Source organism: Streptococcus koreensis, from assembly GCF_003627135.1.
Classification (GTDB): domain Bacteria; phylum Bacillota; class Bacilli; order Lactobacillales; family Streptococcaceae; genus Streptococcus; species Streptococcus ilei.
The window spans coordinates 1300071-1530756 of the sequence record NZ_CP032620.1 but is presented as its reverse complement, the minus strand read 5'-3'; the positions used below and the strand labels follow the sequence as shown (position 1 = coordinate 1530756).

The window sequence follows — 230686 nt, the reverse complement described above, 5'->3', positions numbered from 1 at the left end:
TTTGGTTTTTCGATGAGAAGTTTCAAGAGATAGAGGCGTTTTTTTTCACCACCAGAAAGTTTCTCTATCAAGGTACCGTGAGTGGAACGTGGAAAGAGAAATTGCTCCAGCAACTCAGCAATCGACGTAGAGCCTGCGCTAGTCTTGACCTCTTCCGCTACTTCTTGCAGGAAGTTGATCATCCGCTTGCTTTCATCCAAACCTTCGATCTGCTGCGAGAAGTAAGCAATTCTCACCGTTTCTCCAATAACAACCTTGCCAGCAGTCGGTTGGAGTTTCCCAGCAATGAGATTGAGCAGGGTCGATTTCCCAACACCATTATCTCCCACAATTCCAATTCGATCCTTGTTTTGAACCAAAAGGTTAAACTGCTGCAGAATAGGGCTCTGGTCATAGGCGAAATCGACATCTTGAAATTCGATGACTTTCTTACCGATCCGACTGGTTTCAAAGGACATTTCCAGATCTGTTTCTGTAGTCTGGTGAGATAGGTCCTTCTTGAGGTCGTGGAAACGATTGATCCGCGCCTGTTGTTTAGTAGCACGCGCCTGCGGTTGCCGACGCATCCAGGTCAATTCCTGCTTATACAGTTGCTGCTTCTTATGAAGAAGAGCCGCATCTCGCTCGTCCTGCTCAGCTTTCAAGCGGACATAATCTTGGTAGTTCCCTTGATATTCGACTAGACCAGCACGGTCCAGTTCAAAAATTCGAGTTGAAATATTGTCCAAGAAATAACGGTCATGGGTGATGAAAAGAACGGTTTTCTTAGAGTTCTTTAGAAAATTGGTCAACCATTCGATGGTATCAATATCCAAATGGTTGGTCGGTTCATCTAACAGGAGCAAATCATGGTCTCCTAGGAGAACCTGAGCTAGCTGGACACGGCGACGCAACCCTCCAGACAAACTACCAACCTTAGCAGATAGATCTTGAATCCCCAGTTTAGTTAAAACTGTTTTGACCTGGCTTTCGATTTCCCATGCATTGAGAGAATCCATCTCTGCCATCACTTTTTCCAGTTTAGCTTGCTGACTCTCATCGTACTGGCTCGTCAACAGTTCATACTGACGAATCAATTGGAGTTCTTTCACATCTTCTGACAGCACTGTATCGAGGACAGTTTTGTTATCATCAAACTGAGGTTCTTGAGTGAGATAGCCAATCTTATAATCATTCTTTGCAGAAAAAGGAGAACGATCTCCGTCATAGCCTGAACGACCAGATAAAACATCTAAGAGAGTTGTTTTCCCTGTCCCATTAACCCCGATTAGTCCAATCCGATCCAGCTCATGAATGATGAAAGAAATATCTTTAAAGACCGTTTTGTCCCCGACGGACTTGGTTAGTTTTTCAACGATAAAATCGCTCATGCTTCCCCCTTCTTAGCTTCAAGATAGTCGCTCAAAAAATCTCCAATCGCTTCTTTGTCATTCTCTAATTCTCCATCTACAATGGCCCATTCAATGGCAGAAATCACTTGTCCTAGAGCTGGACCTGGTTTTAAGCCGTATTCCTTGATCAACAACCCACCATTGACTACAATTTCATGCTTATCATGAATAGCTAGAGAATCATACAATTCCTCAATGACTTGGAAATCTACAGGCAATCCATGAGCCTGACGTAGTTCTTCCGCTGATAAGAGCAGAGACTTATCATAGCGGTAGACGTCCCGACGATTTAAACGAGCCTTTTCACGTAAGCGGTAGATTTCAACCAACTGCTCCACCTTCTTAGCGAAGTCACGAGACGTTTTCCATTTCTTGAAAAAAGCAGAAACCTTATTCTCATCTAAGGTCAAGAGTAAGGCAGCCCATGCTTGCTCTGAACTCGTAAAGCTATAGTCCATCTTCAGTTGGAAAAGTTTCTCTAGTGACGAACGACTATTCTGTAAGAGAGGAAGATACTGATAGCTATGACTAGCAATCAACCCTTCTAAGCCCTTTCGCCAATAAGGAGCTAAGAGGAGCTTATCTAACTCAATAAAAACTCGCTCGACAGAGATCTTTTCTAGCAAGGGGGCGCAATCTGTCATAGCTTTAAAGGTCTCTTCTTCTAGATCAAACCCAAGACTGGCCTGAAACCGAAAACCACGCATGATCCGAAGGGCATCTTCGTTAAAGCGTTCTGTCGCCACTCCAACAGCTCTTAAAATTCGATTCTCCAAATCTTCCAGCCCCTTGAAAAGATCAATGATTTCCCCTTCTTCACTCAAAGCAAAGGCGTTGACAGTAAAATCTCGGCGCTTAAGATCTTCCTCTAGCGAGCGCACAAAACTTACCGAGCTGGGTCTTCGAAAGTCGACATAGACATCCTCTGTTCGAAAGGTGGTAATTTCATATTCCTGATGGTTCTCTAAAACTAAGACTGTCCCGTGTTCAATCCCGACATCAATGGTCCGCTCGAAAATAGCCTTGGTCTCTTCTGGGTAAGAGGAGGAAGCGATGTCTACATCGTGAATGGGACGACCTAAAATAGCATCTCGCACAGAGCCTCCGACGAAATAAGCTTCATACCCAGCTTTTCGAATCTTTTCTAATATTGGCAAAGCCTCCTGAAATTCAGAAGGCAGTTTTTTTAATCTCATAATAGATGTTCTAAACCATAGACAAGCTCATGACGCTTGACTACCTCTTTTACTCCTAGATTAACCCCTGTCATGAAGGACACCCGATCATAGGAATCGTGGCGTAAGGTCAATCCTTCTCCTTTACTACCGAAAATCACTTCTTGGTGGGCTACCAGACCAGGCAAGCGAACCGAATGGATATGCATCCCTTGGTAGTTGGCACCACGAGCTCCTGGAAGACTTTCTTCCTCGTCCGGCGCACCTTGCTCTTGCGGTTGACGAACCTGACTGATAAGCTCAGCCGTCTTCATAGCAGTCCCGCTAGGAGCGTCCTTCTTTTTATCGTGGTGCAACTCAATGATTTCAACATTTGGAAAGTACTTAGCTGCCTGCGTTGCAAATTGCATGAGCAAGACCGCCCCAATGGCAAAGTTTGGCGCGATGAGCCCTCCAATATTCTTCTCACGAGATAAATCAATCAAGTCAGTGATTTCTTCTGTTGTAAATCCTGTCGTTCCGACCACAGGCGCCAGTCCATGCTCCAAAGCAAAGCGGGTATGCTCATAGGCAACTTTAGGGATGGTGAAGTCAATCCACACATCCGCTTCCAGCATCAAAACGCCTTCCTTGTCATGGAAGACTGGAACACCCGTCAACTCATTCTCAGACGCATGGGGATCAATCAAGCCAACTAGTTCAAGCTCAGGATCTTCTAACACCATGTGATAAGCCGCTCGGCCCATTCTACCTTTAAAACCTGCAATCACTACTTTAATTGGCATGTTTTCTCCTTATACTTTCGGTACAAAACTAATGGCAACGCTATGATTTCCTAAATGCGTGCCAATGACACTGCCAAAGGTCGCAAATGGAATCTCACCAGCAAAACCATCTTGATGAAGAATATCACGAAGTGTTTCCGCTTTATCCAGTGCATTCCCGTGAATGATAATGATCTGATAGTCTTTTTCCGCAGTTCCTTCTTTGACAATCTCAGCTAAGCGTTTAATGGCTTTTTTCTCTGTACGAACTTTCTCATACACTTCAATCACGCCTTCCTCATTAAAATAGAGGATGGGCTTAATGCTGAGAAGATTCCCAAGGATCGCAGCTCCATTAGAAAGACGGCCCCCTTTGACCAAATGGTTGAGATCATCTACCATGATGTAGGCAGAAGTCCCATCGATTTGTATCTGGATATTAGCTAGAATTTCATCAAATGACCGACCTTCACCTGCCCATTTGATTGCTTCTTCAGCCATCCAGCCAAGCGGAGCACTGGTGATCTTAGAATCTGGGAAAACGATGGTCATGTTCGGGAACTCATCCTTCAAATACTGGATATTCTGATAGAAACCAGAAATACCTGAAGATAGGAAAATTCCTAAAACATGGGTATAGCCTTTAGATTCTAATTGCGCCAAGAGTTCTTCTAATTCCGCGATACTAGGTTGACTAGTTTTCGGAAGTTCAGACGAAGATTCCATCTTTTGATAGAACTCTTCTGCTGTCAGGTTTTTACCTTCTACGTAAGATACTCCATCAATGACAACTGGAATATCTAGGACAAATAAATTATCGTGTCTTCTTGATTCATCTGAAAGATAGGCAGAAGAATCTGTGATGACTGCTAATTTCATGCATTAAAACTCCAAATTGATCCCTGGTAAATCAAGGGCGATTTCAGTAACTTCATAAGTCAAACGATTCAGCATATTTAAGCAAGGACGAGCTAGTTCTTCCACTTCTTCTTTGCTGAATTCGCTTGGCTCGTTGACTAAACGATTGTGAATGTGGTTGATTTGGGTAATGGTCCCGCTGATGACAAAGCCATCAAAGACAATCATATAGGTCAAAATAACGATTAAAGAGGTTGTCTTTAACTCTGTATCGCGTTGAATCAATTGAAAGTTGACGTCTACTTTTGTCTCGGGAGTACCATTTTCTTTTTCCCATTCAAAGTTACGAGCATCATAATGATACTGGCTGACAAATTCTTTTTCACGTTGAATATCCATACTTGTTCTCCTAAAAATAAGCGTTATGAAAATTATACCATAAATTAAATCAAGATTCTATTGCAGAACCATGACTTTTCACTCTGTTTTCTATCAAAAAAACAAGAAAGTAGAGCCCACTCAAGTACTGCGTCTTGCCCGACAATACAAAGACAATTGAGAGGCTAGAACTTTTGTCCCAGCCTCTTTTATGTATATTTAGTTTTTAGGTTTGCGAAGCAAGCCGAACAAGATACCACTTACAACTGCACCGATCAATACAAATAAGATGTAAAGAAGTGGATTTGAAGTAAGGGCGATGACGAAGATTCCTCCGTGAGGAGCCATCAGTTTCAAACCTGCAAGACCAACAAGGGCACCTGTCAAGGCTGAACCTGCGATGAAACTTGGGATAGCACGAGCTGGATCAGCTGCACCAAATGGAATGGCACCTTCTGTGATGAAGGAAAGACCCATAACAATGTTTGTCAAACCAGAATCGCGTTCTTCTTGTGTGAATTTATCTTTGAACAAGACGGTTGCCACAAATACTGCCAATGGAGGAACCATACCAGCTGCCATAACGGCTGCCATCACAATAGAACCACCTGAAGCAACAGTTTCAGCAAGTGTACCTGTAGCGAAGACATAAGCGGCTTTATTAACTGGTCCACCCATATCGACAGCCATCATACCGCCGACGAGAAGTCCAAGAAGGACAGCTGAGCTACCTGACAAGCTTGAAAGGAAGTTGTTAAGACCAGTATTAATAGCAGCCATTGGAATATTGATGAGGAACATCAAGAAACCTGTCAAACCAACACCAAGTAATGGCAAGAGAAGGATTGAACGGATCCCATCGAGTGAGCGTGGAAGGCCTGCAAGAGCTTTGCGAAGGAAGAGAACGACTCCACCTGCAAGGAAACCACCAACCAAAGCGCCAAGGAAGCCAGATGATACGGCTGCTGGTAATTCACCTTTAGCAGCACCGAAAGCGATGTTACCAAAGGCTGACCCTGAGCTAGCAATAGATCCTGCAATAAACCCTGCTACAAAACCAGGTTTTTCAGCGATGGAGAATCCAATGTAACCTGCAAGTACAGGAAGCATAAAGCCAAAGGCTGCACCACCGATTGTTTTAAATTGAGCTGCTAATTCATGGTATGAACCAAGTTGAGACAATTGATCTTGAGGAACTCCAAGAATTTGGTCAATCAAGAAGGCAAGGGCGATCAAGATCCCACCACCGATAACGAATGGAAGCATTTGAGAAACCCCACTCATCAAGTGTTTATAGAAGGCTCCACCCAAGCTCAATTTTTCTTGGCTAGCGCTAGCTTCTGCTGCATTTTCAGCGTGGAAGACATCTGCTTTGCCATCTAAGATGGTTTGGATCAATTCTTCTGTCTGGCGGATACCGGCTGCGACTGGTTTAGAGATCAATTTTTTGCCATTGAAACGAGCGGTTTCAACTGCCTTATCAGCAGCAATGATCACCCCTTCAGCTTTAGCGATTTCTTCTGCTGTCAAGCGGTTGCCGACGCCTGATGCACCATTTGTTTCAACGCGGACCGTAACACCCATTTCTTCACCTTTTTTGATGAGGGCGTCTTCCGCCATGTAAGTGTGGGCGATACCTGTTGTACATGCTGTAACAGCAACGATCAGTGGTTTGTCAGATGAAGCTGCTTCTTTGACAGCTTCTGCTTTTTTCGCTTCCTCAGCTGCAGCTTCTTGCTCTTCTGCGTTGAAAACTGCGATCACTTGATCAGGAGTGCTTGCTTGGCGGAGTTTGTCTGCAAATCCTGGTTTCATCAAGTACTTAGACAATTCAGCAAGAGCTGCCAAGTGAGTATCGTTTGCCCCTTCTGGAGCTGCAATCATGAAGAACAAGTCAGTTGGTTGGCCATCAAGTGATGCGTAATCTACACCCTTGTTTGATTTTGCAAACAAGACCGTTGCTTCTTTTACAGCTTCGTTTTTGCTGTGAGGCATAGCAATCCCTTCGCCCAAACCAGTGGAAGTTTGCGCTTCACGATTCATGATCCCAGTCTTGAAAGTTTCAAAATCTGTCACCACACCATTGTCGACGAGCGATTGAATCATTTCATTGATCACGCCCTCTTTGTCTGTTGCTTGAAGGTCAAACAACATCACGTTTTTATTTAAAACGTCTTGAATTTTCATAGTTTTTCTACCTCTACTTTTTCATATGTTTCTTTAATGTAGTCCGCTGTTGCCAAATCATCTGAGAAGGTGGTCGCAGTTCCACAAGCCACGCCCCATTTGAAGGCTTCGATGACATCTCCTGTCGTTGCGAGCTTTCCAGTGAAACCTGCTACCATGGAATCTCCAGCTCCGACTGAGTTCTTCACCTGTCCTTTAATAGGTTTTGCGAAATAAGTACCACTTGGACTAACCAATAGAGCTCCATCACCCGCCATGGAAATAATGACGTTCTGTGCTCCTTTCGCCAAGATTTCTTTGGCGTAGCGTTCAATTTCTGGCAATTCCGTCAAGGTTACGCCAAAAATATCTCCCAACTCATGGTTGTTTGGTTTGACCAATTGGGGATTGAACTCCAAGGAGTCAATCAAGGTTTGGCCTTCAAAGTCACAAACGACTTGCGCACCTGTCACACGGGTTGCTGCAATTAGTTCCTTGTAAATGGCATTTCCAAGTGAAGAGGGGGCAGAGCCTGCAAAGACTACCACATCATCTGCTGTCAAGTTGGATAGGATACTGAGCAGTTCTTGCAACTGACCTTCTGTCACTTCTGGACCATTGCCATTGATCTCTGTCTCCTCATCGGCTTTGATCTTGACATTGATCCGGGTGTCTTGGTCCACGGTCACAAAGTTAGTTGAAATAGCTTCGCTTGTTAGCACGTCTTCGATAAAGCGTCCTGTGAAACCACCGATAAACCCAGTTGCTGTGTTCTCGATATCGAGTCGCTTCAAGACACGACTGACATTGATTCCCTTACCACCGGCGAATTTATCTTCCGAAGCCATCCGATTGACCGCCCCTGTCTCTACATGATCGAGACGGACAATATAGTCAATGGCAGGATTCAGTGTTACTGTATAAATCAAACCTCTATAACCTCCGTTTTCTCTTTTAATTTAGAAAGGATTTCCGTATCCGAAGTATTAGTAATAATGGTTGCTCTCTTAACCGGAGCTACCTTGACAAAAGATGTCCGTCCAAGTTTCGACGAGTCTAGAAGAATATAAGTATTCTTTGCATTCTCTAGAATGGCACGTTTGACGGCCCCCTCTTCAAGATCCGGTGTGCTATACGACTCTAGGTCTACGCCATTCATTCCAATAAAAGCTCGATCAAAGCTCAACTGGCCGATTTGATTCAAAGCCATTCCTCCGATGCTAGCGTCAGTCGAAGTCTTGACCATCCCGCCGATGATGACCGTTGGAATGTCTCTCTCTACTAAACTAGCTGCATGGTGAATGGAATTGGTCACAACTGTAACGGTTGGATTGGCCAATTCATGAACCAATAATTCATTGGTGGTTCCTGCATCGATAAAGACAACTTCAAAATCTTTGATCAATTCTGCTGCTTTTTTTGCAATGGCAGATTTTTCTTGCACGTTTTTGATTGCTTTATCTTTATTGCTTTCTTCTTCCTGCAAGGAATGAAGACTTTCAGCTCCACCGTGAATTCGTCTCAGTTTATTCTCTGCTTCTAATTCATCTAAATCGCGTCGAATGGTTGATTCCGAAGAGTTTAACTCTTGAACCAAATCCTCAATAGAGACGATTCGCTCTTTGATAACCTTTTCTAAAATGATGTGTTTTCGTTCAGATTTTAACATACAAGCTCCTTTCGGAAACGATTACAAGGACTATTATACTCTATTATCTTTCAAAGTCAAGCACTAAATATCATTTTCTTTCATTTTCTATCATTTTTTCTATCAATTTCTATCACTCTCTCTTTTAAACTCAGTATTTGACCATTAATCATAGACCTGTGAATCCTTCTAAAAATCTTCAATCCCTACTTCTTATAAAAAAAAATAAGAAGGTATCACTTGGATACCTTCTCATTTTTCATTTGAATAATCTTTCTTACATTGGAAGTGATTATCTATTATGAACATTATTTATAATTGTAAGCCCAGTAATAGTAACCATCTCCGTTTACAACTGCTGCTACTGCTCCTTCAGTTGCGTTTGGATCTAGTAACAATTCACGCAAGCCACTATTGAACCATTTTGTTGCCACAGTTGCTGGGTTTTCTTCACGACGAGCTACAAATCCAGTGCTATCGTACTGTCTTGAGATTTGGTTTGCTTTTGGAAGAGCCAGATTGTTGTAGACATCATCAGACCAAGTCAATTCTTTCAAACCTTGAGCTTTTCTTAGTTCATTGATTTTGGCAAATGCTTCTTTTGCCTTATCTAAAGAGATATAATTGGTGTCGTCTGTCGCTTCCACACGGAATACGAATTTCACATAGCCGAATTCAACGTCTTTGTATTCTTTTTCATCTACACCACTCTTCAAATTGGCAATCAAGACATAGTCTTTTGCCCATGGGTTTTCTTTTGATTGTTCAAAGAGTTCAAGGTCTTCGATTTCCCATTCTACTTTTGCATCCCATCCAGCATTGTCAATGAACTTAGGATTCATTTTCTTAATGACATAGTCCTTAAACTCTTCGACGTTTTTAAACGGTAAAGGTTGGCCGGCTTTGACTGTTTCCACCACGTTGGTAGAGTATAGTTTCACGCTTGAGTCGCGATCGCTATAAGCATACTCGTCATCTTTTGCATCTTCGTGGAATTTTGGATCGATGGCAGGGTCAGTTGGATCAGTCATACCTTGAAGTTTCCATTTTCCATCAATCCACTTCCAGTACGCAGAATATCCTGTAGCTTCAGTATCAGATGGTACATAGTAGTAATGAGTTGTCCCATCAAAGTAATAGTTCTTATCACTACGCAAAGCAGCTGATCCAGGCTTACCAGGTGGGTAGACCAACTTAGGAACACGTCCGTTTGGTGCCCAAGGAAGGTGTTCTAATCCTTCTGCTGGTTTTTCAACATATGGTGGAATTTGGTTTTCACTTGGCTGGTCTGTTGTTACCAAACCATCATTACCAGGTAATTCAGGTTGAACCGGCACTTCTGGCTTCGGATCCGCTGGATTCTCTGGAGTTGGAGTGAATGGATCAAACTCACCATCTGCACCTACAAATGGAGGATTCTCAGGGAAGACCAAGTTACCAGTATCTTCTGGTGTAGCCGGTTCTGAAGGTTCCACCGGTTGGTCTGGTTTATCAGTTGGGTTTGGTTCCTCTGGTGTTGGGGTAGGATTTGGAGTAGGTGTTGGAGTATCCGGCGTTACAGGGTTTTCTGTTTCGCTAGAATTTTTTACGAATACCCATTTACCATTCTCATAGTAATAGTAATCCCCATTCTCTAATAAATAATAATGGTAACCATTCTCATAAAGGTAATGCGGGTCGTTGGCTAGATTATTTCTAGAGTTATTACGATTGGTCAACGGTTGCCACTGACCATTGCGGTAGATCCGGTAAGTACCGTCACTCATGCGATAGTAGTGATTACCATTCCAGTAGATGTAGTTTTCATCACGTGTGAGATTGTTGTAGCCATAGTAGTTATTCCAATTGTTATAACCATAGTTATAGCCGTAATTTCCATAGTTATAGCCGTAATTACCATAGTTATAGCCGTAATTACCATAGTTATAGCCGTAATTACCATAGTTATAATTGTTGTAACCATAGTAATAATCATAATTATTATACCCATAGTTATAGTTGTAATTATTATATCCATAGTTACTGTAGCTTGGGGTATAGTAGCTATAGGCATAACGACTTGTATTCCAGCTATAGCTTTCAGCTTGAACGTTTGACGCAGCAAAAACTGGAACTGCTACAGCAGAGGCCAAGATAGCCCGAGTTACATATCTATATTTTTTATACATATCAATAATCTCCATTAGGATAGTATTATAAATAAAAAGGATGAAAACACCTATGCATAAGTTTAATTTGGCTGTTTTTCCAGTTTATATAGGGTTTGAGAGCTCCTGAATGAGATATTCATTTATTTCTAAGGCCTATTTTTAAAATGAACACTTAAGTCAGATTCACACATATTTTTGTCTAAAAAACTGATAACAACAGCATATTTAGTATCGACACTTTTTCTTCCTTTGTGAGAATTATAACACAGAAAGTTTTGAATAGCAAATAATTTGAGAACCTTCTTATTTTACTCATAGAACTATACTCATTCTTTATACAGCTATTATTTACTTCATTTTTAGCCTTTCAAATGGTATGGTTATAAAGGATAAAACAATAGGATAGTATTATACTATTGTTTTAGAAGAGCAGATTAGGCTTCACGCCTATGTAATTTTTTGCTGTTTCTACAATCATCTAGAATATACAAAAAGAGAGAACGAATTCGCTCTCTCTTTTAAGAAGTTGCTAGATGACATTTTTACAGCTATTGATCTTTTTTAAACCCAAGTCCTCGGAACCATTTGGATAAGCCTTTTTTACTCTTGTGTACTTCTCTTCCTGCAACTTCTGGTAAGTCATCTTCGACTTGTAACGGATACTCTGTTTGACTAGAATCAGCTAGAGAAATTTGTGCCTGATCAATTGCTTCCTCCTCTTCTGCTACTGCAGTTTTTTCTCCGTCCTCACTTGACTGAATCTTCTCTATTCGATTTCTAAAATCACTAGCTTCTTTTTGATAAGCCATAAAGGTTTCAAACTCTGCCTCAAATTGTACTTTTTTCTCCTCGACTTCAGTTTTAGCAGAGGCTACCAAGGCTTGCGCATCTACTAGCAATTCAGATGCATCGGTGAACAACTTTAGATGCCCTTTGACTTGTGCTAATTGATTTTTTGCAAGTTGAAGTTGTGCCTGTGCTCCTTCAAGCTTAGATGCAGTCTCTCTCGCTGCATTTTGTAAAACTTCTAATTGCTTTTTATCTTCCTCTAGTGCTAAAATGGCATTTTTCAAGGCCTCTTCTTTGGGGATAATCGCTCCCTGTATACGAGCTCGTGAAACTGCCAGTGAACTTGCTGCTTCCTTGGTCTCTGTTGACGCAGCTCGCCATTTCTTCATCGCTAAAGCTAGCTTGTTTTGAGCACGCGCTAATAGTTGCTCATGACTTGCAAGAGAAGTCTTGACATCGAATAAATGACCAGAAAGGATATTGATGCGGGATTCTTGATTTGTTCTTTCAACTTTTAGACTCTCCAAAGCATTTTTGACAGTCTTTACATCTGCTTTTGTCGTCCTTGCATTGGCAACGTTTCTCACCCACTTTGTCAGTTCTCCACTGCTATAAAGGGGGGATGACTCTTCAAAGAAAGCTACTTGAGATACCTCTAAATCTGGATCATAGGCAACTGAAATGGCCTTATATTGATTCCCCATCATTTGGACATAGTGTCCAATCTTAGCAAATAACTCCTCTCCCACTTTCTTAGAGATTTGGCTAGGATCTAGTTGACTTTCATCTATTGGTAAACCGTATTGATGAGCAATTTGATGATACAGTTCCTTTTCACTATACCAGAAGGCAACAGCCTCCCTAGGCCGATAGCCCCAAGCAATCAATTCATTCTCTTGCCAGTTGGACAGGGCTTGTCCATGGTTTTGATGATAGTGCGTTTGAAGTTGACTAACCGGTAATTGATAAGGAGCGACTAAGAGCTCACCTAAACCTGCCTGGCGACGGTACTGATTAATGGTATCTACAATTTCTAACGCTTTTAGGACGTTATCTAATCTAGTGGCCTTTCCACCTGTCAGCTGGTCCTCTACACGCCCACGATGATAAAGCGACATAGCTTCAACAGCACCTTGGTCACCAGCCTTGGCCCACTCCTCTAACAAAGTCTCATAGCTTGTCTGTTGAAGATTGATTGGACTAGCCATGGCCGCTTCACGGACTTTTTCTAACTCTACTAATTTTTGGGAGATTTGATAAGTTAATTTTTCAACTTTTTTCTGTACTCCCGCAATTTCGCTGGAAACTTGCTTTAAGACATAGGGCGCTTTGGATTGAGTTTCTGTCAGATTTAGCACTAAGGTTTGAGCTATTTTTAATTCGTTTTGCGCCTGCTCCTCTTTTAGCTGTGCCTGTGCTAATACTGCCTCATCATTCTGGATGGGTTGTTTGGCTTTTCTTAATTCATTTCCTGCGATATCAACAAGTAACTGCTGGGCAGCAATTTTATTCTCTTGACTCTTTATGGCAGAACGAACTTGACTATCAGCCTCACTTGCTTGGCGTACCTTTTCTTGTTCTAGAGTAACAACTGCCTCAGCAACCGCAATTTCATTTTCAGTTTTGCCAAAGGATGTTTGATTGGATTCTTCAATCATCGTTTCAGTTGTCTCTAGGTTTGCTTCAGCAGCTTCCAGACCTGATTTGGCGACATTGTATTCAGATTGAGCCTGGTTCAGCCGTAACCGTTGGTCTTCGACTCTTTTTTCAGCTTTTTGCAATTGGTCATGTAAGATATTTTTATCCATAAAACTTGAATCCATTTCAGTCACATCCGTCGATTGCTGATCGGCAGGATCGTTCTGGACAATCTCTTCAGCCTGTGCCTTATGGCCGGACAAACCTGAAAAGAGGGTTGTCGCTGCGACACCCGTTGTAAAGACTGATTTTCCTATTTTTTTGCCCATTGCAAACACCACCAACACTTTTTCATATCTGTTATCTCTCCATAAGGATACCACATTTTGTTACCAATAACTAGTAGGATGAGGAAGATTTTTTCTATTAATTTTAGGGCAAAAGAAAAACAGCAAATGCTGTTATTCTTCTTGTTTAATTTGCTCCAACATCTTCTCTTCTTCTGGAGTCAAGTCATAGTTTTCAAGCAGGTCTGGACGACGCTCTAGTGTCTTTTTCAAACTCTGATAGAGACGCCATTGACGGATATTTTCATGATGCCCACTCATGAGGACATCTGGAACTGTCATCCCTCGATATTCATAGGGCCGTGTGTATTGAGGGTATTCTAGAAGGCCGGACGAGAAACTATCATCCTGGTGGCTGGACTCTTTTCCGATCACTTCTGGAATCAAGCGTACTGTCGCATCAATCATGGTCATAGCAGCTAGCTCACCACCGGTTAAGACATAGTCTCCAAGAGAAATCTCATCTGTCACCAGGGACTTGATCCGCTCATCGTAGCCTTCATAGTGGCCACAGATAAAGATCAATTCTTCTTCTTGAGCTAACTCTTCTGCATAACCTTGATCAAAAGTCCGCCCAGCTGGATCTAGTAAGATCACGCGCGGATTCTTTTTCTCAATGGCATCAAAGGCATCGAAGATCGGCTGCGCACGTAAGAGCATGCCTTGCCCGCCACCATAGGGTTCATCATCCACGTGTCGTGCCTTCTCTGCATTTTCGCGGAAATTATGGTAGTTAATCTCAAGGAGTCCCTTTTCACGCGCCTTTCCGACGATGGAGTGCTCCAGGGGTGAAAACATCTCTGGAAAGAGGGTTAAAATATCAATCTTCATCGTCTAACCCTTCCAAGATATCCACATCCACCCGATTTCCTGGGATATCAATATTGAGGACTACTGGTGGGATATAAGGCAAGAGAAGGTCGCGTTTTCCTTTGCGCTTCACCACCCAAACATCATTGGCACCCGGTTGAAGGATCTCCTTAATCTGACCGATGAGTTGGTCATTTTCATAAACATCAAGGCCAATGATCTCGTGGTAGTAAAACTCGCCCTCATCCAAATCAGTCAAGGCTTCTTCGGCAACCTTGAGGCTAAAACCCTTGAATTTTTCAATGGTATTGATATGGTACATATCTTTAAACTTGATGATATCGAAGTTCTTGTGCTTGCGGTGACTGGCAATAGTCACCGTTTGGACAAACTGATCCTTCTCATCAAAGAGAGCCAACTCTGCTCCTTTTTTAAAGCGCTCTTCCGCAAAGTCTGTCACAGACAAGACCCGCATCTCACCCTGCAAACCCTGCGTATTGACGATTTTCCCAACATTAAAATAATTCATTTTATTCTTTACATTCCTCTTTTGATTAATTTATCTCTAAAGTTCTCTAATAAGAGTTGCAATTTTTTCCGATTCTGACCAGTGTAGATAGTGGTGGTTTCCACCTAGAATGAGTTTTGTATTAGAATTCCAATATTCTGAATCTCTGTACTCTTTTTCTCTGTACGCCTGACAAAATACGAAAACAGGAATATTATCTGCTAAGGACAAACTATCAAAATCTTCAGCAGTAATATTTACAGATATCTGAAATCCAGGAACTTGCTTTTCCAATTCTAAGCCTTTTTCTTCCATCAATCCCCAAATCAGTCTATCGGTTTCAGGTTCAAATGTTGCTTGAGTTAGTCCCTTAAAATATTTTTCCTGACCACATTCTTCAATCATCCTGATTTGCTCTTCCATTTCTGGATAAGGATTTTTTGAAAAATCAGCAAACATTATATTTTTTGTTGTTGGTTCAATTGCTATCAATGCTTGACACTTAATTGGTTTACTCATCAACTTTAAAGCCAAAACACCACCTAAACTATGAACACATAGTATATAATCAGAAATTTCCAATCCTTTCAGAATTTCGTATACCGCTTCAACAAGATTATCCAAATTAATTCCTGTTTGACTATGAATCGGACTCCTACCTGTATTCGGAAAATCAATCGTAAGGTAACCTATTGAGGAAGGAAGTTTTTCAAGTATTGGTAGAAAATTTTCATAACTCGGTATCAAACCAGCACCATTTAAACAAACTAGAACTTTATTTCTCTTTTTATAAGTAACAGAGAAACAACCAATCTTTGTAGTTACTTCAAATCGGTTCATATCAAAACAACTCTTTCTAAACAACAATTCACTTAACAACCTTACGTTTTATTTTATCACGTTCAAAGGATTTTCTCAAATGGACTTCCCACCCAGAAACTGCTCCAAAACCTTTCCTTGCAACAAAAAAACGGGACAGAGTCCCGCCTTTTATTTTTCGTCAATAACGATTCTTACTTTTTTATCTTCAGTTGGGACAGAGTAGACAATCGTTCTTATCGCAGAAATGGTGCGACCTTTCCGACCGATCACTCGACCAACATCGCTAGGATCAAGGTCAAGGTGGTACTCCAAGAATTCAGGAGTATCTTCGATCTTGATGGTTAAGGTATCCGGTTGTGAAATCAAAGGTTTCACAATTGCAATAATAAGATTTTCAATCGTATCCATACATCAACCTACTTTATGATTATTTTGAGAATTTAGAATCGTGGAATTTCTTCAATACACCTTCTTTTGAAAGGATGTTACGAACTGTATCTGAAGGTTGAGCTCCATCAGCCAACCATGCAAGAACGCGATCTTCTTTCAAAGTTACTTGGTTTTCTTCAACAAGTGGATTGTAAGTTCCAACTGTTTCGATGAAACGACCATCACGTGGTGAACGTGAATCTGCTACGTTGATACGGTAGTAAGGTTTTTTCTTAGAACCCATACGAGTCAAACGAATTTTAACTGCCATTTTTATAATTCTCTTTTCTATATTTTAATTTTCGGTGAAATAGACAAGCTATTTAGCACATGATCTATTATAACACATTTTAAAGACCTGTCAAGAAAAAAACTTGACACTATTAAAAATTTTTTTATTCGATCTCAAAGCTATAAGATTCAGCCTTTGGGGAATTAGATTCAATCACATAGTTTCCAGAAGGAAGTCCGCTTACATCCAAGCGCTTCCCTTCAAATTCTTTAGAGAGAGATGTCACTGTGATGGTAAAGGAAAAGCCCTTAATTTGGCGGTAGTTAGCATAATCCAAGGTCAGAATCCCTCGAAGATCTGTTTCTCCAGCTTTTTCAGCAGCTAGTAAGTCTGTTGCCAATTGATTTTCGAAATCGGGATTATCGATTGGGAACTGAAGACGAACCTCGCTTACCTCTAAGCCCTGTTTACGAAACTCTTCTTTTATTTCCTGAGTCAGTTTTTGAAAACCTTGGGATTCAGCGAAGGCTCTTTCGAAAAATGGTGCAACAAGCCAGCTTTTGGAATGGTAAGCTAGCTCTTCTGCTGTGTCATAGTTTTTCCCACCTTCTTCTTTGGATAGATGAGTCGCATAGGGAAAGTCAAACTGAACCATTTTTCCCTCAACCCTTTCTTGATAGCTATAGGCATATTTAGTCGACATCCCATGGAGTTGAGCTGCTTTAAAACTTAGGTCTCCTTTAAATCCCGCTTCCTGATAAAAGCCAGAAATTTGCTCTTGGATTTCTTTTTCTTCTTGATTAGTAAAATAAAATAGAAAACAAATTAAGAGAGCGACCACTGTGGCGAATGCAAGAAGCAGATAGCGAAGCCATCTTTTGATGGTAACCCTTATTGATTTAAATTTATTCATTCCACCATGATACCAAAAAACTAGCTTAACAGCTAGTTTGAAATAAGTTTTTACTTAAGGATATCCAGTAACGCTTGATAGTCAGCAACGACATATGTCGGTACTGCTGGACTGGTATTTTCTTTGTGATCCGGATTATACCAGACGGTATCAATCCCCGCAGCATTGCCCCCAGCGATATCCGCCGTCAAAGAATCCCCTATCATAAGAGCTTGCTCCTTGGTAAAACCAGGGATCAAGTTACCGATCTTTTCGTAAAAGGCCACTTCCGGTTTTTGAGTCCCTAATTGTTCAGAGATAAAGATTTCTTTGAAATAAGGGGTAATTGCTGACTGCTTCAAGCGCCCTTGCTGAATGGCAGTAACACCATTGGTAGCCCCATAGAGTTGATAGCCCCTTTCTACCAACTCCGCCAGCAAAGCTTCCGCTCCTGGGAAGCTCAGTCCCTGTTGGCTAATATAATCCTGGTAGCGCAAAGCCATCTCTTCACCATCTACCTGTCTTCCAAAATGAGCAAAGGCAATCGCAAACCGGCTGTTAATCAAGTCTTTTTTGCTAATTTTCTTTTGTTCCAAATCTTTCCAGAGCCCTTGGTTCATAGGTTTGTAGTAATCCTTAAAGACTTGAATATCTTGAACTCCCTGGTCCTTAAGAAATTGCGTTAAAGCCACTTCCTCCGCTGTATCAAAATCCAACAAGGTGTGGTCTAGGTCAAATAGTAAAAATTTATACATGCTTACAAACGGTCCTTCAATTTTTCTACAAATAAATAGGCTGCTGGGCAAGTGAGAGTATTCTTGATGGTCAAATGATTGATCTGGTAGATCTTCTTGCGGTCTGTATGAGGAAACTCTCGACAAGCTTTAGGCCGAACATCGTAGATCGAACAGAGATTGTCGCCACCCAAGAAAGGGCAAGGCATGGATTTAAAAACCTTATCTCCATCTTCATCGACTTGAAGAAATTCAGCCTCAAAAGCAGGAAGTTTCATTTTGAAATACTTAGCGATGCGGGTGATATCCGCTTCCTTAAAATCTGGCCCTAGGGTCTTACAGCAATTGGCACAGGCGGTACAATCAATTTCTTGAAAGACTTCATCGTGAATCTCTTGCGCTATTTTATCTAGATTTTTAGGGGGCTTCTTTTTCAGATTCGCCAATACCTTGCGATGCTCCTTTTGCTTTTGGAGCGCTAACTGATGGTATTTTTCTAAGTCAATTTCTTGAGTCATAAACTACTTTCTAATTGCTAAATGGATAAGAGCATTATACCATAGAGGCCGTAAAAAAGGGAGTGGGACAGAACTCCGACAAATTTAAAGAGGTTGAAAAGGTTCCCCAAACCTTTTCAATCTTCCCACCCCCGCATAGCTCCAACAGTCTGGGAGACTGTTGGAGGTTGCAGATAAAGGAAACTTCGTTTCACTCATTAGGTTATCTTTGGAGCTAAAAAGCGAACAAAGATGCCAATCAACCACTGCGTCATGTAGTTATTTCTATTAAACATTAATGACTGAATAGTTTAAGCCAAACTCTCACTTGATTAATCCGTCACGGCACCTGTTCCATCAAGGCTCCAAGTGTCTTCTACATAGGAGGTTAATTGAGCTAATGTTTTTTCATCTCCAAGACAGGCAATGTAATACAACTTCCCATCTATTTGAAAAAACCAGCAAGTAACATATCGACCCGACTTAAGAAACATGTTTAATTGGATAGCTACATTTCCTCCAACTTTGCTAGTAGATCTCCACGATTTTACTACTTTATTTATTTCGTTCAAGTCATTCTCAAATCTTTGAGCCATCACTTCATTAAAATCTTCTTCTTCGGCGACACCCGCTCTTTCTCTAGTAGTAGCGTTCAAAATAATCGCATTATCCACGCTTTTATCTGAGTATTGGATATTATCTCCACCTTCTTCATTTGTATATTTTACCCAGTCACTTGGAATATTGACATACCCTTGATCTGCTGATCCAATTCGTTTCGTTTCTGCGAAACTCTTATCATTATCTGATATTTCTTCCTTTACCTTGCTACTTGATTTTGTTGTTTCTTTTGCCACATTCGTGGAACTAGATGGTGCTGACGATTTACTAGACTCTTTCTTTGGACTAGTACAAGCAAAGAGACTGACAACAGACAAAAACGTAACTGACGCCAGTAAGAACTTATTTTTCATCTTTCTCTCCTCTATGATAGATTATATACACTACTCTAACATCTTATACTCTATTTTAAAAGGACCAGTTTAATTTCTTACCAAAAAAAGAACTAATTCAAACTGACGAACTGTTTGAATTAGTCCCTGCTTTCTTAAGGATATACAACCTGAGAGATTCTTTGCTAACCAGGTTGTAAGAAGTTAATTGTTCCAAGAAATAGAACTTAATGACTGCGTCCAAATCTTATTCTATCATGTATTGAAAATTGGTGATAATGAAACCAACTTCCTCACGAATGCATTAGGCTTTTGGACCTTTCTCATCCAAACTCCAAGTTTCCTCAATGTATGGAATGAATTGAGCCAAGGTCTCTTTATCTCCTTCAAAAGACATCAAGTATACCTTATCATCCTTTTGGAAGACCCAAGTAATGAGGTACTGTCCAGATTTAAGGATAATATTCAGCTGCAAGGCTTCATTCCCTGAGACAGTGGTTGTAGCTCCCCACATTTTCTCTACTTCTTTATTGTCTTTCCAATAGTAAGCAATACGGTTCGCAATCAACTCTGCGTTGAAGACTTCTCCTTCACCGACATTCGCTTTCTCTTTGGTATACCCGTTCATGGTTACGATATTATAGGCACTACCATCCGTAAATTGAATGCTATCTCCACCGTCTATGTCTGTAAATTTAATCCACTTGCTTGGAATATCGATATAGCCATAATCAGCAGAACCAACCCGTTTGGTTTCGACAGTACTCTTGGTATCATTCGATGATTTTGACTCCACCTTGCTAGAGGTCTTTTTACTAGAGGATTTTTTGCTCTTTTTTACCACCTCAGTGGAACTAGATTCAGATGACAACGGTTTTCTAGACTCTTTTTTAGGAGTGCTACAAGCCACAAGAGCAAGAGCTGACAAGACCGAAACGGTCGCTAGTAGGAACTTATTTTTCATCTTTTCTCTCCTTTGTGATGGATTTTGATACCTCTAGTTTAACATGTTCTACTTAGATTTGAAAGCGCTATTTGTCTAACCCGATAGAAAAACGCCCCTATCGGGACGTTCGATTTGTTCTATAATTTCAGAGAGAAGTTTATTCCTCATCCATTGATAAGACAGACAAGAAGGCTTCCTGCGGTACTTCCACCGAACCGATAGCTTTCATCCGTTTCTTACCAGCTTTTTGTTTTTCAAGAAGCTTGCGTTTCCGTGAGACGTCCCCACCATAACACTTGGCCAAGACGTTCTTACGAAGAGCCTTGATATCTGTACGGGCTACGATCTTATGACCGATAGCTGCTTGTATGGGCACTTCAAACTGTTGACGAGGGATAATCTTCTTGAGTTTCTCAACAATCAGCTTACCACGTTCATAGGCAAAGTCCTTGTGAACGATAAAGCTGAGGGCATCGACGGTATCCCCATTGAGGAGGATATCCATCTTGACTAGTTTAGATGGACGGTATTCAGACAACTCATAGTCAAAGCTTGCATAACCACGAGTAGAGGATTTCAATTTATCAAAGAAATCAAAGACAATTTCCGCTAGTGGGATTTGATAGATGACATTGACCCGATTTTCATCGATGTAGTCCATGGTTACAAAGTCCCCACGTTTGCGTTGGGCTAATTCCATCACAGCTCCGACAAACTCTTGTGGTACCATGATTTGTGCTTTAACATATGGTTCTTCAATCGAAGCGATCTTGGTTGGATCTGGAAACTCAGATGGGTTGGACACATCCAGCACTTCTCCATCTGTCAAATTGACCTTGTAGATAACTGACGGTGCTGTCATGATCAAGTCAATGTTGAACTCGCGCTCCAAACGTTCTTGGATAACATCCATGTGAAGGAGACCCAAGAAACCACAACGGAAACCAAAACCAAGGGCTTGAGAAGTCTCAGGTTCAAATTGAAGACTGGCGTCATTGAGTTGTAACTTTTCCAGTGCTTCCCGAAGATCATTGTATTTGTTGGATTCGATCGGGTAAAGACCAGCAAAGACCATTGGGTTCATTTGCTTATATCCATGAAGAGGCTCAGCTGCTGGATTAGTAGCCAAGGTCACAGTATCCCCAACACGAGTATCCGCAACCGTCTTAATAGAGGCTGCAATATAACCAACATCACCAGTCGCAAGGAAGTCACGACCCACTGCTTTAGGAGTAAAAATCCCAACCTCAGTCACATCAAAGGTCTTACCATTACTCATCAACTGGATGGTGTCGCCTGGCTTCACTAGGCCATTGACCACACGGACTTGAAGAATGACTCCCCTGTATGGGTCGTATACCGAGTCAAAGATCAAGGCTTGCAATGGAGCGGCAACGTCCCCAGTAGGTGCTGGAACTTTCTCGACGATTTGTTCCAAAATCTCTTCAATCCCAATACCAGCCTTGGCAGAAGCTAGGACTGCCTCACTGGCATCCAAGCCGATCACATCTTCCACTTCTGTCCGCACACGTTCTGGATCTGCAGCTGGTAAGTCAATTTTGTTAATGACTGGCAGGATCTCCAAATCATTGTCCAGTGCCAGATAAACATTGGCTAGGGTCTGCGCCTCAATCCCTTGAGCAGCATCGACTACTAAAATCGCCCCTTCACAGGCTGCGAGCGAACGAGAAACCTCATAGGTAAAGTCCACGTGTCCTGGTGTGTCAATCAAGTGGAAGATATATGTCTCCCCATCTTTAGCCGTATAGTTCAACTCGATGGCATTGAGCTTGATGGTAATCCCACGTTCCCGTTCTAGATCCATGCTATCTAGGAGCTGAGCTTGCATTTCCCGACTAGAAACGGTCTCGGTTTTCTCTAAGATTCGGTCCGCCAAGGTTGACTTTCCGTGGTCAATGTGGGCGATAATCGAGAAGTTCCGAATCTTCTCTTGTCGTTTCTTTAATTCTTCTAAATTTGGCATAATCATCTTCCTAGTAAAATTAATCGTACTCTTCATTATAACAAAAAAGATAGGCCTTTGCCTATCTTAATTCATTATTTTCAAAAATCGCTTCTGCGTTCTATTTCCCTCATAGCCTATTCGTTCGTAAAAAACATGGGCTTCTTTTCGATGAGAGGTAGAACTCAAACGAATAAAGGCATAGTTATGTTTTTGAGCAAGAGCTTCAATTCGCTCCATCAACTGCCGACCGATCCCACATCCTTGGGCAGAAGGGAAAACAGCAAGTCCTAAAACATTTAAACCAGGATCGCTATATATACTCTCATAGGCTTCAGCTTCGACATAACCAAGAATATTGCCTGTTTGGTCATCTTCGTATACAAAGCAAAAGTGACCCGAGTCTGGCTCATTAAATTTATCGATCTGAGCTGCTACTTTCTCAAGGGTCGAATCATACTCCAATGCTTGGTGGCACAAATCTCGAATTTGACCTGCATCTTTAACTTGAACGGTACGAATCATACTTCACCTCCATGAAGTCTTTTTTATTTATTCTATGCCTTATCCCTAAAAAAATCAAGCATTAAAAATATGTTAACAGATTATTGAATCATACTATTTAATTCGAATTGAAATAATTAATTAACAATAAAGGATTTCTATTTACTTTTTCGATTTAATTCGCTATAATGAATTGTAATGTAAAAGGAGGTGAAGCTCTTGGCAAGAGGACGTGGAAAAGCAAGCCCACAGGATAAAGAGGCTTTGCGCATTATTTCCGAAAAAATAAGAGAACTATTAAAGGTTCAAAATAAGAAACAGGTCGATTTATCTCGTACAACTGGTATTCCAGCTAGTACCTTGACGGGCTATGTTAAAGGAACTTCTCTCCCAGTTAGTGAGAACTTAGAAAAGATTGCTAGCTTCTTTGAAATTCCTATTTCTGATCTAGACCCACGTTATGGTCAACCAGATACCTTGGAGGATTCTAAGATTGAGTTTATCTATAAGCAACTAGATGAGGATTTTCAAGACTCTCTCTTAGAGGAAGCCAATCGCTTATTGGTTTTACAAGCGGAGCGCAAGCGTATTGAGAAGAAATATACACCCTATACAGTCTTTGACAGTTATGCTGCGAGTCAAAGTGCTTCTAAGGGAGATTTAGTTTGGTTTGATCAAAAACTAGCCTATGATTTAGCACTTTGGATTCATACTGACTCGCTAGAGCCAAAATATCCAAAGGGATCTGTTGCCTTAATCAAGCAAACTTTCTATGATACTGCTGGTGCCATCTATGCTATCGAGTACGATGGGCAAACCTTGATCAAGCGTGTCTTCCGTGAAGCCCAAGGAATTCGTCTTGTTTCGCTTAATAAAAAGTATAGTGACAAGGTCATCCCGTTAGAGGAGGAACCAAGAGTGATTGGGAAAGTCATTGCTAGCTTTCTACCTGCTAAGGAGGATGAGTTATGATTCGATTGATTGCTATCGATTTAGATGGGACTCTTTTGTCACCAGATAAAACCATTAGCCCTGCTAATCGGCAGGCTCTTTTAGACGCTGAAGCCGCTGGCGTACACGTCGTCATTTGTACGGGACGTCCCCTATCTGGTGTTCGTCCAATCTTTGAAGAGATTGGCTTCAAAAGTAACCACTCCTACTCTGTGATTAATAACGGCTGTACCACTGTCAAATCTTCAGATTGGTCTGTCATTACCTATGATGCCTTATCTGAAGAAGATTTGGTTTATCTCGATCAGTTGACGCAGGAGATCCATCCTCAATTAAGTTTATTCGATTTAAATCGCTATATCATTTTGAATCAGGAACCTTCCGAAATAGCCATAATGGATGCCGGTATTGTTTCTACAGTACCCGTACCACTTGGCTTAGAAGAAGTCCTTGAGGCACAACCAATTTTCCAAGGGATGTTTATTGATCAGAAAGAACAGATTGATGCCTTTCAAGTGACCTATGAAGAAGCATTGTCCCAGCGCTTCCACACCATTCGCTCCCAACCGATCCTATTTGAGATCCTTCCTAAGGGAGTAAATAAAGCTACCGGCTTAAAGGCTTTGGCTGAACACTTAGGAATTCCAAGACAAGAGGTTATGGCTATCGGCGATGAGAACAACGATATTGAGATGATTGAGTACGCAGGTCTTGGAGTAGCTATGGGCAATGCTCCAGATGCTATCAAAGCCTTGGCTGATGTCACAACAACTTCTAACGAAGAAGACGGCGTCGCCACTGCTATCAAGCGCTATGTTTTACAAGCACAGAACTAGAAAAGGAAAAACAGATGAAATACCCAACATTACTAGAACGATTTTTAACCTATGTCAAAGTCAATACTCGATCTGATGAGACTTCAACAACAACTCCTAGCACACCATCACAAGTAGAGTTTGCAAAGAATGTGCTACTTCCTGAAATGGAAAGAGTTGGACTGCAAAATGTTTATTATCTTCCAAACGGTTTTGCTATTGGAACTCTTCCAGCAAATGATCCAAGTCTCACACGAAAGATTGGCTTTATCTCACATATGGATACAGCTGATTTCAATGCGGAAAACATCAGTCCCCAAGTTATCGAAAACTATGATGGTGGCACTATTGCTCTTGGTGATTCTGGTTATTCACTAGATCCTGCTGACTTTGCTAACCTCCACAACTACAAGGGACAGACTTTGATCACTACAGACGGTACGACCCTGCTTGGTGCTGATGACAAATCAGGGATCGCTGAAATCATGACAGCCATTGAATACTTGACTGCACATCCTGAAATCAAACATTGTGAAATTCGAGTTGGTTTTGGACCTGACGAAGAAATTGGGATTGGAGCGGACAAATTTGATGCAGAAGACTTTAATGTTGATTTCGCTTATACTGTAGACGGTGGGCCTCTTGGTGAATTGCAATACGAAACCTTCTCTGCTGCAGGCGCTGAAATCACCTTCAAAGGGCGTAATGTTCATCCAGGGACCGCTAAGAACCAAATGGTCAATGCACTTCAGTTAGCAATTGACTTCCACAATCAACTCCCTGAAGAAGACCGACCTGAAAAAACGGATGGCTACCAAGGTTTCTACCACTTGATGAATGTGGATGGAACTGTTGAGGAAGCTCATGCTAGCTACATCATTCGTGACTTCGAGACAGAGAATTTCGAAGCTCGTAAGGCAAAGATGGAAGAGATTGCAAACAAGATGAACCAAGAACTTGGTGCAGAAAGAGTCCTTTTGACTCTTAAAGACCAGTACTATAACATGAAACAGGTAATCGAGAAAGATATGACACCTGTCAACTTGGCTAAGGAAGTTATGGAAGATCTGGACATCACACCTATTATCGAACCAATCCGTGGTGGTACAGATGGGTCTAAGATTTCCTTCATGGGTATTCCGACACCAAATCTCTTCGCTGGTGGCGAAAATATGCATGGTCGCTTTGAATACGTCAGTCTTCAAACTATGGAACGTGCAGTTGATACCATTATCGGTATTGTTAGCCATTCCTAATTCACTATATTGTTCAAAAAAAAGCTTCGGTTACGGTAACCGAAGCTTTTTACATCCTTTTAATCCATGTATTCTACCCTAGCAAACTGTCCATCGATTTGACTCTGGTAACTTTCATAAACAGAAAGAGGAATTCGTAAGCAGGCATGAGCCACTTGGCCAACGAAAGGTAGATTACTAAGAAGGGCTACTTTTCTTCCAGCTTCCTTCTCTATTCTCAAACGTTCAATGATTTGTAGAATCCTTCTAGGTTCGTCTTGAGATCCTCGATCAACCAACAATGTCCAGTCACTCCAATCTGATGCCTCGTCGTCTCCAAAAATAGAACTAAAGAAGGTCACTCCTTCTCCAACTTGCCCAAATCCAGCAGTTAAATCCAAAGGGTGAAACTTTAAAGAATGATTTGTTTGGGGCTGTTCTTGTCTCTCGTACAAGTAGATATTATACAAAAACTGGAGATAGAAAGGATCCATTCGACTCAGGTCACTTACTTCTTCCATTTCGAAGCCTCTATGGAAAGCCTCTAAGATTGATGAGAAACGATAGGGCATCCGTTTGGCAATCCGTTGAATCAATTCATCGTCAGAAACATCCTTCAGAATATTCTTAGGCCACTGATCCGAACCGAAATTTTCAACAGCTTGCTGATAGGCTTCTTCTAGACTAGTTCCAAATCCATAAAGAGCACCGATTGAATGAATCTGAGTATTGAGGACTCTTGAAACTTTCTCAATTGGAAAGACAGGGAGTTTAAAGAGAATACGATCTAGAGTGGGTTCAAATAGGGCTGTCAGACCCTTCATGGTAGGGTGAGGAAGATCTAACAGATGGTCGCCTAATTTTAAGCATAGAGCCTGGTGGTAGATCGAATAACCCAAAGCCATCGACATGGTCGAGAAAGAATCTGATGCAAAAGGATTGACCTCAAGAATATAAAATTGGTAACTCTTTGGATCTAGCGCAAACTTGATAGATGTCGCTCCAACCAATCTCAAATGGCGTACAATAGACAAAGCTGCCTCTCTCAATGCCTGGTGCTCTGTATCCGTCAAGGTCAGACTAGGGATGACTTGATAGGAATCACTGGAGTGGATCCCCACCGGGTCGACACTTTCAATATTACCCGCAAGATAATAATTATCCTGGCGATCTCGGACGACGATGTATTCCAACTCCTTGAAGCCAACTGTCGAGAACTCCAACAAACACTGGCCTTGTGGCGACACTTCTAGCCCATTTTCAACAGCATCACATAGATCATCCAAGTTATTAGCGATCCGACGACCTTGCCCATGCTTGCTGGCAAGTGGCCAAACAACAATTGGAAATTGGATCTGTTCCGAAAACTCAATGGCCTCTCTGACTGTTGAAACCAAGGAAGAGGAAGGAACTTGATAACCCAGATCCTGTAAAAATGACTTTTGGTCTGCCTGATGATAAAAAGTTCGGTACTGCCTAAGCGAAGTTCCTAAAATACGAATTTTATGCTCTTTAAGAAATCCGATTTCCTCCAATCTGAATAAAAGCCCAAGAAGTTGCTTATCCGCAAAAGATAACAGTAGATTCTTTGTTTTCGACGCTAGAAGAGCACCTTTCAGACTGTCTAACTTTAAACGGATGACTCTAACAGCTTCCCCTGCTTCTTTGGTGATACCATTCTCGTCTCCACAATAGAGGATTTCAGTATGGTAGCCACGTTCTTTTAATAAGGGACAAGAAGTGAGTGCTCCGAGCAAACTGACATCGTTAAAAGATTCTGCACACAAAAGCGTTACTTGATTCATGACCATATCTCCTCCCTTCTTTCGTCCGATTTACTTTCAATCAGATCCATAAATTCATCATAGAAATAGAGACTTTCCCTTGGTCCTGGACTGGACTCAATATGGTAGAGGACACCAATTAAAGGAAGGTAGCGATGACGAAAGGCTTCAATAGAGTGATCATGAAGCTCCTCATGCGTGATCAGAAAATCACGTGGAAGAGTATCGCGTTCGATGTTGTACTGATGATTTTGGCTAGTGATTTCGACTTTCCCGGTAGCAACCTCTTTTACAGGAATGTTGAGTCCTCGATGAGGACTTTTTAGTTTGGTGAGGCTTCCTCCGTGGGCAAGGGCCAGTAATTCTGCCCCCAAGCCGATCCCCATGATCGGAATATGTGGATCGATATTAGCAATAACCTGGCAAATACTATCAATATGATGGGGATTCCCTGGACCACTGGACAGAATGATCGCATCCGGCTGGAGATCCTTCAATTCTTTCAATTTAACGGAATAGGGAACAACTGTTACATTACATCCTCTCGCGATTAATTGACGTAAAACGGAGTGGCGTAAGCCCAGGTCGATTAAGACAATACTCTTACCAAACCCTGGTGCAGCATAAGGGGTTTTAGTCGATACTTGACGGACTTGGTCAAAAGGCAAGACGGTTGCCCGAAGTTGATCTAGGATATGCTCAATCGCATCCCCTTCATTAACCACTGTAGCCTTCATGCTTCCATGTTCTGTAACAATTTTAGCCAGCTTTCGAGTATCCACTCCTTGAATCCCTGGAATGTTGTGTTTTTTCAGGTAAGCATCTAAGGACAGCTGTTTGCGCCAATTACTTGGATGGCTTGCTAATTGGTGCACTACCACTGCTAGACAACCTGGAAAAATCGATTCATAATCATCTCGGTTAATCCCTGTTGTACCGATAACTGGAAATGTAAAGGCTAAAATTTGCCCCTTATAGGACTGGTCGGTGATCAACTCCTGATAACCCGTCATGGCAGAATTCAAGACCAATTCCCCACTAACATAGGTATCCGCTCCAAAACCAGTTCCTTCAAAAACCGTCCCATCTTCTAATACTAAGAGACGTTTTACCATAAATTCTCCTTACAAACTCCAAAAAGAAAAGTGAGAAAAGACCACCAGATTGTAGACCCTCTCACTTCTCCTTTCTTTTTTTACTCTATTATTTACGTCCAGCCAATACTGCTTCGATGATAGCCATGCGGACGAAGACACCGTTGGTCATTTGCTCCACAATGCGTGATTTAGGAGCTTCTACCAAGTGGTCGGCAATCTCCACATCACGGTTTACTGGAGCTGGGTGCATCAAGATGGCTGTGTCTTTCATACGATCATAGCGTTCTTGTGTCAACCCATGCAAACGATGGTAGTTTTCTTTTGAGAAGAGAGACTCATAGTCATGACGCTCGTGTTGAACACGGAGGAACATCATCACATCAACCTCTTCAATCACTTCATCGATGGTGACAAAGGTTCCATACTCTTCAAATTCTTCACTTCTCCATTCGTCTGGACCAGCGAAGTAAAGGGTTGCCCCCAAGCGTTTTAAGATTTGCATATTGGATTTTGCAACCCGTGAGTGATCCAAGTCACCAGCGATACAAACCTTCAAACCGTCAAAGTGACCAAACTCTTGGTAGATGGTCATCAAGTCTAGTAAACTTTGGCTTGGGTGTTGACCAGATCCATCGCCCCCGTTGACAATAGAGGCTGTAATGGTTGGGCTTTCAATCAATTCCTTGTAATAGTCTACTTCTGGGTGACGGATGACGCAGATATCGACTCCTAGAGCTGACATGGTCAAAATTGTATCGTAAAGAGTTTCACCCTTGTTTACAGAGCTCGTTTTCACATCAAAGTCAAGGAGATCACAACCTAATTTCAACTCAGCCACTTCAAATGCTTTGTGCGTACGTGTTGACGACTCAAAGAAGAGGTTAGCCACGATATGTTGCTCGTCATAATGAGCTTTTGCTCCATTTTTAAACTCAATCCCACGCTTAATCAAGGCCATAACTTCTTCGTTTGATAAAGCTTCCATTGAGACAAGGTTTTTAAGTGCGATTTGATTTGTAGACATGTTGTAACTCCATTCCAAAGATATGCATATGTGAAAACGATACAGGAAGCTCCCTCAGTCGCTCCTGTATATAGCGACGATTTGAAAACTACCTTATTCACTCACCTCGATCAAGATACGATCTTGACCATCTAGCTCCGTCATTTCGACAATGATTTCCTCTGATCGACTTGTTGGAATGTTCTTCCCAACATAATCTGGTCGGATCGGCAATTCTCTATGACCACGATCCACTAGGACAGCCAGGCTGACGCGCGATGGACGTCCACGACTGACAAGATTATCGATGGCAGCTCGAATAGTCCGACCTGTATAAAGGACATCATCAATCAGGATGACATCTTTGCCAGTAATATCTACTGGTAAAACGGTTGAATCTTCTGTTACTTTGATATCATCACGGAAAGGCTTGGTATCCAATTCACAGACTGGAACTTCTATTTGTTCTAGCTGTGCTAACCGTTCTTTGATGCGATTGGCAATGAATACGCCACGAGTTTTGATCCCTACCAAAACAATTTGGCTCAGATCCTTATTCCGTTCGATGATTTCATAGGTGATGCGAGTAATCGCCCGCTTCATCGTTAAATCATCAACGACTTCTTTGATCTTCATCTTTTCCTCCTAATTGATAGAAAAAAGCCTCCCTTTGCAAGGAGGCTTCAGAAAAATGCTAAGAGATAGTATCTAGAACGCATCCAGTCTACCCCTTATTTTGATCAGACTCCTTGCCTGCCTCACGGGACAGGATTAAAGGACTATTTAATTATCCATACTATATCACAGTTTATAGAGGGATGCAAGAAAAAAATTATTTTTTTCTAGTAATGTTCGGATTTATGGTCACAATCCTTCTATTCAATGATGGTCCGTTCCTTTTTACCAATTTTCTTCAAGGCAAACAAACCACAACCAGCGACTAAATAAGCGACAAAAATGATCGTCGCCATCTTAACGACATAGAGCCAGCCAAAACGATTGACATTGATAAAGAAATAAGGGAAAGGACTGTCTTTCGCGCCAGGTACTGGCCATTTAAGGACCAAACCGTTGAGAAGAGCAAAAAGCATATAAAGAACGGGAAGCACAGTCCAAGCTAACGGATCCGACTTACGGTACTGTTTGGGTTTATCAATCACCAGAGTGTCAAAGAAGAACATCAAGGGAACAATGTAATGACAGAGAAAGTTTTCCAAGCGGTAAAACTTCTCAGGTGTCGCGATTGGTGCTAGCATAAAGTGATAGATGACACAGGTGATCATGATCGACATTGTGACCCCACCCTTCAAGCGAAGATAGCCCTGGGTTTGGGTCGAACGACCACGAAGCATGCGCCAAACCATGTCACCCATGAAGAACATGACCAACATGTTGGATAAAATAGTGTAATAGAGCATCATCCCAAAGCCACCATGCTTGGTGAGTTGCAGATAAACGCCAATGACACTCAAGATAAACAATAGAAAACGATAGCTAAACAATAGTTTGAATTTCATAGTATTCTCCTGAAAGAAAAGGGCCAGGCCCTTCTTCTTATTTTTAGATCTTCTTCACAAATTCTGATTTGAGTTTCATTGCGCCAAAGCCATCAATCTTACAATCGATGTTGTGGTCGCCTTCAACAATACGGATATTTTTCACGCGCGTTCCTTGTTTCAAATCCTTAGGTGCACCTTTGACTTTCAAGTCTTTGATCAAGGTAACAGTATCACCGTCAGCCAATTTGTTTCCGTTGGCATCAATCGCTACGACACCTTCTTCTTCTACGACTTCAGCTGGGTTCCATTCATAAGCACACTCTGGACAGACCAAGAGGGCACCATCTTCATAAACATATTCAGAATTACACTTTGGACAATTTGGTAGGTTATTCATTTCAATCTCCTTAGCAAAATTAACTCCCATAGTATACCATGAAAGGGGAATTTTGACAAATTCAGCTTAACTGCAACATTTTTTAAAAGAGGAGGCAACTTGGCCTCCTAAAATCGATGATAAACTTTAATCTTCTTGTAATTCTTGAATCTCATGAATCACGCGCACACCTGCTTGTCTCTTGTCTCGTAGTTCTTCGTCAGAGTACGGGAAGGTATTGATCAAGATACTTTGCATGCCAATACTTTTCGCTACAGCGACATCTGTACTGAAGTCATTCCCTACCATGACCGTTTTATCAGGATTCAACTGGTGTTCTTTGATCACTTTCACGAGGAATTCCTGCTGAGGTTTGCGAATCCCTGCATCTGACGACAGATAAATATCATGGAAAATTTCTCTCAAGCCAAGCAAATCAATCTCTGGATTGGTAAAATCAGCTTGTGCATTAGATAAGAGATAGATTCGACAACCTGCAGCTTTCATATCTTCTAAGACTTCTTTCGTTTGTGGGTAAAGCTCCAAGCGTTTGCGAGAGAGGACACGGAAGGTCCGTGCCATCAAGCGTCCCCACTCTTTGAGATGATGGACACTTGCTCCAGTTGGATGACTCTCTAGATAGAGTTGAACAAAGATCACTGTCAAATCAACCTCCGGATAGGTCACTTGTTTTTCTTTCGCGATACTTTCCTCAGCTTGCCGCACCAACTCCTTATAACGGACTTGCAGGCTTTCTCCTGTATAATGAGCCCCATAGGATTGGTAGATTTGGGCCATGCTATCCCATAAGACTGGACTCGACTCATCAGTTTCAATGTCGACCAAGGTTCCATAAAAATCAAAAATATAGTTTTTAAATGCGTACTTTTGCTGATTCATCTCTTTCTCCCGTTACAAACATGGTAAAGGTGGCCTTACAGACATTGGTACCTTCCTGATTGGTAATATCGACATCCACAACTCGAGTCGTCCGCCCACTGTGGACACATTCCCCGTGGATGGTCAAGACATCTCCTAGACGTCCGGCTTTCAAGTAATTGATCGACGATTGCAAAGTCACACCATCTACTCCCTGTGAAATAACGACCAAGCCACTGATCTGATCACACAGGGTAAAGAGATAGCCGCCGTGCGCATTTCCATAATAATTGAGAGACGACTCGACCACCTTAGTAGTCACAACGACATGACCATCTCTCATGGTTTCGATCTCATAATTTTCAAATGCTGCTATGGCGTCAAAGTGAAAATCCTTCATGTTAAACCCTCTTCCATCTATATAAGGTATTCCTAAACCCTTCCATCATACTACTTTTTTCCACTTCTTACAAGAATAAGAAAAGAGCTGGTGGAAGCCAACTCCTTAATAGCGAAATTTTTCCCAACCATCATCTGTCCGTTTGCGATAATAGTACTCGGATAAGTCTGGGTCTTCCATGACCTCCAGCAGAGGAAGCATGTCATAGGACAAGTCCAACTTTTCTAATTGGTCCTTAGGAACCCAAGATACTTCCCCTTCTTCAGACGATCTTAGCTGGCCTGTGAATTCTGTCGCTTTGTAGCAAAAGACGATGTAGCGAGTTCCATCCTCCAACTGCCAGTTTTTCACAGCTGCTAGTTGGGGATTGGAGATTGTTAAGCCGGTTTCTTCCTTAATCTCTCGAATGACAGACTCGACCAGACTCTCTCCTTCTTCAATGTGGCCCCCTGGAAAAGCATAGCCAGCCCAGTGAGTCTTTTCAGGTGAGCGGTATTGGAGGACTACTTTATTCGATGTACAGTCTTCGATCAGACATAGATTTGTTAGAATAGTAGATGTTGCGCGTGACATAGAAACCTTTCTTCTCGTTTAATTTTTAAAATGTGTCCATCGTTTCTTTTTACATAATAAAGGGATTGAAACTCCTTTTTACAATGCTTTGATTTTTCGGCATGCTACCGTCCTTTAAAGGAAAACAACAGCAAAAGTTTAAAAAATACTTTCTATTGGTTGCCATTAACTGTATTAACCGGAACTTGTACATGCAAATAAGATAGTTGAAAATAAGAAATGAGAATAAAATACCGTCTTCATTTCTACTTTTCCCAAATACTCTAGTACCAGATTCATAGCGAAAGGCATTACAACTCCATGATGATAGGATTAACTAGCTTATGATACATAGTTCTATAGACACTCCATGAGCCAATGCCATGTTCGTAAGAGCCGTGGTCGATAATCACGTACTTCCCTTCCATTCTTGCGTTGTGATAAATTGGTGGGATTATTGTATTAGGCGACATAGATATTGACATGTTTAACATGAAACCAAAAAACAAAAGCAAAATAAAACTAAAAATCAATGAGAAAACATGATTTGATTCAGTTTCTCTCTTTATAACGCAGGTCCAAAAATGCCAAAATAATGCTAAAACTAGAGAGTCAAACCACAAACAGCAGATAATCGGAATAAAGGATAGACCAAAAACTACTAATAGTAATTCAAGGACGAAAAAAACTAGAGAGAATAAATAAAACTTTTTAAAACCATTTAATCGTTTCAACATGAATCTTCCTCAAAAATACAATTAATTAGGTGTTTCATTATACAGCAATTCCCTGAGGGGAACGACAGAAATAGTTTAAAAAATTTTTCTACTATCCCTTAGTTTCCAACAAAAGCGCTAAAGATGAACATTTAGTTATCAATGAGATAGTAGAAATAATGAATTAGAAAAAAACAGCTTTCTGATTAGAACCCTTCATGAGTATATTTCACTTCTAGTTTCATGATGAAGGGATTGACTAGTTCATAGTAATCACGACTCCGTATAGGGATCGCTCCATGGGGAATTTCAACATAATTCCCTCGTATCTCCGCATTATGATGGATTGGAGGGATTATGGTATCAGCTGAATCTGTAAAAGACACTTGGAGAATGAGCCAAATGAAAAATGCTAGAATGACACTCAAAAATTGTAAGATTAGATGAAAAAACTTGAACTCTCTCTTTTTATAAAAGATAGACCAAAGATGGAAAAAAAGAACTAGAAATAAGAAATCAAACCAGAGACAACTAAGTAGAGGGGTAAATGATAGACCAAAGACAATTAAAATCAATTCAATCACTAAAAAGGCCAACCAACAGATATAAAAGACTTTAAAACCATTTAACTGCTTAAGCATAGAGAAGGCTCCTTATTTAGAAATGCTATAACTAACCATATTATAAAGCTAATCCATAACAACGTCAATGTACATTAAATGAATATCTTCATTTGAGATTTTTCACTTCCGTTACCGCTGGGTTTCATATCTCAAGTGACAAAAAATCCACATTCAGGCTTGAAAGTGGAGTTCTTGCCTTAAATAATGATCAATAAAATATGAACACCCAATCGCAACCAATGATCAACGAGAGGCACTTCCGGATCACTTTTTTTGCTATCTAAGAATAGGCTAAGAGATAACAAAAGCAAAGCAAGGGCAATAACTATTTTAAGAGATAGTATCATACCGCCAATAGCAAGAGCAGCTAGAAAGCCAAAAAATGGCAATGGGCTAAATAAAAATGACAACAAACTGAAATAGAGCATAAACAAAGAGAGAATCAATAGGCCGTAAACAATCACCTTAGTAAAAATAGAGACCCTTTTACCTTCATTTTTCATTTTTGATAGTGAAAGAACGACATAGATCATATAGATAAAAAGCAGCATATGGAATCATCCCTATTTTTTATAGATTATATTGATAGTTTAACTAAATCTTATTCAAAATACAACTAAAGACACGAACTTATGAGAACAAACTGACGTTTCATCAGAGTTTTTTCACTTCTGCTGCTACCTTTCGGAGATGCTGTTCCCGCATACTAGCGGTATTCACATCCCGGCCGACTTCACCTAAAATACAGACACGCTTGGTTTTAATCCCACAGTGGTTCAAAACTGCATTCTTCAAAACAGAGATGCCATAACTATCTGGAATGTTGAGAGGGCCTGAAAAAACCTTGTACCACCAAGTAGGCGCCATGGAGGTCGCATAAATACTGGCCGTTTTCCCTTTAAGCAACTTCTTAAATTGCTTGCCTCTGAGGTAATTCCAGATAAAGCTTCCCTGGTCATTGGCCGAGTAGGCAATCCCCGGTGTAAAGACCCGATCGATCCAGCCCTTCATAAGGCTAGGCATACTACTCCACCAGATGGGATAAACAAAGATCAGGTGATCCGCCCACTGGATCCATTCTTGAGAACGAAGAATAAAAGGATCTTCCTCCATTCGCTTTCGGTAGCCATAGCGAAGAACCGGATCAAAGTCCTCTTCATTGAGATTAATCACTTTAAGCTCGTGGCGATTTGAGTCAATTGTTTCGACAATGGTTTTAAAAATTGCCTGACAGTAACTTTCCTTATCCGGATGCCCATTGATGACTAGAATCTTCATTCGTCTTCTCCTTCATCTCTTTGGTTCATTCTATCTCTTTTATATTTTTACTTGATTAATTAATAATGGTTCAAAGATTGATAGATAGGTCCTTTAGGAATTTTTATTTGAAGAACATATCATCCGCAATTCCTTAACAGGTTTTCCAAGTTTAAGTATTTGTTCTTGGCCATCAAAAGTAAAACCCATTTTTTGATAGAAAGCAATGGCTCGCTTATTATCTTTCAATACCCATAAATAAATTTCAGAGAATTGATCAAGAGCAACAAATGCAGCATGCATTAACTGTTTACTCACACCTTTTCCATAGTAATCTTTTAAAACATATAACGCAATGATTTCACCAGCTTGAATGGTCTCATCACGGTAATTTCCATAGCTGATAAATCCAACAACCTTCTTTCCATCCATCGCAATCAAGGTATTTTCTGGATATTTTTGACTAAAGAATCGACATTTTTCTAATGTCATCGTCTCCTGAAAATCCGCGGGTAAAAGATCGTCATAAGCCTCTCTCCACGTTTGCCAATGAACGAGAGATTTTCCTTCTATCTCTTCAGGTGTTTCCATTGTTTTAATGATAATCTTCATTCGTTTTATCCTATCTAATCAAAAGCCTTGACTTCCAACATCATATCGCGGATCTGTGCTGCCAATTCGAAATCAAGCACTTCGACAGCTTCTTGCATTTGGCCTTGCAGTTTCTTGACCAGTTCTTTGCGCTCTTGGCGGTTGAGACTGGTGATATCCACTTCCTTGTCTTCTTCTTTGGCCACAGCCTTGGTAACAGAAATAAGATCTCGGATTTCCTTTTTGATGGTTTGTGGGACGATTCCATGCTCTTCATTATAGGCCATTTGAATCTGACGACGGCGGGCCGTTTCATCTATGGCTTTTTGCATAGACTGGGTCATGGTGTCCGCATACATGATCACGTGACCCTCACTATTACGGGCAGCACGACCAATGGTCTGGATCAGACCGCGTTCATTACGGAGGAAGCCTTCTTTATCTGCATCGAGAATGGCCACTAGACTGACTTCTGGTACGTCAATCCCTTCCCGAAGCAGGTTGATACCGACCAAGACATCAAAGACACCCAAACGCAAATCACGGATAATCTCCGTCCGCTCCAAGGTCTTAATGTCCGAGTGCATGTATTTGACCTTGACACCCATTTCCTTAAAGTAGTCCGTCAAGTCTTCAGCCATCTTCTTGGTCAAGGTGGTGACAAAGGTCCGCTCTCCACTTTCTACACGCGCATTGATCTCACCCAAGAGATCGTCCATTTGTCCCATGGTCGGACGCACTTCCACCTCGGGATCTAGAAGACCTGTCGGACGAATGATTTGCTCGATGACGGTATCCGTTTGTTCCATCTCATAGTCACCTGGTGTCGCTGACACATAGACAATCTGGTGGACATGGCTTTCAAACTCTTCACGACGCAGTGGCCGGTTGTCCAAGGCAGACGGCAAACGGAAGCCATAGTTGACCAGCATTTCCTTGCGCGAGCGGTCTCCATTGTACATGCCCTTGATTTGGCCCATGGTCATATGACTTTCATCGATCATGATGAGAAAATCTTCAGGGAAGAAGTCCAAAAGGGTGTACGGTGGCTCTCCTTCACTCCGGCCATCCATATGACGTGAGTAGTTTTCGACACCATTGGTGTAGCCCATCTCTCGCAACATTTCAATGTCATACTCAGTCCGTTGTTTCAAGCGTTGAGCTTCCAGCAGTTTTCCTTCCTTCTCAAAGATAGCTAACTGTTCTTCCAGCTCAGCTTGAATCTTGGCAATGGCTACTTCCATATGGTCATCATTGGTCACGAAGTGAGTGGCTGGGAAAATGGCTAAGTGGTCCACATCTCCTAGAACCTGGCCGGTCAAAGCTTCAATCTCTCGAATCCGCTCAATCTCATCCCCGAAAAACTCGACTCGAAAGGCATGCTCATCACGCGAAGCTGGGAAAATCTCGACCACATCTCCTCGAACACGGAACTTGCCCCGTTGAAAGTCGATGTCATTGCGCTCAAACTGGATATCCACCAGGTCATTGAGCAGTTTATCACGAGAAATCTCCAGACCTGGACGCAAACTGACCACGCTGTCGGAATATTCCTTAGGCGAACCCAACCCATAGATACATGAAACAGATGCAACTACAATGACGTCATTTCGCTCTAAAAGAGCGGAGGTTGCTGAGTGACGAAGCTTGTCAATCTCATCATTGACCGAGCTATCTTTTTCGATATAGGTATCACTCGATGGCACATAGGCTTCAGGCTGGTAGTAATCGTAGTAAGAGACGAAATACTCGACCGCATTTTCAGGGAAAAATTCCTTAAACTCCCCATAGAGCTGGCCCGCTAGGGTTTTATTGTGGGCGATGACCAAGGTCGGCTTATTGACCTGGGCAATGACCTGACTCATAGTGTAGGTCTTCCCCGTACCAGTCGCTCCCATCAGGATTTGCGCCTTCTCACCACCCTCGATGTTATCTACCAACTGCTCGATGGCCTGCGGTTGATCCCCAGACGGTTGGTATTTGGATACTAGTTTAAATTTGTTATCTGTAATTCGATTAATCATCTCTTTGTCCTCACATATATAGACCTTATTTTACCATAAATCACCAGAATTCTCTGAGATGAGGAATGAAGAGAGAAGACATCAGGTTACAGAACGATCCATTAAATTGGTACATAAGCGAATTACAATCTAATTAATTGGACACGCATTAGCATAAAAACTAAACAAGACTCTCGCAATTACTTCGAAAGTCTTATCTTTTATTCTAAAACCATGCAATACGAAACAAGAGGCTGGGACAAAAGTCCTAGCCTCTTAATTGTTTTTGGATTGTTGAGCAAGACGCAGTGGTTGAGTGGGCTCTACTACGCTGATTTCATCAGCTTTTACAGCCCTACTCAACTGTGCGGAGGTGGGACGACGAAATCGAATTCTAACGAATGACCGATTGCTGTCCCACTCTCCCAAAATTAGAAAAGTTTGCTCATCAGTATCATTTTTATTTACTACTTAACTTCTTGATTCCTAACCAAGAAGTAGAGAGTTGCTCCAAGTGAACATACCAGTCCAATAACGTAAATACAGAGTTGCAGATTGGAAGCTCTCCCTAATATTGTATCTGCAACAATATTATAAAATAGGTAACTAGTCAATGGTTCCACTACTCTTTCTATGAATGGTTGTACTAAAATAGGAAATAGCAATAAAATAGCTAAACTCCCCATTGGACTTTTGAAACAATAACTTAAAAAGTAAGAAATCAAAAAGTATTGGATGGAGCCAATCAAAAAGAAACAGAAAATTTCTAAACTGACACCATTTTCGCTCCTAAAAAAATGAAACCATATAAGCAGTACAATGTAATTTAAGGTTGATTGTAGTAATACATCAAACAACTCTATGAATAGGATCCTAATTGAACTTAAGATCCTTTTTCCACTTACCAAGTAAACTAGTTTTGTTTCGTGTGATTGTAACTCAACAAATGCATTAACACATCCAATGCCAATAGAAAACATTGATGCAAAAACAAGAGCTTGCTCTAAAGATAATTCTACAATTGTACCATTAATTGCAACTGGCAACACACCTAATAGACACACAAAAAATATCAAAAGTGACTGTATGGCTATCTGGTACTTTACAGGTTTTAAACTATATTTTTTGACAATAAGACTTCTAAATAGACTTGCCATTCTTCCTCCCCATTCGAATCTTTTCTACAACAATTATTAATACCAAGAATACGACTCCTTCCACTACTAAAAGAGTAAATCCATACAATTGACTCGTTTGAGTCCCTTCAATTCGACCAAAAGCAAAAGATTTTGCTCCTATCAAAGGCATTAGATTCTCTAATTCCGAAGAAATTCCTCTTAAAATACCTGATAAAGTGATAACTAATAATAAAACGATTGCAATTAATGAAGACATTGATTTTTTTGTTAGTCTTATTAAAAATATAGCTAATAAAGTGAGGACAATCGCAAATATCATAACTCTTATCGTGACATCTAAAAACATTGTAAATTCTAAATAGTTCTTTAAAGTTGAATCTAGAAAAATGAGTAAAAGAACAACATTTACTATAGATAAGATTAAAGTAGAAAGTAACGATAGGACAATCGAACTAGCAATAAAACCAGTAAGACGAACTTTCCAGTTTGGGATCAATAACTGAGTAAAATTATCATCACCAAATTGGTAATGGGTTGAATAAACAAGTGAAACCAAGATTGGCAAGAAAATAACACTTGCTTGGTAGGGGGAGGATAAGAGGGCATCCCTGACTGTATAGACTGGATTCGATGATAACATAGACGGATCAAGGTTAACTGCTTGGCCATTTCCTTCTACTAAGGCATTTATCACCTGAATATTTTGAATTGTAAAAAATATGCTGACTCCCAAAATAAGAAAAAAAGTGAATTTAAAAGTAGGTAAACTACAATATTTATAGAGATCACTAAAAAAGGAACGCTTCAACATATTATTCACCTTCTTTCCCTTCGAGTGCCTTAAAATATGCTTCCTCAAAAGATCCAAACTGTTTTAAAATATCTTTGGTAGGAGCATCAATAACAATTTTCCCATTAGAAATCCCAACCAAATGATCTACAGTTAATTCTAACTCACTCATATAATGACTTGTCATTAATACAGTCTTACCTTCATTGACAAAAGCCTGTAAAAAATTGCGTACCCAACGTATACCCTCTGGATCTAGTCCATTGATTGGTTCATCTAAAATTAAGATGTCAGGATTGGCTAATAAGGCTGTTGCTAAACCAAGACGTTGCTTCATTCCTAATGAATAGTCTTTTACTTTTTTATTTTTTGCTTCACTTAACCCCACCAACTCTAAACATTCCTTGCACCTATTACTGTCAACGCCACAAGCTAATCCAATCCACCGAAGATGCTGGAATCCTGTCCTTGTTGGGTAAGGTTGGCAACTGTCGAGAAATGATCCAACAATACAAAAAGGATTATCTCCCAATTGAGAGTATTTTTTGCCATCGATCAACGCCATTCCCATTTGACTATTTTCTAAACCAAGTAAAATTCTAATTAAAGTTGATTTTCCAGATCCATTTGGTCCAATCAATCCAGTAATCTCACCTTTCTTGGCTTTGAAAGACACGTTTTGAAGGACAATTTTATTATTATATTCCTTATGTAGCTTTTGAATTGTTATCATTCATTCTTTTTCCTTTCTGACTTTTAGTGAAATTCCACCTTCACTTGAAGCAAGTATAACAGCAGAAAATCAGAAAAATCTCAGAATAATAATTTTTTTCATTTCTAACAAATTGCATTCCATATTTGCTATAATATGCTCATATAATTGGAGGAACTATGAAGTATAAAATTTTAGCCATTGACGATGATGAAAAAATCTTACGATTAATAGCGAATGCATTAAGAGCGAACAACTTCCACGTTGAAACTCGTAAATATATAGAGGAAATCAATATCTGTGACTTTACTGGATTCGATCTAATTTTACTTGACGTTATGATGCCTATTTCTGGTTTAGAAATCTGTCGTTCCATTCGTTCACAAATTACTACTCCAATCCTATTTCTAACCGCTAAAGATTTTGAAGAAGATTTACTAAAAGGAATACAAGCCGGAGCCGATGATTACATCACAAAACCATTCAGCATTAAAGAATTGATTGCAAGAATTCAAATGCATCTTCGTAGAGAAGAAAGATCAAATCATGCCTCTAAAGAAGAGATAGATTCAAATATAACTTTTTATCGAGATAGTCAAGAAGTTTATTATCAGTCAAAGAGAATTTCATTAACTAAGCGAGAGTTTGATTTACTTTATCTTTTAGCAAAAAGTGAGAACCGAATATTTAGCATAGAAGAACTTTACAATTACCTCTATCCTGTAGACTCTGATGCACAACTACGATCCATTACTGAATACATCTATCAAATCAGACAAAAATTTAAGATTCATCAAATTGATCCTATAAAAACAGTATGGGGAGGAGGATACAAATGGAAAAAGAATTGACAATCAAGCAACTCATTAAGCGTACCTACCTTAAAATCATTTGGCAATTTCTTCTATGTCTGATACTTTTTTACGTAGTTCCAGCTCTTCTATCTTCTGTATCTGGAATTAATGAGAAAAATGCCAATCACTTTGCTTTATTTTTTAGCGTCAGTTCTTGGATTTATCTTTGCATCATTTTAATTTTTATCATTGTAATAAATATTAGACGGTTATTAACCAAGATTCAAAAAGAAATGAACATGGTTTATCATAGTGGTCTATATTTCACCAAAAATGAACATCACCATTTGCAGATTAAAGAATTCATTGAAACAAACGATCTGATCGAAAAAATGCAATCTGAAATAAAAAATAGAATTCAAAATGAAAAAGATCAAAAAAAAGAACTCATGTTTCAAGTATCTAGCGCTGCACATGATCTTCGAACTCCTCTAACTGTCATCAGAGGAAATGCTGAATTCTTACAATCCACCGAGCAAACACCTCAAGCAATGGAATGTCTAAAAGATCTTGAGCAAGCAAGTATTCAGTTAAACGATTATTTTAACCACTTTATCCAATACTCCAAAACTTTTTACGACCATGATATTCAACTTGAAAACATATCAATTAAACAAGTAACTCATCAATTGAAAGAACATATCACTCCTTTACTCCCTAGAAATACACAATTTGTTTTTACAAACACAGTAACTCCATCGACACAAATTGCCATTCATTCCAATCTATTTTTCCGAGCAATCACAAATATTATTACTAATGCAGTACAACATCAAAAAGAAAATGATGCTCAAATCCACCTAACAATGTCACAAGAAAATAGTCAATTAGTTCTAACTATATGGAATAACCAATCTAGTTTTTCAAAAAATATATTACAACATGCTGGAAATCTATTCTATAAAGATGACCAAGCAAGAACACCTTCTCAAGAAAGTCACTATGGACTTGGTTTATCTTTCGTGAAACGCGTCATGAAACTTCATAATGGAACAATGCATTTAGAAAATATTAATCATGGTGCACAAGTCAAGTTAATTATTCCCATTATATAGAATAAGCCGAACTCATCAATATGTGTTCGGCTTTCCTTCATTTATAATTGATAAAAAAGACAGGCACTTTTGCCTGTCTTCGTTTTCATCATCATTTCCTATCAGCCATTTCACACTTCTTCATCAACAACTCTTTCATTTCTTTCCCCTAAGCGGTAAACAATCACGACGGATAATAGAAGAACCAGAGTTGTGATGATTGACCCTTCTGCACCAAATGCTCCTCCGGTCAGCCAGTCGGGGCCTGATCCCATGGTAAAGCTAAAGATAGAAGCATCTGCTCCCGTCCCACTGACTTGAAAGCCAAGGAGATTTCCTTGTACATAGTTCCAAGTCCCGTGCTGAGCCACCACTAGCCAAATGCTATCGGTGTAGATAAGAAGCAGACCAGCTAGCACCCCATCAAGGACAATATTCAGGACGGATAAGAAAGTCACTCCTGAATTTCCCAGATGAAGAATACCAAAGAGACTACTAGAAATCGCGATGGCTAAAGGAAGATTAGCTCTTGCAGCAATCCGAGTTAGGAGCCAGCCTCGCGTCGCTACTTCTTCAGTCCCACCTTGCAGGAGCCAAAATGGGAATAACCCTAGAATAAAGAGGATGGGTTCTAAACTTAATTCATTTAGCTCAAAAGACCCGATTCCACCTACCTGGTAGACAAGAGCAATCACTCCCATTTGCAGAAGGGAAAGCAAAATCCCCCAGGCAAGATATTTAAGCCAGCTCTTTTTAACAAAACCTAAAGTCGATAAGGGATTCTTCTCAATGAACTTCACCCAAATAATAAAGAGGATGAGAATGAATACAAAACTGAAGAGCTCATAATAAAGAAAATAATGGTAGAAAAACTCTTGAACACTTGCGCCTCCATTTCCTGGTGAAAAAAGCTCTGTTAAAAACTCTATGACCAAAGAAAATGGTCCCACTAATTCACTACCGAGCCATAGTCCCCCTTCAACAAAGAGGAAGGTTAAAAAGACATAGAACAGTGTAGAAATGAGCACTGGCAACGACGTGTTAGTTTTTATATCCTGAATAATCTTTCCTTTCTTCATTAGTAACCTCCATTTATCTAATAGGTCCATTGTAACAAAGAAAACCCAAACCTGCAACATCCATTCATGTTAGGTAATCTAACATGAATTGGTGAAATTTCTTGTTTTCAAGGTTGATTTATGATATAATGGTTCTTGTAAAAAATAAATGATGAAATTCATACTCGTTTTCAGTATGAATTCTTTATTTTTTTAAACCCTCTGAGGGTATCCCTTCCATTACTCTTCATCAGACAATGGATTAGATATAAAGGAGAACGAAATGAAGAAAAAACTATTAGCCTATTTGCTTTTCTTATTTCCACTATTCGCCTTTGCGAGTCAAGCACAGGCAGAAACGGTTAAAGTCGTTTTCGATACGGCATATGCGCCCTTCGAATTCAAGGACTCAGACCAAGTTTATAAAGGAATTGACGTTGAAATCTTGGATAAGGTCGCTGAAATCAACGGTTGGACCTTAGAAAAGTCTTTCCCAGGCTTTGACGCGGCCGTCAACATGGTCCAATCCGGGCAAGCCGATGCCATTATGGCAGGGATGACCAAGACCAAAGAACGTGAACAAGTCTTTACTATGTCCGATACCTACTATGATACAAAAGTCGTGATCGCAACTAAGAAAGCTAACAAGATCACTTCCTATGACCAGCTCAAAGGAAAAACGGTTGGAGTCAAAAATGGAACTGCTGCCCAACGTTTCCTTCAAAAGAACAAGGACAAGTACGGATATACTATCAAGACCTTCGATACCAGTGATTTGATGAATAACAGTTTATCAACCGGTGCAGTGGATGCTATTATGGATGACCAACCTGTTATCGAATATGCTATTAAGCAAGGACAAGACCTTTCTATTAATATGGAAGGAGAAGCTGTCGGAAGCTTTGCCTTTGGGGTCAAAAAAGGTGGTTCTCACGAAAAACTCATCAAACAGTTCAATACTGCTCTTGCCCAAATGAAGAAAGATGGTACGCTAGATCAAATTATTGAAAAATGGACTGGTAGCAGCCAATCATCATCTACAGCAACAACTACCGCTAGCACTACTGTTGTTCCAGAAACGAGCACTGAAGCAGGACAAAAGGCGACTCCTAAGAAGAAAACGTATAAAATTTCTAGTGATTCCTCTTTTGCTCCCTTCGTCTTCCAAAATGATCAAAGTAAATACACTGGGATTGATATGGAATTGATTAAGGCCATTGCCAAAGACCAAGGATTTACACTAGAAATTAGCAATCCAGGTTTTGATGCTGCTGTCAGTGATGTCCAGAATGGTAATGCCGATGGAATGATTGCCGGGATGACTGTTACTGATGCGCGTAAGGCGACTTTTGACTTCTCAGATCCATACTACACAACGAATTCAATCCTAGCAGTTCAAGAAAGTAGTAAAATTTCTTCCTACGAAGATCTAAAAGGAAAAACAGTTGGTGTCAAAAATGGTACTGCTTCTCAAACTTTCCTCGAGGAAAACAAGAGCAAGTATGGCTACAAAATCAAAACCTTTTCAGATGGTGCTTCTATGTACGACAGCTTGAACTCAGGTTCTGTAGCTGCCATCATGGATGACGAACCTGTTATCAAATACGCCATTAAACAAGGACGTAAATTTAAAACGCCTATCGAAGGAACTCCAAGTGGGCAAATTGCCTTTGCCGTTCAAAAAGGTTCCAACCATGAATTAATTGAGATGTTTAACAACGGCTTGGCCAACTTAAAAGAAAGTGGCGAATACCAAAAGATCTTGGATAAGTACCTTTCAAGCGATAGCGAATCAACCACAGAATCTACCTCAGTAGATGAGACAACTATCTGGGGCTTGCTCCAAAACAACTACAAACAATTGTTAAGTGGATTAGGTGTCACTATTGCACTAGCCCTTCTTTCATTTGCGATTGCTATGGTGATCGGGATCATCTTCGGGATGTTCAGTGTCAGTCCTTATAAATGGCTTCGTTGGACTGCTGAGATTTTCGTCGATGTCATCCGTGGTATCCCACTGATGATTCTTGCCGCCTTCATCTTCTGGGGAATTCCTAATTTAATCGAGTCCATGACGGGCCACCAATCCCCAATCAATGACTTCCTTGCAGGTACGATTGCTCTCTCACTCAATGCTGCTGCTTATATTGCCGAGATTGTTCGTGGTGGGATTCAAGCCGTACCAGCTGGACAGATGGAAGCTAGTCGAAGCCTCGGGATTTCTTATAGCAAGACCATGCGCAAGATTATCTTGCCTCAAGCAACTAAACTGATGCTTCCAAACTTCGTCAACCAATTTGTCATTGCACTGAAAGATACGACGATCGTGTCAGCTATCGGTTTGGTCGAGCTCTTCCAGACTGGTAAGATTATCATTGCTCGAAACTATCAAAGTTTCAAGATGTACGCAATCCTTGCTGTCTTTTACCTCGTCATCATTACTTTATTGACACGCTTTGCAAAACAATTAGAAAAGAGGGCTAACTAATGGCTAAATTAAAAATTGATGTCCATGACCTCCACAAATACTACGGTGAAAATGAGGTCCTAAAAGGCATCTCAACAAAATTCTATGAGGGAGATGTGGTTTGTATTATCGGACCATCTGGTTCTGGTAAATCAACCTTCCTACGCAGTCTCAATCTTCTTGAAGAAGTAACCAAGGGACAAATTACCGTGAACGGCTATGACCTAACTGATCCTAAAACCAACATTGATATCGTTCGTGAAAATGTCGGGATGGTTTTCCAGCATTTCAACCTCTTCCCTCATATGAGTGTTATTGAAAACATCATGTTTGCTCCTTTGGAGCACAAACGCATGAGTCGGGAAGAAGCTAGAGAACTAGCAATGGAACTCTTGGAAAAGGTTGGACTGGCTGACAAAGCTGACGTCAGTCCTGATAGTCTATCAGGTGGTCAGAAACAGCGGGTGGCCATTGCGCGTGGTTTAGCAATGAAACCAGATGTCATGCTTTTTGACGAACCGACTTCTGCTCTTGACCCTGAGATGGTCGGAGATGTACTGAACGTTATGAAAGACTTGGCTAAGCAAGGGATGACCATGATTATCGTCACCCACGAAATGGGATTTGCCCGCCAAGTGGCCAATCGTGTCATCTTTACAGCTGATGGGGAATTCCTCGAAGACGGTAAACCAGACCAAATCTTTGATAACCCACAACACCCACGATTGAAAGAATTCTTGGATAAAGTGTTAAACGTTTAAAAAAATACAAAGTTCCATGTGGCTATAGTCTGAATTCATTATTGCTTCTTTCTTATTCCTGAAGAAACTAATAATGATGTCTATTTTCAAGGTTATTCGAAACTTTCCGATGTGATTAAAGTTCTTGAAATGAGATCATTTCAAGAACTCGGGAGTTTTGAGACCTTAGGCTCAAAACTAAGTCTTGGAACTTCTTTGAAGTTCGCTGACGTCCGTACTCACCTTAGGAAAGTTTCTAGGAATACATTTACTGCAATTTAAAACTGGAGTTAAAGCTCCAGTTTTTATCTTTTTTAAAATGTAAAAAATATTAAGAAATTTCATTTAAATAACTTGCTAAATGAAGCAAAAAACTATACCATAGTAGAGTGTCTTTTGACCAAATATGTGACTGAAGGATGATTATGAAAAAATTATTAGAAAAGGTTAGTATCCTTTCTTTATCTCTTGTATTAACGACGTCTTTTTCGATTTCTAGCGCTCTTCCTTATATGTTCGAATACTATAAGGATCTCCCAAAAAGTCAAATCGAACTCTTGGTATCTCTTCCATCCGCAGGGATTATGGTCACCCTCTTCCTAAACACCATAATCGAACGTTTCTTAGATGAGAGGAAGATGATTATTACAGGACTCTTGATTCTCTCACTATTTGGTATGGTCCCTTTCTTTAACCAAGCCTATCCTGTTCTTTTCATTTCTCGTTTCATTTTTGGGATGGGGGTCGGTTTGATCAACGCTAAAGCTATCTCTATTATTAGCGAACGCTACCAGGGACGAGAACGAATCCAAACTCTTGGTTTTCGTGGTTCTGCTGAAGTCGTAGGGACAGCCCTAGTCACTTTATTGGTCGGCTTCCTCCTCCAATTCAGCTGGACTTCTAGCTTTTTAGCCTACGGTGCTGGATTAATCGTTCTGTTTCTCTTCATGGCATTTGTCCCTTACCATCAGCAAGAAGAAAGCCAGCATACACAAGCCAAACATAAAGAACCACTCCAAAAAGAAGAATGGAAATTAACCATTATCTTGGCTATTGTTGCTGCTATGATTGTCCTGTGTAATGTTGGAATAACTCTTCGCATCCCAAGCATTGTTGCCTATACTTTCAAAGATCAGCACAACTCAGCCAGCTTTATTCTAAGTGCTATGCAATTGATTGGAATTCTAGCTGGTCTCACCTTCTCTGGGCTTGTTCATTTGTTCAAGAGCAAATTGATCACTTATGCTGGGATTGCTTACGGATTCTCAATGATGGCTGTAGCCCTTTCTCCAAGCATTCCTCTCCTAGCTATTTCCGCCCTCTTCTCTGGCTATACATACAGCACTGCTCTCACCATGGTTTTCCAAATCTTGTCAGCCAAGATTCCTGCCAAACGATTAAACCAGGTGACCTCTGTAGCCGTCTTGGGCTGTAGCTTTGGAGCAGCCATTACACCTTTCGCCCTCAATACCATCGGTCTCATTTCCGACAGCAACGCTTTTATCTTTACTGTATTAGGAATGGCTATGGCACTTCTCGCCTTCTCTCTTCTCTATCTTTTAAAAAATCATCATGAATAAACAAAAAGAGAGTGGGACAGAAATCGGTAATTCGTTAGAATTCGATTTCGTCGTCCCACCTCCGCACAGTTGAGTAGGGCTGTAAAAGCTGATGAAATCAGCGTAGTAGAGCCCACTCAACCACTGCGTCTTGCTCGATAATGCAAAGTCAATTGAGAGGCTAGGACTTTTGTCCTAGCCTCTTTTTTGTCTTACTGATTCGAAAGTTGAGCAGTTTGCATCTGGTAATAGACACCTTTTAGCGCCATCAACTCCCTATGATTTCCATGTTCAACAATATTTCCAGCGACCATGACTAGGATGAGATCTGCATTTTCAATCGTTGACAGGCGATGGGCGATCACAAAGCTGGTCCGCCCTACCATTAACTTATTAAAGGCATCCTGAATGAGCAACTCTGTCCGCGTATCAATGGAAGACGTTGCCTCATCTAATAACAGAATCTTAGGCACTGCAAGAAAGACCCTAGCAATGGTCAGAAGCTGTCTTTGTCCTTGAGATAAGGAATCTCCCGCATCAGCTAGATAGGTATCATAGCCATCTGGAAGCTGTTGAATAAAGAAATCAGCATTGGCAACCTTAGCTGCTTGAATCACATCTTCCCGACTAGCATCTGGTCGACCAAATGCGATATTCTCATGAACCGTTCCCACTTTGAGCCAAGTCTCTTGTAGGACCATTCCAAACTGCTTGCGGTAGCTTGCTAGGCTATAGGTATCCACGGCTTCTTGGTCTAAGAGCAAGCGACCCTGATCTACATCATAAAATCGCATGAGAAGATTAATCATGGTTGATTTCCCAGCACCTGTTGGCCCAACAATGGCTACCTTACTAGCCGGTGGGATGGAAATGGAGAGATCCTTTATGAGGGGCTGATCAGGTCGATACCCAAAGCTGACATGATCAAATTGGACAGCTCCTTGGACAGCCTCTTCTTGCAAGTCTTTCTTTCCACTTTCTTTCACTTCCTCTTGGTCCAGGACACTATAGAGACGCTCCGCACAAGCTAGGGCGCTTTGCAACTCAGCAAGGACAGAGGAGATGTCATTAAAGGGTTTGGTGTACTGATTGACATAGTTGAGGAAGGTCACCAACTGGCCAACAGTGAAGCCAGTACCCGATAGGATACGGAAGGCGCCAAATCCCGTCACAAGCGCATAAATCAGGGCGTTGACAAAGCGCGTCGCAGGATTAACGGTAGAGGAATAAAAAATCGCCTCTTGAGAATAACCAGCATAGTCGCCATTGATTTCAATAAACTTGTCTTTAAACTGGTTTTGGGCATTGAAGGCTTGAAGCAAGCTTTCTTGACTGAGAGATTCTTCAATCATCTGGGTCTGAGCACCACGCGCCTGGGTCTGCATCCGAAAGAGATGGTAGGACCGCTTGGCAATAAAACGAGCGATAAATAGAGATAAGGGGGTCAAAATCAAGACCATACCCATCATCATCCAATCCAATCGGGCCATACTAGCGATGGTCACTAGGATGGTTAAAAGACCAACAAAAAACTGATTAAAGACCATCAATAAACCATTATTCAGCTGTTCAACATCAGTGGTCAAACGACTGACCAAATCTCCAGTTCCTTGACGGTCCAGGTAAGATAGAGGAAGGACATGAACTTTCCGGATCACCTTCTCCCTCAAGGACTTACTATAGCGATAGATCAGCTGATTGTAAACCAAGGGATTCAACCATTGAATGAGACTTGCAAAGAGGATCACTAGACCCATTTGAAGGATAAGCGGCAACAAGAGATGACTAGCATCAGGAAGCACCACTATGTCCACTGCTCGACCAATCAGAATGGGGATATAGACGGTTAACAAGACTTGTAAAATGGTTCCTAGACTGGCCAAGATAAGCCAAATGGGCTGTCTGGCTATATCCGCAAGTAAGCGCCGTAAATAAGTCTTCTGTTTCATTCTGTCCCCTCCTCTCTCTTCTGTTGGGAGAAATGAATCTCTTGGTATAAAGGATTCGTTGACACCAGGTCTTCATGACTGCCTAAGCCGACCTGTTTACCTTTGTCTAAGACGAGAATTTTCTCAGCACTACGGAGACTATTGGTCCGCTGCGAGATGAGGGTGAGACTTGTCTTCGACAACTCCTCTTTTAGAGCCTGTAAAAGTCGTGCTTCTGTCAAATAATCCAAAGCTGAAGTGGAATCATCTAACACTAAAAATGGAGCTTGACGAAGGACAGCACGAGCAATGGTCAGACGTTGCCGTTGACCACCGGAAAAATTCCTTCCAAAAGCTTCTACGGGAGCCTCTAGTCCTCCTTCTTTCTCACGGACAAAATCAGCTGCTTGCGCAACTTCCAAGGCCCACCACAACTGCTCCTCACTTGGTTCTTTAGTTAATCCCAGTGTTAGGTTCGAACGAATGCTACCTTTAAAAAGCTCTGCATTTTGAGGAACCACTGCCACCCAGTCACGCCACTGACCAAGAGTCTTTGGGCTCTGTCCATCTTTAAAAATGGTTAGACTTCCTTGACTCGGGTCATAAAGATGTCCTAGCAATTGAACCAGGGTAGATTTCCCAGACCCTGTCCCCCCAATGATCCCCAAGGTTTGTCCCTTGTTTAATGATAAATGAATACCTTCTAAGGACGGTTTTGCCGCTAAAGGATAGGTAAAGATTAAATCTTGGATCTCGAGAGCCAGTTGAGGATTTGAAGCAGCTACCTCATCCAACTCTTGATCCAGATCTTCACTTTTCTCATCAAAGACTTGGACAATCCGCCCAGCAGCAATATAGCTTTGGTTGAGTGAGGTCACTAACATGGCTAACTTCAATAATTCTGTTAAGATTTGAAGCAAGTAATTGACCAAGGCGACCAACATTCCTTGGCTAAGCGTTCCCATTTGAATGGAATCTTGTCCCTGCCAAAGAATACAAATCAAGGTTCCATTGACGACTAAGAAGGTTAGAGGACTAATCAAACTAGACCATTTGGATACTACTAATTGCCATTTGGTATAGTCTTGGTTGATCTCATTAAACTCCTCTTCTTCATGAGCTGCTTGCCCAAAGGCTCGGATCACCCTCATCCCTTGTAACTGCTGACGCGTAATTGTAACCATTCGGTCCGTTATCTTCCTGATGCGTGCATAAAGAGGATTGACCAGACGAGACATAACGACAATGATTAGTGTCAAGAGAGCAACCATTCCGATAAACCACAAGGTCAGTTGCGGACTGATGGTGAAAGCCATAAAAATAGAGCCAAAAACGACAATCGGTGCTCGGAGGAATAGACGTAAAAATAGATTAATCCCCGTTTGAATTTGATAGGTATCACTGGTTAGTCGCGTCACGAGACTTGAGGTGGTTAGGCGATCCCTCTGGTCCTTAGACAAGCTAAGAATTTTCTCATACAAATCATTGGTCAATTCCTTAGTATAACCAACTGCTGCCTTTGATGAATAATATTGGGCCGTTATCGCTACAAGAACGCCAAAACCAGCAAAAACAAATAAGAGACAAACTACCCCAAGCATTCCACCTTGGTCTTGACGGGGAATCAGCTGATCGACAAGATGGGCAATTAAAAGTGGAACCAGTAATTCAAAACTTGCTTCTAACAACTTGAAAAACGGTCCCAGTATGGTTTCTTTTTTATAATTCCTGAAGTATTTCAATAAGTCTTTCATACTACTCGTTTGTCTTTCTAAAGGATGTACTTATTTTACCATAATTTTTAAAGATAAAAAAAATCTCCCTGCAAAGCAGAGAGAGTGTAAACGTAGACAAGTGCTCATTTATAAAAATCTATTAACTTCAATAAAGATAAATAACTTTATTAGTTAGGGTTATTCAGTCATCTACTGAAACTTTCCGCCGTGAGAAAAGTGCTAGAAACAATATTGTTTCTAGCACTCGGAATTATTGAGACCTCAGGCTCAATAATTAGTCATGGAACTTCATAGAAGTTCGCTGACGTCCGTTCTCGCCTAAGGAAAGGTTCTAAGATGACTTTGTCTTCAATCTTATTCTTCTAAACACATAGAAAATTCGTTTAGTTCTTGTCCCATTTAATCTTGTTTATACAAATGAAGGTCAGAAATATTAGTTCATCTTTGTCCCCTTATTTAAAATATTGCCCATTTTTCCTAGTCCCATCAGTAAGAGAGGGAAAGTGATAAGTGTTATAAGTCCTAGCCCAAGAAAAACAGCTACAAATCCACAAGTATCGATAAACCAACCAGTCAGTGGGAAGATAACGATCATGGATAGACTAAACATCATCGAATTGATACTAAGCATTGTTGCTCGAACACTAGATGGTAAATAGCCTTGTAAATCATTGTAGTAAATGGGTTGATAAACCGCGTATAGGGCATTGGTTAGAAGATAAACACTCAGATAAGCCAATGGGGTCTTCAATCCTACCAAAAACAAGGACAAACCTGTCAATGCAACCAAAATCGGAAAGACTTGATTGCTATTCCATTTTTTTCCGATTTGACTGGCCAGATAAACCGCTAGAAGATTTAAGAGACTACCAACAAGCATGATGAGCGATACTTGCCAACTGGCTAGGTCACTTATTTTCTGTTGGTAGTAAAAATAAAACATACACATGATGGTTCCTACCAGCTGAAAGGTGAACATCCAGTAAAACAAGACTGGTTTCTCCTGCCATTCTTGTTTCACTACCACCAATATCCGTTTTAAGGTTAAGTGATTTCTTTCACCACTCTTGCTCTCTGGCTCTTTCATTAGAAAAATCAAGAGAATGGATAGCGATGAAAGTCCAATAGCAATCAAGTAAGTCCAAGCCAATGCTCCGTGAATAAAGAAGCCTGCTACCACTGTCCCTAAAGTTCGGGTGACTTCAGCCACACCAGACAAAAAGCTAGAAATCTGAAGATAACGGTCCTTTTGACCCGCTTCTACAGCTGAATCATATAAGAAAGCCGTACTGGTCCCCGAATCAAAATTGTAGGACCAAGCATTGACCATCATCGCAATCGCATAGATCCAAAAACTACCCTGACCAAACAAAATCAAGATAGAAGACACAATACTGGCCAAGCGTGCCAAATAAAGATTGGTCTTGTAGCTAAATCGATCCGCCAACATACCAGATGGGATCTCACACAAGAGACTTGTCCCATGAAAAATACTTTCTAATAGACCGATTTGAAGTAAGGAAAGACCATTTTGAATAAAAAATAAAATCCAAAAACTAGTAATTCCAAAATAAGATGTGAATTCCAAACCTGCTAGGAGTGGAATATTGCCTTTGTAAGTTCTTTTAAACATTGTTTTCTCTCTTTCAATATGTAATTTGACTGTTTCTAAAAGACTTACCTAGATTTGCCTACATTTTCTCCACCTCTTTCATTTAAAGTGAGAGTGGGACAGAAATCGGTCATTCGTTAGAATTCGATTTCGTCGTCCCACCTCCGCACAGTTGAGTAGGGCTGTAAAAGCTGATGAAATCAGCGTAGTAGAGCCCACTCAACCACTGCGTCTTGCTCGATAATCCAAAGACAATTGAGAGGCTAGGACTTTTGTCCCAGCCTCATGGTTATTAAGGTTTGATACGGTGCAACATACGTGGGAATGGAATAGCTTCACGGATATGTTTTGTTCCAGCTGCGAAGGTTACCATACGCTCGATACCGATACCAAATCCACCGTGTGGTACTGTACCGTATTTACGAAGGTCAAGGTAGAATTCGTATTCTGTACGATCCATACCAAGTGATTCCATCTTAGCGACAAGGGCATCGTAGTCTTCCTCACGCATTGAACCACCGATGATTTCTCCGTAACCTTCTGGCGCGAGCAAGTCTGCACAAAGCACGCGATCTGGGTTACCAGGTACTGGTTTCATGTAGAAGGCCTTGATAGCTGCTGGGTAGTTAATCACAAAGGTTGGGACACCAAAGTGGTTTGAAATCCAAGTTTCGTGTGGTGAACCGAAGTCATCTCCATGTTCCAAGTGTTCGTAGTCAGCATCCTCGTCGTTTTCATGCTCTTGCAAAAGATCAATCGCTTCATCATAAGTGATGCGTTTGAATGGCTCTGCAATATAGCGTTTCAAGAGCTCTGTATCACGTTCCAATGTCTCCAAGGCTTGAGGAGCACGATCTAGAACGCCTTGGAGCAAAGCTTTAACGTATGCTTCTTGCAAGTCAAGTGATTCGTCGTGTGTCAAGTATGAGTACTCAGCATCCATCATCCAGAACTCTGTCAAGTGACGACGAGTCTTAGATTTTTCCGCACGGAATACAGGTCCAAAGTCAAAGACGCGACCAAGGGCCATAGCTCCAGCTTCAAGATAAAGCTGACCAGATTGGCTCAAGTAAGCTGGTGTCCCGAAGTAGTCTGTTTCAAAGAGTTCTGTAGAATCTTCCGCCGCATTTCCTGAAAGAATTGGGCTATCAAACTTCATGAAGCCATTCTTATCAAAGAACTCATAAGTTGCATAGATAATAGCGTTACGGATTTGCATCACTGCTACTTGTTTGCGAGAACGCAACCACAAGTGACGGTTGTCCATCAAGAAGTCTGTTCCATGTTCTTTTGGAGTGATTGGGTAATCTTGCGATTCACCGATCACTTCGATGTCTGTAATATCGAGCTCATAACCAAATTTTGAGCGCTCGTCTTCTTTAACAATCCCAGTTACAAAGACAGATGTTTCTTGGCTCAAGCGTTTGATGGTATCAAATTTTTCAAGCCCCACTTCTTCCCCAAATTTTTCGATAAAGTTTGGTTTGAAAGCCACACCTTGGAAAAAGGCTGTTCCATCACGCAATTGTAAGAAGGCAATTTTCCCTTTTCCTGATTTATTCGCCACCCAAGCACCGATAGTCACTTCTTGACCGACATAGTCTTTTACTTCGATGATGGTAATCCGTTTTGTCATAATACATCTTCCTTTTCTCATTGTACTTGTCCGAAGACATGGTCACCTTTCATTTTACCACAAATAAGAGCCGATAGCTATCTCTCACAATCTAAAAATCCGGCTTTTTTTACGAAAACTGACTTTTAATAAAAAAATAAATCAACTTTTTCAAATTCTTGAACCGATTTAAATATTTTATCCTATATTTTGATTTTTCAAAGGAAAATCCTGTCATTTTAAGTCTCAATAGCAGTCATTTTTGACAAGTAAAAAGCTTGCAAGTTATACTATCAGTATGTATAAGGAGGAAAATATGAAAAAGAAAATTCAACTCACCACGGGATTGTGTGCAGCTGTTTTAGCCCTCAGTCTCGCAACAACCACTTTTGCTGATGAGCAGACAGCCCCTGTCACTGCTCCTATCTCTGAACGACAAGATACGGTTGCTCCTGTTTCAGTCATTTCAGAGAGTTCAGCTACTGCAATTACCAATGAAACAATATCCCCACTTCCGAGCGAAGAAACAGCTAGCCTGACGGCTGAGGAATCAACCCCAGCTCCTGCTGAGACTCCAGTTGATCCACGAATCTCTGAAATTCGTGTCATCCATCGTCGTCGGACTCTGAAACCAGACTTTTCACCAGTTGCATCTTCAACAGATATCGTATACAAGACAGTTAATGCCCGTGCTTTTACTGAATATGACGTCTCTGGAAATGGACCAGCAACGGTTACAGACGAAAACGGAAAAACATGGTATCGAGTAAGATATTCTGATCTCGATATCAAAGATGGATTTTCATACAATAGCGCTCCTGAAAAAGGCACTGCCACCGCGCCCGTCATTGAAGTCATCCATCTCTATGATGATATCGATTTGAATCCGGAAGTTGTAAAACGTGCTCGTTTTGTAGACGAAAAGGGACAAGAAATTGCACCTTCCCAAGAAAACAGCGTCGAGCGGAGCCTCGATTTGGCTTATGAAGCTGGTCTACCAACAGCACCCGCTCAAATCCAAGCTAATGGAAAAACTTATACCTTCCAATCAGCTGACAAAGAAGAATTGACCTCCCACAAACTTCATGTTTCTAACTTGGTTACTGTGACCTATTTCTATAAAGAAGTCACCACACCAATTGTTGAGAAACCGTCAACACCTTCTGTTCCAGAAAAACCTGTTAAAAAACTGCGTCTTCCAAAAGGAAATAACGGAGTGAAAACACGTGTACCTGTTAGTAAGAAGACTCAATCAAAACCTTCAACACCAGAAGTAAAGAAATTCCGCCTTCCAAAAGGCAACAATGGGGCTAAGACCCGTGTTCCTGTAAAAAAAGGGAACACTATTCTTTCTGTCGATTTCTTATAATTCTAAAGAAAAGAGGCTGGGACAAAAGTCCTAGCCTCTCAATTGTCTTTGGATTGTCGATCAAGACGCAGTGGTTGAGTGGGCTCTACTACGCTGATTTCATCAGCTTTTACAGCCCTACTCAACTGTGCGGAGGTGGGACGACGAAATCGAATTCTAACGAATTACCGATTTCTGTCCCACTCTCTTAATTTTTAATTTTCCATAAATTGATGCAAGCGGCGAACAGCTTCCTTCAGGGTCTCCGAGTCAGTCGCATAGCTAAGACGGACATTCTCTGGAGCTCCAAATCCAGCACCTGTGATGAGGGCAACTCCCACTTCTTCCAGGATGGCAGTTGCAAACTCTGTCACATCCGTATAACCTTTCATCTCCATGGCTTTTTTGACATTTGGGAAGAGATAGAAAGCTCCCTGTGGCTTGATCACATCAAAACCTGGAACTTCGCACAAAAGAGGATAAATGGTGTTCAAGCGCTCCTCAAAGGCTTGACGCATCACCTCTACTGAGTCTTGTGGACCTGTCAAGGCTTCAATCGTAGCATACTGAGAAACAGCTGTCAGATTGGAAGTTGTCTGACCGGTTAGCTTACTCATGGCTGCAATGATTTCTGGGTCACCCACCGCATAACCAACCCGCCAACCAGTCATGGCATAGGCTTTGGAAACCCCGTTGATGACAACGGTTTGTTTGCGAATGGCTTCGGATAAGCTTGAGATTGGAACGAACTCATTCCCGTTATAGACCAGGCGACCATAGATATCATCTGCAAGGATGAGGATATCATGCTCAACAGCCCAATTTCCAATGGCTAAGAGTTCTTCCTTGCTATAAATCATACCTGTCGGGTTAGATGGAGAATTCAAGACCAAAACCTTCGTCTTTTCCGACCGAGCTTCTTCCAATTGTTCAACGGAAACTTTAAAATCATTGACTTGGTGCCCCTTGACATAGACAGGAACCCCTTCCGCCATTAGGACCTGGTCCCCATAGCTGACCCAGTACGGTGTCGGGATAATGACCTCATCACCTGGATTGAGCACAGCCATAAAGAAGGTATAGAGCGAGAACTTCGCTCCAGTCGCAAAAGTGACTTGGTTTGGTGATACTGAATATCCATAATAGCGTTCGAAATAGGTATTGACGGCAGCCTTTAATGCTGGCAGGCCGGAAGCAACCGTATAAAAGGAAGCCCGCCCATCCCGAATGGCTTCTACTGCAGCATCTTGAATATTCTCAGGAGTGTGAAAATCAGGCTGGCCCAAGGTTAGAAAGAGAATATCTTTTCCTTCTGCCTTTAATTTTTTTGCTTTGGCATCACTTGCCAGGGTGACACTTTCTTCCATCTTTAATACACGATCAGAAATTTTCATACCTTACCTACTTTCTATCTGGGACTAGTTCCAGACGAACCAATTTAGACTTAGACTCTACCAGAAACTGTCTACAATACCTATATTATACACCATAGATTAGACTTGGAGCAAGATTTTACTAAGGATTCAAAGAAACTTTACTACTCCTTACTATTCGACAAAAAAATAATTTGACACTAAAGTTAACAGTCATTTTTTCTTCTGTTGATAAATCCATTATCTTGTCACCCGCCTGTAATCTATTTGATATTAAGGCTTAATAGCGTCTAATACTATTTATTGCTAAAATGATAGTATGAAGAATTTAGAAAAACTATTTGAAGAAGCCCAAACAGAATTAAAAACCATGATTGTCTTTCACAAGGCGGAACGGACTTTTCGTGCAGCAGAGTCTCATGTCTTTAAGGATCATCAGTTGACCCCTACTCAGTTTTCCGTTTTGGAAACCTTGTACAGTAAGGGGGATCTCCGTATCCAGAACCTGATTGACAGTATTTTAGCGACCTCTGGAAATATGACCGTCGTGATTCGAAATATGGTGCGTGATGGATGGATCAAGCGCGAAATCGATCCAGATGACCGTCGTGCTTGTATCGTTTCTTTGACAGAAAAGGGCCGTAAAAAAATTATCGAAGTTCTTCCTGATCATATACGTAATGTTCAAAAAGTCATGGGTGTCTTTAGCGAAGAAGAGCAAAAACAACTTCAAACTCTTCTGAAAAAATTAAAGGGCTCCCACTAAATTCTAACCATTCAATTAGTCGTGTTCATAGCCAACTAACTACAGTTGCCAGCTATGAACACGTTTTTTGATTCTTGAAAAAAAGTACTAGTCTCTGTTGACTAGTACCTTCTATTTTACTCATATTTCACAAAGACTAATTGTTTTTCAGTTGATAAGTCAGACTGGTATGCAAAGCCACTAAAGGTTAGCTGCTTCATCTCTTCTACCTTTGTAATCTGCTTCTCTAATAAAGCTGTCACAAAAGCCCCACGCGCTTTCTTTGAAATGGTTGAGTGAACCTTCAACAGCCCATTCTTCTCTTCAAGGAATTTAAAAGTCACCATCCGATCTTGAATCTCCTTAGAAAAGACGGTTTCAAACTCACTGGAAAGCAAAGAAATAATTAGATCTTCCTCCTGAAGAGCTTGATCATAGCTAGCCTTCCAAAAAGTCTTTAAGGATTTCCCCTGGACCTTAAGCTTCATGAGAAAGTCCAAACGATGGGGAGCAATCGGAGTAAGGGCCGGAATCACCCCATAAAGAGCTGAGGTGATCAAGAGATGGTCTTGCACATAAGCCGCTTCTGCTTCCGTCCAGTCCGTACGGCGGATATTCCGGTACATGAGACCGTCGAAGAGATTCAAAGCTGGATAGGTCTTAGCTGTACCCGACTTGAGCGCTCGGATTCGTTGCTCTTCTTCACTTGCCCGCTCTTCAGTAATCTTATAAAGTGAGGCTAACTCTTCTAGAGATAATGAAGCTAAGGCATCGATGACCGCTTGTGTCTCATTTGATACAGGATAACCCGTTTTTTCTGGGGTATCCAGATTCATTTCTTTTGCAGTTGGAATTAATAGTTTCATAGATTTATTGTACCATATTTCATTTTCGCTTGACATAAAATTACCATCATGTTATCATCTAGTTATTAAAACTAGATAACAAAGAGGTAATAACTATTTTATTCAACTACAGTTATCCCAAGTGGGAAGAAATTCCTGATATTGATCTTTATTTGGACCAAGTCCTCCTCTATGTCAATAAGGTGTGTGCGCCTTTTATCTCAGAAACAGACAAGGGCTTAACGGCTTCCATGGTCAATAATTACGTTAAACACGGCTACCTGCCAAAACCAGATAAGAAGAAATACAAGCGACAGCAGGTTGCCCGTCTCATTGCTATTACAACCTTAAAGACGGTTTTTTCGATTCAAGAGATCGCGGCTACCTTGAACCTCTTGCAGAGTCAAGCCAACTCCGCAGACCTCTACAATAGTTTTGTGGACTTTCTCCATGAAGAGAAAGAACCTTTAGCACCCATTATCGGATCTGCCTGTCGTACCGTTTTGCTCTACCAAGAAACCCTATCCTATATCCATGTTCATTCTGAGGAGGAAAAATAAAAGTGAATTATGCTAGTAAATTAAGTAAACGATTATCCTTTGGAGAAGAAATCGCAAATAGTGTCACCCATGCAGTCGGGGCTGTTTTGATGCTCTTTCTCATTCCAACTTCTGCTATCTATAGTTATGAAACACATGGGACTTTAGCAGCTGTCGGGACCTCGATTTTTGTCATCAGTCTCTTTCTCATGTTTCTCTCATCGACAATTTACCATGCCATGGCCTATGACTCACCTCAAAAGTATGTCCTTCGCATTATCGATCACTCCATGATTTATATTGCCATTGCAGGTAGCTATACACCCGTCGTTCTTTCTCTCATGAACAACTGGTTCGGCTATGCCATTATCCTGATTCAATGGGGGACGACTATCTTTGGGATACTCTACAAGATTTTTGCTAAGAAGGTAAATGAAAAATTCAGCTTGGCCCTCTATTTGATTATGGGATGGTTGGTGATTTTCATTATCCCACAGATCATCAGCCAAACAAGTCCAACCTTCTGGGGTTTGATGCTGATGGGTGGCCTGTGTTATACAGTTGGAGCTGGATTTTACGCCAAAAAGAAACCTTATTTCCATATGATTTGGCACCTCTTCATCTTAGCCGCTTCTGCTCTCCAATATATCGCGATTGTGTATGTCATGTAAGACAGTGACTCTCTTATAGGGAGTCACTTTTTAGTTGCTTTTTTACACCCAATTGACTACAATAAAGAAAAATTGTACGGGGACAGTTATGACAACCAAATACCAAAAGATTTTTACTACATTGAAAAACCAGATTGACCAGGGGATCCTAAAAACTGGAGACCGCCTGCCTTCCGTTCGCCAACTAGCCAGTCAGTATGCCTGCAGTAAGGATACCGTCCAACGGGCCCTGCTCGAGCTCAGCTACAAGAACTATATCTATGCTAAGCCCCAAAGCGGCTATTATGTCCTGGAGGAAGAGACTGGAAAGCATACCGACCTGCCTCTTCGCCTCAAGGAAGATCGCTTCCAGGCCTTTGAAGACTTTCGGACTTGTATCAACGAAACCCTTGTCGGTCGTGATAATTACCTCTTCAACTACTATGAAAAACAAGAAGGTCTTGTCGATCTCCGTCAATCTATTGCTTCTCTCCTGCGAGAAGATGCGATTTATACCCAGGAGCAACAAATCGTTATCACCTCAGGAACCCAGCAAGCCCTCTACCTCCTAAGCCAGGTCGCCTTCCCAAACCAAAAAGAAGAAATCCTAGTAGAGCAACCAACCTATTACCGCATCAATAAATTAATTCAGGAGCAAGACTTACCTTATCAAAGCATCAATCGCTTGCCTCAAGGAATTGACTTTGACCAACTGGAAGCCATTTTCAAAAGTGGCAGGATCAAATTTTTCTATACCATTCCCCGCTACCATTATCCTCTGGGACATAGTTATAGCAAACAAGAGAAGGAACAGATTTTGGCCTTAGCAGAACTCTATGATGTCTATATTGTCGAGGACGATTACTTGGGAGATTATGATCCACATTTTTCTCCTAGCTTTCATTATCTGGATGCATCTGACCGGGTCATCTACATCAAGTCCTTTTCTACCAGCCTCTTTTCTGCCCTCCGCATCACTTCTATGGTCCTGCCCCAAGCTCTTCTTGCCCCTGTCTTAAAACTCAAGGGTACACTCGACTACGAAAGTAACTTGGTCATGCAGAAGGCCTTGAGCCTCTATATTGATAATGGCATGTTTGCAAAAAACAAAGAGCTTCTGCACCAACAGCAATTCATCCAAAAAGAGCAAGCTTCTTCCCTACTCCAGCAACATTCCCTATCCGTCCCTGTATGGCCGGTCATTGGAGGAGTCTTACTAGATTTAAGACAGGTCCCTTCGGTCGCTCGACTGAAACATAGCGGTCTCCCTCTCCACTTCTTCGAATCTGCCTATATTCAAAGCTGTCCCTATGCCTTTGCCCGTATCAATCAGGACAAACTGGAAGAGGTTTTACCCCAAATTATCGCTTATCTATGATTCAATCCCACCCTTCTATTTCTTGAGTAATTTTATATACAAAACTATGTTACGAAAATATTACATTTATTACAAAAATCACTTGACATCTGTAACAATAGGAGTATAATCTAAGTCAGAAAGATAAAGAGGTGATATTATGAAACGATCTTTGATTCGTTGGACTGCAGCCTCTCTTGTGGCTGCATCACTTGGACTTGCTTTGGGAGGGTGTGGCTCAAAAGATAAAACAACTTCCTCATCCGAAAAAGCTTCTAGCTCAAAAGTTGAGAAAAAACCAAAAGCTAGCTTAAATAAAAAAGCTACAGTTTCTTCTTCTCAAGCAAAAGAAAATACTACTCCTTCAAGTCAGGCAAGTAACCCGTCAGCTTCAACTGAACCGAACAAGGCAGAAGATACATCTTCAACTGATCAAGCAGTTGTTCCTGCAGCACTTGTCGGCACTTGGGTAGGATCTAGCCCTCAGGCGGATAGCATCAAAATGACTATTGAAGCTAATGGAGATATTACAACTGTCGTTAGCTTTAAAAATGATAGTGAACCAACCCGCACAGCCACCTATACTGCAAGAGCTATTCAAGCATCTGGTAATGTCTATTACTGGGAGTCAGAAGGTCTTAATGGCGCAGATGCTCTTCTTCCTGGTATTACTGGTTTAGGAGTAGCAAATTTCCGCTTCAAACCAGGATTTATCCTTGAGGAAGGTCATTATACTCCGATAGCCTTCACAACAGATATCAATACAGAATTTGACTATAGCAATTACAGAGATTTCCACTTCTCATTGACCAAAGAGCAATAAGGACAGGAAATTCTCTAATAAAAAAAAGAATGTTGACCCTCAACATTCTTTTTTTATGTTTTATTCACTTTCACAAATCAATTGGGTTAAACCCTTACTTCTTAGTCAGGGCCCAGCTCTTAGCCACAAGCTCAAAGAGAAGATCATCCTCCACTCGACCATCCAAGGGAATGCTGATCCAGTACTTCTTGTTCATATGATAAGCCGGATAGAAATGGGGTTCTTCTAAGAGTTGGCTGACATGATCCTGTTTAAGATTTAAGACCTCAATCTTCCCTTCCTGCCTCGCATCTAGCTTGGACCAGTCTATCTTCATCAAGACGCCAAACCATTTGAGATCCTTTTGATGACGGAAGACGCCCGAGTCCGGAGAACGGTCCCAGAGGTATTCGATAGGACGGTCATATTGCCGGCTGATCCAATCCACCAAGCGCTTGGTCTGAGGATACAAAAAATCTTTGACAGCAAAACAGGAGCTTCTGATATCCTCTAAGGCCTGCTGGCAAGCTTCTCTGACTTGGCCAACATATTGACCAACCATCTGGTCCATATGAAGCTGCACATAGTCGTCGCCTGTCTCCTGATCCACTAGCCAAAAATGCACTTGCTTACTTTGGACAGTCACATAAAGTTTGAAGTCTCCATCCAGGATCTGTTGATCATAGTGAAACTTCTCTCCCTGCTTTGAAAACCCATAAGCTAGAGCTTTTTCATTGTCTATACTGTATTTCTCAAAATAATCTGGTAAAAACACGTACTACTCCTTTCCTCCAGTATACCAAAAATCAAGAAAAAAGAGCTGAGATTTCTTCCTCAACTCATATATCTTTAAAAGACAACACGAGTTCCATGGACCTGATCCACCCCTGGAACATCAAGGAAAAGCTGACGATTCTCCAAAGAGACTCCTCCACCTGCCAAGATTTCTAACTGGCGATCTGCAAGCTGGGCATACTCTTCGTAGCGTTGCAACCGTTGTTCTAAGTCTGTTTCTGGACTGCCGGCTCTTGTTAATAGTCTCGTCACGCCTACTTTCTTCATCCACTCGATACTCGCAGCTTGATCTTCTAAAGGAATCTGGTCAAATGCCATATGCATGGTCAATTCAAATCCTTGACTGGCTTCGATGAAACGAAGCATGGCATCTTTATCCAGCTGATTGTCAGCAGTCAAAGCCCCAACAGCTAAACCATCAACACCCAGGTCACGGGCAATTTTCCAGTCTTCTAACATTATGTCTAGCTCTTGCTCAGAGTATACAAAATCTCCACCTCGTGGACGAATCATAACGATGACCTTTGCCTGATAATCTTTAGCAAGCTTCACAGCCTCTTTGATCACACCATAGCTTGGAGTCGTACCTCCAACCGCTAAGTTATCACATAATTCTACACGACGCGCTCCTGCTTGAAAAGCCTTCTCTAACAGTGTTATGTTCTCTGCACAAAATTCATATAACGGCATCCTAAATCTCCCTGTATTTGAAATCGTTTTCTTGTTCTACCTTACTCTTTTTTCATTTCTTTGTCAATTAGAAAAACCATCAGCCTCATCAGAAACCAATGGTTGATGCTTAATAGGAAATTGGAACAATAATCTGTAATACCATGTTCCCTTTTTCGACCTTCGCAGAATGGATTCGGTAGCCACTTGTCGGCATGGTCAATTTGATTTGATTCCCTATCATAGTAGCTCCTGTGCCCTCTTGGTTAACTTTTTCAGCAATCTTTGAAGCAACCAAGCTACGTGGAATCGGCAGATGTCCAAGACGGGCCCGTTCTAGGTTCAAGGTCAATTGTTGATCCGTCACACTCGTTGTAAAGTCCATGCTCACCATGGTTTCCACCGGTCCCAGTTCAATCGGAACCTGAACATTGATATACTCTCCATTCATAGCAACTGCTGTATTGAGGAGAGTTTCATCTGTCATTTCCCCTGCCATGGATTTAATAACTTGGCGCAATTGAGGAGAATTCAGTTGAAGCTCTGTTTGCAGGCCAGAAGCAGTCACGTCTGCTGTAGAGAAGCCTTCTTGAGCCAGATCTACCAGCGAAGTATTCACTGTTACATTTTTAAATTGCTCTTGAGTCGAAACCTTTGCTGGTATCAAGAAAACTGCTAAGACAATAACTAGGAGGAAGGTCAGTCCGATGAGTCGTTTGATCCATTTCCACATATGGTCACCTCTTTTCGTTTTGATGGATAGAAGAGAATTCACCTCTATCACTATTGATCTATTCTTTTTAAAATACGACTTCTATTCTACCCTAATTTTTCAAAAAAAGCGAACGAGAGGAATAAGGTGCACATAAGAAAAGAGGTGGAAAAAATCCCAACCCCTATTTGAATGTTAATGGAATTGCATCCCACCATCCACGATGATGGTTTGTCCTGTAATGTAGTTTGAATCAGGACCAGCAAGGAAGCTAACCGCTGCAGCGACATCTTCGGGTTCGGACAAACGTTTAAGGGTAATATCTTTAGCGAAAGTTTGCATACCCCATTCGTCATCTTTACCAGCGTTCTTACCAACTTCATGAGCGATATCATACATCATTGGAGTCTTAACGATACCAGGTGCATACGCATTGACAGTAATACCTGAATCAGCCAAGTCACGTGCCAAAGTTTGAGTGATACCACGAACTGCAAACTTAGTACCACCATAGACAGTCAAGTTAGGGTTACCTACAACACCTGCTTGTGAAGTTGCATTGATGATTTTTCCGCCATGGCCAAGCGCCTTGAATTGAGCTTGTGCAGCTTGAGCACCCCAGATGACACCACCAACGTTGATGGCAAAAGTGCGTTCAAATTGTTCTTCTGTAATCGTATCAAGTGGTGTAGTTGGAGCAACACCAGCGTTGTTAACGACAACATTTAAATCTCCGAAATGATCCACAACTTTTTGGAAAGCTGCAGCCACTTCAGCTTGTTTGGAGACATCAGCAACGACCGCAAAAGCATTCTCTGCTGATAACTCAGCTACTGCTTTTTCTGCTGTCTCAGCATTGTAGTCTAAGACTCCGACCTTGAAGCCATCTTGTACCAATCGTTTTGCAATCGCAAAACCGATCCCTTGACCTGCACCTGTGACAATAGCTACTTTAGACATATGATTCCTCCTTGGTATCCCCGATACCAGCAAACGTTCATAGAAGAACAGCAAAGGTTGACAGTCAGTTTTGGGTGAATCTATCATAAGTTCCTTCCAAAACTATGCTAACAGTATACTCCTTTGTGAAAAAAGTGTCAAACTCTAGCCTGTTATTTTCTAAAGTATTTTACAATCTATCTTATCTTTATTTAGTAATAGATTAACTGATTATAATAATTTTGAAAAGGGTTTTATATCTTGACAAAAACACTCCTATTGCCTATTGTTTTGGGCCTTATTTCATGCTACACTAATTATAAGACAATCAAATAATAAGGAGATCTAACAATGAAAGAATTCATGGATAAATTGAATAACCTACCTAAACCAGTTCAATACATTATTGCGATCATTATTTTCTTTATTGCGTTTTACATTTCTTATAGCTTGTTTTAAGTTAGAACGTACAAAGCTCTCTTTATCTGATACAGTATTTTAAAAGAGAGTGGGACAGAAATCGGTAATTCGTTAGAATTCGATTTCGTCGTCCCACCTCCTCACAGTTGAGTAGGGCTGTAAAAGCTGATGAAATCAGCGTGGTAGAGCCCACTCAACCACTGCGTCTTGCTCGATAATCCAAAGACAATTGAGAGGCTAGGACTTTTGTCCCAGCCTCTTTCATTTTTTAAAACATTTTAAAGACTGCTACTGCAAGTACTGCACCGATGATTGGACCAACTACTGGGATCCAAGCGTAACCCCAGTCACCATCTCCTTTGTTAGGAATAGGAAGGAGGCTGTGCATGATACGAGGTCCTAGGTCACGAGCTGGGTTGAGAGCGGAGCCTGTAGTTCCACCGAGAGACAAACCAATCCCTGCAATCAAGGTACCAACAGCAAAAGTACCAAGCCCTGCTTGAAGGTCATAAAGACCAAGCGCAAAGATAGTTAGTAGCAAGACAAAGGTTCCAAGGATTTCACTGATGAGGTTTGAAGTAGTGTCCTTAATTGCTGGACCAGTACTGAATGTTCCAAGGATATTTCCAGGATTTTCTTCTGCTAAGTAATGCGGTTTGAACTGCAACCAGACAAGGACTTGACCGACCATGGCTCCGGCAAATTGTGCAAGGATATAAGGAATGACAGATGCCCAAGCTAGGCCACCATTAAGAGCAATCCCAATTGTTACTGCAGGGTTCAAATGGGCCGGACTTAACTTACCAGAGATGAAGGCTGCGACAGCAACCGCAATCCCCCAACCAAGAGTAATGACGATCCAACCTGAGTTGTGGCTTTTCGTTTTTGGAAGAACCACTCCTGCTACAACCCCATTTCCCAAAAGAATCAGGATTAAGGTCCCTAAAAATTCACCAAATAATTCTTTCATATGATTTAATTCTCCATTATAAAGAGGGGAAGGTTAGACAGTCTTCTTTCCAACCCCTTTTTTGTTTTTCTTAATTTTTTAATGCTGCCAAGTCATTGTTTTCCAAAGCGACTTGCAAGTCTTTGCGGTAGCCAGCTTTTTCTTCTTCTGACCATTCATAGAAGCGGCCCATTTCATCCAAAACAGGTTCGATCATCGCATCTAAGCTATCCCGCATAAAGAGCATGTGGTTGGTACGACGAAGAAGGAAATCAACTGGGCTGAGTGCCAATTCATTGCGCATTGCATAGTGAAGTGACAAGGTATCTGCTAGGCTCAATCCAGGTGCTTGTTCCACGCTATGAGCAAGGGCGAAGACCTTAGGTGCATTGGAACCGTATAGGTTAGCTAGGTAGTGAGCTTCCTTGCTATCCAAGCCACGAGATACGCCAAGTTGAGCAAAGGCTTCGATTTCAGAATCCACGTTCGTTGGGTTAATTTCTCCACCTGATACTGGATAGGTCTTAGAGTTGATCAATTTGAACTGACGGTCAAATTCTTCCTTGAGAATGGTCAAGACACGCTCCATCGCTCCTTCAGCCATCTTGCGGTAGTCTGTAATCTTCCCACCAGCCAGGGTCAAAAGACCATTGTCATCGCGGTCTAAGCTTGATCCACGAGAAACAGCAGATGGATCCAAATGTTTTTCAGAAGTGCTGCCTTCCAAGTGGCTGATTGCTGATTCAACATCTTCACGCGATTTTTCTTTAGAAAGATAGCCTTCAACTGTTGCAATCAAAGCATTAAAGCTTTCATCACTGATAGTGCCGTTGTTTCCACCATTGTAGTCAGAAGCACTGTTTCCTGAGATCAACGGACGAAGACCAGCCCAGCTACTTTCGATATCATCGATGGTGATGTGAGCTTCTGGGAAGCGGTTATTCACGATTCCTAACAAGTAGTCGACATCTTCTTGAGTTACTGTTGGATGCTCTAAGTCGCCAGTGTAGTCCGTGTCAGTCGTTCCGAAGTAAGTTTTGTTTTCACGTGGCAAGACGAAGACCATCCGACCATCTCCAAGACCAGTATCAAAGTAGACTGGTTGAGAAACTTTGATCTTGCTTGAATCTACGACCAAGTGAACACCCTTGGTTGGACGCATTTGTGAATGCTGCTCTCCATCGTTTGAGAGGTTACGCACTTTATCGCTCCAAGGACCAGTTGTATTAATCACCAAACGAGCCTTGATTTCAAAGACTTCATCAGTCAAGAGATCACGCGCCACTACACCTGTGATCTTGCCAGATTCATCAAAGAGGAATCCTTCAGCTTTTACGTGGTTAGCAATGAGGGCCCCATCTTGGTTGGCACGTTTGATATTTTCAATCACCAAACGAGCATCGTTGTTACGGAAGTCTAGGTAGACCCCACCTCCGACTAGACCTTCTTGTTTCAACTCAGGCTCCCGAGCCAACACTTCTTCTTTGGTCAAGACCTTGTTGGCAGCTGGAGTATTGCTGACACCTGCCAAGAGGTCATAGAGGTCCATGGCTACCTTAAGACGGAAGAGGCTAAAAGTTGCCCCATCTTCATCATAGACTGGTAAGAGCATTGGGTCTGGTTTTGGAATATGAGGAGCAATTTGTTGCACTACTGCACGTTCTGATACCGTATCTGATACCACTTCTACGTCAAATTGTTTGAGGTAACGAAGTCCACCGTGGACCAATTTTGTTGAACGGCTTGATGTCCCTTCCGCAAAGTCCTGCATTTCAATCAAACCTGTTTCAAGACCACTTGCTGCTGCCTGCAAGGCTACCCCAGCACCTGTGATCCCTCCCCCGATAATCAAAAGATCCAGGGTGCGTTCTTGCATTTTCTTAATCGATAATTCACGAGTTTTCTTTGAAAATTCCATAATTCTTCACTTTCTATCCTACTGAAGTCTTGACTAGTCTTCAATTTCTGCAAAGAGTTGGGTAGCTTTAACAGCTTTCTTCCATCCCTTGTAGAGTTGTTCTTTACGAGATTCGTTCATAGAAGGCTCGAAGAGTTCACCAGTTGCATTGAGTTCTTTCAATTCATCTAGGTCTTTCCAGTAGCCGACTGACAGGCCAGCAAGGAAGGCTGCCCCCAAAGCTGTTGTTTCCAAGTTTTTAGCACGAGCGATATCAATACCAAGAATATCCGCTTGGAACTGCATCAAGAAGTTATTCATAGCTGCTCCACCGTCCACTTTAAGGACTTGAATAGCCGTCTTAGCATCAACCTGCATAGTATCGATGATATCCCGTACTTGGTAAGCAATGGATTGAAGAGTCGCCTTAATAAAGTCTTCTTTGGTTGTTCCACGAGTCAAGCCAAAGACAGAACCACGAGCATTTTGATTCCAGTATGGTGCTCCTAGACCTGTGAAGGCCGGTACCACATAAACTTCATCGTTGTTGTGAGAATCACGTGCATATTGTTCAGATTCAGGTGAGCTTTCCACCATGCGTAGACCATCACGAAGCCATTGAATGGCACTACCTGCGATAAAGATGGAACCTTCCAAAGCGTAGTAAACTTTACCATTGATTCCATATCCAATGGTAGTCAACAAGTTATTTTCAGATAACTGCATCTCTTCACCAGTATTCATGATGATGAAAGATCCAGTACCGTAAGTATTTTTAACCATACCAGGTTCAAAGGCCAACTGTCCAAAAAGAGCCGCTTGTTGGTCACCCGCCATACCAGAGATAGGCACTTCTCCACCGTAGAAATGGAAAGGAGCTGTTTTTCCATAGATTTCAGAGTTAGAACGAACTTCTGGAAGCATAGCCTTAGGAATATTGAGGATTTCCAAAATCTCATCATCCCATTTTAGGTCTTTGATATTGTAGAGCATGGTACGAGCAGCATTTGAATAGTCTGTTACGTGAGAAGCTCCGTCTGTCAACTTCCAAACCAACCAAGTATCGATGGTTCCAAAGAGCAATTCTCCTTTTTCAGCCCGTTCTTGTGCTCCTTCTACATGATCCAAGATCCAGCGAATCTTAGTTGCTGAGAAGTAGGCATCAATGACCAAACCTGTTTTTTGGTGGAATTTTTCGACATAGCCTTGGCTCTTAAGTTGTTCAGCTAAAGAAGCTGTTTGGCGAGACTGCCAAACAATGGCATTGTAGATTGGAAGGCCAGTATTCTTATCCCAAACAACAGTTGTTTCCCGTTGATTGGTAATTCCGATAGCTTCGATTTGTCCTGGTTTGATGCCACTTTCGATAAAGGCACCAGCGATAACAGACTGAACAGAGTTCCAGATTTCATTTGGATTGTGTTCAACCCAACCAGCTTGAGGGAAAATTTGAGTAAACTCTTTTTGGCTAGAGCTAACTTTTTCTCCTTTTTTATTAAAAATGATGGCTCTTGAACTTGTTGTTCCTTGGTCAATGGCCATAATGTATTTTTCTTGTGACATGAACTGTCCTCCTGGGAAAAAGAAATATTCTTTAGGAGACGTACTCCTTACATTGTCTAGTATACAAAATAAACCGCTTTCATGTCCATCAATTTTTTTAAGAATTTTAAAAAATTTGAGTAGATGGATTCAGAACCCTTGTTTCATAAGGATTTCTAAGACTTAGAAAAAATGAAATTTTTAGAAAAATCTAATAAAAAAGCTAGGCAGAACAATTCGTTTAGAATCTGTTCTTCCTAACCTCAATTTTTTAATTACTACTAATTCAGCTCAATAATATCATAAAAGTCTCATCAAGCATTGAATAGCTTTATTAACCTTCTTCTTGGTAGATCATCTGGCGAATATTGGCTAGATCGATCATATCTAAATCATATTTTAAATAATAGACAGGAATCCGCTGGGTAAGACTAATCGGATTGTTGGTCACGATCAAATCGTAATCTGAAGCTGGATCAACGGCTTCAATGGTAATAAAACGATTATACTCTAAGTAGCGCTTGAGGACTTCTGTCATCCGTGTATAACCTAAATAGCCCACTGTTAAGTCTAAGCCGATCTTAATTTGTCTCCCACTATTTTCCGCGATATAATCCATTAACTGGAGCCACTCCCACTTGATTTTTTTATCCAGAGCTGTCCCTTGGCAAAAGATCGGAAGTTTGCTAAAGATAGTGTCTGCTACTTCTCTATAATCATGACTACTAAAGACATAAGGATTGTGGCTTTCAAGTTGGTACTTATACTTGTCTTGAAGAAGGTAGCCTGTAAAAAGATATACCTGTCCACAAATTTGGCTTAATTCATAGGTCACAGGGCCTTCGATATAATCCCCTAATAACTTCTGCGTTTTCATCTCTTGAATGAGTTGCGTTGTCAAATTACCAATCTCTCCCCCAAAGCCTAAGATGTACTCCATAGTATGAAGCGGGAGGATCCGATGGGTGACAAGGAAAGCAAAGAGGACTAACATCTCTCCATCTTCATGGCTAAGAGCGATGTGTTTCCCAGAAAAGAGCTGGTTTACCCGACGAAATAAGCGTTGGTAAAAAATGTTGTCCGTATAGCCCTTCATCTTCTGTTCAATTTCTTGAAACTGACAGGCATTGATCTTAAGTCGTTGCTGGCTAATGTGGGACCAGAGAACATAATCCAAGCGTTGGCCTTGAGACAACTGGGCACCACAGAGTTCTTCTAAGGTTTCAATTTCGCTTTGTCTTTCCTTCTTGTCAAGTTCTTGTTTCCAGTCTGCACTAGCCCAGACCTTTCGTAACAAACCAAAATAAAAATAACGAATCTTATGTTCAGGGCCCTTGAGTCGCCCATTGTGGATGGAAAATTGAAACTCAGTTAATAATTTGTTTAAGCCCGAAATATGACGTCCTAATGTCGCTTCACTAATCAAGAGTTCCTGAGCTAGTTGCTGGGCTTGAAACTGGCCATGATAAAGTAAATAGATCAATAGTTGGTACTTGATCGAATTGTCCAAAAAAGCCCGTCGAATGTCACGTCCCTTTGTATCTGCCCCCACAAGAAGGCGAAGATGTTCATCTTCTAGCTCAATGGAAAGGGCCAGCTGATTCTCTTGGGCCTTGTCATGGATCAGTGCAAGATATTTGTTCAAGGTTGCTTTGGAAAATTCCGTCTCCACCATCACTTCTGACAGACTGCTTGGAGAATGTTGTAGCAGATGAGACAGGATTAAAAACTGTCCACCCTCACTTTTTTCCATTAAATCAGCTAAATGCATTTTCAGAAAACCCTTCCATTATTCTATCCTTAGAGTACCATAATTTAGCCAAAACAAAAAACAATCTGTTTCTATCCTCATCAGCATAAGCAAAAAGAGCCCTAAGGCTCTTCTTTTTATGTAAAATGCTTATAAAGATCTGCTCGAATCCAACCGATTTAAAAATTCCATTGTCGGGCTGTCTTGGTAAAGTTCTTTGAGAGGAACTTTATAATAGACAGAAATCTCTTCCGAAGTCACACCGTAACGAATCAAAAGATCATAAATACGATTTAAATCATGACGTAATTCATCCGTTATGAGAACATTATCGCTTGTTTCTTTTGTTCTCCAAGAAAAAAATGGCAGAACTTCCTTCGTTTCTATTAAAATAGTTTGTAATAAAGTTCCCCCATGACTATCCTTCTGAGAGATATCTGCTCCAAGTTCCAACATTTTTTTAAAAACCTTGAAGGATTGGTCAGCCTTTTCCTTAGACGAATACATCTCATATTGACCATTCCAACGTTTGATCATCCGCCTACAGTCAAATACAGCTCTTCCACCGGCTGTTTGGATGACCGGCTGACAAAATGGATTCAGCTCTGTCGGCTCTTCAATAAAGTTAAGATCTGCCCCTCTATCAATGAGTAAGTCCGCAATATCTAAATGTCCCGATTTAATAGCGACTTGCAGAAGGGATTGGCCTTGATCTCTCTTAGGTTTATCACCTGAAACTGCATTGACTTCTTCAGGCTTTCTATCCAATATCTGACGGACTCCTTCGATATCTCCTCTTCGCAATAACTGAAAAGTTTTTTGCATGGTCTTCCCCCTCTCATATTACGGATCAGAATGACACTGTTGTTAAATTTTGTCCCATCTATGATTTCTTCGTTACATTGATTATATCACTTTACAGACTCCTATATGATGGATTGTGTCATTAGCTAAACAGTTTTATTTTATCACCTGATAAAAAAGAAACCTCCCATCGAAATTGGATGAGAGATTGAAAGCTTTTTTATGATTTTCGTATAGCTACTAGCCAAGAGGCTAATAGAATTTCAAAAATAACCAGAAGAATAATCTGAGTAAGTGAACTCTGAACTAGCATGAGAACAGCCAGACTATCGATCAGCATATGAGCGAGGATACAGGGAACAGCTCCTTTCGAATACTCCTTGAGAGCTCCAAATAGGAAGGTATTCCCTAAAATCATCAGGTAAAAAATGAGATAGTTGGACGAACCTGCTGTAATCCAAGGAAGTTGATAGATAGGGATATGCCAGAGGAACCAAACAAGGGAAAGTGCCATCATTTTAGATACAAAGTGCTTGCTAAAGGAAAGATGCTCTTGTAAAAACCAACGCCATCCAACTTCTTCTAGACCTCCATATAAAAAAGTCCATGGGAAATACAGGAAGAAGGCCAAGAGGGAGTTCCCTGTAATGCTAACATTCATGAGCAAGAATGAGATCCCATAATAGATGACTGGAATTAGCAAAGTTAGAAACCAAGTCTTGGTGCTCTCTTTCTGTAAAAAAGTTTGTTTGAAAAATTCTCCAAGGGATCTGGTTTCACCTAAGACGATGGAAAAGCAAATAGCCGTTATCATAGGAATCGAATTCATCAGGATGAAAAGCAAAGAGCCTCCCAAACTCCTTCCATCTGAGAAAAACCATAGTTCAACTTTGCCCTACTAGAAAAGTAGCAAGGAGGGCAGTTACCGAATACCAGAAGGCAACGCCTTGTTCTAAAAATATTTTTTTCATTTTTCCTCCGTAACGGGATAATCAATTAGATAGATTGCACCCTAATCCGCATCGACCCAAAGATGGTATTGTTCACAATGGAGACATCGAAAGAGGTAGCCACACATGTCACCATCCTTGACTAAGTATTCAGCCACATCCTGAAATTCATCACGCGCCTCATATTCTTCCAAAACTTGCTCTGCAATGCCCATCTCTTCCAGTTCACGAGTGCCAACTGTCCCCATATAGGCACAGTAGTCTTGGCAACAGGAGAGCCAATATTCGCCCTGCCAGCTACTATAGCCTGGAGTTTGACAGAAGAGGAGTTGGTCTTTTTCCTTATCCATTACCCCTTGCCAATCAGCATCTTGGATAAACTCTGCTTCAAACTTTTGGGCAGCACGACCAGTAGAAATACAAGTTGGACAAAGATGTCTTATCTCTTCTACACAATAAGGTCTCAGAGCATAATAGATGGTGTGATCTTCCCCACACGAAGGGCAGGTCTTAGGCTCGCCTTCCTTAAAGGAACCCGTCGCTAGTGGATCCGGATGATAGCGGAAGGTTGGCAATTCACTGACTTTCTCCTTATGAGCCTCTTTTTCTTTTTCGGTCAAGGGACGAGAGAGAGCAAAACGATCTCCATGACTATGACTCATCTTTTCTAAGGTAAAAAGTTTCTTAACTTGCTTACGATCTGACTTGTCGACAAGCCCCAAAAAGAGCGTATAAGCACTGGCATATAAGCCCAACTCTTGGTAGACATCCACCAAGACCTGCTTAGCTTCTGGAGTTTCCAGTAAGTTCAGCCGATCCGCAAATTCATAGAGAGCTAGGACGCTGGATGAATCCTTATCTTGCGCTTGGAACTGCTTTTTCAAGTGGATATATTCTTTCATAGAGTCGTTCATAGAATTGCTCACTTTCGTTTTTACAGAGAATTAAATCTTGGTGTCATTTCTATTCTAGCGCTGAAAATGTACTTTAAAGCCATACTTACCAGCATTTAGCTTGAGTTTTTCAACCAGCACTTCATTCCGCTTGCTTCTACCAAAAAAGAAAGGTATGGTCTTTCCATTTCTGAGTTCGATATAGAAAGCGTAGCGACTTCCACCACCAGCGCGACCACGAAGCAACAAGTAGCTTAGCTGCTTAATCTCTTTCAGTGGGATCATTCGCCGACTGAAACACCAAGGCTCATGAATGTAGAAGATACCATAGCTAATATGAAAAGGGGCAAAGAAGGGACCGCCACTACGTTTCACGATTAGTCTTCTTCTCAGGAAAAGGAGAAGACTGAAAAAGAGCAAGAAAACTAGCACAAATAGAATCGGAGCACTCTCCATCATCTTTCTAATTTCTAACACGCTACCCTGCATCCTCTATTTCATTTCAACCCATTTTTCATTGTCCATGATAAAGGGCTTGGCTAGACCTTCACCTGTGTAATCCTGGTATTTGGTCTCCAAGTATTTGTAGACATCTTCCTTGGTCGCAAACTTGATGGCTTGGTAGGGTTCTTCAAAGGTCAGCTTTTCGATAAAGAGGTAGCCGTCCTTGGTAGGAACCAAGACACCGACGTGACCGACAAAAAGGGAATTGCCATCTAGGTTATCATGAACGATAACGGAAAGCATGCGGGCATTTTCATTGAATTTGAAATTGGCAAAATACTCTTCCATCTTCTTGGCGTGAACCTTGACATCCGTTGTAGCTTCTGTCGGAACCCGTGAATAGAGAATGTTAAAGGCTTCCTTGTCTGCCTCATCGAAGACTTTCCCTTTTTCAATCGCATCATTGTCCACGAACAAGAGTTCACTATCCGCCTTTTGCTTAGGAATCTCGATGCGATTCTTCAACAAGGTATAACTATTGATCCGGCAGTTGGTTCCGACGAAATCTCCTTTTTTCTTGGTCCACAAGTCACTAATCTTCTCCACATCGTATTCCGTCTTTTTGAAAGTGCTAAAGTCGCCCGTCAAGCCAACAGATCCTACGATGTTATCATAGTCCGTTACGAGACCAAGAAACTTGTCTACACTCTCCTGATCCAAATAAGCAGACAAGAGAGCCCGCACTTCTTCGACACTTTCCTTGCTATTGAGGTTGCTGTAGGTTCCCTTGTAGTGGTCCTTGTCTGAACTGGCCTTTTGGACAGTGGAGCTTTCCTGCTTTTCCTTGGATCGTTTTTGGTTGGTCCCACAAGCCGCTAAAGCAAAAATCGCCAAGGCACAGCTAGTAAGGAGCATGATTTTTTTAGATGGTTTCATAAATTTTTTCCTTTTCTATATACTAAGATGGTTTGTAATATGGAATCGCGTTTCATAACATGATTCATTTCTTTTTCCTATCGAATCTCCTTCTCCTATATTATAGTTTAAAACGGACTTAGCTCCAACTATTTTTCACGAAATGAGGAAACTTTATAGGTAGCAAAAAAAGAGCTGGCAGACTGTCCAGCTCTTTAATGAATAATGAATCCTATTTAATCTTATGTTTGTTCATCTTTTCTTCAAAGACTTCCGTCATGATGACACGCAATTCTTCCCGTTCTTTTTCAGGAAGGTCTCCTTGGCGTTTGGCCACGGCATAGAGTTCAGGATAGCGCATAGCCACACGTTCGATCGTCTTTGTTGTCGCATGCCCTCTGACAAAGAAAGGAATACGCTTGACCCATTCTTGCGGTACAAGAGCAAGCAACTTCTTCGCCGCTTCTTTATCAGAAATCTCAGCTGTACTCAAACCTTGGTTGATCTGTTCTTGTTCTTTTTCTGTAAAATCTTTTAATTCCATATAAATCACCTTACTCTACTAATTTCTTTACCCAAGGACACATTATACACCTATGTAGGGGAAAAGTACAACTAAAGGAACCGAAAAATAGAGCTAAGGCAAGTCATCCCTCACTCTATCTCTTCATCGTTAAATCTTATGAAGTATATTGATTTCCGAATTACTGTGGTGCATCTTCCTTTTACTTTAAATAATAGTTACTTGCCTCAGTTAGTTTTTTATAATAATGATCGTAACTCTTACTTAATTGTCTAATCAGGGGAATAGCTACTTCATAGTAGTGATGGTCCATTAAAAATGTTTTCAGTTGATCTTGTATAGTTTTCATTGAACTTGTTTTGAAATCATCACTGTTCAAATAGCGATCATAAATAGTAATTGTGTCCTTATGCTCATTATGCCACTTTTCATAACTTTCTACCGCAGCTATCTTAGCTTCATTAACCTCTTTTAAGGTCTTTAAATAAATACTAGAACTATTGTCTAATCCAACAAATCTATTTTGGCATGTTCTATAGCATACTCAGCTTCTTCTTGAGTGAATTTTTTATTCTCAACAAGTATTTCTAATAACTTTTCTTTCGAAATCTTGCCACTGTTTACATAAGATTCCGCTTCTTTCACAGCATTCTCCTTCCAATCGAAATTTACTTGTTCTACAGCATAGTCAGCCTCTTTTTGAGTAAATAGTGCAACATTTATCAGTTGCTCAACTAACTTTTCTTTTGAATAACGATACTTTTGAAGTGATTTTGCTGCTAAAACAGCCTGCTCTCTCCAGTCTATATTAAGCTTATATACAGCGTACTGGTTAGCGCCTTCTGAATAATTATAAATCTTTATTTTATTTTTGATAGCCTGCATCGAAATAGGAGAATCCGCTGACAGATTTTTAGCTGTTTCATATGCCCTTTTAAATTCTTTTTCTACTAAAGTTGGAGAAAAAAGTTTTTTAACAAGCAAATTAAATAATAATTCGAAATTATCATTATATTCATCAATTGGATTAGAGTATTTTTCTACAGGATAAGTTACTTTTTTCCATGAATAACTCGAATGCTTATGAGCATTCTCATAAGCTCTATCATAACTATTTAACATAAGAGCTACAACTACTACCATCAATACAAAAATCGAAACAAACATCCAAAAAATAAATTTCAAAAATTCTTTCATAATGAATACCTTTACTTGTTTGTAGTCAAATTAATTTGTTATTTTGTTCTTAATAAAGCAATATTGTAAACTCAACGATCTCATTTATACAGATACTTCCTAACTATGTGTATTTTTTCTTTTAGGACAGAATAGACAATCTGTATCCTAGTCACCTTTTAGTTGCACTTGCGTATGGGCTAGCAGGTCTCCAAGATGCCTCTTATCTTTCCTAAACAGCGTCATTGCTAGTAAGGAAACTGCTAGTAAAGTCGCCGAAATAGAGAGGATAATGGATAATCCATCAAAATTACTATAGAAGCCATGAATTGTGCCCATATGACCGAGTTGCCAAGGTAAAAATTTAATGGTGTTTCTGATCAAGCTAGCTTGTACTGTTTTTTTCTGGTAGACCAGTTCAAGTCCTGCTTTTACCTTCCCAAAACTCCCATTTTTTGCATAATCCAAGTATGTGAAAAGGAGTGTGATTGGTAAAATAGAGGTAAAAAATACGAGCCACTGCGACTGAATTTCTGTAAACTCTGGGACACCATTAAAAAAAATAATGTAAATAAGCATCGAAACTATAAACAGAAAAACTAAATAAGTTAGAATGAAAAGATAATCGAATAGAAATTCTATCATTCTTTTTTTAACCGAAATAGGATTGATTGCTAACATCTTCATCACCGTCTCCCCCTTTCTCATCTCCATTATAATATAAGGGTACGAATAAAGAAACTATTTATAAAAAAAGACTGCAATCTAGCAATTGCAGTCTTCAAACCTACTTATCTTCTCTATAAATAACAAAGCCATTTGGCTGAATGATCAATCGACCATCGGATATATTCACAAGACTGATCAGATTTGCCTGTCCTCTTTCTAAGACAACGTCTTTCTTTGAGTGGTTAAAGTAGGCTTTGAGAATATCACCTTCATATTGCCATTCCACTGCCACCACATCTGGCTCCACTTCTTCCAGACTCACTTTACCATACTGAATCATGCCCGCTACTTCTTTTCGGAGCTGGATCAAGTCCTTCATAAAGTTTAGCATGTCATTGTCAGCTGCCACGCGCTCCCATGGCATGACACGGCGGCAATCTGGGTCTGGACCACCGATGAGAGCTAGCTCTGTTCCATAGTAGATACAAGGCGTACCGCGTTGCAAATAGAGGAAAGCGAGAGCAGACTTAACAGACTGGAGATCACCTTTGGCCGTCGTCAGGATGCGCTCTGTATCATGCGAGTCCAAGAGATTAAACATAACCTCAGAGATCTGCTGCCTGTAGTACATAGACTGGCTATTGATCTCCCAAATGAAGCGCTGTGTCTCCTTATGTCCTCGCAGGAAATAATCCTTGATACTTTCAGAGAGCGGGTAATTCATAACGGCATGGAACTCATCGCCATTGAGCCAAGGTTGGGACGAATGCCAGATTTCTCCGAGGATATAGAGGTCCGGTTTCTTGGCCAAGACTGCTTTACGGAAATCGCGCCAGAATTGATGGTCGATTTCATTCGCCACATCCAAACGCCAAGCATCGATATCAAACTCTTCAATCCAGTATGTCGCCACCTTCAAGAGATAGGCCTTCACCTCTGGATTAGCCGTATTGAGCTTGGGCATATAGCCCGCAAAGGCAAACGCATGGTAAGACAAGTCGCGACTATTCCACAAATTATCAGTCTCTACCGGGAATTCCTTGATGTGGAACCAGTCCTTGTATATCGAACTCTCCCCGTGTTTGAGCACATCCTGCCATTGAGGTGAATCATAGCCAATATGGTTAAAGACGGCATCCAGCATGATCTTCATCCCACGCGCGTGGGCCTCTTTCACTAGCTGTCGGAAGGTCTCCTTATCACCAAAATGTCGATCAATTTCAAAATAATCAATGGTATCGTACTTGTGACTGCTCGGAGATTCAAAAATCGGGCAAAGGTAGAGCCCTGTAATCCCTAACTCCTGCAAGTAATCTAAGTGATCGATAATCCCTTGTAAATCTCCACCAAAGAAATCCAATATTTTAGGAGCAATTGATGCATCCCAAGGGCGAACGCCTTCCGGAGAAAGGGCTGGATTCCCATTGGCAAAGCGTTCTGGGAAGATTTGGTACCAAACCGTCTGCGCCGCCCAATCTGGAACAGCACAACCATCAATCTCATGGATAAAAGGAAGCTTAAATCCGTTCATGACGAATTCAAGGTTCTCCTTGTTATAGGAAGCCACACCTCGATCTCCGTACAAGACCTTCTGTCCTTTTGTATCTTCTAATTCAAAGAGGTACTGGATCCGAGCATGGCCAACAGATACCGACACTTGCCAGTAATCAAATAGGTCGTCTGTCGTCACTTTATCCATTTCCTTGGATGCCTCATAAAGACCCTCTATAAAAATAAAAGGATCCCCATAGTGCAAGACAATCCGTTTGATATCTTCTTTCTTGGTCCGGATGCGAATGTGGAGCTGGCCGTCCTTATAAAGATAGGCGTACTCCGATTCAGGCCGATGATAAATAGCTGTTAATTCCATCTGTCTAGTCTCCTACTTTTATTTCTTTTCTCATCATTTATCAATTTATGCAAACGATTACACAAAATCATTTATTAGTATACAACTTTATGAAAAGGTTTGCAAGATATTAGAGGAGATCATTCATAACTTCTAACTTTTTTAAGATTGTATTGCACATAAAAAGCCCAACGATTGGGCTTAAAGATTTTTGTTGAAGCAATGACTTTACCTTATAAGCATCACTTTATACTGTTTCCTACTAAAATATACTACAGTTCTATATTTCTGTTAATAGTTTATTGAACAGTTGTTCGAGCTTACTAGTATCTCCATAAACTGTTCCATCCATATATAAGTGATAGATATCATCATCTAAACCAATTGAAATTTCACATTCATAACCTTTCATCAAAGCTAAAGAACGGATAACTTCTCGTTGAGTACGACCATTTCCTTCTCGAAATGGGTGAAAATAATTTAGATTATCTAATATCTCAGCTAAACTTTTACAAATCTCAATTTTATTATTTGCGTTAAGTAAATAGTTTGAAAGCAAAGTATTTAAAAATTTTTCTGCCATATCAAAAGACTGAACTGGCATAAAAGCATTTCCACTTTTAGAGATATTTACTTGACGGTATTGACCTGCCCAAGTATACATTCCTTCAAAAAGAAACTTATGAATCTTTAAAATATCTGAAACAGTATTTACTTCAATTGGATTAATAAACAGTTTTAAACTTTGACTTGCTACTAAACGATATTCTAATTCTCGTGCTTTATTATCATTTTTCTCATTAAATTTATTTATGAGAACAGATGAATGGGGATAGGTGTACAAATTATCAGGGTCTATATAATCATACCCATCATATATTTTTCTGACCATTATCCAACTCCTAATGCAACTGCCTCTTCTCTCAGTCGCTCCACGTCTTCTACCGTGGGATGCCATCCTTCAATCATATTGGTGCTCAGAGCAAACCAGACGCTCTTAAAAACCTTTTTGTTGTCAAAAACCACACCCATAATCATCATTTTTTCTTTATCTACATCTAAGGTCATATTCTACCTCCGTCCTATTATTATAGCATATTTTCAATCATTTTAGTTCTCCTATTTAGTACTTACCCTACAACAAAAAGCCCAGCAATTGGGCTTTCTTATTATCAAAATAACTGATCCTCATTCCTTACTTGTATGCCTCTTTCCGAGACTTAGTGCTTGCTCTTCTGACATCTGAACAACCTTAGAAAAATTAGTATTGCGAGGCATGTTGTCTAAAGAATACCAATAAACATCCGCACTCCCATTTCTTGCCACATATACTACTGGAGCCAATTGACGACTTGGTTCTGTAGGCTCCACAGGTTGAACTGGCTGAGCTGGCTCTACTGATTGACTCGGTTGAGGAGCTTGACTTGGTTGGGTCTCTACAGGAGGACTGGCAGGTTGTGCTTGACTACTTGGCTCAGTCGGAACCAGTGATGGAGTTGCTGTTCCTTTTACATAATCAATCGTTGCATTCTTAGAGTAGTTGTCCAAGGTAACAGTGGTAATCCCATAAGCATCTACAGATTCTTTTGGACTTCCTAGGTTTATACGGAGTAGATTTCCTTCTTGATCAATCCCAACATACTGCAAGATGACTTGTCTCGGAATTAATTCATCACCCTCATAAACCGGGGTCACCTTGTAGTCTAACCAATAATGAGGGTGAGTCGCCAACCAACTATCCAAGCGCTTTTCATAGTAGAGCATCCCCTCATTATTACTATCAGCAGTGCCACTATAATTTCCACTATTGGTCCAGGCAGTTAAGGGAACTAAATTTTTCCCTTCATTAGACAAGCCACTAAATTGATAGCCGACCAGATGCCCTCTATGGAACAACCAGGCCTTCTTCCCTTTGTTTCCATAGGACAGCTTATAATTATGCCAGCCTACTGGATTGTAGGTAAGCCGTGGCTCTCTTTTCTGCTTTGGTTCATCCTTGTCTTGTAACTGTATATGTGCTGAAGTTGCACGACCTAAATGATCAAACTCACCTAGAACGAGCTGCTTGCTACCAGTAAAAGGTAACAGGTTAAGACTTTGGTAATCGAGTCCAGTTTGCTGAGCTTGAACCCCATGAACAAAGATTAAGGACATGAAAACCGCGACTATCCCAACGATGACATTTTTAAAAAAACCTTTTATAACCATAATAAACTCCCGCATTACTATCTAGTATTATTATAGCAGAAAAAAGCGGTTACAAACATAGAAATTCGGTTTAGATTTCAATTTTTAGTTTGATTAAATAAAACAATGGATCCTCTTTAGTAAGTTTTTACAACCAGTCCACATCAACACCAGCATCATCAAAAATTGCTTTGACTTTGTCGAAAGCACTGGAAAGGAAGGGAAATTAAAAAAATAATCAGCTTATTGGATTTAAACATGAATGTTCCTACTTGTTATTTGATTATGATTAGATCAATTGGACAGATTTTTCTATAGTATAAATTTAATGACCAATAAAAATAACATAGCAGTCAGTTTTACAACTTACTACTTTTCATATGATAATTTACAAATGTCTTTCCAGCCACTCGATCTTTTTAAAATCCTTATTGTCATTGTGATCATTTCGATAGGAGTCTTGAGAAGAAGCTTTGTAAATACTTAGATACTGCTCCATACTTGGAAGACGAAAAGTGATTCCTTCAATGTGAATAAGATCTATATCCGATTCCGAAACTCCTGCAAAATCAGGTAAGGAATCGATACTTCCAAATTCAACACTCACTCGATCCTTTTGGAATTCATGCTCATGAATATCTATTAAGACGTAGCCTAAGTCTTTCATCACTTTCATTATCTTGTCCCAGTCATAAATTCTGAGATGATCAGGTGCTTCCCAACCTCTAGGGTCACCAGGCACATGAATGTCAATGTCAGACGGCCCCCAATTTTCTTTCGTTCTAAACTCCAATCCCAAAGAACCCATCAGTGTCGGTATAATTCCGACTCGATTTAAATGGAAACAAATGGTTTTAAATTCTTCAAATAAGAGACTCATGTTTACTCTAAACCTTTCATCTAAATGTTCGTTTACACTTTAGTTACCTAAATCAAGATTTAGATAATGAAAACTAGTCAATTTTCTCAATAATATTTCCAAGTTTATCTAATACAAGACAGGAATGATCATTTAGTGGAATTATGGGAACATTAACGAGTTCTTCAGCTTTATCCCTATTAGCTTTATCATTCCATGAATCGTAATGGACACTAATTAAAAACTGATTAAAGAGTCCTAATCCATCTTTTATCTTTATCTGATGATCTGAATTATCATTTGGTGAGACATAGACTTTTTCTCCTAATAATAGGGCTCCTGCAGAAAATCCTATAATTTTCGCCTCTTTTTTAAGCATATGATCGATATATTTTTTGAACTCCTGATTGACATAAGTAGCTATATATTTTTCCGTATTTCCACCACCGATAATAATTAGATCAGCATCTAGATAGCTATCAAAATCAATCTGCTCAGTGTCCAGGAGCAGGTAATCAACGTTTAGATTAGGAAAATGACTTTGAAAAACTTCCGTGTACTTTTTCATGTACGGTTCCCAATTTTCTCGATAAACTGTAAAAATGACAATTCTTTCGATCTTCCTTGATGAAACAATTTTATTAACAATCGTATGGTTCTTTATCGGCGGATTTCCACCTATCAAAAAAATTTGTTCGTCCAATCTTTCACACTTTCTAAAGATACATAAATTTTGACCACGTTCTGAAATTATAATTTTTTCTTAAAACATAATATTCTTTTTATTGACTGACTAAAGACGAACCAGAAATGCTACACACTCAACTGAATAAAAAATTTTATGTATTAAACCAAACTGACAAATCATCATCAGAAACAAAATACTTCCAAGCAACTGTAAATCCATAGAGTTCTTTATATTCTTCAAGCCATTCTGCATAATATGGAACTCCAACGGGTGTTTCAGAGACTTCCTGTTCTAATTAAGAATATGGATGAGCCACAATACCTAGATCAATATTATCTACTTGCCAATTATAACCCTCTTTATGTTCACCACCTAAATTATCTATTAATCTAGCACTCCTTAAATCAATATCTGAGCAGATTGTCAATGATTTAAACTTTTCAAAATGAGGATTGAGAGGTTTTATGTAATAAGAAGCCTCCACATAGTATTTATCATCATTATTTGGATAATGTGAACCAATGGAAATTTTTATGGGGGATCCATTAAGTTCTAACCAAAAGTTTCCGATTGGTGTTTTTAGGATATCATAAGCTTGTTTAGAATTTATCGCGTCTTTAGCTTTTGATAAATCACAGATAATTCCTTCACGTATTAAACTGTTTTTGGTTTCTATTATTTTTTCGTTTATAGTAGATAGTTTTCGTTCTACTTTTTTTATTTTTTCAAGAGGAAATGGCGGTTTATTTGCTTGTCTTTTATAAACTTCAGTAACTTGTGCTTCTTTTAGTTGAGATCTGTTCCCAACAGGAACTTCAATCCAATCAAATTTCTCTATTGACTCATCAGGACAATAGTACACATATTCTTTATCATTTGGAAAGAATCGAACATTACAAAAATTCAATTCTTTACATGGTTTCCATAACAACTCTGGTTCTAGGGGTCTTCTTTTAAAATAATGTGTTTCGTCTCTATCCCAATAATCTTTATACATCCATATATTACAATAGGGGCAAAAATACTCATCATAATCGTCCAAATAACATTGATTAGCACCACATGTCTTACATATAGAATCTTCATCAATAAAACCCTCAAGTTCAACACCATTGACATACAGAGCATAATCATCTTCTGGTTCATAAACAGTTATCTCAACGGAATGTGGCAAACAACTCAACCAATCATCAAGTGGAAAAGAATAGATACTATAAATAGTAACTTCATCCCACCTCTCTTTTAGTGATTTACCATCATAAATCTTTGCTTCAAAAAGTTCATCAGCAGTCTAAAATCTTCTACCATCAGGTAAGTCACATAGACCCGCCCAATAGGGCAAGGGATCATTTTCTGAATAACCAATATACCGAAACTCTGTTATAGGATCACTTTCAAACGAGAAGCAAGTTTCGTCTATATTCTTTCCAGCCTTAAATTCCTGAAGTAAATAATCTATATGTAATCTTTGAATATCATTCCCAATTGAAGTTTTAGAGCTATAAGGAATACCCAATTTAAAATCAGTTACCTTAAATGAAAAATAGCCATCTAAAAGATGAAAATGAAGGTAATTGTCTTCAAGGTATAGAGCATGAAGCCACCATTTAGATAATCCACCCATATCTTTCATGAGGAAATCACTAACACCTTCACACTTTAAATCCCAAACTAGTGAGGAAGAGTTTGTAAAATCACTTGAGGTTCTATCCTCTTCAATTGTTAGATATAAAAATTGCTGGTCACTATTAAAACTGAAAGAGCTTATGATACAGTCAGTAAAATTATTTACCTTTTTTAAATAATCCGAAAGTTCATTTACTTCTGTTAAATAATGTATTCGTTTAGTCCACATTATCTTCTCCATTTTATTAAACTAGTAATAGGGGGGGACATTTATTCCCATTAACTTATTATCTTTGGTAACAAAAACATCCCCAGAGTGTTTATGGAAATAGAATTCATCTCAAATAAGTTATCAAACCTAGTAGACGATATGAGTGGTCACTTTGATACTTCCCCACTAAACAAGAAAATGCCTTACCTACAAGGCTTTTCTTAACCCCTTTCGTTACAAGGTTTCTAGGCTTTTACCAGCAAAGCTACACACTCCACGTGGTGCTGAGAGCTTTCTTCTATACTAATAGACGAAAGGGTGTGAAAATGATTTTTAAATGATACTGTGGAACGGAACAGTAGCCCTAGTATTGACTACTGTCGTTTCTATTCATATTGGCTATTCTAGGACTGAGATGAAAAAATCTATAAATGCTCAGAATAAAATTGAACCCGCAAATCTCCCCAAAACAATGGTGAGTCATGTACTTGTATTATTCCGAAAAAATACACCTCTGGTGCAGTGAGACAAATTGGTGTATCTTATAGTGGCTTCGTAGATGAAAGCTATACTCTACTATCACTCTTTGATGATGTAGAACAAATTGAAAAAGATAATAGACTTCAGACAGCTATTAATGTTGTCAGAGAACAGTTTGGTTTTTTAGCCATACAAAAAGGAACCGTCCTAACTGAAGGTTCCAGAAATATTGAACGCAGTAAACTTATCGGTGGTCATTCCGCGGGTGGATTGGAGGGATTAAAATGAAACAAGAAAAAAATACAGTACAATTTTCAGAAATCCGTAGCAAAGGATGTAATGATATTGAAATGCTTGAAAGATTTTTACATGGAATCGTTGAAACAGCAACTTCAAAACTTCGTCAGAGAAAACTCAAAACAACTGAAATATCGATACGACTAGTACATGCTAAATCTGAAAACCGATTACCATTGGAATTTACATTTAGCATTAAGCCAACAAGCTCATCTGTGATAATCTATACTGAGGTAATCAATCGCTTTAAAGAATGTTACACAGGTGGGGGAATTCAAGGTTTTACGATTCAATTTGATAAAAATACCCTTGCCTCTGCATAGAAAGGATTTGATATGATTGACCGTTCATATTTACCATTTCAATCAGCAAGAGAGTACCAGGATACAAAGATGCAAAAATGGATGGGCTTTTTCCTATCTGAACATGCATCAGCACTCTCTGATGATACAAACAAAGTAACGTACATGTCTGACTTATCACTAGAGAAGAAATTATTACTCCTCAGTCAAGTATACGCCGGGCAGCTACGCACACGCATTCAAGTGATTGAAAAAAACAAGCGTGTTTCCTACACTGGAACAATACCAAGTCTGACCAAAGATTTCATTTTGATAAAAACTACAACAGGTCACATCAATTTGAAATTAAAAGACATTATTAGTATTGAACTTGTCGAGGAGGTGCTCTATGAATCAGCTTGAGTTTCAGCGTAATCACCTACAAATGGACTATTATAGCGAGAGCTACCAAGATTTTGAACGTGACTTCTACCGCTACTCTAACATGAATATTCCATTGACCTTCCTAACTGATGATATCCTAAAAACAATGGCGACTTCACGTAAGAATTACTTTGTCCTCAATAAGGAAAAGTCCAGAGATAACCGCGATCACTTCTTCATATTTGAAGTAAGTACCGTAGATGAGAATCCGCTAATCTATCATTATACATATAAGAAAACTACAATATATTTAGCAGAAAAATAGGAGCAGTTCAATTGACTGTTCCTATTTTTAATATTCATAAAATCTAAAGTCTTTATACTCTTTAACAATGGAGTCGCCAACCAGAACAGACTATACTGACCAGCGACTACCTTAAATTTAATGTTTCAGATTTATTTTCTTATCTCTAATTTCATAAACTACATCTGCTACATTTTCGAGTAATCGTTTATCGTGGGTGATAAACACGATAGTTCCGGTGTACTCCTTCATTAGTATTTCCAAAGCCTCTAAACTTGGTATGTCAAGGAAGTTACTGGGTTCATCCATTATTAGGATGTTATATCTACCCATGAGCATTTTAGCAAGCAACAATTTTATAATTTCTCCACCGCTTAAAACAGATAAACTTTTTCCAATATCGTTCTGTTTGAACCCCATAGATGCTAGCACTGAACGAATTTCTGATATATTGTAGTCACAATCCTTCTGCATAAACTCCATAACATTCTGATTACTGTTGTACTTGTAACCATTCTGTGCAAAGTAACCTATTTTTGCCTTAGGCGAAATAGAAATTCCTTCTTCATGGTTTAAGATCATTTGGATTAAAGTTGTTTTTCCGATTCCATTACCACCAGTTAACGCCACTTTTGCTCCTAACGGAATTTGAAAAGATGCATTTTCAAACAGAGCCTTATCCCCAAATACTTTATTAATTTCTGCACCGACTATAGGGTATGGATTATGGAGCTCCAATGCTTTACTTTGCCTGAAACGAATTCTGCGAATGCCTTCCGGAGCTTCTACTTTTCCTAAGGCCGCAATCCTGTGCTCTAGGGTTTTAGCAGCATTATACATCTTTTTTTCCTTACTTCCTATTGATTTTTGATGAGCTAAACGCCCTCCGTCTTCAGTACTTTTTTTCTTTGAAGAACCTTTTGCCTTCTGTTCTATTTTACGAGCCTGTTTTCGCTTTTCCTCCGCAGCCCTTTCCAATCGGGCACGTTCCGCAATAAATTGTTCGTATTCTGCAGCTTGGCTCTTACGTTCTTCCTCTTTCTGACGAAGATAATCAGAATAGTTTCCCCAATACTCAGTGATTTTGCCATCTTTCAGTTCCCATATTTTATCTACTATTTCATCAAGAAAATAGCGGTCATGGCTAATAACTAACAGTGCACCTGTAAAATATTTTAGCTGTCCTATTAGAAAATCAATTCCTTCACGGTCTAAATGGCTCGTAGGTTCATCCGCTAAAATACCATGAACCTGTGCCGATAAGGCCTGTGCTATTTTAAGCCTTGTTTCTTCACCACCGCTCATAGTCTGTATATTTAATTGCTCAACACCTAGCTTGCCTACAAGTGCAAAATCTTTTTCCTCCTGCAGAGTTACTTCGTCCAACTGGGGAATATAGGCAAGTTCACCCAGACGATTCATTTTACATCCTGGGGGAGTTAATTCTCCTAAAAGTACCCTGAGTAAAGTGCTTTTTCCAGCACCATTTGCTCCTACTAAACCAATACGGTCATAATCATATACTTCTAATTCATTTATATCTAAAACATCGCGTCCTTTGAATTCCACACGAATGTCTTTTGCTTTTAATATTAATTCCATAACATTTCCTCCTGTCTATAATCGCATGCTTTCATTTGCTTGTATGCAGGGAAAACCCTGCGATTTTAGCAGGAAGAGTTACATGAAAATAAGATACATAAATATTCCTCCAATATTGTTTATTTTAAATCTAATTTTCTAACCTCAGTTATCATTTGGCAAACTATAGCAATGCCAATAATTAAAATACCTGATAGTAAAAACCAATGATTTACACCGATTTTATCAGCAAAGAATCCAGAAAGAATTAACCCAATTGGCATAGCAAGTGACATGATACTTCCGATCAAAGAAAATACACGTCCTAAATATTCAGGCTTAATTTTCTCCTGAAAAAGAGCTGTTTGCACACCGCTATAAAATGGCACCGAAAGCCCCATTATTGCACAGCAAACTACGAATATTACAAATCCATTTGGAGGAAGTATTCCCGAAACGGCTAAACTGGTCCCCATTATAAAAAATGAACTTGTTATTAGTAATACATGCTTTTCGAAGCCCCCTAATCTTCCTAATAATAAGCCTCCTGCTAGCATCCCAAATGCAAAGGAAATTTCCGTAATAGAAATATGCACAGGCGTTCCATTAAAGTGTTCCATGCTTATTAAAGGAAATAGTGCATTGATTGGCATATAAACAAAAGTATATAGTGTTCCTAAGAGTAATAAGGCAAACAATCCTTTGTTTTGTCTCAGAACCACAACTCCTTCTTTCATCTCCCTTATGAAATTTGGTTCTAAACTTTGCACTTGATTACCCAGCTTAGGTATACGTACAATTGCTACCGTAATAGATGCAATCACAGCACCCAATACGTCGATGGCAATAATAGCATTTAAATCCCAAACGGAGTATAAGAGTGCTGCAACTGCCGGACTAACAATATAGCTTATAGACTGCAAAGACTGACTATAGCCTGCGCATTTCGTTAGCTGTTCTTCTGGTACTAAAAGTGGTGTAACCGCATTGAGTGCTGGGGTATGAAAAGCTGTTCCAATGCTACGGATAAACAATACTATCATAATCATCCAGACAGGTAGCTCCATACAGAATGCAACAATAGCAAGCACTGCACCAGCTGCTGCGATAATTAAATCGGCACCAATCATTATCTTCTTCCTATCATGACGATCCACTAGCACACCAATGGCAGGTCCCAAAATCGCATAGGGTAAAAAACCTACTAATGAAGCCATAGACAAGACCATCGCAGATCCTGTTTTTTCTGTAAGGTAAAAAATAATCGCCATTTGCAGGATGGCACTAGTGATTAATGATACTGCTTGCCCTGCCCATATTGCATAAAATTTTCGTTTCCAATTGTTGTATTTTTCCATTTATATTATCTCCTGCATATTATTTTGCTTGAATTTCTATTTTGAATAGCATTCTAGGCAATAAAAAATGCAGGCCAAACCCCACAATGTGGCTTTTGGTCTGCATACATACAATTTGGAAACATTCATATTAAAGACATAGTTAAATAAAGGTATAGTTAAATAACCAATATCCTCACCGTAACTAATGAATGCTCAATATCGTATAAATAAGCACAACAAAAAAGCCTATCATCGGGTATAGATTCTGCTTTTTTTATTGCCAGCTTATCTTAAACGCATTGAGGCTGTCATAGTTTCGGTTCCTCCTACATCTTTGTTTATATCAGTTTATAGTATAACACAACAAGATGATATGTTCAATATAAAAGTTATGGAATGAGACTCATACTTCCAATTCGATGCCAGATTTAAAGGATATGACGAAGTTTTCTTCATAGACTGTAACGCTCTGGATTATCTTCCTTAGTAGCAAGCGATTAGCTTTCACAAAATCTTCTGTTTGTAGTTTTAAAAATTCATCAGGATTTTCTAACTCAACCTCAAAATATTTCATTTTACATTCCCTCATTTCATTTATTGATAAATTGAGTTTGCAAAAAAGAGTGGACAATTTTTGTCTACTCTTAACCTTTAAAATAGTTTTTTTTAATCGATTTGAAGTTGCCTAAATTATTACTTATTCGGTAAAATGAAGTATTGCTTTCAACAGATTTCCTTCAACTACACTTCACTTGATTCAAACAAGGTGGGTACATTTCTATTCCCACAAACTCCTTGTCAATGGAAACAAACACGTACCCACAGGGTAAATGGAAATAGAAACTGATAATTTCTAGCTATCACTTCTACTCATTCCAAAAATTTTCTCACTCTGATACTTACCCACCATAAAGCAAAAAGCCTTGCAATCAAGGCTTTCATTATCCCTTTCGTTCAAAGGTTTCTAAGCTTTTACGAGCAGAGCGACACACTCAGCGGTTCGCTATCTCCGTTCTGTCTGCGTGCTAGCACTTGTCAATCACGGACAGCTATCGCATGGGCGGAAGTAAATGCTAATCTTCGTCGTTTTACTCCTTGACTAGCAAACTTACCGCCTCAACATGATGCGTTTGCGGAAAAAGATCCACTGGCTGGACTTTCTTCAATTCATAGCCCAGTTCTTGATAGAGTTTGATATCACGCGCCATAGTTGCCACATTACAAGATATATAGGCGATACGGTCAGCTCCTGTTTGAGCACTTGCTTTGATGAAGCTTTCGGTCAAGCCCTTGCGTGGTGGATCGACCAGAATGGCGGTTGGTTGGATGCCTTCCTTGAGCCAATTCTTCATGGCATTTTCTGCTGTGTCACAGACATAGTGGGCATTGGTGATGCCATTTATACTAGCATTCTTCTGGCTATTCTCCACAGCTTCTGGGATGACCTCTACCCCATAGACTTCTTTGACGTGCTTGGCAACTGACAAGCCAATAGTCCCAATTCCTGAGTAGGCGTCAATCACCACATCATCTTCTCTTAAGTCCGCAAAGTCAATGGCTGTTTGATAAAGTTTCTCTGCCATTTCGGTATTGACCTGGTAAAAGGCTGGTCCAGAGATTTGGAAATCATTTCCCAACATTTGGTCCGTAATAAAGTCTTGACCATATAGCGTACGCCATTCTTTCCCAAAAATGGAATTTGTATTCTGATCGTTGATATTTTGCATGACAGATTTGATGGCTGGGAATTGCTTGATCAGCTGCTCGATCAATTGGTCCACACGGAAAATCTTGGGACGAGTGGTGACCAAAATGACCATGATTTCTCCAGAATGGTGGCCTCGGCGGACCACAAGGTTTCGAATCAGACCAGACTGTTCCTTCTCATCATAAGGCTTGAGATCAAAACGACGAATCAAATCCCGAAGCGCCAAGACCACTTGGTCAATGACTGGATCCTGGATATAGAAATCTTCGATCGGCATCAAATCATGAGAGTTCTTCCGAAAGAAGCCTGTCTCAACCTGACCATTGACGCGACGAACAGGGACTTGGGCCTTATTGCGGTATTGAACAGGATGGTCCATTCCCAGGGGCAGGGGTACTTCTATATCTGAGATTCCCGCCATCTTGTAAAGACTATCCTTGACCTGCTTGGCCTTAAATTTTAATTGCTCAGGATAGGCTAGGTGGCCTAAGTCAGCAATACCTGTACGCAAGTAAGCCAGGTCTAGCTCCTCATTACGATGAGGGGACTTTTCTAGGTACTCCTCTACTTTACCGTAGCCGATCTTTTTAGTGACCTTGAGCACGCGCATGCGGATGACTTCTCCTGGCAAGGCATTCTCCACAAAAAAGACCAGGCCATCGACCTTAGCCACTCCTGCTCCTTCGTGCGTCAAATCAACAATTTCTACGGTTACAATTTCATTCTTATTTAGCATGTTTTTATCTTTCTACAAATTAAAAGGGACGGAGTTTGGAACACTCCTATCCCTTAATTATATCATCTTAAGCCCATTTGGGACAATTTCTTTTTATAAGCATCGAAATCGACCAGCAATCCTTGACCACCATACATATCGTAGGCATCGACCCAATCCCCATTTTCTGGGATTGTGATGCGTTCTATCCCCTTGCTGGCACTTCCGACTAAGCCAATCCCGTTAGTTAACAAGAAGGAGAACGGTACATTGGTCGAGGTCATAGCAAAGACCTTTCCTAGTGCTTCAGAACCAGTGAAGAGTTTAGTTGGATCCTTGATTTGGTGAACAATGGCAGACATGACTTCTTGTTGGCGTCTCGTCCGTCCAAAGTCTCCCTCATCATCTTTACGGAAACGAGCATAGTTGAGGAGGGTCCGGCCATCCATCCGTTGTTTTCCGACCTTAATGGTCTGATTCGGAACAACGCCATCCTTCATATTCAAGTCATCAGGGACTTCAACTTCAGACACAGTTTCACCATCAATGGTGGAGAATTGAGCATTCATCTCCACCCCGTTAGGGAAGAGGGTATCGATGGCTGTCGCAAAGGTTTGGAAATCGACCATGGCATAGTATTGGATATCAATGTCAAAGTTATCCTTGAGCATCTGACGGACCAATTCCGCTCCTTGGTTGTTATTCTGCTCTCCAATGGTAAAGGCTGTATTCAGCTTCTGGTCATAGTAGTCTGAGTAATCTGGATCCGTCTGCTGGCTCACACCGTCAATATGGACAAGTGTGTCCCGCATAAAGCTAACCATCTTGATCTTGCCATCTTTATTATTGACATTGACCACCATGATGGAGTCCGTTCGAGTCTCAGACGAGCTTTCCCCTATTCGACCATCTGTACCCAAGATAAGAATATTGACCCCGTCACTGGTCTTCTGGCCGTTAAAATACTCTTTAACAGCTGGTTGAGCATTGGTTCCACCAGGTTTGCTATTCAAGCCCTTAAGAAACATAAAGACCATCCCACCAAGAACCAATAATAAGAAAACAGCAATCCACTTTAAAATACGTTTGAAGCGGATTTTTCTTCCCTTCTTACGTTTGGGAAGACCTGTTACTTCCTCTCGATTCTTTTTATTGGATTTGGCTTTATCCTTTCGACTACGTGATGGATAGACAGGTAATTCATCAGACTCATTTTCTCCTCTACTTGAAGAAGCCTCAGACTCTTCAGCAATTGCTGAAACGGGGTCATCTTGGAAACGTCCCTCTGATTTATTTTTTAGGTACTTGTATTCCGACTGCTCTTTCTCGTTCAGGTAATGGTAGTTGGAATAAAGGTAATCCAATCTCTTTTGTTCATGATAGGATAGGTTTTCTGATTCTCTACTCATACGTTCTCCGTTTCATTGTCTTTTAGCACATAGACCGAATAGTGGCCTAAGGTTTTGATGGAAACTCCTAGGGACTCCAGTTCTTGATAGGTAGAAGCAAACAGTAATTCGTCAGCATCCACCACATCGATGATAAAAAAATATTCCCCTAGGGCCGTCTTTAAAGGACGGCTCTCAATTTTTGTTAAATTTAATTCTCTTGAAGCAAATGTAGATAGGGCCTGGCATAAGGAACCTGCAATATTACTTGGTAAGGTAATGGCCAGACTGTCCTTGCAGGCAACACTCTTTAAGGAGCGACTGCCTTCAAAAGGCCGCTGACCAAGAATCCAAAAGCGGGTATAATTCTGATCCATCTCTTGAATATTACTGGCTACAACTTCCAGACCATATTCATCCTTGGCCTCCAAAGGCGCAATGGCTGCAATAGGTAGTTCGGGATGTTGTGAGACATAGCGAGCTGCATAGGAAGTCGAAGTTGTCATCTCCAGTCTGGCTTGAGGAAAATGCTCTTGGACATAGGCTTTTCCCTGGGCTAATGCCTGTGGATGCGAATAGATGACTTCAATGACTTGATCCTGCTTAACAGCCAAGAGTTGTTGCTTAATGGGATAAACCACTTCTGCGATAGCCTGGAAACTGGCCTGGTGAAAGAGATAGTCAATGGTCTCATGGACACTGCCTTCAATGGAGTTCTCAACAGGGATGACTGCATAGTCTACTTGATGGGATTCATAGGCTTTCAATACCTCAGTAATAGAACCATAAGGACACAATGCAGCGTCTTGAAAACTTTCTAGAGCTACATGATGGGTAAAGGATCCCTTAGGACCGAGATAAGCTACAAGCATCGAATCATCTCCACAATTTCTTCAGGTGTCTTATCAGCAACATCAAGCACATGTGTGGCTACTTCTTCATATAGGGGCAGGCGTTGTTCATACAAGGCATGAAACTCCTCTTGAGTCTTATCAAGAAAGAGAGGCCGCTTATTTACAGGATCAGTTGCCAGTCGTTGATAGATGCGATCAAAATCAATCCGCAAATAAATATTACAAGGATTCTTCTTGAGGAGCTCACGATTTTCAGACCTCAAGACAATCCCCCCACCAGTTGAAATGACGGAACTCTGTCCATTTAGCAATTCTTGCAACAAAAGCGACTCTTGCTGGCGAAAACTCTCTTCTCCAAAGCGAGCAAAATAGTCCGAAATCGGCATTTCTAAGCGTTGAACCAAGAGCGCATCCATATCTACAAAAGTTGGATCTAATAAACGACCAATGGTCGTTTTCCCTGCTCCCATAAAGCCGAGTAGTACTTTAGGCATGGGACACCTTTTCTAAATCCTCAAAGAAGGAAGGATAACTGGTATTAATAGCTTCTGCACGCTCGAGTTTCACTTCACCCTCTCTTACAAGCAGGGCTGCAATCGCCCCCATCATGCCGATCCGGTGGTCGCCAAAGGTTTGCAGACTAGCAGCATGCAAGGGCGTTTTCCCTTCAATGATCATACCATCCTCTGTTGGAGTGATGGACGCTCCCATAGCGTTTAGACTATCTGCCACAACTTGAATGCGATCCGTTTCTTTAACTTTCAATTCTTCAGCATCTTTGATAATGGTTCGTCCGGAAGCCTGAGTTGCTAAAAGAGCAATGATTGGAAGCTCGTCAATCAAGCGAGGAATCAAATCACCTGAAATTTCTGTTCCATGGAGGTCTGAAGTCTCTACGACAAGGGTCGCCGCCTTAGCAACTGGATCAAGATCCAAGATTTGAAGCTTGCCACCCATTTTTTCAATAACCTCTAGAATGCCTGTACGAGTTTCATTGATGCCGACATTCTCTAGACGAATCTGACTATTAGGGACAATCAAACCAGCTACCAACCAAAAGGCCGCACTGGAAATATCACCTGGTACCGTAACCTCACAGGCTTGGAAGCTTTGAGGCCCACGTAGGCGAATCTCTTTGCCCTTCACGCTGATCCGGCCACCGAACTGCTGGATCATATCTTCGGTATGATTCCGTGTCAGTTCCTTCTCTAGAATGACTGACTCCCCTTCTGCTTGCATAGCTGCAAAAAGAAGAGCTGACTTGACCTGCGCAGAAGCTACCGGTAATGAATAATGGATTGGTTGTAACTCTTTTGATCCATGCAGATGAAGGGGCAACATGTCTCGATCTGTTTGGCCCTGAATAGTGACTCCCATCTCTCGAAGGGGGATCGCTACTCGGTCCATTGGTCGTTTGGACAAGCTATCATCTCCAACCATGGTAACTGGGAAGGGACTTCCTGCTAAGACACCCGCTATCAATCGAGTAGAGGTGCCTGAATTTCCCATATCCAGATCATTTTTAGGTTGTTGAAAGGCTTCGAAGCCTTTCCCCTCAATGGTGATCACTTGACCATCATCTTGGATAGAGACGCCTAGGTCCCTAAATACTTGAATAGTGGATAAGACATCTTCACCACGTAAGATATCATAGACCTTAGTGGTTCCATGCGCAAGGCTACCAAAGATAATCGACCGATGACTGATTGATTTATCCCCTGGAACACGAATAATTCCATTTAAACCCTTACAATTCGTTTGTAATTTCATGGCTTACCCCTTCAAGCTTTTCTAAAAATTCTACCATAAAAAAAAGCCATTTTCAACGTTCACTTGGAAGGACCTCCAAGAGGAGGGAGAAAAAGAGAGTAGGACAGAAATCGGTCATTCGTTAGAATTCGATTTCGTCGTCCCACCTCCGCACAGTTGAGTAGGGCTGTTAAAGCTGATGAAATCAGCGTAGTAGAGTCCACTCAACAGCTGCGTCTTGCTCGACAATCCAAAGACAATTGAGAGGCTAGGACTTTTGTCCCAGCCTCTCCCTTATTTAAATAAATCTTGAACTGGATCAAAAATAATCCGTTCAATATCTCCTAGATAAACAGATAGTTGCTGTTGTTTGGTGAAAAATTCATTCACAATTGGATTTCCTTGTAATTTTTCAGCAAAATCTTGCATCTTCTTTTGTTGGTCTTCGGTTGGCATTTGTCCAGACTGGATAACCCCATGGATTTCTTGTTGGAAAGCAAGGTAGTCTCCGAATAAAGCTTTTGCATCCGCATCTGCATCAATGGCTTCCTTACTAGCAAGGACAGCTTTGTATTCTGGTAAGTCACGAATTCCACGTGACAATTCATTGGCTATATCATAAATATTTGACATGTGATTTCTCCTTAAAGGTTTGATTTCATTCTATTATACAAAGAATATTTTACATATTGCATTAGAAACTGATGTTTTTAAAAAAATCCTACTTGAGACCTATTTGATCACTACGCTATAATCCGTTTGCTCTGTAATCAGGGCTTCAGCCCTTGCTTGATCTGCAACTGTCTTAAAGGAAATTTGGAGGATTCCATAGACATCTTCCCGGTTTTCCTCATTAATATGAATATTGACCAAGGAAGTCCCACGAAGCAACTCCAAGATCCGAAGGATGACATCTTCTTCGTCTGGGACATCCACAAAAATGTCAAAGGTACTTTCCACCCCGCCTCGTTTGTGGATCTGCATGTGCTGGCGTTGCTCTCGACTCTGATCAAAGAAGGACCAAATGTCATCTTCTTGCCCTTGTCTTATCATATCGGCAACTTGGTCAAGGCGATTTTGAAAGTCCGCTATCCGATCAAGAACAGCACTTGGATTGGACAGCAAGATAGAAGTCCACATGCTGGGCTCACTCTCTGCAATCCGCGTCATATCACGGAATCCACCTGCAGCAAAGCGACCCGTAAGGCTATGCTCCTCTGTATAAGCAGCTGCTTGTCCCATCAGGGTTGCAGCTAATACATGAGGAAAGTGGCTGATTTGAGAAGTGACTCGATCGTGTTCAATTGGATCCACCTCGATGAAACGGGCTCCAAGCCCTGAGAGCAACTCCTTCATTTCCAAAATAGCACTGGGATCAGTCGCAAGAGTTGGAGTAAAAATGTAATAAGCATTTTCAAAGAGGGTAGAGTCAGCCGAGGCAGCTCCCGTCTTGTGACTCCCCGCCATGGGATGCCCACCGACAAAACGGACTGGGAGATGGTTAAAAGCTTCTTGACCCGCTTCTACAATCGCCCCCTTGGTCGACCCCACATCCGTTACAATAACCCCTTCTTTCAGTGGCATTTTTGACAATTGCTGAAAGGTTTCAATCGTTTGTTTCACAGGTAAGGAGACGATGATAACATCTACTTTAGAAGCAAACTCTTCAAGATTGGCCGTCACCTTATCAACAATCCCATTCTTCAAAGCAATATCCCGCGAGGCTTGACTGCGATTATAACCTAATAGAGTAACTTCTGGATGGCCCTTCCGAATCCCCATGGCTAACGAAGCTCCAATCAGTCCGAGACCGACGATATATACAACCTTTTCTTCCATTTATTTCTCCAGTTAGAAAGCTTTGGTATAGGCCCGATGAAGCTCGACAGCTTCCTTCAATTCCTCCAGATTATCAGAAGAGAATTTATCCAAGACTTCTGTAGCTAAGACCGTTGCCACCACAGCCTCCATGACTACTCCCGCCGCTGGAAGTGCTGTTGGATCACTCCGCTCCACCGTTGCCTTATATGGCTCATGCGTTTCAATATCGACACTCATGAGGGGCTTATAAAGGGTCGGGATTGGCTTCATAACCCCACGGACAATAATGGGCTCCCCATTGGTCATGCCTCCTTCAAATCCGCCTAAATGATTGGTTCGACGGGTATAACCATTTTGTTGGGACCAGAGGATTTCGTCCATGACCTGACTGCCTTTGCGACGACCAGCTTCAAAGCCCATTCCGAATTCTACTCCTTTAAAGGCGTTGATGGAGACAACCCCTTGAGCAATTTTGGCATCCAATTTCTTGTCCCATTGGACAAAAGATCCTAGACCAACAGGCACACCACCTACAATGGTTTCAACGATCCCTCCGATGGTCTCTCCTTCTTTCTTCACGCTATCGATATAGGCCTTGATTTCTTTCTCTCGCTCTCGATTGACAATAGAAACCTCGGATTGAGCGACCGCTTCTTTGATTTGCGAAACCGTAAGATTTTCTGGAACCTCTACTTCGATGCCACCGAAATTAACGATGTGGCTGGCTACTTGGATCCCAATCTCTTCTAATAACCGTTTGGCTACTGCACCAACTGCTACCCGCATAGTCGTTTCCCGAGCCGATGACCTCTCCAATGAATTGCGTAAGTCATCGAAACGGTACTTGATCCCACCGACCAAATCAGCGTGGCCTGGACGAGGCTTAGTAATTTTCCGAAGCCCCTTTTTCTTTTCTTCCACATCACTGACAGACATGATCTCCAGCCATTTTTGATGGTCTAGGTTGGTGACATTCAAGGTGATGGGGCCTCCCATGGTCAAGCCATGGCGAACTCCGGAGGTGATCTCGACCTGATCGCTTTCAATCTTCATCCGTGCTCCACGACCGTAGCCCCCTTGGCGACGTTTCAACTCAGCATTGATAAAATCAGCCGTCAAAGGGAGTCCTGCAGGCACTCCTTCAATAATGGCTGTTAGTCGTGGTCCGTGTGATTCTCCTGCTGTTAAATAACGCATGGTATCTCCTTTGTCGGTTTCTAGTTTAAGAAGTCTTTCATTTCTTCCAATGGGACTGGATGAATCTGACAAGTGCCAATTTCTGGGACCAAAACGAGTTTTAATTGATTGCCCCTCGCCTTCTTGTCCAAGGTCAAGGCTTGATATAGCTCTTCTTTATCCCATTTATGGAATTCTACTGGTAAGCCAAATTTTTGACACATTTGGCGAATGGCCCGTGTTAAACCGGCTTGGACTAATCCCTTGGCTTCTGCCACCTTAGTGACTTGTACCATCCCTATCGCTACGGCTTCTCCGTGCATGACCTGGCCATAACCTGCAGTTGCTTCAATGGCGTGTCCAAGGGTATGACCAAAATTCAGATAAAGACGGATGCCCTGGTCTAGCTCATCCTCAACAACCATCTTGCGCTTGACTTGACAGGAATGAGCAATCAGGGATTCTGCATGCTCATAAATAGACTCGACGGAGCCATCCATTCCTTCCAATTCTTCCCATAATTCTGGATCCTCAATGAGTCCATACTTGATGACCTCCCCCATGCCCTCGATCAACTCACGTTGGCCCAGGGTCCGCAGTACCTCAGGGTCAATCAAGACTCCAGCAGGTTGGGCAAAGGTTCCTACCAAGTTTTTAGCATAGAGCGTATTTACTCCAGTCTTGCCTCCAATAGAAGAGTCGACTTGAGCAGTCAAACTAGTTGGTACTTGGACGAAATGAATCCCACGCATATAAGTGGAAGCCACGAAACCAGCTAGATCTCCGACAACGCCACCACCCAGAGCAAGGATCCCATCCGATCGTGTCATGCCATTCTTCGCTAAAAATTCATAAACTTTCTGAACAGTCGTTAGATTTTTACTAGCTTCTCCTTCTAGAAACTCATAATGAACAACTGTAAATCCTTCACTTTCAAGGCATTTCACTACCTGACTTGCATAAAGGGATCCCACATGGTTGTCTGTTATGACTGCTACTTTTTGAGGTTCCCATAAATGACTGAGCCAAGTTCCTACCTTTTGGATTGCTCCATTCTCAATGACAATCTCATAACCATTCTTTGGTAGATCAACATTCACCTTCATAAGGATCTCCTTTCAAATCCATGTGAAAAACATTACAATTTCACCATTGTATAAAAATAGAAAACAGAGCATACTTGATTAAGTTTTTCTGTTTTCTTCCATCATTTTTCTAATACATATTCAGGGTATTCCAATTTCAAGGCTTGCCAGACTTCCTGCTCTGGGAAGGTTTTATACGTCATTAGTTCGAAGGCTAGGGCAGCTTGATGAAACAGCATTCCAAGCCCATTTACCGTTTGCAGCTCTTGTTCTTCCGCTAATTGAAGAAACGGTGTCTTGGCAGGAAAATAAGCCAAGTCGGCTACTAGACATCCTTTAGGAAAGGTAAAGTCCTTAGGAACAGGAAGGGAAACTCCGTCCATTCCAAGTCCAGTAGCATTGATCAATAAATCCGTCCCCACCATCATTGCATTGACCTGGTCCCGACGGGATAAGTCATGGAGGACAATTGAAAAAGAGAGAGCTTCAGATAGTGGAGAGAAGGTAGCCTGATACTTGGCTAAACTTTCTGGGCGAACAAATAAATGTATCTCTGCCACTCCTTGTCGAATAGCTTCTAGGATAATGGCAGTTGCTGCCCCGCCTGCTCCCAAAAGGACAAGTTTCTTATCCTTTACAGAAAAAGTCTTGGGTAGACTCTTTAAAAAACCAAGTCCATCGGTATTGTATCCTGTTAAGCAACCATCCTTCTGAACAATTGTATTGACCGAACCGATGAGTTGGGCACTTTCATCCACCTGATCTAAGTAGGGTAGGACTTTTTTCTTATAGGGCATGGAAATATTGGCGCCCAACATATCCAGTACTCGTAACTGTTGAAGACTTTGTTCAACTTGTTCTTCTGCCACTTCCCAAGCAAGGTAGACCGCATTGGTGGCGGTTAGTTGGTAAGCATGATTGTGAATAAAGGGCGAGATACTATGACGAATGGGCTTAGCAATGACGGCCGCCATTCGCGTATAGCCATCAATCCTCATCTAAGATCTCCCGAATCTTGTGCATGCTTGCCAAACTGATTTGACCTGGTGCACTTTCCTCTCCAACACTAGCATAGGACCAAACAGAACCAGTTAAATCGGCAGCAATGCGAGAAATTCGGCCAATTTTCCCCATAGAAATTGTAACGAACTCTTGTTCTGGATTTAGAGTTTTAAAGCCACGTGTATAGTTCATCAAGTCGAGAACATCCCGCTCAGTATGAGCCATCACAGAGACCTTTACCAATTTCGGTGTAAAGCTGGTTAATTCCGACATAATTTCCATCATGTTTTCAGGGGTTTCCTGGAAATTGTGGTAGCTTAAGCAAAGATTGGAATAATCCATCATCTGATTAAACTCGGCCTGGTGACCAAAGTACTCAAAATCGACATAATCCGGATGATAGATGTTATTGATATCATGGATAATGGCTACGTACTCTTCACCAGAAAGTTCAATTTCTCCTCCCTGCTCCCGTGTCCGCAGGGTAAATACAATCTCACGACCGGCAAATTTTTCAAAGATGGCAGGCGCAACTTGTAAGATATCATTTTTATCCAAATAATCCGCACGCCATTCAATGACATCTGCTTCCTGATACCGACTGGCATCAATGGCCTGTGCTTCTTCAAAATTTCTTGGCATTACAGAAACAACTAATTTCATTGATCCACCTTAATTGTAAAAACTTTCAAGTAATTACTACTTTCTTCCTTTTCATTGTATCGAAAATCAGCTGGAAGTCCTACCTCACTGATATAGCGATGTTTATGGCCTTTAAAGCCCTTTTCAATTTCTTTTTTAAATTTGTCTCGACTGACATTCGCAGCGTTGGTACTAGCAATCAAAATACCTTTTGGATTTAAAATCTCTAGGGACTGCTCAATTAGTTTGTGATAATCCTTCGCAACTGAGAAGGTACGCTTCTTATTGCGAGCAAAACTCGGCGGATCTAAAACAATCACATCATAGGTCAAACCATGACGCTTGGCATACTTATAATAATCAAAAACGTCCATGACAATAAAGCGGTGCTGGTCTAATTCTAGACCATTTGCCAAAAAATGAGCTTCAGATAGTTCCCGACTACGCTTGGCGAGATCCACAGAGGTCGTCTCCAGTGCTCCTCCCATAGCAGCTGCCACTGAAAAAGCCGCCGTATAGGAAAACATATTGAGCAAGGTTTTGCCTGTTGCTAAACCATCTACTAAACTAGCGCGCACTTCATGTTGGTCCAAGAAGATTCCTGTCATCAAGCCATCATTCAGAAAAACTTGGTAACGAACTCCATTTTCCAAAATACAGAAGGTCTCTGGAGCTTCTTGACCAAATAGATGAGCTGACTCATAACCGGGATCCTTAAAACGGATTTTTTCATATCCTCCCAAGACTTCAGGAAAAACTTCTTGAAAAGCTGCAACGATCAAGTCTCTGATTTGATAGACAAAGGCATTGTATATGGAAAAGACGGCATAATCTTCATAGAGATCAATGGTTAAGCCTCCAAATCCATCGCCTTCTTGATTAAAAATTCTAAAAGCAGTATCCAATTCCGACTGATAATAGGAGAGACGTTTAGACTTAGCTTCAGCAAATAAGTGACAAAAGTAAGCTTGATCCAAGGTGATTTTCTTCGGAGAGATGACCCAACCAAGCCCCTTGTTTTGCTCGGAAAGGTAACCTGTCCCAACAAAGTGGCCCGAAGCTGTAACCAGTTCGACAACCTCATTGTCAAAGGGGAGCTGCCCAAAGTCAACCTTCTCTAAAATCTTATAACCTTTATGGATTTTCTTCTCAATTTGTCGGTTAATTGTCAGCTTTTTCATACTCTCTATTGTATCAAAATTTTCAAAATTTCACAAAGTCTCTTCCTTAAAAATACGATTAATAACAAAGTGATCTCCATCGTTTTAAACATTCTTGCTCTTTTTGTTTAGTAATAGATTACAAATCTCAAACTTAGACTTTCTATCCCTCATTATCTGCTTGCTTTATTTTCAAAACGATCTAAATTATGGTATACTGTTGTAAGAAAATTTTTAGGAAATAAGGCAAGGAAGTATATTTTTGTGAAAAAAATTACCAAAACGATACTCGATGCTATGAGTACCAGACTAGGATTTGTCTTTACCCTACTGTTGCTTTATTGGTTTAAAACCATGTGGGCCTATACAGTAGACTTTAATCTAGATATTCAAGGCTTCTATCAGGTTTTTCTTGCAATCATTAACCCGATACCGTTAAGTCTCTTATTCATCGGTCTCGCTTTTTATATTAAGAGAACCAAACTCTTCTATTTGCTATCTTTTAGCATCTATGTCATTTTATTTATCTGGTTGATATCCAATTCGATTTATTATCGTGAGTTTACAGATTTCGTAACTGTCAATACCATGCTAGCCTCTAGTAAGGTATCCGCTGGTCTTGGGGCAGCAGCCTTAGAATTGTTCCGACCTTGGGACATCATCTATATTCTAGACTTTCCAATTCTAGCTTTCCTCTTTTTTAAAAAATTGGTCAAACTAGATCCCCGTCCATTTAATAAACGGGCAAGTTTTGCAGTTACTTCTCTCTCTGCTATGCTCTTCTCTGCCAACCTTTTCTTGGCAGAGATTGACCGTCCGGAGTTGTTAACGCGTGGATTCTCAAATTATTATGTAGTCCGTGCGCTTGGCTTACCAGCCTTCTTAGGTTACAGTGCCAACCAGACTTACATGGCAAATAAAGAACGCTCAAAAGCCTCTGAAGTAGACTTGAAGCCAGTTGAAGAGTATGTTGCTAGCCACTATGCTCAACCAAATCCTGAAACCTTTGGTCTAGCTAAGGGACGAAATGTCATCTATATCCACTTGGAAAGTTTCCAACAATTCTTGATCGATTATAAATTGAAGGTCGATGGCAAAGAATACGAAGTAACCCCTTTTATCAACTCACTTTACCATTCAAATGAAACCTTTGCATTTGCTAATGTTTTCAACCAGGTAAAAGCTGGTAAAACATCAGATGCAGAGACCATGATTGAAACAGGCTTGTTTGGTTTGAACCAAGGTTCCTTTATGGTGAACTACGGTGGCACCAATACCCAGCAAGCAGCTCCTTTTATTCTTTCTAAGAATGGCTACCAATCCAGTGCTGTTTTCCACGGAAATGCCGGAAGCTTCTGGAACCGTAATACAGCTTACAAACAATGGGGCTACCATTACTTCTTTGATGCCTCTTACTTTACCAAGCAAGATGATACCAATTCCTTCCAATATGGACTCAACGATAAGATCATGTTTAAGGATTCCATCAAGTACTTGGAACACATGCAACAACCGTTTTACACCAAATTCATTACAGTTTCCAACCACTATCCTTATACGACAAGTCTGATTGGTGACGAAGTCGGCTTCCCTCTGGCAGAAACGCAAGATGAAACAATTAATGGGTATTTTGCTACAGCCAACTACTTGGATGCTTCCGTCAAGGCCTTCTTCGATTATCTCAAAGCTTCAGGCTTATATGAGAACTCTATTATTGTTTTGTATGGTGACCACTACGGTATTTCAAACTCTCGGAATCCAGCCCTAGCTCCTCTGCTCGACAAGAACTCGGAGACATGGTCTAGCTATGACAATGCCATGTTGCAACGCGTGCCTTATATGGTGGTGATTCCAGGTATGGACAAGGGGAAAGTTATTGAAACCTACGGTGGAGAGATTGATATGCTTCCAACTTTGGAACACTTGTTAGGAATTGATTCTAAGAACTTCCTTCAAGTTGGACAAGACTTATTATCTCCAGATCATAGTCAAATTGTTGCTTTCCGTTCATCCAACTACTTTGTGACCCCTGAGTATACAAGTTACAGTGGCCGGACCTATTACACCAAGACTGGTGAAGAAATCACCAATCCAGACGAAACAACGAAAGAGCAACTCGATAAGATCCGTGAGGCAGCGAATCTTCAACTCAAGATTAGTGATAGTATTCAAACTGGTGATCTCTTACGGTTCTATACCGGTAATGATCTTGGAAAAGTCAACCCAGATGATTACTCTTACAATAACTCGATGAAAGCGTTGAAGAAAATCGAAAAAGAAAAAGGGGATGCATCAACCAGTCTCTATAGCCAAAAAGGCAATCAGTCAACGGTTGATCTCTTCAAGGCTCCTAGCTATAAGGAACTCCATCCTGAACAGTTCAGTTCTTCTTCATCATCGAGTGACGATTCTAGCTCAAGTAGTTCAAGTTCTTCTTCATCAGAGAAAAAATAAGATTAGGGTTTCCTAATCTTATTTTTAAATGTAGACAAACTATTTTTACTTAAGGTATCTGGATTGTTTTCAAAAACAACTTCTATTAATTTGGGTCATTTAAGCAAATCTAAAACTTTCCGCTGTGAGAAAAGTGCTTGAAACACGTGTTTCAAGCACTTGGGAGTTTTGAAACTTTAGGTTCAAAACTAAGTCTTGGAACTTCGGAGAAGGTCGCAGACGTCCGTACTCACCTAAGGAAAGTTTTTAAGATGGCTTTATCTTCAATTTGAAATAGAGAGTGGAACAAAAATCGGTAATTCGTTAGAATTCGATTTCGTCGTCCCACTCAACCACTGTGTCTTGCTCGACAATCCAAAGACAATTGAGAGGCTAGGACTTTTGTCCTAGCCTCATTTTAAAATGTAGACAAACTATTTTTACTTAAGGTAGCTGGATTGTTTTTCAAAAACAACTTCTATTAATTTAGATCATTAAAGCAAATCTAAAACTTTCCGCTGTGAGAAAAGTGGGTGAAACTATAGTGTTTCAAGCACTTGGGAGTTTTGAAACTTTAGGTTCAAAACTAAGTCTTGGAACTTCCTGGATTGCTGAAATCATCCACTGGATAATTTCACCTAACCTCCGTACTCACCTAAGGAAAGTTTTAAAGATAGCTTTATCTTCAATTTGAAATAAGATTGGGATTTCCCAATCTTATTTTTTTATTTCTTCCATTCAAAGACGGAGGCTGTTAGATTCTCAACATAGAATGGTCGTTTATTTCGACTATTTCCAACAAGAAGCTCAAGATGATCTGCGTTCTGGAGATAGAATGGAAGTCCACTGGTGTTAAAGATGACAGAATAGTGTTTATCCCAATTTAATTCAAAGACGATGACACCACTACCCATATCCGCTGTATGCACAAAGACATGTTGGTATATTTCCTCATAAGACTCAAGAGACAAGGCAGGTAAGGTCTTCTTCAAATGAATGATTTGACGAATATAGTCAATCGTATCCTTGTTGACAGACACCAGATTCCAATCGACTTGGTTGACGGCATCTGGCGCATTATAGGAATTCATAGCGCGTTCTCGATCTGCCTGGGTCACTTCTCCATCTTCACCCGTTGCAACCAACTTGGTTCGTAGGAACTCTTGGCCAACTTGCATAAAGGCCATCCCTTGGAAGAGGAGGTTCATGGCTGTCGCCACTTCTACCTGCTTCTTAATTTTTTCCTGAGAGTCATCTGGATGGACATAAGAAAGTAAATCATAGAGGTTGTAGTTATCATGGGCTTCTACATAGTTGAGAACCTGACTTGGAGTTAGGAAGGATCCCAACTCTGCACTACCCAGAACAGACCGCGCAATGATGTCTTCTGTAGACTTCCGACTAACATAGCCACGTTTGATAGAGCCAAAGACCTCGGCCCCCTTAATGGCATCTCGAGAGGTATCATTAAAGAATCCGACTTGTGCCATCTGATAAGCATTGTCCTTCTTGGCCTTATCTTCTGGAGCTAAGCCTGTCCCCATATCCCAACCTTCTCCATAGAGGAGAATCCGTGGATCAATCGCATCCATGGCTTCACGGATTTCATCCATCGTATCCACATCGTGAATCCCCATCAAGTCAAAGCGGAAACCGTCAATCTTATATTCCGTTACCCAATGTGTCAAGGAATCAATCATGAACTTGCGATACATCTCATGCTCACTGGCTGTCTCATTCCCAACTCCTGTACCATTTTGGAAGGATCCATCTGGATTCATCCGGTAATAATAATCAGGAACAGTTGTTTGGAAGGCGCCATCTTCTGTCGAATAGATATGGTTATAAACGACATCCATAACCACTGAGATTCCTGCTTCATGGAAGGCGTGAATCATTTCTTTTAATTCGCGCATGGTGGTTTTAGGATCGTGAGGTTTGGTTGAATACCAAGTCTCAGGTGCTGAATAATTCTGCACATCGTAGCCCCAGTTGTAGAGGACATTGCCTTCTTCATCGTAGGTCTTATAGCGGTCGGTAACCGGCTGCAATTGCACCACATTAACCCCTAATTCCTTGATGTAATCAAAAGCAGTAGCATCACCCTGGGCGTTCTTAGTCCCAGTCTGGTGAGCCCCTCGGTAGGTTCCTCGATAAGCTTCGTCCACACCGGAAGTTGGAGAAATGGTCAAATCCCGGACATGCATTTCATAAACAACCGCCTGGCAGGGATTATCCAGCCGCCAGTCAGCCTTCTCATACGCTTCTGTTTGAAAGGCAGGGAAGATGCGATCATAATGGGAAAGAATGGCTGATTTTTTCCCATTTTCACTGGTAGCAATCGTATAAGGATCACGCGCAATCTCCGTATGGTAATCAAAATAAACCTTGTACTGATAGGCTAGTCCACTGAGGTTCCCCATGACATCGGCATACCAGACACCACAATTATTTCGAACATGGTCGCTAGATTCACGCTGGCCACGAACCATTGGGACAATCTTCCAAACCTTGCTGTCATTAGCGACAGAATCATAGATGAGGAGGTCTACTTTATTGGCAGTAGGTGCCCAGAGTTTAAAGCGGTAATCATCATCCTGCTGGCGATAGCCCAACCATCCTTGATAGCCCCACTTGGCATCGAATTCCTGGTAATGAGTCGCCATATCAAAAGCATGCGGCTTCCGGCGGCTGTATTCATGACTAGTCATTGCAGCCTGTATGGAATAATAAACGGTATCATCCCCTTGAATTAACCAGACTTCTCGCACATGCCCTTCAGGCAAAAACTCAATATGGTATTCGTCTGACTGACTGATCCAGTTTCCTTCCTTGATGATGACATGGCCAAATCGTTGAGGTGTCTCACAGTTATAAACTAAGAGCCCCTCAACACCAAAATAATCGAGCTTGGAGAAGGACACTTCCTCTCCCCAAACTCCTTCATGCCACTTCCACATATCACGGGCAAAATAATCGCCTACAGGATGATGGTAGTGGATTTTAACTTGATACTGATGCATCTTATTGTATTTCCTATTTCCTAACTAAGAAGAAATGAACATTGCCCACTCTCAGCAATGATACTCCATTATTCTTCTGATTTATATTCCGAATGGACCAAAGCATCGTCATTAATTTCATCGATGTTGGCAAAAAATTCTAAGTGATTGTGGAAGACTTCCAATTCCACCGGTGTATCTCCCCCATATTCACCATCTAGATTGATCTTGAACTCTTCTTTCTTATCCAAAACTTCAATCTTCAATTTAGAGGTTTTGAGGTATTCAATATTTGAATCCTTGACATGTTTTCCACCATTGACGGCTTGCATAATCAAAGACAACATATCAAATAATTTAGCAGTTTTGACTAAGATCAAGGTAAAGTTCCCATCATCAAGTTTAGCATCTGGTGCCACACTTTCAAAGCCACCGATTGAATTGGTCAAAGCCACGAAGACAAGAGAAACTGGTCCAACATAGACCCCATTGTCGTGTTCAATCCGTACCTTGCGGGTTTTATTTTTAGGAAATTTTTTCACAGCTTCGGCCACATAAGCAAAGTAGCCATAGCGTGATTTCACTTCACTTGGAACGCTAAAGGTTAATTCGGACAAGGTTCCTGCGGCAGCAATATTGATAAAATATTTACTTCCGTAAGCCCGTCCAATGTCCATTTGGATGGTTTGGTTCTTTTCAATAATCCTTGCAGCAGCTACAGGATCTCCCATTGGAATCTTCAGAGCACGCGCGTAATCATTGGTTGTTCCCGTAGGGATAAAAGCCATTTTTGGACGGTGTTCGAGACTAGCAACCCCGTTAACTACCTCATTAATGGTTCCATCTCCCCCAGCGGCAATGATCAAATCAAATCCTGCCTTAGCAGCCCGTTCTGCTTCTAATTGGGCTGATAAGGGCTCTGGAGTGGTCTGATAGGCACTTGTTTCATAGCCGACATCCTCTAACACATCTAAGACTTCTGCGATGTTCTTTTTAATGATTTCCTGACCAGAGGTCGGATTATATATCACTCGTGCTTTTTTAATCTTATTTTCCATACATGCCTCTATAAACTCTCAAGCCAGGCTTCATCCTGTATTTCAATCGATAATTCCTGCGCTTTGCTTAATTTACTTCCCGCATCGCTACCTGCAACCAACAGGTCAGTTTTCTTGGACACGGAGCCTGTGACTTTAGCCCCTAAGGCTTCTAATTTAGCCTTAGCTTCAGAACGTGTCAGACGTTCCAGTTTACCTGTTAAGACGACTGTTTTACCGGACAATGGTGCGTCTGCTGCAACCTTTTGTCCTAGGTACTCTAAGTTTACCCCAGCATCCTTAAGCTCTTCTAAAAGAAGCCGAGAGCCTTCCTGAGCAAAATAACGCTGGAGACTTTCTGCAACGACCATTCCTAAACTGTCTATCGCTGCAATCGTTTCAACCTCTGCTTCTGCTAAAGCTGGAATGGAATGAAACTCTTGGAGCAAGAGCTGGCTGGCCTTACTTCCTACATGACGAATTCCCAGTCCAAACAATAGTTTTTCAGCAGAATTCCCCTTAGATGCTTGAATAGCATCTACTAACTTCTGGGCAGATTTTTCTTTAAAACCTTCTAATTGCAAAAGATCCTCAACTGTCAGCCGGTAGATACCTGCCACATCCTGTACCAGTTCTTTGGCAAACAGTTTTTCCACCACAGCTGGCCCCAACCCTGTTATATTCATGGCATCCCGGCTGGCAAAGTGAGCGAGCCCTTCCTTTATTTGAGCAGGACAACGGGGGTTGATACAACGCAAGGCCACTTCATCCTCAAAATGAAGGAGCTCACTCTGACAACTTGGACAGTGACTGGGAATCTCTAATTTTTCTTCTGATACGCGCTTATCCATAACAACCCGTAGAACAGCTGGAATAATATCCCCTGCTTTATAGACAATGACGGTATCGTCTTTGCGAATATCTTTCTCAGCAATGTAATCTACATTATGGAGAGTAGCCCGACTGACAGTCGTCCCTGCTAGTTGAACGGGAGTCAAATTAGCAGTTGGTGTCACCACTCCTGTCCGACCAACAGTCCAATCAACTGACAAGAGTTTTGCTTCCTTCTCCTCAGCTGGGAACTTGTAAGCCACTGCCCATTTGGGAGCTTTGACAGTAAAGCCAAGTTCTTCTTGGACAGCCAGGTCATTCACTTTTATCACGACCCCATCGATATCATAAGGAAGCTGGTCACGCATGGCTGCCACTTCTTGAATATAGTCCCAGACTTGCTCGATACTAGTCGCTGTCTTGTGATGCGGATTGACGACAAAACCGAGTCGATCTAACTTGGCTAACACCTTCTCTTGACTCGTTTGGTCAGTTGGACTAGCTTCTTGATAGAGGAAGGTCGCGAGTTTTCGCTCCGCAACAATCTTTGTATCCAACTGTCTAAGAGTACCGGCTGCCGCATTTCGAGGATTCGCAAACTCTGCTTCCCCATTTTCTTGGCGAGACAAGTTGACAGCATCAAAAGATGCACGGGGCATATAACATTCTCCGCGAACTGTTAATGTAAGAGGTTCTGGCAAGACTAGAGGAATATCACGAACTCGCTTAAGGTTTTCTGTGATATTTTCTCCAATGCTCCCATCCCCACGTGTAGCACCCGTTTCAAGAACTCCATCAACATAAGAAAGTGAAATAGACAGGCCGTCAATTTTTAATTCACATACATAGGTGACAGCAGGGAATTCCTTGCGAACCCGTTGATCAAAGGCCACTAATTCATCATAAGAAAAGGCGTCCTGTAAGCTATAAAGCGGGTAGGTATGCTGGTATTTTTCAAACCCTTTAAGAATAGTTCCTCCGACCCGATGGGTTGGGCTATTGGGCTGGACCAACTCCGGATGGGCTTCCTCTAAGGTGACTAATTCCCGATAAAGTTGATCGTACTCATAATCCGATACGGACGGAGCATCTTTTGTATAATATTCTTCTGCATAGTGATTCAGGAGTGTCACTAGCTCTTTTATTCTGGTTTCCATATCCCTATTTTACCATAAAAACGCTTTACTGGGGCCTTTCTGACTACTCCATTAGCGAAAAATATCTATTATTTGAATGAATCGGATTCGGCAATGGCAACAAAAAAAGAGCTAGGACAAAAGTCCTAGCCTCTCAATTATCTTTGGATTATCGAGCAAGACGCAGTGGTTGAGTGGGCTCTACTACGCCGATTTCATCAGCTTTAACAGCCCTACTCAACTGTGCGGAGGTGGGACGACGAAATCGAATTCTAACGAATTACCGATTTCTGTTCCACTCTCTAGTAGACTATTGAGTCAAATCAATTCGTTGGGCAATCTTTTTAATCAAAATAGCTCCGACAATCAGGGAAGCAAATTCACCCAAACCAGTTGTCAACCAATTCAAGAAGAATGGAGTTTTGTTCAAGATATGCAATTCTAAGGCAATCGTAAACATAGAGAGGGCAAAGAAAATTGAGAATAAGAAATGATCCTTGCGAATCCATCCATTAAAGAGATCTGTCTTTTCGTAACGTTTAAAGAGATATACTCCAAGTGTGACGAAGACCAAAGTAGATCCGCCACCAACGACCACGTCGACAATCCCATAACTCAAGAAGTTAGAAATCATACAGCCAATTGTCACCGACCAAATATATTTCCGATTGTAGAAAGCCATGAAATTGAGCATTTCAGAAACACGGAATTGGATCTCATTGCTTCCGATGGCATTCAATGGGGGAGTAATGGTCAAGGCCACATAGAGAGCTGCAACTAGAGCAATCTGTGCCAAGTCACGAACAGTATAGTTTTTCATCGTTTTCTCCTTTAGCGGTTTTTCCGCTCTAATATGCTTGGTGAAAGAAGCTAAGCACCAAGGGTTGATCTTTGCCAATGAACCCCTCTTGATAGAGTTGCATTTGACAAACCAACTTTATAAGTATAGCACAAATAAGGGAATTATGATAGACTAATTGTATGAAAAAACTACTCAATCGAATCTTTAATAATGAAATTTTAGCCTACCTGATCTTTGGTGTTGCTACAACGATTGTTTCTGTTGCCACCCGGCTGATTGTCTTCCAACTGACAGACCAGGAACAACTAGCTACCTTGATTGGAAATATTGCAGGGATTCTCTTTGCCTTTGCTACCAACGATACTATTGTCTTTAAACAAGAAAGAAAAGGCTGGTTTAAGCGATTAATTGTCTTCTCTTTCGCTCGGATGGGCACCCTCGTTCTGGATCTCCTGATGACCACCATCTTTGTGACCCAGTATCCGCAAATCATTGGTCAGTTTGTCAATATGAATCGCACGGCTATCAATACCATCGAAACGTTTGCTGCCCAAGTTATGATTGTCATTTTAAACTATGTCTTCAGTAAACTTTTTGTCTTCAGAAATAAGAAGTAATTTCCATAAAAAACCAAAATGAGGCTGGGACAAAAGTCCTGGCCTCTCAATTGTCTTTAGATTGTCGAGCAAGACGCAGTGGTTGAGTGGGCTCTACTACGCTAATTTCATTAGCTTTTACAGCCCTACTCAACTGTGCGGAGGTGGGACGACGAAATCGAATTCTAACGAATGACCGATTTCTGTCCCACTCTCATTTTTTTATACTTCTAAACTAGATGTTTGGGCGTTTAAATAAGAAATTTTTCCTTCTACACCAAAATAGTCCTTGACTAAGCCTTTTAATTCGTCCATCGCCTCTTTGGCACGGTTCGCTTGCTCTTCAGTCACTGCTTCCATAACAAGAATAGCCTGACGAGTTTCTTCTGTCAGCATCGTCCTTTTAGCTTCCCGCCAATTTAAACACCGGCAAACAGCTCCTTCTTGGTCATAATAGATGATCTCTTCCGGCAAAGCTGGAGCATCTTCCTCAGCTCCTAATGGGAAGAATGGCTCTCCACCCTTGGCTTTTCCTAAAGATAAGCCTCCAGCTAACTTTTCCATATCCTCACCACCACAGGGGATAGCATAGGCAAGAGAGACACTATTATACAAATCCACTAAAGGATTAATGGGATAAAACTCTCGTCCTTGCGAAACACGTTTCAATAAGGCTTCAATGGAAGAGCGGGCTCCTTTTTTGGTCTTGAATTTGGTAAAAGCCTGACGCCATTCCTGAACAACCGGGCTGGCAGTGAATTGTTCATCATCGATGAAGGCTTTTGATCGTGCGACTCCCTTGTCGAGTAAATCCTTAAAATAGGAATCCTTGCTCTCGTCGACATGATTGTCGATTCCTTCTACAGTCATTACCACTACTTGTGCTTGGGGAAACAAATCCCAAAACTCTTGATCTATTGTAACTTTCATTTCTTTTCCTCACTATAATTTCTTTTTTGGCCTTTTTTCACTAGCTCCCAATCCGCTGCGACGTTTTCACTCATTTTTGCCAGCCATTTTTCTAATTGAAGAATTTCTGTCTGTGAAAAACCTTTTAAGGCAGCCTTCTCAGAGTAAGCATGCTCAGCAAGTATGAAAGGATAAAGCGCTTGTCCCTTTTCCGTTAGGATCCATTTTTTTATCTTTTGATTTGAATGATCATTTAATTCTCGGATAAATCCTTTATCCGCTAATTTTTTGACAGAGCGGGCCACTGTTGAGCGGTCCACTTTTAATAGATCAGATAACTCCTCTTGTATAATCCCTGGGTGCTCCCCAATCCGTACCAAATACAAGTATTGGCCTCTTGCCAGCTCCAAATCTCGGAACTCAATATTAGCGATTGAATCTAAGGCTCGGGCAATGATACCAATCTCTCTTAGGACCTTCATTTGCTCCTCCTTTCCTTTAAATGGAGTTTATCACATTTTTGTTGCATTTGCAACAAACTATTCAGAAATAACAAAAAAGCCGGATGAAAACCGGCTTTTTCCTATTTTATTTCTTTAAGATTATTCTTGATTTTTTCTCAAATTTTTAAGATGAAAACGACGCTTGAGTGAAGCTTCCTTTTGGTGAAAAGCTACTTGACCTATCTTATACTTGGCTACCACATCCCCGTCTTTTGTCTCGAATCGTGCTTCAATCGCATACTGAATACTAGCATTTAAGATACAACCAATAATCAACACCTTGGCTACCAAGATAAACCAGAACATAATGACTGCTAAAAGGACAGATCCGAAGAAACGAGCATCTAAGAAACTCGTGATATAGTGATCGACATATTTCCAGAAGATATTCAAGGTCAAATAAAGGACTGCTGTCACAAAGATGGCTCCTGGAAAGACATAGCGAAACTTAGGAATTTTGATATTGGGTAGGGTGTAATAGAGCAAGAGCAAGGTCAAAAAGAGAAGGAAGTAAACCGAAGGGCCGGAAATATTTAGGAGACGAAGGTAGATACTTTCATCAAACTTGAAAATCTGGTAGACGGTACGAATAATCATACGGCCAAACATAGTCAAAACGAGAGATAGACCAAACAGACCTTGTAGAGCAAAACTAATCAAGATACTGAAAATTCTCGCCCAGATAATCCCCCTCTCCTTCTCCACTCCATAACTTTTATTGAAGGCTCTTTGCAGGTAAGCGATACACTGTGAAGAGACCCATAAAGCAGAAATGATAGAAAAACTCAGCAAACCAGTAGACGGCTTGGTAAGCACCGATGAAATAACTTGCAAAACAATGCGGTACATGGAAGCAGGTAAGACTTCACGCAAGGTCAGCAAAATCTGAGTCGGACGAATCTGAAAGTAAGGGAGGATATTGGCTGCAATCAACAATAAAGGGAGAATCGAAATCAATAAATAATAGGCTACTGCTATACTAGTGATATCCGATTCAGAGGCCATATAAAAGCGCAGAAATCCCTTAATAAACGGTCGTTGGCCTAGCCATTTTAGAAACTTTTTCATATCTTCCCCTCCCTAAAAAACTCATAAAAAGAGAAAAGAGCGAAACCGTTTTATCTATTCAGCTCCATTCTTTCCTCTCTACTTTTTTAATAGGTTCCTTCTTCACCTTGACTGGTTAAAATAACCGGACCATCTTTCGTAATCACAAACTGATGTTCGTACTGACAAGAAAGACCACCGTCAAGGGTTTTGTGGGCCCAACCTGTCTTCATATCTGTATCGATTTCCCAAGTTCCGGTATTAATCATTGGTTCAATGGTCAAGACCATACCTTCACGTAAGCGCAACCCACGTCCTGCACGTCCGTAGTGGGGAACCATAGGTTCTTCATGCATAGTTGGACCGACTCCATGACCGACCAAGTCACGGACCACTCCATATCCTTTGCTTTCAGCATATTCCTGAATAGCTGCACCAATGTCTCCTAGGCGATTTCCGACAACTGCTTGCTCAATCCCCTTGTAGAGACACTCCTTGGTGACATCCATGAGATCCTTTACTTCTTGGGATACATTCCCGACTGCATAAGCCCAACAAGAATCTGCCAAACCACCAGAGTAGTTTTCTGTATATTTTTTCACCTGAGCTACATTATCAAAGTCTAGTTTTGAAACATCAACAACAGACTTATCTAATGGCTCTGACAAGACCATATCCACCTTTAAGAGGTCACCTTCTTTTAACAGATAGTGGCGAGGAAAGGCATGAGCCACTTCATCATTGATCCCACAACAAGTTGCATAGGGATAGTCCATCAGACTTCCTTCCACACCGATCTGTAGGGGCAAGACATTGGCTTCTTTACAGCGACGTCGAACATACTCTTCTACTTCCCAAAGATCAAGACCCGGTTTGATCAAATCCCGAAGGCCAATATGGATACTGGCAAGAAAATCTCCTGCACGGTCCATGGCTTCGATCTCACGCTGTGATTTCAATGTAATCATCTATTCCTACTTCCATTCTAATTAATTTTCAAAGTAACGGTGGCTTTCGTGACCAGCTGCAGATTCAAATACAAATCAAAATCTATAATAGCCGATCGTCTTGTTTGGCGAACAATACGCGCTTCAATTCGCAAGGTATCGTCCACTTGAACAGCTTGAAGATAATAGACCAACAGCTGTTCGATAATTAAATTTTTTCCAGAATTCATCATGAGCTGGCGAGTGACCGTTGTTAAAACTTCAGTGAGAACGCCATTCGAGAGAACGCCACTTTTTTCTAACATACTTGGTTCAACCGTCAGTTCAAAATGATTGGCTTGCAGAACCACTTTTTGACTGATTTGTTCACTAAAGGTTGGTAATCCAGACAATTGTTCCTTACTCATCCGGTCCATGACTGCACGACGGGTAATGACACCTAACAAGGTCTGATTGTTCCGAATAACAGGGATCATCTCAAAGTCTTCTGCAATCATGCGTTGACTGACATTGGCGATACTAGAAGAAAGGTTTGTCGTAAAGACGGTACGTGACATGACCTTGTCCAGAGTTGTCTGCGGTGCCTTATCGCCAGCATCTCGCATAGTCACCACTCCAACAACCATTTGGTGTTGATTGACGACAGGAAAGCGACTAAAACGGCTCTTTCTTACCAAATCTAGATAGTCACGTACGGTATCTGTTTCCCGTAAAAACCCATATTCATGCATGGGTGAATAGACTTGTTCAACCGTTAAAATGTCTGTTTTGATTTGCATGTTGGCGAGAGCGCGATTGATCATTGTCGCCACAGTATAGGTATCATGCTTGGTACGTAAGATAGGAGTTTGACCACTGTTACCTAGTTCCAAAATAGAAGGATCGACATCGAAACCACCAGTTACAAGAACAGCATTGTCGTGTTTAAGGGCCAGACATTGGATATTGGTTCGGTCTCCAACAATGAGGAGCCCACCTTCAGAGACATAATCTAAAATATGCTCTTCTGTCATGGCACCGATATAAAACTTATTGAACTCTCGTTCCAGTCCTTCTTTACCTGCCAAGACTTCCGAACCGGTTATTTCTACAATCTCTCGAAAAGTCAGATGTTCCAGGACAGCCTTTTTGGACTTAACACGAACAGTCCCACTACGAGGTCTCGTTTCAACAATTCCACGATTTTCGGCTTCTTTAATAGCCCGATAGGCGGTCCCATCGCTCACCTGTAAATAGTTCGAGATACTTCTCACACTGACACGCTTGCCAATTGGTAGTTTCTCCAAATAATCTAAGATCGCTTGGTGTTTACTCATTGAGATCTCCTCTATCTATACAGAACTCGTAATAATCCCGCATCTTTCGCGTATAGCGGTCGCTTCCCTTGAATTGTCGTTTTAACGTATAACCGGCATGTAAAGCTACCTGTTGGCTGGCTAAATTTTCAACATGGGTAATAATTCGGACTTGTTTGAGATGAAATTCCTGGAAGGACAAGAAGGTAATTTCTTTTACAACCTCTGTCATGAGGCCTTTGCCCCAATAATCCTTGTGTAAGAAATAACCAAGTTCTGCTTCTTTCTTAATTTCATCCAATTTTTCAAATTTAATCGATCCAATCACATGACCGGTTTCCTTATCACAAATCGCCCATATTCCCAGAGGATTCTTTAAAAAATAATTAGCCAAGACATACTGGCATTCCTCTAGAGAAGTTTGTGCCGGGAAAATAAAAGGCAAATTATCTGGATTGGAGGATATTTTGTAAAAGTCAGCTGCATCACTATATAGAAAGGGCCTCAAGAAGAGGCGCTCTGTTTCAAAACATGAATATGCTGCTAGTTGCGTCCAAATGTTCATAAAAATCGTTCGTTATGCTTCATCAATTAACTTGATGTCAGCGCCCAATTGTTGCAATTTTTCAATGATGTGCGAATAGCCACGAAGGATAAACTCAATATTGGTAATCTCTGTTCTCCCCTGTGCCATCAAGCCTGCAATCACCAAGGCAGCTCCTGCACGAAGGTCTGTCGCTTTAACTGGAGCACCCGTTAATTGATTTGGTCCTTGGTAGACAATGCGATCACCAACTGTTTCAATCCTAGCCCCCATCCGCATCAGTTCAGCCACATGGTTGACCCGCTTTTGATAAATAGTATCTATAATGCTTCCCTTTCCATTAGCTGTCAAGAGCAAAGGGGTCAAGGGTTGCTGTAAATCAGTTGCAAATCCAGGGTAAGGAGAGGTTTTAATGTGAACAGCTTTTAGATTTTCTTGCTTTTCAACAAAAACACTATCCTCAGAAATGGTCATGCGAACTCCCATTTCTTCTAGCTTGGCAATAAAGCTTTCCAGGTGTTCATAGAGAACATTCGTAATTTGAATTCCTTCTCCCACAGCTGCAGCAAGAGCGATATAAGTCCCTGCTTCGATGCGATCTGGGATTACTTGGTGGCGCGTCCCGCGGAGATAGTCTACTCCTTCAATCGTAATGATATCTGTACCAGCTCCCCGGATGTGAGCACCCATATTATTAAGAAGGGTTACGACATCAATGATCTCAGGTTCGCGAGCGGCATTCTCAATAACAGTACGACCTTCCGCTTTGACAGCAGCTAGGATGGTATTAATCGTTGCGCCAACACTAACCGTATCCATATAGATGACTGCCCCACGAAGACGCTTCCCATTAGTAGAAAGGTTCATACTAGAACCATCCAAGGTCATTTTAGCCCCCATCGCTTCAAAGGCTTTCAAATGTAGATCAATTGGACGCGGACCTAAGTCACATCCCCCTGGTAGACCTACAGTTGCCTGGCCATAACGTCCCAAAAGACTTCCATAGAAATAGTAAGAAGCACGAAGACTATTGATCTTTCCAAATGGCATTGGCATATCTTGCACACCACGTGGATCAATGACAAGGGTCTCCCCATCTCGCTCCACTTTTGCTCCCATCAGAGTCATAATGTCAATCAAGCTAGCCACATCTGAAATATCTGGAACACCATCAAGTGTCACAATTTCGTCTGCTAAAATAGTAGCTGGAATAAGGGCCACCACGCTATTTTTTGCACCACTAATGGTCACCTCACCTTTTAATGGGCGACCACCATTAATTATAATTTTTTTCATGTTAATTTATATAAGCTCTTTCAATCATTCAGTAAAAAATTACCGCATCTATTATATCATAAAAACGCTTCATTTTCCACTCATTCTTATCTTTTGATCAGTCGATGCAATCCTTGAAAACTTAAGCTATATCTTTTACTATTTTTTTATATTTTCGGTTCCTTACCTAGTTTATCTATGCTATATACTCATTCGCTGTATGTGTATTTTATCAAAAAAGGCAGTTCTTTTCAGACCACCTTTTTTGAGCTTATTTTACTTCATTTCCTAGTTCATATTTACTGTCTTTTAGAGCTCGGCTCAAGGACCATTTCCAAGGTTTCCCTTCAATGGTTACTTGATTCTTCTCTAAATCTACTCTTACTTCTTCTACACCTTTTACTGCGGATAATTTTTCAGTGACAGCATTGGCACAACCTTGGCATTTCATTCCAGTAATTTCATATGTTTTTGACATATTTTTGTCCTTTCTTTCGCACAAGGAGATCATTTTTCTCCTAGATTTTATAATTTTTTTCGCTTTAATCTTAAAGCATTGACGACGACGGATACTGAGCTAAAACTCATGGCTAGACCTGCTAGCATAGGATTTAAGAGGGGACCACCAAAGAGATAGAGAAGGCCCATCGCCACCGGAATAGCTAATACATTGTAGATAAAGGCCCAGAACAAGTTTTCCTTAATCGTTTGAATCGTGTAGCGACTAATTTCCAAGGCTCGGACTACATCCATCAATTGGGGTTTCATAACTACTATATCTGCACTTTCCATGGCAATATCTGTTCCAGACCCCATGGCAATCCCGATATCTGCAGTTGCAAGGGCTGGTGCATCGTTGATCCCATCCCCCACCATGATCACAGACTTGCCTTCTGCTTGCAATTCTTGGATCACTCGTGATTTTTCTTGAGGAAGGACTTGACTGATGACCTGCCGGATTCCAGCCTTCTTGGCAATCGCTTGAGCAGTTCGTTCATTATCCCCAGTTAGCATGATCACCTTCTTGCCCATTTTTTCAAGACTAGCAACCATTTCTAAACTATCTTCCTTGATGCGGTCTGCTACCCCAAATAGAGCCATTAATTGCCCATCTTCAGCTAAGAAAATCGGGGTTTGTCCATCCTGGGTTAAGACTTCCAAGTCAGCCTTGGCAAGACGAACATCGATTCCTTCCTCTTCCATTAGAGTTTGATTCCCAGCTAGATAAACCTTCCCTGCATATCTAGCAGTGAGGCCCCTTCCTGTTAGACTGGAGAAGTTTTCCATCTCTAATAAGTCCACAGGCGCTTCTTTTGCAGCATCCAGAATAGCCTGTCCCAGCGGGTGCTCGGACTTAGCTTCCAGAGATGCCAGGATTTGTAAGGCATCCTTCGTTTGACTATAGAGATAGGATGAGGACAACTGAGGTTTTCCTTGAGTGATGGTCCCTGTTTTATCGAAGACCACTACTTGTGCTTGATGAGCTAACTCAAGGACGTCCCCTCTCTTGTAGAGGATCCCATGCTCTGCTCCTAATCCAGTACCTACCATGATAGCGGTTGGAGTCGCCAAACCTAGAGCACATGGACAGGCAATTACCAAGACACTGATCGTTACCGTCATAGCAAAGGTAAAGGTTTCGCCCATGATGAAATACCAAAACAGTCCAGATAAGAGGGCAATCACCATGACTACAGGAACAAAGACTCCGGCCACTCGATCGGCAATCTTGGCAATCGGTGCTTTGGTTTGTTGGGCATCTTCCACAAGCTGAATGATCTGTGCTAGTAAGGTATCCCGACCAACTTTCTCAGCCTCATAGACCAAGCTTCCTTGACCATTGATGGAGCCAGCATAAACTGGACTTCCTTCAGTTTTTTGGATTGGGATCGATTCACCCGTTAGCATGCTTTCATCAATAGCTGATTGTCCGGAAACCACTTGACCATCAACGGCTATTTTTTCACCTGGTTTGACCAGAATGTGATCTCCAATGACCAAGTCTTCTACAGGCAATTTCACTTCTTTTCCATCCCGTAAGACCGTCGCCTCCTTGGCAGCCAGATGCATGAGTTTTTTAATGGCTTGAGAAGTACGTCCTTTTGACAGAGTTTCAAAATATTTACCTAGCGTAATTAGGGTCAAAATCACGGCTACAGACTCATAGTAAAGCTGGTGAACATGATGATGGTGACCAAGCAAGATATGATAAGTTCCATAGAGACTATAAAGAAAAGCTGCACTGGTAGCCAAAGCTACTAAGGCATCCATATTTGGATGACCTTTTAGAAGAGTTCGGAAACCATTTCGATAAAAAGCTCGTCCGAAGACCATCACGGGGATAGTCAAGGCCAAAAGAACAAGGGTGTAAGCTACGGGTGCTCGATCAGGTGAGACAAAAGCAGGTACAGGCAGGCCAATCATGGGACCCATTGCTAGATAAAAGAGTGGCAGGGTGAAGATGGAAGACCAAAGGAGCCGGTTTCGGATTAATTGTAGCTTGTCTCCTTCCCGTTCCTCTTGGCTCTTGGCTGTATCTGGATTGTAAAGTACTGCCTCATAGCCAGCATCCGCTACCGCCTTTGAAATAGCCTCTGGACTCAAGGGCTCCCCTTGATATTCCACTGTCATTTTTTCAGTGGTCAAATTTACCGTCGCTTTTTCAACACCGTCCAGATGATTGACAGCTTTCTCCACATTGATCACACAGGATGCACAAGTCATCCCATTGACGACAAAGGTTTCTTCTTTCATTGATCTTCCTCCACATGACTGACACAGTGACATTGCCCAGGTTGGCAATCACATTGAACCCGCTCCACGCTCTCTTTGGATGCGAGAATCTCTTGCAAGTCCTTGATCTGTTCTTTCGTCATTGGTGTTTGCTGGATCAGTTTTCCCAATAAATGATGATGCTTGGTCAAGCAGATCTTGCTTAAAACTTCATAGACAGCTGATAAATTGGCCTCTTCTTCATTGAGGACAGCCTGATACAAATAGGTCCGACCTTCTCTTCGGCTCGTCAGATAGCCTTTATCAGCTAAGCGCCCCAAGAGGGTTTTTACCGTTGATGCGGACCAGTCCTGCTTGGTGAAAAGAATCTTAGTTATTTCTGTAGAAGTCGTTTCTCCCTTGGTCCAAAGGACTCTCATGACTTCCCATTCAGCACTTGAAATCTTAGCCATTCATTTTCCTTTCTATCTCCTATCATGGATGATTGGTTTACGTTTGTAGTTTTATTATACACTTCCTATTTTTCTTGTCAATACTTTTGTTTACATTTGTAAATTTATTTTGCAAAAAAGAGGCTGGGACAAAAGTCCTAGCCTCTCAATTGTCTTTGGATTGTCGAGCAAGACGCAGTGGTTGAGTGGGCTCTACTACGCTGATTTCATCAGCTTTTAAAGCCCTACTCAACTACGCGGAGGTGGGACGACGAAATCGAATTCTAACAAATGACCGATTTCTGTCCCACTCTCTCTTTCTATCTACTTACTTAACTGCTTCTTTCAAGGCTTCTACCTTATCCAAGCGTTCCCATGGAAGATCAATATCCGTCCGTCCCATATGTCCATAAGCCGCTGTTTGACGGTAGATTGGACGTTTGAGGTCAAGCATTTGGATGATTCCTGCAGGACGAAGGTCAAAGATTTGACGCGCTGCTTGTTCAAGCTTGCTTTCTGCGACTGTCCCAGTACCGAAAGTATCGATACGGACAGATACAGGTTGAGCTACCCCAATCGCGTAGGCCAATTGCACCTCTGCTTTCTTAGCAAGACCTGCAGCAACAATGTTTTTAGCAATGTAGCGAGCTGCATAAGAAGCGGAACGGTCAACCTTAGTGGCATCCTTACCAGAGAAGGCACCACCACCGTGACGTGAGTAACCACCATAAGTATCTACGATGATTTTACGACCCGTCAAGCCTGAGTCCCCTTGAGGACCTCCGATAACGAAACGACCTGTTGGATTGATAAAGAATTTAGTCTCATCGTCAAGATACGAAGCTGGAATCACTTCTTTGATGACCTTGTTGATTACATCCTCATGGATTTGTTCATTGGTAACTTCTGGATCATGTTGGGTTGAAATAACAACTGTATCCACGCGCACAGGCTGGTCATTTTCATCATACTCAACAGTGACTTGAGATTTAGCATCTGGACGAAGGTAGCTGATATCACCAGACTTCCGAAGCTCTGCCAACCGACGAACCAACTTGTGACTGAGTGAAATTGGTAATGGCATGAGTTCTTCTGTTTCATCCACCGCAAAACCAAACATGATACCTTGGTCACCTGCACCAATCAAGTCAAGTGGATCTTGGTCTGCGTTTCCACGGACTTCCAAAGCTTCATTAACCCCTTGAGCGATATCAGGAGATTGTTCCACCAAAGATGGGTGGACTCCCACTGTTTCAGCCGAGAATCCATACTCAGTGTTTGTATAACCAATCTCTGCAATGGTATCACGAACCACACGGTTAATATCGACATAAGCTGTAGTTGAAATCTCACCAAAGACATGCACGGAACCAGTATAAACAGCTGTTTCTGCAGCCACGTGTGCTTCTGGATCTTGCTCTAAAATAGCATCCAAAATAGCATCTGAAATTTGGTCTGCAATCTTATCTGGATGCCCCTCAGATACCGATTCAGACGTGAATAATTTACGTTCTGACATAAAAATGTCCCCCCTTAAAAAATAATCGTTATAGAGTTACAAAGAACTGGTAGATGCTTTCTACCACCTTATCGGGACCATATAACTTAACTATTATATCACGATTTTGCACCAGTATTCCTTTTTTTATAAAAAGAAAAAGATATAGTTTGAAACTATATCTTTTAACTTAACCTCTTTCCAACTCTAATTCCTACATTAGCAAGGTCCCTATTAATACAAGGATAGTGGAAATGATAGATGGAATTTGAATACCTAACCAAGCTGGATCACCAGCAAAAAGCATGGAGGCAAAATAGAGAGTTACTGAAACAAATAGCATCGTCTTATTAGCCGTTTTCGTTCCAATGCCAAGCAAGACTGTCGCAGCAATATAACAAGTAAGATAAGATCCCAAAAAGATTAGGAAAACAATTCCCCATGGTCCTGCTATCACAGCACTACCTATAAAAAGCATCAGTAAGCCCATATTTACGAAAAATACAAGAGTTAGAAGGCCCCTATTAGGAACAGAATTTTCTGGACCTTGATCCGCCATTGGTGGCTGAGCAGGATTTTCTGGACCTTGATCCGACATTTGTGGTTGAACAGGATTTTCTAGATCTTGATACGTCATTGGTGGCTGAGTAGAATTTTCTGGGGCTTGTTCCGCCATTGGTGGCTGAGCAGGATTTTCTGGACCTTGATCCGACATTTGTGGTTGAACAGGATTTTCTAGATCTTGATACGTCATTGGTGGCTGAGTAGGATTTTCTAGGCCTTGAGCCCCCATTGGTGGCTGAGCAGGGTTTTCTGGGCCTTGAGCCCCCATTCGTGGCTGAATAGATTCTTCAGGCATTCCGTCTTTGTCTTGGTTTGTTTCACAATTTAGCTGTTGATCTGTCATAATTTTCTCCTGACATTTTTCTAAAATATTTTGCCTTTCTTAAAAAGCTGGAATTAACGAATTTCTATGTGATATTCACTGAATCCTTCCATACATCAAATGACATTTTAAAAATATACAAGTTGATAGAATTTCTTGACTCGATAAGATCATTGATCAAGCAAATACTGATTTAAAAGAGTTTCTCCCTTCTTAATATCTCAATACTTCTTTAACTTCTTTCGCTAGGATTGTTCCAATTAAAACAAGAATAGCTAAAACTATCGGTGCAATTCGGAAAACTCCCCAGTCTGGATCATAAGCTAAAATAATGGACAGTATATAAAGTACGAAACTCGTATAGAGTAGCGTCTTATTTCCTTTCTCCATCCCTATTCTAAGAAAAATGGCCCCAATAGCAATACTTAATAAGTTTGGTCCTAGAAAAATTAAAATGAAAAGTCCCCAAGCATTACCCGAAAGTGCAAAGTAAGAGATAAACAATACAAGATAGATAATGGATAAGTAAAAGGCGACTGAAAGAAGAATGGAAGTAAATTTGATTTTTGTTGGATAATTCTGAATAGGTGCCGAATTAAAACCATCTCCACTTATCCTAATCCTATCTTTATTTTCTTCAACATTATTCTGCTGATCTGGCATAGCTTTCTCCTACCTTTTCTTATTATTTTATTTATGTTTTCTTTTAAAACAATTATACACTATTCCATTATTCTTTTATTATATCCATCTATTCAATACTATCTCTTAAAAACTAATTTCAAGAGTAAGCTTTAGCCTATCTAAACTAAAAGTTCTCTTTATTCTTTATTTTATCCTTATATCCCATAGAATTGCTCCTTGTAAAATGTCGAGGACCAAACAAACTGAGATAAACTGTAACGGAAGGATTGGATACCAGGTATGCTCTTTTCTAATCGAAGAACATAATCGTACCCGATCCATTTTCATTACCTGCTATCCAAACAGTCGAAATATAAAGAAAGGTTACAAAATAAATTAGCCCTGATACCATTTATTTCACTCCACTTTCAAAGTAAAGTATAAATTGATTTATTACCTCTCATTATAACACAATTTGTAACCGCTTCCTCCATATTTTCTCGCTATATAAAAAAGATAGGATTTTTCGCCCTATCCTCTATAATTACTCTCCATTATCAAACATTACAGTTCCGAAAAAAACCACTATAGCTATTACAAGAGGCATAAACAATAATATTCCCCCAGCTGGGTCATACGCTAGAATCATCGAAACAAAATATAAAACTGCGGATGTATAGAGAGTTGTTCTATTCCCCATCGTTTTTCCGTTCCAAAGCAGGAGGGTCGCAATGATAATACAGAGAAAATGGAGCTGTTGCATAATTGTCCATTCTATAAGTACGATTACGGCGAGTAGAGACCATCCTAGGTATATAGTTGCCAAAACAAGTGCAATAGATAGTACTAACGTACTTCCGACTCTTTTTTCTGGCTTCATCTCATTGTTAGAAAGGAGACTATCTCCTAAAACATATGCCTCTTTGTCTTTATTTTTTGGGGGATTCTGCTCTTCCCCCGCCATGGATGGCTGAACAGTCCCCTCAGGCACACTTTGGTGCTCTTGGTTTGATTCAGAATTTTGTTGATCTGTCATAACTTTCTCCTAAAGTACTTCCTTATTCTTTCAAAGAATAGCACTCAAAAATCGACAGGAAGAATTGATTTAATTATAGCTTGGATCGGCCCGAATACTTTTTATTGAGTAGAGTTGTCCATCCCTATCTTTTCATTAATAGCTATTTTCGTCTTCAACTAAGAGGTTTCCAATTAAAACCAGAATAACTAGCAGTAACTGTGCAATTCGAAAAAATTCCAAGTCTAGATCAATACCCAAGATGATAGACAGCAGATAAAGTACGAAACTTGTATAGAGCAAGTTTTTGTTTCTTCTCTTCATCCCTAGTCGAAGTAAAATGGCACCAATAGCAACACCTAAGAAGTTTGGTGATAGAAAAATCAACATGAAAAGTACCGCGATATTAAAGTAATAGATAAACAATACAAGATAGATAATGGATAAGTAAAAGGCCGCTGAAAGAAGAATGGATGTAAATCCGATTTTTGTTGGATGATTCTGAATAGATGCAGAAGTAAAACCATCTTCACTTATACTGCTATGTTCTTTATTTTCTTCAAAATGTTTCTCTTGGTCTGTCATAGCTTTCCCTACCCTTCTTTTTTATATTTTCTTTTAACACCATTATACATGATTTCATCATTCTTTTCATGATACTTACTGTTAAGATGACTTGAAATGTCAGCCATAAAAGAAGCAAAAGCAATGACAGCACGATGACAGGGAGATTCTCTCCATTTTCAGGCTGTCCGGATAAGAGTATGACTACTTGATAAAGAGCACCAAAACCCTAAACAAGCAAGATAATTTGGTAGCAAATTTGACATGTCATCACAATCTCTTTTCTCTAGACGAATCAGTGAAGCGTGATCTCAAAAACAAAGTTTCTTTTTTAAATAAAATCTGTCTCTGCAATAGCTTCTTTCACCTCTTCCAATGGGAGATGGACGAGCTCTACTTCTTTTTCACGGTAGAGATACTCAGCATATTCATCAATGCGGTATTGATGGATATAAACAACCCGCTTGCAGCCAACTTGAAGCAACTGCTTGGTACAATTGAGGCAAGGGAAATGGGTCACATAGGCTGTGAAACCTTTGGGAATCCCCCGTTCTGCTCCCTGTAAAATGGCATTGACTTCTGCATGGAGGGTCCGGACACAGTGCCCTTCCACCATGAGACAGTCATGATCCAAGCAATGTTCTGTACCAGAGACAGAGCCATTGTAGCCCGTCGCAACCACCTTATGATCCTTGACTAATACAGCCCCTACCTTTGCCCGCTTACAGGTTGCTCGATTTGATATTAACAAAGCCTGCGCTGCAAAATACTCATCCCAGGCTAATCGTTTATGTCCCACAGTCTTGTCCTCCTTCATAAACATTCTAAATTTTTTTCATTATAGCACGAAATCAGCTGAAATAAAAGAAGTCATTGTCACAACCGATTCCTTCATCAAAAAAAGAGAGTGGGACAGAAATCGGCAATTCGTTAGAATTCGATTTCGTCGTCCCACCTCCGCACAGTTGAGTAGGGCTGTAAAAGCTAATGAAATCAGCCTAGTAGAGCCCACTCAACCACTGCGTCTTGCTCGACAATCCAAAGACAATAAAAAGGCTAGGACTTTTGTCCCAGCCTCTCATGATTATTTACCAAGTTTTGCTTTAGCTGCATCTGCAAGAGCTGTGAAAGCTGCTGCATCGTTAACAGCCAAGTCAGCAAGCATTTTACGGTTAACTTCGATCTCAGCCAATTTCAAACCATGCATCAATTGTGAGTATGAAAGTCCGTTCATACGAGCTGCCGCATTGATACGTGTGATCCACAATTTGCGGAAGTCACGTTTCTTTTGACGACGGTCACGATATGCATAGTAGTAAGAGTTCATTACTTGTTCTTTTGCAGTACGGAACAAGATGTGTTTAGCTCCATAGTAACCTTTAGCTAATTTAAGAATACGTTTACGACGTTTGCGTGATACAACGCCACCTTTAACACGTGCCATTTATATTTCCTCCAATATTTCCTAGAATTCTTTACTTACAAATACGCGATTATTTCAAGCGAGTAAGCATTGCTTTAATACGTTTGAAATCTCCTGAATGCACCATAGATGCTTTACGAAGATGACGACGTTGTTTCTTAGTTTTTCCGTGGAAACGGTGAGAAGTGTAAGCACGGAAACGTTTAAGTCCACCAGAACCTGTACGTTTGAAACGTTTAGCTGATGCGCGGTGTGTTTTTTGTTTTGGCATGATATTTTCTCCTTTTTTTAACTTTCTGACAGATTATTTCTTGTCAGTTGCTGGTGCCAACTGCATGAACATTTGACGACCATCCATTTTAGCACGTTGTTCGATGATAGCAATATCTTGAGTTGCTTCAGCGAAATCGGCTAAAACTTTTGCCCCAATCTCTTTATGGGTGATCATACGACCCTTAAAGCGAATGGAAACCTTCACTTTGTTCCCTTTTTCAAGGAACTTGCGAGCATTGCGAAGTTTTGTATCGAAATCACCCTTGTCAATAACTGGGCTCAAACGAACTTCTTTCACGGTCACAACGCTTTGTTTTTTGCGTTGTTCTTTTTGTTTCTTCTGGTACTCAAATTTGAACTTACCGTAGTCCATAATTTTCGCAACAGGAGGTTTAGCTTGAGGTTGAATGAGAACCAAGTCCACATTAGCGTCGTCCGCAAGTGCTTGCGCTTCACCAAGTGGTTTGATACCCAATTGTTCGCCCTCAAGACCGATTAAGCGAACTTCACGTACACGAATTTCATCATTGATGAATAAGTCTTGCTTTGCTATGGTTTTCACCTCTTTTTTTATTTTAGAGAAAAACAAGAGCGGACTTGCTAACGCAAACCCGCACTACATGATTATAGTTCATTTCTGAAACTTGATCCGTAGGGGCCAGACAACGTTAGTCGCAAGGCGAGAAGTTCTCACTTCTGCTTTTCTCATCTTTTATATGATATCAAGTTTATGATGGATTGTCAAGGATTTTTTTTGCTTTTTCTTCAATAAATGCAACCACTTGATCAATCTCGACACCAGTTGTGTCAAAATGAATGGCATCTGCTGCTGGTTTCAATGGAGAAACCGCTCGGTGACTATCTTTATAGTCCCGCTCAGCAATTTCTTTTTTCAATACTTCTAAATCTGTTTCAATGCCCTTGCTCAAATTTTCCTTATAGCGACGTTCCGCACGTTCTTCTACAGAAGCCACTAGGAAAATCTTCAACTCGGCACTTGGCAAGACAACCGTTCCAATATCGCGACCATCCATGACAATCCCACCTTGGGCTGCAATCTGTTGTTGCTGGGCCACCAGGCGCTCACGGACAGGAGCCAGGGCAGATACCCAAGAGACATTATTGGTCACTTCATTGTCACGAATTGGATGGGTCACATCGACATCAGCTACGAAGACTAATTGCTGACCGTCCTCAGAGCGACCAAAACTGACTGGATATTGGTTCAGTAGATCAACCAACTGGTCAACATCTGCTTCAGTCAAATCATGACGAAGAGCCAGATAGGTGGCTGCTCGGTACATAGCGCCCGTATCGAGATAAGTGTAGCCTAAATTTTTAGCAATAATCTTAGCGACAGTTGATTTCCCACTGGATGCAGGACCATCAATTGCGATTTGAATTTGTTTCATAGTCTATCCTTTATCGAATTTTGACCACATCACCTGGATTTGCATACCAAGAACCAGTTGACATGTGAGATGGATTCAGTTGCTCCAATTCGGCAATCGAAATACCGGCACGCGCCGCAATAGCTGCTTCTCCTTCACCAGCTAGAACTGTAATGGTTCCTTCTCCTGACTCATTATCACTTGAAGATTCTGATTTTTGTGCTTCAGGAACAACGCTACTTGATGAAACCACTGTTGTTTCACCATTATAAAAACCACTCATTTGTTTCTTCTTATCGCTTCCACCTGTAGAAAGGTAAATTAAGAAGCAGACCATCGCTACAATAATAATAAAGAAAATAATCGCCAAGATGGTCAACAAGCGATCAGCTTTTATTCCATTCAATTTGTTAGTTCGTTTCAACGTTTCTTCTCCATCATCATAAATCTCTTCTTCCCATGGTTCTTTTGCCATGACTTCCTCCTTGTATTTTCCTCTAAAAATCATTACAATATTAGTATGAAAGTTACTCTAATACCTGATCGTTGTATCGCCTGCGGGCTCTGTCAAACTTACTCTGACCTATTTGACTACCATGACAATGGTATTGTCAAATTTTCATCTGAAGAAGATCTCTTAGAAAAAGAAATTGTCCAAGATGCTACTGTCCTAGAAGCCATCAAAAATTGTCCGACCCGAGCTCTTATCAAAGATTAAGAACTTTTTTCATTATTAGCATAGTAGAGTTGATAATAGTCCACATGGATGAAGTTATCAGTCAACTCAATCTCACCCTTGAAATAATCGTTCAAGGCCAAAGCATTAATAAAGTATTTTTTGGGCCACTTACGCATACAGAAAGTCCGACTTCTTGATCCATCGTTGAAAATCAACTTGATGGAATTCTTTGTGACTTCCACTTTTTCAATCGATGAAATCGGAACTTTTATAGGAGTTAACGGATTCGCCGTGATAATACGTAAAATCCCATCATCATAAATCGTAAAATAACGATGCACTCCTACAGCCAGCAAGGCCATAAAGAGAAAGAATGAAAAGAGTACCACCGTTGGGATACTGGAACTCTCATACATCAGAGCTAATCCAATAAAGACGGGTATAACCGATAAGGACCAATAGGTAATCAGCATGGATAAATCAGGCTGCCAATGGTATCGGATTTTCCCAAAAATCTTAATCATATCCGGAACCCCCTCCTACTAGTTTAGCATAAAATCAACAAAAATAGAACAGGAAAGCCTGTTCTATTTTTAATAATTTTAGCAATCAAATAACTAAACGACTGATTGATAAAAGCTGGTCTCTTTCCATTAATTTTTCGCCGATGGTACCTCGAAGAAAGATTGGGATAGATAGCCTTTGCCACTGATTAAATCATACTCGACCATCTTCATATCTTCAGCAATCTCTTTGGCTTCTCCTTCTAAAGCTTTTTTATCAACACTTGCTTTCTTCAAAACCTCAGTCAAGAGAGCATAGTAAGGTGAGACTTTAGAGTTGGTCTGTTCAAAGACCATAGCAGAGAAATCACTTGAATTGACTAAAGGATAGTCCAACTTCGGAGCATCGAAATTACTCCAAATAAAGTAGTCTGTTTGGTATTGACCTTCTGGATAGTTCTTAAAGGCAGATTCTGGATACAAACCAGGCAAATGATCTCCGTAAAAGACAACTGTAATCTTTTTATCGATTTTGGATAGCTTTTCTAGGAAATCTTGGGTGGCACTGTCAGTTTGGTATAGTAGACGACTGTAGAAGGTTAATTTAGAGTTCTCCTCATCACTAAATCCAACTCCTTTTGCATCCAAAGTTTCTGGATTAGCCTCTAACCAAGGCGAATGATTCTGCATAGTCATTACTGAAAAGAATTGGCCTTTTTGAGGAGTTATGTTTTCTAGCACTATATCGTAGGTAGATTCGTCACTTGGACTAATCCCTTCTTTTCTATATTTGATTCCCTTTGTATTCGTCGTGATAAAATCCTTAAAATCTAGTCGAGAATAAACGATATCTCTAGAATAATTTGACTTCTCTGCGAGGTGAATGGCGATTTTGTTCTTTGTTTCATAAGAATTACTAATTGAAGGAACATCATGAATTTTTGGAAATACTTCTGTATACAAAACGGATACTGTTTGAGAAATATTATAGAAAGGTAGACCAGTCAATGTTTGAAATTCCATATTGGCCGTTCCACCACCATAGCCATCTGATTGCATTTGGCCACTCGTATGGTTACGCATAACGTTCTCAATATTAGGAATTGGATTTTGAGTTAATTCAACTCCTTCAATTTTTCTCGGATCTGAAAAACTTTCGCTTAAGACATAAATAACAGTTTGATCATTTAAATAGTTTTGTCTCTCCTTATTTATACCATTCGCTACTTCATTGTACTTCGCTTCAATCTTAGCCATACGATCTTTTGAATAACCTTCTGGCTTCTGAATAACTTCCGTTGTCAATTGGTTCATCCAAACGTATGTAAGTCCTTTATAGCGAGCGTTGGAGGTGTTCCCTAACCAATCGATATCTTGATAATTATTGAGGGTACTAATAATCGGAACATTCGATTTTATTTTCCCGTTTTCTTTATCAGAAAAAACAGATGTTACATGTATAAATAAAAGAAGCATTGACAATACAAGTGGAACTTGTACTTTCCAAGAAGAAATAATTTTACCTTTGAAAAAGTACCTCATTCCAAGAAGAGAAAGAAGCACAATGGCTACTAATCCACCAATTGTATATATTATTTGAGAAGTATCAACAAAACTGAGTAAGGTAACTGGCTTGGATAACCAATTTAAATCACTTGGTAGAACTGGCTCATTTCTCATCCCAAATTTAATAAAATTCGCAATGACAAAAGATACAGATACCAGCAAAATCAAACAAGAGGCTATCCAATACTGGTTGATAACAATATAGACAAATAAGATGATTGCTGTCAGCACTAAAATCTGGAACAAGATCGCATCTGGGATTGTAAAATGTATCCCTAAAAATGGTTCTGTTCTTCCTAAACTAAATTGGAAAAAATAATTTAGAACGATTGCAATGGTTACACTTGAGAAAAATGCTAATGATAAACTGGGTTTATTTTTCACGAAATCTCTTTGGCCTTTTGTATAGAAAAAACCAAATATGGAAAGAATCGGAAAAGCAAGCATTAAAAATTCATTTGTCAGCCAAAACTGTTGAGCAGAATATTTACCAATTTCTAGTGCTTTATACAAGAAGCTATCTGTTCGGTAAACTAATAATGAAAAATTTTTATCTGTAACAATAAAACTTATTAAAATCTGCGACAGTATAACGTATTGATAGTTATCTTTTATTTCTTCTAAATCTTTTTTTCTAGAAAATAATCCATCAGAATGATACCTATATAGAACAAGAATCGTTGTTAATAAAAATAGAGTACCAATAACTACAAAGGAATCCGTTCTAAAAAATGGATTTTTTTGAAAGTTCCAAACCTTATATTTGGGATTGTTTAGAAACAGAGAGATTTCCGTAATATAAGAAAGTACATTATAAATTAAGTAACTAATCAGTAATTTCAGAGGAAACCATTTTTTAAAGTTAAATTGTGACATTAATACAATTAACAATAAAAAACTAATTCCAAATAATAATCCCAAATGGTTAACGTACTTAAGTACAGTCCCTGTCGCTTTGTTATGTATGGCTAAATTATTTTGTGCTAAGTAAAAATTCAAAAAGAAAAATAAGACAAAGGTGATTGCATAATAAAATTGAGTCCTCGAAATTTTGGATTTCAAGTTTTTTAAAAACGTATAAAAATTAAACTTCTTTTTCCGTTTCATTATTTCACTTTCTTAATAATTCTTTTCACTATATATTTCACAGCTCTTGCTGGACCAATCACGATATACTTTAAGGCTCCTTTAATCCCACCGATTTGATTAAAGTCCACGAAGGTATGTGGTTGGAGATCCTCACGATTGTTCAATTGCTTATTATCGATAAATGGTGTGAGAACGTGTGGATTTTGGGAAATCCTAAAGTCATATTTTTGATCCCAAGCAATATAGACTAATAAGCGTTCAATCGCATGAAGGATCGAATTTTGAGGAAGAGGTTCAGCTGGAACATCTGCTGCTGTCAAATTCAAATCAAAGAGTGGTTTCAAAGCATCATACTTAAACCAAACAAAAGTCCCATAACTCATGACAAAGGTATTGAGATTCTTGAAATCAATACTCTTAGTCGCTCCCATCCGTTGCCAGAGCTTGTTCATCTCTGGTGAGATTAAGGCCTCGTTCCAGGCAACCACAATTCGATTGTAGCGGAAGAAGGTTGGAATATCTGCGATGGTGATTCCGACTTTTGGATTGGCCTCCATATTGGCAACAATTTGATCTGCAGGGTTAACCAACATCTCGATCAATTCTTTCCGCCAGGATTCACCCGCCCAAAAATCTGCTTCTTTGGATTTCTTGGTATGGAAATGGCCGACATAATCATAGCGAGAGAGTTGCTCTTTTAAGAGCAGCATGGGTAACACATCTCGTCCAATATTTCCAGTCACCACAACCGTTGCAACTTGAGCCCGATTGGAAAGAATTTGCTCAATAGCCTGCTTCTTCTCTTCTACATCTGTTGTAATCCATAGGTCATAAGCAAAATGAAAAGCTTGGAAAGCATCTAGAAATTCTTCCAAAAGGTCTACATAAAAGACATGGAGATGGACCGCAACTTTTTTATCAAAATCTCCAGCCAATTCTCGGTTTTTCAAGTACTTACGAGACAAGAGATAAGGATAGTCCGGACGATCAATCATAGACATGTGGTTGATAATCAAATCCAACGGATAGTCCGATACACGCTCCAATTCATCAAAAATATAGGGCATGATTCCTTCATTATTTGCAATGGTTTTGACCTTGATAAAAGGAACCTTATGTTTGAGAATGGCTGTAGGATTGTAGTAAGAAAAATCTGGATAGAGCATCCCTGTTGTATCTTCATGGATGGTATGAAAGACAGTTTTATAGCGAAAACCAGCATCCAAGAAATTCGTTGTCACCTTAGTCTCGTAGTTATCAATGACATCTTGAACATTGGTAAAGTCTTGAACACCCTGCCAAAATTCATGGAAAGCACTTGATTCAATAACCTGTTTTTTAAAGCTAAGATAATAACTCTGAATATGCTCATTAAAATCCTTGTCTTTCCGGTAATTGGTCATTCCCCAGAAATCAACCTTATCATCATTCTCAAAGTTTTGATAGATTGGCTCTAAATCCCAAAGAGGGCCAAAGCAAGTATCATTCATGAGGGTAACAGAATCAAACTGAGTCAGTTGATCAAAGCCTACTGTCTTCATTCCGTCCCGCCAAGCCGCAAAGTCAAAACCAGTATTTTGACGTTCTAGAATATCATCTACCAGTTGCTGTTCTACTAAATTAGACTTCACATCTTCTGGTAACTGACTATTAGAGATAAATACCACTCGTGAATACAAGGGGTGAATTTTTTCTAATTGGTAGAGTACATGTCCACTGATAAAGTTAAATTTATTGAAGTGGACATATAAAAGTAAACGTTGCATATTATTTCCTTATTCTTAAGAATTTTAAAATCTTTGTTGGAATGGTCCAACGGCGAGAATGGATGACTGTATTATATGCTTCTTTCGTAGCTTCTAACTCTGATTCAAGATTTTTCAATCTATTTTGACAGTCTAACATTTCAGCAGCAAAAACCTTCCCAATATAATCCGGTTCGGAGGGATTATCCAAAGAAATCATCTTATAGTTTAGTTGGTATGCCTCTTCTGGCTCAACATCATAGATCAGTTGTGGATCAGGCTCGCTAAATAGATAATAACCTTCAGAGATGACACCATTCGTATAGACTGGGTGAATAAGCTTCCCACTTGTATCTTTCAATTCAACCTCAGAGTAGTAACTAGGACGTTCTGAAAGATCCACTCGAATGACCGACGTTCCTTTCGGAATATCGATGATGAAATTATCTTCTTTTTGAAGCAGTTTGGTCATGGTACGATCTTCCGAATAGGTGTTTTCTTCATCTCCGAAATAAATCGTAACAGATTCCATCCCAATATGTGAAAGAGAGTCCATTGGTTTAGATAACCGAATCTCGTAAGTATTAGTGCGATCTAAGAGAATTTTTGTCATCTCTTTAAAATCTGCATTTGGATATTTATCAAGATAGGTTAATTGAGTTTGCAGTAGCTTATGGAAACGTCGTTCCAATTTTCTAAAATCGCAAGGACGAGAATCCGATCCTTGGTTTATAGTATAGGCGACTGTTGCTTCATTCAGATAGGCTAAAGAAGTCCGTTGAAAGAGCTCCAGTTGTAGATTGAAGGTATCGTCTGATGTCGTAAGATCCAACTCTTGATTGACTTCTATCATCAAATCTCGATCTACTAACCAGGTCGATGCCATGGTAAAGCCTCTAGTCGCAAGCATTTTTTCGTAGGTATCTGCTAATGGAATCGTCTGGTTAGCAAAGCCAGCCTTAGAAACAAAATTACCATGCTCATCATAGATATCAAAATCGGTATTAGACCATTTGCAGTCAGGTTTGCTGGCTAATAAGTCAACTTGCTTCTGAAGTTTTAAAGGATCAATCCAAAAATCATCTCCGTCACAGCGAGCAATGTATTGCCCACGCGCTTCCTTACAGATTGTTACCCAGGTTTTGGCAATCCCAAGATTTTCGTCCTGATAAAAAGCACGAATCAAATCAGGATGGCTAGCCTGATAATCTGCTATGATTTTACGAGATCCATCAGTTGAGGCATCATCCACTAAAATAATTTCAAAAAGAAACTCTGTTTTTTGTGCTAAGAAGCTATCGATCGTCTTCTTTAGCCAGGGTTCTTTATTAAAAACTGTACAAATAATCGAAACAAAAGGCGTCGTTTCCATATCTCCCTCAGTCTAGTCAGTCATTGACCATGTTCCATTGCGTTGGATTAAGCCACTTGCTGCATCCATTGCTGATTTATCATCCAAATCGATATCATCTCGATTGATAAAAATTAGTGGGGTTTGCGTAGCATCTGAAAAGGCCAGCATCTGCCCTTCAGCATCCCTTACTGTCACTTCTAACTTCATTTTCAAGTCATTCACCGTTGGAAGGGAACAAGTGTAATGAACTGTTTTATGTCCAGCCCCACTCATCAGTTGATCCATAGAATTATCATTATAGATCCAAATATTCCGATCGATATCTGTTAACGACAGTGCGATATAGGTCTGAATATCTTCACGAACATCAAAATCGATTTGGAACTGAATCGAATCTTGGGGACGTAACTTGTTTGAACTTAACAATTGAAGCTGAAAGTTTTCAACCAAGACTTGTTCTTCCTGGTTGGGTTTACCAGCTCCACCAGCTTCTCCTCCCTGTTGCAAAGGGGCTGTATTATCAAAACTATACTGGTTAGCTACATTTTCTGGACTACCAATTGCCTTCACCAAACCATTTTCAATCAAAACAGCCTTGTTACAATATTTCTTGACAGCTCCCATATCATGGGTAACCAAGATAGTGGTTTTTCCTGATTTCTTCCGTTCTTGGAAGTAATCATTACACTTGCGCTGGAAGGCCTCGTCTCCTACTGCAAGGACCTCATCCAAAATCAAGATATCACCTTGGGCCTTAATCGCAACCGAAAAGGCCAGACGAACTTGCATCCCGGATGAATAGTTCTTAAGCTTTTGGTTCATGAAGTCATGCAACTCGGCAAAGTCTACGATGTCATCATACATGGCATCAATTTCAGCTGTAGAGAAGCCTAGCATAGCTCCATTCATATAGACATTTTCACGACCAGTCAACTCTGGATTGAAGCCGACGCCAAGTTCGATAAAGGATACTAGTTTCCCATCGATTGTGACAGATCCTTTTTCAGGTACATAAATTTCAGAAATAATTTTTAAGAGAGTAGACTTTCCAGAACCATTTCTTCCTAGGATCCCGAAAAAATCTCCTTTTTCTACTTCAAAAGAAATATCCTTAAGAACATGTTGTTCTTTATAGCCTTTGATTCCTTTGAAACGATTGACCAGGGCAGTCCGAAGGCTGTTGGTTGCCTCTGTTGGCAACTTAAAGTACTTGCTGACATGGTCTACTTTTACTGCAATTTGTTTATCAGTCATTAGAGAATCTCCGCAAATTTCTTAGCATGTTTGTTAAAGTAAGCAAAGCCAGCGATAAAAATAAGAATTGGCAAGACATAAGGAATCAATACCAAGAACTTATTCTCCACCAAAAGCCATACAGGGGTGTTAGCCTTATCAATCAAGAAATAACGCATGTCTTGAATGATCTGAGCCAGAGGATTCATCATGACCAACTTAGCCGCCCATGGATTGCGATCTGCGATAAAGGTAATCGGGTAGATAATTGGCGTCGCATACAAACCCGCTTGCAAGAGTACTTCCCAGACTTGACCTAGGTCACGGAAACGGACAAAAAATGTTGCTAAGATCAATGCACATCCTGTCGCCATCAAGAATAACTCAAGAAAGAGCGGAATCACCATCAAGGCTGTCCAAGAGAATGTCACCCCATTAAAGAATGAAAAAATCAAGACGACAACAAGGTTAATGACAAAGTTAATCGCTGCTCCTGAAATCGCGGACAGGACAATGATATGTTTGGAGAAGTTTAACTTCCGCAACAGATCACCTCGACTAACGATCGACACCATCCCCATGGAGGTCGCTTCTGAGAAGAATCCCCAGACTACATTGGCCAACAAGAGAGCAACTGGGAAATGGGGTACATCTCCACCCAAGCGTAAGAATCGGATGAAGACAATATACATGATACTAAAGGTCATCAATGGCTTTAAAATGGACCAAAGATAACCAATCGCTGACCCTTGGTAGCGTAATTTAAAGTCTGTTTTAATTAACTCTCGTAATAAAATTCGATTTTTCTGACTAAAAACGTCAAACATTATTTTTTACCTCGATATGCAAACTTTGTCAGAATCAAGCTGGTAAACACAAAGGTGTGGAAGGCTCGATTCTTACGGTAACCATACTGACGAATCCGTCTCAGACGTTCTTTTAGTGGAACATCCATAATGGTCACAAAGTTTTCAATAATTTCTTTATTTTGGGAACTGATAGGCAGATCCAATAGATTTTTCGCTTGTTCTTGACTAGATTCGATGAGATTCCAATACTTAGCAAAAAGGACATGAGGACGAACCCAATTCTTGACCCGTTTTCTAAGGGTACGAGCTCCTAAAACATTGCTACTGTGCTGACGGTACAACTCCGTTGGCTGATCGATATAGATGAGCTTCCCAAAGGCAGCTGCCAACAAGGCCAAGTACCAATCATGCATGAGAAGCGCATGCTTTTCTTGACCTGTCCATAAGTCAGCCAGCGCATGGTTAATCATGGCAACTCCACCAGTTACCGTATTTTCCGTCAGCTCTTGAATGAGTTCCGTATTGGCATGATCAGATTGGGTGCGAATCATACTTTCATGTTGCACATTCAAGTTTTCATCGACCACTTTTAAATCTGTGTAGACTAGCAAAGGCTCCTCTTGAGGATGCTTCTCGGCTTCTTCGACTTGTAGGGCAATCTTTTCCGGAAGCCAGACATCATCTTGATCACTAAAGCAATAAAGATCAGCTTTTTCATATTTTAAGAGTGTGTGAAAACTCTTGATAACACCCAAATTTTCGATGGCACCTTGATTGATAAAGCGAATACGCTCATCCTGAGCTACTAGCTCCTGAATGATTTCTACTGTACCATCTGTCGACCCATCATCCCGGATCAAGAGTCGCCAGTCCTGATAGGTCTGGTCTTGAATACTTTTGACCTGCTCTTTTAGATACTGCTCACCATTGTAGGTGGACAGCAAGATATTTACTTTCATGATAAGAATAATTCCTCGTACTCACCTACAATTTTTTCCCAGGTAAAGTTTTGCTTCATATTAGCTTTGGCTAGCCGCCCCCATTCAGATGCATCTTCTAAAGAATCGACCTGGCCAATCAAATGGGCTAAATTCCCTGTCTCTTTGGTCCAATATTGGGCTGTATCCTTTGCGACCGTTTGGTTAAAGGAAACTCCAAGAACCAAATTGAGATCCGTCTGGGCAAGTGCTTCTAAGAGGCCCGGATTGGTCCCGCCCACTTCATGACCATGAATATAGGCGAAGGCTTCTTTACGGATATACTTCAATAGGTCTTGATCATAAACCGTTCCTACAAACTTGACGCGTGGATCCTGATCAAAGCCCGTTCGAGCTCGAAGCTCTTCAAAATAAGGATTACCTTCATGGTTACAAATGATGATCAAATCCCGCTTGGTAGAAGAGGCCATAAATTCACGAATGGCGGTCTCGTAATTGTTTTCCGGAACAAAGCGACCCAAAATTAAGTAATAGCTTTTCTCTTGTGTCTGCCACTCCTGATAAAGTTCTCTGACTTTCCTATCCTGAGTGGTCAGGCTGGTCGGAGACAAGTCCGTTCCATAAGCAATATAAGTTGTCTTGGACCAGGGATAGGCTTCCTTGATATAGGACTCGATCCCTGGATTGTCAGAAATCACCAAATCCGCATGGCGCGTCATGATTTTTTCAGAATACTTGAGATAGGTTTGGATCGGTTTGGCCCACTTGGCCCGCTTCCACTCCAGTCCATCTGGATTGATATAGAATTGGCCACCCATCTTATGGATCTTGCGCGCAAAAGGTGCCACGAAGGCCCCAATGGTATTGCCCAAAACATAAAAAATAGGTTTTTCAACTCCCTGCTTCTTGATGACCTTCAAAGCATAGTTGATGGCCATCATGTCATAGGCAATGACGCGTGCAGGCCCAAGTTTCGGTGCTTTAATGGTAAAACAATCGACACCCTTGTAATCAAAATGATGATAGGCTTGATCATTAGAAAGGCAGGCAACATGGTACTGGATAGCTGGAGACACTTGATGGGAAACCAATTGGTCCACAAAAGTCTCAAAACCGCCATATTGAGCCGGAAGCCCACGACTTCCGATAATAAAAACATGTTGCATATGATTCCCTTTCTAACAATTTACAATCTATTCAATTATACCATTTTCTAGGCTTTTTGCCTAATCCAAACAGAAAAGCGACCCTAGGGCCGCATTCTATTTACACTTATTTCACTTCTTGTTTATAAAACTCTTTTAGAGCATCCTTCCAGGTTGGAATAACGAATCCTGTGGACTTCGCTTTTGTCAAACTCATCGTTGAGTTAAACGGACGTTTTGCCTTAGCTGGAAATTGGCTAGAATCCACTGGCTTCACTTCAACATCCGTATCTTTGAGGATTTCAACTGCAAAGTCATACCAAGTTGTATCTTCTGCCGCATCATTAGACAAGTGGTAATAACCATATTCCTTACGGTTTTCAGCTAGATAGGTCATAAACTCTGCTAACGTACGTGTCCAAGTTGGACGACCATGTTGGTCATTAACGACTGTAAGCGTCTTGTGAGTTTTAGCAAGGTTTTGCATCGTGAAAACAAAGTTCTTACCGTAGTTACCAAAGACCCAAGCTGTACGAATGATGTAATAGTTGGAAACATGTTTCTCAACTAGCTCTTCCCCCATACGTTTAGTCCGACCATATTCTGTTTGAGGATTTGGCTGATCATCCACTTCCCATTCTTGACCAACTGGCTTATTCCCATCAAAAACGTAGTCGGTCGAGATATAAACCAAGGTTGCACCGTGTTTTTCAGACGCTTTTGCTACATTTTCCGTACCTGTCACGTTGATGGCGTAATCCAATTCTTTTCCTTCATCTTCTGCTGCATCAACTGCGGTATAGGCAGCACAATGGTAGACCAAGGTCGGCTTCACTTCCGCAAATACTTCATCTACTTTCTCTGCATTTGTGATGTCCATTTCCGCCACATCGACGGCTACATATTCTTCATTTCGTTCATCTAACAAATGGCGCAGCTCAGTTCCAAGTTGCCCATTTGCACCTGTAATTAAAATCATGGTAAATTCCTTTCAATTGCTTTTTCCCTATCATTATAGCAAAAAAAGCAGAAAACTTCTGCTTTTTAGGATGAGAATTGTTCCCTATTTTTTGAGTACTTTTTCTTAAAAATTAAGAATACAAATATCCAGGAAATCCATTCAATAAAGAAACCAAGATACTGAAGAAAAGTCTTATGATATGAAACTTTTACGTGACCTGAATTTCTAATGGATAGATGAATTTTCCCGTTATTTAATGTTTTTTCAGGAACTGCTGGTTTACGAGATTTTTTATTTTGTTTTAACTCCGACTCAGTAAAAGAACGCTGGCTCAGCATAGGTTGCGATCCTTCAGCACCTTTAGAATACTCCGCACGGTATCCTTTGTACCAAATAAGCGGTATCGAAATGGTACTTTCATTTTTATCATCAGAAAGCATGATATCAAATTCTAAAATGTTGTATTTCTTTTTAATATTTGATATTTTTACGCCTTTTTCAGTTTTAAATTCTGTAAATTGAGGCAAGCGTACATCTTGATTATTAATATCAAGGTTGTAGTATTCATCACCTACAGGATCGATATATTTCGATTTGTCTCCTTTGTAAACAGATTTTAGTAACTTCTCATTCTTTATGTTATCCTCACGCATCTGTTTGTAATATTTTGAGGATGAATCAAATTGAGGGACAACTTGATTGAAATAGAAAGTTAAGCTCAAGATGCAGAAGACAATAGATAAGAAACCGTTTCTATTTGTAAATGCAAGAAAGAATAGGAACAAGAGGGGAATAAAAAACAATAGACGTCCTGAATACTGCATACTCCCTAAAAAAGTGTATTTCAATATGGAATGCCAAGGCAGAAGACTCGTTGCAGAAAGATATAAGATCCAACAAGTCCAAAACACGGTCTTACTTAAACTTCCTAGGCGGCGATAGAATAAGATCACCACCATGCTTGCATAAAATAGCCCATCTCGTACGAATTGATGGATTGGCCACTCTAATGGTGTGAAAGGTTTATAAAAGCCATATCTATCTGCCTGAAATGGGAATGGAGCAAAAAATGTATCTTTCACATTAACAGGAAAACTCCTCGCTACCCAAGTGAAGAAAAATTTTTGCGATGAAACCTGTTCAAGATATTGAAAAATGTATCCTGCTGACAAACATAAAGCAAACAAGATTGAAAATACAAAGGAGATGATTTTTTCAAGTGTGAGCTTTTTATAATTTAATAACAAAAATACCCCAGAAAAGATAGCTAATATAATCGTTGATAAAATATGAGTTTGAATCAAAAGCGCTACTACGATCCCTAAATAGAGAGGGTTCTTTTTGTTTAAGTAGAGTACACGATAAATAGAGTAAATCAGAATAGGGACGAGTGGTATTACCATGGTCATTCCAAATCCAAATAAAGTGTAATAACATGGAATGGTTAAGGCTGCTACTATACCAGTCACCTTATTTTTTACTATTTTTGAAACTACAATATAACTCGATAGGCATGTACAAAGAGTAATCAAAAAGGCAAATATAGAATAGGAAAAATTCCCATCGTTGGTCATCATATAAACAATGGCAGATGGATAAAACTGCCAATTGCCATAAAACATGGGCGAAGCGTATCCCGCACCAAAGGCAAATAAAAAATTCAGATTAGGGAGTAAATCCCAGTGTTCAATCGATTCTGCTAAGCCGACAATTCGAGTTAAATGAAACACATAGTCATATGAACGACTTTGAAAATTGATTAGATTAAAAGATACAAAGGTAAAGATGTCCGAATACGTTGTTAATAATAAATAGATCATCTTATTGCTGATTTGATTGAAAGTATTGACAAATTGGTCGATATGACTGCGTATCACTTTTATCGTATCTAACTGATATATTCTTTCTAGGAGTCTATCAACTCCCTCGTAAAATGTATCTATCTTTTGCTTGGCAGTAACTTTCAAACTAATGATATTCTTCATTCTTCACTTTTCTCTTTAATAACATAGATTGGACGTTTTTTGGTTTCCATGAAGATCTTACCGATATATTTCCCTAGAATCCCAATGGTAAGTAATTGGAATCCTCCTAGGAAAAGAATCACAGTCATTAATGAAGGCCATCCAGAAGTTGGATCCCCAAAGACTAAGGTACGTATCACAATCAAAATCACCATGATAAAAGCTAAGATCCAAGATAGGAGTCCACCAATAAAGGCAATGTTTAGTGGAGCATCCGAAAAGTTTACAATCCCTTCAATAGAGTATTTGAAAAGGGACCAAAAATTCCAAGAAGTCTCTCCTGCTACCCGCTCTACATTCTTATATTCGAGGTATTCCGTCTCAAATCCAACCCAGGCGAAAATCCCCTTAGAAAAGCGATTGTATTCTGATAACTCTAGAATCGCATCGACCATGGGACGTCGCATCAAACGGAAATCACGCGCGCCATCTACCATTTCTACTTGGCTAATATGATTGATCAATTTATAAAACATGCGTGCAAAGAATGAGCGAATCGGGGGTTCACCTTCCCGAGTTACTCGTCGTGTACCGACGCAGTCCAAATCTGGCTGTTGATCCAACTTCTGTTTCATTTCGATCAGTAGTTCTGGAGGATCCTGAAGATCCACATCCATAACAGTTACAAATTCACCCTTGGCACGCTCAAGCCCGGCATACAATGCCGCTTCTTTTCCAAAATTACGAGAAAAAGAAAGATAGTGCACATTTGGATCTTCAAGATGCAACTTTCGAAGAACAGATAGTGTCCGATCTGACGAACCGTCGTTTATAAAAATATATTCAAACTTTTCTCCCATCTCCATCCGAACCCGCTCCATCTCCCTATAAAACAATGGAATCGATTCTTCTTCATTAAAACATGGGACTACAACTGATAGTGTCATATCTTACTCCTTGACTTATTCACTCTCTATTGTAACAAAAAACTAGGGTTTCCCCTAGTAATAACTTATTTTAGTCTTTCAATTATACAACTGCATATAAAACAGAGATTGTTTGTAGTATAGTTAAACCTATAATAATAAGACTACTTTCTACTACAAAATGATCCGTGAACCTTTGTTCATCTGAAATTCTTTGCTTAAACAAACTGCAAATAACTGGTAGAGACAGAGCGACAACTCCTAGATAATACCTACCTTGAACTCCTAAAACTTCAAAATTTCCTACTGGTGTCCAGGTTAGATACAAGGTTAAAGTGATTAACCCAACAATTGCAAAAGAAACCAAACTTGCTCCTACTACTGATACTTTCGGAAGCTTGATCTTCCCAAAATTTGAAAAAGTGATCAAGGTATAAAGAGCATAGATTGGAATAAGAACCTCCGACATCGATAAATCTAACCAACCAAAGGTATAGAGCTGATTTAAATGACTGACTGATAATAACATCTCCTTCAAAATCACTGGTAGATACCAATGAGGTTTTGAAATGATACTAATAATTTGACCTTTGACATCTGCACCCTCGAGTTTAAAGTTCTCAATTCGAACTTGCTGGGTAAGAACGTACCAAAAAATCGTAAAGAGAAAGACTACGATAATCAAAGCGAGAGAGACGAGATAGTAGTTTTTACATTGCGTTTTCTTTCTCGGTATAAAGAGCAATAGTCCTACTAGCAAGACATAAGGAAGCTTCATTGTTACAAGGATGATACAAAGCAAAGCATACAGCAATAAATCTTTTATTTTAACAACTTTTTCATCATCTGTTACATAGTTCAAGAACAATCCAATAATGATGTAGGTCAACCCTAAAGCTACACTATCTTGATTGTAAGAAGCAGCAAGGACCAGATTCATTGGAAACATTGCTACCATTGTCATCAACTGCTTCGCTTTACCACTTAATTTAATGGCAATGAGAGCTAAAATACAGTAAGCGATGACATTGAAAATGCGACCAAGATAATAAGAGACGCCGACACTCAAGTTCAAAAACTTACCAATCCCGAATCCAAGAGCCTGAGGAATGTAGCCGATAAACCAATAGGAGTTGGTTGCCCTGTAATCCGTTTCTTTACCAAACTTCACTTGTTTGGTCGTCTGTCCTTCTTCAAACAAAGTAGATTTGGTAAATGGTTTTTTGAAATTCTTATATACATCAAAATAATCTTCTGTAATATGGATATTCTTATTTCCCATATTTACATCACCTTCAACAATATGAATGGTTCTTGAAAGATGAACTTGTTCATCGGGCGTATTCAAAACGGGTGTAATGAAAGCAAAGGAAAGACCGCCAATGAGCATAGCAATGAAGGTCCCTACATTTTTCTTCGGTAAAAGAAAAATGAGGAGAGCAAATACTACAAATAGTAGCACACCAATTTTAGGAAAATCTACCAAACGCTTTGTATAAATGACTGTCATACAAAAGGCCAGAAGGATGAAAGCTACTACATACTTCTTATTCCGCTCAAAACTATCAACAAAATACCTCATCATTTACTCCTAATTATTCGAATTTTGACTCTTCACATATTGTCTCATCAGCAACTTAGCAATCCATTTGGGCCAAAAAATTTCCAATGTTTCTAAATCTTCTTGACTACGAGTATTATTAGAAATTGTTTTAGAAGTTTCTGATTCTTCATGAATACGATGACACATTAATGGTTTGTCTACATATACAAATGAGCCTTTCATTTTTCCAATCTGATACCAAGCGATCCAGTCCAGATTTCCTTTCAATTTTTCATCAAACTTAAACCCATTCAATGCAGATAAATCATATGAAACAGAAGGGCAACATATTGCATTCCCGAATGCTAGGACTCTAGTTCTCCAAAATTTACTTTTTGGAAATAAATTTATAGTTCTCAACATAAATCTCTTTATCTTAAGATTGAGTGTACGTTCAATTTTCTTTCCATTTTTTTCTTCAAAATAATCCGAATATGCTATTAAAGCATCTGGATTTGATTGGAATTTTTTAATAATTAATTCTGAATATTGAGGCTCATAATAATCATCTTGATGGGCGATTGTCGCGTATCTTGTTTTTACAAATGACAATGCATTATTCCAATCTTTTCCTATTGAACCACCACTACCATGATAATATGCAATATTATATTTTTTACATAATTCCTCAATTTGAAGACTAGGTGTTGAAGTATATAAAATAATAGAAGATTGATTATGTTGATTAACTAATGAAAGCATACATTCTTCTAAATAGGAGGAATTCCCGTATGCACAGATAACAAAAGTATGAATTTCTTTCAAATTCATTTAAAATCTCCTTTTCACATAAAGAAATAAACTAAATCCCCCGATAACATATATTACCATTACCAGCATAAAACTTAAACATGCACCAAGTATTCCTTGAGAGATTATGAAGGGTTTACTTAATAGGATACTCGCAATATACATAACAATATAAACTACCAATAATAAATTGTGTTTCCTATAAATAGTTAAAATATTTTCAAATACTAAAGCAATTGAATACAAAATCCCTGAAAATACTAGAACGGTTAATTCTAGTCGGTAACGATTTAAGTCAACTCCGAAAATAAGACTAAGAACTGGTGTACCGATTAAATAACTTACTAAAGTAGTAAGAAAACCAACAAGAATCAAAAAAACAAATATTCTTTTTATAATACTATAGAATTGGACCATTTCACCGGCTTGTCTTTTTTCTGCTAACGAAGTAATCAGAGGTCTTATTACTAGAATACACAAACTCATGAAAAACACTGGCATAAATAATATATTAAAATCACGTTGTACACCTGATTGCATTTTTTGGCTAAGAAGTTGTTGTGAAATGATAATTCTAGGTTCGTTAAAAATAAGGTTAATAAGAAAACCATATATAAATAAAGAAAAACAATCTTTTAAAATTAAAAGTCCTTGTATAAGATCATTTATCGAAAATGTTCGTTTATTATCCGAAGAATGAAATAACTTTGAAAATTTAATATCGAAACCGACTATAAACAAAATATTAAAGATGAGCACCAGAAGAAAGCCAACCAATAAATTTTTCTGAATCATTAAGGATACAAATAAGATAACTACACTTATAAGATACCTAAAAAACATTGATTTACCAGCAATATCAAGTCTTGATTTCTGTTGAAACAAGCCTTGATAAAGATCAGACCATACATCACATGTGCGATAAGCTAAAATAAGAAAAGTTAAACCTATAACAAAACTCGAACTTAAATCATAATGAATATAAACTAAATAAGGATATAGAGTTATCCACATTAATATAGTAGAAATAATCCTAGCTGTATAATAATTTTTAAATGAAAACTTATTAACAATATCTGTTGCTTGATAATTTCTGACTTGAAAGAGTCCTATTATAACCCATAAATTCCCGATAGAAATAGTCAAACTATACTGATCCGCAATTGTAGAATTTTGAAATCTAGAAACTATAATAAGAAAACAAACTGAAACTGCTGCAGCTGCTAAATTGCCTAGTAGATTCCAAATGTAAATACTTTTTTGGGAAGGAGTATTATTCATCTTTCTCCTCATTTTTGTTCAAAGCGATAACTTGTACAAGATTTTTAAACTTGGTATCTAATTTTGACAACCGTACGGTTAACTGGAACTGATTCATTAATAACAAGAAAATAATGAAAAGAAAAATAAAATTAACAGCAGATGCAATCCCTAAGGATGCTGCAATAATCTCTGCTAACTTTGGAAAAATACTAAAAACTAATAGAATTAATGAAAAGAAAATCCAAAACAAGGCATCATTAATCTGCACACGAGATTTTCTAATGTTCTGAAGGATAAACCCACATGTTCCCAATGAAACAACAACTAATACAATTTGAAACCAGATTGACATTCTATTCTCCTCTCTCTCTAAAATTCTGAATGAATAAAATAGACACGAACATGTGAATCATGTACTTAATAGAACGTGAAAAAGTTAAATAGCTTTCTCCTGCTTGTCTCTCTTCCATACGAACTTGAACTTCTGAAATTGGAACACCTTTACGTAATAGATAGGAAACAGTATCTGGTTCAGGTCCATAGTTAATATTCTTTGCAAAAACTTGTATTAGATCTTTAGAAAACATTCTCATTCCCGAAGTTGGATCATTAATCGTTTTCCCAGTGGTTAATTTAATAGCAAAACTAATGAGTGTATTCCCCAACATACGAAATGAATTTGGTCTTTTCTCCGAAACAAAACGAGAACCTATAACCATTTTATTGCCTTTATCAATTTCTTCTTCTAAAGCAGCAATATATTCTGGGAGATGTTGACCATCTGCATCAAATTGAACAGCTTTTTCATAGCCATGTTGATAAGCATATAATAATCCTGTCTGAAAAGCTCCAGCTAAACCGAGATTAACTGGTAAATCAATAATATTATAGCCATTTTTATGACAAATTTCTGAAGTTCGGTCTCGAGAACCGTCATTGATAATCACATAATCATACTGGGAATAATTTTGAATAATATTATCTACTACCGCTTGAATAGAACCTTCCTCGTTATAAGCTGGTATAATAATCAATAAATCTGAGGATTTCAATCTCCTTTGTCCTCCATTAAAATTCTTTTTAACCATTATACAATAACCATAATGTTTTATCCACTAATCTCGAAACTTAATACTATCAATTACTATTATTAAAAGCAAAAAAAGCTTGATATTAGTTATAAATATCAAGCGAATCGTTAAGATTAGTTATTGTTCAAATCCATTTGGATGTTTACTCTGCCATCTCCAAGCATCTTGGCACATCCGATGAATATCAAATTGAGCACTCCATCCTAGTTCTTCACGTGCTTTGGATGGATCTGCATAACAGGTTGCAATGTCACCAGGTCGTCGATCAACAATCTTGAATGGAATTGGTTTTCCCACAACCTTCTCCATATTGTAAATAATTTCTAATACAGAGTAACCTCTACCGGTGCCAAGATTATAGATATTCAAGCCTGAATCAGGGTTCATTTTTTTCAATGCAGCAACGTGGCCTTTCGCCAAATCAACTACGTGGATATAATCGCGTACTCCAGTTCCATCTGGAGTTGGATAATCGTTCCCAAACACATTAACAGACTCTAATTTTCCAACTGCTACTTGTGTTACATATGGCAATAGATTATTTGGAATACCATTTGGATTTTCACCAATGTTCCCACTTTCATGAGCACCAATTGGATTGAAATAGCGTAACAATACAATATTCCATGAAGGGTCCGCCTTGTATATATCTTGAAGCATCTCTTCTATCATGAGTTTCGTTCTACCATATGGATTTGTAACGGATAAAGGAAAATCTTCCAAGATAGGAACAGTATGTGGATCTCCATAGACAGTTGCTGATGAACTGAAGATAATATTTTTACACTGCACCTCTTCCATCACCTGAAGCAAAGTCAACGTTCCACTAATATTATTTTCATAATAAGTAAGTGGAATTTGAACTGACTCTCCAACTGCTTTCAATGCAGCAAAATGAATCACACCAGTCGGTTTTTCTTTTAGAAAAATTTCTAAAAGCTTTGATCTATCACGAATATCTTCATTATAAAAAGTAATAGATTTTCCAAGAATTTTTTCTACTTCTTGTATACTTTTCTCACTACTATTTACTAAATTATCAACAATGACAACTTCATGACCTGCATTTACTAACTCAATGGTGGTATGAGAACCGATAAACCCAGCCCCACCAGTTACTAATATTTTATGATACATTTTACAACTCCAGTTAAATGAATTACATTCATTATCCCACAAATGTTAATATTTTTCAAAAATTTTCAATACCGCCCAAAAGCGTCTCCCTTACTTATTAGTAAAAAGACCATAACCTTCTTTCTACGATGGTTATGGCTTTTCTACTATCTCAATTTCCGTATTAAGGGTATTCTTAATTTTCTCTTTCTTTTAGTCGGACGATTCCCATTCCGACTAAAAGAACGATTCCTAACACGCTGGAAGTGACTTCAAAGCTGGTGGTCATTCCAGTTTGCGGCAAATAAAGGCCTTCCTTATGACTACTGCTCACTTGAGAGTATTCTTTATCCACCGTCTCTGATGTTTCTTGTTGGTAGTTGACAGCTAGTGGCGCCAGCGTGTCTTTCTTGCTAGACTCAACTGCTAATGAACCTGGCTTGTATGGTGTATAATCCTTGTTTGGTATCTGCTCCTTATGATCCACGGATGGCACGAGGGTGTCCAGTGGAAACTCTGGTAGGGGCTCTTCAACGAGTGGAAGGACCTGATAAGTTTCATCCTTTTCATTTGGAACATACCAAGCATAGTGAAGACTACTCTTTTGAACGGTTGGTATTTCTGCCACGATGGACCGTGTTTTCAAGCGATAGGAATACGGATCATCAGTCCAGACATAGTTACTATCGAAGGTGGTAAAGACTAGGCCTAGCTTATGCCCCTTCTTGACCGTGTAAAGATTTGGCTGTAGATAAACCGTATAGTTTCGAAACTCTCCTAGCTTGGGATCTATGCTCTTGCTAGAGCTAGAGGAGGCATAGCCTGCATCTGGATTTGCTAGATTGATCCAACCAGAAGAAATGACCTTATACTTGGTTTTAATGGTTCCAAATTGTTTGTTGGCGATATTCTTAAGATTGCTTCCCATCCAGTAACCTGTTTCAGAAAGCGTATTGAGAGGCATTTCTTGGTACTTGTAGCCAGCTTCATCGTAGGTAATCTTATTGGATGCGACATCAAATTCCTCATCTGAGAGATCGACCAGTTGTACATTAACTTGGTAGTCTTTGAGTTCTTGATTGGTCAGCTTGGCTAAGGCAGCTTGGAAATGGACAGGAATATGCCCTTTAATAGTCACATCCTCTGTCGCTTCTGCTGTAAACAAAGCATTAGCAGTTGAAGATTGCTTAGTGGTATGTGAATCACGATTGGTCCAATCCATCCCTGCACTGTAGTAATCATTATCGATAGTTTCTTCCTCTCGTCTAGAAAGAGTCTTCAGGGTCAATTTATTACTAGACTCCCAGCTAGAATAGTGTTCCCATTTAGATGGGTCGTAGTTATTAGACACGGTTACTTCTGGTAAAGATTCTACCTGATTTTCTGCATCATATAGGTAGTGACTAAACCATTGATTGAGAAGGTCACTGACACTTTGTTGGCCCTCTTTAATTCCGAAGCGTTTATTGACAGGATAAATATGATCCCCTTGATATAGGTAGAGCTTCACAGGCTGCCCAGCTTTTTTCAAGGTTTGATACATCAGCTCAAAGTGTTTGGTTCTGACATTATCATCATTTAGCCCATGCATAACTAGAGCGCTGGCCTTGAATTTTTCTGGATGAAGAGTATAATCGCGATTTTTCCAAATGTCACTATAATTATAACCATGCTTATGTTGGTCGCGATTCAATTGAGTGATATAGCGGGCATAGTCCTCTTTAATCTTGTTCCAATCAGCCGGATCTAGAATCCTGTTGGATACATAGACAGACAAATGAGACAGATCTCTATAAGCACCGACATTAAAAGTCGTTCCTTGACTGTTGTAATAATCATACCAACTTGCAATACCAGCTGCAGGGACGATAGTCTTTAAGCCCTCTACTCCTGTCGCAGCGACTCCAAAAGTAGTGGTTCCTGCCCATGACAGGCCTGTCATACCGACTTTTCCATTCGACCAATCTGCTTTTATAGCGATATTCGATGTCTTATCTGTATAAGCAACTCGTTTTCCATTTAGCCACTCAATGACACTCTTATAACCAGCTACTTCTAGGTCACTTCCTGTTGTATTGATTCCCTCGGACTGATAGCTTCCCAATCCAGATGTGGTAACGACGGCATAGCCTCGTACTAAGAAATAGTTGTACCAGTTAATATTTTCATAATCGTAACGAGTGAAGGTAGAATCACTCTCGTTTGGATTTTTATAGTACCAGTCTTTAGAATCTGCCTTTTTAGCATGTTCTAAAGTCGTGGTAGAACCGGTTTGACGACGAGGATCTACATAGCGATAGAGGTTCTTGTTGTCAAACTCACCCTCTTCTTTTAGACCAATTTCGCCAAGGGTTTCCTTATTAGTCGTTCCCGCTACGTAAGGACTTGCCTCATAGATCGTTGAAGCCTTAAAATCCCCATTGGCAACAGCTTTCGGTAGTTGAACAAAAGTTTTGATCAGGTCCCTTTTTCCGTCTCCATCTGTATCATAGTCTGATTCGACATAGACAACAAAGCGGACGATATCACTCTTTTCATTCGAGTAGCCAGTTTCTACATCACCCGGAGTAAAAGGAAAAATAGGCTGGGTCTTACCATTAAGGATGAGAGGTTCTTTTTTCTCTGCACGATAGGCCTCTTTTAATTTCTTAGCGACCGAAATCATATGATTTAGATTCTGGACGGGCTCATCCTTGCCTACCCCATTTGGAATCATCCCCAAGCTTTTTGCGAACTCAAGACGATCTTCTGCTGTTGAACCAGTTTGATCCGGTTTGGCCTCTGCCCATTTGAGTAACTCGATTGCTGTATCCCCTATACTCAGATTCTGATTTGCGACATGTGGATTTTCAATCAGAGTCGATAGTTTATCAGGCGTTTCTGATACCAATAAAGGTTTCGGTAGGTCTCCTAAAGAATCATTTGTTTCAGTTAACTTGCTAGCTTCCTCCTCAAGTAAGTATCCACTCTCAGCTTCTGCCCTCCCACCTGACTCTAGACCTGAAGCTTCAGGTTGGGGATTAATCTGAGGCTTTTCTATAGAGACAAGTTCTGGCGAACCGACTAGTTCAGTATCTGCTCCTGTAGCCTTTTCGGAAACTTCATCAGCCCGAACTTGAGTGGCTATCACTATAGGTGAAAGTAATAAAGCAGACAAGATAAAAGAAAGATTCTTTTTCCTCATAATGAAACTCCTTTAAATTTAAGAGATTTGTGAGAAGGAAAGCCTTCAAACAAAATGACAGCGTTTACAATTCCATTGTAGTCTCTGTAAACTTTATAGTCAAATCAAATAAAAAGGCATCATAAAAATATAATCTTTCTGAAAGTTGAGATAATTGAAAGGGCCTATGAGAAATATATTATAGTTTTCAATTCTTCTTTTCACACAAAAAAGCAAGTTTCAATCCGGTTTTTAACCGTTAGAAACTTGCTTTAGATTTTATAGAAATACTCTCCTACTTGCGATACATCTTCACTTGTAGGTAGAGGTCGTTATAAACGCCTAACCACTTCTTGCCAAGTTGTTCGTAGACTTCTAAGTTCTTTAGCGTGTCATCACTTGGGTAGAAGGCTTGGTCTTCTTGGACCTCTTTTGGTAGCATCTTCTTAGCTTCTTTGTTCGGTGTGGAATAACCGACATAGAGAGCATTCTTATAAGCATTTTCTGGGCGAAGCATAAAGTTGATAAAGGCATAGGCAGCTTCTTTATTCTTCACCGTCTTTGGAATAACGATATTATCAAACCAAAGGTTGCTGGCTTCTGATGGGACGACATAGCGGAGATCCTCATTGGCTTCCAGCATTTGACTGGCTTCACCGGAGAAAGTCACCCCAATGGCTGCATTATTTTGGATCATGTAGCCTTTCATTTCATCGGCTACAAGGGCCTTAATATTGGGCATCAAGGTATAAAGCTTATCAACAGACTCTTGTAATTGCTGAGGATCCTTGGAGTTGAGACTATAACCTAAGCTATTGAGTCCAATCCCCATGACCTCACGCGCCCCATCGTACATCATGATGTCATTCTTGTACTCTGGTCTCCATAGATCCGCCCAGTGTTCGGGTGCCTTATCAACCATCTTACTGTTGTAGATGATACCAAGGGTACCCCAGAAGTAAGGGACTGAATACTGATTATCAGGGTCAAAGTCCAAGTCCAAGAAGCGTGGATCGATATTGTCTAAGCCTTTCAATTTGGACTTATCCAACTTTTCAAGCAAGTTTTCGTCCATCATCTTAGCGATCATATATTCACTTGGGATGGCAATATCGTATGCTGTTCCCCCTTGCTTGATCTTGGTGTACATGGCTTCATTGGAATCAAAGGTATTATATTGGACTTGAACGCCTGTTTCCTTGGTAAATTCCTTGAGCAATTCTGGATCGATATAATCTCCCCAATTGTAGATGACCAGCTTATCACTGTCTTTTGGATTGGTCTTGGCTTCAAGACGGGCACTTAGCCCCGCTAAAACGAGGATTACCACCACAATCCCTAACAAGAATGAATAGAGTTTTTTCATACTGTCTCCTCCTTCTCTCTAGTGATGAAGTAATAGCCGACCACCAGTAAGATACTGAAGAGGAAGACCAGGGCAGAAAGGGCATTGATATTCAACGAAATCCCTTGGCGAGCCCGTGAGTAGATCTCAACAGACAAGGTCGTAAAGCCATTTCCTGTGACAAAGAAGGTCACCGCAAAGTCATCCAAGGAGTAGGTAAAGGCCATGAAGTAACCGGCAATAATCGCAGGTGTCAAATAAGGAAGCATGATTTCTTTCAACATCTGCACCTGAGTAGCTCCTAGGTCATAGGCCGCATTGATCATATCACGGTTCATTTCCTTCAAGCGTGGCAAGACCATCAAGACTACGATTGGAATAGAGAAGGCCACGTGACTCATCAAGACAGAGGCAAAGCCAAGCTGGAACTTGATCGTCGTAAAGAGGATCAGGAAGCTAGCCCCGATCATAACGTCAGGTGCCACCATAAGGATGTTATTGATGGACAAAAACGGTCCTTCAAACTTCTTCTTAGATTGGTAAATATAGATCGCCCCAAAGGTCCCAATAATGGTCGCAATCAAGGCTGACAGGAAGGCCAAGAGGAAGGTCTGTGAGAGGATCAACATAAGACGCGTATCCTCAAAGAGACTTTGGAAATGCTCCAAGGTAAAGCCTGTAAAAGCATTCATATCCCCACCAGCATTAAAGGCATAGGCAATCAAGTAAAAGATTGGCAGATAAAGGAGTAGGAAAACCAATCCTAAATAGATACGTGAAATCTTTTTCATCGTTCACTCCTTTCTCTCGTTACCCACATGACTAAGAGCATAGCAAGGATCAAGACCACTCCAATGGTTGATCCCATTCCCCAGTTTTGTGTCGTGAGGAAATGCTGCTCGATGGCAGTCCCCAGAGTAATCACCCGGTTTCCTCCGATCAAACGCGTCAACATGAAGAGACTCAAACTTGGAATAAAGACCGATTGGACTCCAGAGCGAACCCCGTTCATAGACAACGGGAAGACAACTCGACGGAAGGTATCCCACTTATTAGCTCCTAGGTCATAGCTAGCATTGATGAGATTTGGATCCAAATCATCCAAAACATTGAAGATAGGAAGGATCATAAAGGGCAACTCAATGTAACTAGCGACAAAGATGAAAGAAAAGTCCGTAAAGAGGATCTGTTGAGGACCGATTCCGATGAAGCTCAAGAATTGGTTAATAGATCCCCCTTGACCAAAGATCCCGATAAAGGCATAAGCCTTGAGCAAGAGGTTAACCCAGGTCGGAAGGACGATGAGCATGAGCCAGAGCTGACGATGCTTGAGCTGGGTCAAAAAATAAGCTGTCGGGTAAGAAATCAAGAGCGTCACAAAGGTAACGATCCCAGCATAGAGAATGGAGTTGAAGCTCATCTTGAGGTAGGTCCAATTCTGCGCTGTAAAAAAGGTTTGGTAATTCTCTAAGGAACCCTGTCCCTGGACATTAACAAAGGATTGCCAAATAATCAAGGCTACAGGAGCCAAGACAAAGAGGAGGATCCAGAGAAAATAGGGAACCACAAAGAGGTTAGAGGTTGTTTTCTTCATCTCTTTCCTCCTCGATGGCATTGATCAATCCGGCTTCTTGCTCTTCCACTTCTACGTACTCTTCGATCCGTGCATCGAACTCTTCTTCCGTTTCATTGAGACGCATGACGTGGATATCTTCTGGTTCAAAGTCCAGACCGATTTCTTCACCTACGATTGCCTTACGCGTTGAGTGAATCATCCACTCATTGCCCAATTCATCATAGGCGATGATCTCATAGTGTACCCCACGGAAAAGTTGGGTATCCACTTTCACCTGGAGCTTGCCTTCCTCGGGCAGTGTGATTTGCAAATCTTCAGGGCGAATAACGACTTCGACCGGTTCGTTTGGTCTCATCCCTCCATCGACTGACTCAAAGCGTTTACCGTTGAATTCTACTAGGTAGTCTTCGATCATGATCCCTGGAAGGATGTTGGACTCACCGATAAAGGTCGCAACGAAATGGTTGATCGGCTCATCGTAGATATCGACTGGTGTTCCTGATTGGACAATTTCTCCTTCGTTCATGACGAAGATCCAGTCACTCATAGCAAGCGCTTCTTCCTGGTCATGGGTAACAAAAACAAAGGTAATACCCAGGCGTTGTTGCAATTCACGGAGTTCATACTGCATGTCTGTCCGCAACTTCAAATCGAGGGCAGACAAAGGCTCATCCAAAAGGACCACTCGCGGTTCATTGATAATCGCTCGTGCAATGGCCACCCGCTGGCGTTGACCGCCAGAAAGTTTCTGGATGGAGCGTTTCTCAAATCCTCCTAATTGCACCATCTTAAGGACTTCAGTCACTCGTCTTTGAATTTCCGCCTTGTCTAGCTTCTTCAAACGAAGAGGGAAGGCAACATTCTCAAACACATTCATGTGTGGGAAAAGGGCATAGGACTGGAAGACGGTATGGACATCCCGTTTGTTAGTCGGTAAATCATTGATCCGAACACCATCCAAGAGGACATCCCCTGTCGAAGCGTCTAACAAACCGGCAATAATGTTCAAAATCGTCGATTTACCAGATCCTGAAGCACCGAGGAGGGTATAGAATTTCCCTTCTTCCAACTCAAAGTTGATATCTTTGAGAACCACTGTATCGCTGTCTTCAAATACTTTTGAGACATTTCTAAACTCAATAATTGGTTTTTTCAATTCACATAAATTCCTTCTTTTTCATGCGTTTCCATCTGAGACCAACCACTAGTCTCATAGGCTGACGAGAATACCCGTCAGGCCACCAACACCTCTCGGGGACTTATAAGACTGCCCCACCTATTTTCAGTATCGATAGGCACTCACCCCCCTTCTAAAGTAGGAAGGGTCTACCCAAGAGTAGCCCCTATTCCATCTCGAACCGTTAATCTCTCCCAATAATACGGACTTCCCGCTCTAAGGTCACCCCAGCCGATTTTTCAACTGTCGCGATGACATGAGCAATCAAGTCTTCATAATCTTTGGCAGTCCCATAATCGACATTGATCATAAAGCCAGCATGCTTTTCAGAAACCTCTACACCACCAATCCGGTGTCCCTTCAATCCTGCCTCACTGATCAACTGTCCTGCAAAGTGACCGACTGGACGTTTGAAAACAGAGCCACAAGACGGGTATTCGAGAGGTTGTTTCAGCTCTCGCAAATGAGTCAAGCGCGCCATTTCTTGATTGATCTGATCATAGTTGCCAGGTGCTAAGGCAAACTTAGCCGAAATCACCACATCCCCTGTCTCTTGGATCTTGGAATGGCGATAACCAAAGGCCAAATCACTTGCGGATAGGGTTTTTATTTCACCCTCTGGCGTCAAGACCTTACACGATTGGAGAATATGGGCAATCTCGCCACCATAGGCACCAGCATTCATGTAAACAGCACCCCCAATGCTACCAGGAATCCCACAAGCAAATTCAAAGCCTGTCAAGCTATGGTAGCGGGCTACGTGAGTCACATCGATCAGCTTAGCACCTGCCTCTGCTTCAATCACGTACCCATTGACTCGGACATCATGGAAATGATCAAACATGATCACAAAGCCTTCAATCCCACCGTCACGGACGATAATATTCGAAGAATTCCCCAAGACCATCCAAGGAATTTCATGAGCATTGGCAAAGGTGACAATTCGTTTTAATTCATATTGATTGCGAGGAAAGGCCAAATAGTCTGCAGCCCCTCCAACCTTGGTATAGGTATATTGTTTGAGTGGCTCATCGAACAAAATTTCAATGCCAGCCAACTCCTCTTTGATTTGCTTTACGATTTCCATCTCACAACTCTCTTCTATACGTTATCTTATCCATTATAACAAAAACCAGCCCACTTTTCGACTAAGAAGTAAAAAAACAGAAACAGCCAAAAGACCACTTCTGTTTTAATTTTTTTAAACAAGGGTTTATTAAATTAGCCAATCTTACGCGCAATGCCACGTGTTTCTTGAGTGGACAAGGCTGAGCCAATGGCAACCCCACCCCCAATAATGGTAAAGACTGCCAACATAAAGAAGTTAAAGAAGTATTTCTCAGGTGCTTCACCATTTAGAACAAGGGAATTGATCAAATCAAATCCATCACTAAAGTCGAGTCCAAGCTGTTTAACTGCTTCTAAGGCATAGTCAAATTGGTGAACGAGAACAACAGTCACCAACAAGAGGATACTAGAAATAACTGCACCAAGTTTGCTAAATTTCTTCCCTAAGATCTCATAGCCTTTGACAACACAGATCCCAAGGATGAAACCAGCATAAAAAGCTACGTAGCCGAGACGGGCAATAAAAAGAGTCACAGCTCCCCCGATAATGGCACCAATAAAGGCACCTACTGATCCAAGAAGGACATTTTCTTTCTGACTATTATATGAATCGGTTTCAATTTTTAGTTGGGAACTCACAATTTGATAGTTTTCTTCATTCATCAAGAAGAGGGAATCTCCAATCTGGTAGAGACCAACCGGACCTTTTTCACCAGAGTAGCCACATACAGTGTAGAAACCATTGGTTTGTAAAAATTGCAGGATTTCTGTTAAGGCTTGGTGAATATTCTCAATCGTTTTTGCCTTGGTCATCCCAGCTTTTACAGTGAAAGTTGTGACATATTGGTTGAGGCTCACACTCTTCAGAACAGAAGATTCTTTCACCATTTGCTGCAATTGAGCCGCTGCTTCTTCCGCATCATCACGAGAAACAGAAAGAGCAATGCTGAAGACATTTTTTGTGTCTGTTTCTCTCATTAAGAAGAAATACCCAGAGTTCTCACCATAAATAGATGAGGTCTGAGGATCAAACTGGAATCCAAGTTCCGTAGCAAGTTGATGACGTTCAAAGTCTTTCATTAGAATTACAATCTCCTTTACATTTCTATCTATCTTTTGAATAAATGTTTATTGTCCTAAAATAATTTGATAGACAAATGATTTATAAAACTATTTTATCATAGATAAATAAAATTAGATAGACTAATTTAGCCTATCTAATCATTTTTTTCTTTGAATCAAGATTCACTATGCTTCTACCTTCACACCAGTTGTGTCAATCTTTAATGAGAAAACCTGACCATTTAAGGCCTTAGACTCCAAGTCTTTGGCAAAGGCTTCTGCATGTTCAACTGGGAGCAAGGTCATAATGGTTGGACCTGCACCAGAAAGGTAAGTCGCATAAGCTTTATGTTGATGCGCAAGTTCTTTCACCTGAGGGAACTCTGCAACTAGTTGTTGACGGTAGCGTTCATGGAAGCGATCGCCTTCGATGGCTTTTCCTGCGACTCTTAAGTCCCCCTTAGAAAGAGCAGCAATGGCCACGTTTGCAATCGAACTGGCTGCCACGGCTTCCTTATAAGACCATTCACTAGGAAGGACATTTCGGCTATCGCTGGTCTTGAGTTCGTAATTCGGAACAAAGGCCACTAGTGCACACTCAGGAAATGGAAGAACCAAATGATTGGTCTGCTGATCCACATAGCTTGCTACGACCAGATTTCCAAAAATAGCTGGCGCTACATTGTCCGGATGACCTTCGATTTTTGTCGCGATCTCTAGTTTATCTTCATCGCTAAGACATAAGTTGCCCAGTTGATTAGCCAACTCAATCCCCGCTACAATAACAGAGCTAGAGGAACCAAGACCACGCGCCAAAGGCACTTCACTAGTCATCTTGAGACGATGAGGAGGCAAATCGGATGCGACTTGGAGAGCAGTTTGAAGCAAGAGATTCTCTTCATCGCTTGGAATCTCCTCTCCTAAATCATGTTCAATCCACCAGTTTTCTTGCGCTTCTAGCACATCAATGGTCAAATACTTAGAAACAGCGATCCCAACAGAATCAAATCCTGGCCCTACATTGGCACTAGTCGCTGGTACTGTAATTCTCATCTTATTCTCCCAATACTTTAAAGGTATTCATAAGTTTGAAATTCGGCTCTGAATCCAGTTTTTCAACCAAGTTCTTGAATTGCGTCTGGTTGACTTGGTGGGTAATGATAACCACACTTGCAAATTGACCATCTGAGTCTTCTTGAAGGATTTGCTTGAAGGAAGCTCCTTCTGCATTAAAGATTTCCGCAATACGTAAGATTTGACCAGTCGCATCTGGTGCCTTGATTGAGAAGTAATAATTGTTCTTCACATCTTCAGGCTTAGCCAATTGAAGCGGGCGGCTGTATTCGTTAAAGGCTTTACCGATTGTTCCTTCATTCAAACGACGAACAATGCGAACGATGTCAGCTACAACACTAGTCGCAGTTGGTTTTTGACCTGCACCTGGTCCATAGTACATAGACTCACCAATCCCTATCGATTCCACATAGACCGCATTCATGACGTCGTTCACGCTAGCAAGTGGATGTTCTTTTGGGAGGAAGGTTGGTGTCACTTCTGCTGCGATTCCTGACTCTGTTTCAACAATGGAGCCGACCAACTTGATCACATAACCAAGGCTTTGAGCTACTGAGACATCCTGAGGAGTGATTTGACTGATCCCTTTGTGCCCTACTTGGTCAAATTGGATGTTCATCCCAAAGGCAAATTGGCTCAAAATCACCATCTTATAAGCTGCATCGATTCCTTCAACGTCATTGGTCGGGTCACTTTCAGCGTAACCAAGGCGTTGCGCTTCTGCTAAAGCATCCTCATAAGTCCAGCCTTCTTCGACCATTTTGGTCATCATGAAGTTAGAAGTACCATTGACCACACCGAGAACTTTGGTCACCTTGTCAGAAGCCAAGGAATTCACCAAGGTCCGAAGGATTGGAATTCCACCCGCTACGGCAGCTTCATAATAAAGGGCTACTTGGTGTTCTTTTGCAATCTCTAGTAACTCACTTCCATGAACGGCAAGGAGGTCTTTGTTGGCAGAGACCACGTGCTTTCCTGCTTCAAGAGCGCGGGTGATAAAGGTCTTGGCTGGCTCAATCCGGCCCATCAACTCAACCACGATAGCAATATCTTTGTCTTCAATGATCTCATCGACATTGGTTACAAAATTGTAGTCATGGCCAGCTGCTTGCAAGCTTTCTTTCTCCGCATCATCGCGAACCAAGATCTTAGCAATCTCAATGTCATCTTGAGCAGCCTGGCTGATCTTTTCATGGTTTTCTTTTAATAAAAACGGTACGCCACTGGCAACAGTACCAAATCCTAGTAAGGCAATCTTAACAGACATGTTGGTCTCCTTAAACATCTAATATATTCCATTATATCAAAAATTAGCCCTTTCTGACTAGTTCTTTGCCCTTCTTCCTCTACAAGAACTTTACTTTTTGAGATTTAGACCTCCTCTTCAAACTAACTAGCAACCCATGCCTTCAAAAACAGCCTAGAGCTCCTGAAATTTTAAGCCATTTGTAACTTTGTCTTTAAGAGATTTCATGACCCTATGATATAATGATATTGATAAAGAAAGGGGTCTCTATGAATCACCGAAAAAGACGTGTCCCAAAGAAAATACGATTACTACTGATTTTAAATGCTTTTCTTCTGTCTTGCATATTCTTTTTAGGGTTCCTCCTATTGAAACAGGGGACTATTGCTGACAAGCAAGAAACAAATACAAGTCAGACGATGAAACAGCAAGGTTCTACTACCAAATGGGTAAAACAAGAGCAACCTGTGAAAATCCCAATTCTCATGTACCACGCTGTTCACACGATGGCCCCTTCGGAAGAGGCCAATGCCAACCTCATTGTAGCACCAGAAACCTTCGAGAGTCATCTCAAAGCCTTAAAAGGGGCCGGTTACTACACCCTGACGCCTGAAGAAGCTTATCGCGCACTTACAAAAAATGAACTGCCTGAAGGTGGCAAAGTCGTTTGGTTGACGTTCGATGATGGAATTTCAGACTTTTATACCATAGTCTATCCACTCCTAAAAAAATACCAAATGACCGCAACCAATAATATCATTACTTCATTTTCTGAAAAGGAAAAACCAAGCGTTCTAACCTTTGATCAAATCAAAGAAATGAAAGCACAAGGCCTTACTTTTGAGAGCCATACGGTATCCCACCCAGATTTGGCCCAATCAGATACTGCCACTCAAAAAGCTGAACTAGCCAATTCCAAACAAGTATTAGACAAGAAACTCAATCAAACCACGACCACCATTGTCTACCCCGCTGGTCGCTACTCTGACGTCACCATGGATCTAGCAAAAACCAATGGCTACAAAATGGGCTTGACGACCAACAATGGACTAGCTAGTTTAGATGATGGCCTCTACTCGCTAAATCGTCTGCGTATCTTGCCTACTACGACGGCCGAAAACCTACTTGCAGAAATGCAAACCAATCCATAAGCATACAAAAAGCACGAGTTCGAGCGACTCGTGCTTTCTTTTTCCATAAAGGAGGCTTTTACTTAGACTTGATGTAGTTCACACCATCTGCTTTTGGTGCAACCGACTTACCAAAGAAGGCTGCTAGGACGATGATGGTCAATACATACGGCGCAATACGGAGGTAGACTCCTGGAATATGGGCAAGGAAAGGAATCTGCGTAGACACAACCGCCAAGGCTTGTGAAAGACCAAAGAATAGACTGGATAACATGGCACCGATTGGGTTCCATTTACCAAAGATCATAGCCGCTAGGGCGATAAATCCAGGTCCTACAATGGTAGTTGCAGAGAAATTAACAGAAGCAGATTGCGCATACAAGGCACCCCCAACTCCTCCTAAAAATCCAGAGATGAGCACACCATAGTAACGCATGAGGTATACATTAATCCCAAGGGTATCCGCAGCTTGTGGATGTTCACCAACTGAGCGAAGTCGAAGACCGAACTTCGTTTTAAACATGATAAACCATGCTACAAATGAAAATCCAATCGCGACATATCCCATTAAGCTTGTATTCTTGAAAAAGATATCTCCAATGACAGGGATATCAGACAAGAAAGGAAAATCAAATTTACCAAATGACAAATCGATATTGTTGGTTTGACCTTTTCCGTAGATTGCTTTTACCAAAAAGACAGCTAAGGCAGGAGCCAACAAGTTCAATACCGTACCACTCACCACGTGATCAGCACGGAAGTTGATAGTAGCTACAGCATGGATAGCAGAGAAAATAAGACCAACCAAACCACCTGCAAGGAGAGATAACCAGATGGTCATGCCACCAAGAGAGTCAGCAAAAGTCAAGTTAAACACGACTCCTGTGAAAGCTCCCATAACCATGATACCTTCCAAACCAACGTTAACAACACCAGCATGTTCGGAGTAGGCTCCTCCGATACTAGTGAAAATGAGGGGAGCAGCATAGACCAGCATATTCGATACAAGAATCGTTAGTATAGCAACAGTATTCATCCTTACTCTACTCCTTTCATTTGTTTTTTAGGCTTGATGTATTTTTCGATAATGTAATGAGCACTTACAAAGAAAATAATCGAAGCTGTCACAATATTGACAAGTTCTGGTGGAATGGTCGCTGTGGTCATACCTGGCGCACCTGTTTGCAAGGTTCCAAGCAAGAAGGCCGCAAAGACAATCCCAATAGGAGAATTGCTAGCAAGGAGGGCCACCGCCATCCCATTAAATCCAATAGCCAAGGAACCAGGTTGAACATAAATGTTCTGGAAGGTACCGATCCCTTCTACTGCTCCACCGATCCCACAGAGGGCACCTGAAATCACCATGGAAAGAATGATGATTCGTTTAGCTGACATCCCTGCATAATCTGAAGCATTCGGGTTAAGACCAACGGAACGGATTTCAAAACCAAGGGTTGTTTTCTTAATAATGAACCAAACTACTGCAACAGCAATCAAGGCGATAAAGATACCAATATTCATCCGTGACTTGGTTAATTCAGTCAGAAAACCTAGTCGATAACTTGCATTTGCCCCTACTGTGATACTAGATTCAGAATCGACCATGAACTTTTTAGGGAAGTTCCGGATGATTTCATTTCCAGCAAACAGGACGATGTAGTTCATCATAATGGTAACGATGACTTCACTCGTTCCCAAAAATGCTCGCAAGATACCTGGAATCAAACCAACGAAACCACCTGCAATTGCAGCCACAAGGACTGTTAAAGGAATCATTAAGATACGAGGGATATCTGGAAAAGATAAAGCGAACCATACTGCCGCAATCCACCCAGCCAAGGCCTGTCCTGGTAAGCCAACATTGAAAAATCCAGCTCGGCTAGCTACTGCAAATCCGAGAGCGATCAAAACCAGTGGTCCCATGGCGCGGAAAATTTCACCCACATTTTTAATAGAACCAAAAGCTGTCTTGAAGAGTTCTTCATAACCCCAAAGGGCATCATAACCAAAGATCCACATGATGATGGCTCCGAGGATGATTCCTAGGATTACAGAAATAAAAGGAATAGCAATTTGTCTTGTGTTTTTATTCATTTGAAGCCTCCTTGATTTCTCCACCAGCCATTAGAATACCAAGCTCTTGTTTGTTGGTCTCAGATGGCTTCACAATACCTTGGATTTTTCCATCATGAATAACAGCAATCCGGTCTGATAGGTTTAGAATTTCATCTAATTCGAAGCTGACAACGAGGACGGCTTTTCCTTTATCACGTTCACTAATCAAACGTTTATGGATGTACTCAATCGCACCAACGTCCAATCCACGTGTCGGTTGGCTAACGATTAACAAATCCGGATTACGATCAACTTCACGAGCAATAATAGCCTTTTGTTGATTTCCTCCTGATAGAGCACTTGCTGGAACAATCTCATTGGCTGCACGAACATCAAATTCTTCCATCAACTTGCGGGCATATGAATTAATTTGATTGTAATTCAAAACACCGTTTTTGCTAAGTGGTTCTTTGTAGTAAGTTTGAAGTGCGATGTTTTCAGAAAGCATCATTTCGAGAACAAGACCATCACGATGACGATCCTCAGGAACGTGGCTGACATTCATTTCAGTAATCTTACGTGGGGAAAGGCCAACAACTTCTTGTCCTTTAATTTTAATACTGCCTGATTTGACTTTCCGTAGTCCAGTAATAGCCTGAATCAATTCACTCTGACCATTACCATCAATCCCTGCAATCCCTACAATTTCGCCTGCACGAACATCAAGAGATAGTTCTTTGACTGCAGGAACTCCGCGGTTTTCATTCACGATCAAGTCAGAAATTTGAAGAACCACTTCTTTCGGTTGCGCTTCTTCCTTTTCCGTTACGAACGAAACTGAACGCCCAACCATCATCTCTGCCAAATCTTTATTGGTAGCACCTTCGATGCTAACGGTTTGAATGGATTTCCCACGACGAATAACTGTGACACGGTCCGCAACCGCACGAATTTCGTCCAGTTTGTGGGTGATGAGGATGATAGATTTCCCTTCTTTAACAAGGGCTTTCATGATATCCATCAACTCCAAAATTTCAGCAGGAGTTAGCACCGCTGTGGGCTCGTCGAAAATCAGAATATCAGCTCCGCGATAGAGTGTCTTCAAGATTTCTACACGTTGTTGAGCACCAACAGAAATATCTTCAACTTTTGCTGTAGGATCCACAGCCAAGCCGTAGCGTTCTGACAACTCAAGGATATCTGCATTAGCCTTTTTCAAATCTAATACACCTTTATTCGTTACTTCGCTACCAAGAATGATATTTTCTGCAACAGTGAAAGCTTCTACCAACATGAAGTGCTGGTGAACCATCCCGATCCCTAGAGAAGCAGCCTTTGAAGGAGAATCTAATTTTTCAGACTTCCCATTGACCACAATTTCTCCGCTCGTTGGTTCCAAAAGACCAGCCAACATATTCATCAGGGTTGATTTCCCAGCTCCATTTTCACCAAGAAGTGCATGAATTTCACCTTTACGCAATTCGAGGTTGATTTTGTCGTTTGCGACAAATTCACCAAAAATTTTGGTAATTTCACGCATCTCAATGACGTTTTCGTGTGCCATTCGAATATTCCTTTCTAGAAAACTATATTTTATTTCAGTAGGACCTGCTAAACAAGTTAGTAAGTTCTATTGAGACAAAATGTCTCAACACCTCGAAAAAAAGCGACCCAAGAAGGATGGATCGCTTCCCGAAGGTTCTTATTTCTCAGGTGCTTTTACGCTACCATCAATAATTTGTTTTTTAGCATCTTCTACTGCTTTTTTAGCATCTTCTGAAAGATTAGAAGTTGTCAAATCAACACCACCATCTTTCAAACCAAATGTAATCACTTTTCCACCTGGGAATTTACCGTCAGCAGTTTGAGTTGCGATTTCTTGAACAGTTTTACCAACTTGTTTCAAAGTAGAAGCCAATACGAAGTTAGATTCTTTACCATCTTTTGAAGTGTATTTACCTTCATCAACTTGGTCACGGTCTACACCAATAACCCAAACTTTTTCGCCTTCGTTTTTCTTCTCGTTCAAGTCTTTTGCTTCCTTGAAGACACCAGCTCCTGTACCACCAGCAGCTTGGTAAATAACGTCAGCTCCTGCAGCGTATTGTGTTGCTGCAATTGTTCTACCTTTTTCAGGGTTGTTGAAGTCTTCAGCATATTGTACATCAACTGAAATGTCTTTGTTTACAGACTTCACGCCTGCTTCAAATCCTTTTTCAAAACGAGTGATAACTTCACCACGTGCTCCACCGATGAAACCAACTTTGTTTGTCTTCGTAGTTTTGGCTGCAGCAACCCCTGCAAGATAAGCAGCTTCATTATCTGCAAAAACAGCAGATGCTACGTTCTTCTTATCACCAACAACAGAGTCAATGATAACATAGTTGATATCAGCATTTTCATCTGCAGCAGCAGTAACAGCTGGAGCAAGTTTGTAACCAACACCGTACACTAATTTGTAGCCGTTTGTAGCAGCTTGGCTGAAGTTATTCGCAAAATCTGCTTCACTTGTAGATTGGAAGTAAGTAAATCCGTTATCTTTAGAAAGACCATTTTCTTTACCCCAAGCTTGTAGACCTTCCCATGCAGATTGGTTAAATGATTTGTCATCAACACCACCTGTGTCAGTAACGATAGCAGCTTTTAAATCAGTTTTTGCATCTGAAGAATCTTTGCGAGACGCACGATTTCCACATGCAGCAAGTCCGATTGCAGCGACAGTTACTAGACCTAGGCCTAACCATTGTTTCTTGTTCATTTCTGAACCTCCTAAATAAGATATGCAACTATGTTGCGGATTAATAAAAGGGTCAATAGACCGCCTTTACAGAAGTTACTAGGTAAGATCTGTAAAGGAATATGGAAGCAATTCCTTGACCGTCATCACGACCGTCGATTTATCTTTGGCTACCAGAGTAACCGGTAGGTCTGGCTCGAAAAATTCAGCCATCACCTGGCGACAAGCACCACAGGGTGAAACTGGTTTTTCAGTTTGACCATAAATAATTAATTCCTTAAATAAACGCTCGCCTTCTGAAACAGCCTTGAAGATAGCTGTTCGCTCACCACAATTGGTCAAGCCGAAGCTCGCATTTTCAACATTGACTCCTGTATAAATCTTTCCCTCTGCTGTAACTAAGACAGCTCCAATTGGAAAGTGAGAATAAGGCACGTAAGCATTCTCGCTTGTTTTTACAGCTAGGTCAATCAACTCAGTAGTCGCCATGGGCTACTTCTCCCTTCATGATGGCTACTCCAGAGGAAGTGCCGATTCGGTTAGCACCCGCTTGGATCATAGCTTGAGCATCCTCATAGCTACGAGTACCTCCAGATGCTTTCACTCCCATATCCGGTCCAACAACCTGGCGCATGAGGGCAACATCCTCAACAGTTGCTCCACCACTAGAGAAGCCAGTCGAAGTTTTCACAAAGTCAGCTCCCGCCAATTTAGCGATCTGGCAAGCTACTACTTTTTCAGTTTCGGTCAATAAGCAGGTTTCGATGATCACTTTTACCAAGTGATCCCCACTTGCATCCACAACAGACTGAATATCCTCTTCTACTAACGTAAGGTTTTTGGATTTCAAGGCACCGATATTGATGACCATATCGATCTCATCGGCTCCATTTTGAATGGCATTTTGAGTTTCAAATGCTTTAACAGCTGGTGTGTTCGCGCCAAGAGGAAAACCAATCACTGTACACACTTTTACATCTGAATCCCGAAGTCCTTCAACTGCGAAGTTGACCCATGTTGGTTGCACACAAACACTCGCAAAATCATATTCTTTCGCTTCTTCGATCAAAGCCTCGATTTGTTCTTGCTGTGCATCCGGTTTTAATAGTGTGTGGTCAATATATTTGTTTAATTTCATTAATAAATCTCCCCCCAAACGAATTACGAAACGATTTCAATAATCTCTGAAACGCTTACAACCTCGTCTAGTATTTTAACATTTTTTTGGAATTCTGCAATGTTTTTTTGACAAATTTCTAAGTTTGTATAAATAGTTGCAACAAGATCCCCTTTTTGAACAGGATCCCCGACTTTCTTAGCAAAAACAATCCCTGACTCATAGTCTAAAACATCTGATTTAACCGCTCTTCCAGCCCCCAGACGCATTGCGAAGAGTCCGTGTTCCATAGCAGGCAATGCTGCAATATAGCCATCCGCTTCTGCATAGACAGGTACTTGTTCTTTTACCTGAGCTGGACGGTATAGATCTTCCAAATCTCCACCTTGAGCAAGGACCATTTCCTCAAACTTCTTCAGAGCTTTGCCAGCTGTCAGATGTTGTTTGATTTCTTCCAAGCTAGCCGTCACCCCACCAAGCTCCAACATAATTTGAGCCAATTCACAAATGAAGTGGGTGATATCTTCTCTGCCTTTGCCTTGAAGAATATCTAAGGCTTCAAGAATTTCCAAACGGTTCCCAATGCTGGTTCCCAAAGGTTGGCTCATATCCGTCAAGACAGCAATGGTCTTGCGACAGACAGCATTTCCAAGATCCACCATGGTGCGGGCCAGTTCACGCGCTTCTTCGATGGTCTTCATAAAGGCCCCTTCTCCAACAGTCACATCCAGAAGAATGGCATCTGCTCCAGCAGCAATCTTCTTACTCATGACAGAACTCGCAATCAAGGGAATTGTGTCAACTGTTGCCGTCACATCCCGAAGCGCATAGAGAAGCTTATCTGCCAGGACCAATTGGTCAGACTGTCCGATGACAGAAAGGCCAATATCTTGTACTTGCTTGATAAACTCTTCTTGAGTCCGCTCGATTTGGAATCCTTTAATGGACTCTAGCTTATCAATGGTCCCTCCTGTATGTCCAAGGCCACGACCACTCATCTTAGCTACTGGGACACCAAAGCTCGCCACTAGAGGGGCCAGTACAATCGTTACTTTATCTCCTACACCACCAGTTGAGTGTTTGTCCACCTTGATGCCTTTAATAGCAGAGAGGTCGAATTGCTCCCCGGTTTCCACCATCTTCATGGTCAAATCTGAGATTTCTCGCGTCGTCATCCCTTTGAAGTAAACCGCCATGGCAAAGGCAGCCATTTGATAGTCCGGTACTGTTCCAGCCACATAGCCTTCAATCAACCAGTGAATTTCCTCTTTAGTTAATTCAATGCCATCACGTTTTTTCTGAATGATATCTACAGCTCTCATGCGGTTTTCTCACTCCTTAAAATATAATAACCCTTGTCTTTTTTTAGGATTTCACAATTTCCAAAGACTTCTTCCATTTTTGCCTTCGCACTTGGAGCACCCTGTTTTTTCTGAATGACAATGGTTAAATCGCCACCAGGTTTCAAATGATCAAAGCTTCCAGAAAGCACTTCATGGACTACCTTTTTCCCAGCCCGAATCGGAGGGTTACTGATAATATGGTCAAAACACCCCTCAACCTGATCATAGACATTGGATTGGAAGATAGTAGCTTCGACCTGATTGAAAGCCGCATTTTTCTGAGCCAGATCAAGGGCACGTGTATTGACGTCTACCATAGTTGCATGAACCCCTTGCGCCTTGGCCAAAGAGAGACCAAGTGGGCCATAGCCGCAACCAACGTCCAAAACTGTCTCTCCTGGCTGAAATGCCAGACAAGACAAGAGGACCTGACTGCCAAAGTCGATCATTTTCTTACTAAAAACGCCCGCATCCGTCAAAAAATTCATCCGCTCTCCTAGAAGGACCACATGTAACTCGTGGATATCATGTTGAGCATCTGGATGTTCATCATAGTACATTTTACTCATATTAGCATTATAGCATAATTTAACCTATTTTTAAATCGTTTACAGAAAACAACAAAACTGTTATACTAAAGGTCACTATGGAGGAAAGGCTTGCAATGGATAAAGAATTTCTACACTTCGAAAAAATCAATCGACAAACTTGGCAAAATCTCCACCGAAAATCAACTCCTCCTCTATCTGAAGAGGAATTGAATTCCATCAAGAGTTTTAATGACCTCATTAGTTTACAAGATGTAACAGACATTTATTTACCCCTGACACACTTAATTCAAATTTACAAAAAAGCAAAAGAAGACTTAGCCTTCTCTAAAGGCATCTTCCTCCAACAGGAAAGCAAAAAACAGCCTTTTATGATTGGCATTTCAGGGTCTGTGGCTGTCGGCAAATCAACGACTAGCCGCCTCCTTCAAATCCTTCTTTCTCGAACCTTTTCCAGTTCTACAGTGGAGCTAGTGACGACAGATGGCTTCTTATATCCCAATGCTACCTTGATTGAACAAGACATTCTCAATCGCAAGGGCTTCCCTGAAAGTTATGATATGGAACTTCTCTTGGATTTCCTGAATCAGCTAAAAAATGGTCAGAGTTACCAGATTCCCGTTTATTCTCACGAGATTTATGATATCGTCCCTGACCAGAAGCAAACCATCCAAGCTGCAGACTTCATTATTGTTGAAGGGATCAACGTTTTTCAGAATCCTCAAAATGATCGCCTCTATATGACGGACTTCTTTGACTTCTCCATCTATGTGGATGCTGAGGTTGCCAACATTGAGTCCTGGTATATTGACCGCTTTAAAAAATTGTTGGACCGTGCGAAGGATGATCCAAGCAACTACTACCATCGCTTTACCAAGCAACCAGAAGCTGAAGTCCTAGCCTTCGCTCATCAGGTTTGGGAGTCGATCAACCTCTTAAATCTAAAAGACTATATCGAGCCCACTCGGAACCGTGCTGAACTGATTCTGCACAAATCTGCCAACCATGAAATCGACGAAATCTATCTCAAGCGATAAGAGTTTTAGTACAAAACGAACTCTAAGAGATAGCGTTTCGAAGAAAAATTAGTTTGGGCTTGTCAAAAGAAAAGTTTTCAGATATAATAAGAGAGTTAGAATATCATTGGAGGTGAAAAAATTGGCAAACATTAAATCAGCTATCAAACGCGCTGAATTGAACGTTAAACACAACGAAAAAAACTCAGCTCAAAAATCAGCTATGCGTACTGCAATCAAAGCTTTTGAAGCAAACCCATCTGAAGAACTTTACCGCGCTGCTAGCTCAGCTATCGATAAAGCAGAAACTAAAGGTTTGATCCACAAAAACAAAGCTAGCCGTGATAAAGCACGTCTTGCAGCGAAACTTGGTTAATCAAGAATTGCATACAAAATGAGCTCTCCGGAGCTTTTTTTGTTGCTTCCATATGAGGAGATACGATGAAAATTACGATTATCGGCTATTCTGGATCAGGAAAATCTACTCTTGCAAAGACCCTTGCTGATCACTATCAACTTTCACTGCTTCACCTAGACCGTCTGCAATTCCTTCCGAATTGGCAGGACAATGACCCTGACAAGATGGAGCAAGAAGTCCTTACTTTTTTAGATACCAAAGAAAACTGGGTCATTGATGGCAACTATGCTTGGTGCCAATACGAGCGCAGATTGGAAGAGTCCGACTGGATTATTTTCCTAAATTTCTCCCGTTGGAACCGCCTTTATCGAGCTTGGAAGCGGGCCCGTCACTTCCGAGGTCAAGTTAGAGACAGCATGGCAACTGGTTGCATTGAAAAATTAGACTGGGAATTCATCCGCTGGGTTCTTTGGGATGGTCGCCAAGCCAGACAGGTCACACGCTATCAGACTGTCGGCCAAACCTATTCAGACAAATTCATCGCTCTCAAAAACCAAAAAGAACTAGACCGTTTCCTAAATAAAGTCAAAAATGACCTACTAGAGTCGAAATAATCACTCGATCTAGTAGATCATTTTTTATTTTCTTTTCTTTTGAGGAAACAAGGGAAGACCCAAGGAGGCCATCTTCTCCGCCGGTACCTTCATGCCATCCTTAATCCATTTAGCTAAGACAGAGACAATGGCTGAGCTGAGGAAGGAATTTAAATAACTAGCTGGTCCTTGTGAGGATTTCTGAGTTTTACTTCTCTTTTCCAGAAATTCATAAACAGCCTTGGTGAGTAGTTTTTCAAAATTATAATCGACGGCCAAGCTGATAATGCGGGCTTCCTTTTTGGCCTCTTTAAAGAGATAAACCCAAATCTGGTACAAATCGGTCTTAAAATTATAACCCTCTAAAGACTGGGTAATTTTCGAAACAGTTGATTGGAAGATGGATTCCAGCAATTCTTCTTTTGACTCATAATTTCGGTAAAAAGCTGCTCGGGAAACCCCTGCTCTCTCCACTAACTCCGAAATGGTGATCTTTTTTAGGTCCTTTTTATCTAGCAATTGGAGCAATGAAATCTCCAGGGATTCCCGTGTAATGGCATTACTCTCTTGGTTGGAGCGTTTCAAATTTTCTAAGGATTTTTCTGATATCTTTCTTTCTGCCATAACACTTACTTTCTATCTGTATCATCCGAATGTATCTGCTTTCAGAGAAAGCAACTTCATGATATAATTGTAAAAAAAGACTAACTACTTGTCAATGTACAATTTTTTACATTTTGAGGTAATAAAAATGACATGGAAAATTATTGCAGATTCTGGCTGTGATTACCGTACTTATGAAAGCGCTGCACCAGATACAAGCTTTGTTTCAGTTCCCCTTACCATTCAGATTGGTGAGACCATCTATACAGACGACGATAATCTGGATACAGACAAAATGATGGAAGATATGTATGCAACAACTACTGCTTCCAAATCAGCTTGTCCCAGTCCTGATGACTATATGAGAGCCTTCGAGGGAGCTGACAATATTATCGTTGTTACCATCACTGGTACTTTGTCTGGTAGCCACAATAGTGCTCAAGTCGCTAAAAAACTTTATCAAGAAGAACATCCGACTACCAATATCCATGTGATTGATAGTTTATCAGCTGGAGGTGAAGTGGATCTACTCGTTCGCAAACTTCATCAATTAATCGCCCAGGACCTTGACTTTGATCAAGTGGTCGAAGTCATCACCAAATACCAAGAGAAAACCAAACTGATCTTTGTCCTTGCTAAGGTCGATAATTTGGTCAAAAATGGTCGTCTCAATAAAATTATCGGGACTGTTGTTGGCCTCTTAAATATCCGTATGGTCGGTCAAGCCAGCGATACCGGGACCCTTGAGCTTCTCCATAAAGCCCGTGGCCAAAAGAAAGCTATTTCCACTACTTTTGAAGAAATGCTCAAAGCTTGCTATAAAGGGGGACATATCACCATTGCTCACCGTCGCAACGAAAAATTCGTAGAACAACTCTCTGCCTTGGTCCATGAAAAATTCGCCAATGCGGATATCGAAGTCCTTCCGACCTCTGGTCTATGTAGCTTCTATGCTGAAGAAGGTGGCCTCTTAATCGGCTATGAAATCTAAATCAACATAAATTCAAAAGAGGCTGGGACAAAAGTCCTAGCCTCTCAATTGTCTTTGGATTGTCGAGCAAGACGCAGTGGTTGAGTGGGCTCTACTACGCCGATTTCATCAACTTTTACAGCCCTACTCAACTGTGCGGAGGTGGGACGACGAAATCGAATTCTAACGAATGACCGATTTCTGTCCCACTCTCTTTTTTATTCACCAATTTCTTGGTTAAATTTGTAGAAAGTATTCTTATAAATGAGATACGTCGCAAGAGCTCCAATACCCGCTATGAGAAGATAAATCACACTAGCAAGCAAGGTGGTGAAAGCTACAGCGGATAGATAGAAAGTAAAGCCTATCAGGACGAGCATAACGATAATAAAGACGAATATCAACAATCCTCTCAAGGCAGCATTTCCTCTATTACGGTTCATCAAATCCGTTACAGTCGACCAATTGGTCGTTAAGAGCTTGTAGTCTCGTCGAAAAGCGATCACACTCAAACTCAAACTGGTCAAAAACCAAATCAAAAGCATAGCTAGAAGAGAGAGGGGATGGACCCCAAAGTAGCTGGACACCCCTACTAATAGCACAATCGGCAAAGCAGACTGAACGGAAAAGAGAATCCAAAACTTCTTCAAACAATAGCGTTTAAAATCAATCGGAAGGGCACGAAGATAAGCGAAATTTTCCCGCTCCAAGGAGATTCCGATACTGGTCAAGCTTTCTACAGAGTTGAAAACTCCGATCATGAAAGCGATAAGAGACAAAGGAAGTAAATATTGGGGCGTGAGGTAGTTTTCAATTTGAAGGGAAGCTCGCGATGCCCCTAAAAACAAGCCAAAGGTAAAAAGATAAGGAAAGATCGCCATCATAAAGATGACCTGCGTCAGCAAGGTACCATCACTTAGAAGCCGTTTATGATAGGAAACGGTAAAGCGATGGAAGGCCTTTTGATCTCCTACCTTCATCTGGCTCACCCGCTCCTTGACTGCATGGCTGGAAGAGACCTCAAGGGCAGCATCATAGAAATGAGGCAAGACCTGACTTTTGACCAGCCAAAGGAGGACTGCTAGAACCAATATCCAAGCCAACATCCCAAGCAGAGCACCTGAATCCAAAGGATTCAAGATAAAGGTATGAAAGACCTCTATCGGAGGAAAAATACTCGGTTGAGTGACCAAATCACCAGCCACCGAGTGCTCTGACTGGAGCATATTGATATAGAGATAAGCTCCAATGGAGATAAGACTACTCAAGCCAATGATGACGTTAGACACCAAACTCGTGTGCTTCTTAAAGACAGCTGATTTGGTAATCAGGTGAGATAAGAACAAGGTGCCCAAGAAGAGGATAGAGAGGAGAATCATGGCACAAAGAAGGCCAAGAAAGAGCCCCACTAGGATATTTCCCCCTGCTTGGATAGGAAGAATGATAAAATAACTGACCATTGGAAGCAGGGCCATCAAGAGCACTAAAATGACTGAAATACTCTTTCCTGCAATGACTTCTGCATCCGAAAAAGCATAGGGACGGTAAAATTGCAAATCCTTGCTCTCGTAAAAGACATTGTAAAAACTCATCAAGCCCTGGGAAATCGTCAAGAGCCCAAAGAGCGTAATCATATTGACAAAAGGACCAGGGCTAGAGACGAAATCATTGGCACTCGAGAGAATCCCAAAAAGGAAAAGATAAAGGAGACCAATAAAAATATAGGTCCGAATGGACTGGGCGGAAACATTCACCTTCCTAGTCGGATTCTTTTCCTGCTTCTTACGAAATTTCGCTAATTGTGCGGGCTGAGTAGCATAGATGATGTTGACATCCACTAGGCGACGAACCATCTTAAGACGCATCTGGACTCACCTCTTCTCTTCGACCAGCCAGTCCAAGATAGATGGACTCTAGGCTTTGTTCTGGATGTTGCCCCTTCAGTTCCTCGATGGTTCCATAAAAGATGAGGTTCCCCTTCTTCAGGATGGCAATCTTATCACAGAGTTGCTCTGCCACTTCGAGGACATGGGTTGAGAATATGACGGTATTCCCCTTATCAGCATGTTCCCGCATCATCTGTTTCAGGTCGTAGGAGGCTTGTGGATCCAAACCAGTCATCGGCTCATCTAGAACCCAGATGGCTGGATCAGATAGGAGAGCTCCGATAACAAAGACCTTCTGGCGCATCCCATGAGAGAAAGACTCAATGACCTCATATCGATGACTTGTAAAGTCAAAAAGGTTGAGCAAATGTTCCAAACGCTCATCACATTCCTGCTGGCTCATATCATAGGAAGTGGCAACCAACTCCCAAAATTCATTGGCTGTCAAACGTAGAAAAAGATCTGGCGAATCAGCTACGTAACCAATTTTCTTTTTGATTTCTAATCGATTGCTGTAGAGATCCTTCCCATCGACTAGAATGCTGCCTGTCGTCGGTGTGATGACACTGACCAAGCTCTTAATGGTCGTTGATTTTCCGGCACCATTATGGCCAATCAAGCCGACAATTTGCCCATCTTCAATGGTCAAATTCAAGTGGTTTAATGCCAGATGCCCATCGTAATCTTTTGTGACTCCTTGAAATTCAATCATAGCTTCTCCTTCTTCTATCCCACTTCCCTGATGAAAGAAAACGGTTTACTTGTTTTGCCAATATTTTATTCCATTTTTCCTCTTTTGTCAATGGAAAACTCAAGTATTAAAGTAATTCATCAAAGCGGTAAAGAAGGCCAAATAGATAACAAGGAATGGTATCTAGGAGATCCTCCCTAAAGACCCGCTCCCCTCTTTGGTGGAGTTCCTTGCCCCAAGGCCCTAAATTGACCGCAGGCACTTGAATCTGTGCAATGTTTGCAAGATCCAACTCGTAAACTTGAGAGGGGATAGCTAAACTATCCAATACGACTTGATAGCTTTCTAGCTCTCTCTCCAAGGCACAATAACTGGTGTCGCAAATGCCCATGAAGTACTCTTCCACCTTCAGTGACAAGCCCCTGCTTGCTAAATAGTAGCGATAATCATCTATTAGGTTATCAATTTTTAGACTGGTATTCGGTAAAGACCGACAATTCATAGAAGGGTAATAAGGTGGAGCAAAGCCAATAACCACCAGAGGATTTTTCTCACTCAAAAACTCTAAGAAACTTTGAATCTGCTGGATGGCAATAGTCTGATAGCTGACTCCTGATAAGAAATCTTGATAGGCTCTTTGCTCACACTGCTCTTGAAAGCTTAAAAATCCTTCCTTCTTTTGGCAACGATCCAGCAATTCTTGATAGCTGATGACTCTTGGCTGAGAGATCACATGTTCTTGCCCTGCTTGGTCCTGAAGGGACAGGTATTTGACATAAAATTGATCAACCGCTTCCTGGCTCAACTCTTTGATGCGTTGCAACAATTCTTGAGGGGTCTTTTTCAGATGCAGAACGCTGAAATAGCCGGCAGCATGGAGGACAGTCGACACGTCATATTGATCCTTCAAATCCCTCAGATAAGACCAAGAAGGAAGGGGAGACCGCTCACCCAGAGCATGATCAGATAAGTCTGGGTGAAGGTCCAATTTTGATGCAACTGCTATTAGGAGAGAGAGGGCGTTGATTCCTTTGAGGGGCTCCTTCATATGAGACAAAACTCCTTGGACGACAACGACTGGCATCAGCTTGCCAACCGTTCCGATATGAAGAACTTTCTCCTTGTCACTCCCTGCTTCAAAGGGCTCTGAATCCACTGCTAACACATAGTCCAAGTCAAACTCATCTTTTAACTGACAGAGTAGACCCAAGGCTCCTCTCATCCCACGAGAATAGGACTCCTCGTCTCCCACGGATAGATAAAGCAGATTTACCTGGCCCCCATCAGGATCTGAGGCATAGGCTTCTAGGACTCCTAGCTGGAGTGCTAAGGCTGCCTTCATGTCACAAGAACCTCGTCCGAATTGCCATTGGCCAGAATTTAGGTCCTCCTGCATTTCTGAACGAAAATCAATGCCCTTCAAGGCTTGAACCAGTGCCTCAGAATCCAAAGCTATTGGTGCTAGAGGACCGTAATCTTCTAGATCTACCGTATCATGGTGGTGAAAAAGAATCACTGTTTTTTTCTTTCCCTTATCGACCAAAGCCCAGTTGACACTACGATGAAGATGGTCATTAGGAAGAGGGTAGCGACCAAAGTGATGGGGGTGACTCTGGAAATATGGAATAGCCCCAATTCGTCGGTCTAAATAGTCTTCCATCTCCCTTTCTGTCTCGGTATTGGTAAAGCTAGGAATTGCCATGGCTTCTTGAAATATAGTGGCAATTTGTTCTTGGAAATCTTCTATGGATCTCAATGGAGGCCTCCTTCTGATGGGCTGGATCCCTTTGTTTTCTATCACTCTTTGGCGATAAGTCTGATATTATTGATCTTCTTTGCGACGGTAGACAGCTTTCCACAGGCTAGTCGCAAGGACGGTAAGCAAGCCATAAACTGTCCAGATATTTGCTGTTTCACCAGTTTCAGGTAAGCGTGTTTCCTCCTTCTCAGGCAAGCGAGCGACACTTCCCTCTCCTTGGCTTGTGCTTCCGCTGACGTGTGCTAATTGAGCCAATTCTTCTTTCTGTTCTTTACGGAAGTCCATTTGGTCTCGTCCGACTGGTGGTTGTTGTTCTTGATGACTAGCTTGATCAGAAACAGAGCCCTTACCGGCTTCTTCCACTACAGTAGGATTCTTCTTAGCGATTGGGAGAATACGATCTGCTAAGCTTGCATACTCGGTATCCTTTTCATTTGGCTGGTAACGAAGTAAGAGAGAACGGCTATCTTCAAGAATCGGAATTCTTGCTGAGATTGAATCTGTCTTAAACTTGACTTCGTATGGATCAGCATAATAAATGTAGTCCGGGTCAAAGGCATGAAGCGTCAAAACTAGGCGATGTCCTTTCTTAACTGTGTAGAGGTTCGGTTGTAAATACATCGTATAGTTGTGGTACTCATTTTCCTTTAGATCGATCGAGTGGCTAGAACTTGCTGAATCAAATCCAGAGCCAGGATTAGCCAAGTTGAGCCAGCCTCTTGAAATGACTACACTCTTAACCTTGTGCGTCTTATAACGTTTCAGAGGGAGACTGTCCAAATTGCTACCACTCCAGTAGCCGGTTTCATCCAGGGTCTCTTTTTCAAGGGTACGAGTACCGTAGCCATCCTTATCATAGGTGATTTCTTCTTTGACAACATCAAATTCTTCGTCAGAGACATCCATTAGGGTCGCGCTGACATGAGCATGGCTCTTATCTCCTTTTATGAAGCTAGCGCTAAAATTCACAGGAATATGACCTTTGATGGTGATATCTTGATCGACCGGTGCAGCATAAGAGGCACTGACAGCAGATGAATGGAAGGCCGCATCTTGGTTTCTGGTTGTCCAGTTCTCACCGGTGCCATAGAAATCGCTGGATACTGTCACATCTTCTCTCTTAGAATAAGCACGCGCAGTGATGCTATTGGTTGATTCCCACTTATCAAATTTGCGCCACTTAGACGGATCCAAGTTGTCCTGTGCTGTGACTTCTGGCAGATACTGAATTCCATTTCGAATTCCAAACAAATAATGACTGTACCATAGATTCATCAAATCATTGAAGGCTTGACCCGCAACATTCGTCCCAGACCAACGTGTCGATGGATAGACATGGTTTCCTTGGTGGAGCAAGACTTTTGGATCAATTCCTGCCTTCTTGAAGGCTTGAACCATTAATTCAAAATGTTTTGGCTTGACATTGTCATCATTGAGCCCTTGGATAATCAATGGTGCAGCTTTCAAATTTGCTGCGTTCAAGGTGTAGTCACGTTTGACATACTCTTCGTTGTAATTATGGCCATCCTTGTGTTGGAGCTCATTCAGCTTGGTAATATAGGCTGCATAGTAATCCTTGACCTTGTCCCAATCTTCCTTATCAAGAATACGGCCTGAGGTGTAGACTGACAACCAAGAGAGGTCATTGGAAGCTCCTGTATCAAGAGGAGATCCTTGGCTGTTAAAATGGTCATACCAGCTAGCGATACCTGCAGCTGGCACAATGGTCTTGAGACCTTCGACTCCAGTAGAGGCTACACCGAAGGTCGTTGTCCCAGCCCAAGACAAGCCTGTCATGGCCACATTTCCACTGGACCAGTCAGCCTTGATTTCACGGTTGCTGGTTTTATCCGCATAGGCCTTACGCTTGCCATTCAACCACTCAATGATGTTCTTGTAGGCCGCAATTTCTAGGTCAGATCCAGTCGTATTAATCCCATCAGAACCTTTGGATCCCAGGCCGCTACTGGTAACTACTGCATAACCGCGAACCAAGTAGTAATTGTACCAGTTGAGGTTTTCATAGTCATAGTGGGTATAGTCATCTGAGCTTTCACGAGGATTGACATAGTACCATTCTTTTGGATCTGCAGCCTTTGCCACTTCTTCTGTCGAGACTTCTTTGACTGCCTTTCTCTTTTCTGGCTTACTGTAGAGTTTTGCCATATCAAAGTTCCCACCTTCTTTCAGACCCAATCCCTCAAGGGTGCGTTCTTCTGTCGTTCCTGTTACGTAAGGGCTGGCTTCAAAAATACTCGGTGCTTTATAATCCCCCTTGACTGCAGCCTTAGGAACTTGGACCAAGGTCTTCACTAAGTCAGGTTTGCCATCTCCATCCGTGTCATAGTCGGTTTCAACATAGACAATATAGCGGACAATGTCACTCTTTTCATAAGAATAATGCTCAATATCATCCCCCGGTGTAAATGGGAAAATCGGTTGGGCCCGTCCGTTCAAAAAGAGAGGTTCTTTGCGATCAGCGCGGTAGGCCGCATGGAGTTTTTTAGCCACCTCAACCATGGAAGCTAAGTTAGTCACTGGTGCCGTTCCTTCTGTATCCTCACTGATCATACCAAGACTTTTAGCAAAAGCCAAACGATCCTTATCAGTTGCTCCTACTTGGCCATCTTTTGTCGACGCCCACTTCAAGAGCTGGTTGACAGCATCCGTCACAGTTGCTTCTTTCTTAGCATCTTGCTCCTCAACAGATTGACCAGTCACCTCTGAAAGTTCCCCAAGAGTCACCTTAGGAGCGCTAGAAAGAAGACTGGCATTTTTTTCTGATACAGCCCCTTCAGGAGATGGACTTGTTTGAGGACTTGCACTAATCAGCTTGTCTGCTGGAGGAGAGACAGGATCCTTTTCCGCAACAACGTCCTTATCTGTCGACGTTGGCTGGTCAGCTACTGCTGGTGTTGCTACAGGGCTTGTAGCAGCTACTGGTATATTCGATTCAGGCTTTTGAGACGCTTCCTCCTTAGGAGACAGCTCATCACTTGCTGGAACTTCATTTGAAACAGGAGAGGTTTCTGATGTACTTGGCTGTCCCACATGAGAGGTCAAGGCTGGTTCTTGACTATACGTAGCCACTTCCTCCGCCTGGACATGGCGCGCCAAAACAATTGGACTCATTAACAAACTTGCAAACACAATCGAAACAAGGCTAGATTTTTTCATATACAAACTCCTTTGAAACATGTCGTTTTGACCGGTTTATCCAAAACGACGAAAAAAGTAGACAAATTCATTCTTTAATAGATGCACTAGAAATGAAACCTCCTTTCATCGACGGCATCTTTTCCTGTCAGGAAGCAAGATTTCCTCATATCTGGTAGTTTGACCAGATTTCAAACAGGATCACAACTAAACTTACAGCAGGGAAAGCTCTCTGGACTTTCCTTCCTGTAAATCAATTGATAGAGACACTTCTTCAACCTGCAGGGTCTTCTATGACAGATTGAGCGAACTTGAATAGAAATAAAAAAATAGTTCCTATTCATGGGGCCAAATCCCTCTCTCTGATCCATACAAGACCTATCTTTTTACCCATTTATACACTATGAAATAAAGACAGCGCTTTCGAGAGCATAAACCTTTGCCCTATCCTTTCATTTTTGGTAAAATAAGGCATTAATTCACGAAAGATGAGAAACAAATGGAAAATCAAACCTTAATGCAATATTTTGAATGGTACTTACCTTCGGATGGTCAACACTGGTCCCGCTTAGCTGCAGATGCTCCTCACCTAGCAGACTTGGGTATTCGTAAAATTTGGATGCCTCCTGCTTTTAAAGCCACTTCTGCCAATGATGTTGGCTACGGCGTCTATGACCTCTTTGACCTTGGAGAATTCGACCAAAAAGGGACTGTTCGGACCAAATATGGTTTCAAAGAGGACTACTTGCAAGCCATCCAAGCCTTAAAAGAAGCTGGAATCCAACCCATGGCCGATGTCGTTCTCAACCATAAAGCAGCTGCCGACGGTTTAGAAACATTTGAAGTGGTCGAAGTGGACCCTAACGATCGGACCATCGTCTTGACAGAGCCTTTTACGATCAAAGGTTGGACAAAATTTACCTTTGATGGTCGAAATGGGGCATACAATGACTTCCACTGGCATTGGTACCACTTTACTGGTACCGATTACGATGCTTCCCGCAATAAGAGTGGGATTTACCAGATTCAAGGGGAAAACAAAGGTTGGGCACAAGACTACCTCGTTGATAGTGAGAACGGAAACTACGATTACCTCATGTACGCCGATATCGACTTTAAACACCCCGAAGTGATCGAAAACCTCAATCAATGGGCAGAATGGTTTATTGAAACAACTGGGGTTCAAGGCTTTCGTCTAGACGCTGTTAAACACATCGACTCCTTCTTCATGAAGAACTTCATCCAACAAATTACGGACAAATATGGAGAAGATTTCTATGTATTTGGTGAGTTTTGGAATGGGGATGAACAAAGCAACAATGACTACCTAGCCAGCATTGACTACAAGTTTGACTTAGTGGACGTTGCCCTCCACCAAAATCTCTTTAGAGCTAGCCAAGAAGGGGAAAACTTTGATTTAACGACTATTTTCAATGGTACACTTGCAAGTAATCATCCAGAAAGTGCGGTAACCTTTGTCGATAATCACGATACCCAAAGAGGACAAGCCCTTGAGTCCACAGTTGGTGAATGGTTCAAGCCTGCTGCTTACGCCCTCATTCTCCTCCGCGAGGCCGGACTTCCATGTGTCTTTTATGGAGACTACTACGGGATTTCAGGTGAGTTTGCCCAGCAAGATTTCCAAGCGGAGCTTGATCAACTCCTTCGTATCCGCAAAGACTTAGCCTACGGTGAACAAAGAGACTACTTTGACGATCCTAACTGTATTGGTTGGACGCGGTCTGGAACTGAAGAGACTGCTCCTATCGCCTGCGTTATTTCAAATGCTGGTCCATCCGCAAAACGGATGGAAATCGGCCAAGTCTATGCAGGACGGACTTACTACGACGCTTTAGGAAATTACCAAGATACCATCCAAATTGAAGAAGACGGTTGGGCTGATTTCCCAGTCTCAGACCGCTCCGTCAGCGTATGGGTTTTAGCAGACTAACTAGAAAATAAGATCGACTGAAGAGGCTGGGACAAAAGTTCTAGCCTTTCAATTGTCTTTGGATTGTCGAGCAAGACGCAGTGGTTGAGTGGGACGACGAAATCGAATTCTAACGAATGACCGATTTCTGTCCCACTCTCTTTCTTCTATTTTATAGCAAACCACAGGTTCATTCTAACACCTTAGGAAAGCGCTGTCAATTCTTTATCTGATTCTGTTAACAACTTCATGAAAGAAAAAACTCGCTCACTTCCTAAGTTGGAAATGAACGAGTTTAATCATCTAAGAAGCAAGGGCTTCTTTTTTGTTAGCTTAATTCTGCAACAATCGCTTTGAGTTGTTCTTTGGTATGAACACCAGCAACTTGTTTCACCACTTGACCATCTTTCTTGAATAAGAGAGTCGGGATGGACATGATGCCGAAGTTGCGAGCAGTGTTTGGATTTTCATCCACATCCATCTTAAAGATTTTCAAGTCATCTTCATGGATTTCTTCTGCCAGCTGTTCTAAGATTGGTGCCTGCATCCGGCAAGGACCACACCAAGTTGCCCAGAAGTCGACCAAGACCAAACCTTGGCTAGTTTCTTGTTCAAATGTTGCATCTGTTAGTACGTGTACCATAGTTCCTCCTTTGATCAGTGATTGTCACTAATCTCTCATTGATAGTTCTATTCTACACCAAAATTGAAGTTTTTAGAAATATTTGCTACGTTCCTCAGCCTTGGTTCTCCTCTTTCTTTTTCTTCCAGAAAAGAAGGCTAGACAAGAAGAGGGTACCTAAACCATAGAATCCCATCCATTCCTCTGCGCTACCTGTTTGAGGAAGCTGACCTGCTTTTTCTTGTGCTGGAGTTGCTTCTTTAACCGTCTCAGAGACAAATCTTTGTCCATAAGCAACAGATAGAGCCTCTGGTTTTGCAATTTCTTTCTCAGCTGATTTGACGAGAGGAAGAAGACTTGGACTAGCAGGAATTTCTGGTTTTCCATATCTTTCAGGCTCTGGAAGGACTGGCAGATGGTATTCTTCAATTGAATGAATGGCTGGTTCTACTAATTTTGCTCCTTGAATCTCAGGAAGGGCAGCATATGCTGTATCAGCCGCGTTCGGAAGATAAGAGGCTACCTGCGAACGAGTCCCTTCTACGATCGGAATAGTCGCACGGATCGAATCTGTCTTGAAGGTCACTTCATAAGGATTCTCAACAGTTAAGTCTGATGGATCATAAGTATTGAAGACTAGGGCGAGCTTGTGTCCTTTTTTAACCGTATAAAGGTTTGGTTGGAGATGGACCGTATAGTCGTGGAATTCTCCAATTTTTGGTTCGATGCTATTTCTTGAGCTAGCTGAATCATAGCCAGACTCAGGGTTGGCCAGGTTGATCCAACCTTTTGCGATGACCTTATACTTGGTCTTGATGGTTTCGAATTCAGCCACAGAAAGGTTGCTTAAATTGCTACCCATCCAGAAGCCATCTGCTTTTTTATCCGCCTTGACCCCACCGTTGCCTACAACATCAAATTCTTCATCCGATACGTCGACTAAAAGAGCATTGATTTGGAAGTTCTTTCCTTTCCCCTTAGCAAGGGCTGCCTTGAAGTGTACAGGGATATGTCCTTTGATAGTGGTGTCTTCTGTCACTTCCGATACGAAGGTCATGTTGGCTTTTGAAGAACCTTGGCTCACGGTTTCATCACGCTTGGCAACTTCGACACCAGCTCCAGCATAATCGCTCGAAATGGTTTCTTCCAAGCGTTTCGACTGCGCATTGAGGAAGAGGCGCTGCGTGGTCTTCCAATTATCATACGTGGTCCACTTGCTTGGATCATAGTTGTTTTGCGCCAAGACAGCTGGTAAATTTTCGACGTGATTATCCACTCCATATAGGTAATGGGTCAACCAGGTATTGAGCAGGTCATAGAAATCTTGGCCATTAGCCTGAATACCATAACCACGGGACATAGCTGCTGGATAGACGTGGTCTCCTTGGTGGAGATAGAGTTTGACATCCTGCCCTGCTTTCTTAAGGGCATCGTACATGAGTTCAAAATGCTTGGTTTTAACGTTGTCATCATTCAAGCCGTGAACCAAGAGGGCGCTGGTCTTGAATTTTTCAGGATGCAGGGTATAATCCCGTTCCTTCCAGACATCGCTGTAATTGCGCTCATGCGCATTTTGATCCTTGTTGAGCTGGTTGATGTAGTTGGCATAATTTTGCCAAATACCAGCCCAGTCTTTTTCATCTAGAATCCGAGTACCGACATAGAGGGACAACCAAGATAAATCACTATATGGTGGGTTCCCATAAGCTGTTCCTTGACTGTTGAAATAATCATACCAAGAAGCGATCCCAGCAGCTGGTACGATGGTCTTCAGACCTTCGACTCCTGTACTTGCCACACCAAAAGTCGTGGTTCCAGCCCAGGATAGACCGGTCATGGCAACATTTCCTGTAGCCCAATCTGCCTTAATTTCGATATTGCTAGTCTTATCGGTGTAGGCCTTGCGCTTGCCATTGACCCACTCGATAATATTCTTGAAGGCATTGATTTCAAGGTCAGAGCCTGTCGTGTTAAAACCTTCCGACCCTTTGGTGCCAAGCCCCGCACTAGAGATGAAGGCATAGCCTCTGACTAAGAAATAGTCATACCAGTTCAAGTTTTCGTAGTCATAGATATACTCGTAGGGACTGTAGTAGTACCAATCCGAAGCCTTGGCTTTCTTGGCTGCTTCGACTGTCGAAGAACTTCCGACAGCCTGTCGTTTAGCAGGTTGCTCCCGCAACTTCTTCATATCGTAAGATCCATCTGTCGGTAAGCCCAAGCTTTCAAGGGTCACATAGTTCTCATCCAAGGTTCCTGCTACATATGGACGCGCTTCGAGAATGGTCGCAGCCTTAAAATCTCCCCTGGCAACTGCCTTAGGCAACTGGACAATGGCCTTGACTAAGTCAGGCTTGCCATCCGCATCCGTATCGTTATCGGTCTCCACATAGACTGGGAAGCGGACGATTTCACTATCCTCATAGTGATAGTCTTCATCAGATTTTTCCCCAGTTGTATAAGGGAAGATGGGTTGAGCTCGCCCATTCAAAAAGAGAGGAGCTTTCTTTTCAGAGCGATAGGCATCGTAGAGTTTCTTGGCGATGCTGTACATATTGGTCAGTTCTTCTTGACTAACCTTGCGGTTCAAGTCCTCTTGAGTGCTGATCATCCCTAGACTCTTAGCAAAACGTTCCCGATCTGCGGCTGATTGACCAGCCTGCTTAGGATCCTTCGCAGCCCACTGAAGCAATTCATCAACAGCATTTTGAATCGTTAATTCCTTGTCTTTGAGGTCGCTATTGGCCAAACTACCTGTATAAGAAGTTAAGGCTTGTCCTGTTGCTGGAGTTGATGTTCCCGTCGAAGTTGCTGGACTAGCTGGGACACCTGCCCCCTGAGGTGCCTGAGGGAGATTTATTTTTTCAGTTACCGTCACGGTCTTTTCTTGTTCGACTGGCTTGTCAACCTTCTCCGTCTCCGCCGGAGCAATTGGACTCGGTCCTGCAGGTTCAAAAGTCTCTACTTCCTTCTTAGGTTCCACACTTGGAGCGGATGCTTGATCTACTTGAGATTGGGAAGTTGCTCCTTCAGATGCTACAGGTTCCGGAGCCACCTGAGTCACGACTTCTTTCGTCGGAGAAAGCTCTGGTAGGTTCTCATCTGCTGCCACCACTTGATTTAAGATAAAGGGAGCTAGCAGGAGGCTAGAAGCTACCATGGACACCACTGTTTTCTTTTTCATAAACGAAACCTCGCTATTTTATAATCAATACAGCTATTATACTATGTAAGCGCTTTTGTATCAAATTTTTTCCAAGAAAAAAATCGAGGCAAGTTTGCCTCGATCTAAAGATACTTATTTCACATGATCTTTTAATTCTTCTTGAGCTTTTTGGTTAGACTCTGCTTGCTCTTTCTTCCATTTTTCAAGAGCTTTGTTGTAGTCTTCGGTTGTTACAGCCTTGTCTTGAAGTTCCATGCCTTTATAGACAACGTTGTCTTTCCCTTTACCACCGGTCCAGCCAAATGGTGCTGAGAATGGTACAACACGAGTCAAGAATGGACGACCAGTCTTAGAAGTTGTTGGGATGACCAAAGCACTATCCGTCAACCAAGCTTGAGCTACCGCATATTTCTCATAACGTTTGTTAAGGTCTTTGGTTTCAGCTCCTGCTTCTGTTACCATCTTCTCAAAGTCGTACAAGCCAACTTTCTTAGCTGCTTCATTGTTTTCGCTTGGGTCAAATCCAAGGAAGGTACGAGTGTTTTCACCAGAAGATGCTTTCAAGATATCAAGGTAAGTTGATGGGTCTTGATAGTCAGGGCTCCATCCAACGTTATCTGAGATATCCCAGTCTTCGTCTTCTGCTTTAGCAGCAAAGAGGGTCACGTTCAAGAGGTCTTCTTTGGATACCATATGGATGTCGACAACGACGTTTTCTTTTCCAAGCGTACTTTCAACCGATTGTTTGAAAGATTGAGCACGTTGAACCTTAGATTGAGTCGTTTGGTCTACTGGCATATCCAAGTGAATTGGGAATTTCACACCGTCTGCTTCAAGTGCAGATTTTGCTTTTGCAAACTCTTCTTTAGCTTGTTTTGCGTTGTAAAGACCATTTTGACCATCGTCAAGATTTGCATCTTTCCACTCGTCTCCATAAGTCACCAACTCAGTTTTAACCATCTCACCGAAGGTCTTACCATCTGCTTGAACGAATGTAGGTGGGATGTACAAGTTACGGATCAGTTTGCTTGCTCCATCTTTACCATTTGCTTGGGCAGCATAAGATTCACGGTCAAAGGCAAAGCTGATTGCTTGACGGAAGTCTTTGTTCAAAAGAGCTTTCTTAGTAGATGATTTTTCTTCATCAGTTGTTTTTGAAGTATACTTGTAAGACTGACGATCGATATTCACACCGATAACGAAGGTGCTGGCATCTTGAGGAGTGTAGATGATTTCATCTTTAAACTTCTTAGCTTGGTCTGTAAATCCAGGTCCAGTTGGGAACAATTTAGCAAGGCTAAGAGCGTTGTCCTCAAATGAGTTGGCCAATTTACTTTGGTCTTGACCATCATAGTATTCTAGCTTAACATCTGTGATGTGGACGTTATCCTTATCCCAGTAGTTTTCATTCTTGCTCATCTCGATAGATGATTTAGAAGTGAAGCTCTTCAAGATGTAAGGACCATTGTAAAGAAGTGAGCTCGTGTCACTTGCTTGGGCAAATTTATCCCCTTTAGATTCTACGAATTTCTCGTTGATTGGGAAAGTGATTCCAAGAGTCAACTTAGAATTCCAGAAAGGCTCTGCTTGGTTCAAAGTGATTTGAAGGGTATGATCATCGACTGCTTTAATGCCTACATTTGAGAAGTCTGAAGTCTTACCTTCAACATAATCATTCAAGCCCTTGATAGAGTTTTGAATGATGTAGAGCATTTCAGACTTGTGGTCAGCGGCATACTTGATCCCTGCAACGAAGTCTTCAGCTGTCACGTCCGCATACTCTTCCCCTTCTGAATCATACCATTTGGCATCATCACGAAGTTTGTAAGTATAAGTCAAGCCATCTTCTGAAACTGTCCAATCTTTAGCAAGTGAAGGAATCAAATTCCCATACTTGTCGTTTTCAAACAATCCATCAATCAAGTTTCCTGTGATTTCATGGGTTGCAGCTTTACCAGATGTGATGTAGTTCAAGTTTTCAGGTTCTGTCTCGTAAACGTAAGAGAATTTTTGACCTGCTTCACTTGATTTTGAGCTTGAGCTTGATGGTTTAGAACCACCGGAACATGCTACAAGAATACCTGCTGAAAGAAGAGCTACTCCTGCAAGAGCAATGACATTTCTTTTTTTCATTGTTTACTCCTAATAAATTTTTAAGGTTGTCATAAGATTATACCACAAAGATTTTCAGAAGAGAAGTAATTTTCTGAAAATTTATTAAATTTTGTAATTTTTCTTGTCCTTAGCATTTATTAAAGTGTGAACCATAGTCTACAAATGCCTTAACATCGCTGGTTTTGCCCTCATGAAGGTCCCGAACAATTTTTGACCCCACGATGACACCATCTGATACCTGATTAAAGCGTTGGATGTCTTCTTGGGTGGAGACCCCAAATCCTGTCAGAACTGGAATAGTGCCCAAGTCTCTCAAGGTCGCCAAGTGCTGATCCAAGTCGTCCCGGTAGTTGCCCATCTTCCCAGTAACTCCATTGATGGCTACTGCATAGATAAAGCCTTCTGCTTCTTGGATCAAAGCCATTTGGCGTTCGATACCTGTGGTCAAGCTGACCAAGGGAACAAGGGCAATATCACTCCCATCCAAGTAAGGTGCTAGCATATCGGCATGCTCATTTGGTAGATCTGGAATAATCAAGCCTTTGACAGAGGTAGAAGCTAATTCTTTGATAAAGGCTTCAATCCCATATTGGTAGACAGGATTGATATAGGTCATGATGACTAGAGGAATCTTGGACTCTTGTTCTTGGAGTTTTTTTACTATAGCTGTTAAAGTCACGCCCTTAGCCAAACTGCGTTGCCCAGCCATTTCGATGACTGGCCCATCCGCTACAGGGTCCGACCATGGAATCCCCACTTCAATAGCCGATGCTCCACTTTCTTCCAAGAGCTGGATGGTCTCAAAAAGGCCATCGAGTCCCTTCTCATGATCGCCCGCCATGATGTAAGGGACGAAAATTCCTTGCTTACTGTCTTTAATGGCTTGTAAATGCTGTGTTAATGTCTTCGTCATCTCTACTTCCCTTCCGCTTCAAACCGTTCTTTCACCTGCATGACATCCTTGTCTCCACGACCAGATAAGCAGACGATGAGCGTTTGGTCCGGAGTCATTTTTGCTGCGACTTTTTGCGCTAGAGCGATAGCATGACTGGACTCCAATGCTGGAATGATCCCCTCCAAACGAGAAAGCAACTTAAATCCTTCGAGGGCTTCTTCATCCGTGATGGAATCATAGCTTGCCCGGCCAATTTCATTAAAATAGCAATGCTCTGGCCCCACACCAGGATAATCCAATCCAGCAGAGATAGAGAAAGCCTCCATGATCTGTCCATGGGCATCTTGAAGCACTTCCATCAAAGCTCCGTGAAGAATTCCTGGACGACCTTTGGCAAAGGTCGCTGCGTGTTTGTCCGTATCCAAACCAAGACCAGAAGCTTCTGCTCCGTACATGGCTACTGATTCGTCTTCTACGAAGGGGTAGAACATACCAATGGCATTGGAGCCTCCACCGATACAGGCTAGGACCGCGTCAGGAAGTTTTCCATCTGAGACCTCTGCAAACTGACGTTTGGCTTCCTTACCAATCACGGATTGAAAATCTCGGACAATCTCTGGGAAGGGAGCTGGTCCAAGGGCAGATCCCATGATGTAGTGAGTATCATCAATTCCAGCTACCCATGCACGAAGGGCTGCATTGACCGCATCTTTCAGCACGCGCGATCCGTCTGTCACACTATGGACTTTTGCTCCTAAGAGCTCCATCCGAAAGACGTTGAGGGCTTGGCGTTTGACATCTTCTTCCCCCATGTAGATGGTACACTCCATCTCGAAGAGAGCCGCTGCCGTCGCTGTCGCCACCCCGTGTTGACCAGCTCCTGTCTCCGCGATAATCTTCTTCTTGCCCATCCGTTTAGCCAGCAAGACCTGACCAAGGGCATTGTTAATCTTGTGAGCCCCTGTATGGTTGAGGTCTTCCCGTTTCAGGTAGATTTGCGCTCCACCGATGTGCTTGGAAAGACTTTTTGCATGGTAAAGGGGAGTCTCCCGACCTACATAATTCTTGAGCAAGTCATCCAATTCCGCTTGAAAGCTTGGATCTGCTTTGGCATCTCTATAAGCCTTATCGAGTTCAATCACGGCTGTCATCAGGGTTTCTGGGACAAACTGTCCTCCAAATCTTCCATAAAACCCTTTTTCATCCGGTAGTTGATAGTTCATGCTTTCGCTCCTTCTATAAATGCTTTTATCTTTTCAATATCTTTGCGTCCGTCTGTTTCGACACCTGATGAGACATCCAGTGCATAGGGCTGAAAGGTCTCTCTAGCTTGACGGACATTGTCCACTGTTAAGCCCCCTGCAATAAAGAAATCCTGCTGGATCTTCTGATTTTTCAGCAAATCCCAATCAAAGGTTCGCCCACTCCCAGCTACGGGAGCATCAAAGAGCAGAAAATCTGCCGGGCTGGTTACTTTAGTTTTCTGGTCACTGAGCTGGATGGCTCGAATGACTGGAACTGAGATCTTTTGTATCAGAGCTTCATCAAACGTTCCATGAATCTGAACGATGTCTAAGGGAACCTGAGCAATGGCTTGCTCCAAGTCCTCTAGACTTGGTGAGACAAAGACTCCAACAATTTTGGTCTTGCCAGTCACCAGTTTTGCTAATTCGTGGGCTTGCTCCAGACTGACTTGTCGCTTGCTCTCAGCGAAAACAAAACCGACATAGTCTGCGCCTGCTAGGACAGCCGTCTCCACTGCTTCCACTGTAGACAGGCCACATATTTTAACCTTTGTCAATTTGCAACTCCTTGACCTTTTCTGCTACATCCCCTGCTGTCATGAGGGCAGTCCCTACCAAGATCCCATTAAAGTAGGGAGCGACAAGGCTTGCATCTGCACCATTAAAAATAGCGGACTCCGATATATAAACTGGCTGGTCTTTAAAATGTGTAGACAATTCAAGACTAGCATTCAGATCCGTTTCAAAGGTGACCAGGTTCCGGTTGTTTACTCCTATGATGTCCGCCCCAATCCGATGGGCTATTTCGAGCTCAGGTAAGTTATGGGTTTCTACCAGCACCTCCAAACCAAGCCCCGTCGCAAAATCATAAAGCTCCTTGAGCCGGGCTTCTGGCAGAGCTGCGACAATCAAGAGAATAACCGTAGCTCCGGCATTACGAGATCGGACAATCTGTTTCTCATCAATGATAAAATCCTTGGCCAAGGTTGGAATCGTCACCTGGGAAGAAATCTTACGAAGGTAGTCTAGATCTCCCTTGAAGAAGACTTGGTCCGTCAGAACCGAGATCATGGCTGCCCCATTTTCTTCATAGGTCTTGGCTTGGGCGACAATATCTACATCCAGATTGATATCCCCCATACTAGGACTTGCCTTCTTCACCTCGGCGATGATCTGCAAGTGCTCTTGATGGCTCTTGAGAAAATTATAGAGGCGATAGGTCTGACGGAGAGGCTGGAGATCTTCCATGACCATTTGCGCCACTTCTTTTTCTTTTTGTTCTAGGATCGTCGGTAGAAAGGCTTTACTCATACTTGAACCTCTTGTAAGTGTTGCAATTTAGCAAGGGCAGAACCATCCGCAATCAATTGACGTGCCAGCTCTACACCTTCTTTGATGGTTGCGACTTTTCCATTGGCATAAAAACCAAGACCTGCGTTGAGAACCGTTGTTTCCAGATAAGGGCTGGCTTCATTCTTCAAGACACTAAGGAGAATCGTAGCATTTTCCTTGGCATCACCACCAGTAATTTCGGACAACTCCACCTTGTCCATACCCAGATCTTCATAGGTAAAGGTATGCTGGCTGATCTTGCCATTTTCTAGCAGGGTGTAGGTATTGGTTCCATAAAGAGCCGCTTCGTCCATATTATCAGGACCTGTGATGACCACTGCACGTTTACGTCCCAACTGTTGAATGGCACGTGCGACAATCTCTTGCAATTCGGCACGGTAGAGACCCATGAGTTGCGTTTCTAGATCCAACGGATTAGCGAGAGGGCCGACCAGGTTCATAATAGTTGGAATCCCCATAGCTTGGCGAGCAGGGCCAATGAAGCGCATAGCCGGATGCATGGTTTGCGCAAAGATAAAGGCTAAACCAACCTCATCCAAAGCTTTCGAAAGAATCTCTGGTGAGGCAGCCACGTTGATGCCAAGTTCTTCTAGGACATCTGCAGAGCCCGACTTAGAAGAAACAGAGCGATTGCCGGCCTTGGCCATGCGGATCCCCCCAGCAGCCAAAACGAAGCAAACGGTCGTTGAAATGTTAAAGCTATAGGATTGATCGCCACCAGTCCCGCAGTTGCACATAGCATCTGAAAAGGTCTCGGGTAAAACCGTTGCATGGGCCTTTAAGGCGCGCACAATCCCCGTAATTTCGTCTGCTGTTTCCCCCTTGGTTTTGAGTCCCATCAAAAAGGCAGCGATTTGACTTTCTGATAGTTGGTTTTGCAAGATTTGATCAAAGACTTCTTGGACCTGCTCTTGCGTCAAGTCTTGGCGATTAGAGATTTGTAAGAATAGTTCTTTCATAAGGGTTTCCTCTTGTCTTTTCTACACGATTCAATTGAAATTTTATCTGGTTGGAACTGCTGGTCTAGTCTAGGACGAGCTTCACAAAATTTTCGATCATTTTTAGACCATCTGGACTGCCGATACTCTCAGGATGATACTGAAGTCCGTAGATGGGCAGGCTCTTGTGTTGAATGGCCATGATTTCTTGGTCGTCCGTGGTAATGGCCGTAACCTCAAATTCTTCTGGCATTTGGTCAACGACGATAGAATGGTAACGCATGATGGGTACATCATTCTCAATATCCTTGAAAATGGGGGATGGTGTTTCAAAGGTAATCTGGCTTTGTTTGCCATGCATGACATTCTTAGCCAAGCGCAACTTGCCACCAAAAGTCTCAGCCAGGGCCTGGTGACCCAAGCAAATCCCTAACATAGGCTTTTTCCCTGCAAAGTCCTTGATCATGGCTTCCATTTTCCCAGCATCTGCCGGCCAGCCTGGACCGGGGGAGAAGACGAGGGCATCTGCCACCTCCGCCTGCTCATACAAGCGCTCGTCATCATTTCGCAAGACCTCAACCTCTGTAAAAGTTCCCAGGTATTGGGCCAAATTATAGGTAAAGGAATCATAATTATCCACTAATAAAATCATTGAACATCTCCTATTCTTGTCATCGATTTTGCCTTGTTAATCGTCTCGTAAAATTCATTCTCCGGAACACTGTCATAGACAATCCCTGCTCCTGCCTGGACATAGGCCTTTTGATTTTTGAGGATCATGGTCCGGATAGCAATAGCAAAGTCCATGTCCCCTGTCGCGGAGAGGTATCCGATAGCCCCTGCATAGACACCACGTTTTTCCTGTTCCAACTCATAGATCCGACGCATGGCCCGAATCTTAGGAGCTCCAGAGACTGTTCCCGCTGGTAGTGTAGCCTTAAGAGCATCCAGGGCTGTTAGGTGAGGAAGGAGTTGCCCCTTGACCACACTGGTCAGGTGCATGACATAGCGGAAATACTCCACTTCCATATACTTGGTCACTTCGACCGTTCCATTTTGGGCGATTTTCCCGATATCATTGCGGCCCAGATCCACCAGCATGCGGTGTTCAGCAGTTTCCTTGACATCGTGAAGGAGTTCATGAGCCAAGGCTTGGTCCTCTTCCTCCGTCGCCCCACGAGGACGGGTTCCAGCTATCGGATTGGTGGTCACCTCTCCTTTTTTCACCGATACCAAGCTTTCCGGACTGGCCCCAATGATTTGGTAGTCCCCAAAGTCGTAGAAATAGAGATAGTTTGATGGGTTGGTCACACGCAAATTTCGGTAATAATCCAAAGGATCTCCCTCGAAGTCTGCTGAGAAGCGTTGACTGAGGACACACTGGAACATATCGCCTTCTCGGATCAGCTTCTTGGCCTTGGCTACCATCTCCATAAAGACTTCTTTTTCGATGTGGTTGCTAAACTGCAGGGCCTGCAAGGCCTGAGGGGTGAACTCATTTGGTGCTTGAGTTTGCAGATCAGTCACCACTTTCCCCAGTGATTGGCGGACCGCATCATTGCTCCGACCAGAGTAAATATTGTCCTCCACCACATAGACTTTTTCCTTCTTGTGGTCAAAAATCACATAGGACTCGTAGATGAAGAAATGCATGTCTGGTGTCCCGATCGTATCCTGAGGAATCCGTCCAATCTCTTCGTAAACCCCGATCATATCATAGCCTGCAAAACCGATAGCCCCTCCGGCAAAAGGAAGATCAGATGTCAACCCCTTGACCGTTACCTGATGGAGGTAGTCAAAAGGATCTTGCTCCAGCACCTTGCCATTCTCATATAGGATCCCATCCTGATAGGTCACCTCAAAGACTGGATTGTAAGCCACGATAGAAAAGCGGGCATTCTCCTTCTCACGCGGGATAGACTCAAGGATCACCTTATGGTCTCCTTGGACACGCATGTAGGCTAGGATGGGGGTTAAGGTATCAGCTGGTAAAATTTTTTTCATAGGAATTCCTTTCTTTTCCTAAGGACGAAGCCATGCAAGTCCTGATTCAATCACATCCAATACTCTTCAAAGTTAACAACTAGACCAACTTCAAAAGAATACAAAAAACCTCACAGAGTAAAACTCTGTGAGGGCATTAAATCGGATTTAACACGGTACCACCTCAGTTAATGGTCAAAAAGGGTAGAAAGCGACCATTATCTCTATCTCCTCTAACAAGGAGTTGCACGATAAGGGGTGCCTACCGAGAAGAATATGTGTTATCTTCTCCTACTCTAAACAATCAGCCCAATGTTCACTAACTCCGACTACCTGCTCACAATACCCGCAGGCTCCCTGAAAATCTTAGACTAGTTACTTTCTGATTTACTACATATTTTACTACAATTTTTTGGCTTGTCAAGAATTTTTTGACAGTTTATCCTAAAAAATCTGCCCAGTCAACTGGACCAGGCAGACTCAATCCTATGTTTTAACCTTGAAAACGAAGCTTATTTCACCAAGTCACTCTTGAGATAGGCATCGACCATACGCTCTGTCGCCACCACAGAATCTACATGGGTCCGCTCATAGGAGTGGCTAGACTCGATCCCTGCTCCGAGAAGACCATGCTTGACTTCTGCTCCTGCACTCATGGCTGCGGAGGCATCAGAGCCATAGAAAGGATAGATGTCCAGTTTGTAAGGGATGTTTTGCTCCTTGGCCAAGGCTACCAAGTGCTGGCGGAAACCATAGTGGTAAGGCCCAGAAGCATCTTTGACACAGATAGAAACCGTGTACTCATCTGTCTGCTGGTCATCTCCCATCGCCCCCATATCCACCGCCAAGTATTCGACAGCTTGAACCGGGATGCTAGAGTTAGCGCCATGCCCTACTTCTTCAAAGACAGAGAAGGCAAAGTGAGTCGTTATTGGAAGGGTCACGCCTTCTTCCTTATAGACGCGCAAGAGGTTGAGCAAGATAGCAGCGCTGACCTTGTCATCCAAGTGACGAGACTTGATAAAGCCTGTATCCGTGACAATGGTCCGAGCATCAAAGCTGATAAAGTCTCCCACTTCAATCCCCAAGTCACGCGTTTCTTTTTCATTGGTTACTTTTTCATCCAAGCGCACTTCCATATTGTCCTGGGTCCGCTCCACAGTTCCCGCATCCTTGTAAACATGGCAAGATGTTTGGTGGACAAGGATAGTACCTGAGTGGGTCTTACCTGTATTGGCTACATGGACGGTACAGTTTTCCCCTTCGATCATGTTCCAAGGGAAGCCACCGATGCGATCCAGCTTGAGACGACCATCTGGTTTCACAGCACGGACAATCGCTCCCAAGGTATCCACATGGGCTGTGATGTAGCGGTGTTGCTCGTCATTCTCACCCTTGAGGACAACGGTTACGCCTCCCTTAGCTGTCCGAACAGGGCTGTAGCCCATGTCTGTCAAAGTCTTGACTAGATAGGTAGCCACTTCTTCTGTAAAGCCTGTCGGTGATGCGATGGCTGTGAGTTCTTTTAGATATTCAACTGTTTGATTCATGAATTTCTCCTTCAATAATCTGCTAGTACGATTATAGCACGACTGCCCCTAAAAGACTAGCTCAGATAGAAAGCAAAAAAAGGCTGGGATAAAAGTCCTAGCCTCTCAATTGTCTTTGGATAGTCGAGCAAGACGCAGTGGTTGAGTGGGCTCTACTACGCTGATTTCATCAGCTTTTACAGCCCTACTCAACTGTGCGGAGGTGGGACGACGAAATCGAACTCTAACGAATTACCGATTTCTGTCCCACTCTCTCTTTCTTTATTTCTTTTCAGATCCAATCTACAGCTGAGGAAACTGAGTCCCCACAGAGAAGACAGGGGCCTTAGCTACTCAAACCTCCAACAAACTTATAAGCAGTTACCAAAGCATTTGTCATGGTATCACGGGTTGCTTTGAAGGCCTCAATAAAGGCTGCACGGTGCTCTTCTGGGAAAAGCGTTGTATCATCTCCAAATTGAGTAAGAGTTTCATTCACAGAAGCCAACTCTTCATCCATCTTCTTGATACCAGGTTCCAAGGTCTTGAAGTAAGATTCTTGTTCAGATTTTGGCAACTTTTCACCCAATTCATTGGCATGCTTCTTGTAATTTTCAGCTAGTTTTGCATAAAGTCCCTTGATATCCCCGATTGTTTTCGCATTTTCAATTTCCTGATCTGTTACCAAAACAACTTCTGGAGCTGTTGCTTGAGCGCCAGAGCCTGAAGTAGACTGACTAGAAGAGCTGCTTGTATCATCTGTCAATTCAAATTTCTTTGATGAAGATGATTTCTTCTTAGATGAGGAAGACTTCTTAGAAGAAGATTTCTCCACCTTGCTTGAAGACTTCTCTGAAGAAGCCTTTGGTTTTGCAGTTTGATTTCCCGAACATGCGACCAAGGTCAAGACCGAGAGAAGGGTAATACCGCTTGCGACTAATTTTTTCATGGTTGACTCCTATTCATAATTCATTTATAGAATTATATCTAAAATTATTTCGATTGTCAAAGCATTATAATATCTTAGCTCCTTCTGCTGACGGTACATTTTTAAGATGAGATAGACCTTCTACCCATTATAGACCTTTCTTAAATTGTCGAACTTTTATCATTTAGGACAAAAGTCTTGCAATATTACTTAACTTTAATTATAATCATTCTAAATAAGGAATCAGGAGACAAGTATGACTGAAACAAAACATGGCCTTGATGCTTCTTTCAACGACCGCTTAAATATCTTACGGGCTGGAGTGCTCGGTGCCAATGATGGCATTATCTCAATCGCTGGAGTTGTTATCGGGGTTGCCAGTGCGACCAGTAACCTCTGGATCATCTTTCTCTCTGGTCTCTCTGCAATTCTAGCTGGTGCCTTCTCTATGGCGGGTGGTGAATACGTCTCTGTATCTACCCAAAAGGATACAGAAGAAGCTGCTGTGAGCAGAGAACAAACCCTTCTGGATCGCGATCCAAAGGCTGCACGCGACTCCCTCTATGTGGCCTATATTCAAAATGGGGAATGTGAAACGGCTGCTCAAATCATGACCGAGCGGGCCTTTCTCAAACACCCTCTCAAAGCCTTGGTGGAAGAAAAATATGGCCTGGAGTTTGAAGAGTTTACTAATCCTTGGCATGCGGCCATCTCGAGCTTTATTGCCTTTGTCCTCGGATCTCTTCCTCCTATGCTGTCGATCATCCTCTTGCCAAAAGAAATCCGGATCCCAGCAACGGTGATCATCGTCGCCCTTTCCCTTCTCTTTACTGGCTACACCAGTGCCAAGCTAGGAAAAGCTCCTACCAAGCAAGCCATGATCCGTAACTTGGTCATCGGACTACTGACTATGGGTGTTACCTATCTCTTCGGACAATTGTTTAGTATCTAAAAAAGCTGAGACAGAAGTCTCAGCTTTTTTTACGCTTCCAACAAGGCTTGGGCTTGTTTTTCCAATCCTGCGATTGCTTCGTCTGTCAAGACCAATTCACCTGTTGTCCAAGCTTCTGGGTTAACGGTTGTTCCTGTGAAGTCTCCCACTACTTGTGTACGAACGAATGGCAAGAGGGCTTGGTAAGCCGCAAACATTGGCTCGTGTCCTGCATTAGCGACTGAAGAGACTGTTACGATCTTGTCTTGGAGGGCAGATGGACCACGAGTTTCTGATAGGTCAAGGGCACGGCTGAACCAGTCGATCAAGTTTTTCACCACACCAGGAATAGCAAAGTTATAAACTGGTGAGAAGATCCAGATAGCATCTGCCGCAAGGACCGCATCACGCGCTGCTTGCACTGCTGGTAAGGTTGGAGTTTCCAAATCTTGGTTCATCATCGGGATGTCCTTGTAGTCCAAGTAAATCACTGTTGCTTTTCCTTCAAGAAGGCTTTCTGCTTTCTTAGCCATTTGGTGGTTAAAAGATCCTTGACGAAGGGATCCGACGATAAATAAAATGTTTTTCATAGTTGTTTCCTCCTTCTGTTGTAAGTTTATTTATTACAAAAACTATTATACATGGCCTAGATGTAATGTCAAGAATTACATCTTGAAATATCACTAATTTTTACTATTTCTGTTTTTTCTCTCAAAAACCCTAATTTATCAAGCTTTCTAACCCTTTCTAACTCGAGTCACGATCCCATCCGGATCTGTAAACGCGAGCTCACTTGAGGTCAGCCAGGTGACTGGTGCCTCCTGCTCTTTTGCTCGCTCTGCGATGGCAACCAAGTCTTCTTTCTTTTCTACGTGGACGATGTAATAGGCTAGGCCAGGAAGCTGTGCTTCACGTTTAGCCAAGTGCTTGCCACCCCACTCATTGACTGCCAGGTGATGGTGGTAATCCCCAGAAGCGATCCAGCTGGCTGATGGGACGGTGAACTTATCCGACAGGTCTAGCACCTTCTGATAAAAGGCTGACGCTGCTTGGCTATCTCTCACAGAGAGGTGAATATGACCCATGCGGGTAGCGGACGCAATCTGGAAGGGCTCCACCTTGCGGCCCATCTCATAGATCTCTTGGGCAGAGAGCTCCTCCGTCACGCCAATGATACGACCATCCTCACGGATATCCCACTCCGCAACTGGCTTATCCCGGTAGAGCTCAATACCGTTGCCCTCTGGATCTTCAAGATAGAGAGCTTCGCTGTAGCCATGGTCAGCAGCCCCGACAAAGGGAACCTTCAGCTCAGCCATATGCTTGAAGACATCCGCCAAGTCCTCCCGACTAGGTAGGAGAATGGCCATGTGGTAGAGACCGTAGCTAGCCTTAACAGGCTCGGTCCGAACCGTTTGGATGAGATGAACCAAGGGCTTGCCTCCAGCCCCAAGAAGAACTTCCTCCTCAGTCTGAGACAAAATCTCCAAACCCAGAATCTGGGTGTAAAAAGCGGTCTGACGGGCCAGATCCTTCACATTGAGGACTGCTTCTGCCAAGTAAATCTTGCTATTGTATGCGTAAGGCATAGGTGTCGCCTTTTCGGTTTCGTTTTTTGTTGTAACCTTTTTTATTACAACATTATACACTCTTTTATAAAAGAAGCAAGAAAAACAACTCGACAGAAAACCCTCCTTAGAAAACTAAGGAGGGAATTGTCTGTTAAATGTATTAAGAACTACCCCTTAAACTCTTGGACAAATTTCTTGAGTTCGGCATCAGCTTCTGGTGTCGTTCCATGAAGCTGGCTGAGCATATCTAGAAGAGAGGCTGTCTGGGTCTCGATAGTGGCATTGGTTTGGTTGATCTTAGCCACGATCTCTGTTAGTGGTTCTACTTCTTCTTCCTCAAAGGTATCCACATAGCGTGGGATATTGAGGTTGTAGTCATTCTCGACGATCTCCTCAAAGCTAGCTAGATGGGCAAACTTATCCATGTCCTCTCTACTCTTATAGGCCTTAAGGATCTTCTCGATATGGGCATCCGTCATAATATTCTGGTTCTTACCCTTGTCAAATTCCTTAGAGGCATCGATAAAGTAAACGTCCCGATTGGTGCGGTTCTTCTTGAGAATGATGACCGTCGTTGGGATGCTGGTATTGAAGAAGATATTGGCAGGAAGACCGATCACCGTATCAATGGCCCCTTCTTCCAGCAAGGCCTTGCGAATGGTTCCTTCAGCATTGCCACGGAAAAGGACTCCATGAGGAAGGACGATGGCCATGACTCCCTTGTCCTGCTTGAGGTGGTAATAACCATGCAAGAGAAAGGCAAAGTCTGCCTTGGACTGAGGCGCGAGCTTGCCAAATGGGGAGAAGCGAGGATCTTGGAGAAAGCCGGAGCTTGCGGACCACTTGGCTGAGTATGGTGGGTTCATAAGGACTCCATCAAAGTTGGTCGGCTCTTGAGTCGGCCAGTCTTCGTCCAGCGTATCCGCATTATGCAAGAACTGGTTTTCCACCGGGACCCCGTGTAGGATCATGTTCATCCGTGCTAAGTTATAGGTTGAGGTATTGAGCTCCTGACCAAAGTACTGGACGGTTTGAGGCTGGTGAGAAAACTTCTTGGCATTGAGCAAAAGCGAGCCTGATCCCATGGTGGCATCGTAGAGGGTAAAGCCCTGCTCGTCTTCACGCCCTAAAAAGGCAATCTGGGTCATGAGCTTGGCTACAGGCTGGGGAGTATAGAACTCTCCTGCCTTCTTACCAGAGTCGGTCGCAAACTGACCAATCAAGTACTCATAGGCATCTCCGAGCATATCACCCGCATGACCTGCCACATCCAGCACTGCCAATTCTTTCATAACGGCAGCCACTAGCTGGTTTTGCTTTTGAGGTGTCGCTCCAAGTTTCTTAGAGTAGAGATCAATATCCTCAAAGAGATTCTCATAGAGGTCGTCACTCTGCTCGATATCTCGGAAGCCCTGAGCTAGATCTTCTAGCTGAAAGGTCCCTTCATTGACCCGGTCCACCAAGGCCGTAAAGGTCAAGTCTGGCTTGATGACATAGTTGAGCTCATCAGTAATGACAGAGATCAAGTCCTCTTTAGAGTATGGATCCTCATAGTAGGATCGGTAAAGCGCCAAGGCTTCATCTAAGCTCTCTGTCTCCTCCTCCATGGTCTCTGCCACGAAGAAGAGCAACTTATCTGAGAGGTACTTGTAAAAGATCATCCCCAATAGGTAAGACTTATAGTCATTGGCATCCATTTTAGAGCGGAGCACATCCGCTGAGTTCCACAGTGCTTGGTAGAGTGCCTGGGAGGTTTGTGTTGTTTCCATAATAGTTCTTTCTGATTTCTTTTAGACCTTTTCTTGTTCCAGTGGGACGACAGCGAGGGTCTTGCCCAGACTGGCTAAGACTTTCAAGACCGTATCCAATTGAGGACTGGTCTTTCCCGTCTCCATCCGAGCAATGACCGGTTGGCTGACCCCACTAAGTTCTTCTAGTTTCTTTTGGCTAATGCCCTTTTCATGCCGAGCCTCGATCAGCTCTGTCATAATCGCGACCCGCAGATCACTTTCCAGGATTTCTTCCTTGGTGAAGAGCTCTGCTCTCACATCTTTCCAATTGCTACCGATGGCACTATTCTTCATCTCTTAGCCCTCTTTCCTTCAAATCTTGCAACTCCCGCTTGGCTTTCTCGATCTCTCTTCTGGGTGTCTTTTGCGTCTTTTTGACAAAATGATGCAGTAAGACAAAGCTCCCATCCAGCCAAGCCACGAATAAAATCCGATCCCGCAAGGGTCTCAACTCCCAAATCTCTCCATCCAGATGCTTGATGTAAGGTTGGCCAGCACGGGTTCCCTGCTGGCTCAAAAGCTCGATATAGTCGTTGAGCTTATTGAGTTTGATCCTGCTTTCCTTGCTATCGTGACGAGCTAGCTCCCTCATGTAGTCCAAGACCGGTTGATTCCCCTGTTTGTCCTTATAAAAATAAATAGCGTGCACAAAGCAACCTCTTTTCGAATTTATTATAACTCTAAAGTTATTAAAAGTAAATACTTTTAAGTTATTAAACACTAAGGAGTACCCTTTGAAAGGATCAAAGGGGCTCACTTATACTATTCGAAAAAGGGTGCGCTTATGGATGCTGATAAAGGGAATTTTTGAAGGTTAGATAAACATATCTTGTAAGAGTTTCTTTTTGAGAGTTTCTAGCTGAGAAATTTTTTCTTGATGAGAGTTAATGAGGTTATCGAGGTTTGAAAAATATGAACTTATTGCTTGTTGTTCTTTAAAGTTTGGAAATACGAATTTTAAACTAGAAAAATCTTTAAAACTGATACTTTTCCCATCTCGAATTCCATAAGTGACTGTTTCTAGTCGTTTTATAAAATCTCTTGAAGTTAATATTGAATTCCAAAAAGATGGTAAGTTATTTTCTTTATCAATAAAATCTATAATTGTATATGCAGGTGAAGTTATTCCTTCTAATTTAGATAAAGCAAAACCTCCCTGGAAAGAACGTAAATGAATTACGAACTGACCTGGTTTTACGACCTTATAATTATTGAGAGTAGCTTCATCATACTTAATGTCAATACCTATTTCATCTCTTAAAACCATACCATCAATTTGAGAAGCTGACAACACAGGTAACGAAGCTTTATTTTTCTTAGACACTGACTTAAAAATTTCATCTGCTCGTTTAATTTCCCAATCACCCTCAAACCCATCCAAACGAATCTCAGGAACTGTCTGTCCAGCTTTTGGAAACATCTTGGAAAACATAGTTTCCTTGAGAGATTGGTAGTTAGCAAGATTGTCTCTGTAGCTGGCTAAAAGTTCGTCAAGGGTACGGAAAAGGGAACCAATGGCGGATTGTTCTTCTATTGATTCCGGAATACAAAATTCAAAGGAATTAATTTCTTTGGAAGATATATTTGGTTGTGCACCTGCTACTAATACAGCATTTAGTTGGTTAGTAAATGCTTTCGTCTGTAGAACAGAGGAGAGAAAATCATAGTCTACTGCCCCATTATTTTGGAAATAACCTACACGTTGATTTTGATAATATTCTTCCTCAGAATCTAACATAGCTATTTTCCCTGTTGTTGCACCTGACATAGCTAATAAAAGTGAACGTCCTTTAAGTACAAATTTCTCATCTGGCCTTAGCTTTGAATAATATTCAAATTCACCTCCAACAGTCCCATCAAATCCAATATTTGAGATTCTAACAATTGGAATTCCAACATTTTGAAATTTTTCACTTTTAAAAGCAAATCCTCCACGTAACGGCGCAAGATTCTGTAATTTTTTTCTAGTCCATGCTTCTATGAAGTTTTTAAATCTTATTTTCGGTATTATAGTTTTCAAACTCTTTTCCTTACTCACTCTATTTCTATTTTTTTATTATATCACGAATCATAATAATAAATGTGTTAATAACAAAGTAAAGAGAGAAGAAAATACTTCTTCTCTAATTAGCACTATTCAATTATTAACAAAGTTATAAAAGACTAATTAACTCATCATCAAGCATTGACTTATTGTCTCTATATTTTTCTGAATGCTCCATGTAATCTATAAAATACTCTGGAGAAGAAGTTGTTGAATCTAGAATATAGTTCTTCTGTTTATCTTCATTATACCGTTTATTGATTTCAAGTTCTCGCAGAGTTTTTTTAGAGTATGGTTTCCCTTTTGCATCCTGATACATCGGTAATAGCTGTAATCGACTAAAGATATTAGAAACATATTTTGCTGGAGATATAATATATCTCTTACTAACTATTGTTTTGGGAACTAAAATCAATAATCTGTCTTTTTTATTTTCCTCTGGGTCCAATACATAAGGACTCTCAAACTTTGCCCATTCATGATTCTTGTGATCCCAATATTCAAAAGTTTTTGTAGCACTACTAATTTGAAGTCCATGTATTTTAGCTTGTTCTAACGAAAAAATAATAAGCTCTTTTTTCAACAAGCTGACAATCAAATCTGACATTCTGTCTTCAGAAAATCTCTTAGTAAACAAAGGCATAGCTACTGAAGTTAATGCTTTTTCTTGCACAGGTAAAACAGATGATTTTACAAAGCTAAAAAATTGGTCAAGCATCTGCATTGAGACGCCTTTCCCTCTTGAGTTACTTGAAGAATATCCTAAATGCGTTGCATTACATTCTTTAGAATGTGAAAACAGAGTAAATGAATATTTCTTATTCCCTTCGCAATAAATTTCATAAGATTGCTTAATAAAATCATCCACAATTATTTGAAATTTTTCTGGCAATAACAAAGGATCTAAAAATAACATAACATCTTCATTTGTATCGACATCTAAAAAGTCTAAACCTTTTTGGATTTGTTCTCTATTTAAATATTTTGATAATCGTATACCGATCACCTACTTTCAATAAAATTTGTAGAATGTAGGTTAGGATTTTTCACTTAGATTTACAATCTATCAAATAAATGATACACTAGATGTGGAGTTTTTGAATAGTACTTTCCTGAACTAGCGAAAATCCTAATCCTATCAAGTCGTCAGCGGCAACTGACGTCTTTTTTTCTACATTTAAAATTATAGCATACAAAAATTAAAAATCAATATCTTGTGGTATTTATCGAGAATAAATTTTCCAAACACAATATATAGTTGATTATTGCCTTGTCAAGTTCATATTCCTATCATAATCTATATGTAGTGTATTTAATTTCTTAATGCAAAACCCAAAATCTCCCCTAGAACAGTCATTCTAGGGGAGATTTTGGGTTTTATATTGATACTTTCTTCACATCCTACCTCCCCACTATCAGTGGCTCAATCACCTCTTCGATCAGTTGGGTATAGGCTTCTTTGATTTGTTTTTTGTAGCTGAGTGGGTTGAGGGCGTCTGCTACTTCTGCTTTGTAGTCTTTGTAGCGCTGGCTCTTGGTCAGCTGGCTTTCGCCGGCTTGTTTTTTAGCACCTTTGCGGTAGTGTTGGATATAGTAGCGGAGTTCGTCGGCTCCGATATACCACTTTTTGGCGAAGCTTACGATATGGCTATCGATGATGGATTCGATCATCTGGTCCAAGACTCCGGTGATGGATTGTCCTCGGTAGCGTTCGGGCTCTTCTTGGACTTGGGTCCAGAGGTTTTGGATGATCTCGGCTAGGCTTGGATTGGTCCGGTTCAGGCTCTCGATATAGCTATCCACGGTTGCGATATCCTTGTCACTGAGGGTCTGCTCGTCATTTTCCTCCTGCTGGATCATACTCTGGATCAGCATCAGGATATAGGCATAGTTGATCTCATCGACTTGGACGGACTCTAGCTCATAGTGGATATCCAGCTCATCTTCGCTGCCTACTTCTGGATTCCTGCTCTTGATCTCCGCCAGGATATTTTGATAGAGGCCTAGATAGGCTTCGAGCTGGCTGTCGCTGAGGCCTGTTTCCCGATAGATCTCCTCCTTATCATACTCTGAGTAGACGCGAATAGATGCTTGGTACTTGTCAAAGACCTGATAGGCTTTGGCGACCTTGCGGAGCTGGGCCGTTGGAGCCTGCTCGAGGGCAACTCCTTCTTCTTCCAAGTCTGTGACTTGGCCTTTAAACTCTGCCCAGGCTTTTAAGAAGTTGCGTTTCTCTTCTTCCCAGCTTGGTGCTAGGACTTCATTTTCTCCTCCATTGGAGTAGAGCTTGAGGGCATTGTCGACGGCTTCCTTAAAGGCTTGAGGGCGCTGGAAGGTGATGATATGACCGAAGTGCTTCTTGTCATCAAAGATCCGATTGGTCCGGCTGAAGGCCTGGATCAAGTCCTGTGGGCGCATGGGTTTGCGATCGATAAAGAGCGTAGAAAGACACGGAGCATCAAAGCCCGTCAAGAGACGGTCGACCACGATGACCAGGTCCAACTGCTCATTGCGGTAGAGGTACTTGTCCTGCTTTCTAGCCAGACGATTATTGACATCGCTATTAAAGCCTCGCAGATCCGCTAGGCTAAAATGCGTGCCAAACTCTTGGTTGTAGTCCTCCATGACCTGCTTCATGTGGTCTTGGTAGCTGATGGACTCTTCCTCATTTTCAGAGACCGAGTATGTGATGGTAAACTTTGGAAAATCTGGCAAATGGCGTTTGACTCGCTCGGAGACCTTGACCCGCTCCTTGCCAGCGAGAATGCTTTTAAGCAGATTATAATAGGCCTGTGCTCGTGGGATCGACTTGACCGTCAAGATCGCCTCATAGCTCTTTCCGACCCCTTTAGGGATATTGAGCTGTTGCTGGCTCTTATTGAGGATGGCATCTAGGACTTCTAGCATATGCTCCTTGTCCTCATAGGCCTGGTCCGGGATCTCTTCTTCTAGGAGATCTGAGATGATGGTATTGCGGTAGTCGACCTTAAAGCCCAGAACGGCTCCATCATGGATGGCTTCCTTGACTGTGTATTCATGCAGGCGATCGCCATACTGTTGGTGGGTAGTCTGAGCAAGGTCTCCCACTTGTTTGCGTTTGTTTTCCTTAAAGATCGGGGTTCCTGTAAAGCCATACCAGAGTGAGTTTTTAAAGTAGGCCTTGATCTCTTTTTGCGTCTGTGGGGTGACTGCCCGGTGGCACTCATCCACGACAAAGGCCACGCGCAGGTCCTTGATCTTCCCAGCATCCCGCTGGTACTTCCCTTCTTCGAACTTACGCATCATGGTCGTGATTTTCTGGATGGTAGTGACTACCACGCGCTTGTCATTGCCCCCTAAGCGCTTGACTAGCTCATGGGTATTGTCTGTCTCGTCGATGTCGATGACATCATTGGCCGCATAAGAGAGGAAGGACGAGGTCGTCTGCTGGTCCAGATCTCTTCGGTCGACGACAAAGATAGTCTTTTGAATGGCTGGAATCTGCAAGAGATTGCGTGCTACCTTGTAAGAGGTCAGGGTCTTACCTGAACCGGTCGTATGCCAGATATAGCCCGACTCTTGGCGACGAGAGGCTTCCTGCACAGCCTCGATGGCATGGATCTGGTAGGGACGAAGAAGGATGAGAGATTTCTTGCTATCGTCGATGACCGAGTACTGCATGACCATCTGATGGGCCCGGGGGATGGAGAGGACCTCATGAGCAAAGCTGTTGAGATCGATCATGGGTTGGTTATCCTTGTCCACCCACTTGGTCAAGAATTGCTTATTTAGCTTGCTTTCACGGGCTGCAGCGATATAGCGTGTGTCGACTTTATTGGTCACGACAAACATCTGCAAGCTGGAGTAAATGCCCCGGAACTTGCCTTCACGGTCGTACTTTTTGATCTGATGAAAGGCATCTAAAAAGGCCACTCGGGGACTCTTGAGTTCGATATGGATGAGGGGCAGACCATTGATCAGAAGGGTCGTATCTAGCCGTCGATCCTGGTCTAGTGGATAGGCCTTGTCACGTTCGACTTGGTTGACCACTTCATAGCTCGACTTCCCAGCTGCGATATTGTCCCTCCAGATGACCGCCAGACGGATGGTCCCTAGACTAGCATCTTCTCGCTGGACTTCTACCTTGGCGATCCCATTTTCACCTGCTAGCCACTTGGCCGCTTCATAGTAGCTGACAAAGTTGAGCTGGTTCTTGATCTGGCGCTTTTCTTGGTCGGTCAAGGGATGGTCTGCCAGCAAGGCGACATTGTTTTGCGCGAGCTTGTCAAAGAAATTGTCCCATAACTGCTCTTCATTCTTGAGATCCTGGCGATAAGTCCATTGACTCTCTCCTGATGTCAACTGCTGGATCAACTGTCTTTCAATATCAAGTTCTGGAGTTGCTACTGCCTTCATCCGTCTATCCTTTTCCTGTACATAATCTCCTATTATTATAGCATGTTTGGGAAAGAAATTAACGCTTTCAAAGCATTTTGTTGTTTTTTCGCGCAAAAAAGAGAGTGGGACAGAAATCGGTAATTCGTTAGAATTCGATTTCGTCGTCCCACCTCCGCACAGTTGAGTAGGGCTGTAAAAGCTGATGAAATCAGCGTAGTAGAGCCCACTCAACCACTGCGTCTTGCTCGACTATCCAAAGACAGTTGAGAGGCTAGGACTTTTGTCCCAGCCTCTATTTCTTAATCTAATTGAATCCCTTTTTCTGTCAGATTCTCCAGGCATTCTTGGAGGTAAGTAGCCTGGTGCTCGGGATAGATGGGGGTGTTCAAAGCTTCCTTTTCCAATTCTGGATAGGCTGGGCAGGTCTTGCCTCGGTAGGTCGACTCCCACCACTCTGGACTGACCTTGTAGCCACGGGCGGTCATCTCCTCCATGATCAGGCGATGATAAGCATAGAGGCGATAAGGCGAGTAATCAAAGACATAGTTGACCGTCGCGTGCTTCTTGCCCCAGCCATTTCCTCGAAGGGCGCAGCATTCTCGGTGTTGGCCCAGGAGCTGGGGGCGTGGGAGTTTGGGAATCAAGTCTTGGTGCCAAAGTCTCATCTATTGGCCTCCTAGTAGCGTCGAATCTTGTAAATAGCGATTAGGGTAGCGCTCAAGGAGATTTTGGATCCCCTTGATAAGGTCCTCTTGGCTAGCTTGGCCATGCTGGTACTTCTCAAGTAACAACATGAAGTCCGCCTTTTCCTCTGCAGTCGCCTGCTTTTTGAAATAGCCCCAGATATGCTGGAAGGCATTGGAGACCTGGCCACGATTTTCCGGTAAAGCCAGCGCTTGCTGGATCAGGTCCTCAACCTGGCTGACCTCTACCTGGTCTTGCTTGAGGTATTCTCGGATCTCCTTGTAGATATTACTGGAACGACTCAGTACCAGGTATTTATTTTTCGCCCATAGGACTTGGCAGTGATGTTTTTGATCCACTCTTGTCTCCTTTAGTTCTTCTCTATGAATAGTCCTCCCATTATACCATGGAAATGAGTGAAGTCATAAAAAGAGAGTGGGACAGAAATCAGTAATTCATTAGAATTCGATTTCGTCGTCCCACCTCCGCACAGTTGAGTAGGGCTGTAAAAGCTGATAAATACAGCGTAGTAGAGCCCACTCAACCACTGCGTCTTGTTCGACAATCCAAAAACAATTGAGAGGCTAGGACTTTTGTCCCAGCCTCACACGGAATTATTTAGAGTAAAACAGTTTGGGAAACTGTTTTAGCCTGAGCCCAGAAATGAAAGAGTGAAGGGGCTCAAAACGAATTGAACACGGGCTGCGGATTGTGTCAAAAAGATAAGTCTTCCTAGAATCCAAAGATTCTGCGTCAAACTTTCTATTTTGACTTTATCCGCAGACGCCCTTTGTATCTTGATTTAGTCATGGAACTTCTTCGAAGTTCGCTGACATCCGATCTCACCTAAGGAAAGTTTCAAAGACAACATTATCCATAAGCAAAAAGCCTGTGCCAACGCTCAGACTTTTTTTGTGTTAATCAATTTCAAGACCACCGGTGTAGAGGCGGTAATAAGTCCCGCGTTCTGCCATCAAGGAAGCGTGGTTGCCTCGCTCGATGATGCGTCCCTTGTCCATGACCATGATCACGTCCGAGTTGACGATGGTTGAGAGACGGTGGGCGATGACAAAGACGGTGCGTCCGGCCATCAGGCGATCCATCCCTTCTTGGACCATCTTCTCTGTCCGTGAGTCGATCGAAGAGGTCGCTTCATCAAGGATCAAGACTGGCGCATTGGCCAAGGCAGCACGCGCAATAGCAATCAGCTGACGTTGACCATTGGATAGACCGGCTCCATCATCGTTCAAGACAGTATCGTAGCCTTGGTCCAAATGTTTGACGAAGGAATCCACATTGGCAATGCGGGCTGCTTCCAGGATTTCCTCCCGGGTCGCATCTGATCGACCATAGGCGATATTTTCTGCAATGGTTCCAGTGAAGAGGTGGGTATCCTGCAAGACAATCCCTAGAGAGCGACGGAGCGAAGCCTTCTCGATCAGCTTCACATCGATACCATCATAGGTGATAGATCCTGATTGAATATCGTAGAAACGGTTGATCAAGTTGGTTATGGTGGTCTTCCCTGCTCCTGTCGCGCCTACAAAGGCCACCTTTTGACCCTTGTCCGCATAGAGGTTGATATCGTAGAGGATTTGGTTCTTCTCATTGTAAGAGAAGTCTACATTGGTAAAGACGACATTTCCGACCAATTTGACCAGTTCATAGTCTCCATTTTCCCGCGGGTGTTTCCAAGCCCAGAGGTTGGTCTTCTTATCAGTGATGACCATGCGACCATCGACCTCTTCATAGTTGACCAAGGTCACTTTCCCTTCATCCACTTCGACTTCTTCATCCAAGAGATCAAAGATCCGATCTGCCCCAGCCAGAGCCATGAGGACAAAGTTCAACTGTTGCGATACTTGGGTGATAGGCCCGTTGAAGGAACGGTTGAGCTGGAGAAAGGCCATGAGACCACCAATGGTGAGGCCACTGATCCCATTCAAGGCGAAGATTCCTCCGACCAATGAGGTCAAGACGAAGGAGACATTTCCCAGGTTCCCCAAGATCGGCATCAGGACATTGGCATAGCGGTTAGCTTGGTAGGATGATTCAAAGAGTTGGTCATTGATCCGCTCAAAGGCTTCAATGCTTTCCTCTTCATGGACAAAGGCCTTGACCACCTTTTGACCAGCCATCATCTCTTCGATAAAGCCATTTTCAATCCCTAGGTTCTTTTGCTGATCGGCGAAATAACGACCCGACTTACCAGAGATATCCTTGATGACATAGGCCATGACGCCGACCATCGAAAGAACGAGAAGGAAAAGAAGAGGGCTAATCATGATCATGCTGAATGCTACACCGATGATCGTGATGGCAGATTGTAAGAGCTGCGGGATAGATTGCTCGATCGCTTGGCGAAGAGCGTCGATGTCATTGGTATAGATAGACATGATATCCCCGTGCTGGTGGGTATCAAAGTACTTCACAGGGAGCTTCTGCATACGGGCAAAGAGCTGGTTCCGCAGAGAGCGCAATGTATCCTGAGATACTGTCGCCATAATGAGGGAGAACCCATAGTTGGCCAAAACTCCCAAAATACCGACTACTGCCAGCATCATCAAGAAGCTGAGGAGAGGACCAAAGTCCTTGCTACCACTATCTAACATAGGTTGGATGTATTGGTCCACCAAGGCCCGGATAGAGGAGGTAATATAGACCGTAGAGAGGGAGGCTGCCACAATGAGGATAGCCGCTAGTAGGAGAACAAACTTATATTGTTTCCACATATAGTCTAGCAAGCGCACGAGCGAGCCCCAGCCAGCTTTTTTCTTATTCTGCATCTGCTTGTCCTCCTTTCCCTTGGGTTTGCATGTCATAGACTTCACGGTAGATGGCATTGGTCTCAATCAAGTCGTGGTGAGTACCAATCGCATCGATCTTACCATCATTCATGACCACGATCCGGTCTGCATCTTGGATAGAAGAGATCCGTTGGCCAATGATGATCTTAGTTGTATCTTTAAGACTGGTGGCCAATCCTTGACGGATCAGGCTATCGGTCTTGGTATCGACAGCCGAGGTCGAATCATCCAAGATCAAAATCTTTGGATTCATCAAGAGAGCGCGGGCGATACAGAGACGTTGACGCTGACCACCTGAGACATTGGCTCCACCACGTTCGATCATGGTATCATAGCCATCCTTAAAGTTCTGGATAAATTCATCCGCTTGAGCAATCTTACAAGCTTCCATGATTTCTTCATCCGTCGCGTCCTTATTTCCCCAGCGCATATTTTCCTTGATGGTACCAGAGAAGAGGACATTGGTTTGAAGCACCATGGCTACTTGCTTGCGCAAATGATCTAAATCATAGTTTCGCACATCCTGACCAGCGACCTTAACGCTACCAGACTCCACATCATAGAGACGAGGGATGAGCTGGACCAGACTAGACTTACCGGAACCAGTCCCCCCAAGGATTCCGATTACTTCACCCGAGCGAATGCTGAGGTTGATATCGGACAAGACATGGGTCTTGTCGCCATTTTCATCCGTGTAGGCGAAGTCCACATGGTCAAAGGTAATAGAACCATCTGCTACTTCTGTCAGACCGTTCTCCGGAGAGACAATGGTTGACTCTGTCCCAAGGACTTCATTGATCCGCTCTACAGATGCCATAGAGATCGAGAGCATAACGAAGATCATCATAAACATCATGAGGGACATAAGGATGGTCATGACATAGGCAAACATAGACGTCAGCTCACCAGTCGTAAAGCTTCCACCCACGATGAGTTGTGCCCCGATCCAAGAGATCAAGATAAAGGAAGCATACAAGGAGAGCATCATGGCTGGACTACTCAAGATCACGATGCGAATAGCCTTCATGAACATGTTGTAGATCAAGCGAGAAGCCTTCTTAAACTTAACCGTCTCTTCTTCTTCCTTGACATAGGACTTGACCACACGCATGTTGGTGATGTTTTCCTGGATGCTATTGTTCAAGTTATCATAGGCATCAAAGACCTTGGTAAAGAGTGGATAGACGATCTTAGTGATCACACCCAAGACCAGCCCCAAAAAGAGGGTAATTCCTACAAAGATACTAGCCATTTGCGGATTGATCAAGTAGCTGGCAACAATGGCAAAGATTAGATTGAGCGGTGCCCGCACACAGATCCGGATCACCATCTGATAGGAGTTCTGCACATTGGTCACATCCGTCATCATCCGGGTTACCAGACCACCTGAGGAGAAACTATCGATGTTTTCAAAGGAAAAGGTTTGGATCTTCTTGAAGATCGCCTTCCGTAGGTTCTTAGCAAAGCCAGCTGAAGCAAAAGCCCCGTAGCGAGCCGACTGTATTCCACAGAAAAGAGAGAGAAAGGCGAAGACCAACATGAGGAGACCATAGGTCAGAACAGTGGTCATATCCCCCTTCTGAACCCCCTTGTCCAGAAGCGTCGCCATAATGAATGGAATAGAAATCTCAAACATGACCTCAAACACCATATAGAGTGAGGCTAGAATAGAGGGTTTCTTGTATTCCTTGATTTCAGCAATCAATGACTGAAGCATAGTTACCTCCTAAAAATGCTAGTTAGTAAACTTTTCTTTACTGGCCGTCCATTTCCGAACAAAGAAACAGTCCTTCGTTCTGAGAGGATTGCGCCTACAAAAGAAAGCTATAGAAAGAGAAAGCGCCCTGACAGCGTTACTGTAGGGACGACTTTCATTATTCATACTATTTAGTATAGAGGAATATAGGAGAAAAATCAAACATTTAGTCATCCTCTCCACAGAATATTCCGATTTGACCATCTTGAAGCCCAGTTGGCTAGAGTTCTATTTAAACTGTATTCCTATTCACTCGTACTGAGGGACACCCAGCTCAAGGCCGCAGCCCCAATACCAATCACAAACTGCAAGAGGATTCCCACAGAGATAAAGGACCATTTGTTGCGCCAGATTAAGTAAAAGGCCCCTTTCAGGTCCTGCCAGTAGTTCCGTTTCATGATTTCTATTATTCCCTTAGAATAGCGGAATAGCCTCTCTCTTTCAATCATTTATCACAAGCAAAAAAGGCTGGGAAGCCCAACCTTTTTAATAATTCTATGGCAGATCATTACCCGCAGCCAGGTAGATTTGGTACCATTCCTTACGCGTTAGGGTTACTGTTGCTGCTTTCCCCGCTTCAAGGACATGCTGGGGTTTGGTCGTTCCGATGACGGCCTGCATCTTACCCGGATAGCGGAGGACCCAGGCTAGGGCAATAGCGGTCGGAGTGACCTTGTATTTCTTCGCCAAGTCATTGAGGACATGATTGAGGGCCGCAAACTCTTCCTTGCCGACAAAATTCCCCTTGAAATAGCCATGCTGGAGGACAGACCAGGCTTGAATCACTGTATCCGTTAAACGACAATACTCAAAGACACTGCCATCTCGCACGGCTGCTTTTGGCCCTTCCATATTGACATGAAAACCAGCTTCAAAGCTCGGTGTAAAGGCGGCACTCAACTGCAACTGGTTAACCTTGAGAGGCTGTTTGACAGCCGTTTTGAGCAATTCCATCATCATAGGATTTTGATTGGACACTCCAAAATGACGGACCTTGCCCGCTTGCTCCAAGTGATCAAAAGCTGCTGCTACTTCTTCCGGCTCCATGAGAGCATCCGGTCGGTGAAGGAGGAGACTATCTAAGCGCTCGATCTGCAGGCGCTCGAGGATGCCATCGACGGAGTCCAAAATATAGTCCCTAGAAAAATCAAAATAGGTAAAGCCGTCTTTGCGAATGCCACACTTGGACTGGATCCACATCTGATCTCGAAGATCCGGACGGCGTTTGAGAACCTTACCCAACAGGACCTCACACTGGCCATCACCATAGATGTCCGCCAGATCAAAAGTGTTGATCCCAATTGACAAGGCTGCCTCCACCAAGGCCTCAACCTCATCTTCACTCATCTGACTGATCCGCATCATCCCAAGGACAATCGTGGACAGACGCTCATTTTCAGCAAACTCAATATAGTTCATGTCCGCCTCCTTTTCTGTAGTTCTATTGTAGTGAAAAGGCTTGCAAAAGTCAATTTGAAATCAGAAAGCCCTCAGCAATAACTGAGGGCTTGATTGATTAACGATAGCTTAAAGCTTTTTTAACAGTTTTGACCAAACCTAGATCATCTGTTTGTAGGATGAGGCTAGAATAGATTTTTCCAATGATCATGGTGCCGAGGAGCGTGAAGGCCAAGGCAATTCCGAATGACCCCCATGATTCCAGTCCACTTGCATAGCCATTGATGGTACGGAATGGCATGAAGAAGGTTGAAATGAATGGAATGTAGGATCCAATCTTCAACAGAAGGACATCTCCTGCACTACCCAAGGCAGTCACTCCAAAGAAGCTAAAGAACACTAACATCATCAGTGGCGAAATCGCTTTTCCTGTATCTTCTGGACGAGCAACTGTTGAACCTAGGAAAGCTGAAAGAACCACGTACATGAAGATTCCAAGAATGATCAAGAATAAGGTATTCAAGGAAATGGATTGTCCAATATGTTGGGTGATAGGAGAGTCTGGAGATAAGATATCTTTCACAAGAGGAATGGAGTCTCTAAACATCCAAACGCCTCCCAATCCGACTGCATAGATACCAATATGAGTACAAATGACTCCGAAAAGACCAATCATGCGAGCATAGAAATAGTGAGTTGCGCGAATGCTTGAGAAGACCACTTCCATAATCTTGGTCCCTTTTTCACTGGCTACCTCTTGAGCAGTGATACCTGAATAAAACAACAGAATCATGTAGATAAGAAAACCGATCCCTCCAGCTACCACGGTCTGCACCATTTTCAGCCCTTCTTTCTTCTCATCAATTTTTTCAATCAATGAGACCTGTTGCGAAAGGGCTGCTAACTGCTCTTGGCTTAAATCCGCTTTAGAAACATTGAGCATTTGTTGGACCTGACTCAATTTAGCCATAAGGATTGCTTTGAAACCTGGCTTCATGGCATCCTCACTCTGGTAGCGAGCCTCTAGCTGGCCATCCTTTTCTTCAACTGTGAGGATTCCCTTGATTTCTTCCTCTTTCATGGCCTTCTTAGCTGCTGCTTCATCCTTATAGTCAAAGGACAAGCCATCGGTCCCTTTCAAGACTTCCTTGACAGGAGCTTGATCTGTAATCAAGGCGATGTTGCTTTTCGCAGATGTAGAAGATCCGACGAAATAGTTCACTCCAATCGTCAATCCGAAGAAGAGAAAGGGAGTAAGCACCATCAGTAAAAAGCTCCATGATTTCACTTGGCGTAAATAAGTTTCTTTGATAACAATCAGCATCTGTTTCATACTTCTACTCCTGATTCTAGTTTAAAGATTTCATCAATGGTTGGGGCTTGTTGGTCAAAGGTTGCTAGATAGCGACCCTTGGTCAACTGATCAAAGAGGTCCGGACCTGCTGTTTCATCATCCAATACCAACTTCCACAGGCCTTGCTTGGTCATGGTCACCTTGGTCACGTGAGGCAGCACTTCCAACTCCTCTTTACTGAAGTCATTGGATACGAAGAGACGAGTCTTCCCGAAGCTATTGCGAACTTCTTGTACGGGACCTGAGAGAACCACAGATCCATCACGAATCATGACCAACTCATCACAGAGTTCTTCCACATTGGTCATGACGTGGTCAGAGAAGATAATGGTCGCACCACGCTCTTTTTCTTCAAAAATGACCTGCTTGAGCACTTCTGTATTGACAGGATCCAGTCCACTAAACGGCTCATCCAAGATGATCAATTTTGGCTCATGGATCATGGTAATGATCAATTGAACCTTTTGCTGATTCCCTTTTGAAAGGCTCTTAATCTTATCGGTTAATTTCCCTTTTACTTGGAGCTTTTCCATCCAAATTGGAAGTTTCTCCTTGACCTCAGCAGTTGACATTCCTTTGAGATTAGCAAGGTAACGGACTTGCTCGTAGATAGTCAACTTAGGCATGAGGCTCCGCTCTTCTGGCAGGTAGCCGATTTCCTTATAGGTTTCTTGACTGATTGCTTGGCCATCCAATTGGATATCGCCACTGTAGTCAAGGAAGCGGAGGATACTATGGAAGATGGTGGTCTTCCCTGCTCCGTTCTTCCCGATCAAACCTAAGATGGACCCTTTTTTCGCCGTCAAGTCAATGCCGAACAAGACTTGCTTCTTGCCAAAACTCTTCTCTAAATTTCTAATTTCTAACATAGAAAACTCCTCTACTCTTTATAGTAACGTTTGGTAATCTTGTACTGAGAGACCAAGATATAGACATAAATCAGTGATACAACTACTAATGCTAACAAGATATCTGTCTGGAATGTAATCCCAACTAAGAATATCGCCATTAAGGAAATCGGTAAGACATAATTGCTTAACTTGAAAACAATGTCGAAGTTCTCCTCATAGCAAATTTGTTTTTCTGCTTCATCCATCATACTCATTATTAATTCACGGACTTCTGCTCCGCTAGAATTGCGTGGAATCGCTTTTCCATAAATCTGTTTAAACGTTTTTCGAAACTGATGTTCCAATCCAAAAGTAAGTAAAAGCAAACCAAGGAAAGTAAGCGGGATGGTGTATTTCCCAAGGATACCTGTCAGTTTTTCTTCATAGATTAGTTTTTGGCAAGAGAAGAAAATCACTAGCAGATAGGGAACAATCATAACGCCTTTGAAAATCGTAGCCAAGTCATAGATTCTTCTCGTTTGGCTTTCATAACGGTAGGCCTCGTCTTCATCCTCGGTCGCCTCCATCATCTGATATGACTGACGAGACGAGAAAAGATAGGTAGACGCAATTCCGAAAATTATCAAATATAAAATGATAGAACCTATATAAAGCATATCTCGATCAAATAACTTTTGGAATTCAATAGGATGGTCTGACCCAACAAATCCTATCAAAAAAGCGACGATGACACCTGGTAGGAACATGGCAATGTTTCTCCAAAAACGAAAACGGGCTGACCTTTCTTTGTACTTCTTTTTCACTTTTATTCCTCTCCCTCTACTAGACTAAAGACATTCTCCACCGGTTCCTTGAAAATTTGGGCGATGGTGATCGCAATGATAACCGAGGGGGTGTATTCTCCCCGCTCCAAGAGACTGATGGACTGGCGTGAGACTCCTGCTAGCTTAGCTAGCTCGGATTGGTTGAGCCCATCACGCGCCCTTAGCTCTTTCAGTCGATTTTTTAAAATCATGGCATCCGCCTCCTATAGTTGAATACCTTGAATATCTTCGATACGGACTAACTTGGTTTCCTTTTCTTTTTTCTTATTTTCACGGCTTAATTTGACCCAATCTTCATCGATATCGATAATTTCATATTCGGTTCCAAAACCATTTACTGTAACAGTGACCGTTTGGCCTTTTAATTCTTCTAAAAGTCTAGACATATCTTGATTTCCTTTTAATTGTTTTTCCAATCGTCTGATGCGTTTGTTCAACCTTTTTATCTTCTTTTCTGAGCTTGCATAAAATATAACCAAAAAAGGGATAAAAAGAATCCACATGGCTCCCATAAGAAAACCTCCCCTTCTTTCAACTAAAATTATTGTAACACTTCTTTTTCTTTTTGACAAGTATATTTGCCAAAAAAATAAAAATATTTGTCAAAAATAGAAGGATGATTGACATGGATATTTTGAGTACTTAAAGGAATTTCTTTATTTTTATAGGGTTTTAAGCCCTCAAACATGCAAGTTCTGCAAGAAAAAAACAGTTGAGAAAATCTCAACTGTTTCTTGTTTTAACGATTTACCGCACTTCTGCGTCTACTTTATCTTCAAGGGAAGCTTGAATTTTTTCCATATAGCGTGCGACTTCTTCGTCTGTCAAGCTATCTTCTGGATTTTGGAAGGTCAAGCTATAAGCCATGGACTTCATTCCGACACCCAGTTTTTCGCCTGAGAAGACGTCAAAGAGCTTGATGTCTGTCAAGCGTTTCACGCCCGCAGCTCTTATGGCATCGACCACTTCTTGGTGGGTCACTTCTGCTTTGAGGAGAAGGGCGATATCACGGCTCACCGCTGGGAACTTGGTGATTTCCACAAATGGAGCGGCTGGTTGAAGGGCTGCTTCGATAGCTGAAAGGTTAAGCTCTGCTACATACGTCTCTGGAATATCATAAGCCTTAGCCGTTACAGGATGCACTTGACCGAGGAAACCAAGGACTTGGTCACCGAGTGAAATCAAGGCTGTCCGTCCTGGGTGAAGACTCTTGATCTCTTGCGTTGCGGTATAAGTCACCTCAAGACCCAAGCGAGCAAAGAGGGCTTCCAAAATTCCTTTAGCATAGAAGAAATCAACTGGAACAGCTGGCGTTTGGAAGTCTTTTTCAGCGACTAAACCTGTCAAAGCAAAGGCAAAACTGTTGATTTCATTTGGCAATTCTTCTTTTGGATTTCCAGTTTGCTCGAAGACCTTTCCGATCTCGTAGAGGGCCAAGTCTTTGTTCTTACGAGCCACGTTGTAAGCAACGGTATCCAAAATACCTGAAACCATATTTTGACGAAGGACTGAACGATCCACAGTCATTGGCCACATGAGCTCAGTTAAGTTGCTTGGTGTAGTCGTAAATTCAATCGCTTTTTCAGGTGTTGTCAAAGCATAGGTGATGATTTCAGTCAGTCCTGCTCCTTCTGCAATGGTGCGAACTTTACGACGCAATTTTTGAGTCACAGTCAATTCACCGGCTGTCCCATCGTCTTTTGGAAGACTGGTTGGCAAGCGGTCATAGCCATAGATACGTGCGATTTCTTCAAAGAGGTCTGCTTCGATGGTGATATCCCAACGGCGACGTGGTACGCTAACTGTGAAGCTCTCTGCATTTCCAGAAAGACCAAATCCAAGGCGACGGAAGACATCTTCTACATCCGCGTAGGAAAGCTCTGTACCAAGGACACGGTTAACGTCTGCAAGAGTGGAAGAAACTTCCACGTCCGAAGTATCTAGTTGGCCTGCTGAAACGATACCTTTACGAACAGTCGCACCAGCCAATTCAGCAATCATGCTTGCTGCCGCATCAAGGGCTTCATTAACAGTTGCCACGTTGATGCCTTTTTCAAAGCGAGAAGATGATTCCGAACGAAGGTTGAGGCGACCGCTGGTCTTACGGATTGATTTACCATTGAAGACAGCAGCTTCAAGGACAACACGAGTAGAGTTTTCAGAGATTTCCGTCGCTTGTCCGCCCATGACACCTGCAAGGGCTACTGGTTTGTCAGCAACCGTAATCACTAAGTCAGTTACTTCCAACTCACGCTCTTCCCCATCCAAGGTCACTAATTTTTCACCAGCACGCGCTTCACGCACACGGATGTCAGTCCCTTCAAAGGTATCCAAGTCAAAGGCATGCATAGGCTGACCAAAGTAAAGCAGGATATAGTTGGTCACGTCGACGACATTGTTAATCGGACGGATGCCCTCGTTCATGAGGAGGTTTTGCAACCATTGTGGACTTGGTGCAATAGTCACATTGTCCAAGATACGGGCTGCATAGTAAGGTGCCTTGTCTGTGTCAATGCTGACTGAAAGAGCATCTGCTGTAGCTTCGGTCGTTTCTGTTAAAGTAAATTCTTTGAAGGTCACTGCCTTGTCATAGATGGCTGCCACTTCGTACGCAACCCCACGCATAGAAAGAGCGTCTGCACGGTTTGGAGTGATGGAAAGTTCGATAATTTCATCATCCAAGTCTAGGTAAGAGAATACTTCCTCACCTGGTACTGCATCATCCGGCAAGATTTGGATGCCATCCGCAAATTCCTTTGGCACAACGGAGTCAGAAATGCCCAATTCACCAAGTGAACAGATCATCCCTAGTGACTCTAAGCCACGGATTTTCCCTTTTTTGATCTTGTAGTTATCCGCGATGCGAGCACCCGGAAGAGCCACCATAACCTTGATTCCTGCACGCACATTTGGTGCTCCACAGACGATTTGACGGGCTTCTTCTTCACCCACATTGACTTGGCAGACATGCAAATGAGTTTCGGGCACATCTTCACAAGACAAGACTTCTCCGACGACAATTTTTGAGAGACCAGCAGCTGGTGATTCCACACCTTCTACTTCGATCCCTGTGGTTGACATTTTTTCAGCCAACTCTTGTGATGGCACATCGATGTCCACCAATTCTTTTAACCATTTATAACTAACTAACATATGTAAGATACCAAGGGTTCTACTGAAATCTAGATGACTTTCCTAGATTTCTTTTGGCCCTCGTTTAGATCCTTTCATTTTGTGTTTTCCAGCCCAAGGCTGACTTAGGTAGGTCTAGTAACCTTCCCTTCTCTAGAATGGAAGCTTCCAATTCTGAACTATTGGTCCATTCTAGATCAATTTCTTTCTCAACAACCAATCTATATCCACGGTATCTCCGGTAATATACTGGTGTTCACTAAATCGTTCAAATCCAAAGCGGTAGTAAAAATCTTGCGCCTTAAAATTGCGTTCCCAGACACCTAGCCAGGCCCACTCAAAGCCACGGCTCTTGGCTTGATCCAGCGCAAAGGTAAACATTTCCTTACCGAAACCAGCTCCATGATATTCCTTTTTGACATAGATCCGTTGGATCTCAAAGGACTTTTCCATCTCTACTGGCTCCGTCTGCGCTTGCCCCCAGTTGATCTTGAGAAAACCACAGATTTCTTGTTCTTCATTGAGGACAAAATAGGTTTCGGATTCTGGATCTAACAGATCTTTCTCGATTTGCTCCAAAGAGAGCACCGTAGAGAAGTACTCTTCCAAGTCTTCCTCAACAATATAGGGACCAAAGGTCTCCCGATAGGTTTCCACCTCTAGGTCACGTAAGGTCTGCAATTGATCGATTTTTACTCTAACTAACATGATTATTTAAACTGTTCTGAGAAACGAACATCTCCTTGATAGAAGCCACGGATATCATTGATTCCATAACGAAGCATGGCTACACGCTCCTGACCAAGTCCAAAGGCGAATCCTGAATAGACTGTCGAATCAATACCACTCATCTCAAGCACGCGTGGGTGAACCATACCGGCCCCCATGATTTCGATCCAACCTGTCTTCTTACATACATTACATCCCGCTCCACCACATTTGAAGCAAGATACATCGACCTCAACGGATGGCTCTGTAAATGGGAAGTAAGAAGGACGCAGACGGATTTGACGTTCAGCACCAAACATCTTTTGCACGATCAACTGAAGCGTTCCTTGAAGGTCCGCCATAGAAATGTTCTTCCCAACAACCAAACCTTCGATCTGATGGAACTGGTGGCTGTGAGTCGCATCATCCGTATCCCGACGGAAAACACGCCCTGGCGAGATCATCTTCAAAGGCCCCTTGCTAAAGTCATGCGCATCCATGGCACGCGCTTGAACTGGCGAAGTATGGGTCCGAAGCAAGATTTCTTCTGTGATGTAGAAGGTGTCCTGCATATCACGAGCTGGGTGATCCTTTGGCAAGTTCATGCGTTCAAAGTTGTAGTAGTCTTTTTCGACTTCAAAGCCATCTACAACTTGGTAGCCCATCCCGATAAAGATATCTTCGATTTCTTCACTGGTTTGGGTCAAGACATGGCGATGACCAACTGCGACTGGACGTCCCGGAAGGGTCACATCGATACTCTCACTAGCTAATTTGGCTTGGACTTTCTTTTCTTCCAAGAGCTTAGCTGTTTCTTCAAAGGCAGCCGTCAAAACATCACGCGCTTCATTGACGTGTTTCCCGATAACCGGACGCATTTCAGCAGAGACATCTTTCATCCCTTTAAGGATTTCAGTAAGGGAACTTTTTTTCCCAAGGACAGAAACGCGTAGCTCTTGCATCTCTTTTTCATTTTCAGCAGAGATCTGCTTCAAGGCTGCCAGCGTTTCTTCTCGAAGCGCTTTTAGTTGTTCTTCAATCGTTGACATATTTCCTCCATCATGGTCCTCACTCAGACATAGAAAAAACCACGTGCCACACCCATATTCGGAGCGTTGACACGCGGTACCATCCGTTTTTTATCTGAAACTCAGACCTTAATTTCTAAATCCTTGCGCAAGTGAATTCACTCAACTTTCATGCAAAGAGCTTTCAGTCACGGCTCTTCTCCCTGTGGCACTTCCCTTGAGGTACTAGTCTTGCAGATTTCTATTCAATTACATTCTAGTTTAGCAGATTTTACAAAAAATGACAAGTGAAGCCTGTTTTTCTTCACTTGCCATTCTTGTTATTCGTTTGGTTTTTATTCGATGACTTGTCCAGCTTCTTTCAAGACAGATTCTGGAATGGTAATGCCTAATTTTTCTGCCACTTTTTTGTTAATGACAGACTTACCATCTGTGAAGATTTCAACTGGTGTGTCAGCTGGTTTTTGACCTTTCAAGATCTTCGCAGCCATTTTACCAGTTGCCACGCCAAGATCATGCTGGTCTACGACCACAGATCCTAAACCACCTGCTTCGACCATGGCTGTCGCACTTGGGAAGATTGGTTTTTTAGCTGTTTTGTTTGCTTCGACTACCGTTGAGAAGGCTGATGCAATGGTGTTATCGATTGGAACCCAGATAGCATCCACTTTACCAGTCATGACAGAAACCGTTGAAGCAATTTCATTTGTAGAAGGGACTGAATAAGGAACTACTTTGTAACCTGCTTTTTCAGCCAATTTTGTAAATTCTTCTACTTGAGTTTTAGAATTATCTTCACTGGTTGAGTAAAGAACCCCGATTGTTTTCACGTTTGGAGTCAACTCTTTGATTAACTTCAACTGTTGTTCCGTTGGGTTGTGGTCAGATACTCCTGTGATATTGCCACCAGGTTTTTTCAAATCTTTGACCAAGTTTGCGCCGACTGGATCGGTGATAGCACCCATGACGATTGGTTTGTCCTTAGTCGCACTAGCCAAACCTTGAGCAGATGGGGTTGCGATTCCGATCAAGACGTCGTTGTTGTTTTGGACCAATTGTTTGCTCATGGTTGCAACCTTGTTTTGGTCTCCTTCCGCATTGAGGAATTCGATCTCAATCTTGTCCTTGTCGTAGCCTTCTTCAGCCAAGCCATCTTGAATCCCCTTGTAGATTTCGTCTAGCGATGGGTGGCTGACCAACTGCAAGACACCTACTTTTACCTTCTTAGTTCCATCTGTTTTATTCGCATCATTTTTATTTGTCAACATTGGGTAAGCAACAGCTACCAAAATAACAGCTAGTAAAGCACCAATCATTCCCAATACACGTTTGTTTTTCATATTTTTTACCTCAATCATTTGTTTTTTAGTTTTCTTGAATCTTTGTTAGAGACTGAGTCGCCATCGTTTCTTCATCTTCTTTTCTCCCTTCTTTCTTGAAACAAAAAACACGCCTACACATAGCGAAAGCTATGTGAGGACGTGTCATCGCGGTGCCACCTCACTTATGGGAAAATGGACAAACTCCTCCCACATCTCTGTCTTGTCTAGCAACAAGTTGCACGATAAGGTGTGCCGACCGAATTTTTATTGTTTCAAATTCATCTCATCATTAGTCCAATTTCATAAATGTCCACTACCCACTTTCACCAACCGTGAGCTCTCTAATAAATTTTCATTTACTACTTTTCTAATTGAATCCATTGTAAATGTTTCTGTAAGCCTTGTCAATACTTTTTTATGTTTTTTTTGAAAACGTTCGTCATTTCCTGAAATTCTTTTCCTAGTGAGTTGGTTTTGTCAAATGATTGTCCTTCTTCTTCCTAGGTTTTCAGGCACTTTTTTGATATAATTTACTAGAACTAGTCTAGAATGTTGAGGAAACCCATGTCTTTTGATGGATTTTTTTTACACCATATGGTGGATGAATTACAAAGCGAACTCTTAAATGGTCGCATCCAAAAAATTAACCAACCCTTTGAACAAGAGTTGGTTTTACAAATTCGTAGCAACCGCAAGAATCAAAAACTCTTGCTTTCTTCTCACTCTGTTTTTGGACGGATCCAACGGACCCAGACCAACTTCGAGAATCCTGCCTTCCCCAATACCTTTATCATGGTCATGCGCAAGTATCTCCAAGGAGCAGTCATTGAGCAGATCCAGCAACTGGAGAATGACCGCATTTTAGAAATCGCTGTCTCTAATAAAAATGAAATTGGAGATGATATCTCTGTGACTTTGATTATTGAAATCATGGGCAAGCACAGCAATATCATTCTTCTGGACAAGGCGACAGGAAAAATTATCGAAGCAATCAAACATGTTGGCTTCTCTCAAAATAGCTACCGGACCATTTTGCCAGGCTCGACCTATGTAGCTCCTCCAAAAACCGATGCGGTCAACCCTTTTACAATCAAGGACGAAGCATTATTCGCCTTTCTCCACCGGGAAGAGTTGACACCTAAAAACCTTCAAACTCATTTCCAGGGTCTTGGTCGAGATACTGCCCAAGAATTGGCCAGTCGATTAGAAACTGGAGAAAAATTAAAAACCTTCCGAGCATTCTTTGAAGCTCCAACAGATCCTCGTCTAACGAAAAAATCCTTTGCTGCTCTCGCTTTTGCTGATAGCCAGGAGGAAACCTTTGAGACCTTATCGGATCTACTCGACCACTATTACTTGGACAAGGCCGAGCGCGACCGGGTCCAACAACAAGCTGGAGAACTCATTCGCAAGGTGGACAATGAACTAGAAAAAAACCGGAAAAAGTTGGCCAAACAGGAAGCCGAACTGGCAGCGACAGAAAATGCCGAAGACTTCCGGCAAAAAGGGGAGCTTCTCACCACCTTCCTCCATCAAGTCCCAAATGATCAAGATCAGGTCACCTTGGACAACTACTATACCAATCAACCTATCACCATTGCTTTGGATAAGGCTTTGACCCCCAGTCAAAATGCGCAACGCTACTTCAAGCGTTACCAGAAGTTAAAAGAAGCTGTTAAACATTTGACCTCTCTCATCCAGGAAACCAAGGAAACCATCTCCTACCTGGAAACAGTCGAAACCGCTCTGGCCCAAGCAAGCCTTTCTGAAGTCGCCGAGATTCGAGAAGAGCTGATCCAAACAGGCTTCATCAAACGACGCAACCGAGAAAAGATCCACAAACGCAAAAAACCAGAGAAGTATTTAGCTTCTGACGGGAAAACCATTATCTTGGTCGGCCGAAACAATCTTCAAAACGAAGAATTGACCTTTAAGATAGCTAAGAAAGATGAACTCTGGTTCCACGCCAAGGATATTCCAGGTAGTCACGTGGTTATTACTGGTAACCTCAATCCTTCAGATGAGGTCAAGACAGATGCAGCTGAGCTAGCGGCTTATTTCTCTAAGGGACGACTCTCTAATCTAGTTCAAGTCGACATGATTGAAATCAAAAAACTCAACAAACCGACCGGAGGAAAACCTGGCTTTGTAACCTATACTGGTCAGAAAACCCTACGGGTCACCCCTGAAGAAGAAAAAATTAAATCCATGAAACTAGCAGATTAATGTCAAAAAGGTTGAGCGACGCTCAACCTTTTATTCTGCTTTATTGATATCCTCTTTGACCTGGTCAACATTAAACTTAGCAAAGAGATATTGGCGATCCTGGACAGGGAAACGTTGATCCAATTGATCAATGGCCCCAACTTCAACAATCCCTTCTTTGATAACAAAATCCATGACATGACCTCCGAAGGTATGATCATCTGAGATAAAGTGAAGGTGATAGCCTGCTACACTGACCCCATGGAAAATCTCTGGTGTCCAAAAACCAACAATAGTTCCTGTAACATTTTCTCGCGTAAATTCAGGCTGATGGGTCGCCACATCTGCAAATTTGGTGTCTGAAGTTGATTTGGGAATCATACGCACATGCATCTTGGCGAAATCACCGTGAATCTTGATGGAACGAAACAAATTTTCGCCATCATAATAAGATTCAATGCGAGCCTCTAATTCCTCATCTGTCATCTCAAAGCGCTGACGAAAAATCACTTCGGCCTGATGGGGAACGATAGCCGCATAAGGGACTGTCGCATCCGGGGCCACTTCCACAATCTCTGGCTCCTCCCCTGATCCCTTAGCTTGGTAGGCCTTGCCATCTAAGACAATCAGTTCGCCATCAATGGAGTCCAAGGTCCCAATTCCAAGATCTCCATGCTCTAGTAATTCTTTAATGGTAAAGGATCCTCCATAGAGACCAGCCATCAAAGCCCCCAAGGTATTGTATTGAAACAATTTCACCGGTTCCATTATCTTCTCCCTCATTCATCTTGTCTTCTTTTCAGCCCTTCCAGTATACCACATTCTCAAGGACAATGACAGAAAAGACTGATTAAAAAAGAGCGGGCCAGAACAAGGATGCACACTT

At 41.5% G+C, this 230686-nt stretch carries 212 protein-coding genes, 1 pseudogene, 1 riboswitch and 2 other annotated features (1 of these 216 running past the window's edge); of the genes and pseudogenes, 29 read left to right on the top strand and 184 right to left on the bottom strand.

Annotated elements, in window-relative coordinates; genetic code table 11:
- The 22 genes from D7D50_RS07675 to D7D50_RS07565 all read right to left on the bottom strand — a co-directional run.
- Positions 1-1370: the 5' portion of an ABC-F family ATP-binding cassette domain-containing protein gene (locus D7D50_RS07675; RefSeq protein WP_120701905.1), read on the bottom strand. The gene continues 502 nt to the left of window position 1, outside the view; only the first 1370 of its 1872 coding nucleotides appear in the window; it begins with the start codon at positions 1368-1370; its stop codon lies beyond the left edge, outside the window.
- Positions 1367-2587, bottom strand: a complete 1221-nt coding sequence (locus D7D50_RS07670) for a CCA tRNA nucleotidyltransferase (RefSeq protein ID WP_120701904.1) — start codon at positions 2585-2587, stop codon at positions 1367-1369. The genes D7D50_RS07675 and D7D50_RS07670 overlap by 4 nt, the downstream gene beginning before the upstream one ends.
- The gene (gene dapB / locus D7D50_RS07665; protein WP_120701903.1) at positions 2584-3351 is read right to left on the bottom strand and encodes a 4-hydroxy-tetrahydrodipicolinate reductase; all 768 of its coding nucleotides are present in this window, start codon (positions 3349-3351) and stop codon (positions 2584-2586) included. Before dapB ends, D7D50_RS07670 begins: the two co-directional genes overlap by 4 nt.
- A gap of 9 nt (positions 3352-3360) precedes the next feature.
- Positions 3361-4209 carry a DegV family protein gene (locus D7D50_RS07660; protein WP_120701902.1) on the bottom strand — a complete coding sequence of 283 codons (849 nt, stop codon included), beginning with the start codon at positions 4207-4209 and terminating at the stop codon, positions 3361-3363.
- Between the two features lie 3 nt (positions 4210-4212).
- A complete protein-coding gene (locus D7D50_RS07655; protein ID WP_048788860.1) occupies positions 4213-4587 on the bottom strand; it encodes a DUF1149 family protein in 375 nt (124 codons plus the stop codon).
- A 198-nt stretch (positions 4588-4785) separates the two neighbouring features.
- Positions 4786-6753 (bottom strand): PTS fructose transporter subunit IIABC, encoded by a 1968-nt coding sequence (locus tag D7D50_RS07650; RefSeq protein ID WP_120701901.1) that lies wholly within the window; start codon positions 6751-6753, stop codon positions 4786-4788.
- Positions 6750-7661 (bottom strand): 1-phosphofructokinase, encoded by a 912-nt coding sequence (pfkB, locus tag D7D50_RS07645; RefSeq protein ID WP_120701900.1) that lies wholly within the window; start codon positions 7659-7661, stop codon positions 6750-6752. Before pfkB ends, D7D50_RS07650 begins: the two co-directional genes overlap by 4 nt.
- Positions 7658-8401, bottom strand: a complete 744-nt coding sequence (locus tag D7D50_RS07640) for a DeoR/GlpR family DNA-binding transcription regulator (RefSeq protein ID WP_023023334.1) — start codon at positions 8399-8401, stop codon at positions 7658-7660. The genes pfkB and D7D50_RS07640 overlap by 4 nt, the downstream gene beginning before the upstream one ends.
- Positions 8402-8688: 287 nt before the next feature.
- Positions 8689-10548 (bottom strand): CAP domain-containing protein, encoded by a 1860-nt coding sequence (locus tag D7D50_RS07635; protein WP_120701899.1) that lies wholly within the window; start codon positions 10546-10548, stop codon positions 8689-8691.
- A gap of 530 nt (positions 10549-11078) precedes the next feature.
- Positions 11079-13286, bottom strand: coding sequence for a coiled-coil domain-containing protein (locus D7D50_RS07630; RefSeq protein ID WP_120702347.1), 2208 nt, complete (start codon positions 13284-13286; stop codon positions 11079-11081).
- Positions 13287-13418: 132 nt separating this feature from the next.
- A complete protein-coding gene (trmD, locus tag D7D50_RS07625; RefSeq protein ID WP_023026860.1) occupies positions 13419-14135 on the bottom strand; it encodes a tRNA (guanosine(37)-N1)-methyltransferase TrmD in 717 nt (238 codons plus the stop codon).
- Positions 14125-14643, bottom strand: coding sequence for a ribosome maturation factor RimM (gene rimM / locus D7D50_RS07620; RefSeq protein WP_023026861.1), 519 nt, complete (start codon positions 14641-14643; stop codon positions 14125-14127). The genes trmD and rimM overlap by 11 nt, the downstream gene beginning before the upstream one ends.
- 36 nt (positions 14644-14679) lie before the next feature.
- The gene (locus D7D50_RS07615) at positions 14680-15462 is read right to left on the bottom strand and encodes an alpha/beta fold hydrolase (protein WP_120701898.1); all 783 of its coding nucleotides are present in this window, start codon (positions 15460-15462) and stop codon (positions 14680-14682) included.
- Positions 15463-15612: 150 nt separating this feature from the next.
- On the bottom strand, positions 15613-15852 hold the full coding sequence (gene kphA, locus D7D50_RS07610) for an RNA-binding protein KphA (protein WP_120701897.1): 240 nt from the start codon (positions 15850-15852) through the stop codon (positions 15613-15615).
- 19 nt (positions 15853-15871) lie between these two features.
- The gene (gene rpsP / locus D7D50_RS07605; protein ID WP_006596292.1) at positions 15872-16144 is read right to left on the bottom strand and encodes a 30S ribosomal protein S16; all 273 of its coding nucleotides are present in this window, start codon (positions 16142-16144) and stop codon (positions 15872-15874) included.
- Between the two features lie 124 nt (positions 16145-16268).
- Positions 16269-17018 carry a hypothetical protein gene (locus tag D7D50_RS07600; protein WP_120701896.1) on the bottom strand — a complete coding sequence of 250 codons (750 nt, stop codon included), beginning with the start codon at positions 17016-17018 and terminating at the stop codon, positions 16269-16271.
- Between the two features lie 50 nt (positions 17019-17068).
- Positions 17069-17752, bottom strand: coding sequence for a pyrimidine 5'-nucleotidase PynA (gene pynA / locus D7D50_RS07595; RefSeq protein WP_120701895.1), 684 nt, complete (start codon positions 17750-17752; stop codon positions 17069-17071).
- A gap of 2 nt (positions 17753-17754) precedes the next feature.
- Positions 17755-18249: a YkgJ family cysteine cluster protein gene (locus tag D7D50_RS07590; RefSeq protein ID WP_009731114.1), complete on the bottom strand. Its 495-nt coding sequence runs from the start codon at positions 18247-18249 to the stop codon at positions 17755-17757.
- Positions 18250-18560: 311 nt separating this feature from the next.
- A complete protein-coding gene (locus tag D7D50_RS07580) occupies positions 18561-19202 on the bottom strand; it encodes a hypothetical protein (RefSeq protein ID WP_120701894.1) in 642 nt (213 codons plus the stop codon).
- A 283-nt stretch (positions 19203-19485) separates the two neighbouring features.
- Positions 19486-20145: a hypothetical protein gene (locus tag D7D50_RS07575; RefSeq protein ID WP_023023353.1), complete on the bottom strand. Its 660-nt coding sequence runs from the start codon at positions 20143-20145 to the stop codon at positions 19486-19488.
- A gap of 139 nt (positions 20146-20284) precedes the next feature.
- Positions 20285-22111: a translation elongation factor 4 gene (gene lepA, locus D7D50_RS07570; RefSeq protein WP_120701893.1), complete on the bottom strand. Its 1827-nt coding sequence runs from the start codon at positions 22109-22111 to the stop codon at positions 20285-20287.
- A 66-nt stretch (positions 22112-22177) separates the two neighbouring features.
- Complete coding sequence (locus D7D50_RS07565) at positions 22178-22615, bottom strand: GNAT family N-acetyltransferase (protein ID WP_120701892.1); 438 nt, start codon at positions 22613-22615, stop codon at positions 22178-22180.
- A 198-nt stretch (positions 22616-22813) separates the two neighbouring features.
- On the opposite strand from D7D50_RS07565, the gene D7D50_RS07560 reads away from it, so the two are divergent.
- Genes D7D50_RS07560 through pepT form a run of 3 tightly spaced genes read left to right on the top strand, consistent with a single transcriptional unit; the run spans position 22814 to position 25616 of the window.
- Entirely contained in the window at positions 22814-23566 is a 753-nt protein-coding gene (locus tag D7D50_RS07560) for a LexA family transcriptional regulator (protein WP_023023357.1), read from the top strand.
- Positions 23563-24381: a Cof-type HAD-IIB family hydrolase gene (locus D7D50_RS07555; RefSeq protein ID WP_120701891.1), complete on the top strand. Its 819-nt coding sequence runs from the start codon at positions 23563-23565 to the stop codon at positions 24379-24381. The genes D7D50_RS07560 and D7D50_RS07555 overlap by 4 nt, the downstream gene beginning before the upstream one ends.
- A 14-nt stretch (positions 24382-24395) precedes the next feature.
- The gene (gene pepT / locus D7D50_RS07550) at positions 24396-25616 is read left to right on the top strand and encodes a peptidase T (RefSeq protein ID WP_120701890.1); all 1221 of its coding nucleotides are present in this window, start codon (positions 24396-24398) and stop codon (positions 25614-25616) included.
- Positions 25617-25675: 59 nt separating this feature from the next.
- On the opposite strand, the gene D7D50_RS07545 is transcribed toward pepT, so the two are convergent.
- The 16 genes from D7D50_RS07545 to D7D50_RS07460 form a co-directional block, all read right to left on the bottom strand.
- Positions 25676-27400, bottom strand: coding sequence for an ATP-binding protein (locus D7D50_RS07545; protein ID WP_227877720.1), 1725 nt, complete (start codon positions 27398-27400; stop codon positions 25676-25678).
- Positions 27397-28494 carry a carbamoyl phosphate synthase small subunit gene (locus tag D7D50_RS07540; RefSeq protein ID WP_120701888.1) on the bottom strand — a complete coding sequence of 366 codons (1098 nt, stop codon included), beginning with the start codon at positions 28492-28494 and terminating at the stop codon, positions 27397-27399. The genes D7D50_RS07545 and D7D50_RS07540 overlap by 4 nt, the downstream gene beginning before the upstream one ends.
- Before the next feature lie 88 nt (positions 28495-28582).
- The gene (locus D7D50_RS07535) at positions 28583-29500 is read right to left on the bottom strand and encodes an aspartate carbamoyltransferase catalytic subunit (protein ID WP_023023366.1); all 918 of its coding nucleotides are present in this window, start codon (positions 29498-29500) and stop codon (positions 28583-28585) included.
- A 93-nt stretch (positions 29501-29593) separates the two neighbouring features.
- Positions 29594-30115, bottom strand: coding sequence for a bifunctional pyr operon transcriptional regulator/uracil phosphoribosyltransferase PyrR (gene pyrR / locus D7D50_RS07530; RefSeq protein WP_006596278.1), 522 nt, complete (start codon positions 30113-30115; stop codon positions 29594-29596).
- Between the two features lie 239 nt (positions 30116-30354).
- The gene (locus D7D50_RS07525; protein ID WP_120701887.1) at positions 30355-30996 is read right to left on the bottom strand and encodes a Pr6Pr family membrane protein; all 642 of its coding nucleotides are present in this window, start codon (positions 30994-30996) and stop codon (positions 30355-30357) included.
- A gap of 43 nt (positions 30997-31039) precedes the next feature.
- A complete protein-coding gene (locus D7D50_RS07520; protein WP_009731127.1) occupies positions 31040-31375 on the bottom strand; it encodes a zinc ribbon domain-containing protein YjdM in 336 nt (111 codons plus the stop codon).
- Positions 31376-31501: 126 nt separating this feature from the next.
- A complete protein-coding gene (locus D7D50_RS07515) occupies positions 31502-32254 on the bottom strand; it encodes an HAD family hydrolase (RefSeq protein WP_120701886.1) in 753 nt (250 codons plus the stop codon).
- The gene (locus tag D7D50_RS07510) at positions 32229-32633 is read right to left on the bottom strand and encodes a PaaI family thioesterase (RefSeq protein WP_120701885.1); all 405 of its coding nucleotides are present in this window, start codon (positions 32631-32633) and stop codon (positions 32229-32231) included. Before D7D50_RS07510 ends, D7D50_RS07515 begins: the two co-directional genes overlap by 26 nt.
- 105 nt (positions 32634-32738) lie before the next feature.
- Entirely contained in the window at positions 32739-33206 is a 468-nt protein-coding gene (locus D7D50_RS07505) for an 8-oxo-dGTP diphosphatase (protein ID WP_174705355.1), read from the bottom strand.
- A gap of 1515 nt (positions 33207-34721) precedes the next feature.
- Positions 34722-35075, bottom strand: coding sequence for a diacylglyceryl transferase (locus tag D7D50_RS07490; RefSeq protein ID WP_120701882.1), 354 nt, complete (start codon positions 35073-35075; stop codon positions 34722-34724).
- Between the two features lie 103 nt (positions 35076-35178).
- Positions 35179-35802: an NAD(P)H-dependent oxidoreductase gene (locus tag D7D50_RS07485; protein WP_120701881.1), complete on the bottom strand. Its 624-nt coding sequence runs from the start codon at positions 35800-35802 to the stop codon at positions 35179-35181.
- Positions 35803-35895: 93 nt separating this feature from the next.
- Positions 35896-36393, bottom strand: a complete 498-nt coding sequence (locus D7D50_RS07480) for a GNAT family N-acetyltransferase (RefSeq protein WP_120701880.1) — start codon at positions 36391-36393, stop codon at positions 35896-35898.
- Between the two features lie 14 nt (positions 36394-36407).
- Positions 36408-38396, bottom strand: coding sequence for an excinuclease ABC subunit UvrB (uvrB, locus tag D7D50_RS07475; RefSeq protein ID WP_120701879.1), 1989 nt, complete (start codon positions 38394-38396; stop codon positions 36408-36410).
- Positions 38397-38842: 446 nt separating this feature from the next.
- A complete protein-coding gene (locus D7D50_RS07470; protein ID WP_120701878.1) occupies positions 38843-39532 on the bottom strand; it encodes a hypothetical protein in 690 nt (229 codons plus the stop codon).
- Positions 39516-40325, bottom strand: a complete 810-nt coding sequence (locus D7D50_RS07465; RefSeq protein ID WP_023023395.1) for a hypothetical protein — start codon at positions 40323-40325, stop codon at positions 39516-39518. The genes D7D50_RS07470 and D7D50_RS07465 overlap by 17 nt, the downstream gene beginning before the upstream one ends.
- 1 nt (position 40326) lies before the next feature.
- Positions 40327-41037 (bottom strand): ABC transporter ATP-binding protein, encoded by a 711-nt coding sequence (locus tag D7D50_RS07460; RefSeq protein WP_023023397.1) that lies wholly within the window; start codon positions 41035-41037, stop codon positions 40327-40329.
- 158 nt (positions 41038-41195) lie between these two features.
- Here D7D50_RS07460 and D7D50_RS07455 point away from each other — a divergent pair, with 158 nt between their 5' ends.
- Positions 41196-41867, top strand: a complete 672-nt coding sequence (locus D7D50_RS07455; protein ID WP_023023398.1) for a response regulator transcription factor — start codon at positions 41196-41198, stop codon at positions 41865-41867.
- Entirely contained in the window at positions 41852-42925 is a 1074-nt protein-coding gene (locus D7D50_RS07450; RefSeq protein ID WP_023023400.1) for a sensor histidine kinase, read from the top strand. Before D7D50_RS07455 ends, D7D50_RS07450 begins: the two co-directional genes overlap by 16 nt.
- A gap of 110 nt (positions 42926-43035) precedes the next feature.
- On the opposite strand, the gene D7D50_RS07445 is transcribed toward D7D50_RS07450, so the two are convergent.
- Positions 43036-43983 carry a CPBP family intramembrane glutamic endopeptidase gene (locus D7D50_RS07445; RefSeq protein WP_023023402.1) on the bottom strand — a complete coding sequence of 316 codons (948 nt, stop codon included), beginning with the start codon at positions 43981-43983 and terminating at the stop codon, positions 43036-43038.
- A 262-nt stretch (positions 43984-44245) separates the two neighbouring features.
- On the opposite strand from D7D50_RS07445, the gene D7D50_RS07440 reads away from it, so the two are divergent.
- The 3 genes from D7D50_RS07440 (at position 44246) to D7D50_RS07430 (ending at position 48749) form a co-directional block, all read left to right on the top strand.
- Complete coding sequence (locus tag D7D50_RS07440; protein ID WP_023023404.1) at positions 44246-46450, top strand: ABC transporter substrate-binding protein/permease; 2205 nt, start codon at positions 44246-44248, stop codon at positions 46448-46450.
- The gene (locus D7D50_RS07435; RefSeq protein ID WP_023026884.1) at positions 46450-47190 is read left to right on the top strand and encodes an amino acid ABC transporter ATP-binding protein; all 741 of its coding nucleotides are present in this window, start codon (positions 46450-46452) and stop codon (positions 47188-47190) included. Before D7D50_RS07440 ends, D7D50_RS07435 begins: the two co-directional genes overlap by 1 nt.
- Before the next feature lie 404 nt (positions 47191-47594).
- Positions 47595-48749, top strand: a complete 1155-nt coding sequence (locus D7D50_RS07430; RefSeq protein ID WP_174705354.1) for an MFS transporter — start codon at positions 47595-47597, stop codon at positions 48747-48749.
- Positions 48750-48940: 191 nt separating this feature from the next.
- On the opposite strand, the gene D7D50_RS07420 is transcribed toward D7D50_RS07430, so the two are convergent.
- From D7D50_RS07420 to asnS, 4 genes are all read right to left on the bottom strand, one after another.
- Positions 48941-50677, bottom strand: a complete 1737-nt coding sequence (locus D7D50_RS07420; protein WP_120701876.1) for an ABC transporter ATP-binding protein — start codon at positions 50675-50677, stop codon at positions 48941-48943.
- Positions 50674-52410, bottom strand: a complete 1737-nt coding sequence (locus D7D50_RS07415) for an ABC transporter ATP-binding protein (RefSeq protein ID WP_120701875.1) — start codon at positions 52408-52410, stop codon at positions 50674-50676. The genes D7D50_RS07420 and D7D50_RS07415 overlap by 4 nt, the downstream gene beginning before the upstream one ends.
- 415 nt (positions 52411-52825) lie before the next feature.
- On the bottom strand, positions 52826-54025 hold the full coding sequence (locus tag D7D50_RS07410; RefSeq protein WP_120701874.1) for an MFS transporter: 1200 nt from the start codon (positions 54023-54025) through the stop codon (positions 52826-52828).
- Positions 54026-54296: 271 nt separating this feature from the next.
- Entirely contained in the window at positions 54297-55640 is a 1344-nt protein-coding gene (gene asnS / locus D7D50_RS07400; protein ID WP_120701873.1) for an asparagine--tRNA ligase, read from the bottom strand.
- Between the two features lie 295 nt (positions 55641-55935).
- Between asnS and D7D50_RS07395 the strand changes: the two genes are divergently transcribed.
- Positions 55936-56988, top strand: a complete 1053-nt coding sequence (locus D7D50_RS07395; RefSeq protein ID WP_120701872.1) for a cell surface protein — start codon at positions 55936-55938, stop codon at positions 56986-56988.
- Positions 56989-57182: 194 nt separating this feature from the next.
- Here D7D50_RS07395 and D7D50_RS07385 read toward each other — a convergent pair whose 3' ends face one another.
- Complete coding sequence (locus D7D50_RS07385; RefSeq protein ID WP_120701871.1) at positions 57183-58361, bottom strand: pyridoxal phosphate-dependent aminotransferase; 1179 nt, start codon at positions 58359-58361, stop codon at positions 57183-57185.
- Positions 58362-58659: 298 nt separating this feature from the next.
- On the opposite strand from D7D50_RS07385, the gene D7D50_RS07380 reads away from it, so the two are divergent.
- Positions 58660-59106, top strand: a complete 447-nt coding sequence (locus D7D50_RS07380) for a MarR family winged helix-turn-helix transcriptional regulator (protein WP_023026886.1) — start codon at positions 58660-58662, stop codon at positions 59104-59106.
- 116 nt (positions 59107-59222) lie between these two features.
- Here D7D50_RS07380 and yaaA read toward each other — a convergent pair whose 3' ends face one another.
- Complete coding sequence (gene yaaA / locus D7D50_RS07375; RefSeq protein ID WP_023026887.1) at positions 59223-59951, bottom strand: peroxide stress protein YaaA; 729 nt, start codon at positions 59949-59951, stop codon at positions 59223-59225.
- A gap of 95 nt (positions 59952-60046) precedes the next feature.
- Between yaaA and D7D50_RS07370 the strand changes: the two genes are divergently transcribed.
- The 4 genes from D7D50_RS07370 (at position 60047) to D7D50_RS07355 (ending at position 63299) form a co-directional block, all read left to right on the top strand.
- Complete coding sequence (locus tag D7D50_RS07370; RefSeq protein WP_042361110.1) at positions 60047-60490, top strand: DUF1836 domain-containing protein; 444 nt, start codon at positions 60047-60049, stop codon at positions 60488-60490.
- A gap of 2 nt (positions 60491-60492) precedes the next feature.
- Positions 60493-61140, top strand: coding sequence for a PAQR family membrane homeostasis protein TrhA (trhA, locus tag D7D50_RS07365; protein WP_023026889.1), 648 nt, complete (start codon positions 60493-60495; stop codon positions 61138-61140).
- 88 nt (positions 61141-61228) lie between these two features.
- On the top strand, positions 61229-62497 hold the full coding sequence (locus D7D50_RS07360; protein WP_023023428.1) for an aminotransferase-like domain-containing protein: 1269 nt from the start codon (positions 61229-61231) through the stop codon (positions 62495-62497).
- 139 nt (positions 62498-62636) lie between these two features.
- Positions 62637-63299 (top strand): hypothetical protein, encoded by a 663-nt coding sequence (locus tag D7D50_RS07355; protein ID WP_023023430.1) that lies wholly within the window; start codon positions 62637-62639, stop codon positions 63297-63299.
- Between the two features lie 94 nt (positions 63300-63393).
- Here the strand turns inward: D7D50_RS07355 and D7D50_RS07350 are convergent, their stop codons facing one another.
- From D7D50_RS07350 to D7D50_RS07230, 24 genes and pseudogenes are all read right to left on the bottom strand, one after another.
- Entirely contained in the window at positions 63394-64053 is a 660-nt protein-coding gene (locus D7D50_RS07350; protein ID WP_023023432.1) for an MmcQ/YjbR family DNA-binding protein, read from the bottom strand.
- Positions 64054-64127: 74 nt separating this feature from the next.
- Complete coding sequence (locus tag D7D50_RS07345; RefSeq protein ID WP_023023434.1) at positions 64128-64763, bottom strand: copper homeostasis protein CutC; 636 nt, start codon at positions 64761-64763, stop codon at positions 64128-64130.
- Positions 64764-64872: 109 nt separating this feature from the next.
- Positions 64873-65475 (bottom strand): hypothetical protein, encoded by a 603-nt coding sequence (locus D7D50_RS07340; protein ID WP_120701870.1) that lies wholly within the window; start codon positions 65473-65475, stop codon positions 64873-64875.
- 174 nt (positions 65476-65649) lie between these two features.
- Positions 65650-66414, bottom strand: a complete 765-nt coding sequence (locus D7D50_RS07335; RefSeq protein WP_023023545.1) for a (S)-acetoin forming diacetyl reductase — start codon at positions 66412-66414, stop codon at positions 65650-65652.
- A 667-nt stretch (positions 66415-67081) separates the two neighbouring features.
- Positions 67082-67783 (bottom strand): MIP/aquaporin family protein, encoded by a 702-nt coding sequence (locus D7D50_RS07325; protein WP_023023547.1) that lies wholly within the window; start codon positions 67781-67783, stop codon positions 67082-67084.
- Positions 67784-67853: 70 nt separating this feature from the next.
- Positions 67854-69680 carry a type 1 glycerol-3-phosphate oxidase gene (glpO, locus tag D7D50_RS07320; RefSeq protein ID WP_120701869.1) on the bottom strand — a complete coding sequence of 609 codons (1827 nt, stop codon included), beginning with the start codon at positions 69678-69680 and terminating at the stop codon, positions 67854-67856.
- A gap of 33 nt (positions 69681-69713) precedes the next feature.
- Positions 69714-71222, bottom strand: a complete 1509-nt coding sequence (gene glpK, locus D7D50_RS07315) for a glycerol kinase GlpK (protein ID WP_009730830.1) — start codon at positions 71220-71222, stop codon at positions 69714-69716.
- 313 nt (positions 71223-71535) lie between these two features.
- Positions 71536-72972, bottom strand: coding sequence for a helix-turn-helix domain-containing protein (locus D7D50_RS07310; protein ID WP_117744341.1), 1437 nt, complete (start codon positions 72970-72972; stop codon positions 71536-71538).
- 129 nt (positions 72973-73101) lie between these two features.
- Complete coding sequence (locus D7D50_RS07305) at positions 73102-73776, bottom strand: ankyrin repeat domain-containing protein (protein WP_120701868.1); 675 nt, start codon at positions 73774-73776, stop codon at positions 73102-73104.
- 199 nt (positions 73777-73975) lie between these two features.
- Positions 73976-74726: pseudogene (locus tag D7D50_RS07300) on the bottom strand (CPBP family glutamic-type intramembrane protease).
- Positions 74727-74767: 41 nt separating this feature from the next.
- A complete protein-coding gene (locus tag D7D50_RS07295; RefSeq protein WP_023026895.1) occupies positions 74768-75619 on the bottom strand; it encodes a CbrC family protein in 852 nt (283 codons plus the stop codon).
- Between the two features lie 54 nt (positions 75620-75673).
- Positions 75674-76087, bottom strand: coding sequence for a hypothetical protein (locus D7D50_RS07290; protein ID WP_023026896.1), 414 nt, complete (start codon positions 76085-76087; stop codon positions 75674-75676).
- A gap of 3 nt (positions 76088-76090) precedes the next feature.
- On the bottom strand, positions 76091-76978 hold the full coding sequence (locus D7D50_RS07285) for a DUF4300 family protein (RefSeq protein WP_120701867.1): 888 nt from the start codon (positions 76976-76978) through the stop codon (positions 76091-76093).
- A 211-nt stretch (positions 76979-77189) separates the two neighbouring features.
- Entirely contained in the window at positions 77190-77501 is a 312-nt protein-coding gene (locus D7D50_RS07280) for a hypothetical protein (protein ID WP_117744347.1), read from the bottom strand.
- Positions 77502-77984: 483 nt separating this feature from the next.
- A complete protein-coding gene (locus tag D7D50_RS07270; RefSeq protein ID WP_117744348.1) occupies positions 77985-78677 on the bottom strand; it encodes an Ltp family lipoprotein in 693 nt (230 codons plus the stop codon).
- A gap of 147 nt (positions 78678-78824) precedes the next feature.
- Positions 78825-79364, bottom strand: a complete 540-nt coding sequence (locus D7D50_RS07265) for an RDD family protein (RefSeq protein WP_120701866.1) — start codon at positions 79362-79364, stop codon at positions 78825-78827.
- Between the two features lie 79 nt (positions 79365-79443).
- A complete protein-coding gene (locus D7D50_RS07260; RefSeq protein WP_120701865.1) occupies positions 79444-81195 on the bottom strand; it encodes a glycoside hydrolase family 13 protein in 1752 nt (583 codons plus the stop codon).
- A 259-nt stretch (positions 81196-81454) separates the two neighbouring features.
- Complete coding sequence (locus tag D7D50_RS07255) at positions 81455-82066, bottom strand: Fic/DOC family protein (protein ID WP_023023568.1); 612 nt, start codon at positions 82064-82066, stop codon at positions 81455-81457.
- Positions 82066-82242, bottom strand: a complete 177-nt coding sequence (locus D7D50_RS10165; protein ID WP_023023570.1) for a hypothetical protein — start codon at positions 82240-82242, stop codon at positions 82066-82068. The genes D7D50_RS07255 and D7D50_RS10165 overlap by 1 nt, the downstream gene beginning before the upstream one ends.
- Before the next feature lie 120 nt (positions 82243-82362).
- Positions 82363-83382 (bottom strand): DNA/RNA non-specific endonuclease, encoded by a 1020-nt coding sequence (locus tag D7D50_RS07250; protein ID WP_120701864.1) that lies wholly within the window; start codon positions 83380-83382, stop codon positions 82363-82365.
- Positions 83383-83749: 367 nt separating this feature from the next.
- Positions 83750-84241 (bottom strand): phosphoribosylanthranilate isomerase, encoded by a 492-nt coding sequence (locus tag D7D50_RS07245; RefSeq protein ID WP_023023574.1) that lies wholly within the window; start codon positions 84239-84241, stop codon positions 83750-83752.
- A gap of 73 nt (positions 84242-84314) precedes the next feature.
- Positions 84315-84923 (bottom strand): Type 1 glutamine amidotransferase-like domain-containing protein, encoded by a 609-nt coding sequence (locus tag D7D50_RS07240; protein WP_120701863.1) that lies wholly within the window; start codon positions 84921-84923, stop codon positions 84315-84317.
- Positions 84924-85203: 280 nt separating this feature from the next.
- A complete protein-coding gene (locus D7D50_RS07235; protein WP_120701862.1) occupies positions 85204-86082 on the bottom strand; it encodes a hypothetical protein in 879 nt (292 codons plus the stop codon).
- A 117-nt stretch (positions 86083-86199) separates the two neighbouring features.
- Positions 86200-86763: a hypothetical protein gene (locus D7D50_RS07230; protein WP_120701861.1), complete on the bottom strand. Its 564-nt coding sequence runs from the start codon at positions 86761-86763 to the stop codon at positions 86200-86202.
- A 504-nt stretch (positions 86764-87267) separates the two neighbouring features.
- Between D7D50_RS07230 and D7D50_RS07215 the strand changes: the two genes are divergently transcribed.
- The 4 genes from D7D50_RS07215 to D7D50_RS07200 are packed head-to-tail and all read left to right on the top strand — an operon-like array spanning position 87268 to position 88512.
- Positions 87268-87513, top strand: coding sequence for a hypothetical protein (locus tag D7D50_RS07215; RefSeq protein WP_120701860.1), 246 nt, complete (start codon positions 87268-87270; stop codon positions 87511-87513).
- On the top strand, positions 87510-87845 hold the full coding sequence (locus D7D50_RS07210) for a DinB/UmuC family translesion DNA polymerase (RefSeq protein ID WP_000806926.1): 336 nt from the start codon (positions 87510-87512) through the stop codon (positions 87843-87845). Before D7D50_RS07215 ends, D7D50_RS07210 begins: the two co-directional genes overlap by 4 nt.
- Before the next feature lie 12 nt (positions 87846-87857).
- The gene (locus tag D7D50_RS07205; RefSeq protein WP_000567222.1) at positions 87858-88226 is read left to right on the top strand and encodes a hypothetical protein; all 369 of its coding nucleotides are present in this window, start codon (positions 87858-87860) and stop codon (positions 88224-88226) included.
- Positions 88213-88512: a DUF5960 family protein gene (locus D7D50_RS07200; RefSeq protein ID WP_001072467.1), complete on the top strand. Its 300-nt coding sequence runs from the start codon at positions 88213-88215 to the stop codon at positions 88510-88512. Before D7D50_RS07205 ends, D7D50_RS07200 begins: the two co-directional genes overlap by 14 nt.
- A 117-nt stretch (positions 88513-88629) precedes the next feature.
- Here the strand turns inward: D7D50_RS07200 and msr(D) are convergent, their stop codons facing one another.
- The 15 genes from msr(D) to D7D50_RS07120 all read right to left on the bottom strand — a co-directional run bounded on the left by msr(D) (position 88630) and on the right by D7D50_RS07120 (position 104733).
- Positions 88630-90093, bottom strand: coding sequence for an ABC-F type ribosomal protection protein Msr(D) (gene msr(D), locus D7D50_RS07195; protein ID WP_000420313.1), 1464 nt, complete (start codon positions 90091-90093; stop codon positions 88630-88632).
- A 119-nt stretch (positions 90094-90212) separates the two neighbouring features.
- The gene (gene mef(A) / locus D7D50_RS07190) at positions 90213-91430 is read right to left on the bottom strand and encodes a macrolide efflux MFS transporter Mef(A) (RefSeq protein WP_000417519.1); all 1218 of its coding nucleotides are present in this window, start codon (positions 91428-91430) and stop codon (positions 90213-90215) included.
- A 385-nt stretch (positions 91431-91815) separates the two neighbouring features.
- On the bottom strand, positions 91816-91986 hold the full coding sequence (locus tag D7D50_RS07185; RefSeq protein ID WP_000873143.1) for a hypothetical protein: 171 nt from the start codon (positions 91984-91986) through the stop codon (positions 91816-91818).
- A 514-nt stretch (positions 91987-92500) separates the two neighbouring features.
- Positions 92501-93856, bottom strand: coding sequence for a 23S rRNA (uracil(1939)-C(5))-methyltransferase RlmD (gene rlmD / locus D7D50_RS07180; RefSeq protein ID WP_120701859.1), 1356 nt, complete (start codon positions 93854-93856; stop codon positions 92501-92503).
- A 62-nt stretch (positions 93857-93918) separates the two neighbouring features.
- Positions 93919-95244, bottom strand: a complete 1326-nt coding sequence (locus tag D7D50_RS07175) for an LCP family protein (protein WP_023026958.1) — start codon at positions 95242-95244, stop codon at positions 93919-93921.
- A complete protein-coding gene (gene pheA, locus D7D50_RS07170) occupies positions 95241-96095 on the bottom strand; it encodes a prephenate dehydratase (protein ID WP_023026959.1) in 855 nt (284 codons plus the stop codon). Before pheA ends, D7D50_RS07175 begins: the two co-directional genes overlap by 4 nt.
- Positions 96086-96571 (bottom strand): shikimate kinase, encoded by a 486-nt coding sequence (locus tag D7D50_RS07165; protein ID WP_023026960.1) that lies wholly within the window; start codon positions 96569-96571, stop codon positions 96086-96088. Before D7D50_RS07165 ends, pheA begins: the two co-directional genes overlap by 10 nt.
- Positions 96564-97847: a 3-phosphoshikimate 1-carboxyvinyltransferase gene (aroA, locus tag D7D50_RS07160; protein ID WP_023026961.1), complete on the bottom strand. Its 1284-nt coding sequence runs from the start codon at positions 97845-97847 to the stop codon at positions 96564-96566. The genes D7D50_RS07165 and aroA overlap by 8 nt, the downstream gene beginning before the upstream one ends.
- 273 nt (positions 97848-98120) lie before the next feature.
- Positions 98121-98459, bottom strand: coding sequence for a YlbF/YmcA family competence regulator (locus tag D7D50_RS07150; RefSeq protein WP_023023590.1), 339 nt, complete (start codon positions 98457-98459; stop codon positions 98121-98123).
- A gap of 99 nt (positions 98460-98558) precedes the next feature.
- Positions 98559-99665, bottom strand: a complete 1107-nt coding sequence (locus D7D50_RS07145; protein WP_120701858.1) for a prephenate dehydrogenase — start codon at positions 99663-99665, stop codon at positions 98559-98561.
- 12 nt (positions 99666-99677) lie between these two features.
- A complete protein-coding gene (gene aroC, locus D7D50_RS07140) occupies positions 99678-100844 on the bottom strand; it encodes a chorismate synthase (RefSeq protein ID WP_120701857.1) in 1167 nt (388 codons plus the stop codon).
- A gap of 20 nt (positions 100845-100864) precedes the next feature.
- On the bottom strand, positions 100865-101929 hold the full coding sequence (gene aroB, locus D7D50_RS07135; RefSeq protein WP_023023596.1) for a 3-dehydroquinate synthase: 1065 nt from the start codon (positions 101927-101929) through the stop codon (positions 100865-100867).
- 101 nt (positions 101930-102030) lie between these two features.
- Entirely contained in the window at positions 102031-102906 is an 876-nt protein-coding gene (gene aroE / locus D7D50_RS07130) for a shikimate dehydrogenase (RefSeq protein ID WP_120701856.1), read from the bottom strand.
- A complete protein-coding gene (gene aroD / locus D7D50_RS07125; protein WP_023023600.1) occupies positions 102896-103573 on the bottom strand; it encodes a type I 3-dehydroquinate dehydratase in 678 nt (225 codons plus the stop codon). Before aroD ends, aroE begins: the two co-directional genes overlap by 11 nt.
- Entirely contained in the window at positions 103570-104733 is a 1164-nt protein-coding gene (locus D7D50_RS07120) for a class I SAM-dependent rRNA methyltransferase (RefSeq protein ID WP_023023601.1), read from the bottom strand. Before D7D50_RS07120 ends, aroD begins: the two co-directional genes overlap by 4 nt.
- Positions 104734-104976: 243 nt before the next feature.
- On the opposite strand from D7D50_RS07120, the gene D7D50_RS07115 reads away from it, so the two are divergent.
- Positions 104977-107166 (top strand): LTA synthase family protein, encoded by a 2190-nt coding sequence (locus D7D50_RS07115; protein ID WP_023023603.1) that lies wholly within the window; start codon positions 104977-104979, stop codon positions 107164-107166.
- 704 nt (positions 107167-107870) lie between these two features.
- On the opposite strand, the gene pulA is transcribed toward D7D50_RS07115, so the two are convergent.
- The 4 genes from pulA to D7D50_RS07090 form a co-directional block, all read right to left on the bottom strand.
- On the bottom strand, positions 107871-110168 hold the full coding sequence (pulA, locus tag D7D50_RS07110; protein WP_120701855.1) for a type I pullulanase: 2298 nt from the start codon (positions 110166-110168) through the stop codon (positions 107871-107873).
- 68 nt (positions 110169-110236) lie between these two features.
- Positions 110237-111205, bottom strand: coding sequence for a diacylglycerol kinase family lipid kinase (locus D7D50_RS07105; protein ID WP_120701854.1), 969 nt, complete (start codon positions 111203-111205; stop codon positions 110237-110239).
- Between the two features lie 8 nt (positions 111206-111213).
- Positions 111214-113172: an NAD-dependent DNA ligase LigA gene (ligA, locus tag D7D50_RS07100; protein ID WP_120701853.1), complete on the bottom strand. Its 1959-nt coding sequence runs from the start codon at positions 113170-113172 to the stop codon at positions 111214-111216.
- 289 nt (positions 113173-113461) lie between these two features.
- On the bottom strand, positions 113462-113971 hold the full coding sequence (locus D7D50_RS07090) for a QueT transporter family protein (RefSeq protein WP_006596069.1): 510 nt from the start codon (positions 113969-113971) through the stop codon (positions 113462-113464).
- Positions 113969-114104, bottom strand: a riboswitch (PreQ1 riboswitch). (Overlaps the previous gene by 3 nt.)
- A 28-nt stretch (positions 114105-114132) precedes the next feature.
- Here D7D50_RS07090 and D7D50_RS07085 point away from each other — a divergent pair.
- Positions 114133-114570: a GtrA family protein gene (locus D7D50_RS07085; RefSeq protein WP_120701852.1), complete on the top strand. Its 438-nt coding sequence runs from the start codon at positions 114133-114135 to the stop codon at positions 114568-114570.
- A 201-nt stretch (positions 114571-114771) separates the two neighbouring features.
- Here D7D50_RS07085 and D7D50_RS07075 read toward each other — a convergent pair whose 3' ends face one another.
- The 21 genes from D7D50_RS07075 to D7D50_RS06970 all read right to left on the bottom strand — a co-directional run bounded on the left by D7D50_RS07075 (position 114772) and on the right by D7D50_RS06970 (position 132382).
- A complete protein-coding gene (locus D7D50_RS07075) occupies positions 114772-115479 on the bottom strand; it encodes a B3/B4 domain-containing protein (protein ID WP_120701851.1) in 708 nt (235 codons plus the stop codon).
- Positions 115476-115940: a MarR family winged helix-turn-helix transcriptional regulator gene (locus D7D50_RS07070; protein WP_120701850.1), complete on the bottom strand. Its 465-nt coding sequence runs from the start codon at positions 115938-115940 to the stop codon at positions 115476-115478. The genes D7D50_RS07075 and D7D50_RS07070 overlap by 4 nt, the downstream gene beginning before the upstream one ends.
- Before the next feature lie 120 nt (positions 115941-116060).
- Entirely contained in the window at positions 116061-117029 is a 969-nt protein-coding gene (locus D7D50_RS07065) for a YihY/virulence factor BrkB family protein (protein ID WP_120701849.1), read from the bottom strand.
- 86 nt (positions 117030-117115) lie between these two features.
- A complete protein-coding gene (locus D7D50_RS07060; RefSeq protein WP_117744377.1) occupies positions 117116-117976 on the bottom strand; it encodes a methionyl aminopeptidase in 861 nt (286 codons plus the stop codon).
- A 17-nt stretch (positions 117977-117993) separates the two neighbouring features.
- Positions 117994-119271, bottom strand: coding sequence for a CBS-HotDog domain-containing transcription factor SpxR (spxR, locus tag D7D50_RS07055; protein ID WP_120701848.1), 1278 nt, complete (start codon positions 119269-119271; stop codon positions 117994-117996).
- On the bottom strand, positions 119264-119815 hold the full coding sequence (locus D7D50_RS07050) for a GNAT family N-acetyltransferase (protein WP_120701847.1): 552 nt from the start codon (positions 119813-119815) through the stop codon (positions 119264-119266). Before D7D50_RS07050 ends, spxR begins: the two co-directional genes overlap by 8 nt.
- A gap of 12 nt (positions 119816-119827) precedes the next feature.
- Entirely contained in the window at positions 119828-121090 is a 1263-nt protein-coding gene (locus D7D50_RS07045; RefSeq protein ID WP_120701846.1) for a UDP-N-acetylglucosamine 1-carboxyvinyltransferase, read from the bottom strand.
- A gap of 250 nt (positions 121091-121340) precedes the next feature.
- Complete coding sequence (gene copZ, locus D7D50_RS07040; protein WP_042507516.1) at positions 121341-121547, bottom strand: copper chaperone CopZ; 207 nt, start codon at positions 121545-121547, stop codon at positions 121341-121343.
- A gap of 47 nt (positions 121548-121594) precedes the next feature.
- Positions 121595-123823: a heavy metal translocating P-type ATPase gene (locus D7D50_RS07035; RefSeq protein ID WP_117744381.1), complete on the bottom strand. Its 2229-nt coding sequence runs from the start codon at positions 123821-123823 to the stop codon at positions 121595-121597.
- Positions 123820-124254 (bottom strand): CopY/TcrY family copper transport repressor, encoded by a 435-nt coding sequence (locus D7D50_RS07030; protein WP_120701845.1) that lies wholly within the window; start codon positions 124252-124254, stop codon positions 123820-123822. The genes D7D50_RS07035 and D7D50_RS07030 overlap by 4 nt, the downstream gene beginning before the upstream one ends.
- A 307-nt stretch (positions 124255-124561) precedes the next feature.
- On the bottom strand, positions 124562-125752 hold the full coding sequence (gene metK, locus D7D50_RS07025; protein WP_120701844.1) for a methionine adenosyltransferase: 1191 nt from the start codon (positions 125750-125752) through the stop codon (positions 124562-124564).
- Positions 125753-125945: 193 nt separating this feature from the next.
- Complete coding sequence (locus D7D50_RS07020; RefSeq protein WP_120701843.1) at positions 125946-126638, bottom strand: cation:proton antiporter; 693 nt, start codon at positions 126636-126638, stop codon at positions 125946-125948.
- A gap of 192 nt (positions 126639-126830) precedes the next feature.
- Entirely contained in the window at positions 126831-127280 is a 450-nt protein-coding gene (locus tag D7D50_RS07015; protein WP_006596053.1) for a hypothetical protein, read from the bottom strand.
- 505 nt (positions 127281-127785) lie between these two features.
- Positions 127786-128277 (bottom strand): hypothetical protein, encoded by a 492-nt coding sequence (locus D7D50_RS07010; RefSeq protein ID WP_120701842.1) that lies wholly within the window; start codon positions 128275-128277, stop codon positions 127786-127788.
- Between the two features lie 135 nt (positions 128278-128412).
- On the bottom strand, positions 128413-128841 hold the full coding sequence (locus tag D7D50_RS07005) for a hypothetical protein (protein ID WP_023026979.1): 429 nt from the start codon (positions 128839-128841) through the stop codon (positions 128413-128415).
- Positions 128842-129151: 310 nt separating this feature from the next.
- Positions 129152-129619, bottom strand: a complete 468-nt coding sequence (locus D7D50_RS07000; RefSeq protein WP_120701841.1) for a deoxycytidylate deaminase — start codon at positions 129617-129619, stop codon at positions 129152-129154.
- 285 nt (positions 129620-129904) lie between these two features.
- Positions 129905-130264 (bottom strand): 50S ribosomal protein L20, encoded by a 360-nt coding sequence (gene rplT, locus D7D50_RS06990; RefSeq protein ID WP_000124834.1) that lies wholly within the window; start codon positions 130262-130264, stop codon positions 129905-129907.
- Positions 130265-130313: 49 nt separating this feature from the next.
- On the bottom strand, positions 130314-130514 hold the full coding sequence (rpmI, locus tag D7D50_RS06985; RefSeq protein WP_001125942.1) for a 50S ribosomal protein L35: 201 nt from the start codon (positions 130512-130514) through the stop codon (positions 130314-130316).
- 33 nt (positions 130515-130547) lie between these two features.
- The gene (gene infC, locus D7D50_RS06980) at positions 130548-131078 is read right to left on the bottom strand and encodes a translation initiation factor IF-3 (protein ID WP_006597373.1); all 531 of its coding nucleotides are present in this window, start codon (positions 131076-131078) and stop codon (positions 130548-130550) included.
- Between the two features lie 15 nt (positions 131079-131093).
- Positions 131094-131224 (bottom strand) — a sequence feature (ribosomal protein L20 leader region).
- Between the two features lie 20 nt (positions 131225-131244).
- A complete protein-coding gene (gene cmk, locus D7D50_RS06975; RefSeq protein ID WP_120701840.1) occupies positions 131245-131928 on the bottom strand; it encodes a (d)CMP kinase in 684 nt (227 codons plus the stop codon).
- 10 nt (positions 131929-131938) lie between these two features.
- Positions 131939-132382, bottom strand: coding sequence for an SAG1386/EF1546 family surface-associated protein (locus D7D50_RS06970; protein WP_120701839.1), 444 nt, complete (start codon positions 132380-132382; stop codon positions 131939-131941).
- Between the two features lie 45 nt (positions 132383-132427).
- On the opposite strand from D7D50_RS06970, the gene D7D50_RS06965 reads away from it, so the two are divergent.
- The gene (locus D7D50_RS06965) at positions 132428-132625 is read left to right on the top strand and encodes a ferredoxin (protein WP_162614525.1); all 198 of its coding nucleotides are present in this window, start codon (positions 132428-132430) and stop codon (positions 132623-132625) included.
- Here the strand turns inward: D7D50_RS06965 and D7D50_RS06960 are convergent.
- The 26 genes from D7D50_RS06960 to D7D50_RS06835 all read right to left on the bottom strand — a co-directional run bounded on the left by D7D50_RS06960 (position 132622) and on the right by D7D50_RS06835 (position 164374).
- Entirely contained in the window at positions 132622-133110 is a 489-nt protein-coding gene (locus D7D50_RS06960) for an EbsA family protein (RefSeq protein ID WP_120701837.1), read from the bottom strand. The two genes, D7D50_RS06965 and D7D50_RS06960, sit on opposite strands and share 4 nt — an antisense overlap.
- A gap of 129 nt (positions 133111-133239) precedes the next feature.
- Positions 133240-135762, bottom strand: coding sequence for an LTA synthase family protein (locus D7D50_RS06955; protein WP_120701836.1), 2523 nt, complete (start codon positions 135760-135762; stop codon positions 133240-133242).
- Positions 135762-137510 carry a rhamnan synthesis F family protein gene (locus D7D50_RS06950; RefSeq protein WP_120701835.1) on the bottom strand — a complete coding sequence of 583 codons (1749 nt, stop codon included), beginning with the start codon at positions 137508-137510 and terminating at the stop codon, positions 135762-135764. Before D7D50_RS06950 ends, D7D50_RS06955 begins: the two co-directional genes overlap by 1 nt.
- A 1-nt stretch (position 137511) precedes the next feature.
- Positions 137512-138861, bottom strand: a complete 1350-nt coding sequence (locus D7D50_RS06945) for a glycosyltransferase (RefSeq protein ID WP_120701834.1) — start codon at positions 138859-138861, stop codon at positions 137512-137514.
- Positions 138862-138873: 12 nt separating this feature from the next.
- On the bottom strand, positions 138874-140097 hold the full coding sequence (locus D7D50_RS06940) for an ABC transporter ATP-binding protein (protein WP_120701833.1): 1224 nt from the start codon (positions 140095-140097) through the stop codon (positions 138874-138876).
- Positions 140097-140903 carry an ABC transporter permease gene (locus tag D7D50_RS06935; RefSeq protein ID WP_120701832.1) on the bottom strand — a complete coding sequence of 269 codons (807 nt, stop codon included), beginning with the start codon at positions 140901-140903 and terminating at the stop codon, positions 140097-140099. The genes D7D50_RS06940 and D7D50_RS06935 overlap by 1 nt, the downstream gene beginning before the upstream one ends.
- Positions 140903-141844 (bottom strand): glycosyltransferase family 2 protein, encoded by a 942-nt coding sequence (locus D7D50_RS06930; protein ID WP_120701831.1) that lies wholly within the window; start codon positions 141842-141844, stop codon positions 140903-140905. Before D7D50_RS06930 ends, D7D50_RS06935 begins: the two co-directional genes overlap by 1 nt.
- Positions 141841-142989, bottom strand: a complete 1149-nt coding sequence (cps2T, locus tag D7D50_RS06925) for a beta 1-4 rhamnosyltransferase Cps2T (protein WP_120701830.1) — start codon at positions 142987-142989, stop codon at positions 141841-141843. Before cps2T ends, D7D50_RS06930 begins: the two co-directional genes overlap by 4 nt.
- Before the next feature lie 106 nt (positions 142990-143095).
- A complete protein-coding gene (gene rfbD, locus D7D50_RS06920; protein WP_120701829.1) occupies positions 143096-143947 on the bottom strand; it encodes a dTDP-4-dehydrorhamnose reductase in 852 nt (283 codons plus the stop codon).
- 65 nt (positions 143948-144012) lie between these two features.
- Entirely contained in the window at positions 144013-145914 is a 1902-nt protein-coding gene (locus D7D50_RS06915; protein WP_120701828.1) for a hypothetical protein, read from the bottom strand.
- Complete coding sequence (locus tag D7D50_RS06910; protein WP_120701827.1) at positions 145911-146840, bottom strand: glycosyltransferase family 2 protein; 930 nt, start codon at positions 146838-146840, stop codon at positions 145911-145913. Before D7D50_RS06910 ends, D7D50_RS06915 begins: the two co-directional genes overlap by 4 nt.
- A gap of 82 nt (positions 146841-146922) precedes the next feature.
- Entirely contained in the window at positions 146923-148401 is a 1479-nt protein-coding gene (locus D7D50_RS06905) for a DUF2142 domain-containing protein (RefSeq protein ID WP_120701826.1), read from the bottom strand.
- Positions 148402-148410: 9 nt separating this feature from the next.
- Entirely contained in the window at positions 148411-149193 is a 783-nt protein-coding gene (locus D7D50_RS06900; RefSeq protein WP_120701825.1) for a glycosyltransferase family 2 protein, read from the bottom strand.
- Complete coding sequence (locus tag D7D50_RS06895; protein WP_120701824.1) at positions 149194-150453, bottom strand: lipopolysaccharide biosynthesis protein; 1260 nt, start codon at positions 150451-150453, stop codon at positions 149194-149196. It abuts the gene before it with no gap.
- Positions 150446-150787 carry a DUF2304 domain-containing protein gene (locus D7D50_RS06890; RefSeq protein WP_120701823.1) on the bottom strand — a complete coding sequence of 114 codons (342 nt, stop codon included), beginning with the start codon at positions 150785-150787 and terminating at the stop codon, positions 150446-150448. The genes D7D50_RS06895 and D7D50_RS06890 overlap by 8 nt, the downstream gene beginning before the upstream one ends.
- A gap of 1 nt (position 150788) precedes the next feature.
- Positions 150789-151487: a glycosyltransferase family 2 protein gene (locus D7D50_RS06885; RefSeq protein ID WP_120701822.1), complete on the bottom strand. Its 699-nt coding sequence runs from the start codon at positions 151485-151487 to the stop codon at positions 150789-150791.
- Between the two features lie 156 nt (positions 151488-151643).
- Positions 151644-152663, bottom strand: a complete 1020-nt coding sequence (gene galE, locus D7D50_RS06880) for a UDP-glucose 4-epimerase GalE (RefSeq protein ID WP_120701821.1) — start codon at positions 152661-152663, stop codon at positions 151644-151646.
- A 175-nt stretch (positions 152664-152838) separates the two neighbouring features.
- The gene (locus tag D7D50_RS06875; protein WP_120701820.1) at positions 152839-155826 is read right to left on the bottom strand and encodes a CocE/NonD family hydrolase; all 2988 of its coding nucleotides are present in this window, start codon (positions 155824-155826) and stop codon (positions 152839-152841) included.
- Between the two features lie 274 nt (positions 155827-156100).
- Entirely contained in the window at positions 156101-157171 is a 1071-nt protein-coding gene (locus D7D50_RS06870; RefSeq protein WP_117744407.1) for an ABC transporter substrate-binding protein, read from the bottom strand.
- Positions 157168-157941, bottom strand: coding sequence for an ABC transporter permease (locus D7D50_RS06865; protein ID WP_023026999.1), 774 nt, complete (start codon positions 157939-157941; stop codon positions 157168-157170). The genes D7D50_RS06870 and D7D50_RS06865 overlap by 4 nt, the downstream gene beginning before the upstream one ends.
- Positions 157938-158744: an ABC transporter permease gene (locus D7D50_RS06860; RefSeq protein WP_023023685.1), complete on the bottom strand. Its 807-nt coding sequence runs from the start codon at positions 158742-158744 to the stop codon at positions 157938-157940. The genes D7D50_RS06865 and D7D50_RS06860 overlap by 4 nt, the downstream gene beginning before the upstream one ends.
- On the bottom strand, positions 158725-159882 hold the full coding sequence (locus tag D7D50_RS06855; RefSeq protein ID WP_023023687.1) for an ABC transporter ATP-binding protein: 1158 nt from the start codon (positions 159880-159882) through the stop codon (positions 158725-158727). Before D7D50_RS06855 ends, D7D50_RS06860 begins: the two co-directional genes overlap by 20 nt.
- Positions 159883-160087: 205 nt before the next feature.
- On the bottom strand, positions 160088-160990 hold the full coding sequence (murB, locus tag D7D50_RS06850) for a UDP-N-acetylmuramate dehydrogenase (RefSeq protein WP_120701819.1): 903 nt from the start codon (positions 160988-160990) through the stop codon (positions 160088-160090).
- Between the two features lie 134 nt (positions 160991-161124).
- Positions 161125-162051 carry a hypothetical protein gene (locus tag D7D50_RS06845; protein WP_120701818.1) on the bottom strand — a complete coding sequence of 309 codons (927 nt, stop codon included), beginning with the start codon at positions 162049-162051 and terminating at the stop codon, positions 161125-161127.
- A 168-nt stretch (positions 162052-162219) separates the two neighbouring features.
- Positions 162220-163086 (bottom strand): homoserine kinase, encoded by an 867-nt coding sequence (gene thrB / locus D7D50_RS06840; RefSeq protein ID WP_120701817.1) that lies wholly within the window; start codon positions 163084-163086, stop codon positions 162220-162222.
- 1 nt (position 163087) lies between these two features.
- Positions 163088-164374 carry a homoserine dehydrogenase gene (locus D7D50_RS06835; RefSeq protein ID WP_120701816.1) on the bottom strand — a complete coding sequence of 429 codons (1287 nt, stop codon included), beginning with the start codon at positions 164372-164374 and terminating at the stop codon, positions 163088-163090.
- 221 nt (positions 164375-164595) lie between these two features.
- Between D7D50_RS06835 and D7D50_RS06830 the strand changes: the two genes are divergently transcribed.
- The gene (locus D7D50_RS06830; protein ID WP_042507471.1) at positions 164596-165504 is read left to right on the top strand and encodes a polysaccharide deacetylase family protein; all 909 of its coding nucleotides are present in this window, start codon (positions 164596-164598) and stop codon (positions 165502-165504) included.
- A gap of 58 nt (positions 165505-165562) precedes the next feature.
- Here the strand turns inward: D7D50_RS06830 and D7D50_RS06825 are convergent, their stop codons facing one another.
- The 8 genes from D7D50_RS06825 to D7D50_RS06790 form a co-directional block, all read right to left on the bottom strand.
- Positions 165563-166519, bottom strand: coding sequence for an ABC transporter permease (locus D7D50_RS06825; protein WP_023023700.1), 957 nt, complete (start codon positions 166517-166519; stop codon positions 165563-165565).
- A 2-nt stretch (positions 166520-166521) separates the two neighbouring features.
- Positions 166522-167577, bottom strand: coding sequence for an ABC transporter permease (locus tag D7D50_RS06820; RefSeq protein WP_023023702.1), 1056 nt, complete (start codon positions 167575-167577; stop codon positions 166522-166524).
- Entirely contained in the window at positions 167570-169102 is a 1533-nt protein-coding gene (locus tag D7D50_RS06815) for an ABC transporter ATP-binding protein (protein ID WP_120701815.1), read from the bottom strand. Before D7D50_RS06815 ends, D7D50_RS06820 begins: the two co-directional genes overlap by 8 nt.
- Before the next feature lie 138 nt (positions 169103-169240).
- Positions 169241-170296 carry a BMP family lipoprotein gene (locus D7D50_RS06810; protein ID WP_120701814.1) on the bottom strand — a complete coding sequence of 352 codons (1056 nt, stop codon included), beginning with the start codon at positions 170294-170296 and terminating at the stop codon, positions 169241-169243.
- A gap of 78 nt (positions 170297-170374) precedes the next feature.
- Positions 170375-170764, bottom strand: a complete 390-nt coding sequence (locus D7D50_RS06805) for a cytidine deaminase (protein WP_120701813.1) — start codon at positions 170762-170764, stop codon at positions 170375-170377.
- A complete protein-coding gene (gene deoC / locus D7D50_RS06800) occupies positions 170751-171413 on the bottom strand; it encodes a deoxyribose-phosphate aldolase (RefSeq protein ID WP_120701812.1) in 663 nt (220 codons plus the stop codon). Before deoC ends, D7D50_RS06805 begins: the two co-directional genes overlap by 14 nt.
- A 23-nt stretch (positions 171414-171436) precedes the next feature.
- On the bottom strand, positions 171437-172714 hold the full coding sequence (locus D7D50_RS06795; protein ID WP_120701811.1) for a pyrimidine-nucleoside phosphorylase: 1278 nt from the start codon (positions 172712-172714) through the stop codon (positions 171437-171439).
- Positions 172711-173304: a class I SAM-dependent methyltransferase gene (locus tag D7D50_RS06790; RefSeq protein ID WP_120701810.1), complete on the bottom strand. Its 594-nt coding sequence runs from the start codon at positions 173302-173304 to the stop codon at positions 172711-172713. The genes D7D50_RS06795 and D7D50_RS06790 overlap by 4 nt, the downstream gene beginning before the upstream one ends.
- A gap of 95 nt (positions 173305-173399) precedes the next feature.
- Here D7D50_RS06790 and coaA point away from each other — a divergent pair, with 95 nt between their 5' ends.
- The 3 genes from coaA to D7D50_RS06775 all read left to right on the top strand — a co-directional run bounded on the left by coaA (position 173400) and on the right by D7D50_RS06775 (position 175271).
- Positions 173400-174320 carry a type I pantothenate kinase gene (coaA, locus tag D7D50_RS06785; protein WP_120701809.1) on the top strand — a complete coding sequence of 307 codons (921 nt, stop codon included), beginning with the start codon at positions 173400-173402 and terminating at the stop codon, positions 174318-174320.
- Positions 174321-174426: 106 nt separating this feature from the next.
- Positions 174427-174675, top strand: coding sequence for a 30S ribosomal protein S20 (rpsT, locus tag D7D50_RS06780; RefSeq protein WP_023027010.1), 249 nt, complete (start codon positions 174427-174429; stop codon positions 174673-174675).
- A gap of 65 nt (positions 174676-174740) precedes the next feature.
- A complete protein-coding gene (locus D7D50_RS06775) occupies positions 174741-175271 on the top strand; it encodes a DNA topology modulation protein (RefSeq protein WP_120701808.1) in 531 nt (176 codons plus the stop codon).
- Between the two features lie 24 nt (positions 175272-175295).
- Here the strand turns inward: D7D50_RS06775 and D7D50_RS06770 are convergent, their stop codons facing one another.
- Positions 175296-175874: a TetR/AcrR family transcriptional regulator gene (locus D7D50_RS06770; protein ID WP_023027012.1), complete on the bottom strand. Its 579-nt coding sequence runs from the start codon at positions 175872-175874 to the stop codon at positions 175296-175298.
- Positions 175875-176001: 127 nt separating this feature from the next.
- Between D7D50_RS06770 and D7D50_RS06765 the strand changes: the two genes are divergently transcribed.
- Complete coding sequence (locus tag D7D50_RS06765; RefSeq protein ID WP_120701807.1) at positions 176002-176844, top strand: DegV family protein; 843 nt, start codon at positions 176002-176004, stop codon at positions 176842-176844.
- A gap of 197 nt (positions 176845-177041) precedes the next feature.
- Here D7D50_RS06765 and D7D50_RS06760 read toward each other — a convergent pair whose 3' ends face one another.
- From D7D50_RS06760 to D7D50_RS06745, 4 genes are all read right to left on the bottom strand, one after another.
- The gene (locus D7D50_RS06760) at positions 177042-178688 is read right to left on the bottom strand and encodes a hypothetical protein (protein WP_023027014.1); all 1647 of its coding nucleotides are present in this window, start codon (positions 178686-178688) and stop codon (positions 177042-177044) included.
- Positions 178678-179421, bottom strand: coding sequence for an ABC transporter ATP-binding protein (locus D7D50_RS06755; RefSeq protein WP_120701806.1), 744 nt, complete (start codon positions 179419-179421; stop codon positions 178678-178680). Before D7D50_RS06755 ends, D7D50_RS06760 begins: the two co-directional genes overlap by 11 nt.
- 106 nt (positions 179422-179527) lie before the next feature.
- Positions 179528-181102: a M20/M25/M40 family metallo-hydrolase gene (locus D7D50_RS06750; protein WP_120702341.1), complete on the bottom strand. Its 1575-nt coding sequence runs from the start codon at positions 181100-181102 to the stop codon at positions 179528-179530.
- 120 nt (positions 181103-181222) lie between these two features.
- Complete coding sequence (locus D7D50_RS06745; RefSeq protein ID WP_120701805.1) at positions 181223-184336, bottom strand: CocE/NonD family hydrolase; 3114 nt, start codon at positions 184334-184336, stop codon at positions 181223-181225.
- 478 nt (positions 184337-184814) lie between these two features.
- On the opposite strand from D7D50_RS06745, the gene D7D50_RS06740 reads away from it, so the two are divergent.
- On the top strand, positions 184815-186266 hold the full coding sequence (locus D7D50_RS06740; RefSeq protein ID WP_120701804.1) for an alpha-amylase: 1452 nt from the start codon (positions 184815-184817) through the stop codon (positions 186264-186266).
- Between the two features lie 307 nt (positions 186267-186573).
- Here the strand turns inward: D7D50_RS06740 and trxA are convergent, their stop codons facing one another.
- The 12 genes from trxA to D7D50_RS06675 all read right to left on the bottom strand — a co-directional run bounded on the left by trxA (position 186574) and on the right by D7D50_RS06675 (position 201039).
- Positions 186574-186888, bottom strand: coding sequence for a thioredoxin (gene trxA, locus D7D50_RS06735; RefSeq protein ID WP_006595996.1), 315 nt, complete (start codon positions 186886-186888; stop codon positions 186574-186576).
- 94 nt (positions 186889-186982) lie between these two features.
- On the bottom strand, positions 186983-190051 hold the full coding sequence (locus tag D7D50_RS06730) for a CocE/NonD family hydrolase (protein ID WP_120701803.1): 3069 nt from the start codon (positions 190049-190051) through the stop codon (positions 186983-186985).
- A gap of 114 nt (positions 190052-190165) precedes the next feature.
- On the bottom strand, positions 190166-192166 hold the full coding sequence (locus D7D50_RS06725) for a peptide ABC transporter substrate-binding protein (RefSeq protein ID WP_120701802.1): 2001 nt from the start codon (positions 192164-192166) through the stop codon (positions 190166-190168).
- Between the two features lie 109 nt (positions 192167-192275).
- On the bottom strand, positions 192276-193061 hold the full coding sequence (gene trpA / locus D7D50_RS06720) for a tryptophan synthase subunit alpha (RefSeq protein ID WP_120701801.1): 786 nt from the start codon (positions 193059-193061) through the stop codon (positions 192276-192278).
- A 2-nt stretch (positions 193062-193063) separates the two neighbouring features.
- Complete coding sequence (gene trpB, locus D7D50_RS06715) at positions 193064-194266, bottom strand: tryptophan synthase subunit beta (RefSeq protein WP_120701800.1); 1203 nt, start codon at positions 194264-194266, stop codon at positions 193064-193066.
- Positions 194263-194844 carry a phosphoribosylanthranilate isomerase gene (locus D7D50_RS06710; RefSeq protein WP_120701799.1) on the bottom strand — a complete coding sequence of 194 codons (582 nt, stop codon included), beginning with the start codon at positions 194842-194844 and terminating at the stop codon, positions 194263-194265. Before D7D50_RS06710 ends, trpB begins: the two co-directional genes overlap by 4 nt.
- Complete coding sequence (gene trpC, locus D7D50_RS06705; RefSeq protein WP_120701798.1) at positions 194831-195598, bottom strand: indole-3-glycerol phosphate synthase TrpC; 768 nt, start codon at positions 195596-195598, stop codon at positions 194831-194833. The genes D7D50_RS06710 and trpC overlap by 14 nt, the downstream gene beginning before the upstream one ends.
- Positions 195595-196599 (bottom strand): anthranilate phosphoribosyltransferase, encoded by a 1005-nt coding sequence (gene trpD, locus D7D50_RS06700; RefSeq protein WP_120701797.1) that lies wholly within the window; start codon positions 196597-196599, stop codon positions 195595-195597. Before trpD ends, trpC begins: the two co-directional genes overlap by 4 nt.
- 64 nt (positions 196600-196663) lie before the next feature.
- Complete coding sequence (locus D7D50_RS06695) at positions 196664-197230, bottom strand: aminodeoxychorismate/anthranilate synthase component II (RefSeq protein ID WP_120701796.1); 567 nt, start codon at positions 197228-197230, stop codon at positions 196664-196666.
- The gene (trpE, locus tag D7D50_RS06690) at positions 197227-198582 is read right to left on the bottom strand and encodes an anthranilate synthase component I (protein WP_120701795.1); all 1356 of its coding nucleotides are present in this window, start codon (positions 198580-198582) and stop codon (positions 197227-197229) included. Before trpE ends, D7D50_RS06695 begins: the two co-directional genes overlap by 4 nt.
- Positions 198583-199073: 491 nt before the next feature.
- Entirely contained in the window at positions 199074-200111 is a 1038-nt protein-coding gene (locus tag D7D50_RS06685; protein ID WP_120701794.1) for a M42 family metallopeptidase, read from the bottom strand.
- Between the two features lie 325 nt (positions 200112-200436).
- Positions 200437-201039: a hypothetical protein gene (locus D7D50_RS06675; RefSeq protein WP_120701793.1), complete on the bottom strand. Its 603-nt coding sequence runs from the start codon at positions 201037-201039 to the stop codon at positions 200437-200439.
- A gap of 235 nt (positions 201040-201274) precedes the next feature.
- Between D7D50_RS06675 and D7D50_RS06670 the strand changes: the two genes are divergently transcribed.
- Positions 201275-201970, top strand: coding sequence for a VIT1/CCC1 transporter family protein (locus tag D7D50_RS06670; RefSeq protein WP_120701792.1), 696 nt, complete (start codon positions 201275-201277; stop codon positions 201968-201970).
- A gap of 29 nt (positions 201971-201999) precedes the next feature.
- Here D7D50_RS06670 and D7D50_RS06665 read toward each other — a convergent pair whose 3' ends face one another.
- The 23 genes from D7D50_RS06665 to trpX all read right to left on the bottom strand — a co-directional run bounded on the left by D7D50_RS06665 (position 202000) and on the right by trpX (position 227541).
- Positions 202000-202539, bottom strand: coding sequence for an NADPH-dependent FMN reductase (locus D7D50_RS06665; protein WP_120701791.1), 540 nt, complete (start codon positions 202537-202539; stop codon positions 202000-202002).
- 147 nt (positions 202540-202686) lie between these two features.
- Positions 202687-203538, bottom strand: coding sequence for a VOC family protein (locus tag D7D50_RS06660; RefSeq protein WP_120701790.1), 852 nt, complete (start codon positions 203536-203538; stop codon positions 202687-202689).
- 149 nt (positions 203539-203687) lie between these two features.
- Positions 203688-205289 (bottom strand): type I restriction-modification system subunit M, encoded by a 1602-nt coding sequence (locus D7D50_RS06655; protein ID WP_120701789.1) that lies wholly within the window; start codon positions 205287-205289, stop codon positions 203688-203690.
- A gap of 21 nt (positions 205290-205310) precedes the next feature.
- Positions 205311-205604, bottom strand: coding sequence for a helix-turn-helix domain-containing protein (locus D7D50_RS06650; RefSeq protein WP_021144391.1), 294 nt, complete (start codon positions 205602-205604; stop codon positions 205311-205313).
- Entirely contained in the window at positions 205594-205959 is a 366-nt protein-coding gene (locus D7D50_RS06645) for a type II toxin-antitoxin system RelE/ParE family toxin (RefSeq protein ID WP_120701788.1), read from the bottom strand. Before D7D50_RS06645 ends, D7D50_RS06650 begins: the two co-directional genes overlap by 11 nt.
- 165 nt (positions 205960-206124) lie before the next feature.
- Entirely contained in the window at positions 206125-207330 is a 1206-nt protein-coding gene (locus tag D7D50_RS06640; protein WP_120701787.1) for a restriction endonuclease subunit S, read from the bottom strand.
- Positions 207331-207463: 133 nt separating this feature from the next.
- Positions 207464-208360, bottom strand: coding sequence for a hypothetical protein (locus tag D7D50_RS06635; RefSeq protein ID WP_120701786.1), 897 nt, complete (start codon positions 208358-208360; stop codon positions 207464-207466).
- 395 nt (positions 208361-208755) lie between these two features.
- Entirely contained in the window at positions 208756-211749 is a 2994-nt protein-coding gene (locus D7D50_RS06630) for a type I restriction endonuclease subunit R (RefSeq protein ID WP_120701785.1), read from the bottom strand.
- 281 nt (positions 211750-212030) lie between these two features.
- Positions 212031-212396 carry a TIGR02328 family protein gene (locus D7D50_RS06620; RefSeq protein WP_117744444.1) on the bottom strand — a complete coding sequence of 122 codons (366 nt, stop codon included), beginning with the start codon at positions 212394-212396 and terminating at the stop codon, positions 212031-212033.
- Positions 212397-212774, bottom strand: coding sequence for a YbgA family protein (locus D7D50_RS06615; protein ID WP_120701784.1), 378 nt, complete (start codon positions 212772-212774; stop codon positions 212397-212399).
- Between the two features lie 558 nt (positions 212775-213332).
- Complete coding sequence (locus tag D7D50_RS06605; protein WP_120701783.1) at positions 213333-215201, bottom strand: ABC transporter ATP-binding protein; 1869 nt, start codon at positions 215199-215201, stop codon at positions 213333-213335.
- Positions 215191-216939, bottom strand: a complete 1749-nt coding sequence (locus D7D50_RS06600; RefSeq protein ID WP_023023773.1) for an ABC transporter ATP-binding protein — start codon at positions 216937-216939, stop codon at positions 215191-215193. The genes D7D50_RS06605 and D7D50_RS06600 overlap by 11 nt, the downstream gene beginning before the upstream one ends.
- A gap of 284 nt (positions 216940-217223) precedes the next feature.
- Positions 217224-217376, bottom strand: a complete 153-nt coding sequence (locus D7D50_RS06595; protein WP_023023775.1) for a hypothetical protein — start codon at positions 217374-217376, stop codon at positions 217224-217226.
- Between the two features lie 97 nt (positions 217377-217473).
- Positions 217474-218397 (bottom strand): aldo/keto reductase, encoded by a 924-nt coding sequence (locus D7D50_RS06590; RefSeq protein ID WP_120701782.1) that lies wholly within the window; start codon positions 218395-218397, stop codon positions 217474-217476.
- 97 nt (positions 218398-218494) lie between these two features.
- Positions 218495-219709 (bottom strand): ABC transporter permease, encoded by a 1215-nt coding sequence (locus D7D50_RS06585; protein WP_120701781.1) that lies wholly within the window; start codon positions 219707-219709, stop codon positions 218495-218497.
- Positions 219706-220599 carry an ABC transporter ATP-binding protein gene (locus D7D50_RS06580; RefSeq protein ID WP_120701780.1) on the bottom strand — a complete coding sequence of 298 codons (894 nt, stop codon included), beginning with the start codon at positions 220597-220599 and terminating at the stop codon, positions 219706-219708. The genes D7D50_RS06585 and D7D50_RS06580 overlap by 4 nt, the downstream gene beginning before the upstream one ends.
- An 11-nt stretch (positions 220600-220610) precedes the next feature.
- Positions 220611-221384, bottom strand: coding sequence for a DUF3169 family protein (locus tag D7D50_RS06575; RefSeq protein ID WP_120701779.1), 774 nt, complete (start codon positions 221382-221384; stop codon positions 220611-220613).
- 2 nt (positions 221385-221386) lie between these two features.
- Positions 221387-221596 (bottom strand): helix-turn-helix transcriptional regulator, encoded by a 210-nt coding sequence (locus D7D50_RS06570; protein WP_003002675.1) that lies wholly within the window; start codon positions 221594-221596, stop codon positions 221387-221389.
- 12 nt (positions 221597-221608) lie between these two features.
- Entirely contained in the window at positions 221609-221917 is a 309-nt protein-coding gene (locus D7D50_RS06565; protein ID WP_120701778.1) for a hypothetical protein, read from the bottom strand.
- 235 nt (positions 221918-222152) lie between these two features.
- A complete protein-coding gene (pheT, locus tag D7D50_RS06560; protein WP_120701777.1) occupies positions 222153-224558 on the bottom strand; it encodes a phenylalanine--tRNA ligase subunit beta in 2406 nt (801 codons plus the stop codon).
- A gap of 171 nt (positions 224559-224729) precedes the next feature.
- Entirely contained in the window at positions 224730-225245 is a 516-nt protein-coding gene (locus tag D7D50_RS06555) for a GNAT family N-acetyltransferase (protein ID WP_120701776.1), read from the bottom strand.
- Between the two features lie 2 nt (positions 225246-225247).
- On the bottom strand, positions 225248-226294 hold the full coding sequence (gene pheS / locus D7D50_RS06550; RefSeq protein ID WP_120701775.1) for a phenylalanine--tRNA ligase subunit alpha: 1047 nt from the start codon (positions 226292-226294) through the stop codon (positions 225248-225250).
- A 314-nt stretch (positions 226295-226608) separates the two neighbouring features.
- Positions 226609-227541 (bottom strand): tryptophan ABC transporter substrate-binding protein, encoded by a 933-nt coding sequence (gene trpX, locus D7D50_RS06545; protein WP_418856567.1) that lies wholly within the window; start codon positions 227539-227541, stop codon positions 226609-226611.
- A gap of 204 nt (positions 227542-227745) precedes the next feature.
- Positions 227746-227980: a binding site (T-box leader), on the bottom strand.
- Positions 227981-228159: 179 nt separating this feature from the next.
- Between trpX and D7D50_RS06540 the strand changes: the two genes are divergently transcribed.
- Positions 228160-229821 carry an Rqc2 family fibronectin-binding protein gene (locus D7D50_RS06540; RefSeq protein WP_120701773.1) on the top strand — a complete coding sequence of 554 codons (1662 nt, stop codon included), beginning with the start codon at positions 228160-228162 and terminating at the stop codon, positions 229819-229821.
- Positions 229822-229851: 30 nt separating this feature from the next.
- Here D7D50_RS06540 and budA read toward each other — a convergent pair whose 3' ends face one another.
- On the bottom strand, positions 229852-230583 hold the full coding sequence (gene budA, locus D7D50_RS06535) for an acetolactate decarboxylase (RefSeq protein WP_023027055.1): 732 nt from the start codon (positions 230581-230583) through the stop codon (positions 229852-229854).
- Between the last annotated feature and the right edge of the window lie 103 nt (positions 230584-230686).

Coding starts and splice junctions, on each gene's coding strand:
- D7D50_RS07670 (WP_120701904.1), bottom strand. CDS start 2,587: ATGAGATTAAAAAAACTGCCTTCTGAATTTCAGGAGGCTTTGCCAATA.
- dapB (WP_120701903.1), bottom strand. CDS start 3,351: ATGCCAATTAAAGTAGTGATTGCAGGTTTTAAAGGTAGAATGGGCCGA.
- D7D50_RS07660 (WP_120701902.1), bottom strand. CDS start 4,209: ATGAAATTAGCAGTCATCACAGATTCTTCTGCCTATCTTTCAGATGAA.
- D7D50_RS07655 (WP_048788860.1), bottom strand. CDS start 4,587: ATGGATATTCAACGTGAAAAAGAATTTGTCAGCCAGTATCATTATGAT.
- D7D50_RS07650 (WP_120701901.1), bottom strand. CDS start 6,753: ATGAAAATTCAAGACGTTTTAAATAAAAACGTGATGTTGTTTGACCTT.
- D7D50_RS07640 (WP_023023334.1), bottom strand. CDS start 8,401: ATGTTAAAATCTGAACGAAAACACATCATTTTAGAAAAGGTTATCAAA.
- D7D50_RS07635 (WP_120701899.1), bottom strand. CDS start 10,548: ATGTATAAAAAATATAGATATGTAACTCGGGCTATCTTGGCCTCTGCT.
- D7D50_RS07630 (WP_120702347.1), bottom strand. CDS start 13,286: ATGGGCAAAAAAATAGGAAAATCAGTCTTTACAACGGGTGTCGCAGCG.
- trmD (WP_023026860.1), bottom strand. CDS start 14,135: ATGAAGATTGATATTTTAACCCTCTTTCCAGAGATGTTTTCACCCCTG.
- rimM (WP_023026861.1), bottom strand. CDS start 14,643: ATGAATTATTTTAATGTTGGGAAAATCGTCAATACGCAGGGTTTGCAG.
- D7D50_RS07615 (WP_120701898.1), bottom strand. CDS start 15,462: ATGAACCGATTTGAAGTAACTACAAAGATTGGTTGTTTCTCTGTTACT.
- kphA (WP_120701897.1), bottom strand. CDS start 15,852: ATGGATACGATTGAAAATCTTATTATTGCAATTGTGAAACCTTTGATT.
- rpsP (WP_006596292.1), bottom strand. CDS start 16,144: ATGGCAGTTAAAATTCGTTTGACTCGTATGGGTTCTAAGAAAAAACCT.
- D7D50_RS07600 (WP_120701896.1), bottom strand. CDS start 17,018: ATGAATAAATTTAAATCAATAAGGGTTACCATCAAAAGATGGCTTCGC.
- pynA (WP_120701895.1), bottom strand. CDS start 17,752: ATGTATAAATTTTTACTATTTGACCTAGACCACACCTTGTTGGATTTT.
- D7D50_RS07590 (WP_009731114.1), bottom strand. CDS start 18,249: ATGACTCAAGAAATTGACTTAGAAAAATACCATCAGTTAGCGCTCCAA.
- D7D50_RS07580 (WP_120701894.1), bottom strand. CDS start 19,202: ATGAAAAATAAGTTCTTACTGGCGTCAGTTACGTTTTTGTCTGTTGTC.
- D7D50_RS07575 (WP_023023353.1), bottom strand. CDS start 20,145: ATGAAAAATAAGTTCCTACTAGCGACCGTTTCGGTCTTGTCAGCTCTT.
- lepA (WP_120701893.1), bottom strand. CDS start 22,111: ATGCCAAATTTAGAAGAATTAAAGAAACGACAAGAGAAGATTCGGAAC.
- D7D50_RS07565 (WP_120701892.1), bottom strand. CDS start 22,615: ATGATTCGTACCGTTCAAGTTAAAGATGCAGGTCAAATTCGAGATTTG.
- D7D50_RS07555 (WP_120701891.1), top strand. CDS start 23,563: ATGATTCGATTGATTGCTATCGATTTAGATGGGACTCTTTTGTCACCA.
- pepT (WP_120701890.1), top strand. CDS start 24,396: ATGAAATACCCAACATTACTAGAACGATTTTTAACCTATGTCAAAGTC.
- D7D50_RS07545 (WP_227877720.1), bottom strand. CDS start 27,400: ATGAATCAAGTAACGCTTTTGTGTGCAGAATCTTTTAACGATGTCAGT.
- D7D50_RS07540 (WP_120701888.1), bottom strand. CDS start 28,494: ATGGTAAAACGTCTCTTAGTATTAGAAGATGGGACGGTTTTTGAAGGA.
- D7D50_RS07535 (WP_023023366.1), bottom strand. CDS start 29,500: ATGTCTACAAATCAAATCGCACTTAAAAACCTTGTCTCAATGGAAGCT.
- pyrR (WP_006596278.1), bottom strand. CDS start 30,115: ATGAAGATCAAAGAAGTCGTTGATGATTTAACGATGAAGCGGGCGATT.
- D7D50_RS07525 (WP_120701887.1), bottom strand. CDS start 30,996: ATGAAATTCAAACTATTGTTTAGCTATCGTTTTCTATTGTTTATCTTG.
- D7D50_RS07520 (WP_009731127.1), bottom strand. CDS start 31,375: ATGAATAACCTACCAAATTGTCCAAAGTGTAATTCTGAATATGTTTAT.
- D7D50_RS07515 (WP_120701886.1), bottom strand. CDS start 32,254: ATGAATCAGCAAAAGTACGCATTTAAAAACTATATTTTTGATTTTTAT.
- D7D50_RS07510 (WP_120701885.1), bottom strand. CDS start 32,633: ATGAAGGATTTTCACTTTGACGCCATAGCAGCATTTGAAAATTATGAG.
- D7D50_RS07505 (WP_174705355.1), bottom strand. CDS start 33,206: ATGTCACGCGCAACATCTACTATTCTAACAAATCTATGTCTGATCGAA.
- D7D50_RS07490 (WP_120701882.1), bottom strand. CDS start 35,075: ATGCTGCTTTTTATCTATATGATCTATGTCGTTCTTTCACTATCAAAA.
- D7D50_RS07485 (WP_120701881.1), bottom strand. CDS start 35,802: ATGAAGATTCTAGTCATCAATGGGCATCCGGATAAGGAAAGTTACTGT.
- D7D50_RS07480 (WP_120701880.1), bottom strand. CDS start 36,393: ATGAAGATTATCATTAAAACAATGGAAACACCTGAAGAGATAGAAGGA.
- uvrB (WP_120701879.1), bottom strand. CDS start 38,396: ATGATTAATCGAATTACAGATAACAAATTTAAACTAGTATCCAAATAC.
- D7D50_RS07470 (WP_120701878.1), bottom strand. CDS start 39,532: ATGGCAAGTCTATTTAGAAGTCTTATTGTCAAAAAATATAGTTTAAAA.
- D7D50_RS07465 (WP_023023395.1), bottom strand. CDS start 40,325: ATGTTGAAGCGTTCCTTTTTTAGTGATCTCTATAAATATTGTAGTTTA.
- D7D50_RS07460 (WP_023023397.1), bottom strand. CDS start 41,037: ATGATAACAATTCAAAAGCTACATAAGGAATATAATAATAAAATTGTC.
- D7D50_RS07455 (WP_023023398.1), top strand. CDS start 41,196: ATGAAGTATAAAATTTTAGCCATTGACGATGATGAAAAAATCTTACGA.
- D7D50_RS07450 (WP_023023400.1), top strand. CDS start 41,852: ATGGAAAAAGAATTGACAATCAAGCAACTCATTAAGCGTACCTACCTT.
- D7D50_RS07445 (WP_023023402.1), bottom strand. CDS start 43,983: ATGAAGAAAGGAAAGATTATTCAGGATATAAAAACTAACACGTCGTTG.
- D7D50_RS07440 (WP_023023404.1), top strand. CDS start 44,246: ATGAAGAAAAAACTATTAGCCTATTTGCTTTTCTTATTTCCACTATTC.
- D7D50_RS07435 (WP_023026884.1), top strand. CDS start 46,450: ATGGCTAAATTAAAAATTGATGTCCATGACCTCCACAAATACTACGGT.
- D7D50_RS07430 (WP_174705354.1), top strand. CDS start 47,595: ATGAAAAAATTATTAGAAAAGGTTAGTATCCTTTCTTTATCTCTTGTA.
- D7D50_RS07420 (WP_120701876.1), bottom strand. CDS start 50,677: ATGAAACAGAAGACTTATTTACGGCGCTTACTTGCGGATATAGCCAGA.
- D7D50_RS07415 (WP_120701875.1), bottom strand. CDS start 52,410: ATGAAAGACTTATTGAAATACTTCAGGAATTATAAAAAAGAAACCATA.
- D7D50_RS07410 (WP_120701874.1), bottom strand. CDS start 54,025: ATGTTTAAAAGAACTTACAAAGGCAATATTCCACTCCTAGCAGGTTTG.
- asnS (WP_120701873.1), bottom strand. CDS start 55,640: ATGACAAAACGGATTACCATCATCGAAGTAAAAGACTATGTCGGTCAA.
- D7D50_RS07395 (WP_120701872.1), top strand. CDS start 55,936: ATGAAAAAGAAAATTCAACTCACCACGGGATTGTGTGCAGCTGTTTTA.
- D7D50_RS07385 (WP_120701871.1), bottom strand. CDS start 58,361: ATGAAAATTTCTGATCGTGTATTAAAGATGGAAGAAAGTGTCACCCTG.
- D7D50_RS07380 (WP_023026886.1), top strand. CDS start 58,660: ATGAAGAATTTAGAAAAACTATTTGAAGAAGCCCAAACAGAATTAAAA.
- yaaA (WP_023026887.1), bottom strand. CDS start 59,951: ATGAAACTATTAATTCCAACTGCAAAAGAAATGAATCTGGATACCCCA.
- D7D50_RS07360 (WP_023023428.1), top strand. CDS start 61,229: ATGACAACCAAATACCAAAAGATTTTTACTACATTGAAAAACCAGATT.
- D7D50_RS07355 (WP_023023430.1), top strand. CDS start 62,637: ATGAAACGATCTTTGATTCGTTGGACTGCAGCCTCTCTTGTGGCTGCA.
- D7D50_RS07345 (WP_023023434.1), bottom strand. CDS start 64,763: ATGCCGTTATATGAATTTTGTGCAGAGAACATAACACTGTTAGAGAAG.
- D7D50_RS07340 (WP_120701870.1), bottom strand. CDS start 65,475: ATGTGGAAATGGATCAAACGACTCATCGGACTGACCTTCCTCCTAGTT.
- D7D50_RS07335 (WP_023023545.1), bottom strand. CDS start 66,414: ATGTCTAAAGTAGCTATTGTCACAGGTGCAGGTCAAGGGATCGGTTTT.
- D7D50_RS07325 (WP_023023547.1), bottom strand. CDS start 67,783: ATGAAAGAATTATTTGGTGAATTTTTAGGGACCTTAATCCTGATTCTT.
- glpO (WP_120701869.1), bottom strand. CDS start 69,680: ATGGAATTTTCAAAGAAAACTCGTGAATTATCGATTAAGAAAATGCAA.
- glpK (WP_009730830.1), bottom strand. CDS start 71,222: ATGTCACAAGAAAAATACATTATGGCCATTGACCAAGGAACAACAAGT.
- D7D50_RS07310 (WP_117744341.1), bottom strand. CDS start 72,972: ATGCATTTAGCTGATTTAATGGAAAAAAGTGAGGGTGGACAGTTTTTA.
- D7D50_RS07305 (WP_120701868.1), bottom strand. CDS start 73,776: ATGCAAAAAACTTTTCAGTTATTGCGAAGAGGAGATATCGAAGGAGTC.
- D7D50_RS07295 (WP_023026895.1), bottom strand. CDS start 75,619: ATGAACGACTCTATGAAAGAATATATCCACTTGAAAAAGCAGTTCCAA.
- D7D50_RS07290 (WP_023026896.1), bottom strand. CDS start 76,087: ATGCAGGGTAGCGTGTTAGAAATTAGAAAGATGATGGAGAGTGCTCCG.
- D7D50_RS07285 (WP_120701867.1), bottom strand. CDS start 76,978: ATGAAACCATCTAAAAAAATCATGCTCCTTACTAGCTGTGCCTTGGCG.
- D7D50_RS07280 (WP_117744347.1), bottom strand. CDS start 77,501: ATGGAATTAAAAGATTTTACAGAAAAAGAACAAGAACAGATCAACCAA.
- D7D50_RS07270 (WP_117744348.1), bottom strand. CDS start 78,677: ATGAAAGAATTTTTGAAATTTATTTTTTGGATGTTTGTTTCGATTTTT.
- D7D50_RS07265 (WP_120701866.1), bottom strand. CDS start 79,364: ATGAGAAAGGGGGAGACGGTGATGAAGATGTTAGCAATCAATCCTATT.
- D7D50_RS07260 (WP_120701865.1), bottom strand. CDS start 81,195: ATGGAATTAACAGCTATTTATCATCGGCCTGAATCGGAGTACGCCTAT.
- D7D50_RS07255 (WP_023023568.1), bottom strand. CDS start 82,066: ATGGTCAGAAAAATATATGATGGGTATGATTATATAGACCCTGATAAT.
- D7D50_RS10165 (WP_023023570.1), bottom strand. CDS start 82,242: ATGACCTTAGATGTAGATAAAGAAAAAATGATGATTATGGGTGTGGTT.
- D7D50_RS07250 (WP_120701864.1), bottom strand. CDS start 83,382: ATGGTTATAAAAGGTTTTTTTAAAAATGTCATCGTTGGGATAGTCGCG.
- D7D50_RS07245 (WP_023023574.1), bottom strand. CDS start 84,241: ATGAGTCTCTTATTTGAAGAATTTAAAACCATTTGTTTCCATTTAAAT.
- D7D50_RS07230 (WP_120701861.1), bottom strand. CDS start 86,763: ATGTGGACTAAACGAATACATTATTTAACAGAAGTAAATGAACTTTCG.
- D7D50_RS07210 (WP_000806926.1), top strand. CDS start 87,510: ATGAAACAAGAAAAAAATACAGTACAATTTTCAGAAATCCGTAGCAAA.
- D7D50_RS07205 (WP_000567222.1), top strand. CDS start 87,858: ATGATTGACCGTTCATATTTACCATTTCAATCAGCAAGAGAGTACCAG.
- D7D50_RS07200 (WP_001072467.1), top strand. CDS start 88,213: ATGAATCAGCTTGAGTTTCAGCGTAATCACCTACAAATGGACTATTAT.
- D7D50_RS07185 (WP_000873143.1), bottom strand. CDS start 91,986: ATGAAATATTTTGAGGTTGAGTTAGAAAATCCTGATGAATTTTTAAAA.
- rlmD (WP_120701859.1), bottom strand. CDS start 93,856: ATGCTAAATAAGAATGAAATTGTAACCGTAGAAATTGTTGATTTGACG.
- D7D50_RS07175 (WP_023026958.1), bottom strand. CDS start 95,244: ATGAGTAGAGAATCAGAAAACCTATCCTATCATGAACAAAAGAGATTG.
- pheA (WP_023026959.1), bottom strand. CDS start 96,095: ATGCTTGTAGCTTATCTCGGTCCTAAGGGATCCTTTACCCATCATGTA.
- D7D50_RS07165 (WP_023026960.1), bottom strand. CDS start 96,571: ATGCCTAAAGTACTACTCGGCTTTATGGGAGCAGGGAAAACGACCATT.
- aroA (WP_023026961.1), bottom strand. CDS start 97,847: ATGAAATTACAAACGAATTGTAAGGGTTTAAATGGAATTATTCGTGTT.
- D7D50_RS07150 (WP_023023590.1), bottom strand. CDS start 98,459: ATGTCAAATATTTATGATATAGCCAATGAATTGTCACGTGGAATTCGT.
- D7D50_RS07145 (WP_120701858.1), bottom strand. CDS start 99,665: ATGGAAGAAAAGGTTGTATATATCGTCGGTCTCGGACTGATTGGAGCT.
- aroC (WP_120701857.1), bottom strand. CDS start 100,844: ATGCGTTATTTAACAGCAGGAGAATCACACGGACCACGACTAACAGCC.
- aroB (WP_023023596.1), bottom strand. CDS start 101,929: ATGAAGGTGAATGTTGATCTACCAAAGAATGGTTATGAGATTGTCATT.
- aroE (WP_120701856.1), bottom strand. CDS start 102,906: ATGAGGATTGATGGCTATACGCGAATGGCGGCCGTCATTGCTAAGCCC.
- aroD (WP_023023600.1), bottom strand. CDS start 103,573: ATGAAATTAGTTGTTTCTGTAATGCCAAGAAATTTTGAAGAAGCACAG.
- D7D50_RS07120 (WP_023023601.1), bottom strand. CDS start 104,733: ATGAAAAAGCTGACAATTAACCGACAAATTGAGAAGAAAATCCATAAA.
- pulA (WP_120701855.1), bottom strand. CDS start 110,168: ATGCATCAGTATCAAGTTAAAATCCACTACCATCATCCTGTAGGCGAT.
- D7D50_RS07105 (WP_120701854.1), bottom strand. CDS start 111,205: ATGGAAAATAAGATTAAAAAAGCACGAGTGATATATAATCCGACCTCT.
- ligA (WP_120701853.1), bottom strand. CDS start 113,172: ATGGAAACCAGAATAAAAGAGCTAGTGACACTCCTGAATCACTATGCA.
- D7D50_RS07090 (WP_006596069.1), bottom strand. CDS start 113,971: ATGAAAAACTATACTGTTCGTGACTTGGCACAGATTGCTCTAGTTGCA.
- D7D50_RS07085 (WP_120701852.1), top strand. CDS start 114,133: ATGAAAAAACTACTCAATCGAATCTTTAATAATGAAATTTTAGCCTAC.
- D7D50_RS07075 (WP_120701851.1), bottom strand. CDS start 115,479: ATGAAAGTTACAATAGATCAAGAGTTTTGGGATTTGTTTCCCCAAGCA.
- D7D50_RS07070 (WP_120701850.1), bottom strand. CDS start 115,940: ATGAAGGTCCTAAGAGAGATTGGTATCATTGCCCGAGCCTTAGATTCA.
- D7D50_RS07065 (WP_120701849.1), bottom strand. CDS start 117,029: ATGAAAAAGTTTCTAAAATGGCTAGGCCAACGACCGTTTATTAAGGGA.
- D7D50_RS07060 (WP_117744377.1), bottom strand. CDS start 117,976: ATGATTACATTGAAATCACAGCGTGAGATCGAAGCCATGGACCGTGCA.
- spxR (WP_120701848.1), bottom strand. CDS start 119,271: ATGAGTAAACACCAAGCGATCTTAGATTATTTGGAGAAACTACCAATT.
- D7D50_RS07050 (WP_120701847.1), bottom strand. CDS start 119,815: ATGAACATTTGGACGCAACTAGCAGCATATTCATGTTTTGAAACAGAG.
- D7D50_RS07045 (WP_120701846.1), bottom strand. CDS start 121,090: ATGAAAAAAATTATAATTAATGGTGGTCGCCCATTAAAAGGTGAGGTG.
- copZ (WP_042507516.1), bottom strand. CDS start 121,547: ATGTCAAAAACATATGAAATTACTGGAATGAAATGCCAAGGTTGTGCC.
- D7D50_RS07035 (WP_117744381.1), bottom strand. CDS start 123,823: ATGAAAGAAGAAACCTTTGTCGTCAATGGGATGACTTGTGCATCCTGT.
- D7D50_RS07030 (WP_120701845.1), bottom strand. CDS start 124,254: ATGGCTAAGATTTCAAGTGCTGAATGGGAAGTCATGAGAGTCCTTTGG.
- metK (WP_120701844.1), bottom strand. CDS start 125,752: ATGTCAGAACGTAAATTATTCACGTCTGAATCGGTATCTGAGGGGCAT.
- D7D50_RS07020 (WP_120701843.1), bottom strand. CDS start 126,638: ATGACAGATCAACAGCTAAATTGTGAAACAAACCAAGACAAAGACGGA.
- D7D50_RS07015 (WP_006596053.1), bottom strand. CDS start 127,280: ATGCCAGATCAGCAGAATAATGTTGAAGAAAATAAAGATAGGATTAGG.
- D7D50_RS07010 (WP_120701842.1), bottom strand. CDS start 128,277: ATGACAGATCAACAAAATTCTGAATCAAACCAAGAGCACCAAAGTGTG.
- D7D50_RS07005 (WP_023026979.1), bottom strand. CDS start 128,841: ATGACAGACCAAGAGAAACATTTTGAAGAAAATAAAGAACATAGCAGT.
- rplT (WP_000124834.1), bottom strand. CDS start 130,264: ATGGCACGTGTTAAAGGTGGCGTTGTATCACGCAAACGTCGTAAACGT.
- rpmI (WP_001125942.1), bottom strand. CDS start 130,514: ATGCCAAAACAAAAAACACACCGCGCATCAGCTAAACGTTTCAAACGT.
- cmk (WP_120701840.1), bottom strand. CDS start 131,928: ATGAAACAAATTCAAATCGCAATTGATGGTCCTGCATCCAGTGGGAAA.
- D7D50_RS06970 (WP_120701839.1), bottom strand. CDS start 132,382: ATGGCAAAAGAACCATGGGAAGAAGAGATTTATGATGATGGAGAAGAA.
- D7D50_RS06965 (WP_162614525.1), top strand. CDS start 132,428: ATGAAAGTTACTCTAATACCTGATCGTTGTATCGCCTGCGGGCTCTGT.
- D7D50_RS06960 (WP_120701837.1), bottom strand. CDS start 133,110: ATGATTAAGATTTTTGGGAAAATCCGATACCATTGGCAGCCTGATTTA.
- D7D50_RS06955 (WP_120701836.1), bottom strand. CDS start 135,762: ATGAAACGGAAAAAGAAGTTTAATTTTTATACGTTTTTAAAAAACTTG.
- D7D50_RS06950 (WP_120701835.1), bottom strand. CDS start 137,510: ATGCAACGTTTACTTTTATATGTCCACTTCAATAAATTTAACTTTATC.
- D7D50_RS06945 (WP_120701834.1), bottom strand. CDS start 138,861: ATGGAAACGACGCCTTTTGTTTCGATTATTTGTACAGTTTTTAATAAA.
- D7D50_RS06940 (WP_120701833.1), bottom strand. CDS start 140,097: ATGACTGATAAACAAATTGCAGTAAAAGTAGACCATGTCAGCAAGTAC.
- D7D50_RS06935 (WP_120701832.1), bottom strand. CDS start 140,903: ATGTTTGACGTTTTTAGTCAGAAAAATCGAATTTTATTACGAGAGTTA.
- D7D50_RS06930 (WP_120701831.1), bottom strand. CDS start 141,844: ATGAAAGTAAATATCTTGCTGTCCACCTACAATGGTGAGCAGTATCTA.
- cps2T (WP_120701830.1), bottom strand. CDS start 142,989: ATGCAACATGTTTTTATTATCGGAAGTCGTGGGCTTCCGGCTCAATAT.
- rfbD (WP_120701829.1), bottom strand. CDS start 143,947: ATGATTTTAATTACAGGTGCAAATGGGCAACTTGGAACTGAGCTGCGC.
- D7D50_RS06915 (WP_120701828.1), bottom strand. CDS start 145,914: ATGAAGAATATCATTAGTTTGAAAGTTACTGCCAAGCAAAAGATAGAT.
- D7D50_RS06910 (WP_120701827.1), bottom strand. CDS start 146,840: ATGACACTATCAGTTGTAGTCCCATGTTTTAATGAAGAAGAATCGATT.
- D7D50_RS06905 (WP_120701826.1), bottom strand. CDS start 148,401: ATGAGGTATTTTGTTGATAGTTTTGAGCGGAATAAGAAGTATGTAGTA.
- D7D50_RS06900 (WP_120701825.1), bottom strand. CDS start 149,193: ATGAATTTGAAAGAAATTCATACTTTTGTTATCTGTGCATACGGGAAT.
- D7D50_RS06895 (WP_120701824.1), bottom strand. CDS start 150,453: ATGAATAATACTCCTTCCCAAAAAAGTATTTACATTTGGAATCTACTA.
- D7D50_RS06890 (WP_120701823.1), bottom strand. CDS start 150,787: ATGTCAATCTGGTTTCAAATTGTATTAGTTGTTGTTTCATTGGGAACA.
- galE (WP_120701821.1), bottom strand. CDS start 152,663: ATGTATCATAAAATATTAGTAACTGGTGGGGCTGGGTTTATCGGTTCT.
- D7D50_RS06875 (WP_120701820.1), bottom strand. CDS start 155,826: ATGAGGAAAAAGAATCTTTCTTTTATCTTGTCTGCTTTATTACTTTCA.
- D7D50_RS06870 (WP_117744407.1), bottom strand. CDS start 157,171: ATGAAAAAACTCTATTCATTCTTGTTAGGGATTGTGGTGGTAATCCTC.
- D7D50_RS06865 (WP_023026999.1), bottom strand. CDS start 157,941: ATGAAAAAGATTTCACGTATCTATTTAGGATTGGTTTTCCTACTCCTT.
- D7D50_RS06860 (WP_023023685.1), bottom strand. CDS start 158,744: ATGAAGAAAACAACCTCTAACCTCTTTGTGGTTCCCTATTTTCTCTGG.
- murB (WP_120701819.1), bottom strand. CDS start 160,990: ATGGAAATCGTAAAGCAAATCAAAGAGGAGTTGGCTGGCATTGAAATT.
- D7D50_RS06845 (WP_120701818.1), bottom strand. CDS start 162,051: ATGAAAGACTTTGAACGTCATCAACTTGCTACGGAACTTGGATTCCAG.
- thrB (WP_120701817.1), bottom strand. CDS start 163,086: ATGAGAATTACAGTACCAGCGACTAGTGCCAATGTAGGGCCAGGATTT.
- D7D50_RS06835 (WP_120701816.1), bottom strand. CDS start 164,374: ATGTCTGTTAAGATTGCCTTACTAGGATTTGGTACTGTTGCCAGTGGC.
- D7D50_RS06830 (WP_042507471.1), top strand. CDS start 164,596: ATGATATTGATAAAGAAAGGGGTCTCTATGAATCACCGAAAAAGACGT.
- D7D50_RS06825 (WP_023023700.1), bottom strand. CDS start 166,519: ATGAATACTGTTGCTATACTAACGATTCTTGTATCGAATATGCTGGTC.
- D7D50_RS06820 (WP_023023702.1), bottom strand. CDS start 167,577: ATGAATAAAAACACAAGACAAATTGCTATTCCTTTTATTTCTGTAATC.
- D7D50_RS06815 (WP_120701815.1), bottom strand. CDS start 169,102: ATGGCACACGAAAACGTCATTGAGATGCGTGAAATTACCAAAATTTTT.
- D7D50_RS06810 (WP_120701814.1), bottom strand. CDS start 170,296: ATGAACAAGAAACAATGGTTAGGCCTAGGTCTAGTAACTGTCGCTGCA.
- D7D50_RS06805 (WP_120701813.1), bottom strand. CDS start 170,764: ATGGCGACTACTGAGTTGATTGACCTAGCTGTAAAAACAAGCGAGAAT.
- deoC (WP_120701812.1), bottom strand. CDS start 171,413: ATGAAATTAAACAAATATATTGACCACACACTATTAAAACCGGATGCA.
- D7D50_RS06795 (WP_120701811.1), bottom strand. CDS start 172,714: ATGAGAGCTGTAGATATCATTCAGAAAAAACGTGATGGCATTGAATTA.
- D7D50_RS06790 (WP_120701810.1), bottom strand. CDS start 173,304: ATGAGTAAAATGTACTATGATGAACATCCAGATGCTCAACATGATATC.
- coaA (WP_120701809.1), top strand. CDS start 173,400: ATGGATAAAGAATTTCTACACTTCGAAAAAATCAATCGACAAACTTGG.
- D7D50_RS06775 (WP_120701808.1), top strand. CDS start 174,741: ATGAAAATTACGATTATCGGCTATTCTGGATCAGGAAAATCTACTCTT.
- D7D50_RS06770 (WP_023027012.1), bottom strand. CDS start 175,874: ATGGCAGAAAGAAAGATATCAGAAAAATCCTTAGAAAATTTGAAACGC.
- D7D50_RS06765 (WP_120701807.1), top strand. CDS start 176,002: ATGACATGGAAAATTATTGCAGATTCTGGCTGTGATTACCGTACTTAT.
- D7D50_RS06760 (WP_023027014.1), bottom strand. CDS start 178,688: ATGCGTCTTAAGATGGTTCGTCGCCTAGTGGATGTCAACATCATCTAT.
- D7D50_RS06755 (WP_120701806.1), bottom strand. CDS start 179,421: ATGATTGAATTTCAAGGAGTCACAAAAGATTACGATGGGCATCTGGCA.
- D7D50_RS06750 (WP_120702341.1), bottom strand. CDS start 181,102: ATGGCAATTCCTAGCTTTACCAATACCGAGACAGAAAGGGAGATGGAA.
- D7D50_RS06745 (WP_120701805.1), bottom strand. CDS start 184,336: ATGAAAAAATCTAGCCTTGTTTCGATTGTGTTTGCAAGTTTGTTAATG.
- D7D50_RS06740 (WP_120701804.1), top strand. CDS start 184,815: ATGGAAAATCAAACCTTAATGCAATATTTTGAATGGTACTTACCTTCG.
- trxA (WP_006595996.1), bottom strand. CDS start 186,888: ATGGTACACGTACTAACAGATGCAACATTTGAACAAGAAACTAGCCAA.
- D7D50_RS06730 (WP_120701803.1), bottom strand. CDS start 190,051: ATGAAAAAGAAAACAGTGGTGTCCATGGTAGCTTCTAGCCTCCTGCTA.
- D7D50_RS06725 (WP_120701802.1), bottom strand. CDS start 192,166: ATGAAAAAAAGAAATGTCATTGCTCTTGCAGGAGTAGCTCTTCTTTCA.
- trpA (WP_120701801.1), bottom strand. CDS start 193,061: ATGACGAAGACATTAACACAGCATTTACAAGCCATTAAAGACAGTAAG.
- trpB (WP_120701800.1), bottom strand. CDS start 194,266: ATGAACTATCAACTACCGGATGAAAAAGGGTTTTATGGAAGATTTGGA.
- trpC (WP_120701798.1), bottom strand. CDS start 195,598: ATGAGTAAAGCCTTTCTACCGACGATCCTAGAACAAAAAGAAAAAGAA.
- trpD (WP_120701797.1), bottom strand. CDS start 196,599: ATGAAAGAACTATTCTTACAAATCTCTAATCGCCAAGACTTGACGCAA.
- D7D50_RS06695 (WP_120701796.1), bottom strand. CDS start 197,230: ATGATTTTATTAGTGGATAATTATGATTCCTTTACCTATAATTTGGCC.
- trpE (WP_120701795.1), bottom strand. CDS start 198,582: ATGAAAAAAATTTTACCAGCTGATACCTTAACCCCCATCCTAGCCTAC.
- D7D50_RS06685 (WP_120701794.1), bottom strand. CDS start 200,111: ATGAATCAAACAGTTGAATATCTAAAAGAACTCACAGCCATCGCATCA.
- D7D50_RS06675 (WP_120701793.1), bottom strand. CDS start 201,039: ATGAAAAAATTAGTCGCAAGCGGTATTACCCTTCTCTCGGTCTTGACC.
- D7D50_RS06670 (WP_120701792.1), top strand. CDS start 201,275: ATGACTGAAACAAAACATGGCCTTGATGCTTCTTTCAACGACCGCTTA.
- D7D50_RS06665 (WP_120701791.1), bottom strand. CDS start 202,539: ATGAAAAACATTTTATTTATCGTCGGATCCCTTCGTCAAGGATCTTTT.
- D7D50_RS06660 (WP_120701790.1), bottom strand. CDS start 203,538: ATGCCTTACGCATACAATAGCAAGATTTACTTGGCAGAAGCAGTCCTC.
- D7D50_RS06655 (WP_120701789.1), bottom strand. CDS start 205,289: ATGGAAACAACACAAACCTCCCAGGCACTCTACCAAGCACTGTGGAAC.
- D7D50_RS06650 (WP_021144391.1), bottom strand. CDS start 205,604: ATGAAGAATAGTGCCATCGGTAGCAATTGGAAAGATGTGAGAGCAGAG.
- D7D50_RS06630 (WP_120701785.1), bottom strand. CDS start 211,749: ATGAAGGCAGTAGCAACTCCAGAACTTGATATTGAAAGACAGTTGATC.
- D7D50_RS06620 (WP_117744444.1), bottom strand. CDS start 212,396: ATGAGACTTTGGCACCAAGACTTGATTCCCAAACTCCCACGCCCCCAG.
- D7D50_RS06605 (WP_120701783.1), bottom strand. CDS start 215,201: ATGCAGAATAAGAAAAAAGCTGGCTGGGGCTCGCTCGTGCGCTTGCTA.
- D7D50_RS06600 (WP_023023773.1), bottom strand. CDS start 216,939: ATGCTTCAGTCATTGATTGCTGAAATCAAGGAATACAAGAAACCCTCT.
- D7D50_RS06595 (WP_023023775.1), bottom strand. CDS start 217,376: ATGAAACGGAACTACTGGCAGGACCTGAAAGGGGCCTTTTACTTAATC.
- D7D50_RS06590 (WP_120701782.1), bottom strand. CDS start 218,397: ATGAACTATATTGAGTTTGCTGAAAATGAGCGTCTGTCCACGATTGTC.
- D7D50_RS06585 (WP_120701781.1), bottom strand. CDS start 219,709: ATGAAACAGATGCTGATTGTTATCAAAGAAACTTATTTACGCCAAGTG.
- D7D50_RS06580 (WP_120701780.1), bottom strand. CDS start 220,599: ATGTTAGAAATTAGAAATTTAGAGAAGAGTTTTGGCAAGAAGCAAGTC.
- D7D50_RS06570 (WP_003002675.1), bottom strand. CDS start 221,596: ATGATTTTAAAAAATCGACTGAAAGAGCTAAGGGCGCGTGATGGGCTC.
- D7D50_RS06565 (WP_120701778.1), bottom strand. CDS start 221,917: ATGGGAGCCATGTGGATTCTTTTTATCCCTTTTTTGGTTATATTTTAT.
- pheT (WP_120701777.1), bottom strand. CDS start 224,558: ATGTTAGTTAGTTATAAATGGTTAAAAGAATTGGTGGACATCGATGTG.
- D7D50_RS06555 (WP_120701776.1), bottom strand. CDS start 225,245: ATGTTAGTTAGAGTAAAAATCGATCAATTGCAGACCTTACGTGACCTA.
- pheS (WP_120701775.1), bottom strand. CDS start 226,294: ATGTCAACGATTGAAGAACAACTAAAAGCGCTTCGAGAAGAAACGCTG.
- trpX (WP_418856567.1), bottom strand. CDS start 227,541: ATGTTGACAAATAAAAATGATGCGAATAAAACAGATGGAACTAAGAAG.
- D7D50_RS06540 (WP_120701773.1), top strand. CDS start 228,160: ATGTCTTTTGATGGATTTTTTTTACACCATATGGTGGATGAATTACAA.
- budA (WP_023027055.1), bottom strand. CDS start 230,583: ATGAGGGAGAAGATAATGGAACCGGTGAAATTGTTTCAATACAATACC.